This is a genomic window from Roseitalea sp. MMSF_3546, assembly GCF_030732865.1.
Classification (GTDB): domain Bacteria; phylum Pseudomonadota; class Alphaproteobacteria; order Rhizobiales; family Rhizobiaceae; genus Roseitalea.
Genome location: NZ_JASHKB010000007.1, coordinates 1 through 163,796, shown reverse-complemented (window position 1 = coordinate 163,796; position 163,796 = coordinate 1). Strand labels below are relative to the sequence as shown.

Sequence of the window (163,796 nt, the reverse complement as noted above, 5' to 3'; positions counted from 1 at the left end):
CTCCCCCCTTGAGGGGGAGATGTCCCGAAGGGACAGAGGGGGGTATCCTCGCCAGACGGATGGCGGCAGTCGCCCATGACCGCGCCCATCCTCATCATCGGTGGCGGGCTGGCCGGCCTGTTCTGCGCGCTCAAGCTGGCGCCGCGCCCGGTGACCATCCTCGCCGCCGCGCCGATCGGCCGGGGCGCGTCGTCGGCCTGGGCGCAGGCGGGCATCGCCGCCGCCGTCGCGCCGGGCGACACGGTCGAAAGCCATATCGCCGACACCATTGCCGCCGGCGACGGCATCGTCGACGAGGCGGTCATCGCGCTGATGGCATCGGAGGCGACCGACCGCGTGCACGATCTGCTCGAATTCGGTGTGCCTTTCGACCGCGATCTGGGGGGCCATCTGGCCGTCAGCCGCGAGGCGGCGCACAGCCATTCGCGCGTGGTCCGGGTGCGCGGCGACATGGCTGGCCGCGCCATCATGCAGGCGCTCGTCCATGCCGTCGGCGAAGCCACCCATATCCGCGTTCTGGAAGGCCATGTCGCCGAGGACCTGATCGTCGAGGAGGGCCGGGTGCGCGGCGTCGTCATGCGGGGCAAGGCCGGCGCGGGCGCGCCCGAACCGCTGCGCGCGGCCCATGTCATCATGGCCACCGGCGGCACGGGCCATCTCTATCAGGTCACGACCAACCCGACCGAAGCGCGCGGCGGCGGCATCGGCATGGCCGCGCGCGCCGGCGCCCGCATGGCCGACATGGAGTTCGTGCAGTTCCACCCCACCGCCATCGATGTCGGCCGGGACCCGGCGCCGCTCGCCACCGAGGCGCTGCGCGGCCATGGCGCAACCCTCGTCAATCGCGCCGGCGAGCGCTTCATGGCCAGGCTGCATCCCGATGCCGAACTCGCCCCGCGCGACGAGGTGGCGCGCGGCATCTTCGCCGAGGTGCAGGCGGGCAGGGGCGCATTTCTGGATTGCCGCAGCGCCGTGCCGGACTTCGAATCCGAGTTTCCGACCGTTCATGGCTATTGTCGGCAGGCCGGCATCGACCCGGCGACCGATCTCATTCCCGTCGTGCCGGCCGCGCACTATTTCATGGGCGGCATCTGGACCGATATCGACGGGCGCACGTCGCTGCCCGGCTTTTCGGCCTGCGGCGAATGCACCGCCACCGGCGCCCATGGCGCCAACCGGCTGGCCTCGAACTCGCTGCTGGAGGCGGTGGTGTTCGCGGCGCGGATCGCCGAGCGCCTGAAGGTCGAGGTCGGCGAGGTCGCCCCGCCCGACTGGGGCGAGGGGTCGATTGCCGATCCCGACGCGCGCACCGAAAGCGACCATGACGCGATGGGCCGGCTGCGCGCGGTCATGAGCGCGCATCTGGGCGTCGTGCGCGATGGGCGGGGGATGCGCGCGGCGCTGCGCGCGATCCGGGCGCTCGAGGCCGACAATGTCGATGATGCGCGTTTTGCCAATGTGCTGGTGACGGCCAGGCTGATCGCCATCTGCGCGCTCAACCGCACCGAGAGCCGCGGCGGACACTATCGGACCGACTACCCGGACCCGGACCCCAAATGGTGCCGGCGCACGCTGCTTACCCTCGACCAGGCGGAAGGCGCGGTTGAGGATTTGTTGCGGTGAGGGCCGAGTTCCGGAATTCCCCATCGCCCCGCTTGCGCGGAGAGGGATGCGAGGCTTGGCCGCGTCAGCGGCCTAGCCGCAGCTGGGTGAAGGGATTTGAGGCCGATCCCCCGCATCCAACCGCGACTGGCATTCGTTGCACGAATGCGGTCTTGTATCGTTCTCCCCGCAGGCGGGAAGACGAAAGGCGTACCGGAGAGGCCCGATGACCAACCCATTCCCACCGAGCCTGCCGGCGCTGATGGTGGAACGGGCCGTGCGCGCCGCACTCCGAGAGGATCTCGGCCGGGCAGGGGACATCACCACCGCCGCCACCATCGCACCCGATGCCACCGCGCGTGCCGTCCTCGCCAGCCGGCAGGCGGGCGTTCTGGCCGGCCTGCCCATGGCACAGGCGGCCTTCGCGCTGATCGGCGGCGTTATGCGGTTCGAGGCCCGGCGCGCCGATGGCGACCGCCTCGTGCCGGGCGCCGTGATCGCCGAGGTTTCGGGCAATGCGCGCGCCCTCCTGTCCGCCGAGCGGGTTGCGCTCAATTATCTGATGATGCTGTCGGGTATCGCCAGCCACACCGCGCGCTTTGCCGAAGCGATCGCCCACACGCCCGCGCGCGTCTGCGACACGCGCAAGACCGTGCCGGGCCAGCGGACATTTGCGAAATATGCCGTGCGCTGCGGCGGCGGCGCCAACCATCGCTACGGACTCGACGATGCGGTGCTGATCAAGGACAACCACATCGCCGTCTGCGGCGGCGTCGCCGAGGCGGTGCGCGCCGCCCGCGCCCATGTCGGCCACATGGTGCGCATCGAGATCGAGGTCGACACGCTCGATCAGATGCGCGCCGCGCTGCCCGCCGGCCCGGACGCGGTCCTGCTCGACAACATGGATGTCGACACGCTCCGCCAGGCGGTCGCCATCAACCGCGCCGACAATGGCAGACGCGTGATGCTCGAGGCATCGGGCAATGTCACGCTCAAGACGGTCGCCGCGATCGCCCGGACCGGCGTCGACTATATCTCCACCTCGCAGATCACCATGGCCGCGCCGACGCTCGATATCGGGCTCGACGTGGTTGTGGACTGATCAGAACAGACCCGCATCCTCCGCGCGCAGGGGCAGCACGAAGGGTTCGCCCTCAAAGCAATCCGCGCCGCGTCCGATCGCGCCGATCGCCGCGACCATGCGGCCCTGGCGGCCCAGCATGGCATCGCCCAGCGCCACCAGGCGCCGATTGGGCGTCGCCGTCGGCGAGCGCAGGCGCAACTCCCGCGCCAGTTCGGCCTCCTCGCGCGCCGGATCGAGCGCGGCGGCGATGACATAGGCACTCGCCGTTGAGCGCGACACGCCGGCAAAGCAATGGATCAGAAGCGGTGCGGCGCGGTCCCAGCGGCGGGCGAAGTCGACAATGGCGCGCATATGCGCTTCGGCGGGCGAGACCAGCCCCGGCGCGGCCGCCGCGATATCGTTGAAGCTCAGATGCAGATGGCGGTCGGGCGCGATTCCGGCCGGCCGGTCGACCGCGGTGCCCTGGCTTAGCACGGTGAGCATGTGGCCGGGCCGGTGGCGCCGGGCGGTCTCGGCCAGCCGCGCCAGCGAGCAGACGACAAGATAGCTCATCAGGCGCTCCGCCGGGCGGGCGCGGCACCCGCCTCGAGTGCGCGGAAACGCGCAAGGAATGCCGTCTCGACGGCATCGGCCGGCTGCGGCTCGAGCGGCAGCGCGTCGGGCGTGACGTCTCGCGGCCGGCCGAAATAGGTGTGCGCCTCGGCCCTGGAGAAACCGGCCAGATGCGTCGCCTCATAGAAGGCGGCGATCTGGTCGGCGCGCTTGATCAGCGCCCTGGTCCGTTGCGGCGTCTGGGCGGGCAGCGAAAAGCGCAGATGGATCGCCGCCTGCAGCCGCTGCTCGACGGCCCGGTAGTCGCCGCCCATGACGTGCTTGAACGGCGAGATCATGTCGCCGATGACGTATTCGGGCCCATCGTGCAAGAGCGCCATCAACAGGGTGCGGTGGTCCGCGCCGGGTCTGAGGCGGCGCACGATGTCCTCGACCAGCAGGCAGTGCTGACCCACGGAAAAGGCGTGCGGCCCGAATGTCTGTCCGTTCCAGCGCGCCACCCGCGCAAGGCCGTGGGCGATATCGGAAATCTCGACGTCGAGCGGGGAGGGGTCGAGCAGGTCGAGCCGGCGCCCGGACAGCATGCGCTGCCAGGCGCGCGGCGGAGCGCTGTCGCGGTCAGGCATCGTCGGTCGCTGCCGTCTCCGGCCAGCCATAGCGGACGCCGGGCGGCAGGTCGAAGTCGAGCGCCACCTCGCCGGCGGCAATCGTCTCGCCCCGTGCGCGCGCCTTGCCGATCCGGTCGAGCCGGACGATGGCCAGCCCATGGCGGCCGACGACGGTGCCCAGCGTGCCGGCCGGCTTGCCGCCGGCGACGATCTCGGTGCCGGTCGGCGGCAGATCCGCGCCCGCCGAGACGATCACCACGCGCCGGCGCGCCGTGCCGCGATGCTGCATGCGGCTGACGACCTCCTGGCCGACGAAGCAGCCCTTGGCGAAATCGATCCCGCCATTGTGGTCAAAGCCGATATCGTGGCCGAACGCTTCGCCCGGCGGAAAGTCGTGCGGGCTCTCGGCGACGCCATGGGCAATGCGCAGCGCGTCCCACGCGGCGACGGGCGCGGGCTCGGGCAGGGCGGTGCCGGCCGGCAGCACGTGTCGACGCACCTTGTCCGGCGGAAAGCGGCTGTCGGCCAGCGTCAGGGTGGCCTCGTCATCGGGCATCGCTGATTCACCGTCCCAGGAAACGGCGACAACCGATTCGTCCTGCTTGGCAAATTCGGCCTTCGAGCGCAGCTTGTAGAGCATCATCCGCTTGAGGAAATCGTCTGCGGCGTCCGATCGGATATCGATGACGAAGCCGGCGCCGTCGCGGCCGACCAGAAAGTCGAACAGCACCTTGCCCTGCGGCGACATCAGCGCGCAGGCGCGCGCCACGCCCTCGGGCAGCGCTTCGATATCGGCGGTCAGCACGTTGTGCAGAAGGTGCTCGGCGTCGTCGCCGGTCACCGCGATCACGCCGCGCCCGGCCAGTGTGCAATGGGGCATGTTCGGTTCCCTGATAGTCCTTTCCGGAACGTAGGCCGCCCATTCGCCGACAGCAAGCCGCCAGCCTGGCGGCACCTGGCCGGTCAGTCGCCGGCGACGAAGAAGAGCCAGCGCCCCTGCGGCGTGATCGCGGCGCGAAAGAAGATGTAGGCGCCGAACATGCGCATCTCCTCGTAATCGCCCGCGGTGACCAGCTTGAACAGCTCGACCCGTTGTTCCGGCGTCAGCTCGTCGAGCGGCAGGGCGAAGAAATACGGCCAGACATAGAGCTCGTTTTGGGTGCCCGCGTCAAAGCGCACATAGCCGGCTTCGAACACTTCGAGCAGGATGGCCAGCATTTCGTGGCCCTGGGCGTCGCCGGAAATGGCGCGCAGGTGCGCGATCGGGTCGCCCTCGACCTCGGCGAGCGACAGCCGCGTCGCGCCCGGCCCGGTGCCGAGCAGCGGGCGCAACCGCTCCGGATCGCCCGAGCGCGCCGCCTCCATGATCCTGGCGCGCATTGCCCGAACCGGCTCGGGCAGCTTGGCGATGTCGTGCGAGATCTCGACATGGGTGCCGTCATCGCCGGCCCCGGTCTGGCTGCGCGCCGGATCGGTGGTGCCGGTGGGCGCCGGTGGGGCAGGGGGCACGAGCGGGTTGTCGGGATCCTCGCCGCCGAGCGGGGCCGGCACCGGAACGACGCCCGAAGGCGGCGGGGCGACATCGAGCGATTGCGCTGCGGCGGCGCCGGCAAATGCGACGCCGGCAAGTGCGACGCCGGCAAGCGCCATCGCCGCCAGCCGGAAGAGCGTCCCCATGGAACGCCGCGCCGCCATCGCTCCCGTCCGTTCCATACGTTTCGTCCGTGTCGTCGAGGGCGCGCGGGCAAGCGCCACCGCCGCGCGCTATTGCAAGGTGCGAATGCGTGTGAACTCGCCGGCCACCAGCCGCTGACGGATCTCGTCGATCGCCGCCAGCGCGGCGTCCTCGCCGCTCTCGTCGACCAGTTCCTCCAGTGCGGTGGCGATCGCCGCATCGGCCAGTATGTCCGTCTCGATCCCCTCGAGCATGCCGTCGACCCAGATTTCGGACTGCATCTCGCGGGCGGCCTGACGCTTCTCGTTGGTGATCGCGTCTTCGAGTTCGCTGAGCTTGTGTTCGGTTTCCATGGATCGTTTCCAGCCCGTCAGGTCGTCGGTCTGACACGGACATCGCGCGTTTTGGCGAGCTTATCAAGGCGAACGGCAAAAATCACGGTCAACATACACCAAGCGTTAACGGTCCGTTATGAAATGGCACCACCGTGCCGGCCGCGCCGATCACTGCGTGCCGAAGGTGTTGATCAGCTCGCTCGCCAGTTGCCGCGCTTCCTCGACATAGCGATCGGCCGCCGAGCGGGCCTGATCGGTGCACACGATGTAGACGCTGTCGAAACTGCGATATCCCTTGTTGAAGCTGGCGATCAGCCGGGCGCGCCGCGCCGGCTGGGGCTGTTCGGCCGACAGCAGCGCGCTCATCTGGTCGCGCCATTCATTGGTCGGTTCGGTGCACAGATTGCGCAGATAGTGGATCGCACCCAGCCGCTCGGCCAGCCGGTTGAGATGCTCGTCATAGGGCGCGGTCACCGGCTGCGCCGAGGCGGACGCGACCGCCAGCCAGAGCGCGGCCGCCATCGACAGTGTCAATCGTGTTGCTGGTCTCGCCGAACCCATGCGCGCGCCATCCACCGGTTTTGGTCCAGTTGGCATTCAAATGCGGCGCGGGCAAGCCGGCAGGGCATTTGCGGTTAATCGCGCGCGATGGCAACGCCCGGATGGAAGGCATGGGCGACGAAGGCGAACGTGACGTCGTAGGGCACGTCCGCGCCCTGGCGCTGCACCAGCACGGTGCCGACATCGCGGCCCTGGGCGATGCGCGCGCTGTCGAGCGCGGAGGCCTGGCCGGCATTCCAGCTCAAGGTCAGCCCGTCGCGCTCGATCTGCCCCTCCTCGGCGATGGCATTCATGGTGATCAGGAACGGGTCTGCGCCCTTGCGCGGCACGATGACGACGCGTTCCATCGGGTTTATGTCCTCGGGAAGCTGGCCGTCATAAAGGAACGGCAGCGATGTGTCGTAGCTCACATAGGGGTTGCGGCCATAGTCGCGCATCCGCGCGTTGCTCGGCACGAGAACGCGGCCATTGGGGTTCTGCTCGGCGAATTCGGCCCAGGACTGCAGCCGCGCCGGCACCAGTTCGAGTAGCGTGCCGGTCAGTTCGCCGACGATTGCCTCGCCGGTGAATTGCTGCCACCAGGTCTCGGTCTGCCGGTCATACATGATCAGGTTGGAATCCTTGAGCTTTCCCGAGACGCCGAACTCGAGCACCCGGCCGTCGACCGTGCGCTCGAAGACGGGCGCCGAATTGCACAAGGGGCAGTAGGTGACCGCTATCGGCGTGTCGCCGACCACGTCGTTGACGATCTCGTGCCAGGTCAGGATGCGCAAGGGGTAGGCGCGCGCATCGCCCCCGATCGTCACGCCGACCACCGGATCGGTCGGCGCCAGATCGTCATGGCCGGGCACGAACTCGAACACCGGATTGTCGATCGACGGAATGCCGTCGCGCGGCGGCCCGCCCGACAGGATGCGGTCCAGATCGACCGATGCGGTGTCGAAATCGGTCTGCCAGCCCTCGGCCTTCCAGCGCAGCGTATCGGCCCTGGTCGGTGCGGTCGCGGTGGCCGCGACGATCCCGAAGACGGCGGCGATGCCGGCAACAGACGCAATGCGCGTGAGGGTCGTCCGCAGGGACGTCGTGACGTTTCGGGTCATGGCTGCCTCGCGTGCTGATGTTCAACGGACCCTAGGTCATGCGCGCGGGCGACCAAAGTCACGCCAGGTCACGATTGCGTGGTGCGATCAGCGTGCGGCCAGCCGCCGCGCCGTGGCCAGCGTCGTCGCAGTCATCGGCAGGCTTGCCATCTCCTCGACCGTCACGAATCGCAGTTCGGCCGCATCGTCGCCGGCGCGCGGCGAGCCCTCGGCGCGGCCGGTGAAGACGGTCAGCACGAAGTGATGATCGGGCGCACCGTCATGGTTTTCATCGCCGATCAGATCGACGACCTCGGCGAGGGCAAGGCTGTCCGGGTCGAGGCGCATGGCCGTTTCCTCGGCGATCTCGCGTGCCGCGGCCTGCCGGATCGTCTCGCCCCATTTGACGCGCCCGCCCGGAAAGGCCCACAGATCCGCGGCCGGTGGCCGCGCCCGGCGCGCCAGCAGGAACGCGCCGCTCGCCCTGTCGCGAAGGACGACCGAGACGGCTGCCTGCGGATAACGTCGACTGGACATGGGTTCCCTCATAGGGCGGGTTCCGCGCCGACCGCAAGCGGGCTATGACAAGGGTGCGCAAGGCAAGGATATCGCATGTGCGGCCGTTTTTCACTGAGCCAGGAGCGCGAGCGCGTCGAAGCCCATTTCGGCGTTGCCGGCATCGTGCCCTATCCGCCGCGCTACAACATCGCACCGACCCAGCCGATCCTGGCGGTCACCGCCGCGCCACGCCGGCCCGAAGGCTCGAACCTGCCCGATCGCGAGGCGCTTGTGATGCGCTGGGGGCTCTTGCCCTCCTGGGTCAAGGACCCCGGGGACTTCCCGCTCCTGATCAATGCACGCGCCGAAACGGCGGCGACCAAGGCCTCGTTTCGCGCGGCGATGCGGCACCGGCGCTGCATCATACCGGCCTCGGGCTTTTACGAATGGAAGCGCGACAAGCCCGGCCGCCGGTCCCAGCCCTTCTGGATCCGCCCGGCCGACGGCGCGCTGGTCGGCTTTGCCGGGCTGCACGAGACCTGGATCGGCCCGGACGGCAGCGAGATCGACACCTGCGCCATCCTGACGACGCAGGCCAGCCCCGATCTCGCCTTCATCCACGAGCGCGTGCCGGTGACGCTGATGCCGCAGGGCTACGCCGCCTGGCTCGATTGCCGCGACCGGACGCCGGCCGATGTCGCCGCGCTGCTCGGGCCGCCGCCGCTGGGCTTTTACGAGGCGATCCCGGTGTCGGACCGCGTCAACAAGGTCGCCAATGCCGACCCGTCCGTGCAGCAGCGCGTCCAACCCAAACCGTTCGCCGACCCCGGCCGCACCGCGCAAGGGGCGCCCGCCAAAGCCGATGACGACGGGCAGGGCACGCTGCTGTGACCGGCTGCGGCCGCCGGCCGGGCGCTTGCGATGGCAGGAAAGGGGAAAGCTACGCAAGGCGCCCCAGGCATCTGCCATTTGCCACTCCTGGTCCGTGAGCTGCAAATGGCCAAGCACAGTGGAAGATGGGGCGCAAACTCCACCGCGAGATACCCGGCTCCGCCTTGCGCAGAGGCCCCGTATGTAGCTTGTCTGAAGGCGACTTGAATAGGCGATTTTTAAGGGGGAGCCGAAAAACGTGTAAGAAATCGGACAATTTCCCGCAAAACGTGTCGTCTCCCGATATTCAATCCCGCAGCGCGGGATGACGGTCGGCCTTGCAACCGAAAGACCGTGGATGTAGGCCCCGCGATGACGCAGATGCGAAGACGGCGCCGACCCGGACGAGCGTCCAGACTTGCCGCCAAGGACCGCGACGATGATCCCTGATACCGCACCGACGCTGCGGCTCTATGACACGCTGACGCGGCAAAAGCGTGTCTTCGTGCCGATCGAACCGGCCAATGTGCGCTTGTATGTGTGCGGGCCGACGGTCTACGACTACGCCCATATCGGCAACGCCCGCCCGGTGATCGTCTTCGACGTGCTGTTCAGGCTCCTGCGCCATGTTTATGGCGAGAGCCACGTCACCTATGTCCGCAACATCACCGATGTCGAGGACAAGATCAACGCGCGCGCCCGGCGCGATCATCCCGACCTGCCGCTCAACGAGGCGATCCGCGCGGTGACCGGCAAGACCGCCGCGCAGTTCCACGCCGACGTGGCGGCGCTGGGCTGCCTGCCGCCGACGCATGAGCCGCGCGCGACCGAGCACATCGGCGCGATGGTCGCCATGATCGGCACGCTGATCGACACCGGCCATGCCTATGTCGCCCATGGCGCCGAGGGTGCCGAGGTGCTGTTCGACGTCGCCTCCATGCCCGATTACGGGATGCTGTCGAAACGCGATCTGGACGAGCAGCAGGCGGGCGCGCGCGTCGCCGTCGCCGCGCACAAGCGCGACCCGGCCGACTTCGTGCTGTGGAAGCAAAGCGGCGCCGACGAGCCGGGCTGGGACGCCGAATTTGCCGGCCAGACGATCCGCGGCCGGCCCGGCTGGCACATCGAGTGCTCGGCGATGAGCGAGCATTTCCTTGGAACCACCTTCGACATCCATGGCGGCGGCATCGACCTTGTCTTCCCGCACCACGAAAACGAGATCGCCCAGTCGCGCTGCGCCCATGCCGGCGCGCCGATGGCCAATTTCTGGATGCACAATGGCTATCTGAACGTCGAAGGCCGCAAGATGTCCAAATCGCTGGGCAATTTCGTCACGGTGCACGATCTGATCGAAACCGAGAGGTTCGGCGGGCGCACATGGCCCGGCGAGGTGCTGCGCCTGGCGATGCTGATGACGCACTATCGCGAGCCGCTCGATTTCACCGTGCGGCGGCTCGAGGAGGCCGAAAACCTTCTGGCGCGGCTCTGGCGCCGGGCCGGCGAGGCGGTCGGGACCGGCGAGTTGCGGACCGTGGTCGAGGCCCTGAGCGACGACTTGAACACGGTCGATGCGGTCCACGCCCTGTCCGGGCTCGCCGGAGCGCCGCTGCGCGCCGCGCTCGCCTTCCTCGGCCTGCCGGCGACCGCGCCTGTCACCGGCGTCGACACGAGCCGCATCGCCGACGCGATCGACCGCCGCCTCGCCCATATCCGCGACAGGAACTGGGCTGAGGCCGACCGCATCCGCGATGAACTTCTGGCTGAAGGAATCCAGCTAAAGGATTCAAAGGACTCCGAAACCGGCGAACGCGTCACCACCTGGGAGGTCAAGCGATGACGCACGCATCGTCGGGCGGCTGCCAGTGCGGCGCGGTGCGTTACCGTGTCCTCGGGCCCCTCAAGGATCCGCATCTATGCCATTGCCGCATGTGCCAGAAGGCGGCCGGCAGCTACTTCATGGCGCTGGGCAGTGTGCCGCGCGCGGCATTCGCGCTCACGCGCGGCGAGCCGGCCTGGTTCCGTTCCTCCGGCCCGGTGCGGCGCGGCTTCTGCGCGCAATGCGGCACGCCGTTGTTTCTCGAGACGGACGGTTCGGAGAAGGTCTACCTCACGCTCGGTTCGCTCGACGATCCCGCCGCCGTGCCGCCGGTCTCCACCTATGGCACCGAATCAAGGATGCCTTGGCTGGCAGAAGCGGTGGCCCGCCCGGGGCCGACGACCGAGGAGGACGAATTCGTGGACGGGCAGCGCGTGGACGACATCGCTGCAAGCAACCGCCAGCATCCCGACCACGACACCGACACCTGGCCACCGGCTCGCCGCTGAGGACGGCCCCGACCCTTCACCGCCTGTGCCCGGATCCCTCACCCCTTACCCCTCCCCGATAAATGTGGAGGGGAGGCATCGACACCTCACCAGTTTCGTCGGTTTCCGAGCCTGGCCGGAAGCTCGGTTGTGCAAGCATGGTGTCCGCCTCCCCCTCCACATTTATCGGGGAGGGGTAAGGGGTGAGGGCACTTCGGCACACGAGCCGGCGCGTGAGCGACTTCCGACACAGGCGGAAGGGGCGAGGGCACGCTGACATTGCGCCGACAGGCGCCCTGCATTACCACGCCGGCGTTGACCATCGGAGCCATCATGACAGCCCGCGAGCGCATCTACCTGTTCGACACCACGCTGAGAGACGGCCAGCAGACGCCGGGCATCGACTTTTCGCTCGACGACAAGATCACCGTCGCGTCCATGCTCGACGCGTTCGGCATCGACTATGTCGAGGGCGGCTATCCGGGCGCCAACCCCACCGACACCGCGCTGTTCGCGCAAAAGCGCACGAGCGATGCGCGCTTCGTCGCCTTCGGCATGACCAAGCGTGCCGGCGTGTCGGCGGCCAACGATCCCGGCCTTGCCGCGCTGACCGAAGCGGCGGCGGACGCGATCTGTTTCGTCGCCAAGAGCTGGGACTATCACGTCGAACTGGCGCTTGGCTGCACGCTCGACGAGAACATCGACGCGATCCGCCAGTCGGTCGAGGCCGCCACGGCCGCCGGTCGCGAGGCGCTGGTCGACTGCGAGCACTTCTTCGACGGCTACCGGGCCAACCCCGGCTACGCCCTCGCCTGCGCCAGCGCGGCATTCGAGGCCGGGGCGCGCTGGATCGTCCTGTGCGACACCAATGGCGGCACCCAGCCCGACGCCATCCGCCAGGCCATCGCCGCGGTGATCGCCGCCGGCGTTCCCGGCGAGCGCCTTGGCATTCACGCCCACAACGACACCGGCCAGGCGGTCGCCAATTCGCTCGCCGCCGTCGATGCCGGGGTGCGCCAGATCCAGGGCACGCTCAACGGCATTGGCGAGCGCTGCGGCAATGCCGATCTGGTCACGCTGATGGCGACGCTGGGCCTCAAGAGCCCCTGGGCCGAACGTTTCCGCACCGGCATCCCGCCCGAGGAGTTGACCGGGCTGACGCGGCTTTCGCGCGCCTTCGACGAACTGCTCAACCGCGCGCCCGACACCCAGGCGCCCTATGTCGGCGCGTCGGCCTTTTCGACCAAGGCCGGCATCCATGCCTCCGCGCTGCTCAAGGACCCGCGCACCTATGAGCACGTGCCCGCCGAAAGCGTCGGCAATGCCCGCCGGGTCATGGTCTCGGACCAGGGCGGCAGGTCGAACTTTCTCAACGAACTGCGCTCGCGCGGCATCGCTGTGGCAAGGGACGACCCGCGCCTCGACACGCTGATCTCCATCGTCAAGGAGCGCGAGGCCCAGGGCTATGCCTATGAGGGGGCGGACGCCAGCTTCGAACTGCTGGCGCGGCGCACGCTGGGCGAGGTGCCGGACTTCTTCGCCGTCGAATCCTTCCGCTGCGTCGTCGAGCGCCGCTACAATGCGCGCGGCGACCTGATCACGCTCTCCGAAGCGGTGGTCAAGGTGACCATCGACGGGGCGCAGCGCATGTCGGTCGCCGAAGGGCAGGGGCCGGTCAACGCGCTCGACCGGGCCCTGCGCAAGGATCTGGGCAAGTATCAGGGCGAGATCGCCGATCTCGAACTGGTCGACTACAAGGTGCGCATTCTCAATGGGGGCACAGAGGCGGTCACCCGCGTCCTGATCGAATCCACCGACATCACCGGCAAACGCTGGTGGACGGTGGGCGTGTCCGACAACATCATCGACGCGTCCTTTCAGGCGCTGATGGATTCCATCGTCTTCAAGCTGCTCAAGAACCGTGGCGTGGCCGGCCAGCTGGCGGCCGAGTGATGGGCACACGTTCGGCCAGCGCGGCGGCGCCGGCCCGCGAGCCGGCCTCCGGCTTCGCCTTCGCCATCGCCGGTTTCCTGCTCTGGGGCGTCTTGCCGATCTACGTCAAGCTGGTCGACCACGTCCCGCCGGTCGAACTGGTCGCCCACCGCATCATATGGTCGGTTCCGGTCGCGGGCCTGGTGCTGGTCGCGCTGGGGCGCACGCGCGATCTGCGCGCCGCGCTGGCCTCGCCGCGCACGCTGGCCATGGCCGCCCTGACGGCGGGCCTGGTCTCGTTCAACTGGGGCATCTACATGTGGGCGATCATGGCCGACCGCCTGCTCGAGGGCGCGCTCGGCTATTACATCAACCCGCTGGTCAACGTGCTGCTGGGTGCCGCGCTTCTTGGCGAGCGCTTCACCCGGCTGCAGGGACTGGCGATCGGCTGCGCGGTGATCGCGGTCGCGATCCTGACCTTCCGCGCCGGCGGCCTGCCCTGGGTGTCGCTGGCGCTCGCCTTTTCGTTCGGCTTTTACGGCTTCTTCCGCAAGACGCTGCCCATCGGCGCCGCCCAGGGCTTCATGCTCGAAGTGCTGATCCTGTCGCCCGCCGCCCTGGCCGCGATCGCCTGGTACACCGCCAGCGGCAATGGCCATTTCGGGCCCACGGGCTGGAGCGACATCGGCCTGTTGCTTCTGGCCGGCCCGTTCACCGCGATCCCGCTGCTGCTGTTCACCTTCGGGGCGCGTTCGCTGCGCTATGCCACCATGGGCATCCTGCAATATCTGACGCCGACGCTGCTCTTCCTTCTTGCGGTCTTCGCCTTCGGCGAGCCCTTCTCCTTGTGGCAGCTCGTCGCCTTCGCCTTCATCTGGACCGGGCTGGCGCTCTACACGCTCTCGCTGTTGCGCGCCCAGCCGCGCCGGCCGGCGCCGCCATCGGCTGCCACCGACTGAGGAAAGACGAGCCGCGCCGATGGTCCGGCGCGGCAGGAGGGGAAGGGTGCTGTCCGGAACGCGTCGGCGTTACTCGAGGCCGAAGCAGTTCGCATAGAACGTGGTCGTTCCCGGCCAGTCCGAGAACACGCCGGCCACGCCCACATCCTCGTGCAGGACGTTGAGCAGGTTGAACACGTCGCCGTCATTGTTGGTGACATCGGCGACCGACTGGTAGTACCAGCCGCCGCCTTCACCCAGAGGCCCCGAGCGCTCGACGGTCCAGGTGATGATGTTCAGCCCGGCCTCCTTGGCCGCTTCGGCCAGCGCCGAGGGCACCATCTGCCCGTCATCGGCGACGGTGACCAGCATCCAGGTGGGCGGGGCGATGTAGTTGATGCCCATGGACTTGAGCTCTTCCATGGTGTTCGGCCAGGTCGCCGGATCCATGGGCGAATAGCCCTCGATATTGTACTCGTCCATCAGATAGACGGCCTGCGCGCCGAATTCGGGCTCGTTCTCGATCCAGTAGAGCACGTCCTCGAGATTGAACGACTGCGGCCAGACATCGGAAGCGGGAACGCTCGCGGCCTTGTATTCGTCGATCAGCTTCTGCGCGTAGTCCTGCTGGCTGAAGCCCTCGAACGGCATGTCGACCGAAGGCGTCTTCAGTTCCGGCGTGAACTTGGCGCCCAGCGACTTGAACAGCTCGATCGATTCGGCATGGGTCATCAGCGTAGCCGGCTGCACCGAGAACAGGTCCGTGCGCCAGTTGGCGGTCGCGTCCACGTATTCGTCGACCGTCGTTGCCTGCCCGTTCGCCGCGTCCATCTTCGGCGTCAGCGTCATGAACTGTTCCAGGGTGATCTCCGAGGTCCGGCACTCGGCCTGCGCGGCCTGGTCGCCCGAAGCCGGCGTGAACGGCGTCACGCAGGTCTCTGCGAGATCGGTCTGAAGGATGTTGGTGGTCGTGTGCAGGTCGTTCTGCGCGTGGCGGCACACCAGTTCCTTGTCCTTGGTGAAGGTGACGTCGCATTCCAGGATGCCGGCGCCCATGCGCGCGGCGGCCACGTTCGATTCCACCGTGTGCTCCGGGAACAGGAGCGGCGCACCGCGATGGCCGATCGACCAGGTCGAGGTCGACGATGGGCCGGTCATGCATGCGGCGAGCTTTTGCTTGAGTTCGCCATCGTCCATGTTGTCGACGAGGTAAAGCGGGCGCGGTCCGACCTGGACCGAAAAGTCGGTGATGACATCTGCCATCGCCGATCCGGCGAGGGTGGTGGCGCACAGGGCAAGTGTGAGGGAACGCAGCATCGCGGAACTCCGGTGGTTGGGAACGCACCTTGATAAGCAGATGCCCGTGACAGGCGTCTGTCAGTTCGAAGACAGATATGTGACCGGATTCACAGCCGCTCGATCACCGCGCTCTCGCCTTCGGCGCCGGTGGCGGCCTCCACGATAGCCGGGATGATGCGTTCGGGCGCATCGATGACGAGCGGTTGCACCAGATGGCTCGAATGAATGAACCCCGCTTCGCGCATATGGTCGAGCAGGCTGATCAGCGGGTCCCAGAAGCCGCCGAAATTGGCGAGCACGATCGGCTTGGTATGCCGGCCAAGCTGCGCCCAGGTCATGATCTCGACGACCTCTTCGAGCGTGCCGATCCCGCCGGGCAGGGTCACGAACGCGTCCGAGCGCTCGAACATGGCGTGCTTGCGCGCGTGCATGTCCTCGGTGACGACCAGATCATCGAGCTTGCCGAGCGCGGCTTCGGTGGCTTCCTTGTGCATCAGAAAGCGCGGGATGATCCCGGTGACCTTGCCGCCCGCTTCCATCGTGCCGTCGCACACCGCGCCCATCAGGCCCTTCGTGCCGCCGCCATAGACGAGCCGCAGGCCGGCGGCGCCGATGGCCTGCCCGACCTGCCTTGCCGCCTGTGCAAGCCCCGCTTCGCGTCCGGCCGACGAGCCGCAGTAAACGCACACCGATTCGATCATGGTCATCGCTGGGGTGTGGCGCGCGGCGGCCCAAAGGTCAAGTTCCGCCGTCATGGCGGCGATCGGCCCCGTTTGGCGGCCAAGCGATTTGCAGGCCGGTCGCGCAATGTCTAAACTGGTACAACAACGCCGATGGGTTCGCCGGCTGCCGGTGGGCCCCTTTTGGAGTGCGATATGAGCAAGCCGAATGCCGGTCCGCTGGTGTTCATCGCCCTTGTGGCAGGAATAACGGTCGTCTCGACACACAAGCTGATCGATCTTTCCCCGCTGCGGCCCGCGTCGTTGCCCGCTGCCGGCGATGTGGCCGCCCCCCAAGGCGATGTCGCCGAGCAAGCCATGCCGGACGCGCCCGCCGTCGCGGCTGGCGAGGATGCGTCGGCAGAAACCGGCGACACCCCCGCCGATGTTGCCGCGACCCCGAGCGCGGCCAGCCAGGTGCACGATCTTGCCGGGCAACTGGCCCCGCCCGACGACATGGCGACCTCGGCCATTCCGCGCTTCGATCTCTTGCGCGCCGAACCCGACGGTTCGCTGGTCATCGCCGGCACGGGACCGGCCGCGGCCGACATGGAGATCATCGCCGGGGCCAGGACCATCGCGCGCGCCCAGGCTGGCCCGACGGGCGACTTCGCCGCCGTGCTCGACGAACCGCTCGCCCCCGGCGACTATCAGATCGTGCTGCGCGCCACGGCACCGGACGGCGTCGTCGTCACCTCGCGCCAGACGGCCCTTGTCGCCATCCCCGAGGACGGATCGGACAATGTGCTGGCCCTGGTCGAGGAGCCTGGCACACCCTCGCGCCTGATCACGACGCCCGGCCCGGACACGCCGGTGCTCGTGCCGGTGGTCGGGGCGGACGAGGACGCCCCGCAGCTTGCCGCCGCGCCGCGACCTTCGCAGGGCGGCCAGGCACCGGGCGCCGATCGGGTCGCGGGCGACGGACCGGCCGCGACCGCCGCGGCGGGCGACCAGGCCACGCAAACGACAATCGCGGACGCCCCCGCGCCATCGGGCGATGCCGGCGCGGATGCGGTCGCCACGGCGCAGACAAACGATGCGACCGCCGCGGACGTCGAGACGGCCGATCTTGCCGATGCGGCCGAACCGGCCGAACCCGAAAGTACCGTGGCGCCGGAGGCGGGCGCCGACGCGATGGCCCGGCGAACCGCCGAGCCGGCGGCCGATAGCATCACGGCCGCACCCCAGGCACGTCAGGAGGCTGCCGCCGAACCGCAAGGCCAGGGCGGCACACCGGCACGGACCGCGCGCGAGGACGCGGCCGGCAGCGCCGCAGGCCGGGTAGAGGCGACGGCCGAGGGCGCCGAGCCCGCCCCGCCTCGGGCCGAACCGGCGCAGGCTCGCGCGGAGCAAGACCCTTCGGTCCAAGAGCCCTCGACGCCGGCCGATGCCGATCGCCAAGCGACCTCGCCGCCACGGATCGCGCGAACCGAAGCCGATGCGCAGCCGGCCCGCGAGCCGGCGCGGGCCCCCGAAACGGCGCCCGAGGATCGTCGGCTTTCCGACACGATCGTCATGATCGAACCCGCCGGCAGGGTCGCCGATCCGTCGACTGCCACGCCGGCGGCCGAATCGCGGGCACCGTCGGCTGCCGCCGGAACCGGTGACGAACCGGCCGCCCTTTCCGGTACGCTTGCCGATCCGCCTGTCGATCCGCCTGCCGATCCGGATGCCCCGACCGCCGCGGAGGGTTCGCCGCCCTCCGGCACGGCCGCCGCTCCGCCCCCGCACACCGCAACGCCCGCGCAGACGTCCGCGCCGGCCCAGACCGCCGCGCGCGACGACCGGCCGGCGGCCGAAACCCCTCCCGCGCCGCGCCGCGACGAAGGGGGCGGTCAGATCCTGCGTATCGAGGCGGTGGAGATCGACGGCGTTCAGGTGTTCGTCGCCGGTGCCGCCGCGCCCGACACGCGCCTGCGGGTTTACGCCAACGACATTCTGCTCGGTGATACCGTCGCCAGCGAAGGCGGCCGTTTTCTGGTGCAGGTGCGCCGCGATCTGCCCGTCGGCGACTATATCATCCGCGCCGATGCGATCGACCCGGCCACTGCCCGGGTGCTCAGGCGCGCCTCGGTGCCCTTTGTGCGCCGGCCCGGCGAGCGCCTTGCGGCGATCGCCGTCGACCCCTCGGTCCGGCTTCCTGCCGGACCGCCGACGATTTCCTTCGAGGAAGCGCTTGCCGGTCACGCGGCGGACGCACCCGCCAACGAGCCGCCCACGCTCGGCGGCACGATCGATATTGCCGCCCTCGACGACAGCGCCGCCGACGACGATGCACGCGCCGCCGGCGAGCCCGCGGCCCCGACGGCCGATGTCGCAACGCCCGCACAGCCCGGCGCCGGGCAGACCGCACCGGCCGCGCCCGATGCGGCGATTGCTTCGCAGGCCGAGGACCCTGCGCCTGGGCCGACAGCGGCGCGCCAGGACGGTTCGCGCGAAGCCCAAATGGGTGCGCCGCAAGGCGCCGGATCCGACCCGGACCGATCGGATGCCGCCGCGCCACCGGCCGTGACGCGTGACGGCGAAGCGCCGCCGGCGGCAGAACCGGAGGAAACGCTTGCGGCATTGCCCGAAGACCGGCGACCGCGCGGCGATCCGAGCCTTGCGGAGGAGGGCGCGCCGTCGCAGGGACCGTCGAGCGCGGATCCGCCTGCCGATCCTGGCGCGACCGCACCGCAAGTCCGGGCGTATGGCACAGACCCGTCGGCCGCCTCTTCCGAAAGGGCCGCGGCACGGCCCGACGGGCCGACCGCGCCGATCATCGCGCCGCAGGCGCTGGGCATTCTGCAGGGGCCGCCGGTCATCGGGCCGGACGAGGGCCGAGCGGATGCGCTGACGCCGGTCGATGGCTCGGTGATCATCCGGCGCGGCGACACCTTGTGGGAGATTTCCCGGCGGGTTTACGGGCGCGGGGTCAAATACACCACCATCTACCTTGCCAATCAGGATCAGATCGGCGATCCGGGCCGGATCTGGCCGGGCCAGGTGTTCGACGTGCCCGCCGAGGCGGACGCGGACGCCGAAGCGACCCATCGCCAGTTGCGCCGCCAATACTGACCGGCGCGGTTGCAAAGCGGCCGTCCATCGTCTATCGCCGATGAACGATGACCTCCGGTCCCTGTCCCAACGATGATCGCGATGCGGTCCTGGCCCGTCAGCTTGCCGCGCTGGCCCACCCCACGCGGCTGTCGATCCTGCGCTGGCTGGGCTGTCGCGGCCAGTGCTGCTGCAAGGATTTGGTCGCGGCCATGCCGATCGCCCAGTCAACGGTCTCCCAGCACCTGAAGGTGCTGTGCGAGGCTGGCCTCGTCACCTTCGAGCGGCGGCACCCGCGCTCGCGCTACCGGGTGAACCAGACCGCGCTCGATGTGCTGGCCGTCGAGATGGAGCGGTTTTCGCGAGCCTGCCGTTCGCCGGCATCGTCTTCCCAGGGCCCGCCGGGCTCGCAAAACGATCGGGACATCACGCATGTCTGACAAGACCGTCTCCGCCGAACGCGGCGCCACATTGCGCACGATCGCCAATCTGTGGCCCTATATGTGGCCCGCCGACCGGCCGGACCTGAAGATGCGCGTTGTCTGGGCGGCCTTCTATCTGGTGCTGGCCAAGCTGGTGCTCATGCTGGTGCCCTATGGCTTCAAATGGGCGACCGATGCGCTCAATGGCGAACTGGACCCGGCCGGCTGGATACCGGCCTTTCTTCTGGCGCCGGTCATGCTCGTCGTCGCCTATAACGTCTTTCGCATCGTCAATGTCGGCTTCAACCAGCTTCGCGATGCGCTGTTTGCGCGCGTCGGCCAGCACGCGGTGCGCCAGCTCGCCTACAAGACCTTCGTGCACATGCACAATCTGTCGCTGCGCTTTCACCTCGAGCGCCGCACGGGCGGGCTTTCGCGCATCATCGAGCGCGGCACCAAGGGCATCGAGGCGATCGTCCGCTTCACCATCCTGAACACCGCGCCGACCGTCATCGAGTTCGGCCTGATCGCGATCATCTTCGGCTTCGCCTATGGCATCGAATATGTGGTCGTCACCGCCGTCACGGTCCTGGCCTATGCCTGGTTCACCATCCGCGCCAGCGACTGGCGCATCCAGATCCGCCGCGACATGAACGAGAGCGATACCGACGCGAACACCAAGGCGATCGACTCGCTGCTGAACTTCGAGACGGTGAAGTATTTCGGCAACGAGGCGATGGAGGCGCGGCGCTTCGATGCCTCCATGGAGCGCTACGAGTTTTCGGCGACCCGCGTCTGGACATCTCTGGGCTGGCTCAACTTCGGCCAGGGCGTGATCTTCGGCATCGGCCTTCTGATCATGATGGCCATGTCGGCGCGCGCCGTGCAGGCCGGCGAACAGACCATCGGCGATTTCGTCTTCATCAACACCATGCTGATGCAACTGGCCGTGCCGCTCAACTTCATCGGCTTCATCTATCGCGAGATCCGCCAGGGTCTGACCGATATCGAGCAGATGTTCGACCTGCTCGACGTCAGGGCCGAGGTCGTCGACAAGCCCGACGCCAGAGCGCTCGAGGTCACCGACGGCACCGTCCGGTTCGACGATGTTCATTTCGCCTACGACCCGGAGCGGCCGATCCTCAAGGGCATCTCCTTTGCGGTGCCTGCCGGCAGGTCGGTGGCGATCGTCGGACCTTCGGGGGCCGGCAAGTCGACCATGTCCCGGCTCCTGTTCCGCTTCTACGACGTCCAGAAGGGCGCCATCACCATCGACGGCCAGGATGTGCGCGAGGTCACCCAGGCCTCGCTGCGCGCGGCCATCGGCATGGTGCCGCAGGACACGGTGCTGTTCAACGACACCATCGCCTACAACATCCGTTACGGTCGCCCCGATGCGAGCGACGAGGAGGTCGCCCGCGCGGCCGAAATGGCCCAGATCGGCGATTTCATCGACAGTCTGCCGCATGGCTTCGACACCATGGTCGGCGAGCGCGGGCTGAAGCTGTCCGGTGGCGAGAAGCAGCGCGTCGCCATCGCCCGCACCATTTTGAAGGCGCCGCCCATCCTGATCCTCGACGAGGCGACCTCGGCGCTCGACACCGCGACCGAGCAGGAGATCCAGTCCTCCCTCGACGCGGTTTCCAAGGGCCGGACCACGCTGGTCATCGCGCACCGGCTGTCGACGGTCATCGGCGCCGACGAGATCATCGTCTTGCGCGAGGGCGAGATCGCCGAGCGCGGCAAGCATACCGAACTGCTGGCGATCGAAGGCGGCCTTTACGCCCAGATGTGGAAGCGCCAGTCCGAGGCGATCGAGGCGGAAACGCGGCTGCGCCTGGCGCGCGAGGCCGACGAGATGGGGATCATCCTGCGCCGCCCGCCACAGGGGCCGGCCTGACCATCCTCGCCTGCCGGCCGCCGCGGCGCGTCGGTCCGCCTGTCGGCCATGCTCCCTTGCGCTGCCGGCGGTCGCGGCATATGTGCCCCGCAATGCCGCTGCAAGACACGCTCCGATGAACAATCTGCTCGAGACGATCGCCAAGACCTTCGTGCCCGTGCGCCGCGAGGGTTGGCCGTTCATTGCCGGCTTCTTCCTCGTGAGCATCATCGCCGGCTGGCTGTGGGACCCGCTGTTCTGGCTCGGCCTGGCGCTGACCGGCTGGTGCGCCTACTTCTTCCGCGATCCGCAACGCGTCTCGCCGATCGACGACGATCTGGTGCTCAGCGCGGCCGACGGCATCGTCTCGGCCGTCGGGCCCGCCGTTCCGCCCCCCGAACTGGGTCTCGGCGAGGCCGAGCGCATCCGCATCTCGGTGTTCATGAACGTGTTTTCCGTGCATGTGAACCGCGCCCCGGTACGCGGCCGCATCACCACCATCGTCCACAGGCCCGGCAAGTTCCTCAACGCCGATCTCGACAAGGCCAGCGCCGAGAACGAGCGCAACTCCATGCTGATCGACAGCCCGCGCGGGCCGGTCGCGACCGTGCAGGTCGCCGGGCTCGTCGCCCGTCGCATCGTGTGCTTTTCCGCCCAGGGCGAGGAGATCGGCGCCGGCGACCGCATCGGGCTGATCCGCTTCGGCTCGCGGCTCGATGTCTATCTGCCCGACGGTGCCGTGCCGCAGGTCTTCGAGGGCCAGCTCGCCGTGGCCGGCGAAACCGTGCTCGCCGCCTTCGGCCGGCCGCCGCTGGCGCCTGTCAGCCGGGTCTGCTGACATGTCCATGGACGATGCCTTTCCCCCATTCGAGCCCGACGGCCCGCGACCGCCCGAGGGCAACGAGGACGAGGCGGCCCGCAAGCGCCGGCTGCGCGAGATCCAGTTGCGCTTCGTCGTGCCCAACATCATCACCGTGCTGGCCATCTGCTCGGGATTGTCGGCGGTCCGCATGGCCTTCGAGGAGCGTTTCGACGTCGCCATCGGGCTGATCCTGCTTGCCGCCGCGCTCGACGGGCTCGACGGACGCATGGCGCGGCTGATCAAGGGCACGTCCAAGTTCGGCGCCGAGATGGATTCGCTGGCCGATGCGGTCAATTTCGGCGTCGTGCCGGCGCTGGTGCTGTATATCTTCGTGCTCGACGAGGCGGCGCAATTCGGCTGGATCGCCGCGCTCATCTACGTCATCGCCTGCACGCTTCGCCTGGCGCGGTTCAATATCATGGCCGGCGACGTCAACCGGCCAAGATGGCAGCAGGGCTTTTTCGTCGGCATTCCCGCCCCCGGCGGGGCCTTCCTGGTGCTGTTGCCGGTCTATCTGGGCTTTCTGGGCTTTTCGCCGGACTGGGTGACCGCCTCGGTGGTTTCGGTCTACACCGTCGTGATCGGCTTTCTGATGGTGTCCAACCTGCCGGTGTGGTCGGGCAAGACGATTGGCGGGCGCATTCCGCGCACCGCCGTCATGCCGCTCATCCTGTGCGTCGTCCTGTACGCGGCACTGCTTGCCAATTTCACCTGGACGACGCTTTCGCTTTCTTCCTTGGCTTATCTGGCGCTTCTTCCGGTGTCCGTTCGTCTTTGGCGTCGTCAGGCGGCGCGTCATGCTCCGTCGGACGAGACCGGCCCGGAACCGCATCGCGAAGACGCTTGATCAGAGCCATGACGCGCTCCTGCGTCGTCACGTAGTCGGTCTTGCCCGAGCCGAGCACCGGAATGTCTTCCACCTTCACGATGTCGGAGGGCACCATGAGCTTGCTGGCGCCGGCCTTCTTGGTGTGTTCGGCAATGGCGCGCTTGTCCGGATCCGGCCGTGTGGTGGCGAGCACGATGCGTTCGCCCTTGCGCCGGTCCTCGATGGACAGTGCCGCGTGGCGGTCCTCGGGCCACAGCGACTGGATCAGCATCTCGACCGCGCCCAGCGAGACCATCTCGCCACCGATCTTGGCAAAGCGCTTGGCCCGGCCGCGTATGGTGATGAAGCCCTCATGGTCGATCGACACGATGTCGCCGGTGTCGTACCAGCCGCCTTCGATCGGCTGCAACTGGCCGGGCCGGTCGGCCTTCAGATAGCCCATCATGATGTTGGGCCCGCGCAGCCACATGCGTGCGCCGTCGGCGATGCCCTCCACCGGCTCCAGCCGGATCTCGACGCCCGGCAGCGGCCGGCCCACCGTGCCCAGCCGGCCATGGGTGGCCGAATTGACCGCGACCACGGGCGCGGCTTCGGTCATGCCGTATCCCTCGAGGATGCGGCAGCCGAATTTCCTGCGATAGGTATCTGCGGTTTCCGCCCTGACCGCCTCGGCGCCGGCGACGACGAAGCGCAGCGACAGGAAGTCGGTGTCCTTGGCCGTGCGCGCATAGCCGGCCAGGAAGGTGTCCGTGCCGAACATGATCGTCGGGCGCACCTTGGCGGCCACCTGCGGGATCAGCTTGTAGTGCAGCGGTGAAGGATACAGGAACAGCTTCACGCCGTAGAGCACCGGCAGCACCATGCCGCCGGTCAGCCCGAAGGAGTGGAACAGCGGCAGCACGTTGAACAGGCTGTCCTTGACCGAGATCGACACGCGCGCTTCGGACTGCGCCGCATTGGCGATCAGATTGCGGTGCGAGAGCACCACGCCCTTGGGCCGGCCCTCCGTGCCCGAGGTGAACAGGATGCAGGCTGGCGCCTCGGACGCCTGGCGGGCGATCGGCCAGCGCCACAGGGCCGCCGCGGTCAGCTTCTCGGCGGTGGTCACGGTCTCGCGCAGGTCTTCGAGCCAGACCAGCGTGGTGCCGTTTTCTGTCAGCGCATCGACGATCGCGCCCAGTTCGGCCTTTTCGATGAAGGCCCGCGAGGTGATCACCGTGCGGATCTTCGCCGTGTTGACCGCCGAGACGACGTTTGCGTGGCCGGCGGTGTAATTGAGCATGGCCGCCACGCGGCCGGCCGCGGCCAGTGCAAAGAAGCTCACCACCGCCGCATTGGCGTTGGGCAGCATCACGCCGATCGCTTCGCCCGGCTGCGACATGGCGCCAAAGCGTTTGCCCAGCACGCGCGCGCCGATCAGCGCCCGCTTGTAGGTCAGCGTTCCGGTGATCGTGTCCTCGAGCATGTCCTGACCGGGACCGTAGATGCGCGCCGCGCTCACGAGCGCCGAATGGACGCCTTGCGAGTGATCCGCCGAGGCAAAGCGCACCTCGGCCATGCGATCGAAGAGCGCGTTGGCCGGGGTGACGATGTCGCTGCCGCGCCGGTGCACCAGTTCGGCGACCGTCAAGGCCTTGAGCGCATGGATCCGCAGGGCCGGAAAGCGGTGCCGGGGCGCCTTTTCCGCCGACGTGAAGGAGGAGGGCAGGAACCGCGCATTGCGCACGATCATCGGCACGATCCGCGCATTGGTCATGCGCGCCAGCAGCGTCACCGCGCGGTAGAGCCGGAACGCCTGTTCGTCCGGCTCCACACGGGCCGGAAAGTAGACGGCCAGCCGGCCGCCGGCCTTCAGATGCTTCACCAGCCGGCGGTTGGCGATCATCTTCTCCTTGTCGAAGACCACGCTGCGCGCCAGGGGGCGCGCCGATTCGACCGGCCAATGCGTCGCCGAGGCCGGGTCGAGCACATGCAAGGTGTCCTCGGGCAGTCCCGCCAGGAAGATCGCCGGATCGAGCCGGGACTGCTCGGTGATCGCGAAGATGACCGGCCCTTCGGCCGCGCGCGCCGCCGCGAGCCGGTGCGCATCGAGGCGGAACACGATGGAGTAGGCGGCCAGCGTCAGCCCCTGCCAGAACGTGACGCCGAGCGTGCGCATGTGCAGCCCCGCCACGACCGCAACGCCGAAAGCGATGATTGCGACGATCGCCAGGAATGCCGTCAGCATGTCCAATCCTCCCAGGCCGGCCGGTCGGCGCTGTCTTGGTGGCGCAGGTTAGCCAACTGCCGCCCCGGGTCAATCGGTCGGCCTGCCCCGTTTCATCGCCGACATGCGCACCCCGCGCATGACGAGGCCGTCTTTGCTGCGTTTGCCCGGCGACGACCGCGCCCGGAAGACGCACACGCCGCAACGACGACGAGGGCAGATCGCGCCCGCCGGGCGCCTATTGCGGCTCCGCCACGTCCAGCCATCGATCTTGCGGGATGTCGAAGATGCCGCCCGTCCGGGTGATGTCCGCGCCCGCGAGCGGCACGATCTTGGCCGCGACATCGGCGGGCGTCGGCAGTGTTCCGGGATCTTCGCCGGGCATGGCCTGGGCGCGCATATGCGTACGGGTCGGCCCCGGATTGACCAGGTTGACGCGCAGCGCCGATTTGCGGTTCTCCGCCGCCCACACGCGGGCGATCATGTCGAGCGCCGCCTTCGAGGCCGCATAGGCGCCGAAATACGCCTTCGGATTGTGCGCGACACCGGAACTGACGATGATCGCGCGCCCCGCCTCGGCCTGGCGCAGCAGCGGGTCGACCGACCGGATCAGCCGCCAGTTCGCCGTCACATTGACCGCCATCACCTCCTCGAAGGTCTTGGCCTTGAGCTGGGTGACCGGGGTGATCGTGCCCAGCATGCCGGCATTGGCGACCAGCGCGTCGAGCTTGCCCCAGCGCTCGGCGATCACGCCGCCGAGCCGGTCGATGGCCGCAAAGTCCTTCAGGTCGAGCGGCACCAGCGTCGCCTGGCCGCCGGCGGCGGCGATCTTGTCGTCGAGCTCTTCGAGCCCGCCCACCGTGCGGGCGACGGCGATGACATGGGCGCCGGCCACCGCCATTTGCAGCGCGACCTCGCGGCCGATGCCGCGCGAAGCGCCGGTGACGAGGGCGAGCTTGCCGTTCAGATCGGGAGCAGCGGGCATCGCCTGGGCCTATTTCGAGCTCGCCAGCACGGACAGCCTGCGCACATTGTCCGGACCGTCGCGGTCGAGCAGCCGCGTCGGATAGCTGCCGGTGAAGCAGGCATCGCAGAACTGCGGCGCCGCGCCGTTCCGGCCGGCTTCGCCGACGGCGCGATAGAGCCCGTCGATCGACAAGAATTGCAGCGAGTCCACGCGGATGAAATCGGCCATTTCTTCCACACTCATGCGCGATGCCAGAAGCTTGGACCGCTCTGGCGTGTCGACGCCGTAATAGCACGGCGACATGGTCGGCGGCGAGGCGATGCGCATATGCACCTCGCGCGCGCCGGCATCGCGCACCATCTGCACGATCTTCTGGCTGGTCGTCCCGCGCACGATCGAATCGTCGACAAGGACGACGCGCCGGTCCGCCAGCACCTCGGGATTGGCGTTGTGCTTGAGCTTGACGCCCATGTGCCGGATCGCGTCGGTCGGCTGGATGAAGGTGCGGCCGACATAATGGTTGCGGATGATGCCCAGCTCGAAGGGCAGCCCGGCTCCCTGCGCAAAGCCGACCGCCGCCGGCACGCCGCTGTCGGGCACGGGCACGACGATATCGGCATCGACCGGCGCCTCGGCGGCCAGTTCGGCGCCGATGCGCTTGCGCACCGCGTAGACGTTGCGGCCTTCGACGCGGCTGTCGGGCCGGGCGAAATAGACATATTCGAAGATGCAGAAGCGCTCGGCCGGCACCTCCCAGGGAAAGTGGCTCTCGATCCCGTCTTCGGTGACGACGATCACCTCGCCGGGCTTGACGTCGCGCACGAAGCGCGCGCCCATGATGTCGAGCGCGCAGGTCTCCGAGGCGAGGATCCACGAGCCGTCCAGGTCGCCGAGCACGAGCGGCCGGATGCCGAGCACGTCGCGGCAGCCGATCATCTTCTTGGAGGACACGGCGACCAGCGAGAACGCGCCCTCGAGCTGGCCGACCGCGTCGCAGAAGCGCGACAGCAGATCGCTCTTCTCGCTGGTCGCGACCAGATGCAGCAGCGTCTCGGTGTCCGAGGTCGAAGAGAAGATCGCGCCCTTGCGCTGCAGGTTGCGCTGGACCGTCAGCGCATTGGTGATGTTGCCGTTATGGGCGACCGCCAGCCCGCCGCCTTCCAGTTCGGCGAAGAGCGGCTGCACGTTGCGCAGGCCCGCCCCGCCGGTCGTCGCATAGCGGGTATGGCCGATCGAACGGTCGCCGGGCAGCCGGGCGATCACGTCCGGATCGGTGAAGGTGTCGCCGATCAGCCCGACATGGCGTTCGATATGGAACTGCGCGCCGTCGAAGGAGACGATGCCCGCCGCCTCCTGGCCGCGGTGTTGCAGCGCGTGCAGGCCCAGCGTCGTGAACGAGGCGGCATCGGTGCGACCGAATATGCCGAACACGCCGCATTCGTCATGGAAATGATCGTCGCGGTCGTCGGCCGGCGCGGCAGGTGCGGGCGCGGACGTCATGTGTCGGTGGTTTCCTCCTGCTGGGGGATGATCTCGCCGATGTCCTGGGGCAGCAGGTTCTCAAGTCCGTTTGCCACCTGGTCGAGGAAGGGCTTGGACTTGGCGCCGTCGATCCAGGCGATTTCGCGGTCGCCGATGAAGAAGTTGAGGAACCAGATCGCCACGGCCGCCACCAGTATGCCGCGGACGGCGCCGAACACGAAGCCCAGCGACCGGTCGAGCGGTCCGATGCGGCTGTCGATGATCATGTCGGCTATGCGCATGGTCAGCACCGTGGCGACGATCAGCGCGACCATGAACACGATGCCCGCCGCGATAAGCTGGGCGATCAGTTCGTTGTCGACATAGTTCAGGACAAAGGGCGTCAGCGGCTGATAGAAGAAATAGGCGGCCGCGGCGGCCGCCACCCACGAGGCGATCGACAGCACCTCGCGCGAAAACCCCCGCACCATGGCGAGCACGGCCGAGACGAGGGTCAGGCCCAGGAATAGGCCGTCGAGAAGGGTAATTGGCATGATGTCGTTTCCCCTGGGCGCCCTGGGCGCATGCGCGGTCCGCGGCTTGTAATGCCGTTTTGCGCCGCGCTACTCAAGCCTGTTGATCCTCGCCACTTGCCGGCGCCGGCAATTTTCCACCAGCGATGCGTGCAACCAGGTCCATCAGCGCGTCGGTTTCGTCGAGCCTGAGCCCGGCACCCTCGACATCGCTGCTGCCGGCGGGCAGGACGGCGCGGTCAAAGCCCAGCTTGTCGGCCTCGCGCAGGCGCGCGCCCGCATGGGCGACCGGGCGCACGGCACTCGACAGGCTGATCTCGCCGAAATAGACGCTGCGCGCGGGCAGGGCCTTGCCGGCGAGCGAGGAGACCAGCGCCGCGGCCACCGCCAGATCGGCCGCCGGTTCGGAGATCCGGTAGCCGCCGGCGACGTTGAGATAGACATCGTGCTGGCCGAGCCGCACCCCGCAATGGGCTTCAAGCACGGCGATCACCATCGCAAGGCGCGCCGAATCCCAGCCGACCACGGCGCGGCGCGGCGTGCCCAGCGCGGTCGGCGCACACAGCGCCTGGATTTCGACCAGCACGGGCCGCGTGCCCTCCATGGCCGCAAACACCGCCGAACCCGGCGCGTTCTCGGACCGTTCGCCCAGGAACAGTTCGGACGGGTTGGTCACCTGGCGCAGGCCCGAAGCGGTCATCTCGAACACGCCGATCTCGTCGGTCGGCCCGAACCGGTTCTTCAGCGCCCGCAGGATGCGGTAGTGATGGGCGCCGTCGCCCTCGAATTGCAGCACGCCATCGACCATGTGCTCGACCACGCGCGGGCCGGCGATCTGGCCCTCCTTGGTGACATGGCCGACCAGGATGATCGCCGCCCCGGTCGACTTGGCGTAGCGGATCATCGCCTGCGCCGAGGCGCGCACCTGGGTGACCGTGCCCGGCGCGCTCTCGACGCTGTCGGTCCAAAGCGTCTGCACCGAATCGAGTACGACCAGGTCGGGCCGCCTGGCGCTCGCCTCGAGCGTGGCCAGGATATCCTCGACATTGGTCTCTGCGGCGAGCTGCAAATCGGTGTCGACCGCGCCCAGCCGGCCGGCGCGCAGCCGCACCTGCGCGACCGCTTCCTCGCCGGAGACGTAGACGACCCCATGGCCGGCCCGCGCCAGCGCCGCCGCCGCCTGCATCAGAAGGGTCGACTTGCCGATCCCCGGATCGCCGCCCAGCAGCAGCGCGGAGCCGCGCACGATACCCCCGCCGGTCACCCGGTCCAGTTCCGTTACGCGGCTGACGATGCGCGGCGCATCCTCGCTTTCGCCCGAAAGCGGCACCAGCGCCACCGGCCGGCCCTTGCGCCGGGCGCGCGTGGGCCCGCCGCCAATGCCGGCGGTTGGATCGTCCTCGACGATCGTGTTCCATTCGCCGCAGCCGTCGCACTTGCCGGCCCAGCGCGCGTGCACCGTGCCGCAATTGGCGCAGACAAATCGGGTTCTGGGCTTGGGCACGCTACTCCTCGCTTGCCGGCAGATAGTCACGCGCGTAGCGCGGTCCAAGGCTGGTCAGCAATTCATAGCCGATCGTGCCGCAGGCGCGGGCGACGTCGTCGAGCGGCATGTGCGGCCCGATCAGTTCGATCCAGCCGCCCTCGAGCGCCGCGTGCGGCACCTCGGTGACGTCGAACGCGGTCAGATCCATCGTCACCCGGCCGAGCACCGGCGCGCGCAGGCCGGCGATCACGCCGCACAGCCCGCCCGGCACCGCCATGCGCAGCGGCACGCCGGTGCCCGATCCGGCGCGCGGATAGCCGTCGGCATAGCCCACCGCGACAACGGCGATCGTCGTGTCGCGGCCGAGCGTTTGCGTTGCGCCATAGGAGACGGTCTCGCCCGCGCGCGCGGTGCGGATCTGCATGATCCGGCCTTCCAGCGTGACCACATTGCGCATCGGCGCAATCGCCTCGGGCATGTCGCCGCCGCCGTAGAGCGCGATGCCGGGCCGCACCATGGAGCAGCCGAACGCACCGCCGAAAAGCGTCGCCGCCGAGTTCGAAAAGCTTGATTCGATGCCCGAAAAAGCCGCCAGAACCGGTTGAAATGACTCCATTTGCGCGCGGTTCATCGGGTGATCGGGCTGTTCGGCGCAGGCGAAGTGGCTCATCACATGCACGATTGTCAGCTTCGCGCGCAGGCCCGCATGGGAGGCCAGCGCCAGCGCTTCATCCACGCGCAGGCCGAGCCGGTTCATGCCGGTGTCGACCTGCAGTCCGCAAGGACGGCCGCCGCCGCGCTCGGCCCAGAGCGCGGCCTGCTCGACGCTGCCCAGTACCGGGACGAGCTCTGATTCGATGGCCGCGTCCAGCCACTCCGGCGCGATGCCCGAAAGCATGAAGATGCGCGCCTTCGGCGCCGCCGCCCGCACCGTCCGGCCTTCGCAGGGCAGGGCGACGAAGAAGGTGGCGCAGCCTGCCTCGGCCAGGGCCGGCACGATGGCCCGCGCGCCAAGGCCATAGGCATTGGCCTTGACCACGCCCGCGCACTCGGCCGGCGCCACATGGGCCGCGATGCGCCGCCAGTTCGCGGCGAGGGCCGCCCGGTCGATGCTCAACCGGCCGCCGGCCAGCGTGCCGGCTGCCTTCGCGCCATCGTCTTGCCGCCGCACCCCCGTCATCGACCCTGTCATAGCCCGATCGCGCCGGCCGCGATAGGGTGCAGGGCGCGCGCGCCGGTCACTCGAACCGTTCGGGCAGGCGATCCTCGCTGGCGAGGTCGAAGAAGCGCGTGAACTCGCCCTGGAAGCCGAGCTGCACCGTGCCGGTCGGCCCGTGCCGCTGCTTGGCGATGATGACGTCGGCCAGCCCCTCGGCCTTGCGCATCTTTTCCTCCCAGGCGATGTATTCCTCGCTCTTGATGTCGGCGGCGATCTCCTCGGCCGACCGGCGCGGTTCCTGGTTCTTCAGGTAGTATTCCTCGCGATAGATGAACAGCACCACATCGGCGTCCTGCTCGATGGAACCCGATTCGCGCAGGTCCGCCAGTTGCGGGCGCTTGTCCTCGCGGTTCTCCACCTGCCGCGAAAGCTGGGCGAGCGCGATGATCGGCACTTCGAGCTCCTTTGCCAGCGCTTTCAGGCCGGTGGTGATCTCGGTCATCTCCAGCACGCGGTTCTCGCTGGCCCGGCGCGAGGAGCCGGTCATCAGCTGCACATAGTCGATGACCATCAGGTCGAGCCCGCGCTGGCGCTTGAGCCGCCTTGCGCGCGCGGCGAGCTGGGCGATCGAGATCGCGCCGGTCTGGTCGATGTAGAGCGGAATGCGTTGCATCATGTTCGCGCAGGCGACGAGCTTTTCGAAATCGGCCTCGTTGATTTCGCCGCGCCGGATCTTCGAGGAGGGGATTTCGGTCTGGTCGGAGATGATGCGCGTTGCAAGCTGTTCCGAGCTCATCTCCAGCGAATAGACGCCGACCACGCCGCCCTCGACCGCCTTGACCGAGCCGTCCGCCTGCTGCTCGCCCCTGAAGGCATTGGCGATATTGAAGGCGACATTGATGGCAAGCGAGGACTTGCCCGAGCCGGGCCGGCCCGCGACGATGATCAGATCCGATGGCTGCAGCCCGCCCATGCGCTCGTCGAGCGAGGCAAGCCCGGTCGCGATGCCCGAAAGGTGGCCGTCGCGCTGGAAGGCGGCATTGGCCATGTCGATGGCGCCGCGCACCGCCTCGTTGAACGGCTCGAACCCGCCATCGTAGCGGCCGGTCTCGGCCAGTTCGAACAGCCGGCGCTCGGCATCCTCGATCTGGTCGGCCGGGGCCATCTCCACCGGCGCGTCATAGGCGATGTTGACCATGTCCTCGCCGATGCCGATCAGCGCCCGGCGAATGGCGAGATCATAGATCGCCCGGCCGTAGTCCTGCGCATTGATGATGGTCACCGCCTCGGCGGCGAGGCGGGCGAGATATTGCGCGACCGTCATCTCGCCGATCTTCTCGTCGGCCGGCAGGAAGGTCTTGATCGTCACCGGATTGGAGGTCTTGCCCAGCCGGATCTGGTCGCCGGCGACCGCATAGATCTGCCGGTGCAGCGGCTCGAGGAAATGCTCGGGCTTGAGGAAATCCGAGACGCGGTAAAACGCGTCGTTGTTGACCAGGATCGCGCCCAGAAGGGCCTGCTCGGCCTCGATATTGCCCGGCGCCTCGCGATAGAGCGCGGTGTCGGAACCGGCTGGCTTGCCGGTCGTAAGCTGGATTGCCGCATCGGCCATGGTCATCGGTCTCCGGTCGAAGCGCGATGTATATCGCCGCCCGCGTGCACGCCAAACCCGGCTCGGGCGCTGCACCCGCGATTCACAGCAACTCACATCGCCTCGAACCGGCGCGCCCGGTTCCGGACGGTCGCCTCATGCGACGGCTTGACCCGACGGGCGGGGCGAATCGCTGCCATGATAGCAAAAAGCCCGGCGCATGCGCGCCGGGCCGTCAAGGTCGCGTTTTCGGCGATCGCCGGGCGCGGGCGGCCGCTCAGGCCGAAGCCTGCTCGGTTTCGCCTTCGCTCGCCGGCTCTTCGCCCTCGAACACCTCTTCGGTGGCCAATGCCCCCTCTTCGTCGAGGCCGACCAGCGATTCGAACGCATCCTCGTCGGTGCCGTAGATCGCCTCGGCCGATGTCAGGTCCTCGCCCGCCGCCTGCCGCTCGGCCTCATCGGCCGAACGGGCGACGTTGAGCGTGATCTTCGTCTCGACTTCCGGGTGCAGCACGATATCGACCTCGTGCAGGCCGACGGTCTTGATCGGGTTCTTCAGATCGACCTGATTGCGGGTGACGGCAAAGCCGGCCTCGCCCAGGAACTCGGCGATGTCGCGCGTGGACACCGAGCCGTAAAGCTGGCCGGTCTCGCCGGCCGAGCGCACGACGATGAAGTCCTGCCCGTCCAGGCTCCGGGCGATGTCCGAGGCGGCTGCCTTGCGTTCGGCATTGCGCGCCTCGATCTGCGCGCGTTCGGCGGCAAAGCGGGCGCGGTTGGCCTCGTTGGCCCGGAGCGCGCGGCCCGTCGGCAGCAGGTAGTTGCGGGCAAAGCCGTCCTTGACGGTGACCTCGTCGCCGATGGCGCCGAGCTTGGCGATGCGTTCGAGCAAAATGACTTTCATGGCTGGTATTCCTTTCGCTTGAAACCGGAAATCAGGTGGAGGCCGGCGGCTGCGGCGGGGGCGGACCGGAATTGCCGCCGCCGGGCGAGACCGGCATGTGCCGGGCCGTCGCGAACAGGCCGGCAAAGAAGAAGGGGATGGCCGCGATCAGTGTCAGCAGCACCGCGCCATAGACCACGATCAGGGCCAGCGGGCGCCATCCCTGACCGCGCGAACGGGCATGGAACAGGGCGAAGCCGGCCATGGTGAAGCCGCTGACCAGCGCGCCCACCAGCGCCGTGGCGGCAAGCCCGACGGCGCCGGGCACGAAGGTGATGACGATGCAGATGCCCATGATCAGCGCGCCAAGGCGGGGCATGCGCAGCGCCATCGGCCAGTCGTCGCGCGGCCGGCCCAGACGGCCCGAGGCGCGGGTGATCGCAAGGGCAAGGTAGAGCGATCCGGTGAGCACCATCAGCCACAAGGCCGGCTGCATGAACGGGATCGCGCCGGTCATGAAGGCCAGGAAGCTTTCGCGCCCCTCCGGCGAGAAGGCGAAGTCGGGATTGGCTTCCTGCAGCCGGACGATCATCTCGCCGACCAGGTCGTCGATCAGCGCCGGGCCGTAGCCGACCAGCACGCCCGTCACGATGAAGGCGCCCGCCGTGATCAGCGCAAGGCGCACGATCACGTCCGACAGCGGATACCAGACGAGCTGTCCGGGCGGTCCGCCGATCTCCTCGGCCGGTCGGGCAAGGTTCATCCAGTAGCCGGCGGCGGTCGCCGGCAGGATGGTCGTCATGACGATGAAGATCGCGGTCTGGATATTGGCGAATGCGGTGATCAGCACCGCCGCGCCGACCGCGCCGGCAATGCCGGCCAGCGTGCCCCAGCCCAGCGTCGCCACCATCAGCGGAACGGCGGAAAGAAAGTACAGCACGACCGACAGGCCGGAGCCGGCGACAACGCCCAGACACAACAGCGTCGTCGCCGCGCCCGCCAGAAGGCCTATGCCGATCGAATTCGCATTCATGGTCGCTGTCCTGCCTCGGGCAGTTAGGGACGGCCGGATCCTCGGCGCGTCCCAACTCGGTTTTGTGTCGACCGGGTCCGCCCCGGCTTGGCTTGGGTTCGCCATTGCGGGGCTCGTCCCCGCACCTCGGCGATCGGGCTAGGTCCGCGCGTTCCCGGCAACGGGCGCCGCGATGGCGGCATGCGCGGCCAAGTCCGGTTACTTCACCACATAGGGCAGAAGGCCCAGGAAGCGCGCGCGCTTGATGGCCTTTGCCAGTTCACGCTGCTTCTTCATCGACACCGCGGTGATGCGCGAGGGCACGATCTTGCCGCGCTCGGACACGTAGCGCTGCAGCAGCTTGACGTCCTTGTAGTCGATCTTGGGCGCGTTGGCGCCCGAGAACGGGCAGGTCTTGCGCCGGCGATGGAACGGCCGGCGGGTGGGCAACTGGTTGATATCGACCATCAGCTCTGGCCTCCTCTGTCACGGCGTCCGCCGCCGTCGCGGCGCGGGCCCCGGTCGCGGCGCTCGTCGCGCCGCATCATCGCCGAGGGCCCTTCCTCGTGTTCGTCGACGCGAACGGTCATGTAGCGCAAAATGTCTTCGTGGATGCGCTGCCGGCGCTCCAGTTCATGCACGGCCGCCGGCGGGGCGTCGACATTCATCAGCGTGAAGTGGGCCTTGCGGTTCTTGCGGATGCGGAACTGCAGCGACTTCAGCCCCCAGTTCTCCACCTTGGCGACGGAGCCGCCATGTTCGGCGATCACGCCCTTGAACTGGTCGACCAGCTCTTCGACCTGGCTGGACGACACGTCCTGGCGTGCCAGGAATACATGCTCGTAAAGCGGCATATCGGTTCTTGCCTTTCGTTTCGTTCGCGCCGGACAGCGACGAAGCCTCTGCGCCCGGAGAACCGCGTTCACGGTCCGAAAGGCAGAAAAACTCGACGGATCGAGAGCGGGATCATCAGGAGGCGCGGCGCGTGTGCACCGCAAAATGGCCATTGGACCACCCTCCGTTCAGCCCCCGGCTGACCGGCTGACGTCCATATACAGTTTTTCGCCCCGCGTGCAAGAGGCGCCCGCTCACCCGATGAACAGCCAGGCCGTGTATCCGCCATAGCCGCAAAGGAAGGCAATGCCCCAGGGTCGCCCGATCGTGCGTCCGGCAAGGAGCAGCAGCGCGAAGACGATCGTCGCCGCCGCCAGGACGGCCGCGTCGCCAGGCGTCAGAACGCCGGCGGCGGGGATCGGCGCGACCAGCGCCGCAATGCCCAATATGCCCAGGACGTTGAAGATGTTCGAGCCGACCACGTTGCCGATGGCGACCGCGCCCTGGCGCCGGATGGCCGCGACCAGCGTCGTGGCGAGCTCGGGCAGGCTGGTGCCGACCGCAACGACGGTCAGCCCGATCACCGCTTCGGAGATGCCAAGGCGCCGCGCGATCGCCGTGGCGCCGCGTATCAGCATCTCCGCGCCCGCAAACAGCAGGACCAGCCCGGCAAGCAGCAGCCCGACGATGACAAGCGGACGCTCGTTCGCGCGCTGCATGATCGTGCCCTCGGGGCTCGCCCGGTCCTGGCCGCCCGCGCGCAGCGTATGGACGAGATAGGCGACAAGCAGCGCCAGCAGGCCCAGGCCGGCCAGCCGGCCGATCGTGTCCAGGAACAGCAATGCCGATGCGGCCAGTCCGACGGCAAGCATCGCCACGACATCGATGCGGGCCGATCGGGCCATCGCCGCCATCGGTGCGATGGTAAGGCCGATACCGGCGATCAGCAGGATGTTGGCGATGTTCGAACCGATGACATTGCCCAGCGCAATGCCCGGCGTGCCGCCGATTGCGGCGCGCACCGAAACCAGCAGTTCCGGCATCGAGGTGCCGAAGCCGACCACCACCACACCGACCACGAACGCGGTCAGCCCAAGCCGGAGCGCGACGGCCACCGCCCCGCGCACGAGCAGTTCACCGCCGACGAAAAGGCCGAAAAGGCCCGCCAGCACAAGCACGAGATCACGCATGTCGCTTGCTTCAGTCGGCGTCGGCGCGTTCGGCCGCGATCGCCATGACGCCCACCTGCCAGCAAAGCCACAGGGCCACCGGCCCGATGATGGCGGCCGCAACGACCAGGCCCGTCAGTCCCGAATGCACATGGCTGGCAATCGCCCAGATGGCGGCACCGGCGACCGCGATGATCTGCAGGTCGACGAGCACCATTGCGGCGATGGCGGTGAAAAGGGCCGCCGCGGAGAGCGTTCCGACGGTGGCTGCATTGTCGGCCAATGCGGATCCGGCGGCAGCGGCCGGTTCCCGACCTGGTGGCTGGCTGGTCTTTGACATGGCGAAAGTGGCCTTGCGAGGCGGCCCGCTGTACAGGGGCCGGACATCGCTATGAAGAGCTTTGCCGGGCCATTTTCAAGAGCAGGCGGCGGGCCGTGTTTGTGGCCGACGGGTCCGGTTCGGTTCTTGACAGCGCCGTGACGATCCAGCATCGAGATGCGCTCCTTCACGATGGAACCGAGCGATGAGCGTTGCCTTTACATTCCCCGGCCAGGGGTCGCAGGCCGTCGGCATGGGAAAGGACCTGGCCGAAGCCTTTCCGCAGGCGCGCGAGGTGTTCGAGGCGGTCGATGCCGCGCTCGGCCAGAATCTCTCGCGCATCATGTTCGAAGGGCCCGAAGACGAACTCACCCTGACCGCCAACGCGCAGCCCGCCCTGATGGCCGTGTCGATGGCCGTGGTGCGCGTGCTCGAGGCGCAGGGCTATCGTGTCTGGGACAAGGCGGCCTTCGTCGCCGGCCATTCGCTGGGCGAATATTCGGCCCATGCCGCCGCCGACACCTTCACCCTGGCCGACACGGCGCGACTGCTGCGGATCCGGGGCAACGCAATGCAGGCCGCGGTGCCGGTGGGGCGCGGCGCCATGGCCGCGATCATCGGGCTGGAGGCCGATGCGGTCGCCGACATCTGCCGCCAGTCGGCGGCGAACGGCGTGTGCCAGATCGCCAATGACAATGGCGGCGGCCAGCTCGTCGTCTCCGGTGACAGGGCCGCCGTGGAGGCTGCCGCCGAACGGGCCGGCCAGGCCGGCGCCCGGCGCGCGCTCCTGCTGCCGGTGTCCGCCCCCTTCCACTGCGCGCTGATGGCGCCGGCCGCCGAGGCCATGGCCGAGGCGCTGGGCGCGGTGCGCATCTCAAGGCCCGTCGTGCCGGTGATCGCCAATGTCTCGGTCGTTCCGGTCGCCGAACCGCAGGCCATCGTAAAGAGCCTGGTCGACCAGGTCACCGGCCAGGTGCGCTGGCGCGAGACCGTGCAGTGGCTTGCCGCCAACGGCGTCACCGAACTCGTCGAGGCCGGTGCCGGCAAGGTGCTGACCGGGCTTGCCCGCCGCATCGACCGCAGCCTGGCCGGCATTGCCTTGTCGACGCCCGCCGATATAGAAGCCTTCCTTAAGGATCGCGTCTGAGCCCGGTTGCGGCCGACGCCAATCAGCACGACGGGGACATCGATGATCGATCTGACCGGCCGCAAGGCTCTGGTGACCGGCGCCTCGGGCGGCATCGGCGAAGCCGCCGCCCGGCTCCTGCACGAATTGGGCGCCACGGTCGGCCTGCATGGCACGCGCACCGAAAGGCTCGAGGCGCTCGCCGCCAATCTGGGCGGGCGAGCGCATGTACTGGCCGCCGACCTGTCCGACCGCGCGGCGGTCGACGCGCTGGCAAAGGATGCCGAGGCGACGCTGGAGGGCGTCGACATCCTCGTCAACAATGCCGGCATCACCCGCGACGGGCTGTTCGTGCGCATGTCCGATACCGACTGGGACGCCGTGCTCGAGGTCAATCTGACCGCCGCCTTCCGGCTGACCCGGGCGCTCGCCCATCCTATGATGCGCCGTCGCCATGGCCGCATCGTCAACATCACCTCGGTGGTGGCGGTCACCGGCAATCCCGGCCAGGCGAACTATTGCGCCTCCAAGGCCGGCCTGATCGGCCTGACCAAGTCGCTCGCCCAGGAGATCGCCGGCCGCGCGGTGACGGTGAACTGCGTTGCGCCGGGCTTCATCGAGACCGCCATGACCGAAAAGCTCAACGACAAGCAGACCGAGGCGATCATGGGCGCCATTCCCATGAAGCGCATGGGAACCGCGCCGGAAGTGGCTTCCGCGGTCGCCTATCTGGCCAGCGATCATGCCGGTTACGTCACCGGCCAGACGCTGCACGTCAATGGCGGCATGGCGATGATCTGACCGGTTTCCGGCGTGCCCGAGCCGTCCACAAAACTGGATTGGCGGAGGTCTTTCAACTTGATTACCCAAGCGCGTGCGGATAGTCACGGGCGGACTTTTTTCCAACGATTGAGGAATTCCGAGATGAGTGATGTTGCAGAGCGGGTGAAAAAGATCGTCGTCGAACATCTTGGCGTGGACGCCGACAAGGTGACCGAAAGCGCCAGCTTCATCGACGATCTGGGCGCCGACAGCCTCGATACGGTCGAGCTCGTCATGGCGTTCGAGGAGGAATTCGGCGTCGAGATCCCCGACGATGCGGCCGAGACCATCCTGACCGTGGGCGACGCGATCAAGTTCATCGAAAAGTCCAACGCCTGATCCCGCAAGGTGCCCGCCGGCCCCTGGCGGCGGCGGGCCTGGTCCGTCCCATGCACATGCGTCGCGTCGTCATAACCGGTATCGGCATGGTCTCCCCGCTCGGTGCCGATGCCGAGACAAGCTGGTCGCGCCTGCTCAAGGGGCACAGCGCGGCCCGGCGCGTCACCGAGTTCGCGGTCGACGACCTGCCCGCCCAGATCGCCTGCCGTCTGCCCTTCGGCGACGGCACGGACGGCACCTACAATGCCGACGACTGGATGGAGCCCAAGGAGCAGCGCAAGGTCGACCCGTTCATCGTCTATGGCGTCGCCGCGGCCACCCAGGCGCTCGATGATGCGCGCTGGCATCCGCAGACCGATGCCGACCAGGTCGCCACCGGCGTGCTGATCGGCTCGGGCATCGGCGGCATCGAGGGGATCGTCGAGACCGGCTACACGCTGCGCGATCGCGGGCCGCGGCGGGTTTCGCCCTTTTTCATCCCCGGCCGGCTGATCAACCTTGTCAGCGGCCATGTCTCGATCCAGCACAAGCTGCGCGGCCCCAATCACTCGGTGGTCACGGCCTGTTCGACCGGTGCCCATGCCATCGGCGATGCGGCGCGGCTGATCGGCTTCGGCGATGCCGACGTGATGGTCGCCGGTGGCACCGAGTCGCCGGTCTGCCGCATTTCGCTGGCCGGCTTTGCCGCCTGCAAGGCGCTGTCGACGAGCTACAACGACCGGCCGGAAATGGCCTCGCGTCCCTACGACCGCGACCGCGACGGTTTCGTGATGGGCGAGGGCGCCGGCATTGTCGTGCTCGAGGAGCTAGAGCACGCAAAGGCGCGCGGCGCCCGGATCTATGCCGAGGTCATCGGTTACGGGCTTTCGGGCGATGCCTATCACATCACCGCGCCCTCCGAGGATGGCGAGGGGGCCGAGCGCTGCATGCGTGCGGCGATCGAGCGCGCCGGCATCACGCCGGCCGAGATCGACTACATCAACGCGCACGGCACCTCGACAATGGCCGACACGATCGAACTGGGCGCCGTCGAGCGCGTGCTGGGCAATGCCGCAGGCAGGGTGTCGATGTCCTCGACCAAGTCGGCGATCGGTCACCTTCTGGGCGCGGCCGGCGCGGTCGAGGCGATCTTCTGCGCCCTTTCGATCCGCGACCGGGTGGTCCCGCCGACGATCAATCTCGACAATCCCGTCGTCGAAACCGCCATCGACCTTGTGCCGCACGAAAAACGCCAGCGCGATGTCGATGTCGCTCTTTCCAATTCGTTCGGCTTCGGCGGCACCAATGCATCCCTTGTGCTGCGGCGCTACCACGGCTAACCAAAGAGCCGAAAACGCCCGGGCTCGCGGCGCGGCTTTCGCACGCCTGCGGCAAAAAGCTTTTGAAACGCGTGCTCCGGCGCGAACATGGCGCTTGTTTTCGCCATCTTGCCGCGCAAGGCTCTGGCCGCGCGGCAAGCGGCGTGAAGGTGGCGTTCGCGGCCCGGTTGCCGCGGCGGCAACGATGTGACCGTTGGAGTTGCGAAGGTGCGACAAGAGCCACGATTTGGTCAACTGGACAAGCTGGTAGCGGAACGGTCCGAGCCCGCCGCACCGGAACCGACGGCGCCGCAACCGCACGCGCCCGGCGACCAGCGGCCCGATGCGTCCGGGCCGGGCACCCGCGCGCCGGCGGCCCTCGATGCGACGACGGCCGACCCGACGCCGCAGGCCGCCGATCCGTTCGCCTCGGACGTCAAGCTTCGGCCGGTGCCGGAAACCTCCGGACACGATCTGCGCCCGCAAGGGGGCGTCGAACCGCCGCGCCGCGGCCGGCGCCGCCGCTCCGATGAAGCCGCACAGGGCGGGCGGTCGGCGGACAACGATCCGGCCGGCCGCAATGGCCCGGCCACGCGCGCGCAGCGCCGGCGCGCCCGCGCGGCCAGAAATCCGTTCATCGTCTTCCTCAACTTCGTCTTCACGCTGGCCGTGATCGGCGTGCTTGTCGCGGCCGGCGCGGTCTATATCGGCCTCGACCGGTTTCAGGAGCCCGGCCCGCTCGCCGAAGCATCGACCTTCGTCGTGCCCGAGGGCGCGAACCTGTCGCAGATCGCAAGCGGGCTCGAAGAGCGCGGCATGATCACCGATGCGCGCATCTTCCGCTACGCCACGCGCGCCTATGGCACCGAGAGCGCCTTCAAGGCGGGCGAGTACGAGATCGCCGCCGGCGCCTCCATGCGCGACATCATGGACGTCATGGTCTCCGGCGATTCGATCCTGCATCCGCTGACCATCGTCGAGGGCACGACCGTGTTCCAGGCATGGCAGCGCATCGCCGACAATCCGATGCTGGTCGGTGACATGCCGCCCGAAATGCCGCCCGAGGGCATGCTGGTCGCCGATACGCAGAAATTCTCGCGCGGCACCACGCGCGAACAGGTCGTTGCGGCGATGATCGACCAGCAACTCGATCTGATCAACGAGGTCTGGCAGACCCGCCAGCCCGATCTGCCGATCGCCGACATGGCCGATTTCGTCACCCTGGCCTCCATCGTCGAAAAGGAGACCGGCGTCGCCGACGAGCGCCCGCTTGTCGCCGGCGTCTTCATGAACCGGCTGCGCCGCGGCATGCGCCTTCAGTCCGATCCGACCATCATTTACGGGCTCTTCGGCGGCGAGGGCATGCCGTCGGGCCGGCCGATCTACCAGTCCGACATTCGCAGCCAGACGCCCTACAACACCTACGTCATCGACGGCCTGCCGCCCGGGCCCATCGCCATTCCGGGCCGCGCCTCCCTCGAGGCGGTCGCCAATCCGGCCGAAACCGACGCGCTGTACTTCGTTGCCGACGGCACAGGCGGGCACGCCTTCGCCAGGACACTGGACGAACACAACGCCAATGTGCGCCGCTGGCGCGAAATCCGCGCGCAGCGCGAAGCAGCGGCGCAGGAAACGCAGAACTGATCGCCGGCGGACGACCATGAGCGCGGCGCGCAAGCAGGGGACGCCAGTGCCATCGGCCGACATACAGAGCATGACCGGCTTTGCCAGCGCCAGCGCGGCTGTCGGCGGCGGCCGGTTCGCCTGCGACATGCGTTCGGTCAATGGCCGCACGCTCGACGTCAAGGTTCGCCTGCCTGTCGGGCTCGAGCGGCTCGAACCGGTCATCAGGAAGCGCGTCGGCGCGCGCCTTGCCCGCGGCAGCGTACAGGTCGCGGTCGGCCTGGACCGCGCCGCCGATGCGGCCGGCGTCGACATTGACGCCGATGTCTTTCGCCATGTCGCGTCCCGGGCCACGGCATTGTCCATCGAAACGGGGCTTGCCCCGCCCACAACCGATGGGATCCTGGCCGTGCGCGGCGTCATCGTCAGCGAGGACCAGACCGCCCGGCTCGGGCCCGACGATGACACGGCGCTTCTCGCCTGCGTCGACGAGGCGCTCGACGGGCTCGTGGCGGCGCGGCTGGCCGAGGGCAGGGCGCTCGCGGACACGGTTGCGGGTCATCTCGATACCATCGCCGCGCTCGTCGGGCGCGCCGCCGCCGATCCGGCCAGTACGGCCGAGGCCGCGATGACACGGCTTTCGGCGCACGTCGACCGGCTCATCGGCGACCGGTCCGATGCCGGGCTCGACCCCGCCCGGCTCAATGCCGAGGTCGCGATCCTGGCCGCAAAGGCCGACGTGCGCGAGGAGATCGATCGGCTGACCGCCCATGTCGCCGCGGCCCGCGACATGCTGGCGCAGGGCGGTCCAGTTGGCCGGCGGCTCGACTTCCTGGCCCAGGAGTTCAACCGCGAGGCCAACACGGTGTGCTCGAAGTCGGCCTCCAGCGGCCTGACCGCCATCGGCCTGGAGATGAAGTCGGCGATAGACCAGCTGCGCGAGCAGGTGCAAAATCTGCAGTGAGCGTGCGCGATTCGCGCCACGCCAGACCGGCGCACAAGGGAGAGCGTTCTGACCATCCACGACAACGCCCCGGGCAATGGCGCAACCACCATTGCGCGCCGTGGCCTGATGCTGGTGATCTCCTCGCCCTCGGGCGCCGGGAAATCGACGCTCGCGCGCAACCTGCTCGAGACCGATGACAATCTGGTGCTGTCGGTTTCGGTAACCACGCGGCCGCGCCGCGGCAGCGAGATCGAGGGCATCCACTACCGTTTTGTCGACGAGCGCACCTTCGCGCGCATGCGCGATACCGACGAACTGCTCGAATGGGCCGAGGTGCACGGCAATCTGTATGCCACCCCGCGCGAGCCGGTCGAAAGCGCCATGGCGGACGGTCGCGACATGCTGTTCGACATCGACTGGCAGGGCGCACGGCAACTGTCCGAGAAGATGCGCGCCGACGTGGTCTCGGTGTTCATCCTGCCGCCGTCCATGGACGAGCTCAAGGCCCGCCTCAAGCGCCGCGCCGAGGACCGGCCCGAGGTGATCGAGCGCCGGCTCGCCAATGCCGCCCGCGAGATCGAACAATGGCGCGACTATGACTATGTCATCGTCAATGACGATCTGGACCGTGCCTTCGAGGCGCTGCGCGCCATCGTCAGGGCCGAAAGGCTGCGCCGCGACCGCCGGCCGGGCCTGTTCGACTTCGTCCAGTCGCTGCTTGCGGGCGTGCCCGCCGCGCACTGATCAAAGCGCGTTGGCCAGCGCGCAGAATTCGGCGACCGACAGCGTCTCGGCGCGCCGTGCCCCGTCGATGCCCGCCTTTTCGAGCAGCGCCGCGCCGCCCAGCGGCTTCAGGCTCTGGCGCAGCATCTTGCGCCGCTGGCCGAAGGCGTGGCGCGTGACCGTCTCGAGCTTGCCCGCATCGGCCGCGATCGGGTCCCCGCGCGGCGTCAGCCGGACAACCGAGGAGGTCACCTTGGGCGCGGGCCAGAAGGCCTGCGGCGGCACGTCGAAGGCGATCGACGCGTGGCACCGCCACCCGGCGAGCACGCCCAGCCGGCCATAGGCCGCATCGCCAGGCCCGGCGACGATCCGTTCGGCGACCTCGCGCTGGAACATCAGGACCATCGCTTCGTAGAAGGGCGGCCATGGCTGCACGCTCAGCCACTTCACCAGCAGGGCGGTGCCGATATTGTAGGGCAGGTTGGCGACGATCAGCGTACGCCCGCTGGCCAGCGCGGCATAATCGACCGCCATCGCATCGGCCTCGATGATGCGCAGCCGGCCGCGGTGATGGGCCGCGATCTCGCCGAGCGCGGCAAGGCAGCGCCTGTCGCGCTCGATGGCAACGACACGCCTTGCCCCTTCATGGAGCAAGGCGCGTGTCAGCCCGCCCGGCCCGGGGCCGACCTCGATCACCGTCGCATCGCCCAGATCGCCCGCCTGCCGGGCGATCCTGCCGGTCAGGTTGAGATCGAAAAGGAAGTTCTGGCCGAGCGACTTCCTGGCGCCAAGGTCGTGCGCGGCGATCACCGTGCGCAGCGGCGGCAGGCCGTCCATCGCCGTGTCGGGCCGGTCGGGCGCGCCGGTCATGCGCCCGGCCGCGAGCGGCCCGCCATCCGGTCCGCCATGGTCAGCGCCGCCATGAAGCTGTCGGGCCTGGCCGCGCCCGTGCCCGCAATGGCAAAGGCGGTGCCGTGGTCGGGCGAGGTGCGGATGAAGGGCAGGCCGAGCGTGACATTGACCCCTTCGTCGAAATCGAGCGCCTTGGCCGGGATCAGGGCCTGATCGTGATACATGCAAAGCGCGACGTCGTAGCCCGCGCGCGCGGCGGCATGGAACATGGTATCGGCCGGCAGCGGCCCGGTCGCCGCGATGCCTTGCCCGCGCAGCCGCGCAACGGCGGGCGCGACGATTTCGGCGTCCTCGCTGCCCAGCGCACCGCCTTCGCCCGCATGCGGATTGAGCCCGGCAACGGCCAGTCGCGGGCTGGCGATGCCGAAACGCGTCTTCAGGTCGCGATCTGCGATCCGCCCGGTCTCGACGATCAGTTCCTTGGTGAGCGTGCCCGGCACGGCCGCAAGCGGTATGTGGATCGTCACCGGGATGGTCTTCAGATGCGGCCCGGCGATCATCATGACCGGGCGCATCGCGGCGTCGGTATGGCGGGCCGCGAGAGCGGCGAGGTACTCGGTGTGGCCGGGGTGATCGAAGCCCGCCTCGTAGAGCGGTTTCTTGGCGATCGGCGCGGTGACGACCGCGCGGGCCTTGCCGGCGAGGGTCAGCGTGACCGCACGGTCGATCGCCTCGATCACACCGGCGGCATTGCCCGGCTCGACCCGGCCGGGCGATTCGCCGAGCGGCGCGTCGAGCGGAACCACGGGCAGATGGTCGGCGAAGACCGCGGGCGCCTGGTCCGGCTCGCAGGCGGCGAGCGGCACGTCAAGCCCGAGCCGGGCGATCCGCATGGCCAGCTGCTCGGGATCGCCAAGCACGAAGAAGACGGGCAATCGGCGCCGGCGCCGCGCCGTCCAGGCCATGGCGATGATGTCGGGCCCGATGCCCGCCGGCTCGCCGCAACTGACCGCCACGGGCGCGGCGCGCTCGCCCGCGATCGCCTCTTGGGGAGCCGTATCGGCGGGGCTTTCGACGCGGTCCGTCAGCGCCGCTGGATCCGTGCGTTCTTGCGCAGCTCGGCCAGGAAATCCTCGCCGCTCTGATCGCTTTCAAGCTCTTCGGTCGAAAACTGCAGCTTGGCGACGCGGTCGTCGCTGACCTGGCGGGCACGGCACACCACCAGGAACTCGACGCCGCGTTCGGTCTCCTTGACGCGCGTGGTCTGTCCGGTCTGCAGCCCCTTGACGTCGTCTTCCCAGGCCGCCGGCAGTTCGAGGGCGAGCACCCGCCCCAGGTCGCGGACCGTCACGTCGCGCAATTGCTGTGCCAGGCCGATGGTGCCGTCGCAGCCGGTCACCATGCTGCGCATGTTGTTGGCCTCCTGCCGGCGTCCCGCCAATTGCCGCGAGCGCTGGTCCTGCGGCACCAGGAAGATCACCTGCTGCAGCAAATATTCGGTCGAGGTCGGCTTGTCGCCGCCGCGCTCGAGCATCTTGGCAACCACGTCCTGCTCGCTCAGGGCGCGGCTGCCCTGGTTGCGGGCGCGCCACATCAGCGTCTGGTCCCAGCCGATCTGCAGGCGGATGAATTCGCGGAAATGCTTGGCGGTCACGCCCGACTGGTTCAGGATCTGCCTGAGCTGGCTGGTGGACATGCCGTTGTTGGAGGCGAAATTGCCGAACGCCGAATCGACCATGCGGTCGGGCACGCGGATGCCGGCGCGGTCGATCGCATCGCGCTTGATGGCCTCCTCGATCAGTTCGTCGGTCGCCTTGGCGTTCAGATTGCCGGACTGGCGCTGCAGCCGCAGGAAGGCGGCGCGTCGTGCCACGTCATAGCTGGTCACCACCTCGTCATTGACGATCGCGCGGATCTCCGAAGCCTGGGCTGCGCTGACAAGGGCGCCCGCGTTGGGCAGGCCCGATACCGCGACCGGCGCCGCCGCGATGCCCGCTGCGAGCACGAGTGTGGCCAGCGCCCTGGACCATGAAGGAAAGCTCGTTGTCGTCATCATCGTGCCTCGGAAATTGTCCTGTTCTCAATGGCTGTCGCCAATTCCGTGGCGACAGCGCCCTCGGTCTGGTTGGCCGTCGTTTCCGGCGAAACGATGACACATCCTGTCCGCTCAGAAATCAAGCGTCCGGGGCGTGCCGCCCAGATCGCCCAGCGTGCGTGCGGTCAACTTGAAGCCGATCGAGCGATTGATGGCGTTGGTCTCGTCGCGGTCCTCGCTATAGGCGACCAGAAAGGAGAAGCACTCGTCGTCATAGGCAAGGCCGATCGCCTGTTCGTCGAAACGCGAATTGGTCAGATCGTAGTTCGCAGCGCCAAGAACGCTCCAGTATTCGGCGAACCTTAGCTGCGCTTTCGCGGAGACTTCCTTGCGGTCGCTGGCGAACCCATAGGTCGGCTGCGCCTTGATGACGGCGTAGTTCGCCGCAAGGCGCACCGCCTCGGTCGAAAAGGAGATGTCGGCTTCGGCGCGCCTGAGAGCGAGATCGGTCTCGTCAAAGCGCGCGCCAACGCCCGCGGCAAAGCCGTTCTCGTGGCGCACGCCGAAGCTGCCGACATAGTCCGACCGATCGGTCTCCAGCCCCGATTCGGCGCCGGTATTGGTCGTATCGGCCCGTGCATAGGGGTTCTGGCCGCCAAGGTGGATCGACTGGCCGAAAATGCCGGTCGCGCTGAACCCGCCCGCGAACTCGCCCGAATAACGCAGCCCGATATTGGCGCGATGGCCGCCCTCGATCCGGTCGTAACCGGAGAACTTGTCGCGCTCGAACAGGCTGGCCGCGTCGAACACGAGGCTCTGGGCGTCCTCGTTGGGCAGAACGCCGTTGCCGGGCGCATCGGGGCGCAGGAACACCTGCGCCACCGGTTCGATCACATGGGTCGAGCCCGGTGCGGTGACGAGCAGCGGCCAGCGCGCCTCCACGCCGGCGGTCGCCATGCCCCGCCAATAGGTGCCGTCGGCAGCGAGCGCGGCGCCGGCATCCTCCATCGTCTCGGACAATGCGCCCATTGCGCTCGCGTTCAGGCCGAACGCCTCGCCGCGCGCGTGCAGGATCGGCGTGACCGCCAGTCCGCCCGGCGCGACCAGCGTGCGCCGCCATTCGCTTTCGGCCGTCATGCGCCAGTTCTGCCCGTCAATGCCGAAGGTGGCGTAATTGTCGTCGGTCGCCAGGCCCGGCATGGCGCGCATGTCGGTCGCATCGCGCCAGATGGCGCGCGTGTTGACATCGAAGCTCAGTTCGCCGCCGGCCACCGGCTGGGAGACGATGTAGCCGTAATCGACACTGGGCAGCACGACGGGCTGGCTGTCGTCGCGCCCGGCCGGGTCGGGCACGTTCTCCTGGACGGTGAAGGACATGGCGCGCGCGTCGAAGAAATTGCGGCCCGAAAGTCCGGTCAGATAGATCTCGTTGGTGACGACCTCGTCGTCGTAACCCTCGATCGCATAGGTGCGTGCGAAATTCTTGTCGCTCTGCAGCAGCCCGTTCCAGCCCCACTGCCAGCGCGGATTGATGTCGAACTGCCCGCTTGTTGCGACCATGCCGCGATTGCGCGCCATGCGGTCGACGGTGCCCGGATCGAAGGCGCCGGGGTCGAACTGGTGGATGCCGGCGATCTTCAGGTTGAACCGGCCATTGTCCAGCCGCTTGCGGAACTCGGCCTGGCCCATGAAGCCCTGCCGGGTGTAGCCCGTGCCGGTCAGCGTGAGGTCCGAACTGGGCGAGGTGACCAGGAAATAGGGCACCGAAACGCCGAAGCCGAGCGGATCGGCGAAGCTGAATTCGGGCGCCAGAAAGCCGCTCTTGCGCCGCACTGTCGGGTCGGCCGTGGTGAACACCGGCACGCGCGCGATCGGCACGCCGAAGAACTCGAAACTGGCGTTTTCGAACCGGACGGTCTTTTCCTCGCCGTTCCAGATGATTCGCTGCGCCTTGATCTGCCAGATCGGCGGCTTGTCCGGACGCTCGGCGCAGGGCTCGCAGGCGGTGTACAGCCCGTTGTTGAAGATCGTCACCGTGCCGCTGCGCCGTTCGGCGCTCTCGGCGGCGAATCGGGTGTTGTCGGTCGTCACCACGCGCAGCGCATTGATGAAGCCGTCGCGAAAATCGTCGGTGATGTCGATTTCCTCGGCGAACAGCCGCGTGCCGCCCGGCTGCAGGATCTCCACACGGCCGACGGCGACCAGCCGGCCGGTGGGCTCGATGTAGCTGACCCGGTCGGCGGCCAGCAGCGAGCCGTCATAGTCGATCCGCACATCGCCGACCGCCGAGATGATTCGGCGGTCGTTGTCGTAGATGAGCTCGTCCGCCTGCAACAGCAGCTGCGCGTCAGGGTTCGGCGCGCCCAGTTCGGCCAGCGCTTCGGGCGTTTGCGCGGCCGCGGGCGCGGCCAGCAGGGCGAATGCGCACACGCCGGCGGTCAGCGTCGCCGCAAGGAGCCGGGACAGACCGGTGCAGCTCGCCGCATTGCGCGGCTGCGCCGAATTTCCCCCAAGGTCACGCACTATCCGTCCTCGCGGTGCAGGAGATACGCCGTACCGAACAACATGCCGCAAAGCACCGGCAGCCACGCGGCGAGCGGCGGAGGAATGATCCCCGCGCTGCCGAACGACTTGGCCAGCGCCGTCAGGACATAAAGCACGAAGCCTGCGGCGATGCCACCCACAATCATGGGGGTGGACTGGCCCGACCGGACAAAGCGCAGCGACACGGTTGCAGCGACCAGCGTCATCGCGACCAGCAGCGCGGGCAGGGCCACAAGTGAATGAAATTGCATTCGAAACGGATGCGCGGGCACGCCGAACGATCGTGCCGCCTCGATCTGGGCGGGCAGGGCGTAGACCGGCACCATCTCGGCCGGCACCAGCGCCTCGCGGATCACCGCCTCGTTGAGGGCGGTGGCGATGACGATCGTGTCGCGCCAGATCGGCCGCTGGTCGGCGAGGCTGGTGGTGACGTCCTCGAGCACCCATTGACCGTCGTCGAGCCGGGCGCTCTCGGCATCGTGCCGTGCAATGATCGAACCGCCCGCCGAAATCTCGAGGAACACCGCCTCACGCAGCAGGACCTCATCATTGGTGACGCGTTGCGCGCCGATCAGCACCGTGCCGCCATCGACCCGGTTCTGGCGCAGCCAGGGTTCCTCGTCGGGCAGGGCGCGGCTGGCCGGCGACCCGCTCCAGCTGCCCTCGATCGCCTCGGCGGCGGAAAACCCGCTTGCGGCGAGCGGGCTGAGAACGGCGACCGACACGATGCCGATGGCAATGGCCGCCCCCCATGTCGGCGCCAGGAACTGCCACGCCGACATGCCCGCCGAGCGCGCGACGACCAGCTCGAATCGGCGGTTGAGCGCGATCAGCGTGGCGATGGTGGCAAACAGCATCACGAATGGCAGCGCCCCCAGGACATAGAACGGCGCGCGGATGGCCGAGATCATGAGCCCCAGCCCGACCGTGTATTCGGACAGGTTGCCGGCCCGGTTGGTCATTTCGGTGAAATCGATCAGCACGGCGAGGGCGGCGATCGCGACCGCAAAGACGGCCATCATGCCGACGAGGCGCCTGAAAATGTACCATTGAAGCGTGTGGCCGGCGAACATTTGACAGACCCTAGGCCGTGCTGCGATTGCGCATTGCGCGCAGCCGCGCCGCGCGCATCGTTTCGCGCCAGCGCGCAAGTCTCGACATCGCCGCGTCCGGCAGCCCGACGGTGCGGCCGGTCAGGAACATGAACGCGCCCAGCGCCAGCCCGGCGATCGGAATCGCATAGAGCAGCCAGAACAGCGAACCGTCGCCCTTGACCTGATTGTAGGCGAAATAGCCCGCCCAGCGATAGCCGAGCGCGCCGGCAAAGCCCAGGAACATGGCCGTGTTGGCGCCCGAGCGGTGCGAGCGCGGCTGGCCGGCCATGACCAGCGCGATCGCCGCAAACAGCGCCGGATACAGCCATTCGGTGAAACGGCGGTGGAGTTCGCCGCGGATCTGGCCGGGGTTCCTCTGCACATGGCGGTCGTTCGGGTCCGGATCGAGCAGGTAGGGCGTGCTGCGCTCATGCAGCATGTATTGCTCGGTGTCGGTGGCGCTTTCGAACTGCGACAGGCCGATCGCATAGGACTGAAAGCGGATGATCGAGATCGTGCCCGAAACCGGGTCCTTGCGATGGATCTGCCCGTCATTGAGCAGCACCACGGGTTCGCCGTTGTGCTCGTCGGCAACGCCCTGGCGCGCGTAGTAGATCAGGTGCTGGTTGTCCTCGCGCCGGTCGGCGATCATGATGCCGCCCAGCGTGCCGTTGGGCCGGCGCTCGTCGATATAGATCACCAGTCCGCGCTCGATGCGCGTGAAGCGCCCCTCGGTGATCAGCGAGGACAGAAGGTCGGTGCGGAAGTCGATGATGATGTCGCGGGCGGCGCGATTGCCGGCCGGTTCGGCCACGTGGTTGTTGAGGGCGATCACCGCGCCGAAGACAAGTGCCAGGATCAGCAGCGGCCGCGCCACCGTCAGGCGGCTGATGCCGACGCCCGCGACGATCGGCATCTCGCTGTCCGAGTTCATCGCATTGAGCACGCTCATCGCGCCGATCAGCAGGCCGAAGGGCAGGGTCAGCGTGATGAATTGCGGCGTCAGGAGCGCCATCATGGTCAGGAACGCGCCGATCGCGCCGCCGCTGCCGGTGGCGAAATCGATTCGCGTCACCGCCTGGCTGACCCAGACCACCGCCAGGATCGCCGCAAAGGCACCGATGGAAGACACTGCAACCCGACGGAAAATGTAGCGTTCAATGGTCGTCAATGGTCTTTCCCGTGGCGCCGAGCGGCCGCCGCGAGCCGCGCGCCGGCAGTCGGTCGAATTGTCGGCCGCCCGGTAAGATGCTGTCAATGATGTCCGCGCGCGGCTAACGTGCCCCCAACGAACGCGGTTAACGGACCATTGCAGCGCTTGCGCGGCCTTGCTATCGCCGCTTGGAACACCAAAATCAACCGCTTAGCCAGATACCAACAAGGTGGTGCGAGCCCATGTCCATTTTGCCGACCGTTTCATTTGCCAAGCCCACGGCCATCAAGAAGGGCGCCGTCGTGATCGTGTCGCCCCAGGACGCCGAGCTGTCGGGGCTTGCAGGTGATGTCGACGGCGACGGCGTGCTCGACCGCGCGGCCAGGATCGCAGAGTTCAAGGGCAAGAAGAAGGCGCTGCTCGACGTGCTGGCACCTTCGGGCAGCCCGGCGAGCCGGATCCTGGCGATCGGCGCCGGCAAGGTCGACGAGCTGACCCGGAGCGATTGGCAGGCGCTCGGCGGCGCCGCCCGCAAGGCGCTTGCAAAGGAGAGTTTCGTCACCGTCATTGGCGGCGAGGCCATGGATGCCGATGCCGCGACGGCCTTCGGACAGGGCTGGATGCTGCGCGCCTACGACTTCGACAAGTACAAGACCGTCAAGTCCGGCGACAATGACGACAATGGCAAGGCCGACCCCAAGAAGGCGCAGAAGGTGACGATCCAGATCGCCGGAGCGGCCGAGGCCAAGAAGGGCTGGGAGGGCGCCGAGGCGGTGGCGCGCGGCGTCATGCTGGCGCGCGATCTGGTCAACGAGCCGGCCAACCTGCTCGGACCGGTCGAGTTCGCGGGCCGGACCGAGGCGCTCGGGGCGCTCGGCGTCGAGGTCGACACGCTCGACGAAAAGCAGATGAAGAAGCTCGGCATGGGCGCCTTTCTTGGCGTCGCGCAGGGCTCGGCGCGGCCGCCGCGCATCGTGATCATGAAATGGAACGGCGCCGGCGCAAGGCACAAGCCGGTCGCCTTCATCGGCAAGGGCGTGGTCTTCGATACCGGCGGCATCTCCATCAAGCCCTCCGGCGGGATGGAGGACATGAAGGGCGACATGGGCGGGGCGGCGGCCGTCACCGGCCTGATGCATGCGCTCGCCGGCCGCAAGGCGAAGGTCAATGCCATCGGCATTGTCGGCCTGGTCGAGAACATGCCCGACGGCAACGCCCAGCGCCCCGGCGACATCGTCACGTCCATGTCCGGTCAGACGATCGAGGTGATCAACACCGACGCCGAGGGCCGGCTGATCCTGGCCGACATGCTGACCTACTGCAAGAAGACCTACGAGCCCAGGTCGATGATCAATCTGGCCACCCTGACCGGCGCGATCATCGTCGCGCTGGGCCAGGAGCATGCGGGCCTTTTCACCAATGACGACGCCATCGCCGAAGCGCTGTCGAAGGCCGGCATGGCGACCGGCGAGAAGGTCTGGCGCATGCCGCTGGGTCCCGAATACGACAAGATGATCGATTCCAAGTTCGCCGACATGAAGAATGTCGGCGGGCGCAATGCCGGCTCGATCACCGCCGCGCAGTTCCTCAAGCGCTTCGTCGGCGACACGCCCTGGGCGCATCTGGACGTCGCCGGTACCGCCATGGCCTCGCCCGCCAACGACGTCAACGCCTCCTGGGGGTCCGGCTTCGGCGTACGGCTGCTCGATGAGTGGGTGCGCGCCGTGCACGAAAGCCCGCAAGCGGGACGATGACGGAGGCCACCTTCTACCACCTGACCGAGACCGCGCTCGAGGCGGCGCTGCCCGCGCTCGTCGAGAAGTCGCTCGCCCGCAACTGGCGCGCCGTCATCCAGGTGCCCGATGCCGCCGCCTGCGCGGCGATCGACCAGCACTTGTGGACCTTCCGCGCGCAATCCTTCCTGCCCCATGGCCGCGACGGCGACGAGCCGGCCGGCGATCATCCGGTGTTCGTCACCGCCGGCACGGCAAATCCCAATGGAGGGCATATCCGCTTCATGCTCGGTGGCGCCCAGGCGCCCGACGACCTGTCCGGCCATGCGCGCATCGCGGTCATGTTCGACGGACGCGACGACGAGGCGGTCGACGCCGCGCGGGCGCAATGGCGCGCCTTTCGCGCCGCCGGCCATGACCTGGCCTACTGGAAGCAGACGCCAGAGGGCCGCTGGGAACGGGCCGCGTGAGGGTGCCATGATACGGCGCGTGATCACACGGATCGGCCTTGCGCTGCTCCTGTTCGGCGCCGCCGGCGCGCTTGCCTATCCGGTCTGGTTCGGCACCTATTACAACATCGATCTGGGCACTTATCGCGTGTATGACCGTCAGGACGGCTTTCAGGCGATCACCGACATCGCGCTGTCGCCCGCAGCCGCCCCGCTCGACGTCGTGTTGACCGGTCGGAGCGACGGCCCGCCGCCGGCCGATGATGCGGTGACGACCATCACGCTGGTGATCAACGATGCGGACGGCACGCTTGCCGCCGAGGTGATCGACCTCGTCCCGCGCCCGGACGATCTTGATCCGGACCCGGCCGCCGGCGCCCGCCTTTACGCCGAACTGCCGCCGGTCGCGCCGGTCGGCACGGGCGGCCATGACTTCATCTTCGGCGAGGGCGGCCGCAGCGAGATTCCCCTCGCCTTTGTCGACATGACGCTCACCGCTGCCGTCGCCGAGCCCGCGCCGCGCATCGCGCCGGCCTCCTATGCGCTCATGGGCGTGGGCCTGCTTCTGATCGTCGCCTCGCGCCGTCGCGGCCGCAGGCCAAGGGCCCCGGCGGGCGCCAGCGGCCGTAGCGATGACGGGCGCGTCGAGACGTCCAATATCGGACGGCGCGTGCCGCTCGACCGGGCGCCGGACAAGCCCAAGCGGCGCTGGGGCCGGGGCGGGGGCGATTAGCCCGCCTCGGTGGCCGCTTCCTCATATTCGGCCGACAGCGCCAGCCATCGTTCCTCCCAGGCGGCGCGCTTGTGCTCGGCCGCCGCGCGCTTGCGCGACAGTTCCGCCACCTTGTCGCCATTGCCCGCCACGTCCGGCTTGAGAAACTCGGCATCGATCGCCTGAATCATCTTGTCGGCTTTTTCCACCAACCCTTCGAGTTCGCTGATCTTTTTGCGCATGGGCGCAAGTTCGGCGCGCCGTGCCGCCGCCTGCCGCCGCCTGTCGCGTCCGCTGGCGGTCTGCGTTTCGGTGGATTCGGATCTGGGCGCGGCCCTGAGCACCTGCGCGCGATAGTCGTCCATGTCGCCCTCGAACGGCGCCACCGTACCGTCCGCCACCAGCCACAGCCGGTCGGCGGAGGTCTCGATCAGGTGCCGGTCGTGGCTGATCAGGATCACCGCGCCCGAATAGGCGTTCAGCGCCTCGGTCAGCGCGGCCCGGCTGTCGATATCCAGATGATTGGTCGGCTCGTCCAGGATCAGAAGATGCGGCGCGTCATGGGTGGCAAGCGCCAGGGTCAACCGGGCGCGCTCGCCGCCCGACAGTTCGGCCGCCGGCGTGTCCATCTTCTCGGTCGAAAGCCCGGCGGCGGCGACGCGGGCGCGCACCCTGGCCTCCGCACCATGCGGATCGAGCGCCCGAAAATGACCGTAGGCACTGGCCTTCGGGTCGAGATCGTCGAGCTGATGCTGGGCGAACATGGCGACCTTGAGCTTGTCGGCGCGCACGATGCGCCCCTCCTGCGCGTCGAGCCGGCCGGCGAGCAGCTTGGCGAAGGTCGACTTGCCGTTGCCGTTGGCGCCCAGCAGCGCGATGCGGTCGTCATGGTCGATCCTCAGATCGAGCCGGCGCAGCACCGGCCGGTCCGGATCGTAGCCGACCGAGACCTTCTCGAGCGCGATGATCGGCGAGGCGGCCTCCCGCTCGGGCGAGGCGAAGGCGATCGGCGCGACCGCCGCGTCGACGACAAGCTGCGTCTCGCCCATCTTCTCGAGCGCCTTGAGCCGGCTTTGCGCCTGCCGCGCCTTGGACGCCTTGTAGCGGAACCGGTCGACGAAGGCCTGCATGTGCTTGCGCCGCGCCGCCTGTTTCTCGGCCATCTTGGCCGACAGGGCCGCCTTTTCGGCCCGCGTGCGCGCGAACCGGTCGTAATTGCCGCGATACACGCTCAGCTTGCGATGTTCCAGATGCAGGATCGATGTCGCGCAGCTGTTCAAGAGGTCGCGGTCATGGCTGATGATGATCACGGTGTGCGGATAGCGCTGGATGTAGGTCTCCAGCCACAGCGTACCCTCGAGATCGAGATAGTTTGTCGGCTCGTCGAGCAGCAGCAGGTCGGGCGCCGAAAACAGCACCGCCGCGAGCGCGACGCGCATGCGCCAGCCGCCCGAGAAGGACGCGCACGGACGCCGCTGCGCCTGGGCGTCGAAGCCCAGCCCCGACAGGATCGATGCCGCCCGCGCTTCGGCCGAATGGGCATCGATATCGGCGAGCCGGGTGTGGATCTCGGCGATGGCGTCCGGGTCGGTCTCGGCCTCGGCGCGCGCCAGAAGCGCGGTGCGTTCGGTATCGGCGGCGAGCACGGTGTCGATGAGCGAATCCTGCGTGCCCGGCGCCTCCTGCGCCACCTGGCCGATGCGCGCGCGCGCCGGCACGCTGACCGCCCCGCTTTCGGGCGCGGCCTCGCCGGTCAACAGGCGGAACAGCGTCGTCTTGCCGGTGCCGTTGCGGCCGACGAAGCCGCATTTGGACCCGGCGGGCAGTGTGGCCGATGCGTCCTCGAACAGGGCGCGCCCGGCGATGCGATAGGTCAGATTTGAGATCTGCAGCATGGCCTTCCTGTGCCCGAACGGGCCGGGCTTCGCAAGCGACCCGCCGGCGCGAGGGGCAGCGCATTGGCCGCGCCGAACGCCCTTGGCACGGCCGGCCCCCGCCGCTATAGGGCGGCCAGCCAATCGCGAGCATCGTTCACATCACAGTCGAAGGGACCCCGTCCATGGCCATCGAGCGCACCTTTTCCATGATCAAGCCCGACGCGACCGCGCGCAACCTGACCGGGGCGATCACCGGTATCCTCGAGGAGAACGGGCTCAGGGTCATCGCCTCCAAGCGCGTCTGGATGAGCCGCAAGCAGGCCGAGGGGTTCTACGCCGTGCACAGTGAGCGGCCCTTCTTCGACGAGTTGTGCACGTTCATGTCGTCCGGCCCGACGGTGGTGCAGGTGCTCGAGGGCGAAAACGCCATCGCCAGGAACCGCGAGGTGATGGGCGCGACCAACCCCGCCGAGGCCGCCGAGGGCACGATCCGCAAGCTCTACGCGAACTCGATCGGCGAGAACTCGGTGCACGGTTCGGACGCGCCCGACACGGCGGCCGAGGAAATCGCCTACTGGTTCTCGGAAATCGAGATCGTCGGCTGAACCGCGCCGGCCATCATTTTTTCATGATCGGGGGCCGGGCATTGCGCCCGGCCTTTGCCGTCATGGCGCCAGCATCAGCGATGACAGCGCCGCCCGGGCATTGTCGGGCAGGGCGGCGGGCCTGCGCGTATGCGTGTCGATCAGCACGATCGCGCTGTCCGCCATGGCCACGCAGCGCCCGTCAAGGAACAGTGCCTGGCTGAGCCCGACCGATGTGCGGCCAAGCCGCGACACGCCGCTCGCCACCCTGACCTCGCCTGGATAGTTCATCTCCCCGGCGAACCGGATGGTGATCTCGGCAATCACGAATTGGCAACCAGATGGCGGCATGCCCCGTTCGGGGTCGTACAGAAAGGCGACGCGGCCGCTTTCGAACAGCGTGGCGAACACCGCGTTGTTGACGTGACCTTGCTGGTCGGTGTCACCGAAGCGCAGCTTCTCGGTGATGACATGCGGGAATTGCTCGATTTGGCGCGGTTCTTGCATTGAAAGGCGTGGAATCGGTCGGGTGCGACGTAAGGTCGGCTGATGGCGCGGTTAACGGCACTCTAAGAAGGCTGTCGCATGATGGCACATCGGGCATGTCAGAGGCGAGGACTGGGTGAACCAAAAGGCACTTGAACACAAGCCGGCAATCGTGCCCGGCATGGCCTATCCCGATTATACGCGCGGCGAGCGCATCGCCGATGGCGTCATCCACGTGCTCGCCATCATTGCCAGCCTGGTCGCCTTCTCGATCCTGTTCGTCTTCGCCATCACGCGGCTTTCGGTTCCGATGAGCATCGCGCTCATAGTCTACGGCATTTCGGTGATGGCGCTTTTCTGCTTTTCGGCGGCCTATCACATGACGCCCTGGCCGGGGGCGCGGCCGCTTCTGCGGCGGCTGGATCAGGCGGCGATCTTCGTCAAGATCGGCGGGTCCTACACACCGATTGTCCTGCTCATCGACACGCTGTTCGGCTATGTGATCCTGACCATGGTGTGGGTTGCCGCGCTCGTCGGGGCGGGCGGCAAGATCGTGTTCGGGCGGCTGTTCGAGGGCTATTCGGTGCCGCTCTATCTGGGCCTTGGCTGGGCCAGCCTGCTGCTGCTGTGGCCGATGTTCGCCACCGTGCCCTTCATCGATGCCTGGCTGGTGATCGCCGGCGGGGTGGCCTATTCGGTCGGCGTCATTTTCCATCAGTGGGACGGGCTGAAGTACCAGAATGCGGTCTGGCACGGCTTCGTCTTCATCGCCTCGGCCTGCCATTTCGCCGCCATCACCCACGCCGCCTTCGTGCTCGGCCGGGCCTGACCATGCCCGATCGCCGACCCGTTCAGGCGCTCGCCGAAATCGGGCTGCGTTCGCCTGGCGGCGGGTGGTCGACCGCATAGGCCTCGAACTCGGATCGTACCATGGCCGGACGGAACAGATGGCCCTGCATGAGGGTGCAGCCATAGGCGGTCAGCAGGGCGCGCTGCTCTTCGGTCTCCACCCGTTCGGCGATCGCGCGCATGTCCAGCGTCTGCGCCACCGCCAGGATGGTGCGCACCAGCGCCCGATCGCTGGAGGAGGCCTCCATGTCGGTGATGAACGAGCCGTCGATCTTCAACTCGTCGAAGGTCAGGTTCTTCAGATAGGCCAGCGAGGAGAAGCCGGTGCCGAAATCGTCGATGGAGAACTGCACGCCCAGTGCGCGCAGGACGCCCATATTGTGGCGAACGAGCGCCTTGTCCTGGGCCAGCACGTGCTCGGTGATCTCAAGGACAAGCCGGCCGGCGATGTCGGCATTCGCGCGCACGACATCGCACAATTGCGCAAAGGCCAGTTCCTGTGTCAGCGAGTGCGGCGTGATGTTCAGGGAAAAGGTCAGCCGGCCGAGCACGGCGTGGCCCTTCCAGTCGCGCAGGCACGCCATTGCCCGGCACACCGCACCTTGCGTGAACAGCGTCATGGAGGGCGAGTTCTCGATCATCGGGAAGAACTCCGACGGCCGCACGAAGCCGTGATCGGGGTGCGTCCAGCGCATCAGCGCCTCGCAGCCATGCACGGCGCCGTGCCGGTCGACCTGCGGCTGCAGGTGGAAATCGAGCGTCCCGTCATCCATCGCCGCCAGCATGTCGCGCAATAGCGCATAGTCGCGCCCGCCGCGCCGCCCCGTATCGGGATCGAAGAAGACATGGGTGTTGCGGCCCCGCCGCTTGGCCGCGTGCATCGCCGCGTTGCCGCGGCGCAGGATCTCCTGGGGATCGCCCTCGCTGCCGTCGAAGGCGACCACGCCCATCGAGCCGGTGGCGAGATGGTCGACCTTGTCGATCTGCACCGACTGGCGCAGCGCGCCCTGCAGCTTGGCGACGATCGCTTCGAGCCGTTCGCGCACCGCCGGCCATTCCGCGCCCAGATCCTCGCACACGATGACGAACTCGTCGCCATCGACGCGCGCGACCAGGTCGATGACCCAGGTGATCGCGGTCATCCGCTTGCCGGCCTCGACCAGCATCTGGTCGCCGATGCCGTGGCCATGGGTGTCATTGAGCTGCTTGAAGTGGTCGAGGTCGATGCAGATCAGACCGGCCCAGGTGCCCTCGCGCCGATGCCGCTCCATGCTCTTTGCGAGCGCGTTGATCAGGTGGCGGCGATTGGCGAGCCCGGTCAGCGGGTCGAACAGGGCAAGCTGCCTGATTTCCAGCTCATTGGCCTTGCGCTCGGAGATGTCGCTGCAATAGCCGCTCCATACGATCGAGCCGTCCGCGCGCTCGGGCGTCGCGCACAGCGACAGCCACCGTTCGCTGCCATCGGCCCGAAGGATGCGGAACTCGGCGCCCCAATCGGTGAGCGTTTCGGCCGACACGGCCAGCGACCGCATGTAACGGTCGCGGTCATCGGGATGGATCGGAACGGCCGCGCCCAGCAACGCGCCGAGATCGTCCGCCCGCCGATAGCCCAGCAGCGCATGAAAGCCCGGACTTGCGAACACAAGCGCATAGCGCCCATCGGCGTGGCGGGCGAGCTGAAACAGGCCGCCGGGGACCTGGTTGACCAGCTTGGCGAACTGCCGTTCATTCTCCTGGCCGCGCACGATGGCGGTGATGTCGCGCACCGATCCTTCGTAGTGGGACGGCTTGCCGGTGAGCGGATCGAGCACCAGGCGCGCATCCTCGGTGACCCAGATGCATTCGCCGGTCCGGTATCGCCGAACCATCGAAACGAAGTCGCGCACCTGTCCGGCGTCGGCCAGCGCCCGCATGAACTGGGCCCGACGGTCCGCGTCGACATACCATTCATTGGCGATGTCGCTGACGACGGCGCGCAGCTCGGCGAGCGTTTCGTAGCCATTGAGCTCGACCAGCGCCCTGTTGGCATGGATCAGCTTGCCGTCGAGCGAGGTCCAGTAGATCCCCTCGCGCAGGAAATCCAGCGTGTCCAGGGCCGACATCGCCGATAGGGGCGGCTGCGTCCCGGCAAGGCGATTGCCGCATCGGATCGATATTGCGCGACCAGCCAAGGCTCCTCCCCCGCAGACTGTGCAGCCCATGACGTCACGGGCATCGCAGAAGGGCCGGTTGTCGCGGCCCGACAGTCGGCGATTTTCCCTTTCCTGACTGAATGCGCGATTGGCTGGATTTTCGCTGAAAAGTTGTATCGAGGCGGCACGCCTGCCGGTCAGTTGGCACCATTGAGCATGAAGATCAGCACGATGGAATAGACCAGGATCCCGCCGGCGATCAGGAAGATCTGATAGTTGCTGGCCACGGTCGCCTTGGTTTGCTCGGCGACCCTGTCGAGCAGTTCGGGCCATGTGTAGGAGACGAAATCGCCCTGCGTCATGATCGATACCAGGCGTCCCTCATCGTCAAGGACCGGCAGGCGGCGAAAGCGCTCGTTGGACATGATGCGCAGCCAGTCGCGCAGGTCGTCGGTCTGTCGGGCGACGCGCACCTCGGCGGTCATGATGTCCGAAAGGGCGGTCTTTTCGGGATCCATCTTCTTGTTGACCAGCCGCTTCATCACGTCGCGCTCGGTGACCATGCCCACGACCTTGTTCTGACCGTCGACCACGACGACCGAGCCGTAATCCTTTTCGGACATGGCTGCCACGGCTTCGGCGACGCTGGTGTCGGGCGGAAAGGCCATCGGTTTGGCCTTTGCGGCGTATTCCGGCCGGTCCATGATGCGCATGGGCGTGTTCCTCCTCGTTTTCGGTGCATTACCCGCAGCAAGGAGCTAGCGCGATTTTTCGCGGCGAAAAGCCCGCCTGGTCACACGCGTCCGGTTTCGGTCCAGCGCTCGGCGGCACGGGCATCGGCGGCGCGCGATTCGACCCATTCGCCGACCGAACCGTCGGCAAGGTGCTCGCGCTTCCAGAACGGGGCCCTGCTCTTGAGATAGTCCATCAGGAAATTGGCCGCCTCGAAGGCCGCGCGCCGATGGGCGGCGGCGGCGATAACGAGCACGATCGCCTCGCCGGGCTCGATCCTGCCATGTCTGTGGATGACCCGGAGCGCGGCGAGCGGCCAGCGCTCGGTGGCTTGAGCGGCGATGCGGCCGATTTCGGCCTCGGCCATGCCCGGATAGTGCTCGATCTCGAGCGCGGCCAGCCGGCCGTCTTCGTCGCGGCACAGTCCGGTGAACGCGACCACCGCGCCGATATCGGGGCGTCCTGCCGCCAGGTCCTGCTGTTCGGCGCCCGTATCGAACGGCGCCGCCTGAACGCGCACCAACGGCGATGGCACCGCTGCATTCATCGTCAGCCGCCCGTCATCGGCGGAAACAGGGCGATTTCGCGCGCTTCGCCGATCGGCTCGTCGGGCGCGAGGTGTTGCCGGTCGGCGGCGATCCTGATCGCCTGGGCGTCGTCGAGTGCGGCCCTGTAGCCCTCGCCGCGGCTGCGCAGGAAGGCGATGACGTCGGCGCCGGTGCGCGCGGTCTGGGGCAATTCGAGCCATTCCTCGGCGAAGCCGATCCGTTCACGCACCCAGGCGAAATAGACGAACTTGACCGGTTGTCCCATCGTGCATTCCTTACGAGCTTTGGCTATCGGTCACGTGCTGCAGGCCGGACCGGTAGTAGTCCCAGCCGGTGTAAAGCGTAATGATCGCCGAAATCCACAGCAGGACGATGCCGGTTTCCGAGACATAGGGCACGACCTTGTCGCCGGCCGGCCCTGCCAGCAGGAAGCCCACGGCGACGAGCTGGATCGTCGTCTTCCACTTGGCGAGCTGGCTCACCGGCACCGACACGCGCACCGCCGCCAGGTATTCGCGCAGCCCCGACACCAGGATCTCCCGGCACAGGATCACGATTGCCGCCCACAGCGACCAGCCCGCAATGGTGCCCTCGGCGGCAAGCAGCAACAGCGCCACCGAGACCAGCAGTTTGTCGGCGATCGGATCGAGCATCTTGCCGATGGCCGAGGCCTGCTGCCATTTGCGGGCCAGATAGCCATCCAGATAGTCGGTCAGCGAGGCGATCACGAAGATCGCCAGCGCCGACCAGCGCGCCAGATCGCTCGCCGCCAGCCGGCCCTCGATGAAAAAGCAAAGCACCATGAGCGGCACGGCGGCGATGCGCCCATAGGTCAGCAGGTTGGGCAGCGCGTAGGTGTGGGCTTTGTCGTTGGCTGGCATCGCCGCTCCTGACTTGTTGCAGTGCAAATCTGCACCCTCGGCCGGGCAGGTCAAGCGCCGCGCCCCGACCTTCTCTCGCCACGCCATGATAGCGGAATTACGCCTGGTCGTGAAAATGGGCATAGATCTGCCGTGCCATGGCATCGGAAATGCCGTCCACTCTCGCAATGTCCTCGAGCGAGGCGCGCGCGACGGCCTTGGCGGTGCCGAAATGGTGCAAAAGCGCGCGCTTGCGCGAGGGGCCGATGCCGGCGATCTCGTCGAGCGGGTTCCTGACCATGTCCTTCTTGCGGCGCGCGCGATGGGCGCCGATGGCAAAGCGATGCGCCTCGTCGCGCAGGCGCTGGACGAAATACAGCACAGGATCGCGTGGCGGCAGCGAGAAGTCCTTGCGCCCGGCCATGAAGAACCGCTCGCGGCCGGCGTCGCGATCAGCGCCCTTGGCGACGCCGATGACCGCCAGCTCCTCGGCCACGCCCATATCGGCGAGGATCTCGCGCACCGCATTGAGCTGGCCCAGCCCGCCATCGATCAGCAGCACGTCCGGCCAGGCGGGCATGACGTCGGCATCGCCGTCCTCGCCGTTTTCGTCGCGTTCGGGCCCGTGCTCCTTGATCAGCCGGGCAAAGCGCCGCTCGAGCACCTCGCGCATCATGCCGAAATCGTCGCCCGGCGTGGTCTCTGTCGAGCGGATGTTGAACTTGCGGTACTGGTTCCTGGCAAAGCCCTGCGCGCCGGCGACGATCATCGCGCCGACCGCGTTGGTCCCCATGATGTGCGAGTTGTCGTAGACCTCGATGCGGCGTGGCGGCGCCTTGAGCCCGAAGGTCTCGGCCATCGCCGAAAGCAGCCTGGCCTGCGAGGAGGTTTCCGCCAGCCGCCGGCCATGGGCCTCCTTCGCATTGGCCAGCGCGTGCGTGACCAGATCGCGCTTTTCGCCGCGGCGCGGCACGGTGATCGTCACCTTGCGCGCCGCGCGCAGGTTCAGCGCCTCGGCCAGAAGCTCGGCCTCGGGCACGCCATGCGACAGCAGGATCAGCCGCGGGCAGGGCTTGTCGTCGTAGAACTGCGACAGGAACGCGCCCAGCACCTCCTCGGGCGCCATATTGGCATCGGCCTTGGGGAAATAGGCGCGATTGCCCCAGTTCTGCCCGGTCCGGAAGAAGAAGACCTGCACGCAGGTCAGCCCGCCCTCCTGATGCACCGCGAAGACGTCGGCCTCCTCGATACCCTGCGGGTTGATGCCCTGATGGCTCTGGATCGCCGTCAGCGCGGCGATGCGGTCGCGGTAGAGCGCGGCGCGCTCGAAGTCGAGATCGTCGGCGGCCTGCTGCATCGCCGTCGCCATCTGCGCCTGCACGGCGCGGCTCCGGCCCGACAGGAACGCCTTGGCCTCGCCGACCAGCGCGCCATAGTCCTCGATCGAGATCTCTCCGGTGCACGGCGCCGAACAGCGCTTGATCTGGTAAAGAAGGCACGGCCGCGTGCGGCTGTCATAGACGCTGTCGGTGCAGGTGCGCAGGAGAAAGGCACGCTGCAGCGCGTTGATCGTCCGCCCCACGGCGCCGGCCGAGGCGAACGGGCCGAAATAGTCGCCCGCCTTGTTGCGCGCGCCGCGATGCTTGAAAAGGCCAGGCGCGGCGTGATCGCCGGTCAGCACGATATAGGGAAAGGACTTGTCGTCGCGCAGCAGCACGTTGAAGCGCGGCCGCAGCCGCTTGATCAGATTGGCTTCGAGCAGCAGCGCCTCGGTCTCCGACCGGGTCGTGACGAACTCCATCGAGGCGGTCTGCGCGATCATGCGCGCAATGCGGTTGGTGTGCCCGCCAAGGCGCGCATAGCTGGTCACCCGGTTCTTGAGCGACTTGGCCTTGCCGACATAGAGCACCTCGCCGGAGACGCCGAACATGCGGTAGACGCCGGGCCGGTTGGGCAGACGCTTTGCGATGGCGGTGATCAGCTCCGGGCCGGTCAGCTCCCGTTCGGCCTTGATCTCCTGTTCCCAGATCAGATCGCGCGCCAGGTCGCGCCCGACCGTTTCGGGTGCTGCGCCGTCGGGTGCGGCGGCCGGCAAGTCCGCTTCGCGCGTCTGGTCCATGATCCCTATGTGGTGCAGATCGATGGGCGCCATCAAGTCCCGCCGCGAACGGGGCTATTCGGCGCCCGTGGCGTCCGGTGTCCGCCAGGCCAGGTGCTGACCGCCATCGAGCGCGATCATCTGGCCGGTGACCGAACGCGCCTTCCAAAGATAACGGATCGTCGCGCCGAACTCGGCAAGGTTCGGCCCGTGTCCGAGCGGCACCGCCTCGGCCTGGGCGCGAAAGGCGGCGTCCGACTGGCGCGGGTTCTTCAAGGTCGGTCCCGGTCCGATGGCGTTGACCCGGATGCGCGGCGCGAGCGCCTGCGCCATGGTGCGCGTCGCCGTCCACAGCGCCGATTTCGACAGCGTGTAGGAGAAAAAGCGCGGCGTCAGCTTCCATACGCGCTGGTCGATCATGTTGACGATCAGCCCGTGCGCCCCCTCGGGCAGGGCATCGGCCATCGCCTCGCCCAGCAGCACCGGCGCGCGCAGGTGAAGGTCGAAATGGGCGTCCCACGCGCCCTCGTCGATCGCCCCCACCGCGTCGTCGAGAAAGATCGAGGCGTTGTTGACGAGGATGTCGACCGGCCGGCCCAGTGCATCGCTTGCCTGTCGGACGAGGTCGCGCGCCCGGATCGCGTCGGTCAGATCGGCTTGCACCGCGACCGCCCGGCCGCCGCTGGCCGTCAGCGCTTCGGCCAGGGCCTGTGCCTTGTCGATTGACCTGTTGGCATGGATCGCCACGTCGAATCGATGTCGCGCCAGATCGGTTGCGATGGCTTGCCCGATGCGTTTCGCGCCGCCCGTCACCAGAACGGCGGGCCTTTCGTTATCCTGCTGGTCGTCGTCCACGCAGAGCTCCGTCGTCGGTCAGAAGACCATGACGATATAGGCGCCGTAGGCGACGAGCATAGCCGCGCCCAGCGCCTTGCCGGTGGTCAGCTTTCCAAAGCAGATCACCGCCAGCAGCAGCGAGGTGACGAGCATCACCCAGTTGTCGCGCACGATGATGTCGGACGAGATGGGCACCGCGATCACCATGCCGGTAATGCCCATGATGGCGGCGAGGTTGAAGATGTTCGAACCGATGATGTTGCCCAGTGCCACATCGGCTTCCCTGCGCATGGCGGCGGCCAGCGACGTGGCGAGTTCGGGCAGCGAGGTGCCGATGGCGACGATGGTCAGCCCGATCGCCGCTTCTGAGACGCCGAACGAGGCGGCGATGCCCGAGGCGCCCGAAACGGTCAGATGCGCGGCGATCGGCAGCCCGATGATTCCGCCGGCGAGAAAGAGCGCGATGCGCGCGGCCGAATGCGGCGCTTCGCCGATCTCTTCGTGATAGTCGACCGGCACATCGTCATCGGCCGCCTCGATCGCCGCCCGCGCCCTGAGGACCTGGGCGGCAATGAAGACGAGCAGTCCGCCGAACAGTGCCCCCGCCTCCAGTCGCGACAGCAGCCCGTCGCTGATCAGCCAAATGAAGGCGACCGTGAACACCATCATCACCGCGACATTGCGCGACAGCCCGCGCTGGTTGGCATGGATCGGCGAGAACAGGGCCGGCAGACCCATCACCAGCAGCACATTGGCGATGTTGGAGCCGACCACATTGCCGGTGGCGATGTCGGGCACGCCCGTCAGCGCCGATTGCAGCGCGACGAACAGCTCGGGCGCCGAGGTCCCGAAGGCGACGATGGTCAACCCGATGATCAGGGCCGGAATGCCCAGATTCTCGGCCAGCCCGACCGCGCCCTTGACGAGATAGTCACCGGCAAAGACCAGAAGGACCAGTCCGGCAACGAGCATGGCGATGTCAAAGAGCATGAAGGAGGACTTTTGAACGAAGCAGGTGCGCGAACCGGCTATATAGCCATTTGCGGGCCGGCGCAAAACGCGATGCCGATCGAAACGGCTCGCCCACGGCGCGTTCCGCGCGCGGCACGACAGCGCACCGGACCGTTAACCGCGCGTCAACCCTGCGCGTCATCGCACGCTTAACCATGCCCGGAAACCATTGTGTTCCAGCCTGGCACAACGCCACATTTGAGTCATCGAAACTCCCAATTCGGGCAACCGATTTGCCGCAATTGCGTTGCACAAACGGCCCAGGTGCTTGGGGGCACGAACCGCACCGGCGTGCGCAGTTCACCGTCGGCCACGCGAACGAGAATGGAGAGACGTTCATGAGAAGACTAGCGATCATCTGTGCCGCTTCGGCTGCCGTGATGACGGGCGTTGCGCCCGCCATGGCGGCCGATGCCGTGCAGCCATTGCCGCAAACGCCGACCGCACCGCCGGTTACGGACTTTGCGCCCGTCAGCGACTGGTCGGGCTTCTATGTCGGCGCCTTCGGCGGCTACAATTTCGGCGAATTCGACACTACGGCAGGCGATATCGACGCCGACGGCTGGTCTGGCGGCGGCTTCGCCGGCATCAACCTGCAGAACGGCGCCTTCGTCTACGGCCTTGAGGGCGACGTCGGTATCTCCGAAGGCGACGGCACGCTCGTCGGCCCGCCGAGTGTGACGGCCGATCAGGGCCTGTTCGGCTCGCTGCGCGCCCGGATCGGCTACGACTTCAATCCCTTCATGCTCTATGGCACGGCGGGCGTTGCGGCCACCAATGTCGAAGTGACCGACGGTACGACGACCGACGAGAACACGCATCTGGGCTGGACCGCCGGCGTTGGCGCCGATGCCATGCTGACCCAGAACGTGTTCGGCCGGCTCGAATATCGCTACACCGACTATCAGAGCAAGGACTTCGCGCTGACCAGTCCGACGCCGGGCACGGTCTCCTCGGGCTTCACCGAGCAGTCGATCCGCGCGGGCATCGGCTTCAAGTTCTGATCGACCCCGATCCGCTCCTCGAAGCCGCGCTGGCCAGGCCCGCGCGGCTTTTTCATGCGCGCGGCCCGAGCGCCTCATAGCCCGGCACGGTCTCCGCGAACCGGTCGATGAACCGCCGCAGGCGCGGTCGCCCGCGCCGCCAGTTCAGCGCCTCAAAGCGCAGATCGGCATAGGCAAGCGCGGCCGCCAGCGCGAAATGGCCGCCATGCGGCCGGCCCCGCAGCGCCGGCGCTTCCGCCTCCAGCCAGTCGAGCGCGCGCACCGCCTTGCGCATCTGATAGTCGAGCCACGGCGTGTGGACCTTTTCGGCCGGCCGCATGCGGCGCTCATAGACACTGGCGACCAGTGCGTCGCACAGCCCGTCGGCGGCTGCCTCGAGCCGTTCGGCCGTCCGGCGCCTTTCGCCGTTGCGCGGATACAGCTTGCCACCGCTCATCCGGTCGAGTTCGGCCATGATCGGCCGGCTGTCGAACACGGCGGTTCCATCGTCGAGCACCAGTGTGGGGATCTTGCCGAGCGGATTGGCCCGGGTCAGCGCATCGGGTTCCTCTGAGGTGGCGACGACCTCCTCGTCCAGAGCGATACCAAGGTGATGGGCGGCCATGCGCACCTTGGCGCTATAGGGCGAAGCGGGCGCGTGAAGAAGCCTGGGCACGTGGCAAGCCCGGCCGGTCAGCGCAACAGCCGGCAATCGGCGTTGTAGACGTTCCAGCGGTCGAAACCGGCCACGCAGAATTCGACCTTCGAGCCGATCGAGGCAAATCCCGCGCCGCCCTCGATCAGGTACCAGATCGCGCGATGCTCGCCGGTCGTCAGCATGGCCGTGGCGGCGCAATAGCGGCGCGGCACCGGCGCAAGGTCCGTACCGGGGGCGATCAGCCGCGTCTGGCGGATGCCGATGATGTCGGCAATACCGAGTTCCGGCCGATGCAGCATGTTGATCGCCTGATGCCGGAAATCGTCGACGATATTGGCCAGCATCTTCCGGTCGGTGCAAAGCGGCGCGAAGACGCCCCCGTGCCCGTCCTGGCGATAGTCTGCCGCCCCGGTGGGCAGGGAGAACAGCGCCATGCAAAGGGCGAGGAGCGTAAGGATGGATCGTGCGCGCATGGCGGCCCCCGTTCGACCTCGCCGTTCTATCAAGGTCCGCCCGTCGTGCACAAGCCGCCCCGGCACGCCGCCCGCCCTATCTTTCTCCCTGTTGCCGTTCGGCCTCGATCAGCATGCGCAGCGCGCGCGGATAGAGCCGGTGCTCCTGGGCAAGCACGCGCGCGGCGAGCGTTTCGGGCGTGTCGCCTTTGCCGACATCGATGGCGGCCTGCGCGATGACCGGCCCCTCGTCCATGCCGGCGGTGACGTGATGGACGGAACAGCCATGGCGCGCATCGCCGGCGGCGAGCGCCCGGGCGTGGGTGTCGAGCCCGCGATGGCGGGGCAGCAGCGAGGGATGGATGTTGATGATCCGGCCGCGCCAGCGGTCGACGAAACCGGCGCTCAGAAGCCGCATGAAGCCGGCAAGGCACACGATCTCGGCGCCCCAGCCGACGAGCTGCGCCTCGATCGCCGCTTCATGCGCCGCCTTGCCGGCGAAATCGGTGCGGGGCAGGGCGGCCGCGGCGAGCCCGCGCGCGCGTGCCGCGTCCAGGCCGGGCGCATCGGCCCTGTCGGAGAGCACGCCGACGATCCGCGCCGGAAAGTCGGCCGCCGCGCAGGCGTCCGCCAGCGCGATCATGTTCGACCCGCGTCCCGAGATCAGCACGGCGACATCGCGCTTTCGCACCGTTTCGCTCACAGCGCCAACTCGCCGCGATAGACGACCTCGCGCGCACCGGGCACGAGCTGGCCGATCGCCGAAACGGTCTCGCCCGCCGCGCGCAGGGCGTCACCGACCGCCGCTGCCTCCTCGCGCGCCGCGATCACCGCCATGCCCGTGCCGCAGTTGAACGTGCGCAGCATCTCGTTGCCGGCGATGGATCCGGTCGCCGCCAGCCAGCCGAACACCGCCGGCACCTGCACCGCGTCGAGATCGATCTCGGCCGACAGCCCCTCGGGCAGGACGCGCGGCAGGTTCTCGGTCAGCCCGCCGCCGGTGATGTGCGCCAGCGCCTTGATCGCGCCTGTCGCGCGAGCCGCTTCGAGCACCGGCCGCACATAGATCCGCGTCGGGGTGAGAAGGGCTTCGCCGAGCGTGGTCTCCGGCGCGAACGGCGCGGGCGCGTCACGGCCCAGCCCGGACGCGTCCACGATGCGGCGCACCAGCGAATAGCCGTTGGAATGGATGCCCGAGGAGGCAAGTGCGAGGACGATATCGCCCGCCCTCAGATCGTTGCGCGGCAGAAGCGTGCCGCGCTCGGCCGCGCCGACCGCAAAGCCGGCCAGGTCGTAGTCCTGGCCCGCATAGAGCCCCGGCATCTCGGCCGTCTCGCCGCCGATCAGCGCGCAGCCGGCCATGCGGCAGCCCTCGGCGATGCCGGCGACGATGGCCTTGCCCTGATCGACGTCGAGCCGGCCGGTTGCCAGATAATCGAGGAAGAACAGCGGCTCGGCGCCCTGCACGACGAGATCGTTGACGCACATGGCGACCAGGTCGATGCCGATCGAAGCATGCCGGCCGGTCTCGATGGCGATCTTGACCTTGGTGCCGACCCCGTCACTGGCCGCCACCAGCACCGGATCGGAAAAACCGGCCGCCTTGAGGTCGAACACCCCGCCAAAGCCGCCGATCGCCGCCTCGGCGCCCGGCCGGGCGGTGGCCCGCACCATCGGTTTGATGGCCTCGACCAGCGCGTTGCCCGCATCGATGTCGACGCCGGCGCCCGCATAGGTAAGTCCGCCGGCCGGCTTCGGCCCGCTGCTTGTGTCATCGGCCATGATCTTGCCCTTGCCCGTTCATGTGCTGCGCAGATAGCTGCCGCCGCGCTGCGGTGCAAAGCGGGCCGGCGGTGGACCACAGCTTTGTCGCCTTTTCGCGCTGGTCCGTTCTCTTGGAACGGGGTAAGGGCAAAGCCATATAGCGATGATGGCCGTGACCCAGACCACCAAAGACCTCCTGCTGACGGTGCCCAACGCGATCACGCTGGCGCGCGTTGCCGCTGTTCCGGTGCTCGGCTGGCTCATGGTCGAGGAAAACTGGGTGCCCGCCTTCTGGCTGTTCCTGATCGCCGGGCTGTCCGACGCCGTCGACGGCATCATCGCGCGCTTCTTCGGCCAGAGTTCGAGGCTCGGGCAGTGGCTGGATCCGCTCGCCGACAAGGCATTGCTCGTCACCGCCTTCGTGGCGCTGGCGATCGTCGGCCTGGTCCCCGCCTGGCTGGTCATCCTTGCGGTCGGGCGTGACGTTCTGATCGTCTCGGGCGTCCTGGTCACCTGCTCGCGCCGCGATGTGGTTCCCATCCGGCCGCTGCTGGTCTCCAAGGTCACCACGGCCGCCCAGATCGCGCTGATCGCGGTCGCGCTGGGCGGGCCGGCCTTCGACATCGACGTGTCGGCTGCCAGCACGGCTCTCGTTTGGGCGACGGCCGCCTTGACGGTCGCTTCGCTGGCCTCCTATGCGCTGGTCTGGTTTCGCCACATGACACGCGGAGGCGCAGGTCATGGTTGAACAGATTACCGTCAAGACGCTGCGCCGCCAGGCCATTTTCTGGCTGGGCGCGCTCGCGCTGTTCATCGTATTCCTGTACATATTCCGCTCCATCCTGCTGCCGTTCCTGGCAGGCTTCGCGCTTGCCTATTTCCTCGACCCTATCGCCGACTTCCTCGAACGGCGCGGCTCTTCGCGGCTCGTCGCGACCATTCTGATCCTTGTGGCGTTCATCCTCGTCTTCGCGCTGGCGCTGGTGTCGATCGTGCCGACCCTTGTCGGCCAGTTCGCCGAGTTCATCGACCGCTTTCCCGAATATCTGGCGCGGCTGCGCGAGCTTGCCGCCACCATGTCGGTCAATCTCGACTGGCTCGACCGCTATATCGACCTCGAATCGGGGGAACTGCCCGGTGGCCTTGAGGATCTGATCGCCCAGGGCACGGGCTTCGTGACCGGCCTGGCACAGGGCATATGGTCGTCGGGCATGGCGCTGATCAACATTGCCGGGCTGTTCGTGATCACGCCCGTGGTGGCCTTCTACATGCTGCTCGACTGGGACCGCATGATCGCCCGCATCGATGCCTGCGTGCCGCGCGATCACGTCGAGACCGTGCGCGAGATCGGCGCCGACATGAACCGCGCCGTTGCCGGCTTCGTGCGCGGGCAGGGCACGGTGTGCCTGATCCTGGGCCTGTTCTATGCCCTGGCGCTGACCGTCGCCGGGCTCAATTTCGGCCTGCTGATCGGCCTGTTTGCGGGTCTGATCAGCTTCATTCCCTATGTCGGCTCGCTGGTCGGCCTGATTCTCTCGGTGGGCGTCGCGCTGGTCCAGTTCTGGCCCGACTGGATCATGATCGCCATCATCGCCGCCATCTTTTTCGTCGGCCAGACCATCGAGGGCAATTTCCTGCAGCCCAAGCTGGTCGGCGACAGTGTCGGCCTGCATCCGGTCTGGCTGATGTTTGCCCTGTTCGCCTTCGGCTCGCTGTTCGGCTTCACCGGCATGCTAATCGCGGTGCCCGCCGCGGCGGCGGTCGGCGTTCTGGTGCGCTTTGCCGTGGCCCGCTATCTTGACTCCGACCTCTATGTCGGCTCGTCCGCCGACGATGCCGAAAAGTGATGCCCATGCGTGATGCCCATGAGCACTGACCGGCAGATGCTGCTCGATCTGGGCGCGCGGCCCTCGCTGGCGCGTGACGATCTCATCGCAACCGCCTCGAACAAGGCGGCGATCGGACTGATCGACAGCTGGCCGAACTGGCCCGCGCCGGTTGCCTTCGTCTTTGGTCCGGCCGGCAGCGGCAAGTCGCACATCGCCGCCGTGTGGACCGCCATGGCCGGCGCCCATCGCCTCGCCGACCCTTGCGCGCCGTCGCCGCGCGACATCGCCATTGCCCAGACCGGCCAGCCCGTGCTGTGCGACGGTCTCGTGCCGGCAGATCTTGACGAGACGGCGCTGTTTCACCTCATCAACGCGGTGCGCGGCGCCGGCGGCTCCATGCTGGCGCTGGCCACCGCGGCGAGCGCCCCGGCGCAATGGGCCGTGCGCACGCCCGATCTCGCCTCCCGTCTGCGCGCGGCGACCCAGGTCGAGTTGAAGCTCCCCGACGACATGCTGCTTCGTGCGGTTGCCGCCAAGCTGTTTGCCGACCGGCAGATCGCCATCGATCCGGCCGTGATCGAGTATATCGTCGCCCGCCTTGAACGTTCGCTGGCCGCGGTGATCGAGGCGGTCGACCGGCTTGACCGTGCAGCCCTTGCACGCAAAAGTCGCATCACGCGGCCGCTTGCCGCGCAGGTGCTGGGTGCCGCCGAGCCCGGCCAGGGGGCGCTTGATTCTTGAGCCGCGCTTTGCAACCTGCCAAAAACGTCATGCAATGGTGGTAGAACAACCGTATGAGGCGGCCGGACCACCCGAAAGGCAGGCGCATGGAAACGACCGACATACAGGACATCGCCAATTACGAAAACGAGGGTGAGGTGCACGGCGCGCCCACCTCTCCGGTCGAACTGATCGCCCGTGACGATCCTTCCCGCTTCGTCAATCGCGAGTTTTCCTGGCTGCAGTTCAACTGGCGCGTGCTCGAGGAGGCGCGCAACCCGAATCAGCCGCTGCTGGAAAGGCTGCGCTTTCTTTCGATCTCGGCGGCCAATCTGGACGAGTTCTTCATGGTCCGGGTCGCCGGCCTTGCCGGCCAGGTCCGCGAGGGCGTGACCGAGCGCTCCATCGACGGGCTGACGCCGCAGGCCCAGCTCGACATGGTGCTCGAGGAAATCCACCAGCTCCAGACCGAGCAGCAGGTCGTGCTTTCCGAACTGCGCGAGGAACTCGCCGAAGCGGGCATCGAGATCGTGCGCGCCGAGATGCTGTCGGCCGACGATCGCGACTGGCTGGAGAACCAGTTCCTGCAGACGATCTTTCCGGTGCTCACGCCGCTGTCCATCGACCCGGCCCATCCGTTTCCGTTCATTCCCAATCTGGGTTTTTCGATCGCGCTGCAACTGGTCAACCGCACGACCCGGAAGCTGATGAACGCGCTGTTGCGCCTGCCGCCGGCGCTCGACCGCTTCGTCCGCCTGCCCACCGAGGAGCCGGGCTACCGGTTCATCTCGCTCGAGGACATTGTCGGGCTCTTCATCGCCCGGCTCTATCCTGGCTACGAGATCAAGGGGCAGGGGACCTTCCGGGTCATCCGCGACAGCGATCTGGAGGTCGAGGAAGAGGCCGAGGATCTGGTGCGCTTCTTCGAAAGCGCGCTCAAGCGTCGCCGCCGGGGCCAGGTCATCCGCATCGAGTTCGACCACGAAATGCCGCGAACCTTGCGCGAGTTCGTCGCCCACGAACTCGGCGTGCCCGATGCGCGGGTCTCCGTCCAGCCCGGTATCCTGGCGCTCAACACGGTCTCCGAGATCGTCAAGGTCCCGCGCACCGACCTGCTCTATGCGCCGCACACCGCGCGCTTTCCCGAACGCATCCGCGAGCACAACGGCGATTGCCTGGCGGCGATCGGCCAGAAGGACATCATCGTCCACCACCCCTATGAGAGCTTCGACGTCGTCGTCCAGTTCCTCGCCCAGGCCGCCGCCGACCCCGACGTGATCGCCATCAAGCAGACCCTGTACCGCACCTCGAACGACAGCCCGATCGTGCGCGCGCTGATGGACGCGGCCGAATCGGGCAAGTCGGTCACGGCGCTGGTCGAGCTCAAGGCGCGCTTCGACGAGGAGGCCAACATCCGGTGGGCGCGCGATCTCGAGCGCGCCGGCGTGCAGGTCGTCTTCGGCTTCGTGGAACTGAAGACCCATGCCAAGATGTCGCTGGTCGTGCGTCGCGAGGAGAACGGGCTGCGCTCCTACGTCCATCTGGGCACGGGCAATTATCACCCGATCACCGCCAAGATCTACACGGACCTGTCCTATTTCACCGTCGATCCCGAGATCGCCCGCGATGTCGCCCAGGTGTTCAATTTCATCACCTCCTATGCCGATCCGCCCGACGACATGAAGCTCGCCGTCTCGCCCATGCACATGCGCGACCGCCTGCTGGCCCTTGTGCACGAGGAGATTGATCACGCGCGCGCCGGCCGTCCGGCGGCGATCTGGATGAAGATGAACTCGCTCGTTGACGGCCATGTCATCGACGCGCTTTACGAGGCGAGCCAGGCGGGCGTGGAGATCGATCTGGTTGTGCGCGGCATCTGCTGCCTGCGGCCGCAGGTCGAGGGGCTTTCCGAGAACATCCGCGTCAAGTCGATCGTCGGTCGCTTCCTCGAACACTCGCGCATCTACTGCTTCGGCAACGGGCATGGCCTGCCTTCGGAGGAGGCGTTCGTCTATATCGGCTCGGCCGACCTGATGCCGCGCAATCTGGACCGGCGCGTGGAAACGCTGGTGCCGCTGGAGAACGAGACCGTCCACGAACAGGTGCTCAACCAGATCATGCTGGCGAACCTGCTCGACAACACGCAGAGTTTCGAACTGCTCGACAACGGCCGCTCGCGCCGCATGGAGCCCGAGCCCGACGAAGAGGAATTCGATGCCCAGACCTACTTCATGACCAATCCGAGCCTTTCGGGCCGTGGAAAATCGCTTCGCGAGTCCGCGCCGCGATTGATCGCGCACCGAAAACGCGTACAGCAGATCAGGTGAGCTTGACGGCGGCCGGCCGCGCCCGACTTAAACGGGGGCATTGGGCGCCAGACAGGACATGACGGTGTGATCGAGACCGAGGACGCGCAAGGGCGACTGAAGAACCGGGCCCCGGTCGCCGTGGTCGACATCGGCTCGAATTCGGTGCGCATCGTCATCTACGAGGGCATGGTGCGTGCCCCGGCCGTGCTGTTCAACGAAAAGGTCTCCTGCGGTCTGGGCCGCGGCATCGCCCGGACCGGCCGCATGGACGATGCCGCCGTCGAGCGCGCCATTGCCGCGCTGACACGCTATCGCGCGCTCGCCGATCAGGCGCGCGTCACGCGCATGCACGTGCTGGCGACCGCGGCCGCGCGCGAGGCCGACAACGGTCCCGAATTCGTCGCGCGGGCCCAGCAGATCCTGCGCGCCGAGATCCGCATCCTCACCGGTGCGGAGGAGGCGCGCTATTCGGCCTTCGGCGTGTTGTCGGCCTTCCGGGCGCCCGACGGCATCGCCGGCGATCTGGGCGGAGGCAGCCTCGAACTGGTCAATGTCGGCCCCGACGGGATCGGCGAGGGCGCCACCTTGCCGCTCGGCGGCATCCGCCTTCAGGAGGCGGCCGGTGGCGACATGCGCCGCGCCGAGAAGATCGCCCGCCAGCTCGTCGGCGACCAGTCGCTCGTCGCCGAAGGGCGCGGCCGGACGTTTTATGCCATTGGCGGGACGTGGCGGGCCATTGCCAAGCTGCACATGGAAGACACCGGCTATCCGCTGCGCGTCACCCATGGCTACGAGATCGCCGCCGACGAGGCGCTCGGCTTTCTCCGGCAGCTTGCCCAGGGCAACCTGTCCAAGCTCGCCGGCCTGCAACTCGTCTCCTCCTCGCGCCAGGCGCTGGTGCCCTATGGTGCGGCCGTGCTGGCCGAGGTGATCCGCAAGATGAAGCCGCGCACGATCGCCTTTTCGGCGCTGGGAGTTCGCGAGGGTTTTCTGTTCTCCGAGCTCGACGAGGAGACGCGCCGCCGCGATGCGCTGATCGAGGCGGCCGACGAACTGGCCGTGCTCCGCGCGCGCTCGCCGCGCCATGCCCGCGAGTTGGCGCGCTGGACCGCCGACAGCTTTGCCGCCTTCGGCATCGACGAGACCGAGGACGAGGCGCGCTATCGTGATGCGGCCTGCCGGCTTGCCGATATCGGCTGGCGCGCCCATCCCGACTACCGCTCGACGCAATCGCTTGCGATCATTGCCTATTCGAGCTTCATCCAGATCAGCCATCAGGGCCGCGCCTACATCGCGCTGGCCAACTATTTCCGCTATGAGGGGCTGAAGAACGAGAGCCTGGCACCGGAAATCCGGCGACTGACGGACGATCGCATCTGGATGCGCGCCAAATATCTGGGCGCCTTTCTGCGCGTGGCCTATCTGTTCACCGCCGCCATGCCCGGCGTGATCGGCGAGCTGAGCTGGCGCCGCACGCCCGAGGGGGTTTTGCAGCTGGTCGTGCCCGCCCAGCGCGCCGCCCTTGCCGGCGAGCGGCCCGAGGGGCGGCTGGCGCAACTGAGCAAGGTGACCGGCGTGCGCACCGAGCTCGTCATCGAGCCGGCGGCGATAGCTCCACGGCCGATATCCGTCGCTCGCTGAAACCGAGCGCGATCTCGCCGTCCAGCAGCCGCAGCGCCTGATCGCCGAACAATTCGCGCCGCCAGCCGCGCATGGCCGGCACGTCGGCCTTGTCGCCATGAATGGCGATCTGTTCGAGCTGGTCCGATGTCGCCAGGATGCGCTGGGCGACATTGTGTCGTTCGGCCGTCAGCTTGAGCAGCACCTTGAGCAGGTCGCTCGCCGCGCCCGTTCCTTCCGGCGAATCGGGCGGTCGCGGCACCTTCGGCAGCTCCGATCGCGCAAGCGCGTCGACCTCGGCGGTGATCGAAAGGATCGCCGCGGCCGCCGGCGAGCGCTCGATGCCCTTGTGGATCGTGCGCAGCCGCGACAGCGCCCTTGCATCCTTCGGACGCTGCTGGGCGACCTCGTAGATCGCATCGTCCTTCAGGATGCGCGAGCGCGGCACGTTGCGCGCCCGCGCCTCGCGTTCGCGCCAGGCGGCGAGCCGCTGCAGCACGGCCAGCTCCGCCGGCTTGCGCACCCGCAGCTTGAGCCGCTGCCAGGCATCCTCGGGCGGCAGGTCGTAGGTCTCGGGCGCCGTCAGCACCGCCATTTCCTCGGCCACCCAGTGGCTGCGCCGCTGTTCGTCGAGCATGCGCCTGAGTTCGAGATAGACCGCGCGCAGATGGGTGACGTCGGCGAGCGCATAGGCGAGCTGTCTTTCGCTCAGCGGCCGCAGCTTCCAGTCGGTGAAGCGCGAGGTCTTGTCGATATGGGCGCCGGTGATGCGCTTGACGAGTTGGTCATAGGCGATGGCGTCGCCGAAACCGCAGACCATGGCCGCCACCTGCGTGTCGAAGATCGGATGCGGAATTCGCCCGTCGAGGTGATAGAAGATCTCCACGTCCTGGCGGGCGGCATGAAAGACCTTGGTGACGGTCTCGTCCGCCGTCAGCGCGAACAGCGGCGCCAGGTCGATGCCCTCGGCGAGCGGGTCGACCAGCACCGCCTCGTCGGGCGATGCGATCTGCACCAGGCACAGATCGGGCCAGAACGTCGTCTCGCGCACGAATTCGGTGTCGATCGTCACCCAGTCGTGAGCCGCAAGGCGCTCGCAGGCCGCCGCGAGCGCATCGGTTCGGGTGATCGGGGAAGGCACGGCTTCCGGCTTGTCAGTCATCGGCCTCGTCCTTAGCCGACCGGCCCGGGCTTGTCGAACCGTTTTCGGCGTCGCCATTGCCGTTGCCGCGGGCCATGCGCCCGAAGACCGGCGATGTGCGCAGCAGCCAGGCGAAGGGGCCGCGCGCGCCGCTGGGCACGGCCGGCCGCATGCGCATGCGCCAGATCGTGGCGGCGATCAGCGCGACATGCATCACGCTGGTATAGGTGAACAGCGCCCCGGGGCCGTACAGTTCGACAAAGGCCGACGAGACGGCCGGTCCGATCGAGGCGCCCAGCGCAAAGAAGAACATCAGCCCGGCCGAGACCATGGCGTGCTGGCCTTCGGCCGCGTGGTCGTTGGCATGGGCCGCCGACAGCGAGTAGAGCGGCAGCGCAAAGGCGCCGAAGGCGAAGATGCCCGCATAGTTCATCAGCGCCGAGGTGCCGGCGCCAAAGGCGAGGAACAGCCCCGCCGCCACCGCGCCGGCGGTTGCGACGAGCAGCACCGTGCGCCGGTCGAACCGGTCGGACAGATAGCCGAGCGGATATTGCAGCACCGCCCCGCCGACGATCCCCGCGCTCATGAAGGCGGCGACATCGGTGATCGACAGCCCGATTTCCTCGGCATAGAGGGGGCCGATCAGGCGAAAGGCCGCATTGGTGGCCCCGATCGTCACGCAGCCGATGCAGGCCAGCGGCGACAGCCGCCATATGCCGGCCAGATCGAAGCGGAACTGCGTGGGCGGCTTGGGGTTGGACCGGTCGGCCAGCGAGACCGGCACCAGCGACAGCGTGATCATCACGGTCATCACCGCAAACAGCACGAAGCCCTCGGCGCCGAGCGCCGGCAGCAGGAACTGCGCCCCGGTCACGGCGCAGATGTCGAGGATCCGGTACATGGCCAGCACGCGGCCACGGTTTTCGTTGGCCACGCCCGAATTGATCCAGCTCTCGATCGTCGTGAAGAGGCCGGAAAAGGAAAAGCCGACGGCAAAGCGCAGGATCAGCCAGGCGACCGGATCGACGAAGATGACCAGAAACAGCGTGCCCGAGGCGGTGATGGCGGCGAGCGCGGCGAAGGTGCGGATATGGCCGACCGCGTTGAGCATGCGCGTGATGAACAGGCAGCCGGCCAGAAAGCCGGCGAAATAGGCCGTGCCGATGGCCCCGATCATCGTCGTCGAAAAGCCCTCGGCCGCCCCGCGCACGGCGATCGCCGTGCCCTGGACGCCATTGCCGGCCAGCAGGATCGCTGCGGCGATCAGGAGCGGTATGAGCGGGCGGATCTGGTGCATGGATTCGGGCCGGCGCGCGGCCGAGGGCGGTGATACACCAACCCGCCGGCACTGTCACAACAAATGCGCCGCAGCGCCTGCGCCATGCTTGACAAATCGGGACCTGCATGCGCTTTTCCGCGCGATTTCGCGCGCCGGCGCCCGCGCCGCCACGGCGCCCACACACCCATCACGGAACGACCGAGGCCCGATATGCACCGCTACCGCAGCCATGATTGTGGCGCCCTTCGCAAGTCCGAGGCAGGGCAGACGGCCCGCCTGTCCGGCTGGGTGCACCGCGTGCGCGACCATGGCGGCGTGCTGTTCATCGATCTGCGCGACCATTACGGCATCACCCAGATCGTCGCCGACCCCGACAGCGCCTGCTTCCGGCAGGCCGAGACGGTGCGCGCCGAATGGGTGATCCGTGTCGACGGCACGGTCAAGCAGCGCGACGCCGACCTGGTCAATCCCGAACTGCCGACCGGCGAGATCGAGGTCTATGCGCGCGATCTCGAAGTGCTGTCGAAGGCCGAGGAACTGCCGCTGCCGGTCTTCGGCGAGCCGGACTATCCCGAGGACATTCGCCTCAAATACCGGTTCCTGGACCTGCGCCGGGAGACGCTGCACGCCAACATCGTCACGCGCACCAGGGTCATCGCCGCCATGCGCCGCCGGATGGAGCAGGTCGGTTTCACCGAGTTCGCGACACCGATCCTGACCGCGTCCTCGCCCGAGGGCGCGCGCGACTTCCTGGTTCCCTCGCGCATCCACCAGGGCGAGTTCTACGCCCTGCCGCAGGCGCCGCAGATCTACAAGCAGCTTCTGATGGTCTCCGGATTCGACCGCTATTTCCAGATCGCGCCGTGCTTTCGCGACGAGGACCCGCGGGCCGACCGGCTGCCGGGCGAGTTCTACCAGCTCGATGTCGAGATGAGCTTCGTCGAGCAGGACGATGTGTTCGCCGCCATGGAGCCGGTCATTCGCGGCGTCTTCGAGGAGTTCGCCGGCGGCAAGCCCGTCACGCCGGAGTTCCGCCGCATCCCCCATGACGAGGCGATCGCCCGATACGGCACCGACAAGCCGGACCTGCGCAACCCGATCATCATCGAAGACGTCTCCGAGCACTTCCGTGGTTCGGGCTTCAAGGTGTTCGCACGTATCCTCGAGGACGACGCGCGCGGCGCGGTCTGGGCGATTCCGGCGCCGACCGGCGGCAGCCGCGCCTTCTGCGACCGCATGAATTCCTGGGCGCAGGGGCAGGGGCAGCCGGGCCTAGGCTACATCTTCTGGCGCGAGGAGGGCGGCCGCGTCGAAGGCGCCGGGCCGATCGCCAAGAACATCGGCCCCGAGCGCACCGAGGCAATCCGCCTGCAACTGGGCCTGAAGGCGGGCGATGCGTGTTTCTTCGCCGCCGGCGACCCGAAAAAGTTCGCCGCTTTTGCCGGCGAGGCGCGCACCCGCGCCGGCGAGGAGCTCGACCTGATCGACCGCGACCGGTTCGAACTGGCCTGGATCGTCGACTTTCCCTTCTTCGAATGGGACGAGGATGAAAAGCGCATCGATTTCGGCCACAATCCCTTCACCATGCCGCGCGGCGGCCTGGGCGCGCTGGAAACCGAGGATCCGCTGTCGATCAAGGCCTGGCAGTACGATCTTGTCTGCAACGGCTACGAGATCGCCTCGGGCGGCATCCGCAACCATCTGCCCGAGGTCATGGTCAAGGCGTTCGCCATTGCCGGACTTGACGGCGACGTCGTCCGGGAGCGCTTCGGCGGGCTCTATCGTGCCTTCCACTTCGGCGCCCCGCCCCATGGCGGCATGGCGGCGGGCATCGACCGCATCGTGATGCTTCTGGTCGGCGCGAAGAACCTGCGCGAGGTCACGTTGTTTCCGATGAACCAGCAGGCGCAGGATCTGCTGATGGGGGCGCCGGCGCCGGCCAGCCCGGCGCAACTGCGCGAACTGGGGCTGCGCATAGCGCCGCAGACGGGCAAATCGCACGCCAGGCCGGACGGCTGACATGGCCCGCTTCCGGGTCGTCGCCGGCTTCCCCGAAGCGCTGCGCCGCCCGGCCGCCGATCTCTATTACGGCGCCTTCGTCGACAAGCTCGGCCCGGTGCTCGGCCGCGACGGGCGCGGGGCGGCCTTTCTCGCCGACATCATGGACCCGCAATTCTGCCTTTGCGCGGTTTCCGACGACGAGACCCGGCTTTTCGGCATTGCCGGCTTCAAGACGGCGGCCGGCGCGCTGGCCGGCGGCGGCCTGGCCGATCTGGCCCGCCACTACGGTCGCTTCGGCGCTCTGTGGCGCGGCATTGTCCTGTCGCTGCTCGGACGCGCGACCGAACAGGGCATCTTCCTGCTCGACGGCATCGCGGTCAGGCCCGAAGCGCGCGGCAATGGCATCGGCACCGCACTGCTCGACGCCATCGAGGGCATGGCCGGCGAGCGCGGATTCACCTGCGTCCGGCTCGATGTGATCGACACCAATGGGTGCGCGCGGGCACTGTATGAGCGGCGCGGCTATGTGCCCGTTTCCCGGGAGCGGCTGGGACCGCTTGGCCGGCTGATCGGCTTTTCGGGCGCAACGCGCATGGAAAAGCCGATCGCGCCGTCTCGCTGAGGCCCCTATTGGTTGGCGGTCACGGACACGCGCAGGATGTCGATCAGCGTTTGCGGCGACGACATGGCGGCCGCAGTGAGCTGCGCCATCGGGACGGCGTTCTCCGGATCGGCCGAGATCGTCAGCGATTGCGGGTTCTCAAGGAAGGTGCCGACGGCGGCCGTCACCTCGGCGGCGAATTCGGGTGCCCTGAGCTGGGCCAGCCCGAGCGGCAGCATGCCCTTGGCCATCGCCACCACGCCGGCGCGATCGACGCCCTGCTGGGCGGCGACGAAGTCGACGATCCGATTGGTCAGCGACCGGTCGTCGAGGCTGAACGAGATGGCATTGACCTCGAGCTGCTGCATCAGCCCGAGCATGGCCATGTTCATGGCGTCCATGTTCTGCTCATCCATCTGCCGCTGCATGTCCTGCAGGGCGCCGATCAGCTCGGCCGTATAGCCGCTGAAGTCCATGCGCATGGTCAATTCGGCGGCGTCATCGACGCTGATCGTGACCGGATCGAGGGTCATGCGTCCGGTCTCCGCGTTCCAGCTTCCGGTCCCCTGCATGCTGCCGCGCAACGTCTCATAGCCCAGCGCCGCCATGGTTTGGCGTGCCTGCGCGTCGTCGAGCGTGCTCATGTCGGCGACCATTCCGGCCACCTCCATGTCGTATTGCATCGTCTCGCCGGGCGCATACGGGCTCATCGAGGCGCGCGCGCTGTCCATGGAAAAGACGGGACCGTCCTCGTCCGAGACGGTCAGCCCGTCCATCAGGAAGGATTCGTAGAGATTGCCGCGCAGAACCGGATCGGTCACCTCCGGTCCGGCGATCGTATATCCAATAATGGCGCCGCCCTCGAAGGAGACCGTGACATCGTCGTCGGCATGCTCCATCGCCGGGATGGCGATGCGGCCGACGCGATACGATCCATCCTGGGTCTCGGCGACGTCCTCGAGCACGGTGTCCTCGAAGACCAGCGCGTCGATGTCGGCGGCCGGCGCGATGGTCAGCGTCGCGATGGTGATGTCGTCGCCGCTGACGCTCACGCCTTCGGCGCTGGCCGTCAGCCCCTGTGCGTTGAGCTGGCCGACCATGCGCTCGACGATCTGCTGGCCGTCGATCTGCGCAAGGGCGGGCGAGGCGGAAAGGCCGATCGATAGGGCGAGCGAACCGGCCGTTGCGGCAAGGCGAAAGCGTGTCATGTCTGCATCCTGCTGGGCGGTGGGAAACTGTTGACTGTCAGGGATTGGTTATGCGTGCTGTGTCCGATTGCACAACCGACAAGGCCGTAACATCGTTTCACACTGTGAATCGAATCCAACTTTACCAAGGCAGATTGTCCGTTTCCCGCCTGCGCGTTATGGCTATGTTCGCGGCGATGGTGGCAAGCGGCAAAAGGGAGGTCGCGGAATTGGCGATGCTGACAAAGCTCGATGCGCATCGGACCGACGGTCCGCGCGCCGCCTGGCGTCCATGGCGGGTCCTTGGGTGCGTGGCCATGCTGGTCATGTGCGCCTTGGCGCTCGTCGTGCTGGCGCCCGGTCCGGCGCAGGCGATGAAGCTGCACGATGGTCTGAGCTATGCCGGCGGGCTCAAGCTCGACGTCTACGAGCCGACGCACGTCCGGCGCGGCCTGTTCGCCCGCAAGCGGCCCGTCGTGCTTTACGTCCATGGCGGCGGCTGGGTGAAGGGCGACCGCAAGCGCGTCTATTCGATGCCGCAATGGCTGACCTCCCGCGGCTATGTCTTCGTCGCCATCGACTACCGAAAGGTGCCGCAAACCACCATTGACGGGCAGGTGCGCGACGTCGAGCGGGCGATCGCCTGGGTCCGCCGCAACATCCGGCGCTACAATGGCGATCCCAATCGGATCGTGCTGATGGGGCATTCGGCCGGCGCGCATCTGTCCGCGCTCGCCGCCGCAACCGGCCGGGCGCAGGGCCTGCGCGGCGTCATCCCCAACGACGTGCAGGCCTATGATCTTCTCGCCTACGCCACCAAGCGCGGCTCCATCGGCTCGATGTTCGGCACCGCCTTTACCGACGAGCCCAAGAACTGGGTGCGCTGGTCCCCGGCCACCCATGCCAAGCGCAATGGCCGGTTGCCGCCGCATCTGATCCTGTATTCGCGCAGCCAGGGCGAGCGGCGCCGGGCGATCTCGATCGGTTATGCCAATCTGCTCAAGGGGCGCGGCACCGATGTGGACGTGTTCCACGGCACCGCCTATTCGCATGGCGCGATCGCCGCGCGCCTTGGCCGGCCCGGCGACAAGGCGACGGCGGCCATCGAGCGCTTTCTTGCCCGCGTGACCCGCTGACGCAATGCCGAGCCTGACCGCAAAGGAAGAGCGCCGATGCTGCAAGCCCAACCCCAGATCAGCCCGCGCCGGCGCCTTGCGGCCAGTGTCGACGGGCTTTTCGCCGCAAGAGGCGATGATTTCGTCACCAGCCCGGTCGAGACGCTGGAGTTGACCTTCGAGGGCGTGCCCGGCGACGTCCATGCCGGCATGACCCGCAATTCGGGCAGCCGCGAGCCCTGGTACACGCGCGGCACGCCGATCCGCAACGAGCGCCAGGTTTCGATCGTGGCGCGCGACGAACTGGCCGATGTCGCCGCCGAACTTGACGTTCCCATGATCGCCCCCGAATGGATCGGCGCCAACATCACCCTGGCCGGCGTGCCGATGCTGTCCATGCTGCCCGCCTCGACGCTGCTGTTCTTCGAAGGCGGGGCGACGATCAAGGTCGACTTCCAGAACGGTCCGTGCCGGCATGCCGGCGCCGCCATCGCGCGCCATCTGGGGCGCGACGGCGACACCGACCTGGCGCTGGCCTTCGTGCCGGCCGCCAAGCGCCGGCGCGGCCTGGTCGCCTGGGTCGAAAAGCCCGGCACCATCGCCATGGGCGAAAACGTCACCGTGCAGATCCCCGAACAGTGGATCTATCCGGGGTGACACGTGCGGCCGGCGCGGCGCGGCGATCCCGCCGGGCCCATCGAGCGACAGCGGTACCGTTCGTCATCGGTCCGCGCCACGGGCTCATGCGGGCAGGCCGCCGGATGACGGCCGGTGCGGCTCGGGCTCGGGCAGCGCTGACGCCCTTGTCGACCCTCATCCGGCAACCGCAAGGTCGGCATCCTCGTCCGGATCGAGCAGCCGCGTTGCCTGCCAGCGGCGCAGGACGGCATTGATGTCGTCGATGACGAAATACCGCGCCGCGTCGCGATCATAGCCCTCGTCCATCAGCGAATCGTAATCGGTATGGGCATGGCGGATATGGGCGACCGTCGCCAGCCACACGGCAACCGGCGCGTCGAGCCCGCGCATGTGCGGCCGGGCGACCAGCGCCTTGACCGCTTGCGCGTCCTCGAGCGGCATCATCGGTGCCAGCGCCGTCAGTGCCCTGGCAACCGCCGCCTGCCGCCTTGTCGCCATGATGCGCCCCTGGTCATGATTTCCGGTTGTGCCGATAGGGCAAATGATATAAACATATCTTTATGTCTGATCGTGCGGACCATGCACCGAGCTTTGCCGTCGATACGATGGTCGAGCATCTCAAGTCTGCGGCCGAGCCGAGCCGCCTGCGCATGTTGTGTCTGCTCGCGCAGGCCGAACTGACCGTCTCCGACCTGACCACGATCCTGGGCCAGTCGCAACCGCGCGTCTCGCGCCATCTCAAGCTGCTTTTGGAGGCGCGTCTGATTCGCCGCCGGCAGGAGGGGTCGTGGGCGCTGTTCCGCGTTGCGCGGACGACCCCGCAAGGGGCGCTGGTGGCCGGCATCCTCGAGCAGCTCGACCGCGACGATCCGGTCGTCGTGCGCGACCAGGAGCGCCTGTGCGATGTCAAGCGCAAGCGCCACGAGGCCGCTTCGGCCTATTTTTCGGCCAATGCCGAGAGCTGGGATTCGATCCGCTCGCTGCATGTGCCCGAAAGGCAGGTCGAGAACGCACTGCTGCGCATCGCCGGGGAGCGCACGTTCAGCGCCATGCTCGACATCGGCACCGGCACCGGCCGCATGCTCGAACTGTTCGCCCCGCGCTACCGCACGGCGGTCGGCATCGACCCCAACCGCAACATGCTCAATGTGGCGCGGGCCAATCTGGACGATGCGGGGCTCGACCGCGCCGAGGTGCGTCTGGGCGATGTCTTCAACATGCCCGTCTCGCGCAACGCTTTCGATCTTGTGGTCATTCACCAGGTGCTGCATTTTCTCGACGATCCGGCGGCCGCGGTGGCGCAGGCGGCGCGCTGCCTGGCGCCGGGCGGGCGCATGATCATCGTCGATTTCGCCCCCCACGAGATGGAGTTCCTGCGCCAGGAACACCGCCACCACCGGCTCGGCTTTGCCAGCGAATCGGTCGCGGCGTGGCTGACCGAGGCGGGGCTGGACAATGCGGCGGTCGAGAAGTTGTGCGCGCCCGAGGGCGAAAGCGACGACAAGCTGACCGTCGTGATATGGGCCGCGGACGATCCACGCTACGAGATGGCCGAAACACGAAAAACGGAGGCGGCATAATGGCCGGCAGCGTATTCACACGGACACAGCAGGTTGCCTCGTCCGCCGACTTCAGGGTGTCGTTCGAGTTCTTTCCGCCCAAGAACGAGGCAATGGAGCGCACGCTTGCCGACACCATCGAGAAGCTCGCGCCCCTCAATGCCGACTTCGTGTCGGTGACCTATGGGGCCGGCGGCTCCACGCGCGAGCCCAGCCAGCGCACCCTTGCCCATGTTCTCGAACATGGCGGCACCGATGCGGCCGCCCATATCACCTGCGTGGGCTCGCCGCGCGAGGATGTCGATGCGGTCATCCGCGAATTCGCGGCGATGGGCATCCGGCGCTTCGTCGCCCTTCGCGGCGACCCGCAAACGGGCATGGGCACGCGCTACGTGCCCCATCCGCAGGGCTATGAGACCTCGGCGCACCTGGTCGCCGGGCTGAAGGCGTTCGGCGATTTCGACGTTTCGGTCGCCGCCTATCCGGAGAAGCACCCCGAAAGCCCCGATTTCGCCACCGATATCGACATGCTCAAGCGCAAGGTCGACAATGGCGCCGACCGGGCGATCACCCAGTTCTTCTTCGACAACGACACCTATGAGCGCTATGTCGAGCGGGTGCGCAAGGCCGGCATCTACGTGCCGATCGTGCCGGGCATACTGCCCATTCACAGGTTCAAGGCGGTCGCCAACTTCGCCTCCAAGTGCTCGGCGCAGATCCCGCAATGGCTTGCCGAGCGCTTCGACGGGCTCGACGAGGACCCCAAGACCCATGCCCTGATCGCGTCCGCCATCGCCGCCGAGCAGGTGCTCGATCTGGTCGACCGCGGCGTGCGCGATTTCCATTTCTACACCATGAACCGGCCCGATCTGGTCTTTGCGATCTGCCGGCTCATCGGCGTGCGCGAGCAAACGCCGGTCGGCGCCGCCGCCTGACGCGGCCCCGCCCGCACACGGCGCACGCCCCGAACATCGTTCGGGACGTTGCCGTCGTGCCAGATCGACGTGGGCCGGACGTCAGGAAGACGGCCCGGACGCAAAATGGCCCGGACGCAAAATGGCCCGGACGCGATGTGTCGCGGCCGGGCGTGTTGCTTGTGCGGGGGATGTGATCAGAGGACGCCGAACACCAGGGCGCCCACAAAGGCAAAGGCTGCACACACGAAAACGAGGTTCAAAGATCGCGTCAGATCCATGGCTGACCTCCCTGTGTTATGAGCGTTTAGTCTATGCGATGCGCGCTCTCTGGCAACAAAAAACGTTGCTGCATCGCACCGTGGCGCCGGCAAAATGTGTTCCGTTCTGGCACAAGCGATTGAAAACAGGTCCCGTGACGGCGCTTCGCGCTGCATCGAAAAAACCTTGCGCCCATGTGGACAATCGGCCGCTCGCCCGCATTGACGGAACAGCTCGCGACATTGACGGAACGGATTGTCGAGCTAGATCTTTCGCTATCTCCAAGCCATGGAGGCGGCTGATGCGACCAAGGCCCGACAAACCGGCAGTGCCCAAGCTGATCCGCTTCGTGGCGCTCAATTCGGCCATCGGCATCATGATCGGATGGGCGATCGCCGGCGCGCTGTTGTGGATGAACGTGTCCGGGCTTGGCGACATGTTCATGCAATCGGACGCCAAACCGGTCGTCCTGGCGCTGCTGGGCATGTCGTTCGGTGTCACCTTCGGCTTTGCCTATCTGAGCACCGCGGTCATGCTCATGCCCACGCGCAAGGACGACTTCGACAGGCTCTGAGCGCCGCTCCGGCCTGCGCGGTCGGGGCCGTGACCGCCGAAGCTCCGGCCCGCGCCCGGTTCACAGTGCGGCGAGCAGCGCCTGCGTCGGCCAGGCATCGGCCGGCATGCCCAGCCGTTGCTGTTCGAGCCGTACCGCCGCGCGCGTTCCTGCGCCCAAAATGCCGTCGATCTCGCCGACATCGTGGCCGCGCGCGGCCAGCTTGCGCTGCAATTGCTTCATCTCGGCTTCGGTCAGCGCCGTGTCCGGGTTGCCCGTGTCGTAACGCGGCGCGCCAGCCAGGCGCGTGGCGAAATAGGCCGCCGTCGTCACATAGGTCAGCGACTGGTTCCATTCGAGCAGCACGTTGAAGTTCGGATAGGCCAGGAACGCCACGCCCTTGCGGCCCTTGGGCAGGAGCAGGCTCGCCTCGAGCGAGGTATCGAGCGTGCCGTTGCGGGCGCGAACGCCGCGCGCCATCCATTCGCTCACCGGCAGGCGCCGATGGATGCCGGCATCGAACCAATCCATCTCCTCGGGCACGCTCACCTCGACCAGCCATGGCTGGTTCGCCTGCCATCCCAGCGAGGCCAGGAAATTGGCCGCCGTCATGATCGCGTCGGGCGTCGAGGTCTTCAGGCGGATGCGCCCGTCGCCGTCCCCGTCCTGGCCCTTGGTCAGATAGTCCTCGGGCAACACCTGGATCTGGCCGATCTCGCCGGCCCAGGCGCCGGTGATGTCGCGCGGCACCACCCCCAGATCGATGAGCCGGGCCAGGGCCATGAGTTGCGGCCGGAACAGTTCGGGCCGGCGGCAGTCATGGGCGAGCGTGGCGAGCGCATTGAGCGTGTTGAAATCGCCCTGCACGGCGCCGTAGTCCGTCTCGAATGCCCAGAAGGCGGCGATGATTTCGGGCGCCACGCCGTATTGTGAGCGTGCCCGCTCGAAGACATCCGAATAGCGGCGCAGATTGGCCCGGCCATTGTCCATCCGGTTCTGCGAGATCAGGCGCTGGGAGAAGGTCAGGAAGTCGAGCGTGAAGATCCCTTGGGACCGGTCGCGGCGGATCACGTCGGGATCGGTGCGCGCGCTGGCCAGCGCGTCGAGCCCGGCCTGGCCGACGCCCTGCGCCCGCGCCTGCTCGACCGTGCCGGCGCGCCAGCTCGCGAAATCGCCGCCGCAGGGCTGCGCGGCCGCCGTGCCGGCGAGCACGGTGACGGCGAGCGCGGCAAGCGAAAGGGTCGGGGCGGGGCGGATCATCTTGCTTCTCCAGAAGGTTCGTTCGGCTCAGTTCGTGGCGGCATCGAGCCATTGCTGCCATTGGGCCCGGTCGCCGGCGAACACATTGATATCGGTATCGCCGCCAATGCCGGGAACGCGGCCCGTGCCGGTGTACTGCCAGAAGGTGAAGTCCCGGCCCGCATAGACCACGCGCGGATGCGCCTTGACCGAGCGCAGCCAGAAGACCTCGTCCTTCATGTGGCCTTCCAGATTGTCGCGGTGAAAGGCGATCGTGGTGTAGATGATCGGCCGCTTGCCGTAGTGCCGCTCGAGCGTGTCGAGAAACACCGTCATTTCGGCGCGCACCGTCCCGGGCGGCGGGCGGAACCGGCAGGTCGGCGATTTATGGTTCCATTCGACATCGAGCACGTGGGGCAGGGCGGTCCGGTCGCGCGGCACGTTGCGAATGAACCAGCGCGCCTGCCGCTCTGCCGAGGTGCAGAAATAGAAGAAATGATAGCCGCTGCGGGGCACGCCGGCGCGCCCCGCGTCGTGCCAGTTGCGCATGAAGGTTTCATCGAGCCGGTCGCCGCCTTCGGTCGCCTTGATGAAGGCGAACTCGATGCCGGCGCGGCGCACCGCCTTCCAGTCGATTTCGCCCTGCCATTTGGAGACATCGATGCCGTGAACGGGAAGCCCGAAGGGTGCGCCGCCTTCCCACTCATGCACCGGATCGCTGTCGCCGAAGCGCGGGGTCGCGGTCGCATAGCTCGCCTCCAGCGACCGGGTCAGCGCCGAATAGTCGATCTTGGTGCAGGCGGCGGCGATCGATACGGCCAGCACCGCCGCCAGCAGGCTCAACGCGTTTCGCATCATGGTCGAATCGGTCCCCCCGAGCCCATTTTAGGGCATCGCCGCCGAACGGCCATCGCGCGGCATGACGGCATCCGACTTGGCGGCCGATTGTGGCGGGCCGGTGACACCGCCGGCATCGGGCGGCTCGAAGGCCGGGCAGCGGGCCAGCCATTACGCCGATGCACCCTGGCCGCGCCTTGTCGAACACGCGGTCTTCGACAGATCAGGCACACGCGCATGCAGCTTATGGTAGTTTTCTTGCTCGACGCTCTTGGCGAATCCTGTATCGAATGATTACAATTACCGCTTTCGAGGCAGTACAAGATACATGCGTATGCATTCAAGCCTCGTTTTGTTCCATCGGGGATAGGGGCGCTCCATGTCGGAAACCATGTGCTGCGATGATGCATCCGAACTGCGATTGATGATTGACGGCAATTGTCATCTGCTGGCCGTGCGCAAGGCATCGCGAAGGCTCAGCCAGTTCTACGATCAGGCGTTGGCGCCGCACGGTTTGACAAGCGGTCAGCTTGCCCTGATGGCAATGATACTGCGCCACGGCCGCTCCACGGTCCAGATGCTTGCCGGTGCTCTTGCGCTGGATCAGTCGGCGGTCTCGCGCGGCATCGCCCCGCTCGAGCGCGTCGGCCTTGTGGTGTCGCGCTCCGATGACGGCGATCGGCGCAAGCGCATCGTGATGCTCACCGACAAGGGTTGCCAGCGGCTGCGCACGGCCGCGATCGCCTGGAAGGGCGCCCGCGAGCAGCTCGAAGCCCGCAATTCCGGCCTGGATCTGAACGTGCTGGCCGCCGAACTCGACCGGCTTGCCTTTTCGGTGCCCTGAGCCGGGCTCAGCCGAGCAGCATCCAGACGGCCACCAGCGCCAGCATGCCGCCGAACACGGAATTGAGACGTCGTGCCTGGCCGGCATCGCGAAAGCGCGCCGAGATCCGGTCGCCGAGCGCGGTCCAGGCGGTGAAGGCAACCAGATTGTTGAGCGTGAACAGCACCGAGATGGCAACCACCAGCGTCGCCGCCCCGTTCGCGCCGGCCGGGATGAACTGGCTGAACATCGCCGCGATGATCACATAGGCCTTGGGGTTGAGCAGCAGCAGCACCGCGCCATCGACGAAACCGGCCGGCCGGGCTTCGGCCGCCCGATCGAGCCGGCCGGCGCGCATCAGCTTGATCGCCAGCCATAGCACATAGGCCGAGCCGGCATATCTGATCGCGGTGAACAGCGCCGGCGACAGGTCGGCCGCCCGCGCAAAGCCAAGGCCGATCAGGGCGGTCACGATCACCGTTGCCACATGATAGCCCGCGCTCGCCGGAAGCGTGCTCGCCAGGCCGAACCGCGCGCCATTGGCGGCGAAGACCATGTTGCCCGGTCCGGGTGAGAAGGCCAGCGGAAACAGGAAGACGATCAGCGCAATCGCGGTTTCGGCCGTCATGGGTACCTCCAATGCTGCCCCAGACCTGCCGCGCATCGGCGTCCGCCGCCACCCGATACTTGCCGACGGCCAGGCCGCCGCGCCGCAAACGAAAGCGCCCGCGCGATGGGGGTCATCGCGCGGGGGCAAAATGGCTGGTGTGAGGCGACGGGCCGGACGATTACCAGCCGAACTGGAAGGTGGCGCCGGTTTCGCCGCCCGACTGGGTGACGTGGCCTTCGGTGCCTTCGCCGAACTGGAACAGGCCATGGGCGTTGCCGTTGCCGTTCTGGGTCAGCGTGCCGACATGCCCGTTGCCCTCCTGGTGGACGATGCCCAGATTGCCGCCGCCGTTCTGGATCAGGCCGGCGGCATTGCCGATCCCGTTCTGGCTGATCGAGCCGTTCTTGATGCCGTTGGCCAGCGCATAGATGCCGAGGCCCAGACGCATCGCCTTTTCTTGGTCGGCGTTCTGCGGGGCGACCGAGACCGAGACCGAGCCGCCGGCATGGGCGGGCAGGGCGGCAAGGCCAAGGCCCGTCGACAGGGCGAGGGCGGCGGTGAAGGTGGTGAAGCTGCGGGTCATGTCAGGTTCCTTTCAGGGCTGTGATTGCCGATCGTTGAAACCATCATGGCCCGGCGTGGCTGAACCGGCGCGGAACCCGGTGTTCATCTTGCGTTAACCGCGGACGGATCGGCGCGCAGGCGAACGCCAAAAAGGCCCCGCCGCGAGGCGGGGCCTGCCGGTGCGCGATTGGTGTTCGCTCAGATGATGCCGCCGACCCGTTCGGCGCAGCGGAAGGTCTCGCCATTGGCGGTGACGTCGAGTTCGACGTCGTAGACGCCGCCGGCCGACAGCATCACCATGCCCAGCGTGGTCGGGCCGTTGGGGCCGGCATGGAACCGCGAGCCCTGAGAGATGTCGGTGCTGCCGCCGCGGCCGGTGCTTTGCACGTTGAAGCGATACTCGCCGCTGACGTCGCGGTCGGCATGCATCAGGCCCGAAAGCCGGATCATCGCGCCGCTGCGTTCGGCCAGGATCTCGCAGCGCACCGGCTCGCCGGTCGCGATCGGCGTGGTGCCGGTGGACGATGCGGCGGCGCCCGCGGCAATGCCGGCCGCAACGAGACCGGCGGCGAAGATGAGGCGTTTGTTGGTCATGGGTGGTCTCCTTGTTTCAACGGGCGTGCCGGGAGGAACGCGTCGCTCCCCCCGGCCGCGCCACTGCCTTGTGCCTGCTGCGGTCAGGGGCAGGTCTGCACGAAGGCCGAAACATTGCCGGCGCCCGCCTGGGTGACATTGGCATCGCACCCATTGCCGACCTGAACGCCGGCGGCGACGTTGCCCGCGCCGTCCTGGGTCAGGATCGCGTTGTGGTCGTCGCCGAACTGGCCGACGCCGGCGGCATTGCCGATGCCCTGCTGCCAGGTGTCGGCATTGTTGTTGTTGCCGACCTGGCCGGTCGCCGCCGTGTTGCCGATGCCGAACTGCTGGGTGAGCGTCTTGTTGAAGGCGCCGTCCTGGAACACGCCGAGCTTGTTGGCGATGCCGGTCTGGCCGCCGCCGGCGGCGTTGCCGATGCCGTACTGCTCGATGGAAACGTCGTTGGCCATGGCCGGTGCCGCAAAGGCGGTTGCCAGGGCGATCGTGCCTGCGATGATCAGTTTGTGGGTCATGGTCGTTCTCCTGTGACTTCGGGTTTCGCTGCGCCGTTCGTTCGGCGTTGACCCATGTCTAGAGAACCGGCCCGGAACCGGTGCTGAACCGGCTGTTCAGATTGCGTTCACCATGCAAGAAGATGCCGGGCGCGCTCAGCAGGGCTCGTCGGCGGTGCGCGTCCGCGCATTGCGCTCGATGCGGCCGAGCAGGCCGAAAAGACGCTGCACGTCCTCGTCCGAAACGCCCTCCAGAAGGCGCTCGTTCACCTGCCGCCAGAAGGTCTGCAGATGGCGCAGCCCCTCGCTCCGTTCGGTCAGCCAGACGCGCACCGCGCGCCGGTCCCCCGCATCTTGCTGGCGCGCGACCAGTCCCTTGTCCTCCATCCGGTCCAGGATGCGCGAGACCGCCGGACCGTTATTGCCGGTATATTCGGCCACTTCGCCGACCGGCAGCCCGTCGCGCCGCCACAGCGCCGACAGGATCACCCATTGCGCCAGCGTCAGATCGTGCGGGGCGAGCATGTGCTGGCACAGCGCGTTGCAGGCGCCGGTTGCGTAATTGAGCGCACGGCCGAGCGAGGGAGGCGGGGTCAGTTTTTTGCTTGTCATGTAAGATAATTCCATGTAAGTTATTTTGTGAGATATCGCCGTGCCTGTCAAGCTGACGGTCGCCATGGCCGTTGCCAAAGCCACTGCCAAGGCCGTCGCCGCTGACGGGACCGGTGCGAAAAAGGAGGTGAACCATGCGCAGGATCGTTTTGACAGCCCTGGCGGCGACGCTCGCCGCGGCCGGCACCGCCGGTGCCCAGGATGACAGGACGCAAGGACGTGAACTGTCCGAACTCGTCTTCGGTTCCATCGATCTCGATGGCAAGGGCCATGTGCACATGGGCGACATGGAGCGCTTTCGCGCCGAGGTCTTCGATGCGATGGACGCCGACGGCGACCTGAAGATCACCTATGACGAGTTCAGCGCCTGGGACCCCGGATATGCCATCATCGCCCAGGCCGAGGGCCAGCCCCAGGCCTATGCCACGGCCACGCGGATCGTCTTCAGCTTCTGGGATCGCAATGCCGACTTCGTGCTGACCGAGGCCGAGATGCGCTTTGCCGTCAGCGCCGATTTCCGCCGCGCAGACCTCAACGATGACGGCCTGCTGTCCGAACAGGAGTTTCTGCAGAGCTTCGGTGTGATCGTCGCCCTGCGCGCGGCGATCCGCCCCGATATCGACTTTCGCGTTCAATGAAGACCGAGGAGAGCCTGCCATGCTTCCACAAGGCCAACCCGACCGCTATCACCCCGCGCTCGTCACGCTGCACTGGCTGCTGGCGCTGATGCTCGGCGTCGCCCTTGTCGCCGGTGGCGTGCTGCTGGAAAACACGCCCAACACCGATCCCGACAAGATCTTCATGCTGCGCGCGCACATGTCGATCGGCGTGCTGATCCTGCTGCTCATGCTGGTGCGGCTGGTCGTGCGCACCCGTACCGCCAGACCCTCGCACGCCGTCACGGGCAATGCACTGCTCGACAGGCTCAGCGTGGTCACCCACTGGTCGCTCTATGCGGTGGCGATCGCCATGGCCGCCTCCGGCATCGCCCTGTCGCTCGCCGCCGGGCTCGGCCCGATCGTGTTCGGCGGCTCCGGCGACCCGCTGCCGGCCGACTTCTGGGAGTACACGCCGCGCTATGCGCACGCGGTCTTCGCCTATTTGCTGATGGCGCTGATCGCTTTGCACGTGGCGGCGTTCGCCTGGCACCAATGGGTCAAGAGGGACGGGCTGTTCGGCCGCATCTGGTTCGGGCGGCGCAACTCTGCCAAGCATATGTCCCGCAACAAGGTGGCGTGACAAGAATGCCGGCCCGACGGTCTCAGGGTGCAATCTCCAGCGTGATCGTCTGGCCGGTCGCCCTGGCATAATCCCGGATCGACTTGATCGAGGGGTTGGCGCGGCCGCTTTCCAGCCGCGCCACATAGGGCTGGGACTTGCCCATCGCCCGGGCGACGTCTGCCTGGGTCATGCCGGCCGCCTTGCGCGCGGCGATGAACTTGCGCATCATCTCGAATTCGGGCTGCAGTCGGTCGATCTCCGCCTTGACTGCGGGATCGGCAAGCAGTTCCTTCCGGAATTCCTTGAAATCGATCATTGTTTCGCTCTCCAACGTCTGCGCGCCTTGTCTATTTCCTTGCGCGGCGTCTTCTGGCTCGTCTTCTTGAAAGCAGACAGTACAATCAAGTTCTCGGGCAAAACCGTGAAATAGAATACACGGCCGATCCCGCTCCGTGCCTTCAGTCGCAATTCCCAAATATTCCCTTCTATGTGCTTCACATAGTGGTAGGGCAAGGCCTCCAGACCCGATTCTTCGATAAGGCGCGCTGTAACGTCGAAGCGAGCCTGCAAATCATTGGGCAGCTTGCGGATGTCTCGCGCCGCATCATCGTCAATTCGAATGGTCCAAGCCATCGTACGTCGTCAATATAACACATAAGTTATGCGGCGCAAGGGCTCGCACGATCATGCCGCCCCAAAACCCCCCGGTGTCGGCGTCGTCACGATCACCGCTTCGCCCGCCTTCACCGAGGTCTGGTCGGCGTGGCGCAGCTCTTCGAGCGTGCCGTCGAGGCGCCTGATCTCGGTCCTGCCGCGCTGCCCGTCGCCGCCGCCGTTCAGCCCCCTGGGCGGCCGCCCGCGGTGCGATGACAGGATCGCGCACTCCATGTCCTCGACAAAGCGCAGCACGCGCCGCGTGCCGTCGCCGCCCCGAAAGGCGCCGTCGCCGCCCGAACCCGGCCGGATCGAGAACGCCTCGACGACCACCGGATAGCGCATCTCGACGATCTCGGGGTCCGTCATGCGCGTGTTGGTCATATGCGTGTGCACGCCAGAGGCGCCGGCGAACGGCCGGCCATCGTTCGTCACGCCCGCCGGTGCGCCCGAGCAGATCGTCTCGTAGTTCTGATGGCGGTCGTTGCCATAGGTCAGATTGTTCATCGTCCCTTGCGCGTTGGCGAGCGCGCCGAGCGCTTCGAGCAGACAGTTGGTGACGTGCTGGCTGGTCTCGGTGTTGCCGGCGACGACGGCCGCCGGATAGGCCGGCTTGAGCATGCATCCATCGGGAATGACGATGTCGATCGGCTTCAGGCAGCCCGCATTCATCGGGATCGGCGCCTCGACCATCAGCCGGAACACGTAGAGCACGGCGGCGCGGGCCACCGGTTCGGGCGCGTTGAAATTGTTGTTCTGGACCGGAGACGTGCCGGTGAAGTCGACCCGCGCCGTGCGAGCGGTGCGGTCGACCGAGATTGTCACCTTGATCTGCTGGCTGGTATCGGTGGGGTAAGTCGCCTCGCAATCGCTCAGCCGGTCGATCACGCGGCGCACGCTCTCCTCGGCATTGTCCTGCACGTGGCGCATATAGGCCTCGACCACCGGCAGGGTGAAATGGCCGACGATTCTGCGCAGTTCGGCGACGCCCTTTTCGTTCGCCGCGACCTGGGCGACGATATCGGCCAGGTTCTGCCTGGGATTGCGCGCCGGGTAGCGATGACGGGTCATCAGATCGAGAAAGGCGTCCTCGCGCAGCGTGCCCTGGTCGACCAGCTTGAAATTGTCGATCAGCACGCCTTCCTCGTCGACATGGGTGGCGCGCGGCGTGGTCGAGCCCGGCGCCATGCCGCCGACATCGGCGTGATGACCGCGCGAGGCGACGAAGAAGAGGATGCGGGGCGGTGCGGGGCTCCCCCTCTCCCCCCTTGTGGGGGAGATGTCAGCTTTGCTGACAGAGGGGGGTGTGTCCGCGCCGGTGCCTATACCCCCCTCTGTCGCCTGCGGCGACATCTCCCCCGCAAGGGGGGAGAGGGGGGCATCCATGTTGGTGTCGCCACTGATTTCCCCGAACACCGGCGTGACCACCGTGATGTCCGGCAGGTGCGTGCCGCCATTATAGGGCGCGTTGAGCGCGAAGACGTCGCCCGGCTTCATGTCCGGGTTCTGGCGGATGATCGATTCCACCGACCGGTCCATCGAGCCCAGATGCACCGGCATGTGGGGCGCGTTGGCGACCAGCGCGCCGGTCGCGTCGAACACCGCGCAGGAGAAATCGAGCCGCTCCTTGATGTTCACCGACGATGCGGTGTTGGCGAGCGTCACGCCCATCTGCTCGGCGATCGACATGAACAGATTGTTGAACACTTCCAGCATCACCGGATCGGCATCGGTGCTGATCGGGGCGACCTGCTCGCGCGCCGCCGCCCGGCGCAGCATCAGCGTGTCGCGCGGCGTCAGTTCGGCCCGCCAACCGGGCTCGACGACCACCGTCTGGTTGTCCTCGAAGATGATGGCCGGACCGTCGATCCGCGCCCCCGGCGCCAGTTTGGCCCGCAGAAAAAGGCCCGCGCGGCGCCATTGCCCGGCCATGAACACCGCGCGCTCGCCGTCGGGCGCCGATACGTGCGCGCTCGCGGCAAGGTCGGGCGTCGGCGGGGCCTGTTCGCGGCCATCGGTGCCCTCCAGCCCCACCGCCTCGACGACCATGGTCCGCCCCGGCGAGATGAAGCCGAACTGCGCCTTGTGCGCGGCCTCGAACGCCGCCCGCGCCGCCTTGAGATCGGCACCGTCGAAGGGCACTTCGAGCGCCGTGTCGGTGCCCTCGTAGCGGATATGCAGGGACAGGCTTTCGGCGATCGCCGCGCCGGGGACGTCCTGGTCTTCGAGCTCGGCGTGAACCTCGGCGCGCAACCGATTCAGAAGCTTGTCGATTTCCTCGCTCGTCGTGTCCGTCAGCGGGGCGACGAGCGCGTGCTGGCGCGAGGCGAACGTCTTCGACAGCCCGATGCCATAGGCCGACAGCAGCCCCGACAGCGGATGGATCAGCACCGCGTCGATCCCCAGCGCATCGGCGACCAGGCAGGCATGCTGGCCGCCGGCTCCGCCAAAGCAGTTGAGCAGATAGCCCGTCACGTCATGGCCGCGCTGCACGGAAATTTTCTTGATCGCATTGGCCATGTTCTCCACCGCGATCGTCAGGAACCCCTCGGCGATCGCCTCCGGGCTGCGTCCGTCGCCGATGGTCCGGGCAAGGGCGGCGAATTTCTCGCTCACCGCGTCGGCGTCGAGGCGCTGGTCCTGGCCGGGGCCGAAGATTGCGGGGAAATGGTCGGGATCGATCTTGCCGACCATCACATTGGCGTCTGTCACCGTCAGCGGTCCGCCGCGCCGGTAGCAGGCCGGGCCGGGATCGGCGCCTGCGCTTTGCGGGCCGACCTGGTAGCGCCCGTCCTCGTATTTGAGGATCGACCCGCCGCCGGCCGCCACCGTGTGGATGTGCATCATCGGCGCGCGGATGCGCACGCCGGCGACCTCGGTCTCGAATTCGCGCTCATAGCCGCCCGCATAGTGGGTCACGTCCGTCGACGTGCCGCCCATGTCGAAACCGATGGCATGGACAAAGCCCTCCGCGCGCGCCGTCTGCGCCATGCCGACGACCCCGCCGGCGGGGCCGGACAGGATGGCATCCTTGCCCTGGAACTTCTCCGCCGCGGTCAGCCCGCCCGAGGACATCATGAATTGCAGGCGGGTGAGGGCGCCTTCACCCTCCCCCTTGCGGGGAGGGTCGGCCGGTGCGCTTGTCGTGCCGGCCGGGGTGGGGGTGTCATTGGCGGTGCCGCTACCCCCACCCGGCTTCGCTTCGCTACGCTCGCTTTGGCGACCTCCCTTCAAGGGGAAGGTGGAACTCGGCACAATCCCCAGTTCCGCCGCCACCTGCTCGACATAGCGGCGCAGGATCGGCGACAGGTAGGCATCGACCACGGTCGTGTCGCCGCGCCCGACCAGCTTGGCGAGCGGCGAGACCTCGTGGCTCACCGACACCTGGCCGAAACCGGTCCGCCGGGCCAGGTCGGCCGCCGCCCGCTCGTGCTCGGGAAACGCCCAGGCATGCATGAAGGCGATGGCGACCGCATCGATGCCATCCGCCCTGGCCGTTTCCAGCGCCGGGCGCACGCTGTCGGGATCGAAGGCGCGCTCCACCGTGCCGTCGGCGAGCACGCGCTCGGGCACCTCGACGACGCGCTCATGGAGCTGTTCGGGCAGCACGATCTGCTTGGCGAAGATATCCGGCCGCGCCTGATAGGCGATGCGCAGCGCGTCGCCGAAGCCCTTGGTGATCACCAGCAATGTGCGGTCGCCCTTGCGCTCGAGCAGGGCGTTGGTCGCCACCGTCGTGCCCATGCGCACCGTGCCGATCGCCGCCGCCGGCACCGGCTCGCCCTTGCCCGTGCCCAGCATGTCGCGAATGCCCTGCACCGCCGCGTCGCGATAGGCGCCCGGGTTTTCCGACAACAGCTTGTGGGCGGTGAGCGTGCCGTCGGGCGCCCGGCCGATCACGTCGGTGAAGGTGCCGCCCCGGTCGATCCAGAAGTCCCAGCGCTCGGTCATCGCGTTCACTTTGTGTCACAGCCATCAACGGAACGCTCACTCTTGGCCGAATTCGCTTGCCGCAGCAAGACGGCCGCCTTAGGACCCGCGATGCTGCACTGCACAGTCAGCATCCCACGCGCGCAACCAATGCGTTGCCAGCGCGTTCGTCCGATCAGGAAAGGCGCGTAGCGCTGGTCCACACAGGGAACGACAACATGCGAAAACTGCTCATTTCATCGGTCAGCGTGGTCGCGCTTCTGGCGCTGACCGCTTGCGGTCAGGAAGAAGAGGAAGAGCTCGGCACGGCCGAACCCGAGCTTCAGACCGAGGAACTCGGCCAGACGACCGAGGAGGTCGAAGATGCGGTCCAGGAGTCGGCGCCGGCACCGGTCGATGCCGACGAGACCGGCGACACCGCCGCCCAGCCGGCCGGCGGCGAGGAGATGGAACTCATCCCCGATGCCGGCGATCCGGAACTGGCCGACGACGATGTCGAAATCGACGGCCAGGCCGGCGGCGATGACGAGGCTGTCCCGCAGATCGGCGACGGCGAGGAAGCGGCCGGCGACGTCGAAGCCGATGCGGAAACCGAAGGCGCACTGGAACAGCTGCCCGCCGACGATGTCACGCCGGAGCAATCGCTGACTGACGACGCCGGCACCGACGAGACGCAGAACGGAACGGCGACGAGCCCCGCCTCGGAGCCGGCCGACGGCACCGCGACGCCCGATGATGAGGCCGATACCGGCGATCGGACGATGCAGGAAACCGACGATACGACCGGTCAGGCGGCCGATACGGACGCAAACGGCACGGGCGAGGCAGGCGGAACCGCCGATGACATGACCGACCAGGTGCTCCAGGAAGGCGAGGACGCCACCGAGGCGGTCGAGGAAACGGTCGAGGGCCTGCAGACCGAGGCCGAGGATGTCGCAGAGGAGGCGCGCGAAGCCGCCGATGAACTCGAGGGCGCCGTCAGGCGGTTGCGCGAAGCCACCGACGTGCTCGAAAACGGCGGTGAGCAAGCCGGAGAGGGCACCACGACCACCGGCCAGTAAGCGCGCGCGAATGCACGACCGGCCCGGCCCGGCGCCGGGCCGTCCGCATGGGGGCCGGGACATGCGACCGGTCCGCAGCGCGCCGTCGGGCGGACGTGCGGGGCCTGCCCTTACATTTGCCCGACCATTGCACTATCAGGCGGCATGTCGATCTGGGTGCGCATCTCCGATTTCGTGACCGGCCGGGCGGGCAACCCGTTCGGTGCGCTTGTCGAGCAGGTCCGCACGGTCTTTGCCGGCGACCCCGAAACCCGCGCCCGCGTTGCGTTTTCGGTCGCCATGATCGCGCTTTCGGCCAAGATGGCCAAGGCCGATGGCGTCGTCACCGTGGACGAGGTCGACGCGTTCCGAGAGATCTTCGAGATCCCCGACAAGGATGCCGGGCGCGTTGCCGCGCTGTACAATCTGGCCAAGCAGGATGTGGCGGGCTACCACGCCTATGCCTCCCAGCTCGCCAGCCTGTGCGGCTCGGGCCGGCCCGACTGCCCGATCCTGCGCGACATACTGGACGGGCTGTTCCACATCGCCAAGGCCGACGGGCTGATCCACGACAAGGAACTGACCTTCCTGGCCGATGTGGCCGCCATTTTCGGCATCGGCCCGGCCGAGTTCGACCGGCTGAAGGCCCGTCATCTCGACGGCGGCGCGGCCGATCCCTGGCGCATATTGGGCCTGTCTCCCGATACGTCCTATCAGGAAGCGCGCCGGGCCTATCTGGCGCTCGTGCGCGACAATCATCCCGACACCATGGCCGCGCGCGGCGTACCCGAGGAGTTCTTCGGCATCGCCCATGAGCGCATCGCCGCGATCAACGCGGCCTGGGACGCGGTCGCCCCGAGCCTTCGCCGGCAATGACGGGGCAGGGGACCGGGGCGGGTGCCGGCGCCGACTTTTCGCCGGCGCGTCTGCGCCTGTCGCCCAATGCCGGCGCGCGGCGCGCGGGCGCGCGTGCGACCATCCTCGTGCTGCACTATACGGGCATGGCGACGGGTACCGCCGCCGAGGACTGGCTGTGCAGCACGCAAAGCGGGGTCTCCAGCCATTATCTTGTCCATGAGGATGGCGCCGTCGTGCAGATGGTGCCCGAAGCCCGGCGCGCCTGGCATGCCGGTCGGTCCCACTGGCGCGGCACGCAGGACGTCAATTCCGCCTCCATCGGCATCGAGATCGCCAATGGCGGCCATGAGGCCGGCCTGCCCGGCTTTCCCGATACGCAGATCGCGGCGCTGACCGCCCTTTGCCGCGACATCGTCGGTCGCCACGCGATCGCGGCCAATGACGTCGTCGGCCATTCGGACATCGCGCCCGGCCGCAAGCGCGATCCGGGCGAGGCCTTTCCATGGCAAAGGCTCGCCGAGGCGGGCATCGGGCTCTGGGTCGAGCCCGCGCCGGTCGCCGGCGGGCGCTTTTTCAGCCGCGGCGACAGCGGTGAGCCGGTGGCCGCGCTGCAGTCCATGCTTGCCCTTTACGGCTTTGACGCAACGCCCGACGGCGTCTTCGGCCGGACCACCGAGATCCAGCTCGAGGCGTTCCAGCGACGGTTCCGGCCGGCCCGCGTCGACGGTGTCGCCGACATGTCGACGATCGATACGCTCAACCGCCTCCTGCGGCTTTATCCCAGGCTCTCCTGATGGACCGGGCACGGCGCCGGGCCGTGTTTCATTGCGTTGCACAAAGTGAAGTGCTGCGGCGCACATGGGCCATATTCGGTTGATTGGACGCGACGACCCGCAACCCGATCGACAGGGAACTGATGAAAACCAAATTCCGTTTCGCACCGGTGCTGCTGTGCACCATCGCGCTTTCCGCCTGCCAGTCCGCCGATGCCGGCTTGCTATCGGCCTTCGCCGCCGGCCAGGACAACACGACCGCCAGCACCTTCGCGCTCAAGGCCAGCAACCCGCTGTCGGCATCCAAAGACAGGCGGCCCTTCGCCGATCTGATCGCCAAACACGCCAGAAAGAACGGCGTTCCGGTCGACCTGGCCCATGCGGTCGTTTATTCCGAGAGCAGCTATCGCGCCGATGCGCGCGGGGCGGCCGGGGAGATCGGCCTGATGCAGCTCCGCCTGGCGACCGCGCGCGGCATGGGCTATAAGGGATCGGCCAAGGGCCTTTACGATCCCGAGACCAACATCAAATACGGCATGAAATATCTCGGCGGCGCGCACGAACTGGCCGGCGGCTCCACCTGTGGCACCATCCTGCGCTACAATGCCGGCCACGCCGCAAGAAGCATGAACCCGATCTCCCAGCGCTATTGCAACAAGGTCGCCCGCCTGCTGGAGGGCTGAGCGCGTCCGATGCGGATGGCACCGTCATGGCCCGCCCGAGCCCCGGTCTGCACATTGACTGTGCGCCAGAAACGCTAGCTAAAGGCTTGGCGGGCCGTCCGGTCCGTCCGCACGAACGGCCACGGGAGGAACGGGTTTGACCGCGATGCGCTGGATCGTCGCCCTTTTGGGCGCAGGCTTTGCCGCAACGATCGTCTGGGCCGGCCTGAGCGCCGATTTTCTGGCTTCCTTCGGCGCGATCACGGCCGATCCCTGGGGCATCGTCACGCTCGCCGACCTCTATCTGGGATTCGTGCTGATCGCGGTCGTCATCGGCTGGTTCGAGCGCGGCTGGCGGGCGATCCTGTGGATCGTGCCGCTGCCGTTTCTGGGCAATGTCTGGGCGGCGGCGTGGCTTATCGTGCGCTGGCCCGAACTGCGCCGGCGTCTTGTCGAGGGCGGCGGGAACCGGCCGACTTGACCTCGACCGCGTCCATACGTCTTAATGGCCCGATGTCGGTGCGGACCGGCGCGAGACCAGGTTTCGGCGGCCGCGCCTGTCATTCGGGAGGGCAGCCATGACCACGACCATTCTCATCGCCGACGACCATCCGCTGTTTCGCGATGCCATCAAGGCGGCGCTCATGGGCCACATCAATGGCGGCCCGGCGGACACCGAGATGCGCGAAGCCGGCGACTTCACCCAGGCCATGGCGGTCCTTGAAAGCCATGGCGACGTCGATCTGCTGCTGCTCGATCTGGCCATGCCGGGCGCCAGCGGGCTTTCCGCCCTTGTCGCGGTGCGTGCGGCCCACCCGGCCGTTCCGGTCGTGGTCGTTTCGGCGACCGACGATCCGGCCACCGTCCGCCGCGCCCTGGAGCTGGGTGCCTCGGGCTTCATCTCCAAGTCCTCGGACACCGACACGATCCGCTCGAGCGTGCAGGCGGTGCTCGACGGCGAGGTCGCCGTGCCAAGCGGGCTCGATCTGGGCAGCGAGCACGACCCTGAGGTCGCCGACCTGATCGGCCGCATTCGCACGCTGACACCGCAGCAGGCGCGCGTGCTGGGCATGCTCGCCGAGGGCCTGCTCAACAAGCAGATCGCCTATGAGCTGGGCGTCTCGGAGGCGACCATCAAGGCGCATGTCTCGGCGGTCCTGCAAAAGCTCAATGTCGACAGCCGCACCCAGGCGGTCATCCGCCTGTCCAAGATCGGCAGCGAGATGCTGCGCGCCGAAGAGGCCGGGGAGGACGCCGCCCGGGCGTAACCGGGCCTTGCGGCCGGCTTCCCCGCGGCGCCCGCCGGCGATCCTCATGCAGCGATGCGGCGGCCGTCGGTCGCCGGGCTATTCGGCCGCTTCGCGCGGCATCGGCACCTGCGCCAGCAGGGCGCGCAGGGCGGCCGGCTTGAGCGGCTTGTTGAGCAACTGAACGTCCTGTCTTTCGGCCTGGGCGCGCAGCTCCGCCGATCGGTCGGCCGTCACCAGCACCGCGGTGACGGCCTCGCCGTAGCGCGCGCGCATCCGGGCGATGACCTGCATGCCGTCGCCGTCGTCCAGATGGTAGTCGGCAATGATCACGTGCGGCGCGACGCCATTTGCACTGAGCGCGCTCTCGAGTTCCTCGCGCTGCGTGGCACCGATGACCTGCGCGCCCCAGCCCGTCAGAAGCGTGCGCATGCCGGCCAGGATCGGCTCGTCATTGTCGATGCACGCGATCCGCATTCCGGTGAGCAGCGTGCGGGCCTGCCCATGCATTGCCGGGCGCGCGGTCGCGGGCAGAACGCCCGCTTCGACCGTGGGCACCGAGACCTTGAAGCCGGTACCCCGGCCCGGTGTCGATGTCAGCGAGACTTCCACGCTCAGAACGCGCGATATCCGGTCGACGATGGAAAGTCCCAGCCCCAGCCCCGAGGCGATGCGGGCGCCGTCGCTGAGCCGCTGGAACTCCTTGAAGACGTGTTTGGCCTGGTCGGCCGAAATGCCGATGCCGGTGTCGTAGATGCAGATGATCGCGTCCTGCCGGCCGCGCCGCACGCCCACCAGCACGCGCCCCTCATGGGTGTATTTGATCGCGTTGGAGACGAGATTCTGCAACAGCCGCCGCAGCAGGTTGCGGTCGGTCTCCACGATCGCGCCGGTGGGAACGACCTTGAGCGAAAGCCCCTTTTGCTCGGCGATCGGGGCGAAGTCGTTGCGCACCTGCTCGAGCAGTTCACCGAGCGCAAAGCGCCTCGGACTGGGCTTGAGCACGCCCGCGTCGAGCCGCGAGATGTCGAGCACCGCCCCGATGATCTGCTCGACCGAGTCCAGCGCCGAATCGATCTTGCCGGCGATTTCCCGATTGGTCTCGTCGCCCTGGCGCGCCATGCGCTCGACCAGCGAGGAGGTGTAGAGCCGCGCCGCGTTCAGCGGCTGGGAGATGTCGTGTCCGGCGGCGGCCAGGAAGCGGGTCTTGCCGATATTGGCTTCCTCGGCGCGTGTCTGGGCATAGGCGAGTTCCTCGTTCACCTTGGTCAGTTCGGCGGTGCGCGCCCGAACGCGCATCTCCAGGCTCTCCTTGGTGCGCTTGAGCGCCTCGTCCGCCTCCACACGGCCGGTGATGTCGGTATAGGTGACCACGAGCCCGCCATCGGGCATCGGGTTGGAGCGGATCTCGACGATGCGCCCGCTGCGCGCGAGCGGCAATTGCCAGGCGCGGCGAAAGCGGGTGACGTTCTCGACCACGGCCCGCTCGGTGGCGACATCGATCTGGCCCGCCTCGACCAGCGTGCCGGTGATCGACTTCAGCGGCATGCCGAAATTGCCCATTTCCGGCGGCAGGCCGAGCAGCCGGCGGAACTGGCCGTTCCAGTTGGTCAGCCGGTATTCGCTGTTGAACACCGAGATGCCCTGATCCATCTGGTCGAGCGCCTTCTGCAGCAGGTCGCGGTTTTGCTGCAGCGCCTCGGAGGCATCGTCGAGCAGTTGCACGGTCTCGCGCGAGGAGGCGCCGTCCTTTTCGAACAGCAGCGACAGCACCAGCCGCGCCGAAGACGAGCCGATGGCGCTCGCCAGCACTTGCTCGGCATAGCGCACCACGGCGATGTCGGTGGTGTCGGTGCCGACCAGCTTGCGCCCCTCGCGCAGTTCGAACGCCTCGAAGGCCCGTTCCATGCGCGCCACCCCGACATAGCGGGCCAGCGCGGCCTTGAGTTCGTCGATCGTCGTCGTCGTGCGGAAGCGCTTCAGGCCGATCGTCTGCTGCGCCTCGCGCGGAATGAAGGTCACCGACTGGATGCGTTCGAGCGGGGTCGGCATGCGCGATAGCGAGCCGATCACCAGAAGCGCGATATTGACCGCCAGCGACCAGAAAACGCCGTGCACCAGCGGGTCGAACTGGACGCCGAACAGCGCGTTGGGCCGCAGGAAGGCGATGCCGAAGATACCCTCTCGCACGATCGCCGCCTCGGGGCCGGCCATGGCCGGCAGCAGCAGCGTATACGTCCACACGACGAAGCCTGCGAGCATGCCGGCGAACGCGCCGCGCGCATTAGCGCCGCGCCAGACGAGCCCGATCAGGAAGGCCGGCGCGAACTGGGCGATCGCCGCGAACGACAGCAGCCCGATCGAGGCGAGCTGCGTGGTATGGCCGGTCTGCCGGTAATAGGCGAAGGCGGCGAAGATGATCACCGCCATCGCCACGCGCCTGATGTTCAGGATGATCTGCGACCAGTCGCCCGAGGCCGTCCGCGCCGCGCTGCCCGAGCGCCACAGCACCGCCGGGATGACCAGATCGTTGGAGACCATGATGGCGAGCGCCACCGAGGCGACGATCACCATGGCGGTCGCCGCCGACAGCCCGCCGATGAAGATGATCAGCGCCAGCCATTCCTGTCCGGCGGCCAGCGGCAGGGCGAGCAGATACATGTCGGCGGGCACCGTGTCGCCCAGATAAACCAGGCCAGCCACCGCGATCGGCATCACCAGAAGGTTGATGACGATCAGATAGGCCGGAAAGACGAAGGCGGCGCGCTTGAGCTCGACGTCCGAACGGTGCTCGACGACTGTGACGTGGAACTGGCGCGGCAGCATCATGATCGCGCAGGCGCTCAGGAAGGTCATGACCAGCCAGGTGCCGCCCGAACTGCCGCGCGCGATCGCTTCGGCGACGCGCGGATCGGCGTCGAACGCGGCGGCGATCGGTCCCGCTCCGCCAAACAGCACGAACACGATGATGATGCCGCCGGTCAGGAAGACCAGCAGCTTGACCAGCGATTCGACGGCGATGGCGGTGATCAGCCCGTCCTGGTGCTCGGTCGCATCGGCATGGCGGGTTCCGAACAGCGCCGAGAAGGCCAGAAGGCTGATCGCGACGATCAGCGACACGTCGACCGGCAGCGTCGACGGTTGCGGGCCGGCCGGGTCGTACTGGCCGACCATCAGCGTGACCGCATCGCTCACCGCCTTGAGCTGCAGGGCGATGTAGGGAACCGTGCCGACCACCGCGATGCAGGCGGCCAGCGCGGCCACCGGCACGCTCTTGCCGTAGCGCGCCCCCAGAAAGTCGGCGATCGAGGTGATGCGCTCGGATTTCGACAGGTGCACCACGCGCCGGACGAGCCGGTAGCCCAGCGTGAACACCAGGATCGGCCCCAGATAGATGGCGAAGAATTCGAAGCCGCTCGTGGTCGCCAGCCCGACCGAGCCGAAGAACGTCCAGGACGTGCAGTAGACCGCAAGGCTCAGCGCGTAGATCTGCGGGCGCGGCCGGTTGGCGGGCAGGACGCGCGCGCGCCGGTCGCCATAGGCGGCGACCGCAAACAGAGTTGCCAGATATGCGAACGCCGCAAGCGCGACCAGCCAGCCCTGCATGAAGGTCTCCCCGACAAGCGCTCGCATTCAAGCAGAGCGCGCCGGTCTTGTCTAACGGCGCCGCACGGTTGCGCGTCCGGTCGCCGGCACCTATGGGGTGCCCGCATCTGCGACACGCCGGGAGGCCGCCGTGGCCCGCACAGTTCGTGCCCGATCCATCGGTATTGCCGCGCTCGCCGCGCTCTTGCTCGCTGCCATGCCCGGGCGCCTGGCCGGCGCCTTCGCGCCGGTGACCATCGCCACCCTGCCGATCGCCACCGTGGTCGTTTTCGACGGCGGTGCGCTGGTCGTGCTGACCGGGCAGATGGCGGTCCGCATGAACCGCACGGCCGTTTTCGAGATGGCCAGCACCGATGGAGCGATCCGGTGCGCGGGGGCAACCGATCGGTCCGGCTCCGGCCGCGTCGATTGCGCGCCGGCGTTCGATCTGGTCTTCCAGGTGCCGCGCCAGATGCTCGGCCGCTTCAACGGCGCCCATGTCGATGCGCGGCACGGCTACCGCATGGCGACGGGGTGGGGCGAGAGCGCCGATGCCCGCGCCCTGGCCGGCATGCTGGGCCGCTGACCGCGCCGCTTGCCGCGAATCGGCCAACAGGCTAGTCAAGTGCCATGTCGAAGACCGTGATCCCACCGGGCGGCGACGATGGCGCGGGCGGCGGCATCGAGCCGGTCGATCTGAAGTCGGCGCTCGAGGAGCGCTATCTGGCCTATGCGCTGTCGACCATCATGCACCGGGCGCTGCCCGATGCGCGCGACGGCCTCAAGCCGGTGCATCGACGTATCCTCTATGTCATGCGTCTGCTGCGCCTGAACCCGGATGCCGCCTACCGCAAATGCGCCAAGATCGTCGGCGACGTCATGGGGAACTTCCACCCCCATGGCGACCAGGCGATCTATGACGCGCTGGTGCGCCTGGCGCAGGACTTCTCGGTCCGCTATCCGCTCGTCGACGGGCAGGGCAATTTCGGCAATATCGACGGCGACAACGCCGCCGCCTACCGCTACACCGAAGCGCGCATGACCGAGGTCGGCACGCTGCTTCTGGAAGGCATCAGCGAGGACGCGGTCGACTTCCGCCCCAATTACAACGAGGAGGACGAAGAGCCCGTCGTCCTGCCGGGGGCCTTTCCCAACCTTCTGGCCAACGGCTCGGCCGGCATCGCCGTGGGCATGGCGACCAACATCCCGCCGCACAATGCCGCCGAACTGTGCGATGCGGCGCTGCATCTGATCAGGCATCCCAATGCGACGATCGAGAAGCTGGTCGAGTTCGTGCCCGGCCCCGACCTGCCCACCGGCGGCATCATCGTCGAACCGCGCGCCCAGATCGTCGAGGCCTATGCCAGCGGCCGCGGCGGCTTTCGCACGCGGGCGCGCTGGGAGAAGGAGGAGACCGGCCGCGGCGGCTACCGGATCGTGGTCACCCAGATCCCCTATCAGGTGCAGAAGTCCAAGCTGATCGAGAAGATCGCCGAGCTTCTCATCGCCCGCCGGCTGCCGCTTCTGGACGATGTGCGCGACGAGAGCGCCGAGGATATCCGGATCGTGCTCGAGCCGAAATCGCGCGCGGTCGACCCCAATGTGCTGATGGAGTCGCTGTTCAAGCTGACCGACCTCGAGACCCGCGTGCCGCTGAACATGAACGTGCTGTCGGGCGGCATCGTGCCAAGGGTGATGAACCTGCGCGAGGTGCTGCGCGAATGGCTCGACCATCGCCGCGACGTGCTGCTGCGCCGGTCGCGGCACCGGCTCGCCAACATCGAAAAGCGGCTCGAGGTGCTCTCGGGCTTCCTGATCGCCTATCTGAACATCGACGAGGTGATCCGCATCGTCCGCTTCGAGGACGAGCCCAGGAAGGCGCTGATCCGCGCGTTCGATCTGACCGAGGTACAGGCCGACGCGATCCTCAATCTGCGCCTGCGCGCCCTCAACAAGCTTCAGGAAGTCGAGATCCGCAAGGAATTCGACGAACTGACCGCCGAAAAGGACCAGATCGAAACGCTGCTCGCCTCCGAGGACGCGCAGTGGAAGACCGTCGCCTGGGAGGTCGGCAATGTGCGCGACAGGTTCGGCAAGGACACCGCGCTGGGCCGCCGCCGTACCGATTTCGGCGAGGCCGGCGAGATCGATCTCGATGTCGTCCAGCAGGCGATGATCGAAAAGGAGCCGGTGACCGTCGTCGTCTCCGAAAAGGGCTGGCTGCGCGCGCTCAAGGGCCACCTGTCCGACTATTCGAACCTCGCCTTCAAGGAGGGCGATTCGCTGCGGACGGCGTTCCCGGCCTTTACCACCGACAGGATCCTGGTGCTGTCGACGAGCGGCAGGTTCTACACCATCGGCGTCGACCGGCTGCCCGGCGGGCGCGGCCATGGTGAGCCGATCCGGCTGATGGTCGACATGGACAACGATGCCGACATCGTCACCGCCTTCGTGCACAGGCCGGGGCGCAAGCTGCTGGTCGCTTCGGCCGCCGGCAATGGCTTCGTGGTCGCCGAAAGCGAGGTCGCCGCCAATACGCGCAAGGGCAAGCAGGTCGTCAACGTCAAGGCGCCCGACGAGGCGCGGCTGTGCCGGTATGTCGAGGCGGGCGAGGGCCGTGCGGCGCCCGATCATGTCGCCGTCGTCGGCGAGAACCGCAAGCTGCTGGTTTTCCCGCTCGAACAGGTGCCGGAGATGAGCCGCGGCAAGGGCGTGCGCCTGCAGCGCTACAAGGATGGCGGCATTGGCGATGTGAAGGTGTTCGCCCTGGCCGAGGGCCTGTCCTGGCAGGATTCCTCGGGCCGCACCTTCACGCGATCGCGCGGGGAACTGGCCGAATGGATCGGCGTGCGCGCCGGCGCCGGGCGCATGGTGCCCAAGGGCTTCCCCCGCTCGGGACGGTTCGGTTGAGGTAGCAATCCGGGGCTTTGCGGAAGGCCCCGCCCTGCGACCGCGCGTCGCGGCGGAATTCGCCGTCGCCGGGCGCCGTTAACCATCGCAATTTTCCCTTTGTCAGCAATTGACCGTTAACGCTTTGCCGCCGGGGGTCCGTCATGGGCTCCCCTCGTGTTTGTGGTGGGTGTTCATGCGTTCGCTTCTGCTCGCCGTCGGCCTTTTCGCGGTGACCTCCGCCGGCCTTGCCGGCTGCACGTCCTCCTCGCGCGTCGACGCCCTGACGACGGCCGCGACCGAGGCCGCGCCCGCCGCGCCGGTTACCGATCCCGCCGCGCCAATTGGCGGCGTCGCGGCGCTGATCGCCGAAACCCGGCAGGACTTTCCGCCGCCGCTCGACGCGCCGAAAGGCAAGGCGTCCGGCAAGGCGGCCGACACGAAGGCCGCGCCCGTGCCCGCACCCATCGAGGTGGCGCTGGCGCGCCCTGAAAACCCCGCGCTTTCGGTCGGGCGCATCTACCCGCCGCGATTCGGCGATGCCGAGCCGGTCGATTTCGGCGCCCGTTCGCCGCATCCCTTCGAGGTGCATGGCGTCGATGTTTCGCACTGGCAGCAGGAGATCGACTGGAAGGCGCTGCGCACCCAGGGCGCCAACTTCGCCTTCATCAAGGCGACCGAGGGCGGCAAGCATGTCGACCGGCTGTTCAAGCGCAATTGGGACCAGGCGCGTAAAGCGGGCATCCCGCGCGGCGCCTACCATTTCTTCTACTGGTGCCGGGCCGCCTCCGAGCAGGCCGACTGGTTCATCCGCCATGTGCCAAGGGAGAAGGGATCGCTGCCGCCGGTGCTCGACGTCGAATGGTACGGCAACAAGGGTACCTGCCCCAAAAAGCCCTCGCGCGCCACCGTGCTCGAGAAGATGCAGGTCTTCCTCGATCGCCTTGAGGCTCATTACGGCGTCAAGCCGATCATCTACACCACGCCCGACTTCTATCGCGACAATCTGCGCGGCAGGCTGACCGACTATTCCTTCTGGCTGCGTTCGGTCGCCGCCCATCCGAGCGACGTCTATCCGGACCGCGCCTTCGCCTTCTGGCAGTATTCGGGCACCGGCACGGCGCGAAAGGGCGTCAAAACGAAGATCGATCTGAACGTCTTCAACGGCACCGAGGAAGGCTGGCGCAGATGGCTCGCCGAGCGCGTGGTGCGCTGAACCGGCGCGCCAGCGTCAGCGGGTCGGTTCGGCGAGCGCCCGCTCGATCGCCTCGCGGATGAAGCGCTGATAGGGGATATCGCGCTTCCTTGCCCGCTCCTTGACGGCCGCGAGCATGTCCTCGGGCAGGCGGATGCTGATCTGCCGGTCCTTGCGGCGCAGTTCGAAGCGCACCGGTCGGAAGCCCGAGAAATCATACTCGCTCAGATCGGCCTCGTCGACGAAGCGTTCGGCCTCCTCATCCGTCTCAAAGCGCGGAAAGGGCTTGAGTTTAGCTGGTTCGTCGTCGCTCATAGCGTGCAACTTCCTTTCGATGCATGTAGCGGGCACTGATCGGTCGGAGCAATCTGGCTCCCTTCCGCAGCCGGAAGTTGAACACGATGAAGACATGGCGACCTTCCCGGTTCGCCCCGACAGCATTGAAACGTATCTCTGGCTCTGCGGCGGCCCGATCGGGCAGGACATCAGGCTCGTTCGAAAGTACGAACTCGATCTCTGCACGCGAAACGCCATGCTTGCCGCATTTGGGCGAGTTGCCCGCGTCCCAGTCGAACCCGTCAAACAGCATGGGGCATCAGCGTCTGTATATACGTTTGCATATACGGTTCGGCAAGCCTGTCACTGCCAGCGCGCCACATAGTCCACCGTCGCCGGATCGTACCAGTTCTGCGAGTATTCCTCGATCGTATTGGCATTGCTCCAGGAAATGCGCGTGACGCGGCCAAGCGGCGCACCGGCAATGAACGGCGTGCCGGGCGGGCCGAAATCGGGGCAGGGCGCCATCGTGATCCGATCCTCGACCCGGGTGATCCAGAAGCCGAGTTTTTCCTTGTAGAACAGATGCATGGATTCGGCGATCGATTCGACCTGCAAGCGCGGGGCGTGGCGCGCATCGAACCAGATTTCCTCGAGCGCGGCGGGCACGCCGCCCAGTCTTCGCAGCCGCCGGACGCGCCAGGCCTGCTGTGAGGACCCTTCGCCGAAGGGCGGGGCGTAGCCGGGATGGGCCATCAGATCGAGCGACAGGATCTGCGCTGTCGGCAGGCCGGCGCCGTTGCGCAACTCGAGGTGAAACAGTTCGTAGATCGAGCCCGACTTGATGCGTCCGCGCACATAGGTGCCCGAGCCCTGCACGCGCACCACCAGCCCGCGCGTTTCGAGCACCGACAGCGCCTTGCGCAGCGTGCCCACGGCAACGCCGAGCTGGCTGGCGAGATCGGCCTCGGTGGGAAGGCGTGCGCCGTCCGGCCACAGCCCGGCGGCGATCTCGCGCGTCAGGAGTTCGGAGATCTGTAGGTAGAGCGGCAGCGCGCCGCCCCTGCGCGCTCTTCCCCGCACGGCCGGTCCTTTTTGGCCGACGATAGCGGGCCGCGACATGGCTGTCATGCCCAAATTCATTCATTATTGATGCACGTCAGCCGGAGTGCTACGTAAACGGCGACAACCGTGTCAATCTGCAAGGAACACAGCCATGACCGTCGTCCCGGTCAAACATGCCGATCTCGATGCCGCCGAAATCGCCTGGTTCGCGCCGATCTGCTCGGATGACTACCGTTATCTGGGCGTGCCCGACGGCAGTCTGCGCTCGTCCTTCGATCACGCGAGCGCGATCGTCAAACTGGCCGAGCAGCTCGGCTATCGCAACGTGCTCTGCCCTTCTTCCTACATGGTCGGGCAGGACACCTGGAGTTTCGTTTCGGCCATGGCGCCGTTGACCGAGGACATCAACCTTCTGGCGGCGATCCGCTGCGGCGAGGTGCATCCGGCCATGCTTGCCCGTGCCATCGCCACGGTCGACCACGTGATGAAGGGGCGGCTGACGCTCAACATCATCTCCTCGAACCAGCCCGGTGAAGACGCATCCAGCGAATTGCGCTATCGCCGCTCGACCGAGGTGGTGGAGATCCTGCGCCAGGCCTTCACGCGCGAGACGATCGACTATGAGGGCGAGATCTATCGCCTGAAGGGGCTGAGCACCGATCCGGTCCGACCCTATCAGCAAAACGGCGGCCCGCTTCTTTATTTCGGCGGCTACTCGCCCGCCGCCCTCGAGCTTTGCGGCCGGCATTGCGAGGTCTATCTGATGTGGCCCGAACCCGAGGAACTGCTCGCCGAACGCATGAGAACCGTGCATGCGCGCGCCGAGGCGCACGGTCGCGTGCTCGACTACGGATTGCGGCTTCACATGATCGTGCGCGATACCGAGGCCGAAGCGCGCGAATATGCCCGCGATCTGGTCTCAAGACTCGATGACGCGACGGGTGAGCAAATCAGGAACCGCGCGCAGGATGCCAGGAGCTATGGCGTGTCGCTGCAGACCGCAAGCCGCAACACCGCCGACGAGGAGGGTTATGTCGAGCCCAATCTGTGGACCGGTATCGGCCGTGCGCGCTCGGGCTGCGGTGCCGCGCTGGTCGGCTCGGTCGAGCAGGTGCTTGAAAAGATCGACCGCTACCGGAAGATGGGCATTCGCGCCTTCATATTCTCCGGTTATCCGAGCCGGCAGGAGTGCGAGATCTTCGGGCGGAAGGTTTTGCCGCAGTTGAAGACCTGCTCGCTGCCCCATGTTTACGGGAGGGTGCCTGAATCGGTGCCGGCAACGCCGCTGGGCGTGGGAGAACGGGTCTGATGGAAACGATCGAATTCGGCCACGGCGTGCCACCCATGAGCCGTATCGTCTACGGCGCCTGGAGGCTGAGCGACGATCACGACACCACCCCCGACCATGTGCTCGAAAAGATCGAGCTGTGCCTGGCACAGGGCATCACCACCTTCGACCACGCCGACATCTATGGCGACTACGAATGCGAGGCGCTGTTCGGCCGTGCGCTGCGCAACCGCCCCGACCTGCGCGACACGATGCAGATCGTCACCAAATGCGGCATCATGGCGATGTCGGACAAGTTTCCGCGCCGGCGCGTCAAGCACTACGACACCTCCGCGGCGCATATCCGCAATTCGGTCGAGGTGGCGCTGGGGCAACTGGGCTTTGACGTCATCGATCTGCTGCTCATCCACCGGCCAGACCCGTTCCTGGACCATCATGAAACGGGCGCGGCGCTCGACGCGCTGGTCGACGAGGGCAAGGTCCGCGGGATCGGCGTGTCCAATTTCATGCCCTGGGACATCGACCTTCTGCAGTCGGCGATGACCCATCCGATCCTGACCAACCAGATCGAGATCAATCTGGTCAACAAGGCCGCCTTCACCAACGGCCAGATCGCCCGCGCCCAGCGCGATGGCGCCCCGCCCATGGCCTGGTCGCCGCTGGCCGGCGGATCGATGTTCTATCCCGGCGACCAGGTCGGCAAGCGCGTCATGCCGCGCCTGACCGAGATCGCCGCCGATCAGGGCGTCAGCGCCGAGGCGGTCGCGGTCGCCTGGCTGCTGGCGCACCCGGCCCGCATCGTTCCGGTCGTGGGCACCAATTCGCTCAAACGCATCGAACGCATCGCCGACGCCTTGAAAGTCACGCTCGACCGACAGACATGGTTCGAATTGTGGTCACTGGCCGAAGGCGACGAAGTCCCTTGAAGGAAAACCCTGACATGAATGCCGACGCCCATCTGAACCTCGACGCGATCCGCATGGCCGAACTCAAGCGCGCCATGGGCGGTTTCGCCACGGGCGTGACGATCGTCGCCACAAGCCATGGCGGCGCCGATTACGGCATGACCTGCAATTCCTTCAACACCGTTTCGCTCGACCCGCCGCTTGTCCTGTGGTCGGTGCGCAAGCAGAGCGCCAGCCGCGCCGCCTTTACAGGCTCGTCGGGCTACACGGTCAGCGTGCTGGGCAGCCATCAGCAGGCACTTGCCGAGCGTTTCACGCACGGCGCCCCCACCGAGCGGTTCGACGGTGTGGGCACCACGCGCCTGCCGACGGGCCGGGTACGGCTCGACGACGCGGTATCCTGGTTCGATTGCACGCTCGAGCAGGTGGTCGGGGCCGGCGATCATGATGTGCTGATCGGCCGTGTCATCGCCTTTGCGGCCGGCGCCGGCGAACCGCTCGTTTATGTCCATGGCGGCTTCACCGCGCCACTGCGAGCCGCTTCGCGCGAAGTTGCCACAGCGAGTGGACGGCCAGTGCGCCGATGAGGATGGTGCCGCCGACCAGCACGCGCGGCGTCGGCGTTTCGGCCAGGATGATCCAGACCCAGATCGGCGCGAGCACGGTCTCCAGCAGATAGAACATGCCGACCTCGGGCGCCGAAAGATATCGCGGCCCTGTCGCCAGGCACCAATAGGCGACCGGCAGCATCACCATTCCGTTGATGATGATGAAGATGGGCGCATCCAGCATCACCGGCTGCTGGTTCCAGGCGAGCACGATGCTGGCGATGATGATCGGCACGATACCGCCGACGATCGGCGCAAAGCCCATATGCTTGCCGCTGCGGCGCGACAGGGTGATGGCCAGGGCGATGCAGATCGCCGCCATCAGCGCGCACAGATCGCCGAAGGTGTTGCCGGCGTCCAGCCCGTCCGAGACGATGATGCCCACAGCCGCGATCATCACGGCCATGGTGATCCGCGTGGCGACCGTGGGCGTTTCGCCGAGCCACAGCCAGCCGATCAGCGCGGCGAGCATCGGAGTGAAGGCGACGATGAAGACGACGTTCGCCGCACTGGTGTATTGCACCGCGACAACGAAGAAGGTGACCGTGAAGCCGTAGATGATCGCCACCGGAATGCCGTCGGGCAGCGGCAGCAGCGTGAACGGCCGACCGGTGACGGCGCGCACGATGGCCCAGATGGAAAGGCCGGCGACCAGCGCGCCCACGCAGCGCACGATCAGCACCGAAAACGCATCGCCGCCGCCCAGCTTGATCAGCGGGACGTCGAAACTGAGCGCCACACCGCCAATGGCGGTGATCAGCAGACCTTTGGCATGGGGCGTCATGACCGACCGCTACGGCGCATGGTCGGCCGGCGCAAGGCCGGTTCACGCGACATCTGGTCGGCGCGCGCCCTCAGCGCGGTCGCGGCGGCCTTGGCGTTCGGTCCGGCGGCTCGTAGCGTTCCCAGCCGGCGCCGGTCAGATGCTGCTGCGGCAGAAAGCGCGTCTTGTAGTCCATCTTGCGCGAGCCGGCGACCCAGTAGCCCAGATAGACATGCGCCATGCCCTGACGGCGGGCCCGCTCGATATGATCGAGGATCATGTAGGTGCCCAGCGACCGCCCGCTCTCTTCGGGGTCGAAGAACGAATAGACCATCGAATAGCCGTCGGCCATGTAGTCGGACAAGGCCACGCCGACCAGCGGCCCGTCGCCGCGACCGGTCAGGAAGCTGTCCGGACCCCGGCGGCGATATTCGATCACGCGCGAATTGACGTGGGTGTCCTCGACCATCATGGCATAGTCGAGCACCGTCATGTCGCTCATGCCGCCGCCATAGTGCCGCGAGTCGAGATATTTCCGGAACAGCGAGTACTGTTCGCTCGACGGCTCGGCGCCGTACTCGGCGCCCACGAGATCGCTGTTGCGCCTGGCCACCCGGCGCATCGAGCGGGTCGGCTCGAACTCGTCGGCAAGGATGCGCACCGAAACGCAGGCGCGGCACGATTCGCACGCCGGCCTGTAGGCGATGTTCTGACTGCGCCGAAACCCGCCCAGGGTGAGGAGCTCGTTCATCTCGGCGGCCTTTTCGCCGACCAGATGCGTGAAGACCTTGCGCTCGAATTGGCCGTCCAGATAGGGGCAGGGCGCAGGCGAGGTCAGAAAGAACTGCGGCGCTTTTGTCGAATGCTTGGTCATCGCGCGTGGTGTTTCAAGCCCCGGGGTTCCCTTTGGACCACGACGGCAAACAATGGCATGTGTGCCTTGAAGGTCAAGGCGGAAAACCGCCGCCCGCTCACGCGGTTTCGCGATAGTGCTGCGAGCGCACGGCCACCGTGCCAAGGGCGAGATCGTGAAGCAGCCGCTTGTGGCGGGTGAACAGCGCGACAAGAACGATGAACGGTGTCAGGATCGTGTTGGCGGCCCAGAAGAGCACCGCGTGCACGATCGCCGTCATCGCATCGATCGGCTGGCCGTCATAGCGCACCAGCCGCAGATCCATCATCTGCATGCCCCATGTGCCCTGGTTCGGCCCGCCCATGGTCCAGCCGATATAGGCAAGCGCGACCAGCGGAACCAGGATTGCATAAAGCAGCCAGCCAAGCCCGAACGTGGCAAAGCCGAGCAGCGCCACGATCGGCACCGCCACGACAACGAGGCCGAAGACGAGCAGATAGTCGATGCAAAAGGCGATGGTTCGCCGCGTCCTGACGCCGGCGAACAGGCGCCAGTCGTCGAACCGGTCGGTCGGGATATGCGCGTGGGTCATTGCTTCGCTCATGGCCCCGAAATGGTCGGGCGCGCCGGCAAATTCAAGCCAAGCGAGGCAACGCGGGGGCGCCGCGGGCAGCCCTGCGTGCTCAGCCGGCGAGCATGCGCGCAACGCGCGGCGCGTAATAGGTCAGGATCCCGTCGCAGCCGGCGCGCTTGAAGGCGAGCAGCTTTTCCATCATCACCCGTTCGCCGTCGATCCACCCATTGGCGGACGCCGCCTCGATCATCGCATACTCGCCCGAGACCTGGTAGGCGAAGACCGGCACGCGCAATTCGCTCTTCAGCCGCCAGCACACGTCCAGATAGGGCAGGGCGGGCTTGACCATGACCATGTCGGCGCCCTCGGTCAGGTCCTGTTCGGCCTCGCGCAGCGCTTCGTCCGCATTGGCCGGGTCGATGTAGTAGGTCTTCTTGTCGCCCTTGAGCAGGCCGGCCGTGCCCACCGCCTCGCGATAGGGGCCGTAGCAGGCCGAGGCGAACTTGGTCGCGTACGACATGATCGCCACGTCCTGGAAGCCCGCCCCGTCGAGCGCGTCGCGGATGGCGCCCACGCGCCCGTCCATCATGTCCGAGGGCGCGATGATGTCGGCGCCCGCCTCGGCCTGCGCGACCGCCGCGCGCGCGATGATGTCCACGGTCTCATCATTGACGATGACGCCGTCGCGCAGCACCCCGTCATGGCCGTGGCTGGTGAACGGGTCGAGCGCCACGTCGGTGATGACGCCGATGTCCGGCACGGCCTCCTTGATCGCCGCGGTCACGGTGTTGACGATGTTGTCGGGGTCGAGAATGTGCGAGCCCGCTTCGTCCTTCTTCGCGCCGTCGATATAGGCGAAGGTGGCGATCGCCGGAATCCCCAGCGCATGGGCTTGCCGGGCCGCCTCCACGGCGCGGTCGCATGTCAGCCGCGCAACGCCCGGCATCGCCGCGATCGGCTCGGCCCGCTCAACGCCTTCCATGATGAAGATCGGCCAGATCAGGTCGTCGACGCTCAGCCGGTTCTCGCGCACCAGCCGGCGCGACCAGTCGGCCTTGCGCATGCGCCTCAGGCGCCGCCCGCCGGTGATCTCGTCGACGCTGCGTGCGGGCGTGTTGGCTTTCATGGCGTGCTCCTGTCGTGACCGGCGTGGCTTCTGCGCCTGACCTACACCCGCGCTTTGCATTTCGCAAAGCCGTCCGATAGACCGACGCAAGGGCACCTGTGAACAGGGCACCGAACCGCCGGGCATTGCGATGGTCACAGTGGAACACGATACCCTTCCGCCGCAAAAGGGCGCGTTCGAACAGGGATGGTCGGCCTTCCTGCGCGTCATGGCGATCGTCGCGCTGGGTTCGGCGCTTCTGTACTGGGCCCAGCTGACCGGCATCTACGGTGAGCCGGACCTGCGTTTCGACCGGCTGTCGCCGCATGGCCGCGTGCTCTTTGCCACCCTGGCCGTGCTCATGCCCGCCGCCGCGCTCGGCCTGTGGCTGGTGGCGCGCTGGGGCGTCGTCATCTGGGTGATGGGCCTGGTCGCCGAGATCGCCGCCTATGGCATCTGGGTCGAACAGTTTCCGCCAAGGCCCTGGGTCGCCGGCGTCAATGCGATTGCGTTGCTGGTGCTGTTGCTGCTTGGCGGGGCATTGCTGGTGGCGCGCTACCGGGCGGGCGCGGCAAGCGAGGATTGAACCGCGCCGCTTAACCGGCCATTGACCACCCGAACGATTGGGGCCCGCGTAACTGCTTGTTAACGCAGGCGTTTAAATCGAATTTTATGCGCATTTCCTAGGGTCGGCCTCACAAGGCGGGGCAACACCGCCGACAAAACATGTGAGGCACAAATGATCAACCAGTCTGGTCTCGTGGGCGAACCGCGAGCGCCCTCGGACGCGCAATCGCTGCGGCGGCTTTATCTGGAGGCGTTGCAGCTCGTGGAACGGCTGCACCGGCGCCTTCAGGATGTGGTCAAGGACGAGTTCGACCGGTCCGGACGCGACGACATCAACGCGGTGCAGGCGATCCTGCTTTTCAATATCGGCGACAGCGAACTGACGGCGGGCGAGTTGCGCTCGCGCGGCTATTACCTTGGCTCGAACGTGTCCTACAACGTCAAGAAGCTCGCCCAGGACGGGTTCATCCACCACAAGAAGTCGAGCTCGGACCGGCGCGCCGTCCGCATCAGCCTGACCGAGAAGGGCCGCGAGGTCGCTGAGACGGTCGAGCGGCTCTACGAGCGCCACATCGCCTCGATCGAGGCGGTCGGCGGTATCGATGTCGACGAGTTCAAGACGATGAACCGGGCGATGCAGCGGCTCGACCGCTTCTGGAACGACACCATCCTCTACCGGCTCTGATCTCCAGCCGGGTAGACTGCAGGCGCCGGTTCCTCTTGCCGGCGTCTGCATCGTTTCGTCCTTTCGCCGCACGCGCCTATTCGGCCGGCTGGTCGCCGCGACGGCCGGCCCGTCGCGGCAGGCCGATCAGCGCCGGCACGCGTGCGGCATAGGCCGCATAGCCCGGACGCGTGCGAACCATGTGCTGTTCGGTCAGCGGCAGCGTGACGCCGGCCATCACCGCGCACAACAGCACCGGCCCGGCGAACACGATCGCGCTGCCCGAGATCGCCCAGGCGCTCAGCGCCAGTCCCCACCACAGCACCATCTCGCCGAGATAGTTCGGATGCCGGCTCAGGCCCCACAGCCCGCTTGTGACCAGCGCATGCGCGCCGGCCGCACGCCGCTTGGCGGCCGCCAGTTGCCGGTCGGCCGCCCATTCAAGGCCAAAGCCCGCCGCGAACACCGCCATGCCCAGCCAGAACGCGACGACCGAGGGTTCGCCCGCAACATCGCCGGCGAAAGCCAGATGAACCGGCGCGGCGATCAGCCACAGCAGCACGGCCTGCAACAGGAAGATCTTGTAAAGGCTCGCCCACCGGAAGGGCGGGCCGCCGGCCTCGCGCATCGCCCGGTAGCGCGGGTCCTCGCCATCGGCCGCCTGGTGCCGCGCGATGAGCTGCGCCGCCAGCCGCACCGACCAGACGATGAGCGCGGCCAGCAGCACCCACTGCAGCGGGCTCGCAACGCCGTGATACCACACATGCACCAGCGCGATGGCCGAAAAGCCCGGTCCCCAGTAATAGTCGACGATGCCCGCATCCTCGATCATGACATTAATCAGCCATATTGCTATGAAAGCCACGCAGGTGATGGCCAACGTCATCGTCAGTGAGGCATCCATGCCGAAACCTTTCTGTTGACAGGATGCCATTTCCAACATGGTTACCTGTCTGTTAACGAAGCGGCGCTAAAGCGATATCGGCGTCGCCGATCCTGGGGCGACAAGAGGGATTACGCGGGCAGACCATGAACGGATTTGCAAGAAGAACACGTCGGGCATTTCTCACGAGCGTCGGCGCCGCCGGCGCCATTGCCGCCGCCGGCGGCGCTGCGGCGGCACAGACCACGATCAACGAGATTCTGCAATCTCCCCGGCGCGGCAACTGGGACGACCAGTTCGACGCGGCCGGCGCCCGCACGACCGAGGTCATGAGCCGGGTGCCGATCCTGTCGCCGCTGACGTCCGGCTATGTCGAGCAGTCCATATTCGACTACCGCATGATCGTCGCCCAGGGCGGCTGGCCCAGGGTCAACGCGACCCAGGCGCTGCGCGTGGGCGTGCAGGACGAAGCGGTGCGCCAATTGCGCCGGCGCCTGATCGTCTCCGGTGACCTGCCGCGCAATGCCGGCGACAGCGCCACCTTCGACACCTTCCTCGACGGCGCCGTCAAGCGCTTCCAGGTGCGCCACGGCATGACCGCCGACGGCATCGTCGGCAACTACACGCTGGCCGCGCTCAACGTGTCGGCGCCGGTGCGCCTTGGCCAGCTTGAGACCAATCTGGTGCGGCTGCGCTCCATGTCGGGCTATCTGGGCGACCGCTATGTGATGGTCAACATTCCCGCCGCCGAGGTCGAGGCGGTGGAGACGGACCGCGTCGCGCTGCGCCACAAGGCCATCGTCGGCAAGATCGACCGGCAGACGCCGATCCTGTCCTCGCAGATCCACGAGGTCATTCTCAACCCCTACTGGACCGCGCCCAAATCGATCATCCGCAAGGACATCATCCCGCTCATGCGCGAGGATCCCACCTACCTGACGCGCAACAAGATCCGCCTTTTCGATCAGGGCGGCAACGAGGTGCCGCCCGAATTGGTCGACTGGTCGACCGACGAGGCGCTGGCGCTGCGCTTCCGCCAGGATCCGGGCAAGATCAACGCCATGTCCTCGACCAAGATCAATTTCCAGAACCCGCATGCGGTCTACATGCACGACACGCCGCAGCAGAGCCTGTTCGGCCAGTTCCTGCGCTTTGAATCGTCGGGCTGCGTGCGCGTGCACAACATTCGCGAACTGACGATCTGGCTGCTCGAATCGACGCCGGGCTGGGACCGCAACCGCATCGAGCAGGTTGTCGCCTCTGGCGTGAACACCGAGATCCCGGTCGAGGTGAAGGTGCCGGTCTATTTCGTCTACATCTCCGCCTGGTCGACCGATGACCGCGTCGTCCATTTCCGCGACGACATCTACAATCGCGACGGCGTGGACGAATTGCAGCTTTCCTCGACCACGCTGTAGGGTCTTCGGCGCCCCGCCGGCGTCGGCGGGGCGATCGGTCACACGATCGCGGGCGAACCCGGCCCCGTGCCAGGCATGACAGCGGCGCGGCATCGTGTTAAGGCGCGCCCGCCTGTCCCTGCATCCAACGAAAGGACTGCTCTCATGTCGCATGTCAGCGCTGCCGATTCGCAATTCTCCGACGCCTTTTTCGGCCAGGACCTGGCCGGGCGCGATCCGGAGATCGCCGGCGCCATCGACAAGGAACTGACGCGCCAGCGCCACGAGATCGAACTGATCGCCTCGGAGAACATCGTCAGCCGCGCCGTGCTCGAGGCGCAGGGCTCGGTGATGACCAACAAATACGCCGAGGGCTATCCGGGCCGACGCTATTATGGCGGCTGCCAGTATGTCGACATTGCCGAGAACCTGGCCATCGAGCGCGCCACCCGGCTGTTCGGCTGCGGCTTCGCCAATGTCCAGCCCAATTCGGGCAGCCAGGCCAACCAGGCTGTGATGCTGGCGCTCGCCGCGCCGGGCGACACGATCCTGGGCATGAGCCTCGATGCCGGCGGCCACCTGACGCACGGCGCCCGGCCGAACATGTCGGGCAAATGGTTCAACGCGGTCCAGTACGGGCTCGACCTCGACACCGGCCTGATCGATTACGACCAGGTCCAAGCGCTCGCCGTCGAGCACAAGCCGCGCCTGATCATCGCCGGCGGCTCGGCCTATTCGCGCATCATCGACTTCGCCCGGTTTCGCGCCATTGCCGACAAGGTCGGCGCGCATTTGTGGGTCGACATGGCCCATTTCGCCGGTCTGGTCGCCGCCGGCGTTCATCCCAGCCCGTTCCCGCACGCCCATGTGGTCACCACGACCACGCACAAGACGCTGCGCGGCCCGCGCGGCGGCATGGTGCTCACCGATGACGAGACGATCGCCAAGAAGATCAACTCGGCGGTGTTTCCCGGTCTTCAGGGCGGCCCGCTCATGCATGTGATCGCCGCCAAGGCTGTCGCCTTCGGCGAGGCGCTGGACCCCGAATTCGCCGGCTACATGCGCGCGGTGGCGGACAACGCCAAGGTGCTCGCCCAGACCATCGTCGAGGGCGGCATGCAGATCGTCTCGGGCGGCACCGACACGCACCTGATGCTGGTCGACCTGCGGCCCAAGGGCGTTACCGGCAAGGCCGCCGAGGCCGCGCTCGGCCGCGCCTTCATCACCTGCAACAAGAACGGCGTTCCCGACGACCCGGAAAAGCCGGCCGTGACCTCGGGCATCCGCCTGGGCACGCCGGCGGCGACCACCCGCGGCTTCGGCCCCGCCGAGTTTCGTGAGGTCGGCCGGATGATCGTCAAGGTGATCGACGTGCTCGCCCAGTCCGGCGAGGATGGCGACACCTCGCAGGTCGAGGCGGCGGTTCGCGAGGACGTGATCGCGCTGACGAACCGCTTCCCCATCTATCCGCATCTGGACTGAGGGAACGCGCTTGCGCTGTCCGTTCTGTCACACCGAGAACACGCAGGTCAAAGACAGCCGCCCCGCCGAGGAGGGGACCGTCATCCGCCGCCGCCGGGTCTGCCCGGACTGCGGCGGCCGGTTCACCACCTTCGAGCGGGTGCAGCTGCGCGAACTGGTCGTCGTCAAGAAGAACGGCCGCAAGGTGCCCTTCGACCGCGACAAGCTCGCCCGTTCCTTCGAGGTCGCGCTGCGCAAGCGGCCCGTCGAGCCCGAGCGGGTCGAAAAGGCCGTCTCGGCCATCGTCCGCCAGCTCGAGAGCTCGGGCGAGCAGGAAATCCCCGCCGACGAGATCGGCACGCTCGTCATGGAAGCGCTCAAGCGCATGGACGAGGTCGCCTTCGTGCGCTTTGCCTCGGTCTACAAGGATTTCCGCAACCCGCAGGACTTCAAGGATCTGCTCGGACAGATCGGCGAGCGGATCGATGACCAGGAGCGCGACGGGGCGGCCGATGCCGCCCGGTGAGGCAGGTACGGCCCTGTCCGAGGTCGACCGCCGCTTTATGGGCGCGGCGCTGCGCTATGGCCGGCGCCATCTCGGCCGCACCGGCACCAACCCGTCCGTGGCAACGCTCATCGTGCGCGACGATGGCCAGGGACCGGTGATCGTCGGCCGCGGCGTGACCGCGCCGGGCGGCCGCCCCCATGCCGAGCCGATCGCGCTCAAGCAGGCCGGCGAGGCCGCGCGCGGCGCCACCGCCTATGTCACCCTCGAGCCGTGCGCCCATCATGGCCGCACGCCGCCCTGCGCCGAAGCGCTGATCGCGGCGGGCGTGGCGCGTGTCGTCGCCGCCGTCTCCGATCCCGATCCGCGCGTTTCTGGCCGCGGTTATGCCATGCTGCGCAAGGCCGGGATCGAGGTTCTGGCCGATTGTGCGCCGGACCGGGCCCGGGCGGTTTTGGGCGGCTATCTGATTCGATCTTTCAACAAGCGCGCGCAAGTGACTCTCAAGCTTGCCGTTTCCGCCGATGGCATGATCGGCCGTCCGGGCGCCGGCCAGGTGCCGATCACCGGCGCGGTCGCCCGCGCCCAGAGCCATGTCCTGCGCGCCGAGCACGATGCGGTCCTCATCGGCATCGGCACCGCGCTCGAGGACGATCCGGAACTGACCTGCCGGCTGCCGGGCATGGAAGACCGCACGCCACGCCGTATCGTCGTGGACACCGATGCGCGCCTGCCATTGTCCTCGCAACTGGTCGAGACCGCCGCCCGCGCGCCGGTGCATGTGGCGACCTGCGCGCCGCTGTCCGAGCGCGCCCGCGCGCTGGCGGCAAGGGGCGTGCGGATCATCGCTTCGGAGGCTCATGACGGGCGCCTCGCGCTGCCCGAACTGACCGAGGACCTGGCGGCCATCGGCGTTGCCAGCTTGCTTGTCGAGGGCGGCGCGGCCATTGCGTCGGCGTTCCTCGCCGAGGGCCTTGTCGACCGCATCGCCCTATTCGACAGCGATGTCGCGGTCGGACAGGGCGGCGTGCGGGCGCCGCTGACCGCCGCGTCCCTGCCGGCCGGTTTCGCCGTCACGCGCCGCGCGGCCTATGGCGCCGACCGCTTCGTCTTCGCCGAACGGGGAGGGTGAATGTTCACCGGCATCGTCACCGATATCGGGCGCATCGACGCCGTTGCCACGCTTGCCGAGGGCCGGCGCTTTCGCATCGCAACGCAATACGATCCGGCGGGCATCGCCATCGGCGCGTCGATCGCCTGCGCCGGCGTCTGTCTGACCGTCACCGGCCTGCCCGAGCGGGGCTCGAACGCGCGCTGGTTCGAGGTCGAGGCCTGGGAGGAGGCGCTGCGCCTGACCACCGCCGGCGACTGGGCCGAAGGGGCGCGGATCAATCTCGAGCGCGCGCTCAAGGCGGGCGACGAATATGGCGGACACATGGTGTCGGGCCATGTCGACGCCATGGCGCAAATCGTCGAGCGCCACGACGAGGGCGATGCGGTGCGCTTTGTCGTCGAGGCGCCCGCCGCCTTGATGAAGTTCATCGCGCCCAAGGGCTCGGTCGCTCTCGACGGGACGTCGCTCACCGTCAACGGCGTTTCGGGCGGGCGTTTCGACGTCCTGCTGATTCGCCATTCGCTCGACGTGACCACCTGGGGCGAGCGGCAGCCGGGCGACCGCGTCAACCTCGAAATCGACCCGATCGCGCGCTATGTCGCCCACTATGTGGACCGCCTTGCGCAGGCCGGAAAAGGGGCGTAGTCCAGCCGCCAGCCACCTCAGTCGCCGGACCGTTCATGAGCCCCGACCGCCCCCGCATCCTGATCGTCGAAGCGCGCTTTTACGACGACATGTCCGACGCGCTGCTTGCCGGCGCGCGCGCCGCGCTGGACGAAGCTGGCGCGATCCACCACACCGTCACCGTGCCCGGCGCGCTGGAAGTGCCCGGCGCGATCCGCTTCGCCCTCGACCGCACCGTGCCCTATGACGGCTATGTGGCGCTCGGCATGGTCATTCGCGGCGAGACCTATCACTTCGAGATCGTGTGCAACGAATCCGCGCGCGGGCTCACCGACCTCGCCCTCGCGCACGGTCTTGCCATCGGCAATGGCATCGTCACGGCCGAAAATGCCGATCAGGGCTGGGCCCGCGCCGATCCGGCCCGCAAGGACAAGGGCGGCGATGCCGCCCGCGCCGCGCTCGCCATGATCGCGCTCCGCCACGAACTGGGCCTGGCATGATGGCGAGCCAGCCCCCGTCCCTCGGCAAGGCGGCCAACAAGCGCGGCGTGGCGCGGCTGGCCGCCGTGCAGGCCCTTTACCAGATGGACATTTCGGGCGCCGGCGTGCTCGAGACCGCGGCCGAATACGAGACCTTCCGGCTCGGCCAGGAGATCGACGGGGTCCGCTACCGCGATGCCGACCCGGCCTGGTTCCGGGCGATCCTGTCCGGCGTCGTTGCCGAGCAGACCCGGCTCGATCCGGTCATCCGCGCCGCGCTGAGCGAAGGCTGGCCGCTGTCGCGGCTCGACGGCACGCTGCGCGCGCTGCTGCGCGCCGGCGCCTGGGAGTTGATCCACCGCAAGGATGTTCCGGTGCCGGTCATCGTAACCGAGTATGTCGATGTCGCCCACGCGTTCTTCGGCGAGGGCGAGGAGCCGCGCATGGTCAACGCGGTCCTCGACCGGATCGCCCGCACGCACCGCAAGGACTGAACCCGCAACGTGACGACCCAGGCCGCACAGGACCTTGCCGCCGCCAAGCGCGCCACGCTGACCATCGCGGCGGCGGCCGCGATCGTCGGTGCCGCGGCGCCGGTGTCGATTTCGCTGGGCGGGCTTGCCGGCCACTACCTGCTCGGCGCCGACAAGACGCTGGCGACATTGCCCGTCACCGGGTTCAACCTGGGCGTGGCGCTCGGCGCGCTGCCGGCGGCCCTGCTGATGCGCGCGGTCGGCCGCCGCAACGGTTTCATGTCCGGCGCCCTGGTCACCGCCACCGGCGGCGCCGTCGCCGCCGTCGCGCTCATGCAGGGCCTTTTCTGGCTGTTTGGTCTGGCGCTTGCGCTGATCGGCATTGGCGGCGCCTTCGTCCAGCAATACCGCTTCGCGGTCGCCGATGCCGCCCCGCCCGTCTTCAAGCCCAAGGCGATCTCCTGGGTGCTCGGCGGCGGCGTCTTCGCCGCCATCATCGGTCCGCAGGCAGTGATCCACACCAAGGATCTGCTCGCCCCGGTCGAGTTCGCCGGCGCCTTCGTGTCGGTGATCGGGCTGGGGCTCGTCGGCGTGATCGTCCTTGCCACGCTGAAGATCCGCGACCACGTGGCGGCCGGCCCGGCCGCGGTGAGCGCCGCCCCGCCGCGCCCGCTCGGCCAGATCGTCACCCAGCCGCGCTTTGCCGTTGCGTTCCTGTGCGCGGTGACCTCGTACGCGCTGATGAGCTTTCTGATGACCGGCGCGCCGCTCGCCATGGTCGGCTGCGGCTTTTCGGCCGAACAGGCAACGCTCGGCATCTCCTGGCACGTCATGGCGATGTTCGCGCCCAGCTTCGTCACCGGCCACCTGATTGCCCGCTTCGGCAAGGAGACGATCGTCGCAACGGGCCTCGTCATCCTGATCGCATGCGCGCTGGTCGCCCTGTCGGGCATCGCCCTGTGGCAGTTCTGGCTGGCCCTGATCCTTCTGGGCGTTGGCTGGAATTTCGGCTTCATCGGCGCCACCGCAATGCTCACCGAGACCTACACGCCGGCCGAAAAGAACACCGTGCAGGGCGCGCACGATTTCGCCCTTTTCGGCACGGTCGCGCTGGCCTCGCTGATGTCGGGCGCCACCCTCAATGCGTTCGGCTGGGCGACGCTGAACTGGATCCTGCTGCCGATCGCCGGGCTGTGCCTTGTCGTGCTGATCGGCTTCGTCGTCCATGACCGGCGTGCGGGCGCCGAACCGCCGGCCGCCGCCCCACACGGCTGACGCCTTCGACCATCGGGGGAATGGGCGCCACGCGCCTTGATTCTCGTCCACCCATTCTGCATAGACGACGCCGACGCAGCGTGCCCGCCCGGGCACTGCCGACCCGACATCTTGCGGCCCGCGGGGGATTTTGCGGGCCATTCAGGAGGATATCCGATGCTACTTCTCGCCGTCATCGCCTGCGGGCTGGTGTCGATCGCATACGCGGTCTGGGCCACGCAGTCGGTCCTGGCTGCCGATCAGGGCAACCAGCGCATGCAGGAGATCGCAGGTGCGATCCGCGAGGGCGCCCAGGCCTATCTGAACCGGCAGTACACCACCATCGCGATCGTCGGCATCGTCGTGTGCGCCGTCACCTGGCTGCTTCTGGGCGCGACCGCGGCCATCGGCTTTCTGATCGGCGCCGTGCTCTCTGGCCTTGCCGGCTATATCGGCATGCACGTTTCGGTGCGCGCCAATGTGCGCACGGCCCAGGCGGCCGCCCATTCGCTGTCGGGCGGGCTCGACATCGCCTTCAAGTCCGGGGCGATCACCGGCATGCTGGTGGCCGGCCTGGCGCTGCTCGGCGTTGCCATCTACTACTACGTCCTGACCGTGCCCATGGGTCTTGCATCGGAAAGCCGCACCGTCATCGACGCGCTCGTCGCGCTCGGCTTCGGCGCCTCGCTGATTTCGATCTTCGCGCGCCTTGGCGGCGGCATCTTCACCAAGGGCGCCGATGTCGGCGGCGATCTCGTCGGCAAGGTCGAGGCCGGCATACCCGAGGACGATCCGCGCAATCCCGCAACCATCGCCGACAATGTCGGCGACAATGTCGGCGACTGCGCCGGCATGGCCGCCGACCTGTTCGAGACCTATGCGGTGACCGTCGTCGCCACCATGGTGCTCGCCGCGATCTTCTTTGCCGGCACCGAGGTGCTGGCCATGGTCATGCTGTATCCGCTGGCGATTGGCGCGGCCTGCCTGATCACCTCGATCGTCGGCACCTTCTTCGTGCGCCTTGGCACCAACGGCTCGATCATGGGCGCGCTCTACAAGGGCCTGATCGCCACCGGCGTGCTGACGATCTTCGGCCTTGGGGCGGCGACCTCGTTCACAATCGGCTGGGGCGAGATCGGCGTCGTCGACGGCAAGTCCATCATCGGCTGGAACCTGTTCATCTGCGGCCTGATCGGCCTGATCGTCACCGGCCTGATCGTGATCATCACCGAATACTACACCGGCACCAACAAGCGGCCGGTCAATTCGATCAGCCAGGCCTCGGTCACCGGCCACGGCACCAACGTCATCCAGGGCCTCGCGGTCTCGCTCGAGGCGACCGCGCTGCCCGCCATCGTCATCGTTGCCGGCATCATCGCCACCTTCCAGCTCGGCGGCCTGTTCGGCATCGGCATCGCGGTGACCGTCATGCTCGGCCTTGCCGGGATGATCGTCGCGCTCGATGCCTTCGGCCCGGTCACCGACAATGCCGGCGGCATCGCCGAGATGGCCGGCCTCGATCCTGAAGTGCGCAAGTCGACCGACGCGCTCGACGCGGTCGGCAACACCACCAAGGCCGTCACCAAGGGCTACGCCATCGGCTCGGCAGGTCTTGGCGCGCTGGTGCTGTTTGCCGCCTATGCCAACGACCTGACCTATTTCGCGGCCAATTCGGAGACCTACGGCTACTTCGCCGATCTGGGCGAGATCTCGTTCGAGCTGTCCAACCCGTATGTCGTGGCCGGGCTGATCTTCGGCGGCCTGATCCCCTATCTGTTCGGCGGCATCGCCATGACCGCCGTCGGCCGCGCCGGCGGCGCGGTCGTCGAGGAGGTGCGCAGCCAGTTTCGCGAAAAGCCCGGCATCATGGAAGGCACCGAGCGGCCCGACTACGCGCGCGCGGTCGACATGCTGACCCGCGCCGCGATCAAGGAGATGATCGTGCCCTCGCTGCTGCCGGTGCTGGCCCCGCTGGTGGTCTATTTCGGCGTGCTGATCATTTCCGGCTCCAAGGCCTCGGCCTTCGCCGCCGTCGGCGCGATGCTGCTCGGGGTGATCGTCAACGGCCTGTTCGTCGCCATCTCGATGACCTCGGGCGGCGGCGCCTGGGACAACGCCAAGAAATCCTTCGAGGACGGTTTCGTCGACAAGGACGGCGTCAAGCACGAAAAGGGCTCGGAGGCGCACAAGGCCTCGGTGACCGGCGACACCGTCGGCGATCCGTACAAGGACACCGCCGGCCCGGCCGTGAACCCTGCGATCAAGATCACCAACATCGTCGCCCTGCTGCTGCTGGCCGTGTTGGCGCAGGGATAGGGGGCGTACCGGGCCGGTCGCCGGTCCGCTCCACGCCGTGTCACAGCCCCGCGTTGAGACGTGGCTTGCGCCGCGTCATCCCGGCACGCAATGCCGGGATCGGGGGCCGCCAAGCGCGATTGCGGGGAGACGCCCCGCACGGGCGCACCGCCCATCAGCATGGATGAAGGAAAACGGACCATGCCAGTAAAGCTGCCGCTCAAGATGACCTATGTCGAATTCACCTCGCCCAGGCTCGAGCAGACCCAGGCCTTTCTCGCCGACGCCTTCGGCTGGAGCTATGTCGACTATGGCGACGACTACAAGGACGTTCAGGGCTCGGGGATCGGCGGCGGCCTTGAACGCGGCGAACTCCGCCCGCCGCTCGTCGTCCTCCAGACCGACGATCTGGAAGGCGCCCTGCGCGCGGTGATCGATGCCGGCGGCACCATCACCCAGCCGATCTTCGGCTTTCCCGGCGGTCGCCGCTTCCAGTTCACCGAACCGGGCGGCAACGAACTGGCCGTCTTCTCCGAGAGCTGAAGGAGCTCCGGCCTTCGCCGTGTCCTGGCCGGCCCGCTGCTCTTGGCCGGGCTGCTGCTCTTGGCCGGCCCGCTACTGCCCCAGCACCGATTCGGGCGTCGGTCCGCCCAGCGTGCCGGTCAGGATCTGCGTCAGGAAGGTCTGGTCGCGGCCGCCGGTCGGCGTTGTTCGCGTGATGAAGTCGAATACCCTGCCATCCTGCAGGCCGTAATCGGCGAGCTGGCGCACCTTGGACTCCTCGTCGAAATAGACCGCCACGACCCGCTGGTTGACGAGCCGCGGCTTGAGGAACTGAGCGCGTCGCTTGCGCGTCTGGGAGATGTAGTAGAACACCTCCTCATCGCCGAAGGAATTGGTGGTCGTCGGCGTGCCCAGCGCCAGCAGAACCTGCGCCCGGCTCGAGCCCTCGGGCACCAGCGACAGCGTCTGCTCGTCGATGACATAGCCCTGCTTGAAGGTCTCGGAGGTGTCGAGCACGTCCATCGTGCTGCAGCCGGTGATCAGGGCGCCGGAGACGGCAAGGGCGGCCAGGCGGGCCGTCATGCGTTGAGAAGCCTTGATTTTCTTCGCCGCCACGATCATCTCCTGTTGGGCGCCTTGCGCCTTTGGGCCGGTGAACCCGGTAAACCACAGCCGGCCGCGTTGCAAGCGCGTCGAACGCGCCCCCGCACCGGCCAACGATCTGGGCATGCTGCATGATTGTGTCACTGTTTCGGCGAACCGAGCGCGAAACGAACCGCAGGATCGTCGACGCCATCTTCGAGCGCACCGTCGCGGCCGCGCGCCAGCCGGTGCTGTATGCCGACTGGGGCATGCCGGACACTCCGCTCGGCCGCTATGAATCGGTTGCCCTGCACATGATCGTGCTCATGCACCGGACCCGCGCGCAAGGCCCGCAGATCGAGGCGCTCGCCCAGGAGGTGCTCGACGAGTTCTTCAAGGATGTCGACCACTCCATCCGCGAACTGGGCGTGGGCGATCTTGGCGTGCCAAAGCGCATGAAGAAGCTGGCGCGCATGTTCTATGGCCGCATGGGCGCCTACTGGCAGGCCATCGACGACGACGATCCGGACGCGCTCGCCATCGCCATCAGGCGCAATGTCATGCCCGACGATCCGGCCAGCGAGCGTCTCGCGCCCGCTCCGATCGCCGCCTACATGATCGCCAGCGCGCGGCATCTGGCCACCCAGGACAATGCGGCGCTGCTGGCCGGCCGCATCGATTACCTGACCGCCGGGCCGGCACCGTGACCGGAACCGCGGCGCCATCGCCGGTCAGCCGGCCGCTCGACGTCTCCCGGCTTGCCGCCGGCGGCCGCGCCGTATCGATCGGCGCCGACGCCGACCAGCGCGCCGCGCTCGCCGAAATCCACGGGCTCGAGACCGTTGACGGCTTTCGTGCCGAACTAGTTGTGCGCCCCTGGCAGCGCGATGGCGTGCGGGTGACCGGTGAGATCGTCGCCGATATCGTCCAGCAATGCGTCGTCACGCTCGAACCGCTGCCGGCGCGGCTCGCCGTGCCGGTCGATGCCACCTTCGTGCCGCGCGATTCGCGGCTCGCCCGGCGGCTCGAGCAGGGCGAGGGTCAAGACGTGCTCATCGACCCCGAAGGACCCGACGCACCCGAAACCTTTGATTCACCATTTCTGGACATTGGCGCGGTCGCCGAGGAATTCTTCGCGCTGGCCATCGATCCTTATCCGCACAAGCCCGGCGCCGGCCCGGTCGAAATGACCGCGGGCGAGGACGATCAGGCCGAACAGGGCCCGTTCGCCGCGCTCGACAGGCTGCGCAAGGCGCGCTGAGCGAAGCGAAATTGATGGTTGAGCCGAAAGGCATAATGGGTATCTTGCCGCTCAAACCGGCTGCGATCGACGGCCCTTCCCCGGCCGCCGCAGGACCGCGAAACTGGATCGGATCAACGTGATCACAATCTCACTGGATGCCATGGGGGGCGACCACGGCCCGTCGGTTGCCATTGCCGGCGCGGCGATCTCGCTTCAGCGCCATCCCGATATGCAGTTCGTGATCTATGGCGACAAGGAGCAGATCGACGGTCACCTCGCCGCCCATGCCGCGCTCGCCCGGGCGAGCCGCGTCGAGCATTGCGAGGTTGCCGTGCGCATGGACGAAAAGCCCAGCCAGGCGCTGCGCAATGGCCGCCGCAATTCCTCGATGTGGCGCGCCATCGAGGCGGTGCGCGAGGGCGAGGCCGATGTGTGCGTGTCGGCCGGCAATACCGGCGCGCTGATGGCCATGGCGCGCTTCTGCCTCAAGACCATGGCCGATATCGAACGGCCGGCGATCGCCGCCATCTGGCCGACCATGCGCGGCGAATCGATCGTGCTCGATGTCGGCGCGACGATCGGCGCCGATGCGCGCCAGCTCGTCGATTTTTCGGTGATGGGCGCGGCCATGGCGCGCGCGCTGATCGAGGTCGAGCGGCCCACCGTCGGCCTGCTCAATGTCGGCGTCGAGGAGATCAAGGGCCAGGAACAGGTCAAGGAGGCCGGCACGATCCTGCGCGAGACGGCGCTCGACGGTCTGCAATATCACGGCTTCGTCGAAGGCGACGATCTGGGCAAGGGCACCGTCGATGTCGTCGTCACCGAGGGCTTTTCGGGCAATATCGCGCTCAAGACCGCCGAGGGCACGGCCCGCCAGATCGGCGAATATCTGCGCGCGGCCATGAGCCGGACGGTGTTCGCGCGCATCGGCTATTTCCTGGCGCGCGGCGCCTTTGCCCGCCTGCGCGACAAGATGGACCCGCGCAAGGTCAATGGCGGCGTGTTCCTCGGGCTCAACGGCATCGTCGTCAAGAGCCATGGCGGCACCGACGAGGAGGGCTTCGCCGCCGCCGTGGACATGGCCTACGACATGGTCCGCAACCGGCTTCTGGCCCATATCGGCGAGGACATCCGCCGTTTTCACGAGTTGCAGGGCCGGTCGCCGGGCAGCGACGGCGAAACCGCGAACATCAAGGCCGCTCAATGATCAGATCCGCCATTTCCGGGGTCGGCAGCGCATTGCCCCGGCGCGTCGTGCCCAATGCCGAACTCGAGGGCAAGCTCGAGACCTCCGATGCCTGGATCCGCCAGCGCACCGGCATCTGTCAGCGCTATATCGCCGGCGAGGGCGAGACCACAGCCTCGCTCGGCGAGGCCGCCGCGCGCCGCGCGCTTGGCGCGGCCGGATGCACGCCCGACGACATCGACCTGATCATCGTCGCCACCTCGACCCCCGACAACACCTTTCCGGCGACCGCCGTGGACATCCAGTGCCGGCTCGGCATGACCCATGGCGCGGCCTTCGACATCCAGGCCGTCTGCACCGGCTTCATCTATGCGCTCACCACGGCCGACACCTACATCCGCGCCGGCCTCGCCCGGCGCGTTCTCGTCATCGGCACCGAGACGTTCTCGCGCATCATCGACTGGACCGACCGGCGCACGGCGGTGCTGTTCGGCGACGGTGCCGGTGCGGTGGTCGTCGAGGAGGCCGCCGGCGTCGGCCTGACATCCGATACCGGCATCCTGGCCGCCCATCTGCGCTCGGACGGCCGGCACAAGGAAAAGCTCTATGTCGATGGCGGGCCGTCGACGACGCAGACCACCGGTCATCTGCGCATGGAGGGTCGCGAGGTCTTCAAGCACGCCGTCGGCATGATCACCGATGTCATCGAGGATTCCTTCCGCACCGCCGGCATCACCGGCGAGCAGATCGACTGGTTCGTGCCCCACCAGGCCAATCGCCGCATCATCGAAGCTTCGGCCAAAAAGCTGCAGATTCCCGAGCAAAAGGTCGTCATTACCGTCGATCGGCACGGCAACACCTCGGCCGCCTCGGTGCCGCTGGCCCTGTCGGTGGCCGTCGAGGACGGCCGCATCCAGCCCGGCGACCTTGTGCTTCTGGAGGCGATGGGCGGCGGATTCACCTGGGGCGCGCTGCTCGTGCGCTGGTAGTCGCAAGCCGTCGCGGGGGGCGCGGCAACAAGGCGAGCGGACCGCATATGCCCTGTAGCGATTTGGCACAACGGGGTCCATTTGCTTGAATCCAAAGGCGTTTCGCGGTACGCTCCCGGCCAAGATCGAACACGCGGTTGCGGGAAGACGACTTCATGGGGGAGAAAACGGTCACACGGTCGGACCTGACCGAAGCCGTCTACCGCAAGGTGGGCCTTTCCCGCACCGAATCCGCCGCTTTGGTCGAGATGATCATCAACGAGATCTGCGACGCGGTGGTGCGCGGCGAGACCGTCAAGCTGTCGTCCTTTGCCACCTTTCAGGTGCGCAGCAAGTCCGAGCGCATCGGCCGCAATCCAAAGACGGGCGAGGAGGTGCCGATCTCGCCGCGACGGGTCGTCACCTTCAAGGCCTCCAACGTGCTCAAGCAGCGCATCATCGATGGTTTCAAGGCGCGCAAGCACGCAGACGGCAGCTCCGGCTGAGCCCGGCCCCGGAGTTCTTTCGACCGACGACCGACCAACCACGACCGACGATCAACCGATGACCGACAAGAGCCCCGACGCCTTCCGCACCATCTCAGAGGTCGCCGACGAACTCGACCTGCCCCAGCACGTGCTGCGCTTCTGGGAGACGCGCTTTTCGCAGATCAAGCCGCTCAAGCGCGGCGGCGGCCGGCGCTACTACCGACCGGCCGATGTCGACCTTCTTCGCGGCATCCGGCACCTTCTTTACGAGGAAGGCTACACGATCAAGGGCGTGCAGAAGATCTTGCGCCAGAACGGGGTCCAGTTCGCCATCGCCATCGGCGCCGGCGACATGTCCGCGCTCGAGGAGATGACGCGGCGCACCGCCGAGGCGAAGGCCCGCGAGCAGGGCGCGCCGTCGGCCGAACCGGTTGCCTCCGAGCCGCCGCCGGTGCGGGCCGAGCCGCGCCCGGCCGACGATCCGGACCAGGACATGGTCGTCGGCCATGCCCGGCCGCGTGCGCGCGGCATCTTCTCGCTGGGCAAGGGCGGGGAGGCGGCGCAGGCCGGGTCCGGCGAGGGCGCCCTGTCGCACGACAACCGCACGCTGCTGCAGGAGGCGCTGTTCGACCTGCTCGAATGCAAGCGCCTGCTCGACCAGGCGCGCTGAACGCGCCGATTGCCCGCCCCTTTTATTCGTTCATTGCCTCTTGGCGCAGCTACTCCTGCTGAAGGCTTTCGATGTAATCGACCAGTGCGACGAGGCGCGCCCTTACAAGCAGTTCTGAACCGTATGGGCCGCCAGTCGCGCCGACCTCACGTTCGAAGACATTGCCCCAGATCGGCATGTCCGCGGCACCGTGGCCCCTCACCCCGGTTCGCCCGTCGACGACCTGAAAGACCTCCAGATACGGAAACACGCCATCGTTCTGCTGGGTCAGCACCGTCAGGTTGCTGGGTTCAACCGTCAAATACTGGCCGAACTCACCGCCACCGCGGCCCTGCGTCCCGTGGCACACCGCGCACGCTTCAAGATAAAGCTGTTCACCAACCGCGTGATCCTGGGCATGAACTGGCGCGGCGGCCATCGAAAGAGTGCATGCAATTGCTGCGGCAAGTGTTTTTGGGGTGTTACGCATTGCAAAAAAATGACTGTACATGGACATATCTCCAAGGTTAGATCAGCTCTAGGCTCTACTCCCAACCAAGAAGTCTTTTTGCTACAGCTATGCTATAGATCGTTGTCCAATAGCAGGTCCGATCCTTCCGGATCGACCATCGAGAGTATGCCTCCAAAAATTGTGCAACGTCAATAGACTGGCGAGGCCCGTGCGATCAGGACGTCCGCTGCCGTCGCCTGCTGTATGGCCGGTTTTTCCACCGACGCCGCCATTGCGGGCTTGCACGACTAATCGCACGACACTAAGGATAAAGGCATGTCGGAGCGTAGCGCAGCCCGGTAGCGCACTACACTGGGGGTGTAGGGGTCGTGGGTTCGAATCCCGCCGCTCCGACCATTTTTCAAGACAATTCAATACCTTGCCGGCGTTTGCGGATTCGCCGCGCTATGCCGCGCCTCGAGCGCGATGCAGCCCCAGATCATACCCAGCAGCAGGAAGAAGTGGCGCCAGTGGTCGGTATCGATCACCAGGCCGACCAGCATGTGCCCGAAAAAGACGACCAGGGCGCACACCAGATAGGGCTGCCAGGGCCGGTCGCGAAAGGCGATCCTGAGCCCGGCGCCAAGGGTCCAGACGACCAGCGTCAGATAGGCGGCAAAGCCCAGCCATGAATAGTCGGTCAGCGTCTTCAGGAAGATGTTGTGCGGATCCTCGCCATAGATGTGGCCGAATTGCAGGACGCCGGTGCCCAGCGGCTGTTCGGTCGCCGCCAGCAGGCCGATCGCATGGCGGGCGAAGCGTCCCAGGCGCGCCCCGTCATAGTCCTGCACCAGCCGCGCCCGCTCGACCAGCATGTCGCGCACCACGTCGAACTGGACCGCAACGAGCAGCGCCAGCGTCACCGCGGCCAGCGCGCCGGTCGCCATCAGGAACACGCGCAGCCGGTATCGCCGCGACGGCGAGGCAGCCAGAACGAACGTTGTCAGCAACAGCGCGCAGACCACGTACAGGCCCCAGCCGGCGCGCGAGAACGACAGGAAGATCGCAAAGCTCACGATCGTCAGCGGCACCAGCCGCCACAGCGCTCCCGCAACGGGCCGCGTCAACACGCCATAAAGGCACCAGGTCGCGGGCAGGGCGAGGAAGGGCGCGAACACGTTGGGGTCCTGAAAGGCGCCCATGGCGCGCCCATAGCGGGTGAAGACCTCGGTGCCCGGCACCAGGCCGAAATAGCCCACGATCCCAAGCGTCGCGGTCAGGACGGCGGCGGCCATGTAGCCGGCCATGATGTTCCCCAGCCGACGATGATCGGCCGCGATGACCGCCGCAAAGAACATCGCGGTGATCGCAAGGAAGGTCGAGACCGCGAGATGCAGCGGCGCCTGGCCCCAGTCGGGCATGGTCAGCATGGAGACCAGCCGGCCCAGATTGAGCAGCACGAGCAGCGCGATCAGCGGCGCGATGGCCGCCGGCAGCCGCAGGCCGAACAGCGCCCAGATGCCGATCAGCCCGGCCAGATAGACTTCGTAGGGCGCCGGTTCGGCGATGACGAAACCGCTCAGAAACGCCCCGGCAAAGATCGCCGCGCCCGCGCCGATCCGGATCAGAGCCCGGTTCTCGTCGGCCGGCGACAGGGCGGGCGCGGCATCGGTCAATAGGCGTTTTCCGTGTTCAGCAGCCGGATCGGCGTCAGGAACAGGATCTTGAGATCCATCAGCACCGACCAGTTCTCGATGTAGTAAAGGTCGAACTCGGTGCGCTTGCGGATCTTCTCGTCGGTGTCGACCTCGCCGCGCCAGCCATTGACCTGCGCCCAGCCGGTCACGCCCGGCTTGACCCGGTGGCGGGCGAAATAGCCGTCCACCACCTCGCCATAGAGCTTGTCGCGCGTCTGCGCATGCACCGCATGCGGGCGCGGGCCGACCAGCGAAAGATCGCCCCTGAGCACGTTGAAGAACTGCGGCAGCTCGTCGATGGAGGTCTTGCGGATGAACCGGCCGACCGGGGTCACGCGCGGATCGTCCTTGACCACGGCATTGCGCGCCGTCGGGTCCTGATGCTCGACATACATCGAGCGGAACTTGAAGACCTCGATGACCTCGTTGTTGAAGCCGTGACGCCGCTGCACGAACAGGGCCGGCCCCTTGCTCGTTGCCTTGACCGCGATCGCGGTCGCGATCATCACCGGCGAGAACGCGACGATGCCGAGCAGCGAGAAGACGATGTCGAAGGCGCGCTTGGCGACATGGTCCCAGTCGCGCAGCGGCCTGTCGAAGATGTCGAACATCGGCACCTTGCCGACATAGGAATAGGTGCGCGGGCGGAACCTGAGCTTGTGCGAGTGGGCCGACAGCCGGATGTCGACAGGCAGCACCCACAGCTTCTTGAGCATGTACAGAACGCGGCTCTCCGCATCGAGCGGCAGCGACACGATCAGCATGTCGATGCGTGCCCGGCGCGTGAATTCGACCAACTCCTCGATATCGCCCAGCTTGGGATAGCCGGCTACGATCAGCGGCGAGCGTGCGTCGTCGCGATCGTCGAAGATCCCGCAGATGCGGATATCGTTGTCCGGCTGGAGTTCGAGCGCGCGGATCAGCTTTTCGGCGGGCTGGCCGCCGCCGACGATCACCGCGCGGCGCTCCATGGTGCCGTTGCGCGCCCATCTGCGCACGCGCCAGTTCAGCACCGTGCGCGTGGCGAACAGGAAGGCAAGGCCCGCCAGATAGGACGAGCCGAACCAGAAGCGGCTGAAATCGTCCGAGATCTTCAGAAAGAAGCCGGCCAGCGCCATCAGCGCGAAGGCGGCCGTCCACATCAGCACGAGCCGCGGGAACCAGGCCAGCGAATTGCGCAGGGCGCGGATCTGGTAGCCCTCGGCGAACTGCGCCAGCGTCACATACAGCGCCGACAGCGAGACGATCGCCAGCGGATATTCCCAGATCATGGTCCTGGGCACGCCGACATAGGCCAGCATGATCGCCGTCATGATCAGCGCAAGGCCGGCGAACTCGAACAGCCGCAGCACACCGCTGACCATGGTCGGCGAGATCGTGTCGCGCCTATAGTCGTCGGCGATCCGGGCGGCAAGCCGGTTGAGCCTGCCCTCCTTGATGACGAGTTCGTCGCCGGTCATGTAGCTCCGCACGCTCTCGGCCGAGTAGCGCAGGCGCGGATCCATTTCGTTCATGGCGCGATCCAGTTCGATGCCCGTGCATCTATGTCGTAGCGCGCTTAAGAAACGTTTGATGAGCGCGGCTCAATGGCACGTTTCACGGCCCGGTCGGGGCTCTTTCGCGCCTGCAGCAGGGCCTCGCGGCACGCATTGGTGATGGCCTCGGCCATCGCCGCGGTGGAAAACCGTTGGCGCAGCGTGTCGACCGGCGGCATGCGGCGGCCGAGCGCCCCGGGATCGTCGAGCGCGGCGGCCATCGCGGCGGTCAGATCGGGCAGGGTGGGGGCGATCAGCGCATCGCCGTGCCCGCCCATGATCTCGGCGATGCCGCCGACATCGGTCGCGATCAGCGGCCTGCCGGCCGCCAGCGCCTCCAGAACGATATAGGGCATGGCCTCGGCGCGCGAGGGCATGACCACGGTGCGCGCCAGCGCAAAGGCCGCGCGCGCCGGCATGGGCGGGCGCAGGGCGACGACATCGCCAAGGCCGGCCTCGGCGATGCGCGCCTCGATGGCGGCACGGTCCGGGCCGGCGCCGACCATGACCGCGCTGACACTGGTCTTGCCGCCATCGGACAGCGCGGCGAGCGCATCGACGAACAGGTCCGGTCCCTTCAGCCGGCGCATCTCGCCGATGAACAGGAAGTCGGCGGCGTCGGGAGCGGTGAGGACCGGCGTGAACTCGGCCGGCGTCAGCCCGTTATGGACGACGCGCGTTGCGCAGCGCGGCGCGCCGATCTTGGCGCGGTAGGCCGCGCGTTCGTGATCGGCGACGAACAGGATCGTTTCGCAATGCCGTTCGAGCAGCCTTTCGATGGCGAAATAGACCTTGCCGGCCGTGCTTTCGGGATCGTAGTGCAGGCTTCCGCCATGGGGCGAGTAGAGCCGCGCCGGCGGCGCGTTCCGGTTCGCCAGCCGGCCGATGGCGCGCGCGTAGACGCCGCCCTTGGCACCGTGGCCGTGAACCGCGTCCGGGCCGAGCCGGCGCAGGATCTTCAGTATCTTGCGGGCCGAGGCAATGTCGGCGAAGCCGATACTGCGCGCCATGCGAACACGATGCAGGCCAAGCGCCAGCTTTGGCGCCAGCGCCTCGAGCGCGGCCTCGTCATAGCCCTGCGTGCCTTGCACGTCGCAGACAAGGCCGACCGCGTGACCGGCCTCGGCCTGCGCCCGCGCCAGGTCGCGCACATGGCGCAGGACGCCGCCCATGGGTGCGCGCAGCACGTGGACGATGCGCATGGGCGGTCGCGCGCGCACGATCAGCGCTCAGAACAGCCGTTCGCGCACATAGATCGTGTCGCCCGGCAGGATCGGATCGGAGATCAGCACGCGGCCCGTCATCACCTCGCCATTGATGTGCCGGGTGATATCGGCATTGGCCTGGTTTGCGCGTGGGGTGAAGCCGCCGGCCGAGGCGATGGCCGACTGGACCGTCATGCCCGGCACATAGGAATACTGGCCCGCCGCGCCCACTTCGCCCATCACATAGATCGGCCGGTAGCGCTCGACCTCGACCGACACGTCCGGGTTGCGCAGAAAGCCGTTGCCGAGCTTGCCGGCAATGGCGCTTTCGATCTGGTGCACGGTGCGTCCGCGCGCCGCCACCGCGCCGATCAGCGGAAACGAGATGTAGCCGGACTGGTCGACCGCGTAGGAATTGGTCAGATCGAGCTGGTTGAACACCGTCACGCGCACCGCATCGCCCGCATCGAGCACGTAGGGCTGGCCGATGGCGGCGTGAAAGGCCGGCGGGGCAGGGCGGTATCCGGTGCAGGCCGACACGGCAACAAGCGCCGCTCCGGCGACGAGAACGTTCACAACAGGTCGCAAGCAATAACGCATCGACACGTCCACCCGGTCCGATCATAGGGGCGCGCAGGCCCCGGCATGCCGGAGGTTATCGCGCCGTTAGGGTTAATGGCCGGTAAAGCACAAGCGCCATGCGGTGACCGGATTTGCTGTCTGCGGGCCAAAGCCTCAGCGCGGTTAACAAAGCCTCAATGAGTATGAGCGAAAGCTTTCGGGCCGGTTTACGCGCTGGTTACCATGATCGTTTACTGCTCCTTGGAGCAGGGTGTCCGGAGTATTCGTAATGTCCGCAACGTCATACCAGTCGCGCGATGCCGATATCGACATCGGCTGGCTGTTCGCGGCCCTGTGGCGCGACAAGTGGTTCGTTCTTGGCGGCGCGTTGGGGCTTGCGGCGCTGGTCTTTTTCGGCCTGTCGCTTCTCACGCCGCAATACCGGACCGATGCGCGCGTTCTCATCGATGCCGGCGAGTCCGTCTTCACCCGGCCCGAAGGCGACACGACCGGCGACCGCACACGCCTCGACCAGGAGGCGGTTGCCAGCCAGGTGCAGATCATCACCTCCTCGGACCTGCTCTTGCAGGTGGCGGACGAACTCGACCTGTCCTCGCTGTCGGAATTCAATGAGGGTGCCGATGGCGGTCTTTTCGGCCTTTTCGGGTTTGGTTCGGCGACACCCGGTGTCCTGGCCGACAAGCGCGTGCTCGCCGTCCTGCGCGAACGCCTGACCGTCTATCCGGTCGACAATTCGCGCGTCATCGTCATCGAGTTCCGCTCCGCCGATCCCGAACTGGCCGCCCGCGTGCCCAATGCGCTCGCCCGCGCCTATGTGGCGCTGGAAAGCCGGGCGCAGCTTCAGGGCACCCAGGCCGCCGCCGACTATCTCGCCGCCGAGATCGCCGAGCTCGAACAGGGCGTGCGGGAGGCCGAGCAGGCCATTGCCGAATTCCGCGCCGCCTCCGGCCTCTTGATGGGCGACAATGCGACGGTCCTCGCCACGCAGCAGCTTGCCGAACTGTCGAGCGAACTCTCGCGCGTGCGCGCCGACCGCTCCTCGCTGGAAGCACGCGTGCGCTCGGTCGAGAGCGCGCTGGCGGGCGGCGCCGCGCTCGACACGCTGCCCGATGTCATCGCCTCGCCGCTGATCGTGCGCCTGTCCGAGCAGGAGGCGACGCGCACCGCCCAGCTCGCCGACCTTTCGACCACGCTTCTGCCCGGCCACCCTCGCATCCAGGCGCTGCGCTCGCAGATCGCCGATCTTCAGGCGCAAAAGCGCGCTCAGGCTGAGCGCGTGCTCGCCGGCCTGCGCAACGAGGCGCGGATCGCCCGCGAGCGCGAACAGGAGATCAACGCCGAACTGAACACGCTCAAGGCGGCCTCCGCCCAGGCCAATGAGCGCGAGGTCGAACTGCGCGCGCTCGAACGGCAGGCCCAGTCCCAGCGCGCCCTGCTGGAGTCCTATCTGGTCCGCTTCCGCGAGGCCCAGTCGCGCGACGAGGGACAGTACGCGCCGGCCTCGGCGCGGCTGATCTCCTCGGCCACCGTTCCCATCGAGCCGGCCTTTCCAAGGCTCGTCCCGATGACCGCGGCGGCCTTCGTCGGCGGATTGCTGCTCATGGTGCTTATCACGCTGCTGCGCGAACTGTTCTCGGGCCGCGCCCTGGTGCCCGCGGCGCAGGCCGCTCCGGTCGCCGGCGATCGCCCCGGCCAGGGCGCGATATCGGCGCCGCCGCCATCGGTTCCGGCCGCCCGGCCCGGGCGTGGCGACGCCACACCGCGCCCGGCGTCGCAGGGCCGGGGTCCCGCCAACGACAATTTCACGATCGATGCGGTCACCGGCGCGCTGATCCGGCGCGGAGCCGGCCGGGTCCTGGTCGTCGCCCCGATCGAGGGCGCCGCCGACCGCAACGGCGTCGATCTGGCCCGGCGCATCGACGCCAAGGGGCTGCGTTCGATCCTCGTCGACCTGACCGGCACCGGCACTGCCGGCGCCCACATGCTCGAGGACCCGCTCGTTCCCGGCATCAACGATCTGCTCGCCGCCGATGCGTCCTATCACGACGTCATCCACCCCGACCGGGCCTCGCGCGCCCATGTGGTGCCCGCTGGCCTGATCGATCCCGAGCGCGCGCTCGCCGGCATCGATCGTCTGCCCGGCGTGCTCGACGGACTGGCCTCGGTCTACGACATCGTCGTGGTCGATTGCGGCATGACCGATGCACAGGGGCTGCGCGCACTGGTCAGCACCGACGCCGAGCTGGTGCTGTCCATCGACGAGACGGTCGGCGAGCGCGCCACGCAAACCGCCCGCGATCTCGCCGAAAACGGCTTTGACGACCTCTTGATACTCGTCGCCGATTCCGACGGCGAGACCGGTCCCGATGGCGGCGAGACGGTCGAGGACACGGCCCGCGCCGGCGCCGCCGGCACTTGATCAGCCCGTTGGCGCCAGCCGTTTGCGCGCCGCCTTGGTCAGCGCCCAGAGCCGTTCGTGCGACTTGACGAAACGCACGGCACGGCTGCGCGCGAGTTGCGCGACGGCGCTGGCCCGGCCGGCCGGCGTCAGCCCCAATGCGGTGTCGACATGGGTGGTTTCGATGTCGCACCAGGCGCGCTTGTAGGGCTCGTCGCCAATGCCGAAATCGAACACCGCCAGCTTGCGCGCGCAGGCATGCGCGATGGCGCTGAAGAACAGCATCTCGCCCGGCCCGGCATGGGCGAAACGGGCGTCGAACGTGCCGAACTCGACCGTCAGCCGACCGTCATGGATGGTGCAGCCGATGATCGCCGCCGGCACGTCCCCGACCGTCAGCGCGTGCAGTTCGAAGGCCGGGACGCCGCTGCCGAAAAGGGCGTGGAAGAAGGCCCGGGTCGGCGCGTCGCCGAAGACATTGACGATGCCGGCCTGCCGGAAGCGTTCGGCCTTCAGCGCAAGGAAGGCGTCCAGCGTCTCGGTGACGGCCTGGCTGGGCACCGGATGGTGAAAACGCACCGTGCCCATCGCCTGCAGCTTGCGCAGATGGTTGCGGTATTTCTTGCGCTTGCGCTTGCCGCTGCGGGCGGCCAGCACCGCGTCGAACCCGCCCTGAAGCGAAAACGAAAGCGCCACGTTCGGGCTCGGCACGCTGCCGCGCAGAACGAAGGGGTTGGCCAGGCCGCGCCATTGCCGGTGCTGGCGCTCGAGGATCACGGCCGAGGCGGGCAGGGCGGCGCGCTTCAGCGCCCGCCGGACGGCGCCGGGGCCGCACTGGGCAAGCGCGGCGAGATCGGCCGGCCGGCCGAGCGGGAAATTGCCGTTGGCGTGCCGGCCGCCGCAATAGCCGGCAATGCCCTGGCTGCACACCTCGAGCGGCAGCAGTACCGGGCCGTGACCGGCCGCGCGCATCTGCACGAAGACCGGCCGGCAGCGGACCTTGTCGAGCCATGCGGCCAGGAATGCCGGGTGCTGGTAGCCGGTATGGATCGCCTCGCCGGACAGCGCGTCGACCATGGCATGGGCCTCGAGCACGCTCGTGCCCACACGCACATCGATGGCGGGCGCGCGGCCGCGCGCGGCGGCGGGGTCGTCAAGGCGCAGCGAGGCATCAACCATGTCTCAATCCTTTTGGCGATACAGTGTGCGCCAATGGGGTTTCTTTTCGGTTGAAGACGCGCTGCGCGCTCGCGCCGCGTCCTTTCTGGTAACGCATGGCATCGCGGCCCAAGACCATACTGCGCAAGGCCGTCATGATCGGTGCGCGCGCGACGGGCCTGACGAGGCTGTTCCGCCCTGTTCTGGGCGGCGTCGGCGCGATCCTGATGCTGCACCGGGTCGGCCCGCCGCAGAACACCTCCGGGCTCAACGACTTCCTTTCGGTCGACCCTGCCTTTCTCGACGCGCTTCTGGGCCGGCTCAAGCGGGCGGGCTGGACGTTCGTTTCGATGGACGAGGCCGTCGAGGGCCTCGAGGGCGGCTCCAAGAAGGGGCGTTTTCTGGCGGTCACGCTCGATGACGGATATCGCGACAATCTGGAGGCGGCAGCGCCCGTCTTTGCGGCCCATCAGGTGCCCTACACGGTCTATGTCTGTCCCGGTCTGATCGAGGCGCAGGCCTTCTTGTGGTGGGAGGTCGTCGCCGCCGTGATCGAGCGGCACGACCAGATCTCCTTCACCCTCTTCGATGGCGATCAGACGCTCGACTGCGACACGCCGGCGCGAAAGCTCATCGCCTACAGCCAGTTGACGCGCTATCTGAGCACCGAGGTCGACGAGGACGAACAGCGCCGCTTCGTGCGCCAGTTCGGCCGCGCCTATGGCATCGACGAGCGCGCCCATTGCCGCGATGCGGTGATGAACTGGTCCGAACTGCGGCGGCTTGGGGCCGATCCGCTGTGCACGATCGGCGCGCACACGATCAACCATCATTTCCTGTCGCGCCTTCCGGCCGAGCGCGCGCGCTTCGAGATCGCCCAGTGTGCCGAGGTTCTCGCCGTCGAACTGGGCGAGCGGCCGGTTCATTTCGCCTATCCCTATGGCGGGCGCGACGCGCTCGGCCCGCGCGAGGTCGAGATCGTGCGCGGGGCCGGCTACCGCTCGGCCGTGACCACGCGCCACGGCCTGCTGCGGCCGGCCCACAAGGACCATTTGCTCGAACTGCCGCGCATTTCGGTCAATGGCGAATACCAGAGCACGCATTATGTCGACACCATGCTCAGCGGAATCACCGTGCCGGTCGCCAATCGCGGCCGGCGCTTCGTCACGGTCGATTAGCGTCGATACTCAGGAGCCGCTGGCGTCCTTGCGGCGGCCGCCGCGTTCCATCCACGAGATCACGAACATGGCCGGCACCACCCAGAACACGCCGGACAGGCCGAAAAAGGCCAGATGGACATACCACGGGCTTTCGGCCAGCCGGTGGCTGGCAATGGCGGTGGCCACGAGCGCGTAGAGCACCACCAGCACGACCAGCACGACCATCCCGATGAACTTGCGCATCCTTGCGGGCATGAGGACCTCTCCTGCGGGTCCGCCGTCCGGACCCGGAGCGTCATGTAGCACGCCGGCTTCCCGTGCCAAGCCGGCGTTCCGCGACAAAGCGGCACTTGCGCGCCCGGGACCGATTTGCCATCTGCCGCACGAACCGCACGGAACACCGCCCATGAGCACCGCCGCCGCCGAACTGCCCGCAATGGCGCCCTCGCGTCCCCCCGCGCGCGCCGGTGCGCGCACCGAACTGCGCAACCGCGCAAAGGTCCGCGTCTGGCTCTATCTGACCGCCCTGGTGCTGCTTGTCCTGGTGATCGTCGGCGGGGCGACGCGGCTCACCGATTCGGGTCTGTCGATCACCGAATGGGCGCCGATCCACGGCGTCATCCCGCCGCTGACCGAGGCGCAATGGCAGGCCGAACTGGAGAAATACCGGCAGATTCCCGAATACCAGCTCGTCAACAAGGGCATGTCGATGGCCCAGTTCCAGTTCATCTACTGGTGGGAGTGGGGGCACCGGTTCCTCGCCCGCGCGCTGGGGCTCGTGTTCGCTCTCCCGCTGGCCTTGTTCTGGCTGGCCGGCCGGCTCGACGCAAGGATCAGGCTGCCGCTCGTCGGCCTGTTGGCGCTGGGCGGTCTTCAGGGCTTCATCGGCTGGTGGATGGTCTCCTCGGGCCTGACCGAGCGCGTCGATGTCAGCCATTATCGCCTGGCGGTGCATCTTTGCATGGCCGCGCTGATCCTTGGCGGGCTCGTCTGGGTCGCCCGGTCCATCGCCCCGCACGCCGCCGACCTCAGGCCCGCGGCGCGCTCGCATGTCTGGGCGGGCGCGCTCGCCGGTCTGGTCTTCCTGCAGATCTATCTGGGCGCATTGGTGGCCGGGCTCGATGCGGGCTGGGTCTTCAACCAATGGCCGATGATGGGCGAGGGGCTGTTTCCCGCCGTCATGTGGGAGCCGGCGCTGGGCTGGCGCAACTGGGTCGAAAACCCCGCCATGGTGCAGTTCGCCCATCGCATCGGCGCCTATGCGCTGTTGGTCGCGGTGCTGATCCATGCCTGGCATTGCCGGCGCTGGGCACCGGGGTCGACCCATGCCCGCCGCGCCATGGTGCTCGCGGCGCTGGTGGCGGCACAGGCGCTGGTCGGCATCGTCACGCTGATCATGGTCGTGCCGCTCTCCTGGGCGCTGGTGCACCAGGGGCTGGCCTTCTTCGTGCTCGCCTTTGCCGTGGCGCACTGGCGCGCCATGATCGGCCCGCTGCCGCTGTCGGACGGCCGGCCGCACCGGCACGCCTGACCGGTCAGTCAAAGCGCAGTTGGGTCTCGGGCACCGCACCCAGCATCAGCTCGAGGTTCTGCACGGCGGCCCCGGCCGCGCCCTTGCCCAGATTGTCGAGCGAGGCAACGAGATTCATCTGCCCGTCGCCCGGCGTGCCGCAGACATGGATCGTCATCCGGTCCGTGCCCGCCATTTCGGTCGCGTCGATCCGCGCCATCGCCTCGGTCTCGTCGAGTTCGGCGACGCGCACCACGCTCTGGCCCGAATAGTGGGTTTCCAGCACGTCCTGGACCTGCTCATGCGTGGCATGGCCGGTCAGAAGCGCCGAAAACAGCGGCACATTGACCAGCATGCCCTGCGCGAAACGACCCACCGAGGGCGTGAAGATCGGCCGCACGGTCAGCCCCGCCCGCTCCATGATCTCGGGCACGTGCTTGTGGCGCAGCGAGAGCGCATAGGCAAAGAAAGGCGCCGAGATGCGGTCCTCGGCGCTCTGGTCCTCCATCTGCCGGATCATCTGCTTGCCGCCGCCCGAATAGCCCGACACCGCATTGACCGTGACCGGATAGTCGGTCGGCAGCAGACCGGCCAGTATGAGCGGGCGCAAAAGGCCGATCGCTCCGGTCGAATAGCAGCCCGGATTGGAGACGAACTGCGCATTGGCGATCCGCTGCGCCTGGCCCGGCTCGGCCTCGGCGAAGCCGTAGACCCAGTCCGGCTGGGTGCGATGCGCCGTCGAGGCATCGATGAAGCGCGTATCGGCGCCCTCGGCGAGACGGACCGCCTGCCGCGCCGCCTCGTCGGGCAGGCACAGGATCGCGATGTCGGCGGCGCGCAGCATGGCCTTGCGCTTGTCCTCGTCGCGCCGGTCCTCGGCGGGCAGCGACAACAGCTCGATATCGCCGCGACGGGCGAGCCGGTCGCGGATTTGCAGGCCGGTGGTGCCGTGTTCGCCATCGATGAAGATCTTTGCGGTCATGGTCGGTCCAGAAACGATTCCGTGTCAGGGGTTTGCGGCGGTTGGCGGATTCGGTTTGTCAGCAGCGTTGGTTAGCGCCCGCGTCCGGCCAGCAGGCCGAGATAATGCATGGCCACGGCCGCCCCTGCAATCGCCGTGATGTCGGCATGGTCATAGGCCGGCGCGACCTCCACGACATCGGCGCCGACGATCCGCAGATTGCCCAGTTGCCGCAGCACGCCGAGCATGCGCGCGCTCGACGGCCCGCCGGCCACCGGCGTGCCCGTCCCGGGCGCGAAGGCCGGATCGAGGCAGTCGATGTCGAAGGTCACATAGCATCGGGCGTCGCCGACGCGCGCATGGATCGCCTCGGCGATGGCCGCCGCGCTCATCGCATCGACCTGCTGGGCGTCGACGATCGCGATGCCGCACGTCTCGGGCGCATGGGTGCGGATGCCGATCTGGATCGAGCGGTCCGGATCGATGACGCCGGCGCGCACCGCCCGGCCGACGAAGGTGCCGTGATCGATGCGCCGGCCGTCATCGGGCCAGGTGTCCTGGTGGGCGTCGAACTGGACCAGCGCGAGCGGACCGTGCGCCGCCGCGTGTGCCTTCAGCAGCGGCCAGGTGACGAAATGATCGCCGCCCAGCGCCAGGCAGAACGCGCCGGCGGCGATGATCTCGGCCACCGCCGTCTCGATCGCAGCCGGAGCGGTGGAATGATCACCATAATCGAGCAGCACGTCGCCCCGGTCGATGACCGCCAGATCGGCGAACAGATCGGTGCCGAAAGGGTATTGCGGATCGTTGTCAAGGATCGCCGAGGCGCGCCGGATCGCCTGCGGGCCGAAGCGCGCGCCCGGCCGGTTCGACACGGCGGCATCGAACGGAATGCCGAGCACGGCGACATCGGCGCCGGCAGGATCCCTGGAGAACTTGCGCCGCATGAACGACAGCGCGCCCGCATAGGTGGGATCGGCGGCGGCGCCGGTCGGCGCGGTGGCGGTGAAGGCGTGGTCGATGGTCGAGGCGCGGGACATGGCGGCCAACGGGGTCAGAGCGGCGAGACGTCCATCGCGTTCAACAGCTTCAGCGCGCCCTTGGCAACCGATTTCCGCCGGTCGTCGGCCAGCGCCCGCGCGCGGGTCTCGACGCGCGGGACGATCGTCGGATCGCGCCTCGCCCAGCGCGCAAGCGTCTTCATCGACATGTTGAGCGCGATCCAGTCGTCCTCTTCGTGAACATTGCGGATCAGCACGTCGGTGGCCGTGGCGCGTTGGGCGGGCGTCAGGCGCTCGGCGTGCTGGTCGAACAATTGCGCAAGGGTCCACTTCGCCGAGGGCTGGTCGATCGCCGCGACCTCGGTCAGGAGGCGATCGGCATAGGCCGGCAGCCAGTCCGGCCGCGCCGCGAACACGCGCTTGCAGGCGCTGGAGGTGCGCAGGCGAACCACCGCGTCATCGCTGAAATAGCACTGGTAGAGTTCGTCCATCCGCGCCGGATCGTCGAGCACCATGGCGACGACCGCCTCGGTCCGGCCGAGCGAATTGGGATGGCCCCCGGCCAGCATGGTTCGAAACGCGTCCATGCCGGGACCTTACCCCGCCACCGCGCATGAAAAAAGCGGGGCCGCGGCCCCGCTCGATCCGTTCCTGCCAGTGGCCGGCCGGTCAGCGCTTGGAGAACTGGAAGCTGCGGCGGGCCTTGGCGCGGCCGTACTTCTTGCGCTCGACGGTCCGGCTGTCGCGCGTCAGGAAGCCGCCCTTCTTGAGCACGCCGCGCAGTTCGGGCTCGTAATAGGTCAGCGCCTTGGAGATGCCGTGACGCACGGCGCCGGCCTGGCCGGACAGCCCGCCGCCCTTGACGGTGGCGACGATGTCGTACTGGCCGTCGCGATTGGCGGCGATGACCGGCTGGCGCAGGATCATCTGCAGCACCGGTCGGGCGAAATAGGTCGGCATGTCCTTGTCGTTGATCGTCATGCGGCCGGTGCCGGGCTTGAGCCAGACGCGGGCGACCGCATCCTTGCGCTTGCCGGTGGCATAGGCGCGGCCATGCGCATCGAGCTTCTGGACATGGACGGGCGCCGCCGGTTCGGCGGTGGGCTCGGTGGTTGCGATATTGCCGAGCTCTTCAAGGGCGTTCAGATCAGCCATGGCGTTCAACCTGCCTTCGTGTTCTTGGCGTTCATGGCGGCGACGTCGATCACCTCGGGCGACTGCGCCGCGTGCGGGTGTTCGGCGCCGGCATAAACGCGCAGATTCTTCATCTGGCGACGGCCGAGCGGGCCGCGCGGGATCATGCGTTCGACGGCCTTTTCGACCACGCGCTCGGGGAAGCGCCCGTCCAGCATCTGCGCGGCAGTGCGCTGCTTGATGCCGCCGGGATGGCCGGTGTGCCAGTAATAGGTCTTTTCGGCGCGCTTGCGGCCGGTGAAGACGACCTTGTCGGCATTGATGACGATGACATTGTCGCCGTCATCGACATGGGGCGTGTAGGTGGGCTTGTGCTTGCCGCGCAGGCGCTTGGCGATGATCGTGGCGAGCCGGCCGACGACCAGCCCGTCGGCGTCGATCAGCACCCATTTCTTCTGCACATCGGCAGGCTTCTGCGAAAAGGTCCGCATCGGTTGGGTCCTTCGATTGCGATCCCGGGCAGCGGCGTCGCCGCGCGGGCGTTTCTTGTTGCTTGCGTGTGTCGGCGTTTGGCGTGTCGTCCCGCCGGATTTGCCGGCCAGCCGGCAACACCCTCAGCGCGGGTCTCACCCTCGCGAATTGGGCTCCATTACGGTCCGGGCGACCGCTTGTCAAGATCAATTTCGAGCGCTGGCCAGGGGAAATGCAGCAAGATCAATGGCTTGCATGCAAGGTATTATTTTACCGCATCGTGCCGGTCCGGCGGGATCGAATAGGTGCCGGTCGCATGCGCGATCAGCCGTCCTTCGGCATCGGTGATCGTCGTTTCGACGACCGCCAGGCGCTTGCCCAGCTTGAGCAGCCGCGCCATGCCCTCCAGCGGCCCGGGCGCCGCCTTGTGCATGAAATTGATGGTCAGATTGGTCGTCACCGTCAGCGCCGAAGGGCCGATATGGGCCAGGATCGCCAGATAGGCGCCGACGTCGGCCAGGGTGAACAGCGTCGGCCCCGACACCGTGCCGCCCGGCCGCAGGTGCCGGTCCTCGGGCGACAGGCGCATGGTGACCGTCCCCGGCTTGACGCGGACGACGCGATAGTGCCGTCCATCGGCATGCAGTTGCGGAAAGTCGCGCGCCAGAAACGCTTCGAGCGCCTCGACATCCATCACCGGCGAAAGGGCCGAAGGTTCCATTGCGTCATCCCGGGCGGACCGGCGCCACTGGCGCGGTGTGTCCGGCGCTGTTAGCCTTGACCGGGTGAGCAAGGCAAGTGCGATGCGAGGTGCCCGATGAGCAGCAATGTGCAACCCCTGCGGCAGCCGGGCGGGCTCGTGCTGGCCCATCGCGACGGACCGCTCCTGCGCCTGACGCTCAACAACCCGCCGGCCAATGCCCTGTCGGTCGCGATGATGGAGGCGCTGGTCGCCGCGCTCGACGACGCGGCGGCCGACCAGGCCGTGCGCGCGATCGTGATCCGCTCCAACGAGCGGGTCTTCAGCGCCGGTCACGACCTGAAGGAGCTGACCGCCCACCGCGCCGATCATGACGGCGGCGTCGGTTTCTTCAAGCAGACCTTCCAGTTGTGCGCGGCTCTGATGACCAGGATCGTCGAGCACGACAGGCCGGTGATCGCCGAGGTCGACGGGCTTGCCACGGCGGCGGGCTGCCAGTTGGTGGCGAGTTGCGATCTGGCCATCTGCACCGACAGTTCCGGTTTCTGCACGCCCGGTGTCAATATCGGCCTGTTCTGCTCGACGCCGATGGTCGCGCTGTCGCGCAACGTGCACCGCAAGCAGGCCATGGAGATGCTGCTGACCGGCGAGACGATCGACGCCTCGACCGCAAAGGAGTTCGGCCTTGTCAACCGTATCGTGCCGCGCCAGTACCTGAATCAGGTTGTCGAGAAATACGCCCAAACCATTGCCGAAAAGTCCTGTTTCGTCGTCGGGCTCGGCAAGGCCGCGTTCTACCGGCAGGCCGAAATGACGCTTGCCGACGCCTATGCCCACGCATCCGCCGTGATGGTCGAGAACATGATGGCGGCCGATGCCGAGGAGGGGATCACGGCGTTTTTGCAGAAGCGACCGGCGAAGTGGACCGGCAAATAGGCGACGCGCCCGGGCTTTGCGTAACCGTGCCGTTGGTCACCGGGAATAGTGATAGCGGCAGGCGGCGATTTCGAGCGTCTGCGCATCGCCCGAACCGGTGATGCGATAGACCAGCCGGTGCTCGTCGTCGATCCGGCGGGACCACGCACCACGCATGTGATGGCGTAGCGGTTCCGGCTTTCCGGGCCCGTTGAAGGGGTGGCGCCTGGTCAGTTCGATCAGTTCGAGCGCGCGCACGGCCATGCGCGGCTTGACCTTTACCCAATAGGTCAGGTCCTGCAGCGCCTGGGGCGAAACGATCACGATCACGCTGCATCGTCCGCCGCATTTTCGAGCGCAGCCTTCAACTCCTCGATGGTCATCTCGATACCCTCGCCCGCATCGAGTTGCCGGATCGACTCCAGCAGCACGGCACGGTTGACCGGATTGGAGAGCAGGTAGTCTGTCTCCTTCCAGCTTTCATATTCCTCGAGCGGGATGACGACCATGGGCTGCTTGCCCTGGCGCGTGACGATCAGTTCCTTGCGGTCGTCCTCGACCTGGTCGAGCAGCTTGGCGATATTGGCCCGGAACTCGGACTGGCTGACAATGGCCATCGACGCCTCCATTGTTGACGCATTGTTGACGCTTCCTTGTGCGCATTTTAGGACAAGTTCAACGACAGGACAACGGACAGGACAGACAATGAGTGTCGACGCCGGCCACGACAGCTACCCTGACGACCTCATCCGCTCGGTCCTGACCAGCGTCGAATCTATTGCCGTCGTCGGCGCGTCACCCAATCCGGCCCGGCCGAGCCATGGCGTGACGAAGTTCCTGGTCGACAAGGGGTTCGAGGTCGTCGCGGTCAATCCCGGCCATGCCGGCAAGACGATCGCCGGCGCGCCCGTCGTCGCCTCGCTCGCCGATCTGCCCCGGCCGGTCGACATGGTCGACGTCTTCCGCCGCTCCGAACATCTTGGCGGGGTGATTGATGAGGCCCTCACGCTGCCGGACCGGCCGAAGGTCGTCTGGAGCCAGCTCGGCGTACGCGACGACGCGGCGGCGGCCCGCGCCGAGGCAGCCGGGGTCACCGTCATCCAGGACCGCTGCCCGGCGATCGAGATGCCGCGCCTGGGCCTCTGACGTGCAAGCCCATTCCACCGGGGGCAACCGTTTTCCGACGGGCGCCGGCCGTTTGCGGGTCTGCCGCGCAAAATTGTTCTTTGCATTCGCCGGGGCCGTCGCCGATAACGGCGTCCCATCGGACCATCCAACACCCTCGGGAGGCAATCATGTCGGACCACACGCCGGGCTTTGAGACGCTGGCCATCCATGCGGGCGCTCAGCCCGACCCCACCACGAAGGCGCGCATAACCCCGATCTACCAGACGACCTCCTATGTCTTCGACAGCGCCGATCATGCGGCCAAGCTGTTCGGCCTGCAGGAGTTCGGCAATATCTACACCCGCATCATGAACCCCACCAATGCGGTGCTCGAGGAGCGCCTTGCCGCGCTCGAGGGCGGCACGGCGGCGCTCGCGGTGGCATCGGGCCACGCCGCCCAGTTGCTGGTCTTCCACACGCTGATGAATGCGGGCGACAACTTCGTGGCCGGCACGCGGCTGTACGGCGGCTCGATCAACCAGTTCGGCCAGGCCTTCAGGAACTTCGACTGGCAGGTGCGCTGGGCCGACACCGACGATCTTCAGGCGCTGGAAAGCCGGATCGACGCGCGCACCCGCGCCGTCTTCGTCGAGAGCATCGCCAATCCGGGCGGTGCCATCACCGACATCCAGGCCGTCGCCGAGGTCGCCCACAAGCACGGCCTGCCGCTGATCGTCGACAACACCATGGCGACTCCCTACCTCATGCGTCCGATCGAGCACGGCGCCGACATCGTCGTGCATTCGCTGACCAAGTTCATCGGCGGACACGGCAATTCGATGGGCGGCATCATCGTCGACGGCGGCACCTTCGACTGGTCGGCCTCGGGCAATTATCCGATGCTGTCGTCCCCGCGCGAGGAGTATGGCGGCGTCGTGCTGCACGAGGCGCTCGGCAACATCGCCTTCGCCATCGCCTGCCGTGTGCTCGGCCTGCGCGATTTCGGCCCGGCGCTGTCGCCCTTCAACGCCTTCCAGATCCTGACCGGGCTCGAAACGCTGCCGCTGCGCATGCAGCGCCATTGCGACAACGCGATCGAGGTCGCACGCCACCTGAAGGACCACGAGGCGGTATCCTGGGTGCATTATGCGGGGCTGGAAGGCGACCGGTTCAAGGCCCGCCAGGAAAGATACACGCCAAAGGGCGCCGGCTCGGTATTCACCTTCGGGCTGAAGGGCGGCTACGACGCCGGCGTGAAGTTCGTCGAGGGTCTGCAGCTGTTCTCGCACCTTGCCAATATCGGCGACACCCGCTCGCTGGTCATCCATCCGGCCTCGACGACCCACCGCCAGCTTTCCGACGAGCAGCGCGAGGCCGCCGGCGCCGGCAATGACGTGGTGCGCCTGTCGATCGGCATCGAGAATGTCCGCGACATCATCGCCGACATCGACCAGGCCCTCGCCAGGGCGGCCTGACCCGTCGCGACCCGCAAGGCGCGACGCATCGGGCCGTCCCGCCGGGGCGGTCCCTGCGCACGGATTTGCGATTGATTTGCCGCAAGGCATCGGGCGCACCGATGTGCCTGACTGGGCGCGAAGGGACGAAACCGGCAAGGGAGGCGTTCATGCGCTTTCATATCATCCTGGCGGTCGGATCGGTGGCAGGCCTGACGGCCGCACAGGCCGCGTTCGCCCAGTCCACCGACCCGGCCTGGCTCGACGAGGTCACGGCACAGCTTGCCCGCGACGAGCAGTGCCAGGTCGAATATTACGTCAACATCGCCGAGGGCGAACTGGCCGGCCGACGCACCTTCGAGGCGCGCGCCCAATGCCGCGACGGGCGCCAGTTCGATGCGGCGCGTACCGAGCCGGAAGAAGAGTTCACGCTCAGCCTTTGCGAAGTGCAGGTGTGCTGACGGCGCGATGCCGCATCCGGCCGGTCACCATTTGATCGCGGCCCGTTCGAGCCCGCGGAAATGATAGGTGTCGCCATAGCGCGGCCGTTCGGCAAAGCGCAGGCCGGGCAGGCGCGCAAACAGCACCGAAAGCGCCTCCTGGATCTCGATCCGGGCGAGCGGCGCACCGATGCAGAAGTGGATGCCGGCGCCAAAGGAGACATTGGCCTGGTCGGCCCGGCCCGGGTCGAACGCGTGCGGTGCCGCAAAGCGGCGCGGGTCGCGATTGGCCGCACCCAGCAACAGCCCGATCCTCTCGCCCTTCCTCAGCGGCAGAACGCGGCCCTCGACGTCAAGGTCGATGTCGGACAGCGCATAGCGCGTGAACATGTGCAGCGGCGCGTTGTGGCGCAGCGCTTCCTCGACACTCGCCGCCGTCGCTTCCGGCGAACCGAACAGCGCCGTCGGATCGAGGCCGGAATCCAGGATCGAATGCAGCGCATTGCCGATCTGGTGCACCGTCGCCTCATGGCCGGCATTGAGCAGCAGCACCACGGTCGACACCAGTTCGTCCTCGCTGAGCGTCGCACCGCCGTCTTCGGCGGCGATCAGCGCGCTCAGCAGGTCATCGCCGGGCGCCGCGCGCCTGGCCGCGATGTGATCGCGCAGGAAGGCGGCGAAGTCGCGCGCGGCCGCGTTCGCGGCGATCTGCGCGTCCATGGTCGGCGCCAGCACATACATCTTGACGATCGCATGCGACCAGTCGAGCAGTTGCGGTCCGGCCGAGACCGGCACGCCGAGCAGGCGGCAGATCGTCTCCAGCGGGATGGGCGTGGCATAGGCCGCCAACAGCTCGGCGCTGCCATCGGCTTCGAACCCGTCGATCAGCCGGTGGCACAGCGCGCGGACTTGCGGGCGCAGCCGCTCGACCTGTCGGGCGACGAAGGCCTTGGTGATCAGCCGCCGCAGCTTTGTGTGCGCGGGCGCCTCCAGTTCCAGAAGCGAATGCCGCTCGAGCGCGTCGAAATCGCGCAGATGGGCGGGGCGCTCGGGCCAGCCAAGCTCGGCGCGCGTTGCCACATGCAGGATCTGCCGGCCAAAGCGCCGGTCGCGCAGCAGCGCGTCGACGGCCTGGTAGCCGGCAAGGCACCAATGTCCGTATTGCTCCCAGAAGAAGGCCGGCGACCGGGCATGGATGCGCGCATAGGCCGGGTAGGGATCCTGGATGAAACCGTTGGCGCGCGGGTCGATCGAAAGCCGGTCGCCGCTTCCTGCGGCGGCGGTCGCGGTGCTGGCGGGTTGCGGCTGCATGGCTCCTCACGAGGCCCTGGAAACGGCCCGTTTCTGGCCGGTTTTAACCGCACCGGCAAGCAAATCCACCCGCTCCCTTGCGAAGCGCCGGCAGGGCGCCCTATCTAGGCTCTCGAACGCCCACTGATTCCCGCATTCGCCGTCGGCTTCCGCGCGGCGGGCTCCAAAGGTGAACCATGCCCGATCCGATCAACACAGCGATGAACCTCGTGCCCATGGTGGTCGAGCAGACCAACCGCGGCGAGCGCGCCTACGACATCTTCTCGCGCCTTTTGAAGGAACGCATCATCTTCATCACCGGTCCCATCGAGGACGGCATGGCATCGCTGGTGTGCGCCCAGCTTCTGTGGCTGGAGGCGGACAATCCGAAAAAAGAGATCGCCATGTACATCAATTCGCCCGGAGGCGTGGTGTCCTCGGGCCTTGCGATCTACGACACGATGCAGTTCATCAAGCCGGCCGTCTCCACGCTGTGCATCGGCCAGGCCGCCTCCATGGGCTCGCTGCTGCTGACGGCGGGCGCCAAGGGCATGCGCTTTTGCGTGCCCAATTCGCGGGTCATGGTGCACCAGCCCTCGGGCGGCTTTCAGGGCCAGGCGACCGACATCCTCATCCACGCCAAGGAAGTCGAGAGCCTCAAGCGCCGGCTCAACGAGATCTACGTCGCCCATACCGGCCAGGACTACGAGACGATCGACAAGGCGCTCGATCGCGACAACTTCATGACCGCCGAAATGGCGCGCGACTTCGGCCTGATCGACCGGGTCATTTCCAGCCGCGATGCCATCGACAGAGAGGGCGGTGCCGGATAATCGCGCAGCATTTGCGCCGGTGCGGCAAATCGGCAACGATTTGCGATTGCGCTGGGCGCATGAAACGTTAGTGTTTTCGGCACGTTAAGGGCTTGTTGACGGTCATGCTCCTAGCCTGATCGTGATTCGGGATCGGGTTTGTGTCCGTTGCGGTTCTGTGTAGAGTCGGCGTGTGGCCGAGCGTGTGGGTGTCCGGGCCACACCAAGAACGGGTGACGAGCCCGGTGCAGGAAAGGACGATTTCATGAGCAAGATTTCCTCGAGCGGTGGCGGCGGCGACGCCAAGAACACCCTCTATTGCTCATTTTGCGGCAAGAGCCAGCACGAGGTGCGCAAGCTGATCGCGGGTCCGACCGTGTTCATCTGCGACGAGTGCGTAGAACTGTGCATGGACATCATCCGCGAGGAGAACAAGTCCTCGGTTGCCAAGTCCAAGGAGGGCGTGCCCACGCCGCAGGAGATCCTGACGGTGCTGGACGACTACGTGATCGGCCAGCCGCACGCCAAGCGCATCCTGTCGGTCGCCGTCCACAACCACTACAAGCGGCTGGCCCATGCCGAAAAGAACGAGGATGTCGAACTCGCCAAGTCCAACATCCTGCTGATCGGCCCGACGGGCTGCGGCAAGACGCTGCTCGCCCAGACGCTGGCGCGCATCATCGACGTGCCCTTCACCATGGCCGATGCGACCACGCTGACCGAGGCCGGCTATGTCGGCGAGGATGTCGAGAACATCATCTTGAAGCTGCTGCAGGCCTCCGACTACAATGTCGAGCGTGCCCAGCGCGGCATCGTCTATATCGACGAGATCGACAAGATCTCGCGCAAGTCCGACAATCCCTCGATCACCCGCGACGTGTCGGGCGAGGGCGTCCAGCAGGCGCTTCTGAAGATCATGGAGGGCACGGTCGCCTCCGTGCCACCGCAGGGCGGACGCAAGCATCCGCAACAGGAGTTCCTGCAGGTCGACACCGCCAACATCCTGTTCATCTCCGGCGGCGCCTTCTCCGGGCTCGACAAGATCATCGCCGACCGCGGCTCGCAGACCTCGATCGGCTTTGCCGCGACCGTCGAATCCCCCGACGAACGCAAGACCGGCGAACTGTTCCGCATGGTCGAGCCCGAGGACCTGCTGCGCTTCGGCCTGATCCCGGAGTTCGTCGGCCGCCTGCCGGTGCTCGCCACGCTCGAGGATCTGGACGAAGACGCGCTCGTGTCGATCCTGACCGAACCCAAGAATGCGCTGGTCAAGCAGTATCAGCGCCTGTTCGAGATGGAAAACGTCGAACTGACCTTTCACGAGGACGCGCTGCGCGCCATTGCCCGCAAGGCCATCGAACGCAAGACCGGCGCGCGCGGCCTGCGCTCGATCATGGAGACGATCCTGCTCGACACCATGTTCGAACTGCCCGCGCTCGAAGGCGTGCGCGAGGTGGTCATTTCCGACGATGTGGTCACCGGCGGTGCCCGCCCGCTCTACATCTATTCGGACAAGGACGAGCAGGCCGGCGCCACCGCCGAGAGCGCCTGAGGCGCCGCGAACGCCCGGCCGGTCCGGCATCGGCCGGCAGGCGCCGGCACGGTTCGGCCGCCGCATCGCAGGGCGCGCGCGGCGCCTTCACGCGCCTGTGCGTTTCGGCACGCCGGCCGGCAAAGGCGCTTGTGCGAATCCGCATTTGCCGCAAATGTGGACGTGCCATGCGCGCCGGCCCGACATCCCGGCCGGTCTTTCCGGCGGTTCCGGTGTCCGCCGCACTGGTTGAAATGGGCCCTCGCGCGCGCCAAGTAAGGGTCAGCGGTTGACCGCATTTCTCTGTGCCATCGGGACTGGACGGGTACGATGGCGTCAAACCGGCCTCCGGGCCAGACAAGGAAGAGACGCATGACACATGCACCCGTGAAAACGACAGCGGGCGGCGAGAACGGGCTTTATGCCGTTTTGCCGTTGCGCGACATTGTTGTTTTTCCGCACATGATCGTGCCGCTGTTTGTGGGACGAGACAAATCCATTCGCGCCCTTGAGGAAGTGATGGAGAACGATCGCCAGATCCTACTGGCGACCCAGGTCGAGGCTGCCGATGACGATCCGGCCGCCGATGCGATCTACAAGACCGGCACGCTCGCCAACGTGCTGCAACTGCTCAAGCTGCCCGACAATACGGTCAAGGTGCTGGTCGAGGGCGTCGAGCGCGTGGCCGTGGGCGAATTCAGCGACCGCACCGATTTTCTGGAAGCCAGTGCCGGCCCGGTCGAGGAACCGGACGAGGACGAGGTGGAAGTCGCAGCCCTTGCGCGCACCGTCATCGCCCAGTTCGAGGACTATGTGAAGCTCAACAAGAAGATCTCGCCCGACGTGGTCGGCGCGGTGGCCCAGATCGACGACTATTCCAAGCTCGCCGACACGGTCGCCTCGCATCTGGCGGTCAAGATCGCCGAGAAGCAGGCACTGCTGGAGACCGCGTCCGTCAAGGCGCGGCTCGAGAGCGCGCTCGGCCACATGGAGGCGGAGATTTCCGTGCTGCAGGTCGAAAAGCGCATCCGCAGCCGGGTCAAGCGCCAGATGGAGAAGACCCAGCGCGAATACTATCTCAACGAGCAGATGAAGGCGATCCAGAAGGAGCTGGGCGACGGCGAGGACGGCCAGGGCGAACTGGCAGAGCTCGAAGAGCGCATCGCCAAGACCAAGCTGTCCAAGGAAGCGCGCGAGAAGGCCGACGCCGAGTTCAAGAAGCTCAAGCAGATGAGCCCGATGTCGGCCGAGGCCACGGTCGTGCGCAACTATCTGGACTGGATGCTGTCGATCCCCTGGAACCGCAAGTCCAAGGTCAAGTACGATCTCGACCTTGCCCAGGAGGTGCTCGACAACGACCATTACGGCCTTGAGAAGGTCAAGGAACGGATCGTCGAGTATCTGGCCGTCCAGAAGCGCCAGAAGAAGCTCAAGGGTCCGATCCTGTGCCTGGTCGGCCCGCCCGGCGTCGGCAAGACCTCGCTGGCCAAGTCGATCGCCAAGGCCACCGGACGCGAATATGTGCGCATGGCGCTGGGCGGCGTGCGCGACGAGGCCGAGATCCGCGGCCACCGGCGCACCTATATCGGCTCCATGCCCGGCAAGATCATCCAGTCGATGAAGAAGGCCAAGAAGTCCAATCCGCTCTTCCTGCTCGACGAGATCGACAAGATGGGCATGGACTTCCGCGGCGATCCGTCCTCGGCGCTGCTCGAGGTGCTCGATCCCGAACAGAACAACACCTTCATGGACCACTATCTGGAGGTGGAGTACGACCTGTCGAACGTGATGTTCATCACCACGGCGAACACGCTCAACATCCCCGCGCCGCTGATGGACCGGATGGAGATCATCCGCATCGCCGGCTACACCGAGGATGAGAAGGTCGAGATCCTCAACCGCCACCTGATGCCCAAGGCGGTGCGCGACAATGCGCTCCAGCCCGGCGAGTTCGAGGTGACCGAGGATGCGATCCGCAAGATCATCCGCCTTTACACCCGTGAGGCGGGCGTGCGGAACCTCGAGCGCGAGCTGATGAAGCTGGCGCGCAAGGCCGTCACGGAGATCCTGCGCAGCGACGCCAGCGCGGTGAAGGTGACCCGGGACAATGTCGAGGAGTATCTGGGCGCGCCGAAGTTCCGCTATGGCGAGATCGACCAGGAGGACCAGGTCGGCGTGGTCACCGGGCTTGCCTGGACCGAGGTCGGCGGCGAACTGCTGACGATCGAGGGCGTGATGATGCCCGGCAAGGGCAAGATGACCGTTACGGGCAACCTCAAGGACGTCATGAAGGAGTCCATCTCCGCCGCAGCGTCCTATGTGCGCTCGCGCGCCATCGATTTCGGCATCGAGCCGCCGGTGTTCGACAAGCGCGACATCCACGTGCACGTGCCCGAGGGCGCCACGCCCAAGGACGGCCCGTCGGCGGGCATCGCCATGGCGACGGCCATCGTCTCGGTGCTCACCGGCATCGCCGTGCGCAACGATGTCGCCATGACCGGCGAGATCACGCTGCGCGGGCGGGTGCTGCCGATCGGCGGCCTGAAGGAGAAGCTGCTGGCGGCGGTGCGCGGCGGCATCAAGAAGGTGCTGATCCCGCAGGACAACGCCAAGGACCTTGTCGACATCCACGACAACGTCAAGAGCGCCCTGGAGATCGTTCCGGTCAGCCATATCGGCGAGGTGCTCGAGCATGCCCTGACGGCAAGGCCCGAGCCGATCGAGTGGACCGCCGAGGACGAGAAGATGGCCGCGGCGATGGCGCGTCAGACCGAGGAGCCGCAACCCAACGTGGCACACTGAACCCGTCGACAAACACCGAAAGGCGCCGCGATCGCGGCGCCTTTTTTTGCCTAATGGCGTGATTTCCTTTGCAAATCAGGGCGTCCGGGGTCGTTTGACGCCTAAATTGCCTATCAATCCCCGCAATTGCGAGTAATGTGCCGCCAATGCACGCGCGTCCGGTCGATTCGCGTCAGCATTGCACGATCTGTCTTTGAGGGGAGATGACCCATGAACAAGAACGAACTGGCCGCGGCAGTGGCGGAAAAATCAGGCTTGGGAAAAGGCGAGGCGACCTCCGCGGTCGAGGCCGTGTTTGCGACCATTACCGAGACGCTGAAGGCCGGCGGCGACGTCCGGGTGCTCGGCTTCGGCAATTTCGTCGTCCAGCATCGCGCGGCAACCACCGGCCGCAATCCGATGACCGGTCAGGCCGTCGACATTCCGGCCAAGCGCGTTCCCAAATTCACCGCCGGCAAGGCCCTCAAGGACGCGGTCAACTCCTGACGTCCCGGGCGTCCGCGCGGACATGTCTGCCGGGGTCAGGGCGGTTGCGCGCGATGCGGCCATCTGCCGGCGGGCCAGGGATCGCGGGCCGGTTCAATCCCACATTCTTCGTCGTCAGTCAGCGAGCGTGTGCCCGCCCTCCAGGCGGGGCGCGCGTGGTTCGAGCGCATCGACGAGCGACGACGTCCTGGCGGCGGCCGTCGGCTGCCACAGCTCGACGCGTGCCGCCAGCATCACCGCTGCGCCGATGGCGCCGATGATCAGCGCGTATTCGACCGCGGCGGTTCCGGTCCGATCGCCCGCCAGATGGCCGGTGCGCCGGGCACGGCCCGGCGCGTCCGCATCGCGCCTGTTTCGTGGTCTGCATGACTGGCCCATGGCTTCGCGTCCCGCCTGACCGCCCGGTTTCGCCGCCATCGGCGCCGGGCCTGTCCGATGATCGGGTCGCAGTGTGGCTCATCAACCATCGCCAGAGGCTCTTGCGCATTGGCGCGCAAGACGCGCGGGCGGCATGCGCCACGCTCACGCCGCACATCGTCACCAAGTGAAGCGCTTCCGTCTTGAATTGTAAGCGGTGTTGTGATCACACCTTGGCGGCGTAATTCCAGGGCAGCAACGCGTCGATCCGGCTCTGCATGTGACCG

164 protein-coding genes, 1 tRNA gene and 1 pseudogene are annotated in these 163,796 nt (G+C 67.4%); 82 read left to right on the top strand and 84 right to left on the bottom strand.

Annotated features, from left to right (window positions below):
* Positions 1-75 precede the first annotated feature (75 nt).
* Together RBB34_RS08205 and nadC are read left to right on the top strand one after the other, a co-directional pair.
* Positions 76-1,623, top strand: coding sequence for an L-aspartate oxidase (locus RBB34_RS08205; protein ID WP_306118711.1), 1,548 nt, complete (start codon positions 76-78; stop codon positions 1,621-1,623).
* Positions 1,624-1,828: 205 nt separating this feature from the next.
* On the top strand, positions 1,829-2,704 hold the full coding sequence (nadC, locus tag RBB34_RS08200) for a carboxylating nicotinate-nucleotide diphosphorylase (protein ID WP_306118710.1): 876 nt from the start codon (positions 1,829-1,831) through the stop codon (positions 2,702-2,704).
* Here nadC and RBB34_RS08195 read toward each other — a convergent pair whose 3' ends face one another.
* The 8 genes from RBB34_RS08195 to RBB34_RS08160 form a co-directional block, all read right to left on the bottom strand.
* Complete coding sequence (locus tag RBB34_RS08195; RefSeq protein WP_306118709.1) at positions 2,705-3,238, bottom strand: tyrosine phosphatase family protein; 534 nt, start codon at positions 3,236-3,238, stop codon at positions 2,705-2,707.
* Positions 3,238-3,864 (bottom strand): HD family hydrolase, encoded by a 627-nt coding sequence (locus RBB34_RS08190; protein WP_306118708.1) that lies wholly within the window; start codon positions 3,862-3,864, stop codon positions 3,238-3,240. The genes RBB34_RS08195 and RBB34_RS08190 overlap by 1 nt, the downstream gene beginning before the upstream one ends.
* Positions 3,857-4,726, bottom strand: a complete 870-nt coding sequence (locus RBB34_RS08185) for a folate-binding protein YgfZ (RefSeq protein ID WP_306118707.1) — start codon at positions 4,724-4,726, stop codon at positions 3,857-3,859. The genes RBB34_RS08190 and RBB34_RS08185 overlap by 8 nt, the downstream gene beginning before the upstream one ends.
* 83 nt (positions 4,727-4,809) lie before the next feature.
* Positions 4,810-5,559, bottom strand: coding sequence for a hypothetical protein (locus tag RBB34_RS08180; RefSeq protein ID WP_306118706.1), 750 nt, complete (start codon positions 5,557-5,559; stop codon positions 4,810-4,812).
* Between the two features lie 51 nt (positions 5,560-5,610).
* A complete protein-coding gene (locus tag RBB34_RS08175; RefSeq protein ID WP_306118705.1) occupies positions 5,611-5,874 on the bottom strand; it encodes a hypothetical protein in 264 nt (87 codons plus the stop codon).
* A 150-nt stretch (positions 5,875-6,024) separates the two neighbouring features.
* A complete protein-coding gene (locus tag RBB34_RS08170) occupies positions 6,025-6,378 on the bottom strand; it encodes a TIGR02301 family protein (RefSeq protein ID WP_306118704.1) in 354 nt (117 codons plus the stop codon).
* 113 nt (positions 6,379-6,491) lie between these two features.
* Positions 6,492-7,517 carry a DUF3179 domain-containing protein gene (locus RBB34_RS08165; RefSeq protein ID WP_306118703.1) on the bottom strand — a complete coding sequence of 342 codons (1,026 nt, stop codon included), beginning with the start codon at positions 7,515-7,517 and terminating at the stop codon, positions 6,492-6,494.
* A gap of 87 nt (positions 7,518-7,604) precedes the next feature.
* Positions 7,605-8,033 carry an NUDIX domain-containing protein gene (locus RBB34_RS08160; RefSeq protein ID WP_306118702.1) on the bottom strand — a complete coding sequence of 143 codons (429 nt, stop codon included), beginning with the start codon at positions 8,031-8,033 and terminating at the stop codon, positions 7,605-7,607.
* Positions 8,034-8,108: 75 nt separating this feature from the next.
* On the opposite strand from RBB34_RS08160, the gene RBB34_RS08155 reads away from it, so the two are divergent.
* The 5 genes from RBB34_RS08155 to rarD all read left to right on the top strand — a co-directional run bounded on the left by RBB34_RS08155 (position 8,109) and on the right by rarD (position 14,059).
* Positions 8,109-8,885: an SOS response-associated peptidase gene (locus RBB34_RS08155; RefSeq protein ID WP_306118701.1), complete on the top strand. Its 777-nt coding sequence runs from the start codon at positions 8,109-8,111 to the stop codon at positions 8,883-8,885.
* 418 nt (positions 8,886-9,303) lie between these two features.
* A complete protein-coding gene (cysS, locus tag RBB34_RS08150; protein ID WP_306118700.1) occupies positions 9,304-10,701 on the top strand; it encodes a cysteine--tRNA ligase in 1,398 nt (465 codons plus the stop codon).
* A complete protein-coding gene (locus RBB34_RS08145) occupies positions 10,698-11,189 on the top strand; it encodes a GFA family protein (RefSeq protein ID WP_306118699.1) in 492 nt (163 codons plus the stop codon). The genes cysS and RBB34_RS08145 overlap by 4 nt, the downstream gene beginning before the upstream one ends.
* Positions 11,190-11,501: 312 nt before the next feature.
* Positions 11,502-13,121, top strand: a complete 1,620-nt coding sequence (gene cimA / locus RBB34_RS08140) for a citramalate synthase (RefSeq protein WP_306118698.1) — start codon at positions 11,502-11,504, stop codon at positions 13,119-13,121.
* The gene (gene rarD, locus RBB34_RS08135) at positions 13,121-14,059 is read left to right on the top strand and encodes an EamA family transporter RarD (RefSeq protein ID WP_306118697.1); all 939 of its coding nucleotides are present in this window, start codon (positions 13,121-13,123) and stop codon (positions 14,057-14,059) included. Before cimA ends, rarD begins: the two co-directional genes overlap by 1 nt.
* A gap of 69 nt (positions 14,060-14,128) precedes the next feature.
* Here the strand turns inward: rarD and RBB34_RS08130 are convergent, their stop codons facing one another.
* Entirely contained in the window at positions 14,129-15,355 is a 1,227-nt protein-coding gene (locus RBB34_RS08130) for a glycerophosphodiester phosphodiesterase family protein (RefSeq protein WP_306118696.1), read from the bottom strand.
* An 89-nt stretch (positions 15,356-15,444) separates the two neighbouring features.
* A complete protein-coding gene (locus tag RBB34_RS08125) occupies positions 15,445-16,044 on the bottom strand; it encodes a TIGR00730 family Rossman fold protein (RefSeq protein WP_306118721.1) in 600 nt (199 codons plus the stop codon).
* A 168-nt stretch (positions 16,045-16,212) separates the two neighbouring features.
* On the opposite strand from RBB34_RS08125, the gene RBB34_RS08120 reads away from it, so the two are divergent.
* The 5 genes from RBB34_RS08120 (at position 16,213) to pssA (ending at position 23,102) form a co-directional block, all read left to right on the top strand.
* Positions 16,213-19,113: a LysM peptidoglycan-binding domain-containing protein gene (locus tag RBB34_RS08120; RefSeq protein ID WP_306118695.1), complete on the top strand. Its 2,901-nt coding sequence runs from the start codon at positions 16,213-16,215 to the stop codon at positions 19,111-19,113.
* 47 nt (positions 19,114-19,160) lie between these two features.
* A complete protein-coding gene (locus RBB34_RS08115) occupies positions 19,161-19,532 on the top strand; it encodes a metalloregulator ArsR/SmtB family transcription factor (RefSeq protein ID WP_306118694.1) in 372 nt (123 codons plus the stop codon).
* Positions 19,525-21,414: an ABC transporter ATP-binding protein/permease gene (locus tag RBB34_RS08110; protein ID WP_306118693.1), complete on the top strand. Its 1,890-nt coding sequence runs from the start codon at positions 19,525-19,527 to the stop codon at positions 21,412-21,414. Before RBB34_RS08115 ends, RBB34_RS08110 begins: the two co-directional genes overlap by 8 nt.
* Positions 21,415-21,529: 115 nt before the next feature.
* The gene (locus tag RBB34_RS08105; RefSeq protein WP_306118692.1) at positions 21,530-22,231 is read left to right on the top strand and encodes a phosphatidylserine decarboxylase; all 702 of its coding nucleotides are present in this window, start codon (positions 21,530-21,532) and stop codon (positions 22,229-22,231) included.
* Positions 22,232-22,238: 7 nt separating this feature from the next.
* Positions 22,239-23,102, top strand: a complete 864-nt coding sequence (pssA, locus tag RBB34_RS08100) for a CDP-diacylglycerol--serine O-phosphatidyltransferase (protein WP_306118720.1) — start codon at positions 22,239-22,241, stop codon at positions 23,100-23,102.
* Positions 23,103-23,526: 424 nt separating this feature from the next.
* Here the strand turns inward: pssA and RBB34_RS08095 are convergent.
* From RBB34_RS08095 to RBB34_RS08035, 13 genes and pseudogenes are all read right to left on the bottom strand, one after another.
* Positions 23,527-24,549 (bottom strand): annotated as a pseudogene (locus RBB34_RS08095) (AMP-binding protein); the annotation flags it as partial.
* 979 nt (positions 24,550-25,528) lie between these two features.
* Positions 25,529-26,275 (bottom strand): SDR family NAD(P)-dependent oxidoreductase, encoded by a 747-nt coding sequence (locus tag RBB34_RS08090; protein WP_306118691.1) that lies wholly within the window; start codon positions 26,273-26,275, stop codon positions 25,529-25,531.
* A gap of 9 nt (positions 26,276-26,284) precedes the next feature.
* Entirely contained in the window at positions 26,285-27,757 is a 1,473-nt protein-coding gene (purF, locus tag RBB34_RS08085; RefSeq protein WP_306118690.1) for an amidophosphoribosyltransferase, read from the bottom strand.
* Positions 27,754-28,272: a CvpA family protein gene (locus tag RBB34_RS08080; protein ID WP_346432532.1), complete on the bottom strand. Its 519-nt coding sequence runs from the start codon at positions 28,270-28,272 to the stop codon at positions 27,754-27,756. Before RBB34_RS08080 ends, purF begins: the two co-directional genes overlap by 4 nt.
* A gap of 73 nt (positions 28,273-28,345) precedes the next feature.
* The gene (gene radA, locus RBB34_RS08075; RefSeq protein WP_306118689.1) at positions 28,346-29,755 is read right to left on the bottom strand and encodes a DNA repair protein RadA; all 1,410 of its coding nucleotides are present in this window, start codon (positions 29,753-29,755) and stop codon (positions 28,346-28,348) included.
* Between the two features lies 1 nt (position 29,756).
* Positions 29,757-30,917, bottom strand: a complete 1,161-nt coding sequence (alr, locus tag RBB34_RS08070) for an alanine racemase (RefSeq protein WP_306118688.1) — start codon at positions 30,915-30,917, stop codon at positions 29,757-29,759.
* Positions 30,918-30,975: 58 nt separating this feature from the next.
* On the bottom strand, positions 30,976-32,508 hold the full coding sequence (locus RBB34_RS08065) for a replicative DNA helicase (RefSeq protein ID WP_306118687.1): 1,533 nt from the start codon (positions 32,506-32,508) through the stop codon (positions 30,976-30,978).
* 256 nt (positions 32,509-32,764) lie between these two features.
* Positions 32,765-33,391, bottom strand: a complete 627-nt coding sequence (gene rplI, locus RBB34_RS08060) for a 50S ribosomal protein L9 (RefSeq protein WP_306118686.1) — start codon at positions 33,389-33,391, stop codon at positions 32,765-32,767.
* Positions 33,392-33,422: 31 nt separating this feature from the next.
* Positions 33,423-34,403: a DUF2232 domain-containing protein gene (locus RBB34_RS08055; protein WP_306118685.1), complete on the bottom strand. Its 981-nt coding sequence runs from the start codon at positions 34,401-34,403 to the stop codon at positions 33,423-33,425.
* 198 nt (positions 34,404-34,601) lie between these two features.
* Positions 34,602-34,850 carry a 30S ribosomal protein S18 gene (rpsR, locus tag RBB34_RS08050; protein ID WP_306118684.1) on the bottom strand — a complete coding sequence of 83 codons (249 nt, stop codon included), beginning with the start codon at positions 34,848-34,850 and terminating at the stop codon, positions 34,602-34,604.
* Complete coding sequence (gene rpsF, locus RBB34_RS08045; RefSeq protein WP_306118683.1) at positions 34,850-35,236, bottom strand: 30S ribosomal protein S6; 387 nt, start codon at positions 35,234-35,236, stop codon at positions 34,850-34,852. The genes rpsR and rpsF overlap by 1 nt, the downstream gene beginning before the upstream one ends.
* Positions 35,237-35,470: 234 nt before the next feature.
* Positions 35,471-36,406 (bottom strand): calcium/sodium antiporter, encoded by a 936-nt coding sequence (locus tag RBB34_RS08040; protein ID WP_306118682.1) that lies wholly within the window; start codon positions 36,404-36,406, stop codon positions 35,471-35,473.
* Between the two features lie 10 nt (positions 36,407-36,416).
* Positions 36,417-36,668, bottom strand: a complete 252-nt coding sequence (locus RBB34_RS08035) for a hypothetical protein (RefSeq protein ID WP_306118681.1) — start codon at positions 36,666-36,668, stop codon at positions 36,417-36,419.
* 241 nt (positions 36,669-36,909) lie between these two features.
* Between RBB34_RS08035 and fabD the strand changes: the two genes are divergently transcribed.
* The 7 genes from fabD to gmk all read left to right on the top strand — a co-directional run bounded on the left by fabD (position 36,910) and on the right by gmk (position 43,602).
* Complete coding sequence (fabD, locus tag RBB34_RS08030) at positions 36,910-37,851, top strand: ACP S-malonyltransferase (protein WP_306118680.1); 942 nt, start codon at positions 36,910-36,912, stop codon at positions 37,849-37,851.
* Between the two features lie 42 nt (positions 37,852-37,893).
* Positions 37,894-38,631 (top strand): 3-oxoacyl-[acyl-carrier-protein] reductase, encoded by a 738-nt coding sequence (fabG, locus tag RBB34_RS08025; RefSeq protein ID WP_306118679.1) that lies wholly within the window; start codon positions 37,894-37,896, stop codon positions 38,629-38,631.
* Positions 38,632-38,754: 123 nt separating this feature from the next.
* Positions 38,755-38,991, top strand: a complete 237-nt coding sequence (locus RBB34_RS08020) for an acyl carrier protein (protein WP_306118678.1) — start codon at positions 38,755-38,757, stop codon at positions 38,989-38,991.
* Between the two features lie 56 nt (positions 38,992-39,047).
* Entirely contained in the window at positions 39,048-40,310 is a 1,263-nt protein-coding gene (fabF, locus tag RBB34_RS08015) for a beta-ketoacyl-ACP synthase II (RefSeq protein WP_306118719.1), read from the top strand.
* A gap of 207 nt (positions 40,311-40,517) precedes the next feature.
* On the top strand, positions 40,518-41,933 hold the full coding sequence (mltG, locus tag RBB34_RS08010; protein WP_306118677.1) for an endolytic transglycosylase MltG: 1,416 nt from the start codon (positions 40,518-40,520) through the stop codon (positions 41,931-41,933).
* A 16-nt stretch (positions 41,934-41,949) separates the two neighbouring features.
* Positions 41,950-42,876 (top strand): YicC/YloC family endoribonuclease, encoded by a 927-nt coding sequence (locus RBB34_RS08005; RefSeq protein ID WP_306118676.1) that lies wholly within the window; start codon positions 41,950-41,952, stop codon positions 42,874-42,876.
* A gap of 108 nt (positions 42,877-42,984) precedes the next feature.
* Positions 42,985-43,602 carry a guanylate kinase gene (gene gmk, locus RBB34_RS08000; protein ID WP_306118675.1) on the top strand — a complete coding sequence of 206 codons (618 nt, stop codon included), beginning with the start codon at positions 42,985-42,987 and terminating at the stop codon, positions 43,600-43,602.
* Here gmk and rsmA read toward each other — a convergent pair whose 3' ends face one another.
* The 6 genes from rsmA to lptF all read right to left on the bottom strand — a co-directional run bounded on the left by rsmA (position 43,603) and on the right by lptF (position 51,277).
* Entirely contained in the window at positions 43,603-44,451 is an 849-nt protein-coding gene (gene rsmA, locus RBB34_RS07995) for a 16S rRNA (adenine(1518)-N(6)/adenine(1519)-N(6))-dimethyltransferase RsmA (RefSeq protein ID WP_306118674.1), read from the bottom strand.
* A complete protein-coding gene (gene pdxA, locus RBB34_RS07990) occupies positions 44,448-45,473 on the bottom strand; it encodes a 4-hydroxythreonine-4-phosphate dehydrogenase PdxA (protein WP_306118718.1) in 1,026 nt (341 codons plus the stop codon). The genes rsmA and pdxA overlap by 4 nt, the downstream gene beginning before the upstream one ends.
* Positions 45,474-45,517: 44 nt before the next feature.
* Positions 45,518-46,489, bottom strand: coding sequence for a SurA N-terminal domain-containing protein (locus RBB34_RS07985; protein ID WP_306118673.1), 972 nt, complete (start codon positions 46,487-46,489; stop codon positions 45,518-45,520).
* Positions 46,490-46,600: 111 nt separating this feature from the next.
* Positions 46,601-48,991, bottom strand: a complete 2,391-nt coding sequence (locus RBB34_RS07980) for an LPS-assembly protein LptD (protein ID WP_306118672.1) — start codon at positions 48,989-48,991, stop codon at positions 46,601-46,603.
* Positions 48,991-50,085 carry an LptF/LptG family permease gene (locus tag RBB34_RS07975; RefSeq protein WP_306118671.1) on the bottom strand — a complete coding sequence of 365 codons (1,095 nt, stop codon included), beginning with the start codon at positions 50,083-50,085 and terminating at the stop codon, positions 48,991-48,993. The genes RBB34_RS07980 and RBB34_RS07975 overlap by 1 nt, the downstream gene beginning before the upstream one ends.
* A gap of 10 nt (positions 50,086-50,095) precedes the next feature.
* Entirely contained in the window at positions 50,096-51,277 is a 1,182-nt protein-coding gene (lptF, locus tag RBB34_RS07970; protein ID WP_306118670.1) for an LPS export ABC transporter permease LptF, read from the bottom strand.
* Between the two features lie 224 nt (positions 51,278-51,501).
* Here lptF and RBB34_RS07965 point away from each other — a divergent pair, with 224 nt between their 5' ends.
* The 3 genes from RBB34_RS07965 to RBB34_RS07955 are packed head-to-tail and all read left to right on the top strand — an operon-like array spanning position 51,502 to position 54,174.
* Complete coding sequence (locus RBB34_RS07965; RefSeq protein ID WP_306118669.1) at positions 51,502-53,013, top strand: leucyl aminopeptidase; 1,512 nt, start codon at positions 51,502-51,504, stop codon at positions 53,011-53,013.
* Positions 53,010-53,462 (top strand): DNA polymerase III subunit chi, encoded by a 453-nt coding sequence (locus RBB34_RS07960; protein WP_306118668.1) that lies wholly within the window; start codon positions 53,010-53,012, stop codon positions 53,460-53,462. Before RBB34_RS07965 ends, RBB34_RS07960 begins: the two co-directional genes overlap by 4 nt.
* Positions 53,463-53,481: 19 nt before the next feature.
* Positions 53,482-54,174: a hypothetical protein gene (locus RBB34_RS07955; RefSeq protein ID WP_306118667.1), complete on the top strand. Its 693-nt coding sequence runs from the start codon at positions 53,482-53,484 to the stop codon at positions 54,172-54,174.
* Here RBB34_RS07955 and RBB34_RS07950 read toward each other — a convergent pair.
* Positions 54,171-56,048, bottom strand: coding sequence for an ABC-F family ATP-binding cassette domain-containing protein (locus RBB34_RS07950; RefSeq protein WP_306118666.1), 1,878 nt, complete (start codon positions 56,046-56,048; stop codon positions 54,171-54,173). The two genes, RBB34_RS07955 and RBB34_RS07950, sit on opposite strands and share 4 nt — an antisense overlap.
* A gap of 164 nt (positions 56,049-56,212) precedes the next feature.
* Between RBB34_RS07950 and ndk the strand changes: the two genes are divergently transcribed.
* Positions 56,213-56,635, top strand: coding sequence for a nucleoside-diphosphate kinase (gene ndk / locus RBB34_RS07945; RefSeq protein WP_306118665.1), 423 nt, complete (start codon positions 56,213-56,215; stop codon positions 56,633-56,635).
* A 60-nt stretch (positions 56,636-56,695) separates the two neighbouring features.
* On the opposite strand, the gene RBB34_RS07940 is transcribed toward ndk, so the two are convergent.
* Positions 56,696-57,121: a thioesterase family protein gene (locus RBB34_RS07940; RefSeq protein WP_306118664.1), complete on the bottom strand. Its 426-nt coding sequence runs from the start codon at positions 57,119-57,121 to the stop codon at positions 56,696-56,698.
* A 115-nt stretch (positions 57,122-57,236) separates the two neighbouring features.
* On the opposite strand from RBB34_RS07940, the gene RBB34_RS07935 reads away from it, so the two are divergent.
* Positions 57,237-57,929 carry a hemolysin III family protein gene (locus RBB34_RS07935; protein WP_306118663.1) on the top strand — a complete coding sequence of 231 codons (693 nt, stop codon included), beginning with the start codon at positions 57,237-57,239 and terminating at the stop codon, positions 57,927-57,929.
* 22 nt (positions 57,930-57,951) lie between these two features.
* Here RBB34_RS07935 and RBB34_RS07930 read toward each other — a convergent pair whose 3' ends face one another.
* The 8 genes from RBB34_RS07930 to RBB34_RS07895 form a co-directional block, all read right to left on the bottom strand.
* Entirely contained in the window at positions 57,952-60,120 is a 2,169-nt protein-coding gene (locus tag RBB34_RS07930; RefSeq protein WP_306118662.1) for an EAL domain-containing protein, read from the bottom strand.
* A gap of 158 nt (positions 60,121-60,278) precedes the next feature.
* Complete coding sequence (locus RBB34_RS07925; RefSeq protein WP_306118661.1) at positions 60,279-60,794, bottom strand: CBS domain-containing protein; 516 nt, start codon at positions 60,792-60,794, stop codon at positions 60,279-60,281.
* Positions 60,795-60,874: 80 nt separating this feature from the next.
* Positions 60,875-61,360 carry a molybdenum cofactor biosynthesis protein MoaE gene (locus RBB34_RS07920; protein ID WP_306118660.1) on the bottom strand — a complete coding sequence of 162 codons (486 nt, stop codon included), beginning with the start codon at positions 61,358-61,360 and terminating at the stop codon, positions 60,875-60,877.
* Positions 61,361-61,362: 2 nt separating this feature from the next.
* Positions 61,363-61,626 carry a molybdopterin converting factor subunit 1 gene (gene moaD, locus RBB34_RS07915; RefSeq protein WP_306118659.1) on the bottom strand — a complete coding sequence of 88 codons (264 nt, stop codon included), beginning with the start codon at positions 61,624-61,626 and terminating at the stop codon, positions 61,363-61,365.
* 10 nt (positions 61,627-61,636) lie between these two features.
* Entirely contained in the window at positions 61,637-62,242 is a 606-nt protein-coding gene (gene pgsA / locus RBB34_RS07910) for a CDP-diacylglycerol--glycerol-3-phosphate 3-phosphatidyltransferase (RefSeq protein ID WP_306118658.1), read from the bottom strand.
* Between the two features lie 97 nt (positions 62,243-62,339).
* Positions 62,340-64,265 carry an excinuclease ABC subunit UvrC gene (uvrC, locus tag RBB34_RS07905; protein ID WP_306118717.1) on the bottom strand — a complete coding sequence of 642 codons (1,926 nt, stop codon included), beginning with the start codon at positions 64,263-64,265 and terminating at the stop codon, positions 62,340-62,342.
* Between the two features lie 129 nt (positions 64,266-64,394).
* Positions 64,395-65,174, bottom strand: coding sequence for an SDR family oxidoreductase (locus RBB34_RS07900; RefSeq protein ID WP_306118657.1), 780 nt, complete (start codon positions 65,172-65,174; stop codon positions 64,395-64,397).
* 18 nt (positions 65,175-65,192) lie between these two features.
* On the bottom strand, positions 65,193-66,146 hold the full coding sequence (locus RBB34_RS07895) for a calcium/sodium antiporter (protein WP_306118656.1): 954 nt from the start codon (positions 66,144-66,146) through the stop codon (positions 65,193-65,195).
* A gap of 359 nt (positions 66,147-66,505) precedes the next feature.
* Here RBB34_RS07895 and RBB34_RS07890 point away from each other — a divergent pair, with 359 nt between their 5' ends.
* The gene (locus tag RBB34_RS07890; protein ID WP_306118655.1) at positions 66,506-67,171 is read left to right on the top strand and encodes an outer membrane protein; all 666 of its coding nucleotides are present in this window, start codon (positions 66,506-66,508) and stop codon (positions 67,169-67,171) included.
* A 52-nt stretch (positions 67,172-67,223) separates the two neighbouring features.
* Here the strand turns inward: RBB34_RS07890 and RBB34_RS07885 are convergent, their stop codons facing one another.
* The 4 genes from RBB34_RS07885 to purM all read right to left on the bottom strand — a co-directional run bounded on the left by RBB34_RS07885 (position 67,224) and on the right by purM (position 70,042).
* Positions 67,224-67,826: a glutathione S-transferase N-terminal domain-containing protein gene (locus tag RBB34_RS07885; protein WP_306118654.1), complete on the bottom strand. Its 603-nt coding sequence runs from the start codon at positions 67,824-67,826 to the stop codon at positions 67,224-67,226.
* 17 nt (positions 67,827-67,843) lie between these two features.
* Entirely contained in the window at positions 67,844-68,281 is a 438-nt protein-coding gene (locus tag RBB34_RS07880) for a hypothetical protein (protein ID WP_306118653.1), read from the bottom strand.
* Positions 68,282-68,357: 76 nt separating this feature from the next.
* Positions 68,358-68,963, bottom strand: a complete 606-nt coding sequence (purN, locus tag RBB34_RS07875) for a phosphoribosylglycinamide formyltransferase (RefSeq protein WP_306118652.1) — start codon at positions 68,961-68,963, stop codon at positions 68,358-68,360.
* Entirely contained in the window at positions 68,960-70,042 is a 1,083-nt protein-coding gene (purM, locus tag RBB34_RS07870) for a phosphoribosylformylglycinamidine cyclo-ligase (protein WP_306118651.1), read from the bottom strand. Before purM ends, purN begins: the two co-directional genes overlap by 4 nt.
* 154 nt (positions 70,043-70,196) lie before the next feature.
* On the opposite strand from purM, the gene RBB34_RS07865 reads away from it, so the two are divergent.
* The 5 genes from RBB34_RS07865 (at position 70,197) to RBB34_RS07845 (ending at position 76,523) form a co-directional block, all read left to right on the top strand.
* Positions 70,197-70,772 carry a CDP-alcohol phosphatidyltransferase family protein gene (locus RBB34_RS07865; protein WP_306118650.1) on the top strand — a complete coding sequence of 192 codons (576 nt, stop codon included), beginning with the start codon at positions 70,197-70,199 and terminating at the stop codon, positions 70,770-70,772.
* Complete coding sequence (locus RBB34_RS07860; RefSeq protein ID WP_306118649.1) at positions 70,765-71,871, top strand: AI-2E family transporter; 1,107 nt, start codon at positions 70,765-70,767, stop codon at positions 71,869-71,871. The genes RBB34_RS07865 and RBB34_RS07860 overlap by 8 nt, the downstream gene beginning before the upstream one ends.
* Before the next feature lie 18 nt (positions 71,872-71,889).
* Positions 71,890-72,594, top strand: coding sequence for a hypothetical protein (locus RBB34_RS07855; protein WP_306118648.1), 705 nt, complete (start codon positions 71,890-71,892; stop codon positions 72,592-72,594).
* An 86-nt stretch (positions 72,595-72,680) separates the two neighbouring features.
* On the top strand, positions 72,681-74,900 hold the full coding sequence (locus tag RBB34_RS07850; RefSeq protein ID WP_306118647.1) for an RNA degradosome polyphosphate kinase: 2,220 nt from the start codon (positions 72,681-72,683) through the stop codon (positions 74,898-74,900).
* A 66-nt stretch (positions 74,901-74,966) separates the two neighbouring features.
* Positions 74,967-76,523 (top strand): Ppx/GppA phosphatase family protein, encoded by a 1,557-nt coding sequence (locus tag RBB34_RS07845; RefSeq protein ID WP_306118646.1) that lies wholly within the window; start codon positions 74,967-74,969, stop codon positions 76,521-76,523.
* On the opposite strand, the gene rnd is transcribed toward RBB34_RS07845, so the two are convergent.
* Together rnd and RBB34_RS07835 are read right to left on the bottom strand one after the other, a co-directional pair.
* Complete coding sequence (gene rnd / locus RBB34_RS07840; protein WP_306118645.1) at positions 76,474-77,664, bottom strand: ribonuclease D; 1,191 nt, start codon at positions 77,662-77,664, stop codon at positions 76,474-76,476. The genes RBB34_RS07845 and rnd overlap by 50 nt on opposite strands.
* Entirely contained in the window at positions 77,657-78,940 is a 1,284-nt protein-coding gene (locus RBB34_RS07835; RefSeq protein WP_306118644.1) for an MFS transporter, read from the bottom strand. Before RBB34_RS07835 ends, rnd begins: the two co-directional genes overlap by 8 nt.
* A gap of 192 nt (positions 78,941-79,132) precedes the next feature.
* Between RBB34_RS07835 and aspS the strand changes: the two genes are divergently transcribed.
* Positions 79,133-80,941 (top strand): aspartate--tRNA ligase, encoded by a 1,809-nt coding sequence (aspS, locus tag RBB34_RS07830; protein ID WP_306118643.1) that lies wholly within the window; start codon positions 79,133-79,135, stop codon positions 80,939-80,941.
* 1 nt (position 80,942) lies between these two features.
* Positions 80,943-81,545: a GNAT family N-acetyltransferase gene (locus tag RBB34_RS07825; RefSeq protein ID WP_306118642.1), complete on the top strand. Its 603-nt coding sequence runs from the start codon at positions 80,943-80,945 to the stop codon at positions 81,543-81,545.
* Positions 81,546-81,550: 5 nt separating this feature from the next.
* Here RBB34_RS07825 and RBB34_RS07820 read toward each other — a convergent pair whose 3' ends face one another.
* On the bottom strand, positions 81,551-82,732 hold the full coding sequence (locus RBB34_RS07820) for a hypothetical protein (RefSeq protein WP_306118641.1): 1,182 nt from the start codon (positions 82,730-82,732) through the stop codon (positions 81,551-81,553).
* A 215-nt stretch (positions 82,733-82,947) separates the two neighbouring features.
* Here RBB34_RS07820 and RBB34_RS07815 point away from each other — a divergent pair, with 215 nt between their 5' ends.
* Complete coding sequence (locus RBB34_RS07815; RefSeq protein ID WP_306118716.1) at positions 82,948-83,847, top strand: alpha/beta hydrolase; 900 nt, start codon at positions 82,948-82,950, stop codon at positions 83,845-83,847.
* Positions 83,848-83,883: 36 nt separating this feature from the next.
* Complete coding sequence (locus RBB34_RS07810; RefSeq protein ID WP_306118640.1) at positions 83,884-84,483, top strand: MOSC domain-containing protein; 600 nt, start codon at positions 83,884-83,886, stop codon at positions 84,481-84,483.
* A gap of 156 nt (positions 84,484-84,639) precedes the next feature.
* Here the strand turns inward: RBB34_RS07810 and RBB34_RS07805 are convergent, their stop codons facing one another.
* Positions 84,640-84,963: a DUF2293 domain-containing protein gene (locus RBB34_RS07805; RefSeq protein WP_306118639.1), complete on the bottom strand. Its 324-nt coding sequence runs from the start codon at positions 84,961-84,963 to the stop codon at positions 84,640-84,642.
* A 62-nt stretch (positions 84,964-85,025) separates the two neighbouring features.
* On the opposite strand from RBB34_RS07805, the gene RBB34_RS07800 reads away from it, so the two are divergent.
* The 3 genes from RBB34_RS07800 (at position 85,026) to RBB34_RS07790 (ending at position 87,773) form a co-directional block, all read left to right on the top strand.
* Positions 85,026-86,045, top strand: a complete 1,020-nt coding sequence (locus RBB34_RS07800; protein WP_306118638.1) for a metalloregulator ArsR/SmtB family transcription factor — start codon at positions 85,026-85,028, stop codon at positions 86,043-86,045.
* Positions 86,045-86,959, top strand: coding sequence for a methylenetetrahydrofolate reductase [NAD(P)H] (metF, locus tag RBB34_RS07795; RefSeq protein WP_306118637.1), 915 nt, complete (start codon positions 86,045-86,047; stop codon positions 86,957-86,959). Before RBB34_RS07800 ends, metF begins: the two co-directional genes overlap by 1 nt.
* Before the next feature lie 541 nt (positions 86,960-87,500).
* The gene (locus RBB34_RS07790; protein ID WP_306118636.1) at positions 87,501-87,773 is read left to right on the top strand and encodes a hypothetical protein; all 273 of its coding nucleotides are present in this window, start codon (positions 87,501-87,503) and stop codon (positions 87,771-87,773) included.
* Between the two features lie 60 nt (positions 87,774-87,833).
* On the opposite strand, the gene RBB34_RS07785 is transcribed toward RBB34_RS07790, so the two are convergent.
* Together RBB34_RS07785 and RBB34_RS07780 are read right to left on the bottom strand one after the other, a co-directional pair.
* Positions 87,834-89,012, bottom strand: coding sequence for a lytic murein transglycosylase (locus tag RBB34_RS07785; protein WP_306118635.1), 1,179 nt, complete (start codon positions 89,010-89,012; stop codon positions 87,834-87,836).
* A 27-nt stretch (positions 89,013-89,039) separates the two neighbouring features.
* Entirely contained in the window at positions 89,040-89,849 is an 810-nt protein-coding gene (locus tag RBB34_RS07780; RefSeq protein ID WP_306118634.1) for a GH25 family lysozyme, read from the bottom strand.
* 358 nt (positions 89,850-90,207) lie between these two features.
* On the opposite strand from RBB34_RS07780, the gene RBB34_RS07775 reads away from it, so the two are divergent.
* Positions 90,208-90,672 (top strand): MarR family winged helix-turn-helix transcriptional regulator, encoded by a 465-nt coding sequence (locus tag RBB34_RS07775; protein WP_306118633.1) that lies wholly within the window; start codon positions 90,208-90,210, stop codon positions 90,670-90,672.
* Between the two features lie 7 nt (positions 90,673-90,679).
* Here the strand turns inward: RBB34_RS07775 and RBB34_RS07770 are convergent, their stop codons facing one another.
* The 5 genes from RBB34_RS07770 to RBB34_RS07750 form a co-directional block, all read right to left on the bottom strand.
* A complete protein-coding gene (locus tag RBB34_RS07770) occupies positions 90,680-91,279 on the bottom strand; it encodes a LysE family translocator (RefSeq protein WP_306118632.1) in 600 nt (199 codons plus the stop codon).
* Positions 91,280-91,439: 160 nt separating this feature from the next.
* Complete coding sequence (locus tag RBB34_RS07765; RefSeq protein WP_306118631.1) at positions 91,440-91,844, bottom strand: curlin; 405 nt, start codon at positions 91,842-91,844, stop codon at positions 91,440-91,442.
* Between the two features lie 179 nt (positions 91,845-92,023).
* Complete coding sequence (gene csgH / locus RBB34_RS07760; RefSeq protein ID WP_306118630.1) at positions 92,024-92,419, bottom strand: curli-like amyloid fiber formation chaperone CsgH; 396 nt, start codon at positions 92,417-92,419, stop codon at positions 92,024-92,026.
* An 83-nt stretch (positions 92,420-92,502) separates the two neighbouring features.
* The gene (locus RBB34_RS07755) at positions 92,503-92,934 is read right to left on the bottom strand and encodes a curlin (protein ID WP_306118629.1); all 432 of its coding nucleotides are present in this window, start codon (positions 92,932-92,934) and stop codon (positions 92,503-92,505) included.
* 135 nt (positions 92,935-93,069) lie between these two features.
* Positions 93,070-93,525: a MarR family transcriptional regulator gene (locus RBB34_RS07750; RefSeq protein ID WP_306118628.1), complete on the bottom strand. Its 456-nt coding sequence runs from the start codon at positions 93,523-93,525 to the stop codon at positions 93,070-93,072.
* 134 nt (positions 93,526-93,659) lie between these two features.
* On the opposite strand from RBB34_RS07750, the gene RBB34_RS07745 reads away from it, so the two are divergent.
* Entirely contained in the window at positions 93,660-94,163 is a 504-nt protein-coding gene (locus RBB34_RS07745) for a hypothetical protein (protein ID WP_306118627.1), read from the top strand.
* Between the two features lie 19 nt (positions 94,164-94,182).
* Positions 94,183-94,764 (top strand): cytochrome b/b6 domain-containing protein, encoded by a 582-nt coding sequence (locus RBB34_RS07740; RefSeq protein ID WP_306118626.1) that lies wholly within the window; start codon positions 94,183-94,185, stop codon positions 94,762-94,764.
* A gap of 22 nt (positions 94,765-94,786) precedes the next feature.
* Here RBB34_RS07740 and RBB34_RS07735 read toward each other — a convergent pair whose 3' ends face one another.
* From RBB34_RS07735 to RBB34_RS07725, 3 genes are read right to left on the bottom strand one after another with little or no spacing between them, the layout of a single operon-like run.
* Positions 94,787-95,062 (bottom strand): helix-turn-helix transcriptional regulator, encoded by a 276-nt coding sequence (locus RBB34_RS07735; RefSeq protein ID WP_306118625.1) that lies wholly within the window; start codon positions 95,060-95,062, stop codon positions 94,787-94,789.
* Positions 95,059-95,379 (bottom strand): type II toxin-antitoxin system RelE/ParE family toxin, encoded by a 321-nt coding sequence (locus tag RBB34_RS07730; protein ID WP_306118624.1) that lies wholly within the window; start codon positions 95,377-95,379, stop codon positions 95,059-95,061. The genes RBB34_RS07735 and RBB34_RS07730 overlap by 4 nt, the downstream gene beginning before the upstream one ends.
* A gap of 51 nt (positions 95,380-95,430) precedes the next feature.
* Positions 95,431-99,351, bottom strand: a complete 3,921-nt coding sequence (locus tag RBB34_RS07725) for a hydantoinase B/oxoprolinase family protein (RefSeq protein WP_306118715.1) — start codon at positions 99,349-99,351, stop codon at positions 95,431-95,433.
* Positions 99,352-99,548: 197 nt separating this feature from the next.
* Here RBB34_RS07725 and RBB34_RS07720 point away from each other — a divergent pair, with 197 nt between their 5' ends.
* The 6 genes from RBB34_RS07720 (at position 99,549) to RBB34_RS07695 (ending at position 103,931) form a co-directional block, all read left to right on the top strand.
* Positions 99,549-100,391 (top strand): hypothetical protein, encoded by an 843-nt coding sequence (locus RBB34_RS07720; RefSeq protein ID WP_306118623.1) that lies wholly within the window; start codon positions 99,549-99,551, stop codon positions 100,389-100,391.
* 144 nt (positions 100,392-100,535) lie between these two features.
* Positions 100,536-101,246 carry a DnaJ family molecular chaperone gene (locus tag RBB34_RS07715; RefSeq protein ID WP_306118622.1) on the top strand — a complete coding sequence of 237 codons (711 nt, stop codon included), beginning with the start codon at positions 100,536-100,538 and terminating at the stop codon, positions 101,244-101,246.
* Positions 101,243-102,022, top strand: a complete 780-nt coding sequence (locus RBB34_RS07710; RefSeq protein ID WP_306118621.1) for an N-acetylmuramoyl-L-alanine amidase — start codon at positions 101,243-101,245, stop codon at positions 102,020-102,022. The genes RBB34_RS07715 and RBB34_RS07710 overlap by 4 nt, the downstream gene beginning before the upstream one ends.
* Positions 102,023-102,144: 122 nt before the next feature.
* Positions 102,145-102,684, top strand: coding sequence for a lytic transglycosylase domain-containing protein (locus tag RBB34_RS07705; RefSeq protein WP_306118620.1), 540 nt, complete (start codon positions 102,145-102,147; stop codon positions 102,682-102,684).
* Between the two features lie 145 nt (positions 102,685-102,829).
* Entirely contained in the window at positions 102,830-103,144 is a 315-nt protein-coding gene (locus RBB34_RS07700; protein ID WP_306118714.1) for a hypothetical protein, read from the top strand.
* A gap of 97 nt (positions 103,145-103,241) precedes the next feature.
* Positions 103,242-103,931 (top strand): response regulator transcription factor, encoded by a 690-nt coding sequence (locus tag RBB34_RS07695; RefSeq protein ID WP_306118619.1) that lies wholly within the window; start codon positions 103,242-103,244, stop codon positions 103,929-103,931.
* A gap of 78 nt (positions 103,932-104,009) precedes the next feature.
* Here RBB34_RS07695 and RBB34_RS07690 read toward each other — a convergent pair whose 3' ends face one another.
* On the bottom strand, positions 104,010-107,516 hold the full coding sequence (locus RBB34_RS07690; RefSeq protein WP_306118618.1) for a PAS domain-containing hybrid sensor histidine kinase/response regulator: 3,507 nt from the start codon (positions 107,514-107,516) through the stop codon (positions 104,010-104,012).
* A gap of 130 nt (positions 107,517-107,646) precedes the next feature.
* Here RBB34_RS07690 and RBB34_RS07685 point away from each other — a divergent pair, with 130 nt between their 5' ends.
* The 3 genes from RBB34_RS07685 to RBB34_RS07675 all read left to right on the top strand — a co-directional run bounded on the left by RBB34_RS07685 (position 107,647) and on the right by RBB34_RS07675 (position 111,600).
* Positions 107,647-108,081, top strand: a complete 435-nt coding sequence (locus RBB34_RS07685; RefSeq protein ID WP_306118617.1) for a hypothetical protein — start codon at positions 107,647-107,649, stop codon at positions 108,079-108,081.
* A 44-nt stretch (positions 108,082-108,125) separates the two neighbouring features.
* Positions 108,126-110,405: a DNA topoisomerase IV subunit A gene (gene parC, locus RBB34_RS07680; RefSeq protein ID WP_306118616.1), complete on the top strand. Its 2,280-nt coding sequence runs from the start codon at positions 108,126-108,128 to the stop codon at positions 110,403-110,405.
* 175 nt (positions 110,406-110,580) lie between these two features.
* A complete protein-coding gene (locus tag RBB34_RS07675) occupies positions 110,581-111,600 on the top strand; it encodes a GH25 family lysozyme (RefSeq protein WP_306118615.1) in 1,020 nt (339 codons plus the stop codon).
* Between the two features lie 15 nt (positions 111,601-111,615).
* Here the strand turns inward: RBB34_RS07675 and RBB34_RS07670 are convergent, their stop codons facing one another.
* Genes RBB34_RS07670 through RBB34_RS07660 form a run of 3 tightly spaced genes read right to left on the bottom strand, consistent with a single transcriptional unit; the run spans position 111,616 to position 112,938 of the window.
* A complete protein-coding gene (locus RBB34_RS07670; RefSeq protein WP_306118614.1) occupies positions 111,616-111,894 on the bottom strand; it encodes a BrnA antitoxin family protein in 279 nt (92 codons plus the stop codon).
* Positions 111,872-112,168, bottom strand: a complete 297-nt coding sequence (locus RBB34_RS07665; protein WP_306118613.1) for a BrnT family toxin — start codon at positions 112,166-112,168, stop codon at positions 111,872-111,874. The genes RBB34_RS07670 and RBB34_RS07665 overlap by 23 nt, the downstream gene beginning before the upstream one ends.
* A gap of 50 nt (positions 112,169-112,218) precedes the next feature.
* Entirely contained in the window at positions 112,219-112,938 is a 720-nt protein-coding gene (locus tag RBB34_RS07660) for a GntR family transcriptional regulator (RefSeq protein ID WP_306118612.1), read from the bottom strand.
* Positions 112,939-113,071: 133 nt separating this feature from the next.
* On the opposite strand from RBB34_RS07660, the gene RBB34_RS07655 reads away from it, so the two are divergent.
* The 3 genes from RBB34_RS07655 to RBB34_RS07645 are packed head-to-tail and all read left to right on the top strand — an operon-like array spanning position 113,072 to position 115,700.
* A complete protein-coding gene (locus tag RBB34_RS07655; RefSeq protein WP_306118611.1) occupies positions 113,072-114,229 on the top strand; it encodes an LLM class flavin-dependent oxidoreductase in 1,158 nt (385 codons plus the stop codon).
* On the top strand, positions 114,229-115,134 hold the full coding sequence (locus RBB34_RS07650) for an aldo/keto reductase (protein ID WP_306118610.1): 906 nt from the start codon (positions 114,229-114,231) through the stop codon (positions 115,132-115,134). The genes RBB34_RS07655 and RBB34_RS07650 overlap by 1 nt, the downstream gene beginning before the upstream one ends.
* Positions 115,135-115,148: 14 nt before the next feature.
* Positions 115,149-115,700, top strand: a complete 552-nt coding sequence (locus RBB34_RS07645) for a flavin reductase family protein (protein WP_306118609.1) — start codon at positions 115,149-115,151, stop codon at positions 115,698-115,700.
* Here RBB34_RS07645 and RBB34_RS07640 read toward each other — a convergent pair.
* The 4 genes from RBB34_RS07640 to hemB all read right to left on the bottom strand — a co-directional run bounded on the left by RBB34_RS07640 (position 115,633) and on the right by hemB (position 119,037).
* Positions 115,633-116,505, bottom strand: coding sequence for a DMT family transporter (locus tag RBB34_RS07640; protein WP_306118608.1), 873 nt, complete (start codon positions 116,503-116,505; stop codon positions 115,633-115,635). The two genes, RBB34_RS07645 and RBB34_RS07640, sit on opposite strands and share 68 nt — an antisense overlap.
* Positions 116,506-116,575: 70 nt before the next feature.
* On the bottom strand, positions 116,576-117,358 hold the full coding sequence (locus RBB34_RS07635; RefSeq protein ID WP_306118607.1) for an arginyltransferase: 783 nt from the start codon (positions 117,356-117,358) through the stop codon (positions 116,576-116,578).
* A gap of 97 nt (positions 117,359-117,455) precedes the next feature.
* Positions 117,456-117,941 carry an RDD family protein gene (locus RBB34_RS07630; protein WP_306118606.1) on the bottom strand — a complete coding sequence of 162 codons (486 nt, stop codon included), beginning with the start codon at positions 117,939-117,941 and terminating at the stop codon, positions 117,456-117,458.
* 79 nt (positions 117,942-118,020) lie between these two features.
* Positions 118,021-119,037: a porphobilinogen synthase gene (gene hemB, locus RBB34_RS07625; RefSeq protein ID WP_306118605.1), complete on the bottom strand. Its 1,017-nt coding sequence runs from the start codon at positions 119,035-119,037 to the stop codon at positions 118,021-118,023.
* A gap of 139 nt (positions 119,038-119,176) precedes the next feature.
* Between hemB and RBB34_RS07620 the strand changes: the two genes are divergently transcribed.
* Both RBB34_RS07620 and RBB34_RS07615 read left to right on the top strand, forming a co-directional pair.
* Positions 119,177-119,602 (top strand): DUF6163 family protein, encoded by a 426-nt coding sequence (locus tag RBB34_RS07620; protein WP_306118604.1) that lies wholly within the window; start codon positions 119,177-119,179, stop codon positions 119,600-119,602.
* A 153-nt stretch (positions 119,603-119,755) separates the two neighbouring features.
* On the top strand, positions 119,756-120,268 hold the full coding sequence (locus tag RBB34_RS07615; protein ID WP_306118603.1) for a winged helix DNA-binding protein: 513 nt from the start codon (positions 119,756-119,758) through the stop codon (positions 120,266-120,268).
* Between the two features lie 76 nt (positions 120,269-120,344).
* On the opposite strand, the gene RBB34_RS07610 is transcribed toward RBB34_RS07615, so the two are convergent.
* Positions 120,345-121,151, bottom strand: a complete 807-nt coding sequence (locus RBB34_RS07610; RefSeq protein ID WP_306118602.1) for a DUF1295 domain-containing protein — start codon at positions 121,149-121,151, stop codon at positions 120,345-120,347.
* 125 nt (positions 121,152-121,276) lie between these two features.
* Between RBB34_RS07610 and RBB34_RS07605 the strand changes: the two genes are divergently transcribed.
* The 10 genes from RBB34_RS07605 to RBB34_RS07560 all read left to right on the top strand — a co-directional run bounded on the left by RBB34_RS07605 (position 121,277) and on the right by RBB34_RS07560 (position 131,275).
* A complete protein-coding gene (locus RBB34_RS07605; protein ID WP_306118601.1) occupies positions 121,277-122,548 on the top strand; it encodes a L,D-transpeptidase family protein in 1,272 nt (423 codons plus the stop codon).
* Positions 122,549-122,692: 144 nt separating this feature from the next.
* Positions 122,693-124,009 (top strand): serine hydroxymethyltransferase, encoded by a 1,317-nt coding sequence (gene glyA / locus RBB34_RS07600; RefSeq protein ID WP_306118600.1) that lies wholly within the window; start codon positions 122,693-122,695, stop codon positions 124,007-124,009.
* A gap of 10 nt (positions 124,010-124,019) precedes the next feature.
* Complete coding sequence (gene nrdR, locus RBB34_RS07595) at positions 124,020-124,514, top strand: transcriptional regulator NrdR (protein ID WP_306118599.1); 495 nt, start codon at positions 124,020-124,022, stop codon at positions 124,512-124,514.
* Entirely contained in the window at positions 124,501-125,625 is a 1,125-nt protein-coding gene (ribD, locus tag RBB34_RS07590; protein WP_306118713.1) for a bifunctional diaminohydroxyphosphoribosylaminopyrimidine deaminase/5-amino-6-(5-phosphoribosylamino)uracil reductase RibD, read from the top strand. The genes nrdR and ribD overlap by 14 nt, the downstream gene beginning before the upstream one ends.
* Entirely contained in the window at positions 125,626-126,252 is a 627-nt protein-coding gene (locus RBB34_RS07585) for a riboflavin synthase (protein WP_306118598.1), read from the top strand.
* Positions 126,253-126,287: 35 nt separating this feature from the next.
* A complete protein-coding gene (ribH, locus tag RBB34_RS07580) occupies positions 126,288-126,731 on the top strand; it encodes a 6,7-dimethyl-8-ribityllumazine synthase (protein WP_306118597.1) in 444 nt (147 codons plus the stop codon).
* Positions 126,728-127,204 carry a transcription antitermination factor NusB gene (gene nusB / locus RBB34_RS07575; protein ID WP_306118596.1) on the top strand — a complete coding sequence of 159 codons (477 nt, stop codon included), beginning with the start codon at positions 126,728-126,730 and terminating at the stop codon, positions 127,202-127,204. The genes ribH and nusB overlap by 4 nt, the downstream gene beginning before the upstream one ends.
* Positions 127,205-127,213: 9 nt before the next feature.
* Positions 127,214-128,458, top strand: coding sequence for an MFS transporter (locus tag RBB34_RS07570; RefSeq protein WP_306118595.1), 1,245 nt, complete (start codon positions 127,214-127,216; stop codon positions 128,456-128,458).
* A gap of 156 nt (positions 128,459-128,614) precedes the next feature.
* Positions 128,615-130,753: a sodium-translocating pyrophosphatase gene (locus tag RBB34_RS07565; protein WP_306118594.1), complete on the top strand. Its 2,139-nt coding sequence runs from the start codon at positions 128,615-128,617 to the stop codon at positions 130,751-130,753.
* Positions 130,754-130,933: 180 nt separating this feature from the next.
* Positions 130,934-131,275, top strand: a complete 342-nt coding sequence (locus tag RBB34_RS07560; protein WP_306118593.1) for a VOC family protein — start codon at positions 130,934-130,936, stop codon at positions 131,273-131,275.
* A gap of 72 nt (positions 131,276-131,347) precedes the next feature.
* Here RBB34_RS07560 and RBB34_RS07555 read toward each other — a convergent pair whose 3' ends face one another.
* Positions 131,348-131,857 carry an outer membrane protein assembly factor BamE gene (locus tag RBB34_RS07555; protein WP_306118592.1) on the bottom strand — a complete coding sequence of 170 codons (510 nt, stop codon included), beginning with the start codon at positions 131,855-131,857 and terminating at the stop codon, positions 131,348-131,350.
* Between the two features lie 113 nt (positions 131,858-131,970).
* On the opposite strand from RBB34_RS07555, the gene RBB34_RS07550 reads away from it, so the two are divergent.
* The 6 genes from RBB34_RS07550 to RBB34_RS07525 all read left to right on the top strand — a co-directional run bounded on the left by RBB34_RS07550 (position 131,971) and on the right by RBB34_RS07525 (position 136,373).
* On the top strand, positions 131,971-132,525 hold the full coding sequence (locus RBB34_RS07550) for a ubiquinol-cytochrome C chaperone family protein (protein ID WP_306118591.1): 555 nt from the start codon (positions 131,971-131,973) through the stop codon (positions 132,523-132,525).
* On the top strand, positions 132,522-133,079 hold the full coding sequence (locus tag RBB34_RS07545; protein WP_306118590.1) for a DUF177 domain-containing protein: 558 nt from the start codon (positions 132,522-132,524) through the stop codon (positions 133,077-133,079). Before RBB34_RS07550 ends, RBB34_RS07545 begins: the two co-directional genes overlap by 4 nt.
* A gap of 118 nt (positions 133,080-133,197) precedes the next feature.
* The gene (plsX, locus tag RBB34_RS07540) at positions 133,198-134,268 is read left to right on the top strand and encodes a phosphate acyltransferase PlsX (protein ID WP_306118589.1); all 1,071 of its coding nucleotides are present in this window, start codon (positions 133,198-133,200) and stop codon (positions 134,266-134,268) included.
* Positions 134,265-135,236, top strand: coding sequence for a beta-ketoacyl-ACP synthase III (locus tag RBB34_RS07535; protein WP_306118588.1), 972 nt, complete (start codon positions 134,265-134,267; stop codon positions 135,234-135,236). Before plsX ends, RBB34_RS07535 begins: the two co-directional genes overlap by 4 nt.
* Before the next feature lie 155 nt (positions 135,237-135,391).
* Positions 135,392-135,721, top strand: coding sequence for an integration host factor subunit alpha (locus RBB34_RS07530; protein ID WP_306118587.1), 330 nt, complete (start codon positions 135,392-135,394; stop codon positions 135,719-135,721).
* A 58-nt stretch (positions 135,722-135,779) separates the two neighbouring features.
* A complete protein-coding gene (locus RBB34_RS07525; protein ID WP_306118586.1) occupies positions 135,780-136,373 on the top strand; it encodes a MerR family transcriptional regulator in 594 nt (197 codons plus the stop codon).
* A gap of 49 nt (positions 136,374-136,422) precedes the next feature.
* On the opposite strand, the gene RBB34_RS07520 is transcribed toward RBB34_RS07525, so the two are convergent.
* On the bottom strand, positions 136,423-136,863 hold the full coding sequence (locus tag RBB34_RS07520) for a cytochrome c (protein ID WP_306118585.1): 441 nt from the start codon (positions 136,861-136,863) through the stop codon (positions 136,423-136,425).
* A 280-nt stretch (positions 136,864-137,143) separates the two neighbouring features.
* Here RBB34_RS07520 and RBB34_RS07515 point away from each other — a divergent pair.
* A tRNA-Pro gene (locus RBB34_RS07515) sits at positions 137,144-137,220 on the top strand.
* Positions 137,221-137,234: 14 nt separating this feature from the next.
* Here RBB34_RS07515 and RBB34_RS07510 read toward each other — a convergent pair.
* The 4 genes from RBB34_RS07510 to RBB34_RS07495 are packed head-to-tail and all read right to left on the bottom strand — an operon-like array spanning position 137,235 to position 141,840.
* Complete coding sequence (locus RBB34_RS07510; protein ID WP_306118584.1) at positions 137,235-138,479, bottom strand: O-antigen ligase family protein; 1,245 nt, start codon at positions 138,477-138,479, stop codon at positions 137,235-137,237.
* Positions 138,476-140,014, bottom strand: coding sequence for an undecaprenyl-phosphate glucose phosphotransferase (locus RBB34_RS07505; protein WP_306118583.1), 1,539 nt, complete (start codon positions 140,012-140,014; stop codon positions 138,476-138,478). Before RBB34_RS07505 ends, RBB34_RS07510 begins: the two co-directional genes overlap by 4 nt.
* A 44-nt stretch (positions 140,015-140,058) precedes the next feature.
* Entirely contained in the window at positions 140,059-141,237 is a 1,179-nt protein-coding gene (locus RBB34_RS07500) for a glycosyltransferase (RefSeq protein ID WP_306118582.1), read from the bottom strand.
* A 27-nt stretch (positions 141,238-141,264) separates the two neighbouring features.
* The gene (locus tag RBB34_RS07495; protein WP_306118581.1) at positions 141,265-141,840 is read right to left on the bottom strand and encodes a polysaccharide biosynthesis/export family protein; all 576 of its coding nucleotides are present in this window, start codon (positions 141,838-141,840) and stop codon (positions 141,265-141,267) included.
* Between the two features lie 250 nt (positions 141,841-142,090).
* Here RBB34_RS07495 and RBB34_RS07490 point away from each other — a divergent pair, with 250 nt between their 5' ends.
* Positions 142,091-144,241: a Wzz/FepE/Etk N-terminal domain-containing protein gene (locus tag RBB34_RS07490; protein ID WP_306118580.1), complete on the top strand. Its 2,151-nt coding sequence runs from the start codon at positions 142,091-142,093 to the stop codon at positions 144,239-144,241.
* Here the strand turns inward: RBB34_RS07490 and RBB34_RS07485 are convergent, their stop codons facing one another.
* Positions 144,242-145,399, bottom strand: coding sequence for a GNAT family N-acetyltransferase (locus tag RBB34_RS07485; protein ID WP_306118579.1), 1,158 nt, complete (start codon positions 145,397-145,399; stop codon positions 144,242-144,244). It abuts the gene before it with no gap.
* A 95-nt stretch (positions 145,400-145,494) separates the two neighbouring features.
* Here RBB34_RS07485 and RBB34_RS07480 point away from each other — a divergent pair, with 95 nt between their 5' ends.
* Positions 145,495-146,556 carry a polysaccharide deacetylase family protein gene (locus RBB34_RS07480; RefSeq protein WP_306118578.1) on the top strand — a complete coding sequence of 354 codons (1,062 nt, stop codon included), beginning with the start codon at positions 145,495-145,497 and terminating at the stop codon, positions 146,554-146,556.
* Positions 146,557-146,565: 9 nt separating this feature from the next.
* Here RBB34_RS07480 and RBB34_RS07475 read toward each other — a convergent pair whose 3' ends face one another.
* Positions 146,566-146,793: a DUF2842 domain-containing protein gene (locus RBB34_RS07475; protein WP_306118577.1), complete on the bottom strand. Its 228-nt coding sequence runs from the start codon at positions 146,791-146,793 to the stop codon at positions 146,566-146,568.
* Positions 146,794-146,974: 181 nt separating this feature from the next.
* On the opposite strand from RBB34_RS07475, the gene RBB34_RS07470 reads away from it, so the two are divergent.
* A complete protein-coding gene (locus tag RBB34_RS07470; RefSeq protein WP_306118712.1) occupies positions 146,975-148,069 on the top strand; it encodes a COX15/CtaA family protein in 1,095 nt (364 codons plus the stop codon).
* A gap of 4 nt (positions 148,070-148,073) precedes the next feature.
* Here the strand turns inward: RBB34_RS07470 and argC are convergent, their stop codons facing one another.
* The 6 genes from argC to RBB34_RS07440 all read right to left on the bottom strand — a co-directional run bounded on the left by argC (position 148,074) and on the right by RBB34_RS07440 (position 152,336).
* The gene (gene argC / locus RBB34_RS07465) at positions 148,074-149,030 is read right to left on the bottom strand and encodes an N-acetyl-gamma-glutamyl-phosphate reductase (protein ID WP_306118576.1); all 957 of its coding nucleotides are present in this window, start codon (positions 149,028-149,030) and stop codon (positions 148,074-148,076) included.
* Between the two features lie 71 nt (positions 149,031-149,101).
* Positions 149,102-150,049, bottom strand: a complete 948-nt coding sequence (gene speB, locus RBB34_RS07460; RefSeq protein WP_306118575.1) for an agmatinase — start codon at positions 150,047-150,049, stop codon at positions 149,102-149,104.
* A gap of 14 nt (positions 150,050-150,063) precedes the next feature.
* Positions 150,064-150,597 carry a hypothetical protein gene (locus tag RBB34_RS07455; RefSeq protein WP_306118574.1) on the bottom strand — a complete coding sequence of 178 codons (534 nt, stop codon included), beginning with the start codon at positions 150,595-150,597 and terminating at the stop codon, positions 150,064-150,066.
* 82 nt (positions 150,598-150,679) lie between these two features.
* A complete protein-coding gene (gene rpsI / locus RBB34_RS07450) occupies positions 150,680-151,165 on the bottom strand; it encodes a 30S ribosomal protein S9 (RefSeq protein WP_306118573.1) in 486 nt (161 codons plus the stop codon).
* A gap of 5 nt (positions 151,166-151,170) precedes the next feature.
* Positions 151,171-151,635, bottom strand: a complete 465-nt coding sequence (rplM, locus tag RBB34_RS07445) for a 50S ribosomal protein L13 (protein ID WP_306118572.1) — start codon at positions 151,633-151,635, stop codon at positions 151,171-151,173.
* A 245-nt stretch (positions 151,636-151,880) separates the two neighbouring features.
* Entirely contained in the window at positions 151,881-152,336 is a 456-nt protein-coding gene (locus RBB34_RS07440; RefSeq protein ID WP_306118571.1) for a PaaI family thioesterase, read from the bottom strand.
* A gap of 96 nt (positions 152,337-152,432) precedes the next feature.
* Between RBB34_RS07440 and RBB34_RS07435 the strand changes: the two genes are divergently transcribed.
* A complete protein-coding gene (locus RBB34_RS07435; protein WP_306118570.1) occupies positions 152,433-153,251 on the top strand; it encodes an enoyl-CoA hydratase in 819 nt (272 codons plus the stop codon).
* Positions 153,252-153,287: 36 nt separating this feature from the next.
* Here the strand turns inward: RBB34_RS07435 and RBB34_RS07430 are convergent, their stop codons facing one another.
* Together RBB34_RS07430 and RBB34_RS07425 are read right to left on the bottom strand one after the other, a co-directional pair.
* Positions 153,288-153,560 carry a Txe/YoeB family addiction module toxin gene (locus tag RBB34_RS07430; RefSeq protein ID WP_306118569.1) on the bottom strand — a complete coding sequence of 91 codons (273 nt, stop codon included), beginning with the start codon at positions 153,558-153,560 and terminating at the stop codon, positions 153,288-153,290.
* Positions 153,557-153,847 carry a type II toxin-antitoxin system prevent-host-death family antitoxin gene (locus tag RBB34_RS07425; protein WP_306118568.1) on the bottom strand — a complete coding sequence of 97 codons (291 nt, stop codon included), beginning with the start codon at positions 153,845-153,847 and terminating at the stop codon, positions 153,557-153,559. Before RBB34_RS07425 ends, RBB34_RS07430 begins: the two co-directional genes overlap by 4 nt.
* 88 nt (positions 153,848-153,935) lie before the next feature.
* On the opposite strand from RBB34_RS07425, the gene RBB34_RS07420 reads away from it, so the two are divergent.
* From RBB34_RS07420 to RBB34_RS07410, 3 genes are all read left to right on the top strand, one after another.
* Positions 153,936-154,376, top strand: coding sequence for a CoA-binding protein (locus tag RBB34_RS07420; protein ID WP_306118567.1), 441 nt, complete (start codon positions 153,936-153,938; stop codon positions 154,374-154,376).
* A 149-nt stretch (positions 154,377-154,525) separates the two neighbouring features.
* A complete protein-coding gene (locus tag RBB34_RS07415; protein WP_306118566.1) occupies positions 154,526-155,812 on the top strand; it encodes an O-acetylhomoserine aminocarboxypropyltransferase in 1,287 nt (428 codons plus the stop codon).
* Between the two features lie 149 nt (positions 155,813-155,961).
* Positions 155,962-156,252 (top strand): hypothetical protein, encoded by a 291-nt coding sequence (locus RBB34_RS07410; RefSeq protein WP_306118565.1) that lies wholly within the window; start codon positions 155,962-155,964, stop codon positions 156,250-156,252.
* A 24-nt stretch (positions 156,253-156,276) separates the two neighbouring features.
* Here RBB34_RS07410 and RBB34_RS07405 read toward each other — a convergent pair whose 3' ends face one another.
* Positions 156,277-157,542: a cytochrome P450 gene (locus tag RBB34_RS07405; RefSeq protein ID WP_306118564.1), complete on the bottom strand. Its 1,266-nt coding sequence runs from the start codon at positions 157,540-157,542 to the stop codon at positions 156,277-156,279.
* A gap of 176 nt (positions 157,543-157,718) precedes the next feature.
* Here RBB34_RS07405 and RBB34_RS07400 point away from each other — a divergent pair, with 176 nt between their 5' ends.
* The 4 genes from RBB34_RS07400 to RBB34_RS07385 all read left to right on the top strand — a co-directional run bounded on the left by RBB34_RS07400 (position 157,719) and on the right by RBB34_RS07385 (position 163,152).
* On the top strand, positions 157,719-158,354 hold the full coding sequence (locus RBB34_RS07400; RefSeq protein WP_306118563.1) for an ATP-dependent Clp protease proteolytic subunit: 636 nt from the start codon (positions 157,719-157,721) through the stop codon (positions 158,352-158,354).
* Between the two features lie 244 nt (positions 158,355-158,598).
* Positions 158,599-159,885 (top strand): ATP-dependent Clp protease ATP-binding subunit ClpX, encoded by a 1,287-nt coding sequence (gene clpX, locus RBB34_RS07395; protein ID WP_306118562.1) that lies wholly within the window; start codon positions 158,599-158,601, stop codon positions 159,883-159,885.
* Between the two features lie 351 nt (positions 159,886-160,236).
* A complete protein-coding gene (lon, locus tag RBB34_RS07390; RefSeq protein ID WP_306118561.1) occupies positions 160,237-162,666 on the top strand; it encodes an endopeptidase La in 2,430 nt (809 codons plus the stop codon).
* A 210-nt stretch (positions 162,667-162,876) separates the two neighbouring features.
* Positions 162,877-163,152, top strand: a complete 276-nt coding sequence (locus RBB34_RS07385) for an HU family DNA-binding protein (protein WP_306118560.1) — start codon at positions 162,877-162,879, stop codon at positions 163,150-163,152.
* Between the two features lie 114 nt (positions 163,153-163,266).
* On the opposite strand, the gene RBB34_RS07380 is transcribed toward RBB34_RS07385, so the two are convergent.
* A complete protein-coding gene (locus tag RBB34_RS07380) occupies positions 163,267-163,530 on the bottom strand; it encodes a hypothetical protein (RefSeq protein ID WP_306118559.1) in 264 nt (87 codons plus the stop codon).
* Between the last annotated feature and the right edge of the window lie 266 nt (positions 163,531-163,796).

What these genes read in the sequence shown, in the direction of transcription:
- RBB34_RS07560 (WP_306118593.1), top strand. Translation starts at nt 130,934, where the DNA reads ATGCCAGTAAAGCTGCCGCTCAAGATGACCTATGTCGAATTCACCTCG.
- RBB34_RS07695 (WP_306118619.1), top strand. Translation starts at nt 103,242, where the DNA reads ATGACCACGACCATTCTCATCGCCGACGACCATCCGCTGTTTCGCGAT.
- RBB34_RS07790 (WP_306118636.1), top strand. Translation starts at nt 87,501, where the DNA reads ATGCGACCAAGGCCCGACAAACCGGCAGTGCCCAAGCTGATCCGCTTC.
- cimA (WP_306118698.1), top strand. Translation starts at nt 11,502, where the DNA reads ATGACAGCCCGCGAGCGCATCTACCTGTTCGACACCACGCTGAGAGAC.
- RBB34_RS07675 (WP_306118615.1), top strand. Translation starts at nt 110,581, where the DNA reads ATGCGTTCGCTTCTGCTCGCCGTCGGCCTTTTCGCGGTGACCTCCGCC.
- ribD (WP_306118713.1), top strand. Translation starts at nt 124,501, where the DNA reads ATGCCGCCCGGTGAGGCAGGTACGGCCCTGTCCGAGGTCGACCGCCGC.
- RBB34_RS07730 (WP_306118624.1), bottom strand. Translation starts at nt 95,379, where the DNA reads ATGGCTTGGACCATTCGAATTGACGATGATGCGGCGCGAGACATCCGC.
- parC (WP_306118616.1), top strand. Translation starts at nt 108,126, where the DNA reads ATGTCGAAGACCGTGATCCCACCGGGCGGCGACGATGGCGCGGGCGGC.
- fabG (WP_306118679.1), top strand. Translation starts at nt 37,894, where the DNA reads ATGATCGATCTGACCGGCCGCAAGGCTCTGGTGACCGGCGCCTCGGGC.
- RBB34_RS07850 (WP_306118647.1), top strand. Translation starts at nt 72,681, where the DNA reads ATGGAAACGACCGACATACAGGACATCGCCAATTACGAAAACGAGGGT.
- RBB34_RS07785 (WP_306118635.1), bottom strand. Translation starts at nt 89,012, where the DNA reads ATGATCCGCCCCGCCCCGACCCTTTCGCTTGCCGCGCTCGCCGTCACC.
- RBB34_RS08005 (WP_306118676.1), top strand. Translation starts at nt 41,950, where the DNA reads ATGAGCGCGGCGCGCAAGCAGGGGACGCCAGTGCCATCGGCCGACATA.
- RBB34_RS07490 (WP_306118580.1), top strand. Translation starts at nt 142,091, where the DNA reads ATGTCCGCAACGTCATACCAGTCGCGCGATGCCGATATCGACATCGGC.
- RBB34_RS07825 (WP_306118642.1), top strand. Translation starts at nt 80,943, where the DNA reads ATGGCCCGCTTCCGGGTCGTCGCCGGCTTCCCCGAAGCGCTGCGCCGC.
- RBB34_RS08020 (WP_306118678.1), top strand. Translation starts at nt 38,755, where the DNA reads ATGAGTGATGTTGCAGAGCGGGTGAAAAAGATCGTCGTCGAACATCTT.
- rplM (WP_306118572.1), bottom strand. Translation starts at nt 151,635, where the DNA reads ATGCGGACCTTTTCGCAGAAGCCTGCCGATGTGCAGAAGAAATGGGTG.
- RBB34_RS07670 (WP_306118614.1), bottom strand. Translation starts at nt 111,894, where the DNA reads ATGAGCGACGACGAACCAGCTAAACTCAAGCCCTTTCCGCGCTTTGAG.
- ndk (WP_306118665.1), top strand. Translation starts at nt 56,213, where the DNA reads ATGGCCATCGAGCGCACCTTTTCCATGATCAAGCCCGACGCGACCGCG.
- aspS (WP_306118643.1), top strand. Translation starts at nt 79,133, where the DNA reads ATGCACCGCTACCGCAGCCATGATTGTGGCGCCCTTCGCAAGTCCGAG.
- RBB34_RS07710 (WP_306118621.1), top strand. Translation starts at nt 101,243, where the DNA reads ATGACGGGGCAGGGGACCGGGGCGGGTGCCGGCGCCGACTTTTCGCCG.
- RBB34_RS07535 (WP_306118588.1), top strand. Translation starts at nt 134,265, where the DNA reads ATGATCAGATCCGCCATTTCCGGGGTCGGCAGCGCATTGCCCCGGCGC.
- RBB34_RS07890 (WP_306118655.1), top strand. Translation starts at nt 66,506, where the DNA reads ATGAGAAGACTAGCGATCATCTGTGCCGCTTCGGCTGCCGTGATGACG.
- RBB34_RS07700 (WP_306118714.1), top strand. Translation starts at nt 102,830, where the DNA reads ATGCGCTGGATCGTCGCCCTTTTGGGCGCAGGCTTTGCCGCAACGATC.
- RBB34_RS07400 (WP_306118563.1), top strand. Translation starts at nt 157,719, where the DNA reads ATGCCCGATCCGATCAACACAGCGATGAACCTCGTGCCCATGGTGGTC.
- RBB34_RS07380 (WP_306118559.1), bottom strand. Translation starts at nt 163,530, where the DNA reads ATGGGCCAGTCATGCAGACCACGAAACAGGCGCGATGCGGACGCGCCG.
- RBB34_RS07755 (WP_306118629.1), bottom strand. Translation starts at nt 92,934, where the DNA reads ATGACCCACAAACTGATCATCGCAGGCACGATCGCCCTGGCAACCGCC.
- RBB34_RS07435 (WP_306118570.1), top strand. Translation starts at nt 152,433, where the DNA reads ATGAGCAGCAATGTGCAACCCCTGCGGCAGCCGGGCGGGCTCGTGCTG.
- RBB34_RS07940 (WP_306118664.1), bottom strand. Translation starts at nt 57,121, where the DNA reads ATGCAAGAACCGCGCCAAATCGAGCAATTCCCGCATGTCATCACCGAG.
- RBB34_RS07495 (WP_306118581.1), bottom strand. Translation starts at nt 141,840, where the DNA reads ATGCGTTATTGCTTGCGACCTGTTGTGAACGTTCTCGTCGCCGGAGCG.
- RBB34_RS08115 (WP_306118694.1), top strand. Translation starts at nt 19,161, where the DNA reads ATGACCTCCGGTCCCTGTCCCAACGATGATCGCGATGCGGTCCTGGCC.
- glyA (WP_306118600.1), top strand. Translation starts at nt 122,693, where the DNA reads ATGTCGCATGTCAGCGCTGCCGATTCGCAATTCTCCGACGCCTTTTTC.
- nusB (WP_306118596.1), top strand. Translation starts at nt 126,728, where the DNA reads ATGATGGCGAGCCAGCCCCCGTCCCTCGGCAAGGCGGCCAACAAGCGC.
- RBB34_RS08195 (WP_306118709.1), bottom strand. Translation starts at nt 3,238, where the DNA reads ATGAGCTATCTTGTCGTCTGCTCGCTGGCGCGGCTGGCCGAGACCGCC.
- RBB34_RS07920 (WP_306118660.1), bottom strand. Translation starts at nt 61,360, where the DNA reads ATGAATGCAGCGGTGCCATCGCCGTTGGTGCGCGTTCAGGCGGCGCCG.
- RBB34_RS07485 (WP_306118579.1), bottom strand. Translation starts at nt 145,399, where the DNA reads ATGGTTGATGCCTCGCTGCGCCTTGACGACCCCGCCGCCGCGCGCGGC.
- RBB34_RS07530 (WP_306118587.1), top strand. Translation starts at nt 135,392, where the DNA reads ATGGGGGAGAAAACGGTCACACGGTCGGACCTGACCGAAGCCGTCTAC.
- RBB34_RS07665 (WP_306118613.1), bottom strand. Translation starts at nt 112,168, where the DNA reads ATGCTGTTTGACGGGTTCGACTGGGACGCGGGCAACTCGCCCAAATGC.
- RBB34_RS07960 (WP_306118668.1), top strand. Translation starts at nt 53,010, where the DNA reads ATGACGGAGGCCACCTTCTACCACCTGACCGAGACCGCGCTCGAGGCG.
- lon (WP_306118561.1), top strand. Translation starts at nt 160,237, where the DNA reads ATGACACATGCACCCGTGAAAACGACAGCGGGCGGCGAGAACGGGCTT.
- clpX (WP_306118562.1), top strand. Translation starts at nt 158,599, where the DNA reads ATGAGCAAGATTTCCTCGAGCGGTGGCGGCGGCGACGCCAAGAACACC.
- RBB34_RS07780 (WP_306118634.1), bottom strand. Translation starts at nt 89,849, where the DNA reads ATGATGCGAAACGCGTTGAGCCTGCTGGCGGCGGTGCTGGCCGTATCG.
- moaD (WP_306118659.1), bottom strand. Translation starts at nt 61,626, where the DNA reads ATGGGACAACCGGTCAAGTTCGTCTATTTCGCCTGGGTGCGTGAACGG.
- RBB34_RS07880 (WP_306118653.1), bottom strand. Translation starts at nt 68,281, where the DNA reads ATGCGCGCACGATCCATCCTTACGCTCCTCGCCCTTTGCATGGCGCTG.
- RBB34_RS07800 (WP_306118638.1), top strand. Translation starts at nt 85,026, where the DNA reads ATGTCTGATCGTGCGGACCATGCACCGAGCTTTGCCGTCGATACGATG.
- RBB34_RS08190 (WP_306118708.1), bottom strand. Translation starts at nt 3,864, where the DNA reads ATGCCTGACCGCGACAGCGCTCCGCCGCGCGCCTGGCAGCGCATGCTG.
- RBB34_RS07640 (WP_306118608.1), bottom strand. Translation starts at nt 116,505, where the DNA reads ATGACGCCCCATGCCAAAGGTCTGCTGATCACCGCCATTGGCGGTGTG.
- RBB34_RS08130 (WP_306118696.1), bottom strand. Translation starts at nt 15,355, where the DNA reads ATGCTGCGTTCCCTCACACTTGCCCTGTGCGCCACCACCCTCGCCGGA.
- RBB34_RS07725 (WP_306118715.1), bottom strand. Translation starts at nt 99,351, where the DNA reads ATGACCGAGCGCTGGGACTTCTGGATCGACCGGGGCGGCACCTTCACC.
- RBB34_RS07775 (WP_306118633.1), top strand. Translation starts at nt 90,208, where the DNA reads ATGTCGGAAACCATGTGCTGCGATGATGCATCCGAACTGCGATTGATG.
- RBB34_RS07860 (WP_306118649.1), top strand. Translation starts at nt 70,765, where the DNA reads ATGGTTGAACAGATTACCGTCAAGACGCTGCGCCGCCAGGCCATTTTC.
- RBB34_RS07895 (WP_306118656.1), bottom strand. Translation starts at nt 66,146, where the DNA reads ATGCTCTTTGACATCGCCATGCTCGTTGCCGGACTGGTCCTTCTGGTC.
- RBB34_RS07810 (WP_306118640.1), top strand. Translation starts at nt 83,884, where the DNA reads ATGCTGCAAGCCCAACCCCAGATCAGCCCGCGCCGGCGCCTTGCGGCC.
- RBB34_RS07405 (WP_306118564.1), bottom strand. Translation starts at nt 157,542, where the DNA reads ATGCAGCCGCAACCCGCCAGCACCGCGACCGCCGCCGCAGGAAGCGGC.
- RBB34_RS08155 (WP_306118701.1), top strand. Translation starts at nt 8,109, where the DNA reads ATGTGCGGCCGTTTTTCACTGAGCCAGGAGCGCGAGCGCGTCGAAGCC.
- RBB34_RS07720 (WP_306118623.1), top strand. Translation starts at nt 99,549, where the DNA reads ATGCGAAAACTGCTCATTTCATCGGTCAGCGTGGTCGCGCTTCTGGCG.
- RBB34_RS08205 (WP_306118711.1), top strand. Translation starts at nt 76, where the DNA reads ATGACCGCGCCCATCCTCATCATCGGTGGCGGGCTGGCCGGCCTGTTC.
- RBB34_RS07385 (WP_306118560.1), top strand. Translation starts at nt 162,877, where the DNA reads ATGAACAAGAACGAACTGGCCGCGGCAGTGGCGGAAAAATCAGGCTTG.
- RBB34_RS07610 (WP_306118602.1), bottom strand. Translation starts at nt 121,151, where the DNA reads ATGGATGCCTCACTGACGATGACGTTGGCCATCACCTGCGTGGCTTTC.
- RBB34_RS07410 (WP_306118565.1), top strand. Translation starts at nt 155,962, where the DNA reads ATGCGCTTTCATATCATCCTGGCGGTCGGATCGGTGGCAGGCCTGACG.
- RBB34_RS07525 (WP_306118586.1), top strand. Translation starts at nt 135,780, where the DNA reads ATGACCGACAAGAGCCCCGACGCCTTCCGCACCATCTCAGAGGTCGCC.
- fabF (WP_306118719.1), top strand. Translation starts at nt 39,048, where the DNA reads ATGCGTCGCGTCGTCATAACCGGTATCGGCATGGTCTCCCCGCTCGGT.
- RBB34_RS07480 (WP_306118578.1), top strand. Translation starts at nt 145,495, where the DNA reads ATGGCATCGCGGCCCAAGACCATACTGCGCAAGGCCGTCATGATCGGT.
- RBB34_RS07520 (WP_306118585.1), bottom strand. Translation starts at nt 136,863, where the DNA reads ATGTACAGTCATTTTTTTGCAATGCGTAACACCCCAAAAACACTTGCC.
- RBB34_RS07475 (WP_306118577.1), bottom strand. Translation starts at nt 146,793, where the DNA reads ATGCCCGCAAGGATGCGCAAGTTCATCGGGATGGTCGTGCTGGTCGTG.
- RBB34_RS07925 (WP_306118661.1), bottom strand. Translation starts at nt 60,794, where the DNA reads ATGCGCATCATGGACCGGCCGGAATACGCCGCAAAGGCCAAACCGATG.
- RBB34_RS07565 (WP_306118594.1), top strand. Translation starts at nt 128,615, where the DNA reads ATGCTACTTCTCGCCGTCATCGCCTGCGGGCTGGTGTCGATCGCATAC.
- RBB34_RS07705 (WP_306118620.1), top strand. Translation starts at nt 102,145, where the DNA reads ATGAAAACCAAATTCCGTTTCGCACCGGTGCTGCTGTGCACCATCGCG.
- RBB34_RS07425 (WP_306118568.1), bottom strand. Translation starts at nt 153,847, where the DNA reads ATGGCCATTGTCAGCCAGTCCGAGTTCCGGGCCAATATCGCCAAGCTG.
- RBB34_RS08145 (WP_306118699.1), top strand. Translation starts at nt 10,698, where the DNA reads ATGACGCACGCATCGTCGGGCGGCTGCCAGTGCGGCGCGGTGCGTTAC.
- RBB34_RS07690 (WP_306118618.1), bottom strand. Translation starts at nt 107,516, where the DNA reads ATGCAGGGCTGGCTGGTCGCGCTTGCGGCGTTCGCATATCTGGCAACT.
- cysS (WP_306118700.1), top strand. Translation starts at nt 9,304, where the DNA reads ATGATCCCTGATACCGCACCGACGCTGCGGCTCTATGACACGCTGACG.
- RBB34_RS07440 (WP_306118571.1), bottom strand. Translation starts at nt 152,336, where the DNA reads ATGGAACCTTCGGCCCTTTCGCCGGTGATGGATGTCGAGGCGCTCGAA.
- RBB34_RS07985 (WP_306118673.1), bottom strand. Translation starts at nt 46,489, where the DNA reads ATGATGACGACAACGAGCTTTCCTTCATGGTCCAGGGCGCTGGCCACA.
- RBB34_RS07750 (WP_306118628.1), bottom strand. Translation starts at nt 93,525, where the DNA reads ATGACAAGCAAAAAACTGACCCCGCCTCCCTCGCTCGGCCGTGCGCTC.
- RBB34_RS08180 (WP_306118706.1), bottom strand. Translation starts at nt 5,559, where the DNA reads ATGGAACGGACGGGAGCGATGGCGGCGCGGCGTTCCATGGGGACGCTC.
- RBB34_RS07455 (WP_306118574.1), bottom strand. Translation starts at nt 150,597, where the DNA reads ATGGACGCGTTTCGAACCATGCTGGCCGGGGGCCATCCCAATTCGCTC.
- RBB34_RS07835 (WP_306118644.1), bottom strand. Translation starts at nt 78,940, where the DNA reads ATGCACCAGATCCGCCCGCTCATACCGCTCCTGATCGCCGCAGCGATC.
- RBB34_RS08055 (WP_306118685.1), bottom strand. Translation starts at nt 34,403, where the DNA reads ATGAATGCGAATTCGATCGGCATAGGCCTTCTGGCGGGCGCGGCGACG.
- rplI (WP_306118686.1), bottom strand. Translation starts at nt 33,391, where the DNA reads ATGAAAGTCATTTTGCTCGAACGCATCGCCAAGCTCGGCGCCATCGGC.
- RBB34_RS07655 (WP_306118611.1), top strand. Translation starts at nt 113,072, where the DNA reads ATGACCGTCGTCCCGGTCAAACATGCCGATCTCGATGCCGCCGAAATC.
- gmk (WP_306118675.1), top strand. Translation starts at nt 42,985, where the DNA reads ATGCTGGTGATCTCCTCGCCCTCGGGCGCCGGGAAATCGACGCTCGCG.
- metF (WP_306118637.1), top strand. Translation starts at nt 86,045, where the DNA reads ATGGCCGGCAGCGTATTCACACGGACACAGCAGGTTGCCTCGTCCGCC.
- rpsR (WP_306118684.1), bottom strand. Translation starts at nt 34,850, where the DNA reads ATGGTCGATATCAACCAGTTGCCCACCCGCCGGCCGTTCCATCGCCGG.
- rarD (WP_306118697.1), top strand. Translation starts at nt 13,121, where the DNA reads ATGGGCACACGTTCGGCCAGCGCGGCGGCGCCGGCCCGCGAGCCGGCC.
- RBB34_RS08110 (WP_306118693.1), top strand. Translation starts at nt 19,525, where the DNA reads ATGTCTGACAAGACCGTCTCCGCCGAACGCGGCGCCACATTGCGCACG.
- RBB34_RS07715 (WP_306118622.1), top strand. Translation starts at nt 100,536, where the DNA reads ATGTCGATCTGGGTGCGCATCTCCGATTTCGTGACCGGCCGGGCGGGC.
- RBB34_RS07745 (WP_306118627.1), top strand. Translation starts at nt 93,660, where the DNA reads ATGCGCAGGATCGTTTTGACAGCCCTGGCGGCGACGCTCGCCGCGGCC.
- RBB34_RS07550 (WP_306118591.1), top strand. Translation starts at nt 131,971, where the DNA reads ATGATTGTGTCACTGTTTCGGCGAACCGAGCGCGAAACGAACCGCAGG.
- RBB34_RS08090 (WP_306118691.1), bottom strand. Translation starts at nt 26,275, where the DNA reads ATGCCCGCTGCTCCCGATCTGAACGGCAAGCTCGCCCTCGTCACCGGC.
- alr (WP_306118688.1), bottom strand. Translation starts at nt 30,917, where the DNA reads ATGACGGGGGTGCGGCGGCAAGACGATGGCGCGAAGGCAGCCGGCACG.
- RBB34_RS07420 (WP_306118567.1), top strand. Translation starts at nt 153,936, where the DNA reads ATGAGTGTCGACGCCGGCCACGACAGCTACCCTGACGACCTCATCCGC.
- RBB34_RS07855 (WP_306118648.1), top strand. Translation starts at nt 71,890, where the DNA reads ATGAGCACTGACCGGCAGATGCTGCTCGATCTGGGCGCGCGGCCCTCG.
- speB (WP_306118575.1), bottom strand. Translation starts at nt 150,049, where the DNA reads ATGTCCCGCGCCTCGACCATCGACCACGCCTTCACCGCCACCGCGCCG.
- nadC (WP_306118710.1), top strand. Translation starts at nt 1,829, where the DNA reads ATGACCAACCCATTCCCACCGAGCCTGCCGGCGCTGATGGTGGAACGG.
- RBB34_RS07555 (WP_306118592.1), bottom strand. Translation starts at nt 131,857, where the DNA reads ATGATCGTGGCGGCGAAGAAAATCAAGGCTTCTCAACGCATGACGGCC.
- RBB34_RS08160 (WP_306118702.1), bottom strand. Translation starts at nt 8,033, where the DNA reads ATGTCCAGTCGACGTTATCCGCAGGCAGCCGTCTCGGTCGTCCTTCGC.
- RBB34_RS07740 (WP_306118626.1), top strand. Translation starts at nt 94,183, where the DNA reads ATGCTTCCACAAGGCCAACCCGACCGCTATCACCCCGCGCTCGTCACG.
- rnd (WP_306118645.1), bottom strand. Translation starts at nt 77,664, where the DNA reads ATGACTGACAAGCCGGAAGCCGTGCCTTCCCCGATCACCCGAACCGAT.
- ribH (WP_306118597.1), top strand. Translation starts at nt 126,288, where the DNA reads ATGAGCCCCGACCGCCCCCGCATCCTGATCGTCGAAGCGCGCTTTTAC.
- RBB34_RS08120 (WP_306118695.1), top strand. Translation starts at nt 16,213, where the DNA reads ATGAGCAAGCCGAATGCCGGTCCGCTGGTGTTCATCGCCCTTGTGGCA.
- RBB34_RS07605 (WP_306118601.1), top strand. Translation starts at nt 121,277, where the DNA reads ATGAACGGATTTGCAAGAAGAACACGTCGGGCATTTCTCACGAGCGTC.
- RBB34_RS07630 (WP_306118606.1), bottom strand. Translation starts at nt 117,941, where the DNA reads ATGAGCGAAGCAATGACCCACGCGCATATCCCGACCGACCGGTTCGAC.
- RBB34_RS07415 (WP_306118566.1), top strand. Translation starts at nt 154,526, where the DNA reads ATGTCGGACCACACGCCGGGCTTTGAGACGCTGGCCATCCATGCGGGC.
- rpsF (WP_306118683.1), bottom strand. Translation starts at nt 35,236, where the DNA reads ATGCCGCTTTACGAGCATGTATTCCTGGCACGCCAGGACGTGTCGTCC.
- RBB34_RS08080 (WP_346432532.1), bottom strand. Translation starts at nt 28,272, where the DNA reads ATGCCAATTACCCTTCTCGACGGCCTATTCCTGGGCCTGACCCTCGTC.
- RBB34_RS07765 (WP_306118631.1), bottom strand. Translation starts at nt 91,844, where the DNA reads ATGACCCGCAGCTTCACCACCTTCACCGCCGCCCTCGCCCTGTCGACG.
- RBB34_RS08065 (WP_306118687.1), bottom strand. Translation starts at nt 32,508, where the DNA reads ATGGCCGATGCGGCAATCCAGCTTACGACCGGCAAGCCAGCCGGTTCC.
- pssA (WP_306118720.1), top strand. Translation starts at nt 22,239, where the DNA reads ATGGACGATGCCTTTCCCCCATTCGAGCCCGACGGCCCGCGACCGCCC.
- RBB34_RS07950 (WP_306118666.1), bottom strand. Translation starts at nt 56,048, where the DNA reads ATGCTGCAGATCTCAAATCTGACCTATCGCATCGCCGGGCGCGCCCTG.
- RBB34_RS07965 (WP_306118669.1), top strand. Translation starts at nt 51,502, where the DNA reads ATGTCCATTTTGCCGACCGTTTCATTTGCCAAGCCCACGGCCATCAAG.
- RBB34_RS07615 (WP_306118603.1), top strand. Translation starts at nt 119,756, where the DNA reads ATGATCAACCAGTCTGGTCTCGTGGGCGAACCGCGAGCGCCCTCGGAC.
- RBB34_RS07645 (WP_306118609.1), top strand. Translation starts at nt 115,149, where the DNA reads ATGAATGCCGACGCCCATCTGAACCTCGACGCGATCCGCATGGCCGAA.
- rsmA (WP_306118674.1), bottom strand. Translation starts at nt 44,451, where the DNA reads ATGACCGGCGCGCCCGACCGGCCCGACACGGCGATGGACGGCCTGCCG.
- argC (WP_306118576.1), bottom strand. Translation starts at nt 149,030, where the DNA reads ATGACCGCAAAGATCTTCATCGATGGCGAACACGGCACCACCGGCCTG.
- RBB34_RS07820 (WP_306118641.1), bottom strand. Translation starts at nt 82,732, where the DNA reads ATGACACGCTTTCGCCTTGCCGCAACGGCCGGTTCGCTCGCCCTATCG.
- RBB34_RS07770 (WP_306118632.1), bottom strand. Translation starts at nt 91,279, where the DNA reads ATGACGGCCGAAACCGCGATTGCGCTGATCGTCTTCCTGTTTCCGCTG.
- RBB34_RS07975 (WP_306118671.1), bottom strand. Translation starts at nt 50,085, where the DNA reads ATGTTCGCCGGCCACACGCTTCAATGGTACATTTTCAGGCGCCTCGTC.
- RBB34_RS08105 (WP_306118692.1), top strand. Translation starts at nt 21,530, where the DNA reads ATGAACAATCTGCTCGAGACGATCGCCAAGACCTTCGTGCCCGTGCGC.
- RBB34_RS08170 (WP_306118704.1), bottom strand. Translation starts at nt 6,378, where the DNA reads ATGGCGGCCGCGCTCTGGCTGGCGGTCGCGTCCGCCTCGGCGCAGCCG.
- RBB34_RS07500 (WP_306118582.1), bottom strand. Translation starts at nt 141,237, where the DNA reads ATGCGCATCGTCCACGTGCTGCGCGCACCCATGGGCGGCGTCCTGCGC.
- RBB34_RS08165 (WP_306118703.1), bottom strand. Translation starts at nt 7,517, where the DNA reads ATGACCCGAAACGTCACGACGTCCCTGCGGACGACCCTCACGCGCATT.
- pgsA (WP_306118658.1), bottom strand. Translation starts at nt 62,242, where the DNA reads ATGCCAGCCAACGACAAAGCCCACACCTACGCGCTGCCCAACCTGCTG.
- RBB34_RS07815 (WP_306118716.1), top strand. Translation starts at nt 82,948, where the DNA reads ATGCTGACAAAGCTCGATGCGCATCGGACCGACGGTCCGCGCGCCGCC.
- RBB34_RS08040 (WP_306118682.1), bottom strand. Translation starts at nt 36,406, where the DNA reads ATGCGTGATCTCGTGCTTGTGCTGGCGGGCCTTTTCGGCCTTTTCGTC.
- RBB34_RS07635 (WP_306118607.1), bottom strand. Translation starts at nt 117,358, where the DNA reads ATGACCAAGCATTCGACAAAAGCGCCGCAGTTCTTTCTGACCTCGCCT.
- RBB34_RS07650 (WP_306118610.1), top strand. Translation starts at nt 114,229, where the DNA reads ATGGAAACGATCGAATTCGGCCACGGCGTGCCACCCATGAGCCGTATC.
- hemB (WP_306118605.1), bottom strand. Translation starts at nt 119,037, where the DNA reads ATGAAAGCCAACACGCCCGCACGCAGCGTCGACGAGATCACCGGCGGG.
- RBB34_RS07735 (WP_306118625.1), bottom strand. Translation starts at nt 95,062, where the DNA reads ATGATCGATTTCAAGGAATTCCGGAAGGAACTGCTTGCCGATCCCGCA.
- csgH (WP_306118630.1), bottom strand. Translation starts at nt 92,419, where the DNA reads ATGACCAACAAACGCCTCATCTTCGCCGCCGGTCTCGTTGCGGCCGGC.
- fabD (WP_306118680.1), top strand. Translation starts at nt 36,910, where the DNA reads ATGAGCGTTGCCTTTACATTCCCCGGCCAGGGGTCGCAGGCCGTCGGC.
- RBB34_RS08185 (WP_306118707.1), bottom strand. Translation starts at nt 4,726, where the DNA reads ATGCCCCATTGCACACTGGCCGGGCGCGGCGTGATCGCGGTGACCGGC.
- rpsI (WP_306118573.1), bottom strand. Translation starts at nt 151,165, where the DNA reads ATGGCTGATCTGAACGCCCTTGAAGAGCTCGGCAATATCGCAACCACC.
- RBB34_RS07585 (WP_306118598.1), top strand. Translation starts at nt 125,626, where the DNA reads ATGTTCACCGGCATCGTCACCGATATCGGGCGCATCGACGCCGTTGCC.
- purF (WP_306118690.1), bottom strand. Translation starts at nt 27,757, where the DNA reads ATGACGTCCGCGCCCGCACCTGCCGCGCCGGCCGACGACCGCGACGAT.
- purM (WP_306118651.1), bottom strand. Translation starts at nt 70,042, where the DNA reads ATGGCCGATGACACAAGCAGCGGGCCGAAGCCGGCCGGCGGACTTACC.
- RBB34_RS07505 (WP_306118583.1), bottom strand. Translation starts at nt 140,014, where the DNA reads ATGAACGAAATGGATCCGCGCCTGCGCTACTCGGCCGAGAGCGTGCGG.
- RBB34_RS07470 (WP_306118712.1), top strand. Translation starts at nt 146,975, where the DNA reads ATGGCGCCCTCGCGTCCCCCCGCGCGCGCCGGTGCGCGCACCGAACTG.
- RBB34_RS08175 (WP_306118705.1), bottom strand. Translation starts at nt 5,874, where the DNA reads ATGGAAACCGAACACAAGCTCAGCGAACTCGAAGACGCGATCACCAAC.
- RBB34_RS07805 (WP_306118639.1), bottom strand. Translation starts at nt 84,963, where the DNA reads ATGGCGACAAGGCGGCAGGCGGCGGTTGCCAGGGCACTGACGGCGCTG.
- RBB34_RS08125 (WP_306118721.1), bottom strand. Translation starts at nt 16,044, where the DNA reads ATGACCATGATCGAATCGGTGTGCGTTTACTGCGGCTCGTCGGCCGGA.